Origin of the sequence: Rhizobium sp. AN80A (assembly GCF_030053015.1) — a bacterium.
GTDB classification, from domain to species: Bacteria; Pseudomonadota; Alphaproteobacteria; order Rhizobiales; family Rhizobiaceae; genus Rhizobium; species Rhizobium metallidurans.
The window spans coordinates 510,166-739,341 of sequence record NZ_JASJPX010000003.1; the positions used below are offsets into that span (position 1 = coordinate 510,166).

Annotated in this window: 197 protein-coding genes, 4 tRNA genes, 2 other RNA genes, 20 pseudogenes and 2 riboswitches (2 of these 225 cut by a window edge); of the genes and pseudogenes, 148 read left to right on the forward strand and 75 right to left on the reverse strand. The window is 62.8% G+C overall.

Annotation, left to right across the window (positions count from 1 at the left end; all coding sequences use genetic code 11):
- Positions 1 to 1,313, forward strand: partial view of a serine hydrolase gene (locus P3R82_RS14050; RefSeq protein ID WP_283194296.1) — the 3' portion only. It extends 79 nt beyond the left edge of the window; 1,313 of the gene's 1,392 nt are visible here — the last part of the coding sequence; its start codon lies off the left edge, out of view; its stop codon occupies positions 1,311 to 1,313.
- 11 nt (positions 1,314 to 1,324) lie between these two features.
- Here P3R82_RS14050 and P3R82_RS14055 read toward each other — a convergent pair whose 3' ends face one another.
- The 3 genes from P3R82_RS14055 to P3R82_RS14065 all read right to left on the reverse strand — a co-directional run bounded on the left by P3R82_RS14055 (position 1,325) and on the right by P3R82_RS14065 (position 4,292).
- Entirely contained in the window at positions 1,325 to 2,239 is a 915-nt protein-coding gene (locus P3R82_RS14055) for a lytic transglycosylase domain-containing protein (RefSeq protein WP_283194297.1), read from the reverse strand.
- A gap of 146 nt (positions 2,240 to 2,385) precedes the next feature.
- Positions 2,386 to 3,021: a LysE family translocator gene (locus tag P3R82_RS14060; RefSeq protein ID WP_283194298.1), complete on the reverse strand. Its 636-nt coding sequence runs from the start codon at positions 3,019 to 3,021 to the stop codon at positions 2,386 to 2,388.
- Between the two features lie 59 nt (positions 3,022 to 3,080).
- Positions 3,081 to 4,292 (reverse strand): pyrophosphate--fructose-6-phosphate 1-phosphotransferase, encoded by a 1,212-nt coding sequence (locus P3R82_RS14065; protein WP_283194299.1) that lies wholly within the window; start codon positions 4,290 to 4,292, stop codon positions 3,081 to 3,083.
- Positions 4,293 to 4,633: 341 nt separating this feature from the next.
- Between P3R82_RS14065 and P3R82_RS14070 the strand changes: the two are divergent.
- The 18 genes and pseudogenes from P3R82_RS14070 to murB all read left to right on the forward strand — a co-directional run bounded on the left by P3R82_RS14070 (position 4,634) and on the right by murB (position 24,616).
- Positions 4,634 to 5,340: pseudogene (locus P3R82_RS14070) on the forward strand (DnaJ family molecular chaperone).
- Entirely contained in the window at positions 5,337 to 6,101 is a 765-nt protein-coding gene (locus P3R82_RS14075) for an N-acetylmuramoyl-L-alanine amidase (protein ID WP_283194300.1), read from the forward strand. The pseudogene P3R82_RS14070 and the gene P3R82_RS14075 overlap by 4 nt, the downstream one beginning before the upstream one ends.
- 260 nt (positions 6,102 to 6,361) lie before the next feature.
- Positions 6,362 to 7,017 (forward strand): annotated as a pseudogene (locus P3R82_RS14080) (transglycosylase SLT domain-containing protein).
- Between the two features lie 118 nt (positions 7,018 to 7,135).
- A pseudogene (locus P3R82_RS14085) lies at positions 7,136 to 8,322 on the forward strand (FAD-dependent oxidoreductase).
- A gap of 12 nt (positions 8,323 to 8,334) precedes the next feature.
- Positions 8,335 to 9,525, forward strand: a complete 1,191-nt coding sequence (locus P3R82_RS14090) for an FAD-dependent oxidoreductase (protein ID WP_283194301.1) — start codon at positions 8,335 to 8,337, stop codon at positions 9,523 to 9,525.
- Positions 9,526 to 9,580: 55 nt separating this feature from the next.
- An RNA gene (gene rnpB, locus P3R82_RS14095) (RNase P RNA component class A) lies at positions 9,581 to 9,976 on the forward strand.
- Positions 9,977 to 10,799: 823 nt separating this feature from the next.
- A complete protein-coding gene (mraZ, locus tag P3R82_RS14100) occupies positions 10,800 to 11,240 on the forward strand; it encodes a division/cell wall cluster transcriptional repressor MraZ (RefSeq protein WP_246400120.1) in 441 nt (146 codons plus the stop codon).
- Positions 11,241 to 11,254: 14 nt separating this feature from the next.
- The gene (gene rsmH, locus P3R82_RS14105) at positions 11,255 to 12,280 is read left to right on the forward strand and encodes a 16S rRNA (cytosine(1402)-N(4))-methyltransferase RsmH (RefSeq protein WP_283194302.1); all 1,026 of its coding nucleotides are present in this window, start codon (positions 11,255 to 11,257) and stop codon (positions 12,278 to 12,280) included.
- 1 nt (position 12,281) lies between these two features.
- A pseudogene (locus tag P3R82_RS14110) lies at positions 12,282 to 12,685 on the forward strand (hypothetical protein).
- Positions 12,686 to 12,687: 2 nt separating this feature from the next.
- Positions 12,688 to 14,439 carry a penicillin-binding protein 2 gene (locus P3R82_RS14115; protein ID WP_283194303.1) on the forward strand — a complete coding sequence of 584 codons (1,752 nt, stop codon included), beginning with the start codon at positions 12,688 to 12,690 and terminating at the stop codon, positions 14,437 to 14,439.
- Positions 14,440 to 14,506: 67 nt separating this feature from the next.
- Positions 14,507 to 15,967, forward strand: a complete 1,461-nt coding sequence (locus P3R82_RS14120; RefSeq protein WP_283194304.1) for a UDP-N-acetylmuramoyl-L-alanyl-D-glutamate--2,6-diaminopimelate ligase — start codon at positions 14,507 to 14,509, stop codon at positions 15,965 to 15,967.
- Entirely contained in the window at positions 15,964 to 17,397 is a 1,434-nt protein-coding gene (locus tag P3R82_RS14125) for a UDP-N-acetylmuramoylalanyl-D-glutamyl-2,6-diaminopimelate--D-alanyl-D-alanine ligase (protein WP_283194305.1), read from the forward strand. Before P3R82_RS14120 ends, P3R82_RS14125 begins: the two co-directional genes overlap by 4 nt.
- Before the next feature lie 22 nt (positions 17,398 to 17,419).
- A complete protein-coding gene (gene mraY, locus P3R82_RS14130) occupies positions 17,420 to 18,520 on the forward strand; it encodes a phospho-N-acetylmuramoyl-pentapeptide-transferase (RefSeq protein ID WP_183899123.1) in 1,101 nt (366 codons plus the stop codon).
- Positions 18,521 to 18,527: 7 nt separating this feature from the next.
- Positions 18,528 to 19,940: a UDP-N-acetylmuramoyl-L-alanine--D-glutamate ligase gene (murD, locus tag P3R82_RS14135; protein ID WP_283194306.1), complete on the forward strand. Its 1,413-nt coding sequence runs from the start codon at positions 18,528 to 18,530 to the stop codon at positions 19,938 to 19,940.
- A gap of 1 nt (position 19,941) precedes the next feature.
- Positions 19,942 to 21,096 carry a putative lipid II flippase FtsW gene (ftsW, locus tag P3R82_RS14140; RefSeq protein ID WP_183899121.1) on the forward strand — a complete coding sequence of 385 codons (1,155 nt, stop codon included), beginning with the start codon at positions 19,942 to 19,944 and terminating at the stop codon, positions 21,094 to 21,096.
- 6 nt (positions 21,097 to 21,102) lie between these two features.
- Positions 21,103 to 22,233 carry an undecaprenyldiphospho-muramoylpentapeptide beta-N-acetylglucosaminyltransferase gene (gene murG / locus P3R82_RS14145; RefSeq protein WP_283194307.1) on the forward strand — a complete coding sequence of 377 codons (1,131 nt, stop codon included), beginning with the start codon at positions 21,103 to 21,105 and terminating at the stop codon, positions 22,231 to 22,233.
- Entirely contained in the window at positions 22,230 to 23,645 is a 1,416-nt protein-coding gene (gene murC / locus P3R82_RS14150; protein ID WP_183899119.1) for a UDP-N-acetylmuramate--L-alanine ligase, read from the forward strand. The genes murG and murC overlap by 4 nt, the downstream gene beginning before the upstream one ends.
- A complete protein-coding gene (murB, locus tag P3R82_RS14155; protein WP_283194308.1) occupies positions 23,642 to 24,616 on the forward strand; it encodes a UDP-N-acetylmuramate dehydrogenase in 975 nt (324 codons plus the stop codon). The genes murC and murB overlap by 4 nt, the downstream gene beginning before the upstream one ends.
- Before the next feature lie 42 nt (positions 24,617 to 24,658).
- Here murB and P3R82_RS14160 read toward each other — a convergent pair whose 3' ends face one another.
- Together P3R82_RS14160 and P3R82_RS14165 are read right to left on the reverse strand one after the other, a co-directional pair.
- The gene (locus P3R82_RS14160) at positions 24,659 to 25,756 is read right to left on the reverse strand and encodes a metallophosphoesterase (protein WP_283194309.1); all 1,098 of its coding nucleotides are present in this window, start codon (positions 25,754 to 25,756) and stop codon (positions 24,659 to 24,661) included.
- A gap of 118 nt (positions 25,757 to 25,874) precedes the next feature.
- Positions 25,875 to 27,179, reverse strand: coding sequence for an MFS transporter (locus P3R82_RS14165; RefSeq protein ID WP_183899116.1), 1,305 nt, complete (start codon positions 27,177 to 27,179; stop codon positions 25,875 to 25,877).
- A 496-nt stretch (positions 27,180 to 27,675) separates the two neighbouring features.
- Here P3R82_RS14165 and P3R82_RS14170 point away from each other — a divergent pair, with 496 nt between their 5' ends.
- The 13 genes and pseudogenes from P3R82_RS14170 to P3R82_RS14230 all read left to right on the forward strand — a co-directional run bounded on the left by P3R82_RS14170 (position 27,676) and on the right by P3R82_RS14230 (position 42,070).
- Positions 27,676 to 28,602, forward strand: a complete 927-nt coding sequence (locus P3R82_RS14170; protein ID WP_283196343.1) for a D-alanine--D-alanine ligase — start codon at positions 27,676 to 27,678, stop codon at positions 28,600 to 28,602.
- Positions 28,590 to 29,521, forward strand: a pseudogene (locus P3R82_RS14175) (cell division protein FtsQ/DivIB). The gene P3R82_RS14170 and the pseudogene P3R82_RS14175 overlap by 13 nt, the downstream one beginning before the upstream one ends.
- Positions 29,518 to 30,849 carry a cell division protein FtsA gene (gene ftsA, locus P3R82_RS14180; protein WP_183899114.1) on the forward strand — a complete coding sequence of 444 codons (1,332 nt, stop codon included), beginning with the start codon at positions 29,518 to 29,520 and terminating at the stop codon, positions 30,847 to 30,849. The pseudogene P3R82_RS14175 and the gene ftsA overlap by 4 nt, the downstream one beginning before the upstream one ends.
- Before the next feature lie 57 nt (positions 30,850 to 30,906).
- Positions 30,907 to 32,629 (forward strand): annotated as a pseudogene (gene ftsZ, locus P3R82_RS14185) (cell division protein FtsZ).
- A gap of 288 nt (positions 32,630 to 32,917) precedes the next feature.
- Positions 32,918 to 33,874, forward strand: a complete 957-nt coding sequence (gene lpxC, locus P3R82_RS14190) for a UDP-3-O-acyl-N-acetylglucosamine deacetylase (RefSeq protein WP_183899112.1) — start codon at positions 32,918 to 32,920, stop codon at positions 33,872 to 33,874.
- A gap of 271 nt (positions 33,875 to 34,145) precedes the next feature.
- On the forward strand, positions 34,146 to 35,012 hold the full coding sequence (locus P3R82_RS14195) for an outer membrane protein assembly factor BamD (protein WP_283194310.1): 867 nt from the start codon (positions 34,146 to 34,148) through the stop codon (positions 35,010 to 35,012).
- 5 nt (positions 35,013 to 35,017) lie between these two features.
- Positions 35,018 to 36,692: pseudogene (gene recN / locus P3R82_RS14200) on the forward strand (DNA repair protein RecN).
- A gap of 185 nt (positions 36,693 to 36,877) precedes the next feature.
- A complete protein-coding gene (gene ligA, locus P3R82_RS14205) occupies positions 36,878 to 39,040 on the forward strand; it encodes an NAD-dependent DNA ligase LigA (RefSeq protein WP_283194311.1) in 2,163 nt (720 codons plus the stop codon).
- Positions 39,041 to 39,086: 46 nt separating this feature from the next.
- Positions 39,087 to 39,386 (forward strand): type II toxin-antitoxin system HigB family toxin, encoded by a 300-nt coding sequence (locus P3R82_RS14210; protein ID WP_283196344.1) that lies wholly within the window; start codon positions 39,087 to 39,089, stop codon positions 39,384 to 39,386.
- Complete coding sequence (locus P3R82_RS14215; protein WP_283194312.1) at positions 39,383 to 39,763, forward strand: helix-turn-helix domain-containing protein; 381 nt, start codon at positions 39,383 to 39,385, stop codon at positions 39,761 to 39,763. Before P3R82_RS14210 ends, P3R82_RS14215 begins: the two co-directional genes overlap by 4 nt.
- Positions 39,764 to 39,853: 90 nt before the next feature.
- Positions 39,854 to 40,444 carry a 3'-5' exonuclease gene (locus tag P3R82_RS14220; RefSeq protein ID WP_183899107.1) on the forward strand — a complete coding sequence of 197 codons (591 nt, stop codon included), beginning with the start codon at positions 39,854 to 39,856 and terminating at the stop codon, positions 40,442 to 40,444.
- Between the two features lie 145 nt (positions 40,445 to 40,589).
- Positions 40,590 to 41,084 carry a CreA family protein gene (locus P3R82_RS14225; protein ID WP_183899106.1) on the forward strand — a complete coding sequence of 165 codons (495 nt, stop codon included), beginning with the start codon at positions 40,590 to 40,592 and terminating at the stop codon, positions 41,082 to 41,084.
- Positions 41,085 to 41,200: 116 nt separating this feature from the next.
- Positions 41,201 to 42,070 (forward strand): aldose 1-epimerase family protein, encoded by an 870-nt coding sequence (locus tag P3R82_RS14230; protein ID WP_283194313.1) that lies wholly within the window; start codon positions 41,201 to 41,203, stop codon positions 42,068 to 42,070.
- A 90-nt stretch (positions 42,071 to 42,160) separates the two neighbouring features.
- Here P3R82_RS14230 and P3R82_RS14235 read toward each other — a convergent pair whose 3' ends face one another.
- Positions 42,161 to 42,631: a chemotaxis protein CheW gene (locus P3R82_RS14235; protein WP_183899104.1), complete on the reverse strand. Its 471-nt coding sequence runs from the start codon at positions 42,629 to 42,631 to the stop codon at positions 42,161 to 42,163.
- Between the two features lie 2 nt (positions 42,632 to 42,633).
- Positions 42,634 to 42,930 (reverse strand): annotated as a pseudogene (locus P3R82_RS14240) (methyl-accepting chemotaxis protein); the annotation flags it as partial.
- Positions 42,931 to 43,097: 167 nt separating this feature from the next.
- On the opposite strand from P3R82_RS14240, the gene P3R82_RS14245 reads away from it, so the two are divergent.
- The 3 genes from P3R82_RS14245 to P3R82_RS14255 are packed head-to-tail and all read left to right on the forward strand — an operon-like array spanning position 43,098 to position 45,723.
- Positions 43,098 to 43,700 carry an SCO family protein gene (locus tag P3R82_RS14245; protein WP_183899103.1) on the forward strand — a complete coding sequence of 201 codons (603 nt, stop codon included), beginning with the start codon at positions 43,098 to 43,100 and terminating at the stop codon, positions 43,698 to 43,700.
- Positions 43,701 to 43,704: 4 nt separating this feature from the next.
- The gene (locus P3R82_RS14250; RefSeq protein ID WP_283194314.1) at positions 43,705 to 44,829 is read left to right on the forward strand and encodes an NAD(P)/FAD-dependent oxidoreductase; all 1,125 of its coding nucleotides are present in this window, start codon (positions 43,705 to 43,707) and stop codon (positions 44,827 to 44,829) included.
- A 15-nt stretch (positions 44,830 to 44,844) separates the two neighbouring features.
- Positions 44,845 to 45,723: a 50S ribosomal protein L11 methyltransferase gene (locus P3R82_RS14255; protein WP_283194315.1), complete on the forward strand. Its 879-nt coding sequence runs from the start codon at positions 44,845 to 44,847 to the stop codon at positions 45,721 to 45,723.
- A gap of 233 nt (positions 45,724 to 45,956) precedes the next feature.
- On the opposite strand, the gene P3R82_RS14260 is transcribed toward P3R82_RS14255, so the two are convergent.
- Complete coding sequence (locus tag P3R82_RS14260) at positions 45,957 to 46,106, reverse strand: hypothetical protein (RefSeq protein ID WP_283194316.1); 150 nt, start codon at positions 46,104 to 46,106, stop codon at positions 45,957 to 45,959.
- A gap of 285 nt (positions 46,107 to 46,391) precedes the next feature.
- Between P3R82_RS14260 and P3R82_RS14265 the strand changes: the two genes are divergently transcribed.
- Entirely contained in the window at positions 46,392 to 48,227 is a 1,836-nt protein-coding gene (locus P3R82_RS14265) for an aminopeptidase P family protein (protein WP_283194317.1), read from the forward strand.
- 46 nt (positions 48,228 to 48,273) lie between these two features.
- Here the strand turns inward: P3R82_RS14265 and P3R82_RS14270 are convergent, their stop codons facing one another.
- Both P3R82_RS14270 and P3R82_RS14275 read right to left on the reverse strand, forming a co-directional pair.
- Positions 48,274 to 48,582 (reverse strand): AzlD domain-containing protein, encoded by a 309-nt coding sequence (locus P3R82_RS14270; RefSeq protein WP_283194318.1) that lies wholly within the window; start codon positions 48,580 to 48,582, stop codon positions 48,274 to 48,276.
- A 1-nt stretch (position 48,583) separates the two neighbouring features.
- Complete coding sequence (locus P3R82_RS14275; protein ID WP_283194319.1) at positions 48,584 to 49,300, reverse strand: AzlC family ABC transporter permease; 717 nt, start codon at positions 49,298 to 49,300, stop codon at positions 48,584 to 48,586.
- 142 nt (positions 49,301 to 49,442) lie between these two features.
- On the opposite strand from P3R82_RS14275, the gene P3R82_RS14280 reads away from it, so the two are divergent.
- Positions 49,443 to 49,691, forward strand: coding sequence for a DUF2164 domain-containing protein (locus P3R82_RS14280; protein ID WP_183899096.1), 249 nt, complete (start codon positions 49,443 to 49,445; stop codon positions 49,689 to 49,691).
- A 98-nt stretch (positions 49,692 to 49,789) separates the two neighbouring features.
- Here the strand turns inward: P3R82_RS14280 and pncA are convergent, their stop codons facing one another.
- The 5 genes from pncA to P3R82_RS14305 form a co-directional block, all read right to left on the reverse strand.
- Positions 49,790 to 50,416 (reverse strand): bifunctional nicotinamidase/pyrazinamidase, encoded by a 627-nt coding sequence (gene pncA / locus P3R82_RS14285; protein ID WP_283194320.1) that lies wholly within the window; start codon positions 50,414 to 50,416, stop codon positions 49,790 to 49,792.
- A gap of 103 nt (positions 50,417 to 50,519) precedes the next feature.
- Entirely contained in the window at positions 50,520 to 51,818 is a 1,299-nt protein-coding gene (locus P3R82_RS14290) for a sugar MFS transporter (RefSeq protein ID WP_283194321.1), read from the reverse strand.
- Between the two features lie 960 nt (positions 51,819 to 52,778).
- Positions 52,779 to 53,528 carry an isoprenylcysteine carboxylmethyltransferase family protein gene (locus P3R82_RS14295; protein ID WP_283194322.1) on the reverse strand — a complete coding sequence of 250 codons (750 nt, stop codon included), beginning with the start codon at positions 53,526 to 53,528 and terminating at the stop codon, positions 52,779 to 52,781.
- Positions 53,529 to 53,539: 11 nt separating this feature from the next.
- Positions 53,540 to 54,295, reverse strand: a complete 756-nt coding sequence (cmoA, locus tag P3R82_RS14300) for a carboxy-S-adenosyl-L-methionine synthase CmoA (RefSeq protein ID WP_283194323.1) — start codon at positions 54,293 to 54,295, stop codon at positions 53,540 to 53,542.
- Between the two features lie 588 nt (positions 54,296 to 54,883).
- Complete coding sequence (locus P3R82_RS14305; RefSeq protein WP_349294070.1) at positions 54,884 to 55,402, reverse strand: hypothetical protein; 519 nt, start codon at positions 55,400 to 55,402, stop codon at positions 54,884 to 54,886.
- Positions 55,403 to 55,588: 186 nt separating this feature from the next.
- On the opposite strand from P3R82_RS14305, the gene P3R82_RS14310 reads away from it, so the two are divergent.
- Together P3R82_RS14310 and P3R82_RS14315 are read left to right on the forward strand one after the other, a co-directional pair.
- Positions 55,589 to 55,936, forward strand: a complete 348-nt coding sequence (locus P3R82_RS14310) for a hypothetical protein (RefSeq protein WP_283194324.1) — start codon at positions 55,589 to 55,591, stop codon at positions 55,934 to 55,936.
- 80 nt (positions 55,937 to 56,016) lie between these two features.
- On the forward strand, positions 56,017 to 57,093 hold the full coding sequence (locus P3R82_RS14315) for a type I restriction endonuclease (protein WP_283194325.1): 1,077 nt from the start codon (positions 56,017 to 56,019) through the stop codon (positions 57,091 to 57,093).
- A gap of 267 nt (positions 57,094 to 57,360) precedes the next feature.
- Here P3R82_RS14315 and P3R82_RS14320 read toward each other — a convergent pair whose 3' ends face one another.
- Positions 57,361 to 59,853, reverse strand: coding sequence for a UvrD-helicase domain-containing protein (locus P3R82_RS14320; protein WP_283194326.1), 2,493 nt, complete (start codon positions 59,851 to 59,853; stop codon positions 57,361 to 57,363).
- A 251-nt stretch (positions 59,854 to 60,104) separates the two neighbouring features.
- Positions 60,105 to 60,926: an alpha/beta hydrolase gene (locus tag P3R82_RS14325; protein WP_283194327.1), complete on the reverse strand. Its 822-nt coding sequence runs from the start codon at positions 60,924 to 60,926 to the stop codon at positions 60,105 to 60,107.
- 391 nt (positions 60,927 to 61,317) lie between these two features.
- Here P3R82_RS14325 and P3R82_RS14330 point away from each other — a divergent pair, with 391 nt between their 5' ends.
- The 4 genes and pseudogenes from P3R82_RS14330 to P3R82_RS14345 all read left to right on the forward strand — a co-directional run bounded on the left by P3R82_RS14330 (position 61,318) and on the right by P3R82_RS14345 (position 67,810).
- Positions 61,318 to 62,520 (forward strand): efflux RND transporter periplasmic adaptor subunit, encoded by a 1,203-nt coding sequence (locus P3R82_RS14330; RefSeq protein ID WP_283194328.1) that lies wholly within the window; start codon positions 61,318 to 61,320, stop codon positions 62,518 to 62,520.
- Positions 62,520 to 65,676 (forward strand): annotated as a pseudogene (locus P3R82_RS14335) (efflux RND transporter permease subunit). Before P3R82_RS14330 ends, P3R82_RS14335 begins: the two are co-directional and overlap by 1 nt.
- A 279-nt stretch (positions 65,677 to 65,955) precedes the next feature.
- Complete coding sequence (locus tag P3R82_RS14340) at positions 65,956 to 66,951, forward strand: flagellin (protein ID WP_283194329.1); 996 nt, start codon at positions 65,956 to 65,958, stop codon at positions 66,949 to 66,951.
- Between the two features lie 193 nt (positions 66,952 to 67,144).
- A complete protein-coding gene (locus P3R82_RS14345; RefSeq protein WP_183899084.1) occupies positions 67,145 to 67,810 on the forward strand; it encodes an OmpA family protein in 666 nt (221 codons plus the stop codon).
- 78 nt (positions 67,811 to 67,888) lie between these two features.
- Here the strand turns inward: P3R82_RS14345 and P3R82_RS14350 are convergent, their stop codons facing one another.
- A complete protein-coding gene (locus tag P3R82_RS14350; RefSeq protein WP_283194330.1) occupies positions 67,889 to 68,296 on the reverse strand; it encodes a DUF2000 family protein in 408 nt (135 codons plus the stop codon).
- A gap of 33 nt (positions 68,297 to 68,329) precedes the next feature.
- Here P3R82_RS14350 and P3R82_RS14355 point away from each other — a divergent pair, with 33 nt between their 5' ends.
- Positions 68,330 to 69,244 carry an AraC family transcriptional regulator gene (locus P3R82_RS14355; protein WP_283194331.1) on the forward strand — a complete coding sequence of 305 codons (915 nt, stop codon included), beginning with the start codon at positions 68,330 to 68,332 and terminating at the stop codon, positions 69,242 to 69,244.
- Here P3R82_RS14355 and P3R82_RS14360 read toward each other — a convergent pair.
- Complete coding sequence (locus tag P3R82_RS14360) at positions 69,241 to 70,356, reverse strand: AbrB family transcriptional regulator (RefSeq protein WP_283194332.1); 1,116 nt, start codon at positions 70,354 to 70,356, stop codon at positions 69,241 to 69,243. The genes P3R82_RS14355 and P3R82_RS14360 overlap by 4 nt on opposite strands.
- Before the next feature lie 274 nt (positions 70,357 to 70,630).
- Between P3R82_RS14360 and P3R82_RS14365 the strand changes: the two genes are divergently transcribed.
- Both P3R82_RS14365 and P3R82_RS14370 read left to right on the forward strand, forming a co-directional pair.
- Entirely contained in the window at positions 70,631 to 72,043 is a 1,413-nt protein-coding gene (locus P3R82_RS14365) for an FAD-linked oxidase C-terminal domain-containing protein (RefSeq protein WP_183899080.1), read from the forward strand.
- Positions 72,044 to 72,290: 247 nt separating this feature from the next.
- A pseudogene (locus P3R82_RS14370) lies at positions 72,291 to 76,047 on the forward strand (AsmA-like C-terminal region-containing protein).
- Between the two features lie 41 nt (positions 76,048 to 76,088).
- Here P3R82_RS14370 and P3R82_RS14375 read toward each other — a convergent pair.
- The 5 genes from P3R82_RS14375 to ssrA form a co-directional block, all read right to left on the reverse strand.
- Positions 76,089 to 76,595 carry a GrpB family protein gene (locus tag P3R82_RS14375; RefSeq protein ID WP_283194333.1) on the reverse strand — a complete coding sequence of 169 codons (507 nt, stop codon included), beginning with the start codon at positions 76,593 to 76,595 and terminating at the stop codon, positions 76,089 to 76,091.
- Positions 76,579 to 76,848 carry a ribbon-helix-helix domain-containing protein gene (locus P3R82_RS14380; protein WP_283194334.1) on the reverse strand — a complete coding sequence of 90 codons (270 nt, stop codon included), beginning with the start codon at positions 76,846 to 76,848 and terminating at the stop codon, positions 76,579 to 76,581. The genes P3R82_RS14375 and P3R82_RS14380 overlap by 17 nt, the downstream gene beginning before the upstream one ends.
- Before the next feature lie 79 nt (positions 76,849 to 76,927).
- The gene (locus P3R82_RS14385; protein ID WP_283194335.1) at positions 76,928 to 77,122 is read right to left on the reverse strand and encodes a DUF4169 family protein; all 195 of its coding nucleotides are present in this window, start codon (positions 77,120 to 77,122) and stop codon (positions 76,928 to 76,930) included.
- 43 nt (positions 77,123 to 77,165) lie between these two features.
- Positions 77,166 to 77,684: an SspB family protein gene (locus P3R82_RS14390; RefSeq protein WP_183899077.1), complete on the reverse strand. Its 519-nt coding sequence runs from the start codon at positions 77,682 to 77,684 to the stop codon at positions 77,166 to 77,168.
- Positions 77,685 to 77,811: 127 nt separating this feature from the next.
- Positions 77,812 to 78,181: a transfer-messenger RNA gene (ssrA, locus tag P3R82_RS14395) on the reverse strand.
- 115 nt (positions 78,182 to 78,296) lie between these two features.
- Here ssrA and P3R82_RS14400 point away from each other — a divergent pair.
- The 5 genes and pseudogenes from P3R82_RS14400 (at position 78,297) to P3R82_RS14420 (ending at position 83,601) form a co-directional block, all read left to right on the forward strand.
- A complete protein-coding gene (locus tag P3R82_RS14400) occupies positions 78,297 to 79,091 on the forward strand; it encodes a thymidylate synthase (RefSeq protein ID WP_283194336.1) in 795 nt (264 codons plus the stop codon).
- Between the two features lie 12 nt (positions 79,092 to 79,103).
- Positions 79,104 to 79,617 (forward strand): annotated as a pseudogene (locus P3R82_RS14405) (dihydrofolate reductase).
- Positions 79,618 to 79,771: 154 nt separating this feature from the next.
- Positions 79,772 to 80,872 (forward strand): FtsH protease activity modulator HflK, encoded by a 1,101-nt coding sequence (gene hflK / locus P3R82_RS14410; protein WP_283194337.1) that lies wholly within the window; start codon positions 79,772 to 79,774, stop codon positions 80,870 to 80,872.
- Positions 80,873 to 80,875: 3 nt separating this feature from the next.
- Positions 80,876 to 81,814: a protease modulator HflC gene (locus tag P3R82_RS14415; protein ID WP_283194338.1), complete on the forward strand. Its 939-nt coding sequence runs from the start codon at positions 80,876 to 80,878 to the stop codon at positions 81,812 to 81,814.
- 197 nt (positions 81,815 to 82,011) lie between these two features.
- Positions 82,012 to 83,601 (forward strand): DegQ family serine endoprotease, encoded by a 1,590-nt coding sequence (locus P3R82_RS14420; protein ID WP_283194339.1) that lies wholly within the window; start codon positions 82,012 to 82,014, stop codon positions 83,599 to 83,601.
- A 7-nt stretch (positions 83,602 to 83,608) separates the two neighbouring features.
- Here the strand turns inward: P3R82_RS14420 and P3R82_RS14425 are convergent, their stop codons facing one another.
- The 3 genes from P3R82_RS14425 to serB all read right to left on the reverse strand — a co-directional run bounded on the left by P3R82_RS14425 (position 83,609) and on the right by serB (position 85,245).
- Positions 83,609 to 83,911, reverse strand: a complete 303-nt coding sequence (locus P3R82_RS14425) for a BrnA antitoxin family protein (RefSeq protein WP_283194340.1) — start codon at positions 83,909 to 83,911, stop codon at positions 83,609 to 83,611.
- Entirely contained in the window at positions 83,874 to 84,167 is a 294-nt protein-coding gene (locus P3R82_RS14430; RefSeq protein WP_283194341.1) for a BrnT family toxin, read from the reverse strand. Before P3R82_RS14430 ends, P3R82_RS14425 begins: the two co-directional genes overlap by 38 nt.
- Before the next feature lie 187 nt (positions 84,168 to 84,354).
- Complete coding sequence (serB, locus tag P3R82_RS14435) at positions 84,355 to 85,245, reverse strand: phosphoserine phosphatase SerB (RefSeq protein WP_283194342.1); 891 nt, start codon at positions 85,243 to 85,245, stop codon at positions 84,355 to 84,357.
- On the opposite strand from serB, the gene miaA reads away from it, so the two are divergent.
- Complete coding sequence (miaA, locus tag P3R82_RS14440; protein WP_283196345.1) at positions 85,244 to 86,137, forward strand: tRNA (adenosine(37)-N6)-dimethylallyltransferase MiaA; 894 nt, start codon at positions 85,244 to 85,246, stop codon at positions 86,135 to 86,137. The genes serB and miaA overlap by 2 nt on opposite strands.
- 20 nt (positions 86,138 to 86,157) lie before the next feature.
- Here miaA and P3R82_RS14445 read toward each other — a convergent pair whose 3' ends face one another.
- Complete coding sequence (locus tag P3R82_RS14445; protein ID WP_283194343.1) at positions 86,158 to 88,257, reverse strand: DUF87 domain-containing protein; 2,100 nt, start codon at positions 88,255 to 88,257, stop codon at positions 86,158 to 86,160.
- A 340-nt stretch (positions 88,258 to 88,597) separates the two neighbouring features.
- On the opposite strand from P3R82_RS14445, the gene P3R82_RS14450 reads away from it, so the two are divergent.
- Genes P3R82_RS14450 through ilvN form a run of 4 tightly spaced genes read left to right on the forward strand, consistent with a single transcriptional unit; the run spans position 88,598 to position 91,746 of the window.
- Complete coding sequence (locus P3R82_RS14450; RefSeq protein WP_283194344.1) at positions 88,598 to 90,391, forward strand: acetolactate synthase 3 large subunit; 1,794 nt, start codon at positions 88,598 to 88,600, stop codon at positions 90,389 to 90,391.
- A gap of 56 nt (positions 90,392 to 90,447) precedes the next feature.
- Positions 90,448 to 90,765 carry an AbrB/MazE/SpoVT family DNA-binding domain-containing protein gene (locus tag P3R82_RS14455; RefSeq protein WP_283194345.1) on the forward strand — a complete coding sequence of 106 codons (318 nt, stop codon included), beginning with the start codon at positions 90,448 to 90,450 and terminating at the stop codon, positions 90,763 to 90,765.
- The gene (locus P3R82_RS14460; protein WP_283194346.1) at positions 90,746 to 91,147 is read left to right on the forward strand and encodes a type II toxin-antitoxin system VapC family toxin; all 402 of its coding nucleotides are present in this window, start codon (positions 90,746 to 90,748) and stop codon (positions 91,145 to 91,147) included. The genes P3R82_RS14455 and P3R82_RS14460 overlap by 20 nt, the downstream gene beginning before the upstream one ends.
- A gap of 26 nt (positions 91,148 to 91,173) precedes the next feature.
- Positions 91,174 to 91,746, forward strand: a complete 573-nt coding sequence (ilvN, locus tag P3R82_RS14465) for an acetolactate synthase small subunit (protein WP_018900306.1) — start codon at positions 91,174 to 91,176, stop codon at positions 91,744 to 91,746.
- Between the two features lie 40 nt (positions 91,747 to 91,786).
- Here the strand turns inward: ilvN and P3R82_RS14470 are convergent, their stop codons facing one another.
- Positions 91,787 to 92,635, reverse strand: a complete 849-nt coding sequence (locus tag P3R82_RS14470) for an aldo/keto reductase (protein ID WP_283194347.1) — start codon at positions 92,633 to 92,635, stop codon at positions 91,787 to 91,789.
- A gap of 196 nt (positions 92,636 to 92,831) precedes the next feature.
- Between P3R82_RS14470 and P3R82_RS14475 the strand changes: the two genes are divergently transcribed.
- From P3R82_RS14475 to P3R82_RS14495, 5 genes are all read left to right on the forward strand, one after another.
- Complete coding sequence (locus P3R82_RS14475) at positions 92,832 to 93,425, forward strand: LysE family translocator (protein ID WP_283194348.1); 594 nt, start codon at positions 92,832 to 92,834, stop codon at positions 93,423 to 93,425.
- Positions 93,426 to 93,503: 78 nt separating this feature from the next.
- Positions 93,504 to 94,175 carry a nitrile hydratase subunit alpha gene (gene nthA / locus P3R82_RS14480; RefSeq protein ID WP_283194349.1) on the forward strand — a complete coding sequence of 224 codons (672 nt, stop codon included), beginning with the start codon at positions 93,504 to 93,506 and terminating at the stop codon, positions 94,173 to 94,175.
- The gene (nthB, locus tag P3R82_RS14485) at positions 94,172 to 94,837 is read left to right on the forward strand and encodes a nitrile hydratase subunit beta (RefSeq protein WP_283194350.1); all 666 of its coding nucleotides are present in this window, start codon (positions 94,172 to 94,174) and stop codon (positions 94,835 to 94,837) included. Before nthA ends, nthB begins: the two co-directional genes overlap by 4 nt.
- A 360-nt stretch (positions 94,838 to 95,197) precedes the next feature.
- Positions 95,198 to 95,623, forward strand: a complete 426-nt coding sequence (locus tag P3R82_RS14490; protein WP_283194351.1) for a type II toxin-antitoxin system death-on-curing family toxin — start codon at positions 95,198 to 95,200, stop codon at positions 95,621 to 95,623.
- Between the two features lie 85 nt (positions 95,624 to 95,708).
- A complete protein-coding gene (locus P3R82_RS14495; RefSeq protein ID WP_283194352.1) occupies positions 95,709 to 96,080 on the forward strand; it encodes a nitrile hydratase accessory protein in 372 nt (123 codons plus the stop codon).
- Positions 96,081 to 96,104: 24 nt separating this feature from the next.
- On the opposite strand, the gene P3R82_RS14500 is transcribed toward P3R82_RS14495, so the two are convergent.
- The 3 genes from P3R82_RS14500 to P3R82_RS14510 are packed head-to-tail and all read right to left on the reverse strand — an operon-like array spanning position 96,105 to position 97,813.
- Entirely contained in the window at positions 96,105 to 96,899 is a 795-nt protein-coding gene (locus tag P3R82_RS14500; RefSeq protein ID WP_283194353.1) for an anti-sigma factor, read from the reverse strand.
- Positions 96,896 to 97,411 (reverse strand): RNA polymerase sigma factor, encoded by a 516-nt coding sequence (locus P3R82_RS14505; RefSeq protein ID WP_183899056.1) that lies wholly within the window; start codon positions 97,409 to 97,411, stop codon positions 96,896 to 96,898. The genes P3R82_RS14500 and P3R82_RS14505 overlap by 4 nt, the downstream gene beginning before the upstream one ends.
- Before the next feature lie 21 nt (positions 97,412 to 97,432).
- Complete coding sequence (locus P3R82_RS14510; protein ID WP_283194354.1) at positions 97,433 to 97,813, reverse strand: hypothetical protein; 381 nt, start codon at positions 97,811 to 97,813, stop codon at positions 97,433 to 97,435.
- 171 nt (positions 97,814 to 97,984) lie between these two features.
- On the opposite strand from P3R82_RS14510, the gene P3R82_RS14515 reads away from it, so the two are divergent.
- On the forward strand, positions 97,985 to 99,112 hold the full coding sequence (locus P3R82_RS14515) for an ATP-dependent RecD-like DNA helicase (protein WP_283194355.1): 1,128 nt from the start codon (positions 97,985 to 97,987) through the stop codon (positions 99,110 to 99,112).
- Positions 99,113 to 99,194: 82 nt separating this feature from the next.
- Here the strand turns inward: P3R82_RS14515 and P3R82_RS14520 are convergent, their stop codons facing one another.
- Entirely contained in the window at positions 99,195 to 99,884 is a 690-nt protein-coding gene (locus P3R82_RS14520; RefSeq protein ID WP_283194356.1) for a MerR family transcriptional regulator, read from the reverse strand.
- A gap of 429 nt (positions 99,885 to 100,313) precedes the next feature.
- Here P3R82_RS14520 and P3R82_RS14525 point away from each other — a divergent pair, with 429 nt between their 5' ends.
- The gene (locus P3R82_RS14525) at positions 100,314 to 101,066 is read left to right on the forward strand and encodes a pyridoxine 5'-phosphate synthase (RefSeq protein ID WP_283194357.1); all 753 of its coding nucleotides are present in this window, start codon (positions 100,314 to 100,316) and stop codon (positions 101,064 to 101,066) included.
- A gap of 69 nt (positions 101,067 to 101,135) precedes the next feature.
- Here the strand turns inward: P3R82_RS14525 and P3R82_RS14530 are convergent, their stop codons facing one another.
- Positions 101,136 to 102,023 carry an SDR family oxidoreductase gene (locus P3R82_RS14530; protein WP_283194358.1) on the reverse strand — a complete coding sequence of 296 codons (888 nt, stop codon included), beginning with the start codon at positions 102,021 to 102,023 and terminating at the stop codon, positions 101,136 to 101,138.
- Positions 102,024 to 102,146: 123 nt separating this feature from the next.
- Between P3R82_RS14530 and P3R82_RS14535 the strand changes: the two genes are divergently transcribed.
- On the forward strand, positions 102,147 to 102,566 hold the full coding sequence (locus P3R82_RS14535; protein WP_283194359.1) for a helix-turn-helix domain-containing protein: 420 nt from the start codon (positions 102,147 to 102,149) through the stop codon (positions 102,564 to 102,566).
- Positions 102,567 to 102,619: 53 nt separating this feature from the next.
- On the opposite strand, the gene P3R82_RS14540 is transcribed toward P3R82_RS14535, so the two are convergent.
- The 4 genes from P3R82_RS14540 to P3R82_RS14555 all read right to left on the reverse strand — a co-directional run bounded on the left by P3R82_RS14540 (position 102,620) and on the right by P3R82_RS14555 (position 106,285).
- Complete coding sequence (locus tag P3R82_RS14540; protein ID WP_283194360.1) at positions 102,620 to 103,831, reverse strand: MFS transporter; 1,212 nt, start codon at positions 103,829 to 103,831, stop codon at positions 102,620 to 102,622.
- A 76-nt stretch (positions 103,832 to 103,907) separates the two neighbouring features.
- Entirely contained in the window at positions 103,908 to 104,525 is a 618-nt protein-coding gene (locus P3R82_RS14545; protein ID WP_283194361.1) for a TetR/AcrR family transcriptional regulator, read from the reverse strand.
- 59 nt (positions 104,526 to 104,584) lie between these two features.
- Positions 104,585 to 105,538, reverse strand: coding sequence for a helix-turn-helix domain-containing GNAT family N-acetyltransferase (locus P3R82_RS14550; RefSeq protein WP_283196346.1), 954 nt, complete (start codon positions 105,536 to 105,538; stop codon positions 104,585 to 104,587).
- 30 nt (positions 105,539 to 105,568) lie between these two features.
- Entirely contained in the window at positions 105,569 to 106,285 is a 717-nt protein-coding gene (locus P3R82_RS14555) for an aspartate/glutamate racemase family protein (protein WP_283194362.1), read from the reverse strand.
- 288 nt (positions 106,286 to 106,573) lie between these two features.
- Between P3R82_RS14555 and P3R82_RS14560 the strand changes: the two genes are divergently transcribed.
- Complete coding sequence (locus P3R82_RS14560) at positions 106,574 to 107,836, forward strand: NAD(P)/FAD-dependent oxidoreductase (protein WP_283194363.1); 1,263 nt, start codon at positions 106,574 to 106,576, stop codon at positions 107,834 to 107,836.
- Between the two features lie 111 nt (positions 107,837 to 107,947).
- Here the strand turns inward: P3R82_RS14560 and P3R82_RS14565 are convergent, their stop codons facing one another.
- The gene (locus tag P3R82_RS14565) at positions 107,948 to 108,994 is read right to left on the reverse strand and encodes an NAD(P)-dependent alcohol dehydrogenase (protein ID WP_183899045.1); all 1,047 of its coding nucleotides are present in this window, start codon (positions 108,992 to 108,994) and stop codon (positions 107,948 to 107,950) included.
- Positions 108,995 to 109,213: 219 nt separating this feature from the next.
- On the opposite strand from P3R82_RS14565, the gene P3R82_RS14570 reads away from it, so the two are divergent.
- The 3 genes from P3R82_RS14570 (at position 109,214) to ilvC (ending at position 111,965) form a co-directional block, all read left to right on the forward strand.
- Positions 109,214 to 110,116: an AraC family transcriptional regulator gene (locus P3R82_RS14570; protein ID WP_183899044.1), complete on the forward strand. Its 903-nt coding sequence runs from the start codon at positions 109,214 to 109,216 to the stop codon at positions 110,114 to 110,116.
- Between the two features lie 118 nt (positions 110,117 to 110,234).
- Positions 110,235 to 110,888: a TetR/AcrR family transcriptional regulator C-terminal domain-containing protein gene (locus P3R82_RS14575; RefSeq protein ID WP_283194364.1), complete on the forward strand. Its 654-nt coding sequence runs from the start codon at positions 110,235 to 110,237 to the stop codon at positions 110,886 to 110,888.
- A gap of 57 nt (positions 110,889 to 110,945) precedes the next feature.
- Positions 110,946 to 111,965, forward strand: coding sequence for a ketol-acid reductoisomerase (ilvC, locus tag P3R82_RS14580; RefSeq protein WP_283194365.1), 1,020 nt, complete (start codon positions 110,946 to 110,948; stop codon positions 111,963 to 111,965).
- Between the two features lie 78 nt (positions 111,966 to 112,043).
- Here the strand turns inward: ilvC and P3R82_RS14585 are convergent, their stop codons facing one another.
- On the reverse strand, positions 112,044 to 112,631 hold the full coding sequence (locus P3R82_RS14585) for a class I SAM-dependent methyltransferase (protein ID WP_283194366.1): 588 nt from the start codon (positions 112,629 to 112,631) through the stop codon (positions 112,044 to 112,046).
- A gap of 92 nt (positions 112,632 to 112,723) precedes the next feature.
- Positions 112,724 to 112,981, reverse strand: coding sequence for a GlsB/YeaQ/YmgE family stress response membrane protein (locus P3R82_RS14590; RefSeq protein ID WP_283194367.1), 258 nt, complete (start codon positions 112,979 to 112,981; stop codon positions 112,724 to 112,726).
- Positions 112,982 to 113,124: 143 nt separating this feature from the next.
- Here P3R82_RS14590 and P3R82_RS14595 point away from each other — a divergent pair, with 143 nt between their 5' ends.
- On the forward strand, positions 113,125 to 113,616 hold the full coding sequence (locus tag P3R82_RS14595) for a YidB family protein (protein WP_183899041.1): 492 nt from the start codon (positions 113,125 to 113,127) through the stop codon (positions 113,614 to 113,616).
- Positions 113,617 to 113,690: 74 nt separating this feature from the next.
- Here the strand turns inward: P3R82_RS14595 and P3R82_RS14600 are convergent, their stop codons facing one another.
- Complete coding sequence (locus tag P3R82_RS14600; protein WP_283194368.1) at positions 113,691 to 114,791, reverse strand: branched-chain amino acid aminotransferase; 1,101 nt, start codon at positions 114,789 to 114,791, stop codon at positions 113,691 to 113,693.
- Positions 114,792 to 114,997: 206 nt separating this feature from the next.
- Between P3R82_RS14600 and P3R82_RS14605 the strand changes: the two genes are divergently transcribed.
- A complete protein-coding gene (locus P3R82_RS14605; protein WP_283194369.1) occupies positions 114,998 to 116,221 on the forward strand; it encodes a PLP-dependent aminotransferase family protein in 1,224 nt (407 codons plus the stop codon).
- 20 nt (positions 116,222 to 116,241) lie between these two features.
- On the opposite strand, the gene P3R82_RS14610 is transcribed toward P3R82_RS14605, so the two are convergent.
- Complete coding sequence (locus P3R82_RS14610; RefSeq protein WP_283194370.1) at positions 116,242 to 117,300, reverse strand: aldo/keto reductase; 1,059 nt, start codon at positions 117,298 to 117,300, stop codon at positions 116,242 to 116,244.
- Between the two features lie 168 nt (positions 117,301 to 117,468).
- Between P3R82_RS14610 and P3R82_RS14615 the strand changes: the two genes are divergently transcribed.
- The 7 genes and pseudogenes from P3R82_RS14615 (at position 117,469) to P3R82_RS14645 (ending at position 124,279) form a co-directional block, all read left to right on the forward strand.
- Entirely contained in the window at positions 117,469 to 118,446 is a 978-nt protein-coding gene (locus P3R82_RS14615; protein ID WP_283194371.1) for an ABC transporter substrate-binding protein, read from the forward strand.
- 15 nt (positions 118,447 to 118,461) lie between these two features.
- Positions 118,462 to 120,155: pseudogene (locus tag P3R82_RS14620) on the forward strand (iron ABC transporter permease).
- Positions 120,143 to 121,171: an ABC transporter ATP-binding protein gene (locus P3R82_RS14625; RefSeq protein WP_283194372.1), complete on the forward strand. Its 1,029-nt coding sequence runs from the start codon at positions 120,143 to 120,145 to the stop codon at positions 121,169 to 121,171. Before P3R82_RS14620 ends, P3R82_RS14625 begins: the two are co-directional and overlap by 13 nt.
- A gap of 70 nt (positions 121,172 to 121,241) precedes the next feature.
- Positions 121,242 to 122,351: an endonuclease/exonuclease/phosphatase family protein gene (locus P3R82_RS14630; protein WP_283194373.1), complete on the forward strand. Its 1,110-nt coding sequence runs from the start codon at positions 121,242 to 121,244 to the stop codon at positions 122,349 to 122,351.
- Positions 122,348 to 123,103 carry an NUDIX hydrolase gene (locus P3R82_RS14635; protein ID WP_283194374.1) on the forward strand — a complete coding sequence of 252 codons (756 nt, stop codon included), beginning with the start codon at positions 122,348 to 122,350 and terminating at the stop codon, positions 123,101 to 123,103. The genes P3R82_RS14630 and P3R82_RS14635 overlap by 4 nt, the downstream gene beginning before the upstream one ends.
- Positions 123,104 to 123,168: 65 nt before the next feature.
- Positions 123,169 to 124,080: a PhzF family phenazine biosynthesis protein gene (locus P3R82_RS14640; protein ID WP_283194375.1), complete on the forward strand. Its 912-nt coding sequence runs from the start codon at positions 123,169 to 123,171 to the stop codon at positions 124,078 to 124,080.
- 123 nt (positions 124,081 to 124,203) lie between these two features.
- Positions 124,204 to 124,279, forward strand: a tRNA-Lys gene (locus tag P3R82_RS14645).
- A gap of 280 nt (positions 124,280 to 124,559) precedes the next feature.
- Here the strand turns inward: P3R82_RS14645 and P3R82_RS14650 are convergent.
- The gene (locus P3R82_RS14650) at positions 124,560 to 125,744 is read right to left on the reverse strand and encodes an MFS transporter (RefSeq protein WP_283194376.1); all 1,185 of its coding nucleotides are present in this window, start codon (positions 125,742 to 125,744) and stop codon (positions 124,560 to 124,562) included.
- 253 nt (positions 125,745 to 125,997) lie between these two features.
- Here P3R82_RS14650 and P3R82_RS14655 point away from each other — a divergent pair, with 253 nt between their 5' ends.
- The 3 genes from P3R82_RS14655 (at position 125,998) to P3R82_RS14665 (ending at position 129,630) form a co-directional block, all read left to right on the forward strand.
- On the forward strand, positions 125,998 to 126,762 hold the full coding sequence (locus tag P3R82_RS14655; RefSeq protein WP_283194377.1) for a TIM barrel protein: 765 nt from the start codon (positions 125,998 to 126,000) through the stop codon (positions 126,760 to 126,762).
- A 145-nt stretch (positions 126,763 to 126,907) separates the two neighbouring features.
- Complete coding sequence (locus tag P3R82_RS14660) at positions 126,908 to 128,134, forward strand: adenylate/guanylate cyclase domain-containing protein (protein WP_283194378.1); 1,227 nt, start codon at positions 126,908 to 126,910, stop codon at positions 128,132 to 128,134.
- Positions 128,135 to 128,298: 164 nt separating this feature from the next.
- Entirely contained in the window at positions 128,299 to 129,630 is a 1,332-nt protein-coding gene (locus tag P3R82_RS14665; protein ID WP_283194379.1) for an FAD-binding oxidoreductase, read from the forward strand.
- A 98-nt stretch (positions 129,631 to 129,728) separates the two neighbouring features.
- On the opposite strand, the gene P3R82_RS14670 is transcribed toward P3R82_RS14665, so the two are convergent.
- The gene (locus P3R82_RS14670; RefSeq protein WP_283196347.1) at positions 129,729 to 130,487 is read right to left on the reverse strand and encodes an SDR family NAD(P)-dependent oxidoreductase; all 759 of its coding nucleotides are present in this window, start codon (positions 130,485 to 130,487) and stop codon (positions 129,729 to 129,731) included.
- Between the two features lie 64 nt (positions 130,488 to 130,551).
- On the opposite strand from P3R82_RS14670, the gene P3R82_RS14675 reads away from it, so the two are divergent.
- Positions 130,552 to 131,124 (forward strand): PadR family transcriptional regulator, encoded by a 573-nt coding sequence (locus P3R82_RS14675; RefSeq protein ID WP_283194380.1) that lies wholly within the window; start codon positions 130,552 to 130,554, stop codon positions 131,122 to 131,124.
- 160 nt (positions 131,125 to 131,284) lie between these two features.
- Here P3R82_RS14675 and P3R82_RS14680 read toward each other — a convergent pair.
- The 3 genes from P3R82_RS14680 to P3R82_RS14690 all read right to left on the reverse strand — a co-directional run bounded on the left by P3R82_RS14680 (position 131,285) and on the right by P3R82_RS14690 (position 133,251).
- Positions 131,285 to 131,359: transfer RNA gene (locus P3R82_RS14680), tRNA-Glu, on the reverse strand.
- A 197-nt stretch (positions 131,360 to 131,556) separates the two neighbouring features.
- A complete protein-coding gene (locus P3R82_RS14685; protein WP_283194381.1) occupies positions 131,557 to 132,654 on the reverse strand; it encodes a D-Ala-D-Ala carboxypeptidase family metallohydrolase in 1,098 nt (365 codons plus the stop codon).
- Between the two features lie 156 nt (positions 132,655 to 132,810).
- Positions 132,811 to 133,251 carry a VOC family protein gene (locus tag P3R82_RS14690; protein ID WP_283194382.1) on the reverse strand — a complete coding sequence of 147 codons (441 nt, stop codon included), beginning with the start codon at positions 133,249 to 133,251 and terminating at the stop codon, positions 132,811 to 132,813.
- Between the two features lie 193 nt (positions 133,252 to 133,444).
- Between P3R82_RS14690 and P3R82_RS14695 the strand changes: the two genes are divergently transcribed.
- Together P3R82_RS14695 and P3R82_RS14700 are read left to right on the forward strand one after the other, a co-directional pair.
- A complete protein-coding gene (locus P3R82_RS14695) occupies positions 133,445 to 134,023 on the forward strand; it encodes a cold-shock protein (protein ID WP_183899024.1) in 579 nt (192 codons plus the stop codon).
- Positions 134,023 to 134,502 (forward strand): DUF192 domain-containing protein, encoded by a 480-nt coding sequence (locus P3R82_RS14700; RefSeq protein ID WP_283194383.1) that lies wholly within the window; start codon positions 134,023 to 134,025, stop codon positions 134,500 to 134,502. Before P3R82_RS14695 ends, P3R82_RS14700 begins: the two co-directional genes overlap by 1 nt.
- Before the next feature lie 183 nt (positions 134,503 to 134,685).
- Here P3R82_RS14700 and P3R82_RS14705 read toward each other — a convergent pair whose 3' ends face one another.
- Positions 134,686 to 134,910, reverse strand: a complete 225-nt coding sequence (locus P3R82_RS14705) for an alkylphosphonate utilization protein (RefSeq protein WP_183899022.1) — start codon at positions 134,908 to 134,910, stop codon at positions 134,686 to 134,688.
- A 398-nt stretch (positions 134,911 to 135,308) separates the two neighbouring features.
- Here P3R82_RS14705 and msrA point away from each other — a divergent pair, with 398 nt between their 5' ends.
- Both msrA and fdhD read left to right on the forward strand, forming a co-directional pair.
- A complete protein-coding gene (gene msrA, locus P3R82_RS14710; RefSeq protein ID WP_283194384.1) occupies positions 135,309 to 135,821 on the forward strand; it encodes a peptide-methionine (S)-S-oxide reductase MsrA in 513 nt (170 codons plus the stop codon).
- Between the two features lie 199 nt (positions 135,822 to 136,020).
- Complete coding sequence (gene fdhD, locus P3R82_RS14715; RefSeq protein WP_283196348.1) at positions 136,021 to 136,800, forward strand: formate dehydrogenase accessory sulfurtransferase FdhD; 780 nt, start codon at positions 136,021 to 136,023, stop codon at positions 136,798 to 136,800.
- 123 nt (positions 136,801 to 136,923) lie between these two features.
- Here the strand turns inward: fdhD and P3R82_RS14720 are convergent, their stop codons facing one another.
- Positions 136,924 to 138,246 carry an MFS transporter gene (locus P3R82_RS14720; protein WP_283194385.1) on the reverse strand — a complete coding sequence of 441 codons (1,323 nt, stop codon included), beginning with the start codon at positions 138,244 to 138,246 and terminating at the stop codon, positions 136,924 to 136,926.
- A 17-nt stretch (positions 138,247 to 138,263) separates the two neighbouring features.
- Positions 138,264 to 138,539 carry a metal-sensing transcriptional repressor gene (locus tag P3R82_RS14725; protein WP_283194386.1) on the reverse strand — a complete coding sequence of 92 codons (276 nt, stop codon included), beginning with the start codon at positions 138,537 to 138,539 and terminating at the stop codon, positions 138,264 to 138,266.
- 176 nt (positions 138,540 to 138,715) lie between these two features.
- Between P3R82_RS14725 and P3R82_RS14730 the strand changes: the two genes are divergently transcribed.
- From P3R82_RS14730 to P3R82_RS14745, 4 genes are all read left to right on the forward strand, one after another.
- Positions 138,716 to 141,574, forward strand: coding sequence for a heavy metal translocating P-type ATPase (locus P3R82_RS14730; RefSeq protein WP_283194387.1), 2,859 nt, complete (start codon positions 138,716 to 138,718; stop codon positions 141,572 to 141,574).
- A gap of 101 nt (positions 141,575 to 141,675) precedes the next feature.
- A complete protein-coding gene (locus P3R82_RS14735) occupies positions 141,676 to 142,389 on the forward strand; it encodes a L,D-transpeptidase (protein ID WP_283194388.1) in 714 nt (237 codons plus the stop codon).
- A gap of 72 nt (positions 142,390 to 142,461) precedes the next feature.
- On the forward strand, positions 142,462 to 144,375 hold the full coding sequence (locus tag P3R82_RS14740; RefSeq protein WP_283194389.1) for a M23 family metallopeptidase: 1,914 nt from the start codon (positions 142,462 to 142,464) through the stop codon (positions 144,373 to 144,375).
- A gap of 80 nt (positions 144,376 to 144,455) precedes the next feature.
- Positions 144,456 to 145,307, forward strand: a complete 852-nt coding sequence (locus P3R82_RS14745; protein WP_283196349.1) for a cation diffusion facilitator family transporter — start codon at positions 144,456 to 144,458, stop codon at positions 145,305 to 145,307.
- Positions 145,308 to 145,544: 237 nt separating this feature from the next.
- Here P3R82_RS14745 and P3R82_RS14750 read toward each other — a convergent pair whose 3' ends face one another.
- The 4 genes from P3R82_RS14750 to P3R82_RS14765 form a co-directional block, all read right to left on the reverse strand.
- Positions 145,545 to 145,721 carry a hypothetical protein gene (locus tag P3R82_RS14750; RefSeq protein WP_283194390.1) on the reverse strand — a complete coding sequence of 59 codons (177 nt, stop codon included), beginning with the start codon at positions 145,719 to 145,721 and terminating at the stop codon, positions 145,545 to 145,547.
- Between the two features lie 10 nt (positions 145,722 to 145,731).
- Entirely contained in the window at positions 145,732 to 146,193 is a 462-nt protein-coding gene (gene lspA / locus P3R82_RS14755) for a signal peptidase II (protein ID WP_283194391.1), read from the reverse strand.
- 512 nt (positions 146,194 to 146,705) lie between these two features.
- Positions 146,706 to 147,965, reverse strand: coding sequence for a HAMP domain-containing sensor histidine kinase (locus P3R82_RS14760; RefSeq protein ID WP_283194392.1), 1,260 nt, complete (start codon positions 147,963 to 147,965; stop codon positions 146,706 to 146,708).
- Between the two features lie 34 nt (positions 147,966 to 147,999).
- The gene (locus P3R82_RS14765) at positions 148,000 to 148,692 is read right to left on the reverse strand and encodes a response regulator transcription factor (protein WP_283194393.1); all 693 of its coding nucleotides are present in this window, start codon (positions 148,690 to 148,692) and stop codon (positions 148,000 to 148,002) included.
- A gap of 75 nt (positions 148,693 to 148,767) precedes the next feature.
- On the opposite strand from P3R82_RS14765, the gene P3R82_RS14770 reads away from it, so the two are divergent.
- Complete coding sequence (locus P3R82_RS14770) at positions 148,768 to 149,079, forward strand: hypothetical protein (protein WP_283194394.1); 312 nt, start codon at positions 148,768 to 148,770, stop codon at positions 149,077 to 149,079.
- Between the two features lie 25 nt (positions 149,080 to 149,104).
- Positions 149,105 to 149,419, forward strand: coding sequence for a hypothetical protein (locus P3R82_RS14775; protein ID WP_283194395.1), 315 nt, complete (start codon positions 149,105 to 149,107; stop codon positions 149,417 to 149,419).
- Between the two features lie 115 nt (positions 149,420 to 149,534).
- On the opposite strand, the gene P3R82_RS14780 is transcribed toward P3R82_RS14775, so the two are convergent.
- A complete protein-coding gene (locus tag P3R82_RS14780; protein WP_283194396.1) occupies positions 149,535 to 149,822 on the reverse strand; it encodes a hypothetical protein in 288 nt (95 codons plus the stop codon).
- 228 nt (positions 149,823 to 150,050) lie between these two features.
- Between P3R82_RS14780 and motA the strand changes: the two genes are divergently transcribed.
- Both motA and P3R82_RS14790 read left to right on the forward strand, forming a co-directional pair.
- On the forward strand, positions 150,051 to 150,923 hold the full coding sequence (gene motA, locus P3R82_RS14785; RefSeq protein ID WP_283194397.1) for a flagellar motor stator protein MotA: 873 nt from the start codon (positions 150,051 to 150,053) through the stop codon (positions 150,921 to 150,923).
- A gap of 343 nt (positions 150,924 to 151,266) precedes the next feature.
- The gene (locus tag P3R82_RS14790; RefSeq protein ID WP_283194398.1) at positions 151,267 to 151,785 is read left to right on the forward strand and encodes a transglutaminase-like cysteine peptidase; all 519 of its coding nucleotides are present in this window, start codon (positions 151,267 to 151,269) and stop codon (positions 151,783 to 151,785) included.
- A 25-nt stretch (positions 151,786 to 151,810) separates the two neighbouring features.
- On the opposite strand, the gene P3R82_RS14795 is transcribed toward P3R82_RS14790, so the two are convergent.
- Positions 151,811 to 152,842 carry a murein L,D-transpeptidase family protein gene (locus P3R82_RS14795; RefSeq protein ID WP_283194399.1) on the reverse strand — a complete coding sequence of 344 codons (1,032 nt, stop codon included), beginning with the start codon at positions 152,840 to 152,842 and terminating at the stop codon, positions 151,811 to 151,813.
- A gap of 197 nt (positions 152,843 to 153,039) precedes the next feature.
- On the reverse strand, positions 153,040 to 153,309 hold the full coding sequence (locus P3R82_RS14800; RefSeq protein WP_283194400.1) for a peptidylprolyl isomerase: 270 nt from the start codon (positions 153,307 to 153,309) through the stop codon (positions 153,040 to 153,042).
- A gap of 267 nt (positions 153,310 to 153,576) precedes the next feature.
- On the opposite strand from P3R82_RS14800, the gene P3R82_RS14805 reads away from it, so the two are divergent.
- The 3 genes from P3R82_RS14805 to P3R82_RS14815 all read left to right on the forward strand — a co-directional run bounded on the left by P3R82_RS14805 (position 153,577) and on the right by P3R82_RS14815 (position 154,750).
- Positions 153,577 to 153,762: a hypothetical protein gene (locus P3R82_RS14805; RefSeq protein ID WP_183899004.1), complete on the forward strand. Its 186-nt coding sequence runs from the start codon at positions 153,577 to 153,579 to the stop codon at positions 153,760 to 153,762.
- Between the two features lie 73 nt (positions 153,763 to 153,835).
- Positions 153,836 to 154,258 carry a helix-turn-helix domain-containing protein gene (locus tag P3R82_RS14810; protein ID WP_183899003.1) on the forward strand — a complete coding sequence of 141 codons (423 nt, stop codon included), beginning with the start codon at positions 153,836 to 153,838 and terminating at the stop codon, positions 154,256 to 154,258.
- A gap of 252 nt (positions 154,259 to 154,510) precedes the next feature.
- Positions 154,511 to 154,750, forward strand: a complete 240-nt coding sequence (locus P3R82_RS14815) for a DUF2171 domain-containing protein (RefSeq protein ID WP_183899002.1) — start codon at positions 154,511 to 154,513, stop codon at positions 154,748 to 154,750.
- 106 nt (positions 154,751 to 154,856) lie between these two features.
- Here the strand turns inward: P3R82_RS14815 and P3R82_RS14820 are convergent, their stop codons facing one another.
- Positions 154,857 to 155,189, reverse strand: a complete 333-nt coding sequence (locus P3R82_RS14820; protein ID WP_283194401.1) for a zf-TFIIB domain-containing protein — start codon at positions 155,187 to 155,189, stop codon at positions 154,857 to 154,859.
- Positions 155,190 to 155,722: 533 nt separating this feature from the next.
- Positions 155,723 to 155,819: riboswitch (yybP-ykoY riboswitch) on the forward strand.
- Between the two features lie 77 nt (positions 155,820 to 155,896).
- Here P3R82_RS14820 and P3R82_RS14825 point away from each other — a divergent pair.
- Positions 155,897 to 156,463 (forward strand): manganese efflux pump, encoded by a 567-nt coding sequence (locus P3R82_RS14825; RefSeq protein ID WP_283194402.1) that lies wholly within the window; start codon positions 155,897 to 155,899, stop codon positions 156,461 to 156,463.
- Between the two features lie 174 nt (positions 156,464 to 156,637).
- Here the strand turns inward: P3R82_RS14825 and P3R82_RS14830 are convergent.
- Positions 156,638 to 156,714: transfer RNA gene (locus P3R82_RS14830), tRNA-Pro, on the reverse strand.
- 360 nt (positions 156,715 to 157,074) lie between these two features.
- On the opposite strand from P3R82_RS14830, the gene P3R82_RS14835 reads away from it, so the two are divergent.
- Together P3R82_RS14835 and P3R82_RS14840 are read left to right on the forward strand one after the other, a co-directional pair.
- A complete protein-coding gene (locus tag P3R82_RS14835) occupies positions 157,075 to 157,380 on the forward strand; it encodes an ETC complex I subunit (RefSeq protein WP_183898998.1) in 306 nt (101 codons plus the stop codon).
- Between the two features lie 61 nt (positions 157,381 to 157,441).
- Positions 157,442 to 157,519 (forward strand) — tRNA-Arg (locus P3R82_RS14840).
- Positions 157,520 to 157,919: 400 nt separating this feature from the next.
- Here the strand turns inward: P3R82_RS14840 and P3R82_RS14845 are convergent.
- On the reverse strand, positions 157,920 to 159,080 hold the full coding sequence (locus P3R82_RS14845) for an MFS transporter (RefSeq protein ID WP_210279549.1): 1,161 nt from the start codon (positions 159,078 to 159,080) through the stop codon (positions 157,920 to 157,922).
- Positions 159,081 to 159,239: 159 nt separating this feature from the next.
- Here P3R82_RS14845 and P3R82_RS14850 point away from each other — a divergent pair, with 159 nt between their 5' ends.
- Positions 159,240 to 160,061: a helix-turn-helix transcriptional regulator gene (locus P3R82_RS14850; RefSeq protein WP_283194403.1), complete on the forward strand. Its 822-nt coding sequence runs from the start codon at positions 159,240 to 159,242 to the stop codon at positions 160,059 to 160,061.
- A 169-nt stretch (positions 160,062 to 160,230) separates the two neighbouring features.
- Positions 160,231 to 161,757, forward strand: a complete 1,527-nt coding sequence (glpD, locus tag P3R82_RS14855; RefSeq protein ID WP_283194404.1) for a glycerol-3-phosphate dehydrogenase — start codon at positions 160,231 to 160,233, stop codon at positions 161,755 to 161,757.
- Positions 161,758 to 161,790: 33 nt separating this feature from the next.
- Here glpD and P3R82_RS14860 read toward each other — a convergent pair whose 3' ends face one another.
- Positions 161,791 to 162,576 (reverse strand): IclR family transcriptional regulator, encoded by a 786-nt coding sequence (locus P3R82_RS14860; protein ID WP_283194405.1) that lies wholly within the window; start codon positions 162,574 to 162,576, stop codon positions 161,791 to 161,793.
- Between the two features lie 167 nt (positions 162,577 to 162,743).
- On the opposite strand from P3R82_RS14860, the gene P3R82_RS14865 reads away from it, so the two are divergent.
- From P3R82_RS14865 to P3R82_RS14885, 5 genes and pseudogenes are all read left to right on the forward strand, one after another.
- Entirely contained in the window at positions 162,744 to 163,898 is a 1,155-nt protein-coding gene (locus P3R82_RS14865) for an amidohydrolase (protein WP_283194406.1), read from the forward strand.
- Positions 163,899 to 164,070: 172 nt separating this feature from the next.
- Positions 164,071 to 165,510: an MFS transporter gene (locus P3R82_RS14870; protein ID WP_283194407.1), complete on the forward strand. Its 1,440-nt coding sequence runs from the start codon at positions 164,071 to 164,073 to the stop codon at positions 165,508 to 165,510.
- A gap of 205 nt (positions 165,511 to 165,715) precedes the next feature.
- Positions 165,716 to 168,266, forward strand: a pseudogene (locus P3R82_RS14875) (mechanosensitive ion channel family protein).
- 196 nt (positions 168,267 to 168,462) lie between these two features.
- Entirely contained in the window at positions 168,463 to 169,293 is an 831-nt protein-coding gene (locus tag P3R82_RS14880) for a response regulator (protein WP_183898991.1), read from the forward strand.
- Between the two features lie 209 nt (positions 169,294 to 169,502).
- Positions 169,503 to 170,832, forward strand: a pseudogene (locus P3R82_RS14885) (diguanylate cyclase).
- 64 nt (positions 170,833 to 170,896) lie between these two features.
- Here the strand turns inward: P3R82_RS14885 and P3R82_RS30300 are convergent.
- Complete coding sequence (locus P3R82_RS30300) at positions 170,897 to 171,916, reverse strand: GlxA family transcriptional regulator (protein WP_183898989.1); 1,020 nt, start codon at positions 171,914 to 171,916, stop codon at positions 170,897 to 170,899.
- Between the two features lie 11 nt (positions 171,917 to 171,927).
- Between P3R82_RS30300 and P3R82_RS14905 the strand changes: the two genes are divergently transcribed.
- Positions 171,928 to 172,128, forward strand: a complete 201-nt coding sequence (locus P3R82_RS14905; RefSeq protein ID WP_183898988.1) for a hypothetical protein — start codon at positions 171,928 to 171,930, stop codon at positions 172,126 to 172,128.
- Positions 172,129 to 172,209: 81 nt separating this feature from the next.
- On the opposite strand, the gene P3R82_RS14910 is transcribed toward P3R82_RS14905, so the two are convergent.
- Positions 172,210 to 172,410 (reverse strand): hypothetical protein, encoded by a 201-nt coding sequence (locus P3R82_RS14910; protein WP_283194408.1) that lies wholly within the window; start codon positions 172,408 to 172,410, stop codon positions 172,210 to 172,212.
- Between the two features lie 78 nt (positions 172,411 to 172,488).
- Positions 172,489 to 172,743: a hypothetical protein gene (locus tag P3R82_RS14915; protein WP_283194409.1), complete on the reverse strand. Its 255-nt coding sequence runs from the start codon at positions 172,741 to 172,743 to the stop codon at positions 172,489 to 172,491.
- A gap of 70 nt (positions 172,744 to 172,813) precedes the next feature.
- Between P3R82_RS14915 and P3R82_RS14920 the strand changes: the two genes are divergently transcribed.
- Both P3R82_RS14920 and P3R82_RS14925 read left to right on the forward strand, forming a co-directional pair.
- Entirely contained in the window at positions 172,814 to 173,755 is a 942-nt protein-coding gene (locus P3R82_RS14920) for a LysR family transcriptional regulator (RefSeq protein WP_283194410.1), read from the forward strand.
- 150 nt (positions 173,756 to 173,905) lie between these two features.
- Positions 173,906 to 174,061 (forward strand): entericidin, encoded by a 156-nt coding sequence (locus P3R82_RS14925; protein ID WP_183898984.1) that lies wholly within the window; start codon positions 173,906 to 173,908, stop codon positions 174,059 to 174,061.
- A 6-nt stretch (positions 174,062 to 174,067) separates the two neighbouring features.
- Here the strand turns inward: P3R82_RS14925 and P3R82_RS14930 are convergent, their stop codons facing one another.
- Positions 174,068 to 174,415, reverse strand: a complete 348-nt coding sequence (locus P3R82_RS14930; RefSeq protein ID WP_183898983.1) for a hypothetical protein — start codon at positions 174,413 to 174,415, stop codon at positions 174,068 to 174,070.
- A 424-nt stretch (positions 174,416 to 174,839) separates the two neighbouring features.
- On the opposite strand from P3R82_RS14930, the gene P3R82_RS14935 reads away from it, so the two are divergent.
- Positions 174,840 to 176,303 (forward strand): cobyric acid synthase, encoded by a 1,464-nt coding sequence (locus tag P3R82_RS14935; protein WP_283194411.1) that lies wholly within the window; start codon positions 174,840 to 174,842, stop codon positions 176,301 to 176,303.
- Here the strand turns inward: P3R82_RS14935 and P3R82_RS14940 are convergent.
- Entirely contained in the window at positions 176,300 to 178,090 is a 1,791-nt protein-coding gene (locus P3R82_RS14940; protein ID WP_283194412.1) for a chloride channel protein, read from the reverse strand. The two genes, P3R82_RS14935 and P3R82_RS14940, sit on opposite strands and share 4 nt — an antisense overlap.
- A 245-nt stretch (positions 178,091 to 178,335) precedes the next feature.
- Positions 178,336 to 178,730, forward strand: a riboswitch (cobalamin riboswitch).
- Positions 178,731 to 179,040: 310 nt separating this feature from the next.
- Here P3R82_RS14940 and cobU point away from each other — a divergent pair.
- The 5 genes and pseudogenes from cobU to P3R82_RS14965 all read left to right on the forward strand — a co-directional run bounded on the left by cobU (position 179,041) and on the right by P3R82_RS14965 (position 186,086).
- Positions 179,041 to 179,559, forward strand: a complete 519-nt coding sequence (cobU, locus tag P3R82_RS14945; protein ID WP_283194413.1) for a bifunctional adenosylcobinamide kinase/adenosylcobinamide-phosphate guanylyltransferase — start codon at positions 179,041 to 179,043, stop codon at positions 179,557 to 179,559.
- A 5-nt stretch (positions 179,560 to 179,564) separates the two neighbouring features.
- On the forward strand, positions 179,565 to 180,614 hold the full coding sequence (gene cobW, locus P3R82_RS14950) for a cobalamin biosynthesis protein CobW (RefSeq protein WP_283194414.1): 1,050 nt from the start codon (positions 179,565 to 179,567) through the stop codon (positions 180,612 to 180,614).
- A 223-nt stretch (positions 180,615 to 180,837) separates the two neighbouring features.
- Positions 180,838 to 185,012 (forward strand): annotated as a pseudogene (cobN, locus tag P3R82_RS14955) (cobaltochelatase subunit CobN).
- A 4-nt stretch (positions 185,013 to 185,016) separates the two neighbouring features.
- Positions 185,017 to 185,661 carry a cob(I)yrinic acid a,c-diamide adenosyltransferase gene (gene cobO, locus P3R82_RS14960; protein WP_183898977.1) on the forward strand — a complete coding sequence of 215 codons (645 nt, stop codon included), beginning with the start codon at positions 185,017 to 185,019 and terminating at the stop codon, positions 185,659 to 185,661.
- Entirely contained in the window at positions 185,661 to 186,086 is a 426-nt protein-coding gene (locus P3R82_RS14965; RefSeq protein WP_183898976.1) for an EamA family transporter, read from the forward strand. Before cobO ends, P3R82_RS14965 begins: the two co-directional genes overlap by 1 nt.
- Positions 186,087 to 186,089: 3 nt before the next feature.
- On the opposite strand, the gene P3R82_RS14970 is transcribed toward P3R82_RS14965, so the two are convergent.
- On the reverse strand, positions 186,090 to 186,875 hold the full coding sequence (locus tag P3R82_RS14970) for a TSUP family transporter (RefSeq protein WP_283194415.1): 786 nt from the start codon (positions 186,873 to 186,875) through the stop codon (positions 186,090 to 186,092).
- Positions 186,876 to 186,982: 107 nt separating this feature from the next.
- Between P3R82_RS14970 and P3R82_RS14975 the strand changes: the two are divergent.
- The 13 genes and pseudogenes from P3R82_RS14975 to P3R82_RS15035 all read left to right on the forward strand — a co-directional run bounded on the left by P3R82_RS14975 (position 186,983) and on the right by P3R82_RS15035 (position 199,506).
- A pseudogene (locus P3R82_RS14975) lies at positions 186,983 to 187,403 on the forward strand (cobalamin biosynthesis protein).
- Between the two features lie 54 nt (positions 187,404 to 187,457).
- Positions 187,458 to 188,408 (forward strand): nucleoside hydrolase, encoded by a 951-nt coding sequence (locus P3R82_RS14980; protein ID WP_283194416.1) that lies wholly within the window; start codon positions 187,458 to 187,460, stop codon positions 188,406 to 188,408.
- 177 nt (positions 188,409 to 188,585) lie between these two features.
- Positions 188,586 to 189,427 (forward strand): annotated as a pseudogene (cobA, locus tag P3R82_RS14985) (uroporphyrinogen-III C-methyltransferase).
- The gene (locus P3R82_RS14990) at positions 189,424 to 190,764 is read left to right on the forward strand and encodes a cobyrinate a,c-diamide synthase (RefSeq protein ID WP_283194417.1); all 1,341 of its coding nucleotides are present in this window, start codon (positions 189,424 to 189,426) and stop codon (positions 190,762 to 190,764) included. Before cobA ends, P3R82_RS14990 begins: the two are co-directional and overlap by 4 nt.
- Positions 190,761 to 191,762, forward strand: coding sequence for a threonine-phosphate decarboxylase CobD (cobD, locus tag P3R82_RS14995; RefSeq protein ID WP_283194418.1), 1,002 nt, complete (start codon positions 190,761 to 190,763; stop codon positions 191,760 to 191,762). Before P3R82_RS14990 ends, cobD begins: the two co-directional genes overlap by 4 nt.
- Positions 191,759 to 192,738: pseudogene (cbiB, locus tag P3R82_RS15000) on the forward strand (adenosylcobinamide-phosphate synthase CbiB). Before cobD ends, cbiB begins: the two are co-directional and overlap by 4 nt.
- A gap of 273 nt (positions 192,739 to 193,011) precedes the next feature.
- Positions 193,012 to 193,290, forward strand: coding sequence for an acyl carrier protein (locus P3R82_RS15005; RefSeq protein ID WP_018900650.1), 279 nt, complete (start codon positions 193,012 to 193,014; stop codon positions 193,288 to 193,290).
- Positions 193,291 to 193,512: 222 nt separating this feature from the next.
- On the forward strand, positions 193,513 to 193,995 hold the full coding sequence (locus P3R82_RS15010; protein ID WP_026283376.1) for a 3-hydroxyacyl-ACP dehydratase FabZ family protein: 483 nt from the start codon (positions 193,513 to 193,515) through the stop codon (positions 193,993 to 193,995).
- Positions 193,992 to 195,187 (forward strand): annotated as a pseudogene (locus tag P3R82_RS15015) (beta-ketoacyl-ACP synthase). Before P3R82_RS15010 ends, P3R82_RS15015 begins: the two are co-directional and overlap by 4 nt.
- Positions 195,188 to 195,198: 11 nt before the next feature.
- Positions 195,199 to 196,485: a beta-ketoacyl-ACP synthase gene (locus P3R82_RS15020; RefSeq protein WP_047505454.1), complete on the forward strand. Its 1,287-nt coding sequence runs from the start codon at positions 195,199 to 195,201 to the stop codon at positions 196,483 to 196,485.
- 155 nt (positions 196,486 to 196,640) lie between these two features.
- Positions 196,641 to 197,669, forward strand: coding sequence for a zinc-binding dehydrogenase (locus P3R82_RS15025; RefSeq protein WP_018900646.1), 1,029 nt, complete (start codon positions 196,641 to 196,643; stop codon positions 197,667 to 197,669).
- 4 nt (positions 197,670 to 197,673) lie between these two features.
- Positions 197,674 to 198,606, forward strand: a complete 933-nt coding sequence (locus tag P3R82_RS15030) for a lipid A biosynthesis lauroyl acyltransferase (RefSeq protein WP_283194419.1) — start codon at positions 197,674 to 197,676, stop codon at positions 198,604 to 198,606.
- Between the two features lie 169 nt (positions 198,607 to 198,775).
- A pseudogene (locus P3R82_RS15035) lies at positions 198,776 to 199,506 on the forward strand (PAS domain-containing protein).
- On the opposite strand, the gene P3R82_RS15040 reads toward P3R82_RS15035, so the two are convergent.
- Together P3R82_RS15040 and P3R82_RS15045 are read right to left on the reverse strand one after the other, a co-directional pair.
- Complete coding sequence (locus P3R82_RS15040; protein ID WP_283194420.1) at positions 199,507 to 199,860, reverse strand: VOC family protein; 354 nt, start codon at positions 199,858 to 199,860, stop codon at positions 199,507 to 199,509. It lies immediately after the preceding pseudogene.
- A 12-nt stretch (positions 199,861 to 199,872) separates the two neighbouring features.
- Positions 199,873 to 200,271: an SRPBCC family protein gene (locus tag P3R82_RS15045; RefSeq protein ID WP_283194421.1), complete on the reverse strand. Its 399-nt coding sequence runs from the start codon at positions 200,269 to 200,271 to the stop codon at positions 199,873 to 199,875.
- A gap of 335 nt (positions 200,272 to 200,606) precedes the next feature.
- Between P3R82_RS15045 and gndA the strand changes: the two genes are divergently transcribed.
- A complete protein-coding gene (gene gndA / locus P3R82_RS15050; protein ID WP_283194422.1) occupies positions 200,607 to 202,037 on the forward strand; it encodes an NADP-dependent phosphogluconate dehydrogenase in 1,431 nt (476 codons plus the stop codon).
- 107 nt (positions 202,038 to 202,144) lie between these two features.
- On the opposite strand, the gene P3R82_RS15055 is transcribed toward gndA, so the two are convergent.
- On the reverse strand, positions 202,145 to 203,176 hold the full coding sequence (locus P3R82_RS15055) for a LacI family transcriptional regulator (RefSeq protein WP_183898960.1): 1,032 nt from the start codon (positions 203,174 to 203,176) through the stop codon (positions 202,145 to 202,147).
- A gap of 453 nt (positions 203,177 to 203,629) precedes the next feature.
- On the opposite strand from P3R82_RS15055, the gene P3R82_RS15060 reads away from it, so the two are divergent.
- From P3R82_RS15060 to P3R82_RS15110, 11 genes are all read left to right on the forward strand, one after another.
- Entirely contained in the window at positions 203,630 to 204,865 is a 1,236-nt protein-coding gene (locus P3R82_RS15060) for an ABC transporter substrate-binding protein (protein ID WP_283194423.1), read from the forward strand.
- 218 nt (positions 204,866 to 205,083) lie between these two features.
- A complete protein-coding gene (locus tag P3R82_RS15065) occupies positions 205,084 to 205,989 on the forward strand; it encodes a sugar ABC transporter permease (RefSeq protein ID WP_183898958.1) in 906 nt (301 codons plus the stop codon).
- Positions 205,990 to 205,993: 4 nt separating this feature from the next.
- Positions 205,994 to 206,920: a carbohydrate ABC transporter permease gene (locus P3R82_RS15070; protein ID WP_283196351.1), complete on the forward strand. Its 927-nt coding sequence runs from the start codon at positions 205,994 to 205,996 to the stop codon at positions 206,918 to 206,920.
- Between the two features lie 3 nt (positions 206,921 to 206,923).
- A complete protein-coding gene (locus P3R82_RS15075) occupies positions 206,924 to 208,009 on the forward strand; it encodes an ABC transporter ATP-binding protein (RefSeq protein WP_283194424.1) in 1,086 nt (361 codons plus the stop codon).
- Positions 208,010 to 208,123: 114 nt separating this feature from the next.
- Positions 208,124 to 210,589 (forward strand): glycoside hydrolase family 2 protein, encoded by a 2,466-nt coding sequence (locus P3R82_RS15080; RefSeq protein WP_283194425.1) that lies wholly within the window; start codon positions 208,124 to 208,126, stop codon positions 210,587 to 210,589.
- A gap of 42 nt (positions 210,590 to 210,631) precedes the next feature.
- Complete coding sequence (locus tag P3R82_RS15085; protein WP_283194426.1) at positions 210,632 to 211,393, forward strand: sugar phosphate isomerase/epimerase; 762 nt, start codon at positions 210,632 to 210,634, stop codon at positions 211,391 to 211,393.
- Positions 211,394 to 211,401: 8 nt separating this feature from the next.
- Positions 211,402 to 212,535, forward strand: a complete 1,134-nt coding sequence (locus tag P3R82_RS15090) for a Gfo/Idh/MocA family oxidoreductase (protein WP_283194427.1) — start codon at positions 211,402 to 211,404, stop codon at positions 212,533 to 212,535.
- A gap of 123 nt (positions 212,536 to 212,658) precedes the next feature.
- On the forward strand, positions 212,659 to 213,690 hold the full coding sequence (gene mgrA, locus P3R82_RS15095) for an L-glyceraldehyde 3-phosphate reductase (RefSeq protein ID WP_283194428.1): 1,032 nt from the start codon (positions 212,659 to 212,661) through the stop codon (positions 213,688 to 213,690).
- A gap of 92 nt (positions 213,691 to 213,782) precedes the next feature.
- Entirely contained in the window at positions 213,783 to 215,396 is a 1,614-nt protein-coding gene (locus P3R82_RS15100) for a glycoside hydrolase family 43 protein (protein ID WP_283194429.1), read from the forward strand.
- Between the two features lie 10 nt (positions 215,397 to 215,406).
- Positions 215,407 to 215,910: a GNAT family N-acetyltransferase gene (locus P3R82_RS15105; protein ID WP_283194430.1), complete on the forward strand. Its 504-nt coding sequence runs from the start codon at positions 215,407 to 215,409 to the stop codon at positions 215,908 to 215,910.
- 109 nt (positions 215,911 to 216,019) lie between these two features.
- Complete coding sequence (locus tag P3R82_RS15110; protein WP_283194431.1) at positions 216,020 to 216,388, forward strand: RcnB family protein; 369 nt, start codon at positions 216,020 to 216,022, stop codon at positions 216,386 to 216,388.
- A gap of 77 nt (positions 216,389 to 216,465) precedes the next feature.
- Here P3R82_RS15110 and P3R82_RS15115 read toward each other — a convergent pair whose 3' ends face one another.
- Positions 216,466 to 217,422, reverse strand: a complete 957-nt coding sequence (locus P3R82_RS15115; RefSeq protein WP_283194432.1) for a zinc ABC transporter substrate-binding protein — start codon at positions 217,420 to 217,422, stop codon at positions 216,466 to 216,468.
- A gap of 101 nt (positions 217,423 to 217,523) precedes the next feature.
- Between P3R82_RS15115 and P3R82_RS15120 the strand changes: the two genes are divergently transcribed.
- Genes P3R82_RS15120 through P3R82_RS15130 form a run of 3 tightly spaced genes read left to right on the forward strand, consistent with a single transcriptional unit; the run spans position 217,524 to position 219,686 of the window.
- Positions 217,524 to 218,480, forward strand: a complete 957-nt coding sequence (locus P3R82_RS15120) for a metal ABC transporter ATP-binding protein (RefSeq protein WP_283194433.1) — start codon at positions 217,524 to 217,526, stop codon at positions 218,478 to 218,480.
- Positions 218,473 to 219,291 carry an iron chelate uptake ABC transporter family permease subunit gene (locus P3R82_RS15125; RefSeq protein ID WP_283194434.1) on the forward strand — a complete coding sequence of 273 codons (819 nt, stop codon included), beginning with the start codon at positions 218,473 to 218,475 and terminating at the stop codon, positions 219,289 to 219,291. The genes P3R82_RS15120 and P3R82_RS15125 overlap by 8 nt, the downstream gene beginning before the upstream one ends.
- A complete protein-coding gene (locus P3R82_RS15130; protein WP_283194435.1) occupies positions 219,288 to 219,686 on the forward strand; it encodes a Fur family transcriptional regulator in 399 nt (132 codons plus the stop codon). Before P3R82_RS15125 ends, P3R82_RS15130 begins: the two co-directional genes overlap by 4 nt.
- Before the next feature lie 4 nt (positions 219,687 to 219,690).
- Here P3R82_RS15130 and P3R82_RS15135 read toward each other — a convergent pair whose 3' ends face one another.
- On the reverse strand, positions 219,691 to 220,221 hold the full coding sequence (locus P3R82_RS15135) for a gamma carbonic anhydrase family protein (protein WP_283194436.1): 531 nt from the start codon (positions 220,219 to 220,221) through the stop codon (positions 219,691 to 219,693).
- Between the two features lie 12 nt (positions 220,222 to 220,233).
- Positions 220,234 to 220,953, reverse strand: a complete 720-nt coding sequence (locus tag P3R82_RS15140) for a fumarylacetoacetate hydrolase family protein (RefSeq protein ID WP_283194437.1) — start codon at positions 220,951 to 220,953, stop codon at positions 220,234 to 220,236.
- 352 nt (positions 220,954 to 221,305) lie between these two features.
- Here P3R82_RS15140 and dusA point away from each other — a divergent pair, with 352 nt between their 5' ends.
- Complete coding sequence (gene dusA, locus P3R82_RS15145) at positions 221,306 to 222,337, forward strand: tRNA dihydrouridine(20/20a) synthase DusA (RefSeq protein WP_283194438.1); 1,032 nt, start codon at positions 221,306 to 221,308, stop codon at positions 222,335 to 222,337.
- Between the two features lie 677 nt (positions 222,338 to 223,014).
- On the opposite strand, the gene P3R82_RS15150 is transcribed toward dusA, so the two are convergent.
- Positions 223,015 to 224,274, reverse strand: a complete 1,260-nt coding sequence (locus tag P3R82_RS15150) for a hypothetical protein (RefSeq protein ID WP_283194439.1) — start codon at positions 224,272 to 224,274, stop codon at positions 223,015 to 223,017.
- A 700-nt stretch (positions 224,275 to 224,974) separates the two neighbouring features.
- Between P3R82_RS15150 and P3R82_RS15155 the strand changes: the two genes are divergently transcribed.
- The 4 genes from P3R82_RS15155 to P3R82_RS15170 all read left to right on the forward strand — a co-directional run.
- Positions 224,975 to 226,138, forward strand: a complete 1,164-nt coding sequence (locus P3R82_RS15155; RefSeq protein WP_283194440.1) for a GGDEF domain-containing protein — start codon at positions 224,975 to 224,977, stop codon at positions 226,136 to 226,138.
- A 259-nt stretch (positions 226,139 to 226,397) separates the two neighbouring features.
- Positions 226,398 to 226,751 carry a DMT family protein gene (locus tag P3R82_RS15160; RefSeq protein ID WP_283194441.1) on the forward strand — a complete coding sequence of 118 codons (354 nt, stop codon included), beginning with the start codon at positions 226,398 to 226,400 and terminating at the stop codon, positions 226,749 to 226,751.
- 127 nt (positions 226,752 to 226,878) lie between these two features.
- Complete coding sequence (locus P3R82_RS15165) at positions 226,879 to 228,444, forward strand: DUF1800 domain-containing protein (RefSeq protein WP_283194442.1); 1,566 nt, start codon at positions 226,879 to 226,881, stop codon at positions 228,442 to 228,444.
- A 10-nt stretch (positions 228,445 to 228,454) separates the two neighbouring features.
- Positions 228,455 to 229,176, forward strand: partial view of a DUF1501 domain-containing protein gene (locus P3R82_RS15170; protein WP_283194443.1) — the 5' portion only. The gene runs 451 nt beyond the window's last position; the window shows 722 of its 1,173 coding nt (coding positions 1–722); its start codon is at positions 228,455 to 228,457; its stop codon lies off the right edge, out of view.

Below are 229,176 nucleotides of genomic sequence, written 5' to 3' on the forward strand. Positions count from 1 at the left end.
ATGTCAGGCCGCCGGAGCTGCTGCGGATCGGCGATGGCTATGCGGCGAAAATCGTGTGCTCGAATGTCTTCCTGGCGGGGCGCGATGCCAACACCGTGCTGGCCGAAGACGTGCAGGCGCCGGGCAATCCGCTGCTCAGGCTGATCCGGGTTCGCGTCGATGAGGCCCAGAAGCAGGTGACGGCGCGCATGCTCGGGCTGTTTGCCGCCAACTACGCGATCTACCGCGATGGTCTCGGTTGCACGGCTGTACCGGATGGCGATTTCGCCGCCGCGCGGCAGTCGGTGCCCGAGCCCATCGCCTCCAAGCCGCCACGGGAGGGGGCGGTGCTGCCGATCGAAAACGACGCCGGTATCGCGGCGCTGCTTTCGGACCCGGGGTTGACCGGTGAGAACATGCGTGCCGTCGTGGTCGTGCACGACGGCAAGATCGTCGCCGAGCGCTATGGAAAAGGGTTCGGCCCGCAAACGCCCCTGATCGGCTGGTCGATGACGAAGACGGTCAATGCGGCGATCGCCGGACGGCTGATGCTTGAAGGCAAGATCGGCGCCGACGATGCCGGGCTCTTTCCGCAATGGCGCGACGACAGGCGTTCACAGATCACCCTTGGGCAGTTGCTCGGCATGGAGAGCGGCCTTCGGTTCAACGAGGACTATGGCACGGTGGCCGACGTCACGCGCATGCTCTATCTGGACGCCGACCAGACGGCGCTGCCGGCAAGCCTTGATCTGGACGACGATCCGGGAACGCAGTTCAACTATTCCAGCGGCACCTCGGTGCTGATCTCGCGCATCTGGATGGATCGCCTGGACGACGAGAAACAGGCGATCGACTATCCGAGAACCGCGCTGTTCGATCCGCTCGGCATGTCCAGCGCGGTTTTCGAGGTGGATGCGCGCGGCACCTTCGCCGGCAGTTCCTATCTCTACGCGACGGCGCGCGACTGGGTCCGCTTCGGGCAGTTCCTGTTGCAGGATGGGGTCTGGAACGGCGAGCGGCTGCTGCCGGAAAGCTTCATGAGCATGATGCGCACGCCGACGGCATCCTCGGGCGGCGCCTATTCACGCGGTCAGGCCTGGCTTCGCCCGCCGGGCAACGGCAGCAGCGAGGAGACCGGCATTCCGGCCGACGCCTTCTGGCTGGAAGGGCATGACGGCCAGAGCATGGCGATCGTGCCGTCGGCCAATCTCGTCATGGTCAGGCTCGGCCTGACGCCAAGCTGGCTGCGCTACCGGCCGGAAATGCTGTTGAAGGATATATTGGAGAGGCTGCCGCCGCCGACGAGATCGGCATCCGCCGAGCCCGCTCCATAGGGTCGCGAGGCTTAGTAGTTGCCCTGGGCGATGTCGTCCATGCCCTTGCGCTTGGCATCGTAATAGTAGCCCCGGGCATAGAGCTTGACGGCGTCGTCTTCGCTGCTGTCCGAGACCAGCCATGCGCCCTGCAGGTATTTCGCGGCGTACTTGACGTTGGTTTCGGCGTCGAAGAGGCCTTCGGGCGCACCGTCGTAACCCATCGATCTCGCCGTGTTGTACTTGATCTGCATCAGGCCGAAATAGCCGCGCTTGTTGTAGGCCTTGGGATCGTAGCGGCTTTCGCGGCGAACGACGCGGTGAAGCAGCGAGGCCGGAACCTTGTAGATCTGCGAGTATTTTTCGATGATCTTGGTGATTTCGCTTTTCTGGACGGTGGGGGCGCCGTCGTCATCGCTGTCGCTGTACATCGGCGGCGCGGTCGGCGGGTCCATCGGGCCCGACGTGTCGAAACCGTAATCCATCATCGACTGCGGCCGGGCGTCGATCGCCGAAAGCGCCGCGACGGCGTTGTTCTGCGGGCTGGCCGCGAAGGCAAGCTCCGTCGGTGCGGTTCCCGGCCGTGGCGTCGGCACCACGGACTGGATCGCGGTCATCTCGGGCGTCAGCGGGATCTGGCCGTAAGCTACAGGCTGCAACTGCGCGGCCTGCTGCGTCGTGTCGACTGTCGGCATGGCCGCGGTGGCAAGTGACGGAGCGGTCTGGTCGGCACCGGCGATCATCTGCGTCTGCGGCAGGCCTTCGCCCGCGGGAATGGCCGCGAACATCGCGTCCTCACCGGGCTTGGGGGTGGGAACGACGACCTGTTCGGCCATCAGATCCGCCTGGGACGTGTATTCGACGCTCGTGCACCCGGCGACAACGAAACACAGCATCGTGGACACGATGAGATTGCGCTTCAACCCGGAAAAAGCGACCGCTGCCATACTCTCACTTTCGTGAAACGCGCCGCCCCGGCAGCGTTAAAAGTTACCAAAAACCTTAAGCCCTGAATTGCCAATTAACCTATTCGTTGCTTTGCGGCAACCCATGGAAAATTTCTTCGGTTCAACGCCCGCGGTGATCGATGACTTCAGGCAGCGATACGGCGGTATCCGGCGGTCACGGCGCCGGCTGCGATCAGCAGGGTGCCGCCCGTGCGATTGACCGCGCGCTGCACGGCGGCCTTGCAGATCAGGCCGCGCGCGGCGTGCGCGGCAAGGGCGTAGGTGGAGGCGTTGATGGTCGCCAAAACGAGGAAGGTCGCCTCCATGATCAGCATCTGTTCGAGGAACGGGCGCGCCGGATCGAGGAACTGCGGCACGAAGGCCACGAAGAACACGATGCTCTTCGGGTTGAGCGCGGTCACCACATAGGCGTGGAGGAAGATCTTCAGCGATCTTTCCTCGGGCAGGTTGTCATTGTCGGCCATCGGTCCCGCAATGACCGGCGCCCGCCAGAGCTTGATGCCAAGCCAGATGAGATAGGCGCCGCCGATGAATTTCAGGATCGTGAACAGCGTCGCCGACGTCGCCAGCAGCGCGCCGAGGCCGAAGAGCGACGCCGTCATCGCGGTGAAGTCGCCGAGCGCCACGCCGCTGACGGTCGCAAAGGCCGTCTTGCGGCCGTGGCCGAGCGCATAAGATACGACGAGGAGAATCGTCGGCCCTGGGATAGCCAGCATGATTGCCGATGCTGCAGCAAATGCCAGCCAAGCTTCGAGCGACATGGAATCTCCTCCTCATTCATTAGAGAACAAGCAAAGACATCATATCTTGCCTGCGTCAATCATGCGTCTTCGTATTTCTGGCCAATCTCGTCCATGACTTCGCCGAACCACTTGACCGACGTGTCGAAAGCCTTGCCGCCCTTGATGCGGGGGAATTCGATGGTGCGCAGCTTGCCGTTCTGGCCTTCGTCATGGCCGGTGACACCCGACACCTTGTTGAGGGCGCTCTCGACGGCGAGATCCGTCATGCTCTGGATCAGGCGCAGGTCGTCGCCGTTGGCGGGGGCGGAGCGGGCGAAGTAGCCGGATTTCTGCACCAGCGAGCGCTCGGCGTTCAACAGGCTCGCGAACTGCTTCTGGAACCAGCCGCCGACATTGATCGTGTCGATCTTCACGTGGCCGAAGGCGTCGCGCTTGATCGTCTCGCCCGCTGCCTCACGCTCGGCGACGATGGCGTCCAGGCAGGCGCCTTCCGAGACGAAGACGGTCGCGTGGCCGGTGCGGTCCATGATCTCCTTCAACCGCGCCGATTCCGCGTCGAGGTCGAAGCGTGTTTCGGGGAGATAGACGGCGTCGATGCTCTTCATGCCGGCATTGGTCATCATGCCGTCGACATACTGGTTGTTCCTGGTGCGCGTCAGATAGGCGCGGGCGGTGGCCGCCGTCAGCCAGCCGCAGTGGCGGCCCATCACCTCGTGGATGATCAAGGTGCGCGGCGCGGCGGTCTGCTCGTTGCTGACATTGTCGAAGAAATGCGCGCCGACTTCGGCGGCCGTCCAGGCGCCGAGCGACTGGCGGATCGGAACGACGTCGTTGTCGACCGTCTTCGGCAGGCCCACCACCGTAAGATCGTAGCCGTTGGCGGCGAGATAGGCCGCGAGGTCGGCCGCGGTCGTGTTGGTGTCGTCGCCGCCGATGGTGTGGAGAATGCTGATGCCGTCATTGGCCAGGCGCTCGGCCGCGACCCTCAGCGGGTTGTCGCCTTCCTTGACGAGGCCGCGCTTGACGCAGTCGGCAGCGTTGGTGAGCTTGACGCGGCTGTTGCCGATCGGCGAGCCGCCGTAGCGATGCAAGAGATGCGCCTTCTCGCGCATCTCAGGCGTGATGCCGATGCTGTCGCCGAGAAGCACGCCCTGGTAGCCGGAGCGGTAGGCGATCAGTTCAAGCTCGGGAGCGATATCGGTGTAGCGTTCGATCAGTCCGCCGACGGCCGAAGAAAGGCAAGGCGCGAGGCCTCCCGCCGTGAGCATTGCGACTTTTTTCTTGGCCATTGGTGCCTCCGCTATCCGTGTCTAAGCCTGGTTCGGTCCTGCATGGATGCGGCAGAGAGCGGAGTGTGTAAAGTGTTGTTTCTGTGAAAAATGCGTGTTTCGGCTCGGCCAAACGGACAAGTCGTCGTGAAGCGTCGATCTAATCGTTTCAGGCCGCGACCGCCGTTCGCATGCGGTTGTGGAAATCGTCCGGCTGTCCGTTACGCCGCGCCGATCTTTCGCCGGCGCACGACCATTGTCGAATTGTGAAAGGTGTTTTCAACCCTGCGGCCAATCCCCGTCTTGCAAAGGCAACCTTTATTTGTTCAAGGTGTTTTTCCTTTTATTGCACGAGAAAACCGATGTCCTTCTGGGAAAAACTGCTGAATGCCATAGGCAACGCCGCGGAAGTGCGCTTTCCGCCGTGGTCGAGGCTGTTCGCACGGTTTTTGAAGGCGATCCAGAGACGCGGCGCAAGGTGGCCTTCTCGGTCGCGATCATCGCGCTGTCGGCGAAGATGGCGAAGGCAGACGGGATCGTCAGCGAGAAGGAGGTCCAGGCCTTCCGCGAGATTTTCGAATTTCCCGACGACCAGGCCGCCAACGTCGCGCGTCTCTATAATCTCGCGCGCCAGGACGTAGCGGGCTACGATGCCTATGCGGAGCGACTTTCCGTACTGTGCGTGACCTGTGCCGCCAATTGCCCGGTTCTGGAAGAGGTGCTCGACGGCCTGTTTCACATCGCCAAGGCCGACGGTCTCATCCATGAGAGGGAAATGGCGTTTCTGGCGCATGTGGCCGAGATCTTCCACATGAGCGAGGAGCGCTTCGAGCAGATCGCCGCACGGCATGTGTCGACCGGACGTGATCCCTACAAGGTGCTCGGCGTTTCGCCGTCCGACGATTTCACCACCATCCGCCGCCGTTACCACGGCCTCGTCAGCGAGCATCATCCTGACCGGCTGATCTCGCGGGGCGTGCCGGCCGAGTTCCATGCGATTGCCAATGAACGGATGGCGGCGCTCAATGCCGCCTACGAGGCGATCGAGAAGGAACGCCGCGCCGCATGACCGCCTTTACGGCAGATTACGCCAAAGCCGGCGTACGGCCGTCGCCGAACCATGGCGAGCGCGTCGACGGGCGCAAGCCCGACATGATCATTCTCCATTATACCGGCATGCCGACCGCGGACGGAGCGCTCGACTGGCTCTGTCGCGAAGAGAGCCAGGTCTCGTGCCATTACTTCGTGCGCGAGAACGGCGAGGTCGTGCAGCTCGTCGCCGAGGCGCGGCGCGCGTGGCACGCCGGCAAGAGCGTCTGGCAGGGCGAGACCGATATCAACTCGTCGTCGATCGGCATCGAGATCGCCAACGCGGGACATCCGGGCGGGCTGCCCGCATATCCGCAGGCGCAGATGGACGCGGTGATCGAATTGTGTCGCGACTGCGGCGAACGTTGGTCAATCGCGCCCGAAAGAGTGCTCGGACACTCTGATGTCGCCCCTCGGCGCAAGCTCGATCCGGGTGAAAACTTCCCCTGGGAAATGCTGCACGCCAAGGGGGTCGGCCACTGGGTCGCGCCGGCTTCGATCACCGGCGGACGGTTCTTCCAGCGCGGCGACCAGGGGCAGCCGGTGGAGGCCCTGCAGTCGATGCTGTCGCTCTACGGTTACGGCACTGAGATCACAGGCGAATTCTCCGACAAGATGGCCGGCGAGATCGAAGCCTTCCAGCGCCATTTCAGGCCGGAGAGGGTCGATGGGATCGCCGATTTCTCGACGATCGACACGCTGCATCGCCTGCTATCGGCCCTGCCGCGCTACGGCGCCTGAGACCGCGCCGATTTGCCGGCATATACCCCTAGATTTTACGGGTTTGCTGCGCTGCCACATGTTTTCCCTATTATCTCCTCAATGCGATGGTCTAACCCCAGTCGCTAAACGGCGCCGGTTGTTTTGTCGTGTGTTGTCGACCGTCGTCAATTGAAACAGAAAAGAAATGTCGCTGATACAGTCAGTATTTATGCGAATTTATGCTGCGTTAGGATTTCATTAATACGCAGCTTTTCTTTTGCTTGGAGTATCTGGACTACATGAGAAAGATTATTTCTGCTGTGGTGTGCGCCAGCACACTGCTGATGGGATTCAATTGCGCAAACGCAGGCGAATGGGGCAATAGAGCGCAAGCGACAGAGACGACGCAGACACTCAAGACGCAAAAGACGGAGAAAGCCCGGACGGCTCAAAACACCCCGGCCAAGGCTCCGAAAGTTCAAAAGACCAAGAGGGTTCAGAAGGTCGTCAAGGCCGAGAAGCCGCAGAAGACCGTGGCGCTGAAGACCGCCGACCGGACATCCGGCTTCGCGATGCCCGACATGCCCGGCAGCAAGTACGCGGCGATCATCGTCAAGTACGCCCGGGAATACAATGTTCCGGTCGAACTCGCGCAGGCGGTTGTTCGTATCGAAAGCAACTACAATCCGAATGCCCGCGGCAGCGCCGGCGAAATCGGCCTCATGCAGATCAAGCCGGCGACGGCTCGGATGATGGGCTATTCGGGTTCGAGCAAGGGGCTTTTCGATCCCGAGACCAACCTCAAATACGGCATGAAGTATCTGGCGCGGCGCAGACGCTCGGTGGCGGCGAGACCTGCGATACCATTCTCAAGTACAATGCCGGCCACGCGGCGACGCGCATGAACCCGGTGTCCAAGGCCTATTGCGGCAAGGTGCTGGCGATGATCAACTGATCGCCGGATGAGATGGCCACGGGCGGAAACGGCTTGTGGCGGAATCACCTGGGTGAATGACTTAAGAATATGATTCAACTTGGAGATCGTGCTATCTGACCTTGAAACGAGGTGAGACATGGCATGTGATTTCAAGGCAATCGTGATCGGGCGCGGAATGATGGGCGCGGCCGCGCCCGCCATCTGAGCGCGATGAGCGAAGGGGTGGCGCTGATCGGGCCGGGGGAACCGGTCGAGCGAAAGAGCCATCACGGCGTGTTCGCGAGCCATTACGACGAGGCGCGCATTACGCGCACCTTCGACGACGACATCGTCTGGGCGACGCTTGCCGCCCGCTCGCTCAATCGCTACGCCGAGATCGAGGCGAAGAGCGGCATCTCCTTCTTCACGGAGGCGGGATGCCTGTTCGCGGGGCCCGTGCCGCAACCGGGGCAGGGTTACCTCGGGCGCGCGATCGAGGTTTCCGACGGGCTCGGCGTCCAGTACGAGGTGCTGGATGCGGCGGCCTTGCGCCAGCGCTTTCCCGAGTTCACTCTCCGAGACAGCTTCAGCGGCTATTACGAGAAGAGCCGCGCCGGCCACGTCAATCCTCGGGCGCTGGTGCGCGCGCAGACGGCGCTTGCCGAAGCGGGCGGCGTCACCGTCATCGATGCGACCGCGACCGGTGTCAGGGATGCCGGTTCCCATGTCGAGGTGAGCGTCGGCGACCGGCTTTATACGGCCGAGCGCGTCCTCGTCGCGGCCGGCGGTTTCAGCAACTTCAATCGGCTTCTTCCCGCGCCCGTCGATATCCGCGTCGCGGCCCGAACGGTCGTCTTCTACGAGCTCGGCGAGCGCGAAAAGGCGATCTTCGGCGACATGCCGTCGAGCATCGTCTTCGGCGATCGCGACGAGGACCATGTCTATATTCTCCCGCCGGTCCGCTATCCCGACGGCAAGACCTATCTGAAGCTCGGCGGCGATACCGAGGCGCGCAGCTTCGACACGCTCGAGGATGCCGGTGCCTGGTTCCGCTCGGACGGAGATCCCGCCGAGCGCGATCTGCTGGTCGCCACGGCTCTGGAGCTGATGCCCGACCTTGCCGGATGCCCGGTGACATCGGCGCCCTGCGTCGCGACGTTCACGCCGACCGCCTATCCCTATGCCGGTTTCACCTCCTCGCCGCGCATCGCGGTGCTGACGGGCGGCAATTTCGTTGCCGCGAAGTCGTCGGACGAGCTCGGAAGGCTTGGTGCCGTTCTGCTGTCGGAAGGGCGGCTTGGCGATGCCGATTTCGGCCGGCAGCTGACGCCCTGCTTTCGATAGATCGGAACGGTGATGAGCACGGATTTCAGATACATCATCGTCGGCCGGGGCATGATGGGTGCCGCCGCCGCACGGCATCTCGCCAAGTCGACTGACGGCGTTGCCGTCATCGGACCCGACGAGCCGCACGATCGCAAGCGGCATGACGGCGTTTTCGCCAGCCATTACGACGAGGGGCGCATCACCCGCACCATCGATCCCGACCGCGATTGGGCCTTGCTCGCCAATCGCTCGATCGGGCGCTACGCCGAGATCGAGCGGGAGAGCGGCGTTTCCTTCCATACGCCTGCCGGCTGCCTGGTGGTCGGTCCCGAGCGCGGTGGTGCGGATACCTATGTCGAGCGCACATCGGCCGCCGCCCGGTCGCTGGGCGTCGAGACGGCGCTGCTCGACGGTGACGGCTTGAAGGAACGCTTTCCGTTCTTCGCCTTTGCCGCCGGTAGCGAGGGTGTCCACGAGCCGACGGGTGCCGGGCATATCAGCCCGCGCAATCTTGTCAGGGCGCAGTCGATCGCCGCCGAGAAGGCCGGGGCCTCGGTCATTCGCGAGGTCGCCGTGGCAATCCGCGAGGAGGGCGGTCTGGTTGCCGTCGAGACGTCCGACGGGAAAAGCTACCGGGCCGAAAAGGTGCTGCTCGCCGCCGGCGGCTTTTCCATTGCCGACAATCTCTTGCCGCGGCCTGTCGATCTCAAGGTCTACGCGCGCACCATCGCCTTCTACGAGATCGACGAGGCGGCCGCCGCGCGGTTCGCCGGCATGCCGTCGCTGATCTCGCACGGCGCCGATGGTCTCGACGACTTCTACATGCTGCCGCCGATCCGTTATCCCGACGGCAAGTTCTACATGAAGATCGGCGGCGATCCCGATGATGTCAGGCTGGAGCGCGAGCCGGAGCTGCGCTCGTGGTTCAAGACCGATGGGCGCGCGAGCGTCCAGTTGCATCTGACGCGGCTGATCCAGCGGGCGGTGCCGGAGCTTCGTCCGCTCTCGATATCGAGCGGCTCCTGCGTCGTGTCGTTCACGCCGAGCGGCCATCCGATGATCGGCTATACCGCGTCGCCGCGCATCGGCGTGCTGACGGGCGGTTGCGGCACGGCGGCCAAGAGCTCGGACGAGATCGGCCGGCTCGGCGCAACGCTCCTGCTCGAAGGTCGAATCAACGGACAGGGCTACGCGACGGATTTCAAACCGTATTTCCGATAAGGCTCGAGCGATATTTTGTTGGCATTCGTCGGCCGTCTCGGTTAAGGGAGCCGGACCAGTTGGCCGGGCAGCCGCGCTTTACCAATGTCGAAAGACGGTAGGGTGAGGAAAGTCCGGGCTCCACGGAAACACGGTGCCGGATAACGTCCGGCGAGGGCGACCTCAGGGAAAGTGCCACAGAAAGCAAACCGCCTGCCTCGGCAGGTAAGGGTGAAAGGGTGGGGTAAGAGCCCACCGCGTCTCCGGCAACGGCGATGGCAAGGTAAACCCCACCGGGAGCAAGACCGAATAGGGATGACGCGGACGGCGCAAGCCGTCCGGCTGGTTTCCAGGCCAGTCATCCGGGTGGGTTGCGAGAGGCAACGTGCAAACGTTGTCCCAGAGGAATGGCTGCCACGTTCCGGTTTCGGCCGGAGCCATACAGAACCCGGCTTACAGGCCAACTGGCGATTGCTTTTTTATCCGCGTCCATACGATTTCACTGATCCTTTCGGGGCTCAGTGAGACGTGGGCGGCTGCCGAAGACATTCCTCGCAGACCGTGGTGCTGAGCGAAAGCGCCGACCATCGCTTCAGTAGTTTTCCACAGTTTGCGCACTGAATTTCAGAAGTCATGCCGACTTTCTTCAGTGGAAGCTGAGTATTCGGCGTTTTCATTCCGCTTAACATTCCCTTGAAGCTAAAACTCGCCATGGAGTTTCTCCGTGTTTTCTTTGTTTGTTCTGCAAATGGATATGTTTTTGTCTTTGCGTATGCATGATAGCTAAAATACATTATTTTACGTTAATGCCATAGTAGGAAAGAAAGGCCGCAATAACGCAGGTGGCCGGACGGTGAGGTTGCCGTATCAGCCGGGAACAAAATGTGCATTTAAAGTTGCGTTTTCGAGTTTTCACCTGCGCGGCGTGCCCGAATTTTCTTTCCGCAACCGGGGATGTCTGGGACGTCGTTCGCGACGCTCTTCGGGGGCGTCTCGAAGGTCGGGAAATCGGCCGCTCATAACCCTTTGTTAAACTTAACAGCTTATAAATTTTCGATACTGCGCTCATCGTGAGACGGGCGTTTCCCATTGACGCCCATATGGTCCCATGCTATCCCATTCCTGCACTGCGCAAGGGCAATCAAGTGCCCATCAATCGCAAAGTAGAGGCGTACTCCTTACCGGAGGCGCTGGATGGAATGTCGTTCATCCGGCTGGCGAAGCTGTGTCTGAGAAATGGAGTTCGGGGCGCCTAATTGCTGTCCGGGCTCTTTCGGGAACGGATGTTTCGTGTCATGGGCCGCTTCCTTTCACATGCGACCAACAGGATCGATTCCAAGGGCAGGGTCTCCGTGCCCGCAGCGTTTCGATCGGTGATGGCGCAAGGCAACATCCAGGATTTGTACTGCTTCCAGGATTTTGTGTTTCCGGCGATCAGCGTCGGCGGTTCGGACCTTCTCGAAAGGTTCGAGCGGCAGATCGCTGCGGAAGATCCGTTTTCGCCGGAAGCGAACGAGATGTCGCTGCTCATTCACGGGGGCGGGGTCTTCATGAAGCTCGACGCCGAGGGGCGGTTGACGGTCACGGACTTCATTCGCGACTTCACCGGTATCTCGGACGAGGTGACCTTCGTCGGTCGGGCGGATCATTTTCAGCTGTGGCAGCCGAAGGAATTTCAGGCGGTGCAGCAACGAGCACGAGAGGAGCGCAGGCTGGCGGGCAAGCGTTCCTCGTAACACGAGGGAACGGAATGGCGGCGAATCCTGGCGAAGGTTCAACTGATGCCGGTGGCGGACCGGTTCGCCACATTCCGGTTCTTCTCAATGAGGTCCTGACGGCGCTCGAGCCCGCGGCCGGCAAGGTCATTCTCGACGGTACCTTTGGCGCTGGCGGTTACACGTCGGCCATTCTGTCCGGTGGCGCCGAGGTGATCGCGCTCGACCGCGATCCGACGGCGATCTCCGGCGGGCAGGCGATGGTGGCCGCGCATGGCGGTCGTCTGAAGCTCATTCACTCGCAGTTTTCGCGGCTGGCCGATCATGCGCCGGCCGCCGGCCTTGACGGCGTCGTGCTCGATATCGGCGTATCGTCGATGCAGATCGACGAGGCCGATCGCGGCTTCTCGTTCCAGAAGAACGGCCCGCTCGACATGCGCATGTCGGCATCGGGCGTTTCCGCCGCCGACGTGGTCAATCGCGCCAAGGTCGCCGAACTCATCCGCATCTTCCATTTCCTCGGTGAGGAGAGCCAGTCGCCGCGCATCGCGCATGCGATCGAGAAACGCCGCGCCGAGAAGCCGTTCGAGACGACGCGCGATCTGGCTGGCCTGATCGAGATCGTCACGCCGCGCAAGATGAAGGACAAGATCCATCCGGCGACGCGGGTGTTCCAGGCGCTGCGCATCTTCGTCAACGACGAACTCGGCGAACTGGCGCAGGCGCTGTTCGCGGCCGAGCAGGCGTTGAAGCCGGGCGGTCGCCTCGTGGTCGTCACCTTCCACTCGCTGGAAGACCGCATCGTCAAGACCTTCTTCTCCGATCGCGCCGGCAAGGCATCCGGCTCGCGCCATATGCCCATCGCCCACGAACGCGCCGCGACCTTCGACCGGATCGGCAAGCCAATGGTGTCGGCGAGCGACGCCGAGGCCGAGCTTAATCCGCGCGCCCGCTCCGCCAAGCTGCGCGCCGGTCTCAGGACCACGGCGCCGGCGGAAGCCGCCGACATGTCGATCTTCGGACTGCCCAACCTCGCAAGCCTCGGAAAGCTCGGAGCCTGATATGCTGAGAACCTTCGACCTCATCCTGATCGGCGTCATGACGGCGGCTGCCGCGTGACCTACACGATCAAGCATCGCGCCGAGCTGAAGCTGGAGGAGGTTCGCCGCCTCGAAACCGAGATCAAGCTCGAGAAGGATACGATCGACCTGTTGAAGGCCGACTGGGCCCTGCAGTCGCAGCCGAACCGGCTGGAACGGCTGGTGGCCAACTACAATGGCGAGCTGCAGCTGCAGCCCACCCTCTCGACTTCGCTGGTCCGCCCGCAGGAGCTGCCGATGCTGAAGTCGCAGGTTCCGGTGCCGCAGGTGGCCGATGCCAAGGCCGGCGCGAAGCCGAAGCCGAAGATCATGGCGGCGAAACCCGCCGAGGCCGAAGACGACCTGGTAACCGGATCGGTGGAGTAGAGATGTCCTTTCTTTCACGCATCATGGTCGCCAAGAGCCAGGCGCACTTCTCATCCGGCGTCTACAGCCGGTTTGGCGGATCGGCCGGCAACGCGCCGATCCCGGGCTGGCGCAAGAAGCGCAGCGGTCAGGCGAAGAGCCGGGTGGGCCTGCTGGCTTTCGCCTTCGTCTGTGGCTATCTCGTCATCGGCGGGCGTCTGGTCGAATATGCCGTGCGTGACCCCGATACCGTCTCCAGCATCCTGCCGCCCGACCGCCTGCTGGCGTCGCGCCCCGATATTCTCGACCGCAACGGCGAGGTGCTGGCCACAGACATCCGCACGGTCTCGCTGTTCGCCGAGCCGAACAAGATCGTCGATGCCGACGAGGCCGTCGAGAAGCTGACGACCGTGCTGCCCGATCTCGACATGAAGGGCACCTACAAGAAGCTCGCCAACCGCAATTCGCACTTCGCCTGGCTGCGCCGCCAGCTGTCGCCGAAGCAGCAGAGCCAGATCCTGGCGCTCGGCATTCCGGGCATCGGCTTCCGGCCGGAAAAGCGCCGCTTCTATCCCGGTGGTCCGACCGCCGCGCATATCCTCGGCTACGTCAATATCGACAATCGCGGCGTCGCCGGCATGGAAAAGTATATCGATGACCAGGGGCTCGCCGATCTCGCCTCCGTCGGCATGACCAGCGACCAGCCGCTCGAGCCGATCAAGCTGTCGATCGACGTGCGCGTCCAGAACATCGTGCGCGACGTGGTCGCCAATGCCGTGACCAACTACGAAGCCAAGGGTGCGGGCGCCGTCATCCTCGACATCAATACCGGGGAAGTGCTGGCCATGGCGTCCGCCCCGGATTTCGATCCGAACAACCCGCTCGAGGGCGCCAAGGAGGGCTGGCTGAACCGCATGTCGAACGGCACGTTCGAGATGGGGTCGACGTTCAAGACGTTCTCGCTCGCCATGGCGCTCGACACCGGCAAGGTCAAGCTGACGGACAGCTTCGACGCTAGGCAGTCGCTGCGCATCGGCGGCTTCACCATTCACGATTTCCATGGCCAGCAGCGCTGGCTGACGCTGCCCGAGGTGTTCCAGTATTCCTCCAACGTCGGTACCGCCCGCATCATCGACATCGTCGGTATCGATGCGCAGAAGGATTATCTGACGAAGCTCGGCCTTCTCACCAAGATGCAGACCGAGCTGCCGGAAGTGAAGATGCCGAGCCAGCCCAAGGTCTGGAAGAAGATCAATTCGGTGACGATCTCGTTCGGCCACGGCGTCTCGACGACGCCGCTACAGACGGCGGTGGCCGGCGCCGCGCTCGTCAACGGCGGCAGGCTGATCGAGCCGACGTTCCTGCCGCGCACGCGCCAGCAGGCCGACGATGTCGCCGAAGTCGTGGTCAAGAAGACCACCAGCGACGACGTGCGCTATCTCTTCAAGCTCAACGGCATCAAGGGCTCCGGCCGCAATGCCGACGTTCCCGGCTTCAATGTCGGCGGCAAGACCGGAACCGCCGACAAGGTGGTCAACGGCCGCTATGCCAGCAACCTCAACTTCAACGCCTTTCTCGCCGCCTTCCCGATCGACGATCCGAAATATGTGGTGCTGACCTTCTGCGACGAGCCGCATAATGGTGAGAAAGGCCAGAACATCGCGGCGTTCACCGCCGCTCCGATGGTCAAGAACATCATCTCCCGGGCGGCGCCAATCCTCGGTGTGGAACCGAAGTTCGGTGACGACGGATCGGCCATGTTGGTGTCTTATTGAGTCTGGATGAATGTCGCGGCCGATCCGCCATGGGGGCTAGACGGCTCGAAAGAGAAGTGTGCGTTCGATGAAACTGCGGGACATCGCCGGAAATGCGTTTCCGGAACTGAAGGAACAACTGAACGGGCCGGTGGGCGCGCTGGAGATTTCCGGCCTTTCCGCCGACAGCCGCAAGATCGCGCCCGGCATGGCTTTCGTCGCCGTCTCCGGCACCAAGGCCGACGGCGCGGGCTTCATCGCCGACGCTGCCGCGCGCGGTGCCGTCGTGGCGGTCGCCTCGCATGCGACCGAAGCCTCCATTCCCGTCCTCGTCGTCAACGAACCGCGCCGCTTCCTGTCGCTCGCCGCCGCGAATTTCTACGGCAAGCAGCCCGAAACCATGGTCGCCGTGACAGGAACCGCCGGCAAGACGTCGGTCGCCTCCTTCACGCGGCAGATCTGGGCCTATGCCGGCCATCCGGCCGCGATGATCGGCACGACGGGCGTCGTTTCGCCGACCCGCAATGATTACGGCTCGCTGACCACACCCGATCCGGTGTCGCTGCATGCGCTGCTGGCCGAACTGACCGACGAGGGCGTGACGCATGCCTCGATGGAGGCGTCGAGCCACGGCCTCGACCAGTCGCGTCTCGACGGCGTGACGCTCGCCGCGGCCGCCTTCACCAATCTCGGCCGCGATCACATGGATTACCATCCGACGATCGAGGACTACATGGCCGCCAAGATGCGGCTGTTCGATACGCTGCTGCCGAAGGGCGCGCCCGCCGTGATCTTTTCCGACGACGCATGGTCGGAGCAGGCGATCAAGGCGGCGATCGATGCCGGGCATATCGTGCGCACCGTCGGCCGCAAGGGCGAGTATCTGACGCTGAAGCGCGTCGAGCATTTCCGCCACAAGCAGGTGGCCGAAATCCACGCCGAGGGACAGATCTTCGAGGTCGACATTCCGCTTGCCGGCGATTTCCAGGTGGCCAACGCGCTTGTCGCCGCCGGTCTTGCCATGTCCACCGGCGTTCCGGCCAAGGTCGCCATGGCGGCGCTCGAAAAGCTGCAGGGCGCGTCCGGCCGCCTCGAACTGGTCGGCCACACCAAGGACGGCGCGCTCGCTTATGTCGATTACGCCCACAAGCCCGATGCGCTTTCGAATGTGCTCGAATCCGTGCGTCCGTTCACGACCGGCCGTGTCATCGTCGTCTTCGGCTGCGGTGGAGACCGCGACCGCGGCAAGCGGCCGATCATGGGCGAGATCGCCTGCCGGCTGGCCGATGTCGTTGTCGTTACCGACGACAATCCGCGCTCGGAAGAGCCGGCATCGATCCGCGCCGAGATCATGGTGGCGGCTCCCTGCGCCACCGAGATCCCCGATCGCGCCCAGGCCATCCGCGAGGCGGTCGCCATGCTGACGTCGGGCGACACGCTGATCGTCGCCGGCAAGGGGCATGAGGAGGGGCAGACGATCGGTGGCGTCACGCTGCCGTTTTCGGATCACGCCGAGTTGCGCAAGGCTTTGGAGGAGCTGAAATCGTGAGCTGGCTTTGGACGACGCAGGACATGATCACGGCCATGGCCGGGCGCCCGTTCGGCAGCTTGCCGGAGGGCATTACCGGGATTGCGATCGACAGCCGGACGATCCAGCCGGGTGAGGCCTTCTTCGCGATCAAGGGCGACCGTGTCGATGGTCATGACTATGCGTCGATGGCGATGGCCAATGGCGCGGCTTTGCTCGTGGTCAGCGAGGCGCGCCTGCCGGCGCTCGGCCGCCTGACGGTGCCGATGATCGTCGTCGAGGACGTGCTTGTGGCGCTGGGCAAGCTCGGGCTTGCGGCGCGGGCTCGTTCTCGTGCGCAGATCATCGCCGTCACCGGGTCGGTCGGCAAGACGACGACCAAGGAGATGCTGCGCCGGGTTCTGGCGCCGTCGGGCAAGGTGCATGCGTCGGTCGCATCCTTCAACAATCACTGGGGCGTGCCGCTGACCTTGGCGCGCATGCCGCTCGACACCTATTTCGGGGTCTTCGAAGTCGGCATGAACCACCCGGACGAAATCCGCCCGCTGGTCAAGATGATCGAGCCGCATGTGGCCGTCGTCACCACGATCGCGCCGGCGCATCTCGGCAACTTCAAGAGCATCAAGGAAATCGCGACCGCCAAGGCCGAGATCTTCGAGGGCGTCGTGCCAGGCGGCCATGCCGTGCTCAACCGCGACAACGACCAGTTCAATTTCCTCGACCGCACGGCGCAGGCCTGCGGCATCCAGCATATCCATTCGTTCGGGCAGCACGCCAAGGCCGATTTCCGCATGGCGGAGTTCAACGGCGGCGACCAGAGCTCGACACTGTGGATCACCATCGACGGCGAGACGCACGAGGTGGCGATCGGCGCGCCCGGGCGGCACATCGCCGAGAACGCGCTGGCAGCGCTCGGCGTCGCCAGGATCGTCGGCGCCGACATGCAGTCGGCGATCGCAGCTCTCGCGACGCTGCAGGCCGAAAAGGGCAGGGGGCGACGCCACAAGCTGTCGATCGGCCACGGCAGCCTGACCGTCATCGACGAAAGCTACAACGCCAATCCGACATCGATGCGCGCGGCGATCGCGCTGCTCGCCAGCTCCGTACCCACGGGATCGGGACGGCGGATCGCCGTTCTCGGCGACATGCTCGAGATGGGCGACTATTCGCAGAAGGTTCACACCGATCTCGCGGGACCGCTGCTGGCCGCCGGTATCGAACATGTCTGGCTCGCCGGGCCTGAGATGCTGGCGCTGAAAGAATCACTTCCCGAGAGCGTTTCGGTCGTGCATCGCGCCCAGACCGACGAACTCATCGACCACGTACTGAACTCGGTCGCGGTAGGCGACGTGCTGATGGTAAAATCGTCATTGGGCCTCGGTTTCGGCAAGATTATTGCCGCGCTCCTTGACAAGTTCCCGCCATTTGCCGACACGCAACGCGAATTTTGAGCGGGTAAACAAGGGGCCCTGAATGCTGATTTGGCTAGTCGAACTGTCGGAACACCTGAAATTCCTAAACCTGTTCAGGTATATTACGTTCCGCACGGGCGCCTCTCTCTTCACCTCCGCGCTGATCGTTTTCCTGTTCGGACCGATGATCATCAATTCGCTGCGCGTGCGCCAGGGCAAGGGTCAGCCGATCCGCGCCGACGGTCCGCAGACGCACTTCAAGAAGGCGGGTACGCCGACCATGGGCGGCCTGATGATCCTGGCCGGCATCGTCGGCTCGTCGCTTTTGTGGGCGGATCTGTCGAACATCTACGTCGTGGCGACGCTGCTCGTCACGCTCGGCTTCGGCGCGATCGGCTTTTATGACGACTATCTCAAGGTCAGCAAGCAGAGCCACAAGGGCTTTTCCGGCAAGGCGCGCCTCGGCATCGAATTCGTCATCGCCGGCATCGCCGTCTATTTCATGATGCGGGCGTCGCTCGCCTCGGGTCCTGCCGGTTCGACCTTCGGGTCTTCGGTCGCCTTTCCGTTCTTCAAGGACTTCCTGATCAACCTCGGCATCATGTTCGTGGTCTTCGGCGGCTTCGTCATCGTCGGCGCCGGCAATGCGGTGAACCTGACGGATGGTCTCGACGGTCTCGCCATCGTGCCGGTCATGATCGCGGCCGCCTCCTTCGGCGTCATCGCCTATCTCGCCGGTAACGCCGTGTTCGCGAACTACCTGCAGATCAACTTCGTGCCCGGCACCGGCGAGCTGTCCGTCGTTCTCGGCGCCGTCATCGGCGCCGGCCTCGGCTTCCTGTGGTTCAACGCGCCGCCCGCCGCCATCTTCATGGGCGACACCGGGTCGCTGGCCCTCGGCGGCACGATCGGCACGGTTGCCGTCGCCACCAAGCACGAGATCGTCATGGCGATCATCGGCGGCCTGTTCGTCATGGAAACGCTGTCCGTCATCATCCAGGTCGGCTTCTTCAAGATGACCGGGCGACGGGTGTTCCTGATGGCGCCCATCCACCACCATTTCGAGAAGAAGGGCTGGACCGAAAGCCAGGTCGTGATCCGCTTCTGGATCATCGCCGTCGGCCTTGCCATGCTCGGCCTGTCGACGCTGAAGCTGCGGTAGGACGATCATGATCCCGGTCACCACGCTCTCAGGAAAAAAGGTCGCGCTCTTCGGGCTCGGCGGTTCCGGCTTCGCCACGGCGCGCGCCCTGATCCTGGGGGGCGCCGAGGTGACCGCGTGGGACGACAATCCCGACAGCGTGACCAAGGCCGCGGCCGAAGGAATACATACCGCCGATCTCAGGACGATCGACTGGAACGCGCAGTCGCTGTTCGTGCTGTCGCCGGGCGTGCCGCTGACGCATCCGAAGCCGCACTGGACGGTCGATCTGGCGCGCGCCGCCGGCGTCGATATCGTCGGCGATGTCGAGCTCTTCGTGCGCGAGCGCCGGGCGCACGCCCCCGACGCGCCGTTCATCGCCATCACCGGCACCAACGGCAAGTCGACCACCACGGCGCTGATCGCCCATATCCTGAAGGCGAGCGGCCGCGACACGCAGCTCGGCGGCAATATCGGCACGGCGGTGCTGACGCTCGAGCCGCCGAAGGCTGGTCGATTCTACGTCGTCGAGTGCTCTTCCTACCAGATCGATCTCGCGCCGACGCTCAACCCGTCGGCCGGCATCCTGCTCAACCTCACGCCCGACCATCTCGACCGTCACGGCACGATGCAACACTATGCCGACGTCAAGGAACGGCTGGTCGCCGGCAGCGACGTCGCCATCGTCGGCGTCGACGACAGCCATTGCGAGAGGATCGCCGACCGGATCGAGCGGGCGGGCGGCAAGGTGACGCGCATCTCCCGCCGCCACGCGCTTGCCGACGGCATCTATGCCGAGGGCACGCGGCTCATCCAGGCACATTCCGGCGCCGCCCTGCCGATCGCCGATCTCGACGGTATTCCGACGCTGCGTGGCAGCCACAACGCCCAGAACGCGGCGGCGGCCGTCGCCGCGTGCCTCGCGGCCGGCGTCTCGGTCGAGGATATCCGCGCGGGTCTTGCGTCCTTCCCGGGCCTGAAGCACCGCATGCAGCCGGTCGGCCAGCGCGGCAATGTGGTGTTCGTCAACGATTCCAAGGCGACCAACGCCGATGCCGCGGCGCCCGCGCTGTCGAGCTACGACCGTATCTACTGGATCGCCGGCGGCCTGCCGAAGGCGGGCGGGATCACGACGCTCGCGCCGTTCTTTCCACGCATCGCCAAGGCCTACCTGATCGGCGAGGCGGCCGCGGAATTCGCGGCTACGCTCGGCGAGGCCGTGCCCTACGAGATTTCCGGAACGCTGGACCAGGCGGTCGCGCATGCGGCCGCGGATGCGGGCCAGGACGAAAGCGGGCCATCGGCGGTCATGTTAGCACCGGCTTGCGCAAGCTTCGACCAGTACAAGAACTTCGAAGTTAGGGGCGATGCATTCGTCAGCCATGTGGCAGCGCTCGACGGGATAACCATGCTGATCGGTTCGGCAACAGGAGAGAAGTGACATGGTAAGTCGTGCGGAACGCGGGGCATTGGCCGATTGGTTCTGGACCATCGACCGGTTCTTCCTGGCGATGTTCATCTTCCTCATGGGGATCGGCCTGATGCTCTCCTTCGCGGCGTCGCCGGCGGTGGCCGAGCGCATCGGGCTGGAGCCGTTCCACTTCGTCAAGCGCCAGGCTGCCTTCATGATCCCGTCGCTGGCGGTGATGATCGGGCTTTCGTTCCTGACGCCGCGTCAGGTCCGCAGGACGGCGATCATTCTTCTGATCGCCGCACTCATCCTGATGCTGATGGCGCTGTTCTTCGGCGTCGAGGTCAAGGGTTCGCGCCGCTGGGTCACGCTGGCCGGCATTTCGATCCAGCCGTCCGAATTCATGAAGCCGGCCTTCGTGGTCGTCTGCGCCTGGCTCTTCGCCGAGCATGCGCGGCAGCCCGAGATTCCCGGCAATCTCTTCGCCATCATCCTCTTCGGGATCGTCGCGGCACTTCTGGTGGCGCAGCCCGACCTCGGGCAGACGATCCTGACCACCGCCGTCTGGGGCGGCATGTTCTTCATGGCAGGCATGCCGTGGCTGTGGATCATCGTGCTCGGCGCGCTCGGCGTCGGCGGTCTCGTCAGCGCCTACTACGTCTTCCCGCACGTGGCGCTGCGTTTCGACAAGTTCATGACCGGCGAGGGCGATACGTTCCAGATCGATACCGCCCGCGAAGCGATCATCCGCGGCGACTGGTTCGGCCAGGGACCGGGCGAAGGCCTCGTCAAGCGCATCATCCCGGACGCGCATACCGACTTCATCTTTTCGGTCGCGGCCGAGGAGTTCGGCATCATCTTCTGTATCGCGCTGGTGCTGCTGTTTTCGGCGCTCGTCCTGCGCGGCCTGTCGCATGCCTACAAGGAGCGCAACGATTTCAGCCGCTTCGCCGTCGCTGGCCTCGTGCTGCAGATCGGCATACAATCCATCATCAACGTGGGCGTCAATCTCGAGCTGCTGCCGGCGAAGGGCATGACCCTGCCGCTGATTTCCTACGGCGGTTCGTCGATGGTCGCCATCTGCGTCACGGCCGGGTTCATTCTCGCGCTGACGCGCCACAGACCGGAAAAGCGTGCGCAGGAGCGGAGCCTGTTCCGCGTCGGGCACGGCATTCCGGCGGAGTAAGGGTTCATGAGCAAAGGCATCGTTCTGCTTGCCGCCGGGGGAACCGGCGGCCACGTGTTTCCGGCGGAGGCCCTGGCCTACAAGATGAAGGAACGCGGCTATTCCGTGCATCTGGTCACGGACAGCCGGGCGGAGCGCTACGCCGGCAAGTTTCCGGCCGACGAGATCCATGTCGTGCCGTCGGCCACGATCGCCTCGAAGAACCCGGTCGCGGTCGCGCGGTCGCTGTGGACGCTTTGGAGCGGCATGCGGGCGGCCAAGCGGCTGATCGGGCGGCTGAAGCCCGTCGTGGTCGTCGGCTTCGGCGGTTATCCGACGGTGCCGCCGCTGCTTGCCGCCTCGCGGCTTGGCGTGCCGACGATGGTCCACGAGCAGAACGCCGTGATGGGCCGCGCCAACAAGGCGCTGGCCAATCGCGTCAAGGCGATCGCCGGCGGCTTCCTGCCCGAGAATGGCGGTGCCTTTGCGGAGAAGACGGTGACGACCGGCAATCCGGTGCGGCCGGCTGTCATCGAGGCCGCCAGGACGCCCTATACGCCGTCGCGCGCGGGAGAGCCTTTCAATCTCGTCGTCTTCGGCGGCAGCCAGGGCGCCCAGTATTTCTCCAAGGCGATGCCGACGGCGATCAGCCTGCTCGACGACGATCTGCGCGCGCGTCTCAGGATCACCCAGCAGGTCCGCCCGGAGGACATGGGCATGGTCGGCGATTGCGTCGCCAAGCTCGACATGGGCGCCTCCTCCGAGATCGCTCCCTTCTTCACCGACATGGCCGAACGGCTGGCCAGGGCGCATCTGGTGATCTGCCGCTCCGGTGCTTCGACGGTGTCGGAGATCTCGGTGATCGGCCGTCCGGCGATCCTGGTGCCTTATCCGCATGCGCTCGACCACGACCAGGCGGCGAACGCCGCGTCGCTGGCGGCGACCGGCGGCGCCAAGGTGATCGCGCAGGCCGAACTCTCGTCCGAAAAGATCGCCTCGATCCTGACCCACACGATGAACGACCCGGAAAAACTCGCCCGAATGGCGGCCGCCGCCAAGCAGGCGGGTAAACCTGATGCCGCGAACTTGCTTGCCGACATGGTAGAGGCTATTGCGGCGGGACGTACAATTGCAGAGTTCAAGGGGAAAAGCGCATGAAAATGCCGAAGGCCATCGGCCTCGTCCATTTCATCGGCATCGGCGGTATCGGCATGAGCGGGATCGCCGAGGTGCTGCACAATCTCGGCCATCGCGTCCAGGGATCCGACCAGGCCGATAGCGCCAACGTCCAGCGCCTGCGCGACAAGGGCATCGAGGTCTTCGTCGGCCACAAGGCCGAGAATCTCGGCGATGCCGAGGTCGTCGTCGTCTCGACGGCGATCAAGAAGGACAACCCGGAACTCATCGCCGCCCGCGAGAAGCTGCTGCCCGTCGTGCGTCGCGCCGAAATGCTGGCCGAGCTGATGCGCTTCCGCAATGCGATCGCCATCGGCGGCACGCACGGCAAGACCACGACCACTTCGCTGGTCGCGACGCTGCTCGAAGCCGGCGGGCTCGACCCGACCGTCATCAACGGCGGTATCATCAACGCCTACGGCACCAATGCGCGCATGGGCGAGGGCGAGTGGATGGTGGTCGAGGCCGACGAATCCGACGGCACCTTCCTGAAGCTTCCGGCCGACGTCGCCGTCGTCACCAATATCGACCCCGAGCATCTCGACCATTACGGCAATTTCGACGCCGTGCGCGCCGCCTTCCGCCAGTTCGTCGAGAACGTGCCGTTCTACGGCTTCGGCGTCATGTGCCTCGATCACCCCGAAGTGCAGGCGCTGGTCGGCCGTATCGAGGACCGCAAGGTCGTGACCTATGGCGAAAACCCGCAGGCCGACGTGCGCTTCATGAATGTGCGCATCGACGGCGCGCGCTCGATCTTCGACGTCGAGATCCGTCGCCGCCGCACCGGCCAGGTGATCAAGCTCGACAATCTCGTCATGCCGATGCCCGGCCGCCACAACATCTCCAACGCGACCGCGGCGATCGCGGTCGCCAACCGTCTCGGCATGTCGAGCGAGGATATCGCCAAGGGGCTCGCCTCCTTCGGCGGCGTCAAGCGCCGCTTCACGCTGACGGGCGAATGGAACGGCGTGCAGATCTTCGACGATTACGGTCACCACCCCGTCGAGATCAAGGCGGTGCTGAGGGCGGCGCGCGAGGCCTGCAAGGGCCGCGTCATCGCCGTGCACCAGCCGCACCGCTATTCGCGCCTGGCGAGCCTGTTCGAGGAGTTCGCCGCCTGCTTCAACGACGCGGACAGCATTTTCCTGGCGCCGGTCTATGCTGCGGGCGAAGAGCCGATCGAAGGGGCCAACGCCGAAGCGCTGGTGTCGCTGATCAAATCGGGCGGGCATCGCGATGCGCGCTTCCTCGCTTCTCCCGAGCTTTTGCCTGAAATGGTCGCAGAGATTGCAAAGCCAGGCGATTTCGTGGTTCTGTTGGGGGCTGGGAGTATCACTTACTGGGCGGCAGCGCTGCCCAAGCAACTGGAAGGCCTTTCGGGTAGATCCGCATGAAACAGGTGAATGGGCAAAAGCTTCTTGCGTCGCTGGGCGACGGTGTAAAGGACATCCGCGGGAGGATTACACCGGATGCGCCGATGGATCGCGTCACCTGGTTCCATGCCGGCGGTCTCGCGGAACTGATGTTCCAGCCGCACGACGAAGAGGATCTGATCGCCTTCCTGTCGATTCTTCCCGAGGACGTGCCGATGACCGTGGTCGGCGTCGGCTCCAACATCCTGGTGCGCGACGGCGGCATCCCCGGCGTGGTTCTGCGCCTTTCGGCCAAGGGCTTCGGCTCGGTTGAACTGGCGGGCGAAAACCGCGTGCGCGCCGGCGCCATCTGCCCGGACAAGCATGTCGCGGCGATGGCGATGGACAACGGCATCGGCGGCTTCCACTTCTACTACGGCATTCCCGGCAGCATCGGCGGCGCCGCGCGCATGAACGCCGGCGCCAATGGCGGCGAGACGCGCGACCGCGTCGTCGAGGTGACCGCGATCGACCGCAAGGGCAACAAGCACGTGCTGTCGAATGCCGACATGGGCTACGCATACCGCCATTCGTCGGCTTCGAGCGACCTGATCTTCACCTCGGTGCTGTTCGAGGGCTATGCCGAGGATCGCGCCAAGATCCGCGCCGACATGGATGCGGTGCGCAGCCACCGCGAGACGGTGCAGCCGATCCGCGAGAAGACCGGCGGCTCGACCTTCAAGAACCCCGAGGGCCACTCCGCCTGGAAGCTGATCGACGAGGCGGGATGCCGCGGGCTCGTCATCGGCGGCGCGCAGATGTCGTCGCTGCATTGCAACTTCATGATCAACAACGGCCAGGCGACCGGCTACGATCTCGAATATCTGGGCGAGCAGGTTCGCCGCGAGGTATTCGAGAATTCCGGCATCAAGCTGGAATGGGAAATCAAGCGCCTGGGTCTGTTCATGCCGGGCCGCGAAGTGCGTCCGTTCCAGGGCGTGACGAGCGAGTAAGCGCTAGAACCTGTCGCATGTCGGGATCTCGTCCGACATGCCCTAGCCGAAACGTTTGGTGAAGGCGGTGGTGAAGGTCACCCCGCCGACACCGTCGGTGGCGTCGCCGATCGCCACATCCATCGTATTCCCCTTGATGCGCACGAGGCCGAAGCCGCCCATGAAGGCGGCGCGCGCCTTGAAGACGTCGATGCCGCCGGCCTTGTAGGTCGCGGGCGTATCGTGCTCATGGCCGTGGAAAATGCCGATTACGTTGTAACCCTCAAGGGTTGCGAGCAATTGCTGACGTTCTGATTCACCCCACCAGTGCGGTGCGCCGCTGCCCTCGATGGTGAAGGTGCTCTTTTCGGGGTCCCAGCGCTCGCGCGAGAAGCTGTCCCATCCATAGTGCTGGAAGATCACGACCGGGCGGCCGTCCTTGGCGTAGGCGGCGAGGTCGCGCTTCATCCAGTCGAGGCTGCTTGCCGTTCCCCGGGTGCTGTCGCCGCCATAGCGCTGCGCCTGGATGAGGTGCAGCCCGCCCCAGTTCCAGGAGTAGTTGTCGGAGGCCTCGTCGTAATTGTCGACGGGCACGACCGGCTTGAAGAAGACGCTCGGCTTGTGGTTCATCTGCACGTAGTCGCGCAGCTCGTCGCGGTACCAGTCCACCTGCGGGGGACGTCCGTCCTGGTCGAGATCGTGATTGCCGAGGCCGACATAGACGGGGAAGTGGATACGGTCCGGGCCCGGGCCCTGCTGGTAGCGATGCGAGAACTGCAGGAGCTGCGAGCCTTCCGCGACCTCCGCCATCTGGCCGCCGCCGTCATCGGTGACATCGCCGCAGACGATGACGCCCTGCGGCCTGGCGATGCGCTCGCCCGACAGCGCGAAGCCGGTGGCCTTGCCGTCGATCTCCCCGGGCCAGGTCTGGCGGTGGATGTTGTTGAGCGCCCTGATGTGGCGCAGGAGGTTGGCGTCGGTCTTGCCCTCGTCTTGGCAGTTCGGGCTGAGGCCGTCGCCGATGCGGCAGGCATGTACGTCGTTGATGACGAGGAAGGTGACGTCGATATCGGGGATGCCGGCGGCGCGGGCGAGCGGCGGCAGGCCCAGCGACAGGCCGGCGCCAAGGCCATGCGTCAGCAGCGATCGTCTTGTCAGCACGCGTCTCTCCCCGGCCCGTTGCCCGTGTCGAGAATAGAGGCGGGGCGTTAACAGACAAGAACGAAAAAGGCCGCGGCGGTTTCCCGTCGCGGCCCTCGATTGGCGATGAACGCTTCGATCAGACTTCGTCGCGGCCCGAGGCCAGGATGCAGATCAGCGTGATGACGGCCGAAAGGCCGAGATAGAAGCCGACATAGAGCATACCGTAGTTCGCCTGCAGCCAGGTGGCGATGTAGGGCGCGAGAGACGCGCCGAAGATGCCGGCGAGGTTGAAGGTGATCGACGAGCCGGTGTAGCGCACGGCGGTCGGGAAGGGGGCGGCGAGCGCCGTTCCGATCAGGCCGTAGGTCATGCCCATCAGCGCCATGGCGACGATCGCGAAGACCAGGATGCTGCCTTCGCCGCCGGACATCAGGCCGGGCAGGAGGAAGGAGAACAGGCCGATCAGCACGGTGGTCAGGATCAGCATCTCGCGGCGGCCGAAACGCTCGGCGAGCTTGCCGACGATCGGGATGAAGATGCCGAAGGAGATGGAGCCGACGATCTGGATCTCGAGCGCGTCGAGGAACGGGATCTTCAGGACCTTGACGTTGTAGGAGAGCAGATAGGCCGAGCCGATGTAGAACAGCACGAAGGTCGCGAGCGCCACGAAGGTGCCGAGGAACAGGCTGCGCTTGTGCTTGCGGAAGAGTTCGGCAACCGGAACGGCGACGCGTTCCTGCTTGTCGATGGCCTTCTGGAAAGCCGGCGTTTCGGTGATCGATAGGCGAACCCAAAGGCCGATGACGATCAGGACGATCGAGGCGATGAAGGGAACGCGCCAGCCCCAGGCCAGCAACTGTTCCTGCGGCATAAACTGCAGCAGCAGCCAGAAGATGCCCGAGGACAGGAAGAGACCGAGCGGTGCGCCGAGCTGCGGGAACATGCCGTACCAGCTGCGCTTGCCCTCGGGCGCGTTTTCGGTCGCCAGCAGCACCGCGCCGCCCCATTCGCCGCCAAGGCCGAAGCCCTGGCCGAAACGGCAGATCGCCAGCAGCAGGGGTGCCAGAACGCCGATCGTTTCATAGGAGGGCAGCAGGCCGATGATGACGGTGGAGATACCCATCGTCAGCAGTGCCGCGACCAGCGTCGTCTTGCGGCCGACCCTGTCGCCGAAGTGGCCGAAGACCACGGCGCCCAGCGGGCGGGCGAAGAAGGCGATCGAGAAGGTCGCGAAGGAGGCGAGCAGCGCGGTGGTCGGATCGCTGTTCGGGAAGAACAGCGTCGGGAAGACCAGCACGGCGGCCGTCGCGTATACGTAGAAGTCGAAGAATTCGATGGTGGTGCCGACGACGCTTGCGATCAGAACGCGCGCCGGCGAGTTGAGCTGCGCATTGTTCGATGAAGCGGAGGTCGGCGATACTTTTGATATCGCGTCTGACATTTTTATTCCAATCGGGATCAGGTATTCGCCTCTTCGAGGCCACGGGCTCATAACGCAATTTTAAGTCGGCGCAAATGCCAATCGCGCAACAAACCGACAAAAACTAGTGCGCTTCCTTTCCTGGGCGGAAAGCCTGGCGGCCGATCGCGCCGAAGCCCGCCTTTGTACCTTCGGCGGACGCGATGGAAGGACGAGCGCTCGCCGCTCCGGTCCGGCGGCGACCGGCGGCCGATCCCGGTTTGGCGCCGGGGCTTAAACTTTTTGTTTCGCTTTGACATTTCGGCGGTAACGCTTGGCGTTGCGGGGTTTTCGCCTTCCGCCAACGGTTTCCGACCGTCCCAATTCATGACCGGCCGGCCAGGAAGTTAACGAAAGTAAACGCTTCGTTAACCATAATGGCGCTCTAATACATGTGCGCCGGGCAAGCCAGATTCGGAAGAAAGCCAGCTTGGTGCAAGTCTTGGAATGCAGAGTACGGATTATTTTGGGGGTATCTATGAGTCGCAAGCATGTCGCTGTCCTTATGGGCGGATTTTCCTCGGAGAGGCCTGTCAGCCTTTCGTCCGGGGCGGCGTGCGCGGATGCTCTCGAGGCCGAAGGCTTTCAGGTTACCCGTATCGACGTCGATCGCGACGTGTCCGCCAAGCTCTCCGCGCTCAGGCCCGACGTGGCGTTCAACGCCCTGCATGGGCCGTTCGGCGAGGACGGGCTGATCCAGGGCATCCTCGAATATCTCGAAATTCCCTACACCCATTCCGGCGTTCTGGCCTCCGCGCTTGCCATGGACAAGAGCAAGGCGAAGGGCGTCGCGGCCGCGGCCGGCATTCCGGTCGCCGCGTCGCAGGTGATCAACCGCTTTTCTTTCCCCGCCGAGCATCCGATGAAGCCGCCCTATGTGGTGAAACCGGTGCGCGAGGGGTCGAGCTTCGGTGTCGTCATCGTTCAGGAGGATCAGTCGCGTCCGCCGCAGATCATCGGCTCGTCCGAATGGCGGTATGGCGAGGAGGTTCTCGTCGAGCGTTACATCCACGGACGCGAGCTGACCTGCGGCGTCATGGGTGACACTGTGCTGGGTGTTACCGAGATCGTTCCGCAGGGTCACAGCTTTTACGACTATGATTCCAGGTATGTGGCGGGTGGCTCGAAACACGTCATTCCGGCGAAAATTTCACCGAATATTTACCAAAAAATACAATCATTGTCATTAAGGGCGCATCAAGCAATTGGTTGCCGTGGAGTGAGTCGGTCGGATTTTCGGTATGACGATCGCTTCTCCGAAGACGGCGAAATCATCTGGCTGGAAATCAATACCCAGCCAGGCATGACTCCAACATCGCTTGTGCCCGAAATGGCCGGTCATGCCGGCTACTCGTTTGGTGAATTTCTTCGTTGGATGGTGGAGGACGCTTCTTGTTCTCGGTAACGGTCAAAAGGATGGGGCGCCCAAGCCATCAAGCCGAGACTTCCTATGCGGAAGGCGACGGGCGGATCGTGCTGCCGCGGCCGCTGCGCCGCGTCGTCCGCTTCCTGGTCAGCCTCGGCAGCGGCCGCATCTACATTCCTTCTCATACGGGTACGGTGTCGGCGCTGGTTTTCTTCGCTGCGACGGGCTTTTACGGCATGTCTCTCGGCGGTCACACCGAGGTGGTCGCGCAGGCGACGACGGCGCGGCAGGCTTCGCCGTCGAGGATGTGAAGGTGTCCGGCAATTCCGAGACCTCCGAAATCGACATCCTGCAGCTGATCGGTCTCGACGGCACGACGTCGCTCGTGGCGCTCGACGTGGATGCGGCGCGCCAGAAGATCGCGAAGCTTCCCTGGGTCGAGAGCGTCGAGGTCCGCAAGGTCTATCCGAAAACCATCGAAGTGAAGCTCAAGGAGCGCAAGGCCTTTGCCATCTGGCAGCATGGCACCGAGCTTTCGCTGATCGAGAAGGGCGGGGCGGTCATCGCGCCGCTTCGCGACAACAAGTTTTCGCAGCTTCCGCTGGTCGTCGGTCGCGGCGCCGAAGTGGCTGCCGCTTCGCTCGACGATGCGTTTTCCAAGTGGCCCGACATCAAGTCGCGCGTGAAGGCCTATGTCTGGGTCTCCGGCCGTCGCTGGGATCTGCACATGGACAATGGCGTCGTCGTCAAGTTGCCTGAAGACGATGTCGATCAGGCGCTGGCGCGCCTTTCGAAATTCAACAGCGATCAGGCTCTTCTCGATCGCGATATCGCGGCTGTCGATCTGCGTCTTGCCGATCGTACGGCCATTCAACTGACGCCTGAAGCCATGGAGCGCCGTCAGCTTGTTCTTGATCAGCGCACCAAGGATTTGAAGAAGGCGGGGCAGAATATATGAGCTTGTTCGGTTCGTCCCATTTTGGATTGCCGCGCCTGAAGCCGCTTTCTTCGAAGCGGTCGCATGTCGTCTCCGTCCTCGACATCGGTTCGACGAAAGTCGTCTGCATGATCGGCCGGCTGACGCCGCGCGAGGAGAGCCAGATTCTCCCCGGTCGCACGCACAACATCGAAATCATCGGCATCGGCCATCAGCGTTCGCGCGGTATCAAGACCGGCGCGATCTCGGATCTCGATGCGCTCGAGAGCGTCATCCGTCTGGCGGTCGACGCCGCCGAGCGCATGGCTGGCCTCACCGTCGAGAGCCTGATCGTCAACCTGACGGCCGGACGCCTCACCAGCGACATCTACACCGCCACCATCGATCTCGGCGGTCAGGAAGTCGAACTCAACGATCTGAAGAAGGTTCTGGCGGCGGCCTGCCAGCAGTCGCTGCGCCAGGATCGCGCCGTGCTGCATTCGCTGGCCACCGGTTTCTCGCTCGATGGCGAACGCGGCATCCGCGATCCGCTGTCGATGTACGGTGACGTTCTCGGCGTCGACATGCATGTCGTGACCGCCGAGCGCACGGCTCTCAAGAACCTCGAACTCAGCGTCAACCGCGCGCATCTGTCCGTCGAGGGCATCGTGGCGACGCCATACGCGTCCGGTCTTGCCGCCCTGGTCGACGACGAAGTCGAACTCGGTTGCGCCGCGATCGACATGGGCGGCGGCACGACGACGATCTCGGTCTTCGCCGAGGGCAAGCTGGTGCACACGGATGCCGTCGGTCTCGGCGGTCATCATGTCACCACCGATCTGGCGCGTGGCCTGTCGACCCGCATCGAGGACGCCGAGCGTCTGAAGGTGGTTCATGCCTCGGCCATGCCGAATTCCTCGGACGAACGCGAGCTGATCTCGATCCCGCCGATCGGCGAGGACGACCGCGATCTGCCGACGCAGGTGCCGCGCGCACTGGTGTCGCGGATCGTCAGCGCCCGCATCGAGGAGACGATGGAACTCATTCGCGACCGCATCCAGCGCTCGGGCTTCAGCCCGATCGTCGGCAAGCGCGTCGTGCTGACAGGCGGCGCAAGCCAGCTGACCGGCCTTGCCGACGTTGCCCGCAAGATCCTTGCCCGCAACGTCCGTATCGGCCGCCCGATGGGCGTCTCCGGGCTGCCGACGGCAGCCAAGGGGCCGGCGTTTTCGACGGCGGTCGGCCTGATGATCTATCCGCAGGTCGCGGATCAGGAAACACATGCGTCACAGAGCGGTCTGCTCATGTCGCTTGGCGGAAATAGCAGCCGCTTCGCCCGGATGGGCCAGTGGCTGAAGGAAAGCTTCTAGAAATTGAGTGAATTGGCCGGCGTGGCGATGCGGCCATAAAGAGAAGGAACGGGTACCATGACTATCAAGCTGCATACGCCAGATATCACTGAGCTGAAGCCGCGCATCACCGTGTTCGGCGTCGGCGGTGGCGGTGGCAACGCTGTCAACAACATGATCTCCGCCGGCCTCCAGGGCGTCGACTTCGTCGTCGCCAACACGGATGCCCAGGCACTGACGATGACCAAGGCGGAGCGCATCATCCAGCTCGGCGCCAGCGTCACCGAAGGTCTCGGCGCGGGTTCGCAGCCGGAAGTCGGCCGTGCAGCCGCTGAAGAATGCATCGACGAAATCGTCGATCACCTGAACGGCACCCACATGTGCTTCGTCACCGCCGGCATGGGCGGCGGCACCGGCACCGGTGCGGCTCCTGTTGTTGCCCAAGCTGCCCGCAACAAGGGCATCCTGACGGTCGGCGTCGTGACCAAGCCGTTCCACTTCGAAGGTGGCCGCCGCATGCGTCTGGCCGAAGCGGGTATCCAGGAACTGCAGAAGTCGGTCGACACGCTGATCGTCATCCCGAACCAGAACCTGTTCCGTATCGCGAACGACAAGACGACCTTCGCCGACGCATTCGCGATGGCCGACCAGGTTCTCTACTCGGGCGTTGCCTGCATCACCGACCTGATGGTGAAGGAAGGTCTCATCAACCTCGACTTCGCCGACGTCCGTTCGGTCATGCGCGAAATGGGCCGCGCGATGATGGGTACCGGCGAGGCTTCGGGCCAGGGCCGCGCGATGCAGGCGGCGGAAGCCGCGATCGCCAACCCGCTGCTCGACGAAACCTCGATGAAGGGCGCCCAGGGCCTGCTGATCTCCATCACCGGCGGTCGCGACCTGACGCTGTTCGAAGTCGACGAAGCCGCGACCCGTATCCGCGAGGAAGTCGATCCGGATGCGAACATCATCCTCGGCGCGACCTTTGACGAGATCGCTTGAAGGCATCATCCGCGTTTCCGTCGTCGCCACCGGCATCGACCGCGCGATGAACCAGGACGCCGGCAAGGGCTTCCAGCCGGTCCAGAAGCAGATTATCCGTCCTTCGGCGGCCGTTGCTCCGGCTCCGGCCGCAGTCCAGCCTGCCCCTGTCATGCAGCAGGCACCGAAGGCCGACCAGATCGCGCAGACCATCCGCATGGCCGAAGCCGAAATGGAACGCGAACTCGACATCCACGCTCCGCGCGCGGCTGCCCCGGTTCACCAGCAGCCTGCTCCGCAGGAAGCCTTCCGCCCGGCGAGCAAGATCTTCGCAGCTCCGGAAGCCGCACCGGTCATCCGCCAGGCTCCGATCCAGCAGCAGGCACCCGTGATGCACCAGCCGGCTCCGCAGCCCGTGATGCATCAGCCGGCGCCGGTCATGCAGCAGCCTGCTCCTGTCATGCAGCAGCAGCCGGTCCGCATGCCGAAGGTCGAGGATTTCCCACCGGTCGTTCAGGCCGAGATCGATCACCGCTCGCAGCCGGCACCCGTGTCGCATGCACATGAAGAGCGTGGTCCGATGGGTCTCCTGAAGCGGATCACCAACTCGCTCGGTCGCCGCGAAGAGGAAGTCGCGCCCGAGATGACGTCGGCTCCGGCAGCGTCCTCGCAGCAGCGCCGCCCGCTGTCTCCGGAAGCAAGCCTCTACGCTCCGCGTCGCGGAAACCTGGACGATCAGGGCCGTGCCGTACCGCAGGCCCGGATGATGCAGGAAGACGATCAGCTCGAAATTCCGGCCTTCCTTCGCCGCCAGTCGAACTGATAGGGACGCCTGGAATCGCCACGAATCAGCCCGGGAGTTCGCTCCCGGGCATTGTTGTATCAGGCACTCCGATTTGCGCCTGATTGCCTTGTGATTTCAAATGCATGCTTTCGTAACAATGCGAAAGAAACAGTGATTTGGATTGCGGCGCGGGCACACGTATGTATGGGCTGGAAAACCGTCCGACTGCGCGTTGACGCAGCATCGCGACGGAGGAAATAAGACTTGGCGAATGAGTTTCGACATAAGGGTCGCGGCGGATCGTCAGGGATAATAAAGGCAAGATTAATGGTTATTGGCATGTTGGGTTTTCAAACGACGGTATCGCGCCCGGTCACCCTTTCGGGGATCGGCGTTCATTCGGGTGCCGACGTTTCGATTACCTTCAACCCAGCAGAAGCCGACACTGGTGTCGTATTCAATCGCATGCATGACAACGGCGAAGTCACCGAGCTTCGCGCTGTTTCCTCCCAGGTTGGCAATACCGACCTGTGCACCGTTCTCGGCTTTTCCCCGGCGCGCTCCGTCGCGACGGTCGAACATGTGATGGCCGCGGTCTACGCGCTTGGCCTCGACAACGTCGTCATCGAAGTCGACGGCGCCGAAATGCCGATCATGGACGGCAGCTCGATGCCGTTCATCGAAGCGATCGAGCAGGTGGGTCTGGTATCCCTCGGCGTCAAGCGCCGCTACATTCGCATTACCAAGCCGGTTCGCATCGAGCACGGCGGTTCGTGGAGCGAGTTTCGCCCCTATGACGGCATGCGCTTCGAGGTCGAGATCGATTTCGACACGCCGCTGATCGGCCGCCAGAAGTGGGAAGGCGACATGACCGCCGCCACCTTCAAGTCGGAACTGTCGCGCGCCCGCACCTTCGGCTTCATGCGTGACGTGGAGCGTCTGTGGGCTTCGGGCCACGCGCTCGGTTCGTCGCTGGAAAACTCGGTCGTCATCTCCGACGACCACACGGTCATCAACGTCGAGGGCCTGCGCTACGCCAAGGACGAGTTCGTGCGTCACAAGACGCTCGACGCCGTCGGCGACCTGGCGCTTGCCGGTGCTCCCTTCATCGGCTGCTATCGCTCCTATCGCGGCGGCCACAAGATGAACGCCAACGCGCTGAAGGCGCTGCTCAGCGATTCCAGCGCCTATGAAGTCGTCGAGACCTCGGCACCGCGCCAGCGCGTCGCGCCGCGCGATTTCATCCGCGTCAACGCTCCTGAATTTGCTCCCTGGTCGGCTTGACCTCCGTCGCATTCCTTAGGCCAGGGCCGCCTCCTTCGGGAGGCGGTTTCTTTGTGCAGCAGGCAGCCGTGATTCCCGATAGAGCTTTCGCGGCAGGTATTTAGCCGTGCAAAGTCGGGGATTATCCGGAGAAAACAGACGATTATGGGCAGGGCCGCCACAAAAATGCGTTAATGCATCATCAATGCGTTGCTCTGGCCATGCATTTGTGGCTAGAAACGCCTGCGAGGCGTGGCTGCCGTTGAGGGATGGCGGCTTTTGGGATGTTCCGATGGGTTATGCAGGGTCTGAAAGTATGATGAAGACAGCGCGTGCTTTGTTCGCATCGCTCCTGGTGCTGAGCGCAAGTGCCTTGATTTCCGGATGCCAGTCGGACCCCGATATCGATATCAGCAAGCTCGGCCTGCAGAGCGATCCGCCTGATGTTCTCTACAGTCAGGGTCTGGCCAACATGAAGGCCGGAAACATGGCGGAAGCCGCGCGCAAGTTCGATTCGATCGACCGCGACAACCCGTTCTCGGAATGGGCCCGCAAGGGTCTGGTGATGAGCACCTTCGTGAAGTATCGGCAGGGCCGCCTCGACGAAGCGCTGGCCTCGGGCAACCGCTACATGGCGCAGTATCCGAAGTCGAAGGACGCCGCCTACGTGCAGTACCTGATCGGCCTCAGCTATTCCAAGCAGATCGTCGACGTGACCCAGGACCAGCGCGCCGCGTCGCGAACCATCGACGCCATGCAGGCCGTGATCGACAACTATCCCGATTCCGAATATGTCGACGACGCGCAGGCGAAGATCCGCTTCGCGCGTGACCAGCTGGCCGGCAAGGAAATGCAGATCGGCCGCTACTACATGGAGCGCAAGGAATACCTTGCCGCCATCTCGCGCTTCCGCATCGTCGTCGAGAAGTATCCGAACACGAACCAGATCGAGGAAGCGCTCGCCCGCCTGGTCGAAGCCTATTACGCGATGGGTATCGCGGAAGAGGCCCAGACGGCCGCCGCCGTTCTCGGCCGCAACTATCCCGACAGCCAGTGGTACGCGGATTCCTACAAGCTGCTGAAGAGCAACGGCGCGGAGCCGCGTGAGAATCAGGGCTCGTGGATTTCGCAAGCCGGCAAGAAACTCCTCGGTACCTAAAGCCGATGCTGATCCAGCTTTCGATCCGCGATATCGTCCTGATCGAGCGGCTGGATCTTGCCTTCGAGGCCGGTCTTTCCGTTCTGACGGGTGAGACCGGCGCCGGCAAATCCATCCTGCTCGACAGCCTGTCGCTCGCCCTTGGCGGGCGCGGCGATGGCGGTCTTGTCCGTCACGGCGAGGACAAGGGGCAGGTGACCGCCGTCTTCGACGTCGGCCCCGACCACCGGGCGCGAGCGCTGTTGCGCGACAACGGCATCGACGATGATGGCGACCTGATCTTCCGCCGCGTGCAGAGCGCCGACGGCCGCACCAAGGCCTATGTCAACGACCAGCCGCTCAGCGTGCAGCTGATGCGCCAGGCCGGACAGATGCTGGTCGAGATCCACGGACAGCACGACGACCGCGCGCTGGTCGACACCCACGCCCACCGTATCCTGCTCGACGCATTCGCCGGCATCGCCGACGAGGTGGCCGGCGTTTCGCAGCTCTATCGCGTCTGGCGCGACAGCGAGCGGACGCTGAAGAAGCACCGCGAGAAGGTCGAGGCGGCCGCGCGCGAGGCGGATTACATCCGCTCGTCGGTGGAAGAGCTCGACAAGCTCGCGCCGCAGGACGGCGAGGAGGACGAGCTCGCCGAACGCCGCCAGAAGATGATGAAGGCGGAGCGAGATCGCCGGCGATATCGCCGAGGCCTCCGAATTCCTCAACGGCAATGCCTCGCCCGTGCCCCATATCGCCTCGCTGGTGCGCCGTCTGGAGCGCAAGAGCCATGAGGCGCCGGGGCTGCTGGAGGATACCGTGGCGCTGCTCGACGCGGCACTGGACCAGCTGTCAAACGCGCAGATGGAAGTCGAAGCCGCACTGCGCAAGACGGAATACGATCCCAAGGAACTGGAGCGCGTCGAGGAGCGGCTTTTCGCGCTGCGCGGCGCCTCGCGCAAATATTCGGTGCCGGTGACCGAGCTGCCGGCGCTGGCGATCCGCATGAGCAACGACCTTGCCGATCTCGATGCCGGCGAGGAGAAGCTTGCCAGGCTCGAGGCCGAGGTCGGCGTCGCGAAAGTCGCTTACGATGCGGCGGCGCAGGTGGTTTCGGCCAAGCGTCACCAGGCGGGCGAAGCGCTCGCCGAAGCCGTGATGGCGGAGCTGCCGGCGCTGAAGCTCGAGCGCGCCCGCTTCATGGTGGAGATCGCCTCCAATCCCGAGGAAGCTGCGGCCGAGGGGATCGACGTCGTCGAATTCCACGTCCAGACCAATCCGGGCACGCGCCCGGGCTCGATCATGAAGGTGGCGTCGGGCGGCGAGCTCTCGCGCTTTCTTCTGGCGCTCAAGGTGGCGCTTGCCGATCGCGGCTCGGCGCCGACGCTGGTCTTCGACGAAATCGACACGGGCGTCGGGGGCGCTGTCGCCGATGCGATCGGCCAGCGGCTGAAGCGGCTGTCGGCCAAGGTTCAGGTTCTCTCCGTCACCCACGCGCCGCAGGTGGCGGCACGGGCGGCGACGCATCTCCTGATCTCCAAGGGACCGGCTTCCGAGGGATCCGAAAAGATCGCCACCCGCGTGGCGACGATGGAGCCGCACGACCGTACCGAAGAGATCGCCCGCATGCTGGCCGGCGCTTCGGTGACGGAAGAGGCGAGGGCGGCCGCCAAACGGCTGTTGACGGCGGGCGAGTAAGCACCGATTTGCCGCGACCCTGATGCAGGGATATAGGACGTCGTAGCGGCTGGAGTGGCGGCCGTGACGATCCGTCCAGTCGATCATCGGCACGATCTGTAAGCAGCTGCTGACAATTGCAATGCGGCGCTTTTTCCTCGGCGAGAATTGCTCTAGAAAACGACTCCTCAAAGGGAGTCCCTGCCATGTCCGCCGCCAACCAAACGCCCGTCGAAACCCTGAGCGAAGAACAGGCCGCCGCCGAGCTTGCCTTTCTGGCGGCCGAGATCGCCGGCAATGACGAGCTCTATCACGGCAAGGACCAGCCGGCGATTTCGGACGCCGAATACGACGCGTTGAAGCGGCGCAACGATGCGATCGAACAGCGCTTTCCCGAACTCGTCCGCGACGACAGCCCGTCGCGCCGTGTCGGCGCGGCACCGCTGCCGACCTTCGCGCCGATCACCCATTCGCGGCCGATGCTGTCGCTCGACAACACGTTTTCCGACGAGGACGTGCAGGATTTCATCGGCTCGGTCTATCGTTTCCTCGGGCAATTGCCCGACGGCTCCATCGCGTTCACCGCCGAGCCGAAGATCGACGGCCTGTCGATGTCGATCCGCTACGAGAACCGCAAGCTGGTGAGCGCCGCGACCCGCGGCGACGGCACGACGGGCGAGAACGTCACCGCCAATGTCAGGACGATCAAGCAGATCCCGAAGACGCTGCCCGCGGATGCGCCCGATATCGTCGAGGTGCGCGGCGAGGTCTACATGGCCAAGAGCGACTTCCTTGACCTCAACGCGCAGATGGAGGCCGAGGGCAAGCAGACCTATGTGAACCCGCGCAACACGGCGGCGGGGTCGCTGCGCCAGCTCGACGCCAAGGTGACGGAGAGCCGCAAGCTGCGCTTCTTCGCCTATGCCTGGGGGGAGATCTCCGAAATGCCCTCGGATACGCAGATGGGCATGGTCGAAACCTTCGGCAAATGGGGTTTTCCCGTCAATCCGCTGATGAAGCGGCTTTGCAATATCGAGGATATCCTCGGCCACTACCGCGAGATCGGCTTGCAGCGCCCCGATCTCGACTACGATATCGACGGCGTCGTCTACAAGGTCGATCGGCTCGACCTGCAGCAGCGCCTCGGCTTCCGCTCGCGCAGCCCGCGCTGGGCGACCGCGCACAAGTTCCCGGCCGAGCAGGCGTTCACGACGGTCGAGAACATCGACATCCAGGTCGGCCGCACCGGCGCGCTGACACCCGTGGCGCGGCTGACGCCCGTCACCGTCGGCGGCGTCGTCGTCACCAATGCGACGCTGCACAACGAGGATTACATCAAGGGCATCGGCAATTCCGGCGAGCGCATCCGCGAGGACGATCACGATATCCGCATCGGCGACACCGTCATCGTGCAGCGGGCGGGTGACGTCATTCCGCAGGTGCTCGACGTGGTGATGGAGAAGCGGCCGGCGGGGGCGGAGGCCTATGTGTTTCCGAAGACGTGTCCGGTTTGCGGGTCGCATGCTGTACGCGAGCGCAACGAGAAGACCGGCAAGCTCGATTCCGTCACCCGCTGCACGGGCGGCTTCGTCTGCCGCGCGCAGGCGACCGAGCACCTCAAGCATTTCGTCTCGCGCAATGCCTTCGACATCGAGGGTTTTGGCACCAAGCAGGTCGATTTCTTCTTCGAGAGCGAGGACGAGGCGCTGAAGATCCGCACGGCGCCCGATATCTTCACGCTGAAGAAGCGGCAGGAGGCGTCGACGCTGACCAAGCTCGAGAATATCGACGGATTCGGCAAGGTGAGCGTCAGGAAGCTGTTCGACGCCATCGACGAGCGTCGCTCGATCGCGCTCAACCGCTTCATCTACGCGCTTGGAATCCGACATGTCGGCGAGACCACCGCCAAGCTGCTCGCCCGCCACTATGGCACCTACGAGGCTTTCGAGACCGCGATGAAAGAGGCCTCGTCACTGGCTGGTGACGCGTGGCAGGACCTGAACAATGTCGAGGGCATCGGCGAGATCGTCGCCCGCGCCATCGTCGAGTTCTACAAGGAACCGCGCAATCTCGATGTCGTCGACCGTCTGCTGCGGGAGGTGACGCCACAGGCCGCCGAGCAGATCGCGGCCTCCGACAGCCCCGTCGCCGGCAAGACCGTCGTCTTTACCGGCAGCCTGGAGAAATTCACCCGCGACGAAGCCAAGGCGCGCGCCGAAAGCCTCGGCGCCAAGGTGGCCGGCTCGGTGTCCAAGAAGACCGACATCCTCGTCGCCGGCCCCGGCGCCGGATCGAAGCTCGACAAGGCGAAAGAACTCGGCGTCCAGACGATGGACGAGGACGAGTGGCTGGCGTTGATTAGCGGGTGAGAATGGGAATGTTGACGTGTTCCCGAATTGGGAATATCCTCTTCATGTGCAGGTGATCACCAAGTCCACGCTTCGTATCTTTTGGGAGCGCCACCCGCAGGCGAGAATTCCCCTGGGCGTGTGGCACGCGACCGTCAGCAAGGCCCAATGGTCGGGGCCGTCCGATATCAAGACGATGTTCGGAGCGAATGTCGACTTTGTTGGCGACAACAGGGTGATCTTCGACATCGGTGGCAACAAGTATCGGCTGGTCGTCCATGTCGCCTATGCCCACAAGCGGGTGCTGGTGAAATTCGTCGGCACGCATGCCGAGTACGACAGGATCAATCCGGAGACGATACGATGAGCGCTATCAGACCCATTAGAAACGAGGCGGATCTTGCCTGGGCGACGGCTGAGATCGGACCTTATTTCGACAGCCCGCCCGCGGCAGGAACGCCGGACGCGGATCGTTTCGATATCCTGGCCGATCTTATAGAAGCCTATGAGAACCGGAATTTCCCAGTGCTGGATCTTCCGCCGATCGATTTTCTGCAGGCTTTCATGGAGATGACGGGGCGCGATCAGGCTGATCTCGCCGAAGTTCTCGGCTCTCGTTCCCGGGCGTCGGAAATCCTCAATCGCAAGCGCGCGCTGACCGTCGAGATGATCTTCAAGCTCAATCAGGCTTGGGGTGTGCCATCGGAGAACCTAGCTCGTCCGTATGCTCTCGCCGTCGCCTAATCGGGGCGCTGTGGGCGAATAGCTGCCGTCATTTGCCTCGTCGACCGGCTGTCGATATGCCTGATACAGACCAAAGAATCGGACATCCCCTTGAAGACCATCGCCATCGATTTCGAAACCGCCAACGAGCAGCGCGGCAGCGCCTGTTCGGTCGGGCTTGCCTGGATCGAGGATGGCGTGGTGACGCGGGTGGAGGAGCGGTTGATCCGTCCTCGGGAGATGCGGTTTTCGGGCATGAACATCGCCATCCACGGCATCCGGCCCGAGCATGTCGAGGACGCGCCGGAATTCCCTGAAGTGATGGACGAGTTCGTCGACGACTTCCGTGGCGCGACGATGATTGCGCACAATGCTTCCTTCGACTTCAGCGTCTGGCGCGCCTGCCTGGATGGATACCGGCAGGCCTATCCGGAGCTCACCTATCTCTGCAGCCTGAAGATGTCGCAGCGGATCTGGCCGCATTTCCTCTCACACCGGCTGAATATCCTGGCCGAGCACCTCGGGCTGCGCTTCGCGCACCACAATGCCGCCGAGGATGCCGCCGTGTGCGCGCAGGCGGCGATCGCCATGGCGCGGCATGTGGGGGCGACAGCCGTGCATGCGATCCCTCAGTTTATCGGCATGAAACCGGGACGGCTGACATCGCGCGGCTACGAGCCCTGCACCTGCCGCAAGGGCTAGCAGCGCGGGCGTCCTGCTTGATGGTGCGCCGGCATGTGGCGCTCCGCTTCATAGGTCAATTCACGGGCAGGGGTTTCTTGCCTTGCGGCAAGCCCCGCCTATCTTAGCTCGCGCTACATCGAAACGCCGCAGGGGGATTACCGCCATGTCCAGATATCGCAATCTCGTGTTCTCCGCAGCCGTTCTCGCAGGCGTCTGCGCCGGCACTGCGTCGGCGGAGACCGTCGGCAAGGTGGGTGTCGACTGGATCGGCAACGATATCCTCGTCGATGCGGTGGCCGATCCCGAGGTGAAGGGCGTCACCTGCCATGTGAGCTATTTCGACCGCAGCGTGATTGATCGCGTCAAGAACGGCAACTGGTTCGAGGACCCCTCCAACAGCGCGATTTCCTGCCTGCAGACGGGGCCGATCGAGATCGGTGATATCGACCTCTCGAAGGGCGGTGACGAGGTGTTCAAGTCGGGCCTCTCGCTGGTCTGGAAGAAGCTCGTCGTCACCCGCATCTACGACAAGCAGAACGACACGCTGATCTATCTGGCGCATTCGCGCGAACTCACCAACGGATCGGCGAAGATGGCGATCTCCACCGTGTCGCTCTACGGGCAGACGGTGAGCTGGAAGAATGGCAAGCCGCAGTAAGGCGGGCTCCGCGCGCGACTTTCGGCGATGCCGCATTCGTCTTTAATCGCCATATGGCAATCGCCCGACGGCGCGGGTAAGGTCCGCGCCGGAGATCAAATGCAAGAGGACCGAGGATGGCGAGCAGCACGCGGATAGCAAACGAATTTCTGAGCGTCGACGTATCGTCGCTGGGTGCCGAGATGCAGGCGCTTCGTACAGGCGACGGCCGTTCGCTGTTGTGGAATGGCGACGCGGCCTTCTGGGGCGGGCGGTCGCCGATCCTGTTTCCGATCGTCGGCAAGGCGCCCGACGACAAGGTCGAGATCGAGGGCAATAGCTATCCGATGAACCAGCATGGCTTTGCCCGGCGCTCCGAGTTCGCGCTTGCCGCGTCCAGCGATACGATGTGCCGCTACGAACTTTCGGCGTCCGAGGCGACGAAGGCGGCCTATCCGTTCGATTTCGTGCTTGAAGTGGAGCACCGTATCGAGGGCCGGACTTTGACGGTGGCCGCCGAGGTGACCAATCGCGACCGGCGGCCGATGCCTTTCGGGCTCGGCTTCCACCCGGCTTTCGTGTGGCCGCTGCCGGGGGGCGAGGGGGGCGATCATGTGATCACGCTCGATAACGAAGCCGAGCCCGCGCTCATCCGCCTGTCCGGCGGGCTGCTGTCGTTTGAAAGGCATCCGTCGCCGTTCAAGGGCGGGCGGCTGGTGCTCGATCATGCGATGTTCGATGAGGACGCGATGATCTTTCCGGAGGGGGCGGGCGAGGGGCTGCGCTATCGTGCCGAGGGTGGACCGACCCTGCACTTCACCTTCGACAACCTGCCCAATCTGGCGCTCTGGCAGAAGCCCGGCGCTCCCTTCATCTGCATCGAGCCCTGGCATGGCATGGCGGCCGAGAATGGCGGCTCGAAGGAACTTGCAGAGCGTCCCTACAGCCGGACGCTCGCGGCGGGCAAGACGGCGCGCTTCGCGTTTTCCGTCGAGGTCACGGGTTAGGTTTTGCGAGCGGCATTGCTTGCTTCAAATGAAAACAGCCCGCGACGGATGCCGTCGCGGGCTGTTTTGCATTGAAGCGTTTGATCTGGCTCAGGCGGCTTCGCGGGCCAGTTCGTCGGCGATGACGGTGTCGAGGTTGAGGAAGCAGACCATGGTCTTTTCCAGGGCCACGATGCCGCGGCAGAAGGCGCGCTGCTCTTCCGGAATGATCTCCGGTGCCGGCTGCAGGTCTTCGCTCTTGATGGTCATCATGTCGGAAACCTGCTCGACCAGAAGGCCGACCAGCTTGCCGGCGATGTCGGTGACGATGATGGCGGAGCGCTCGGAAGGCTCGGTCATCTTCATGCCGAGGCGGCAGGCCATGTCGATGACGGGGATGACGGCGCCGCGCAGGTTGATCAGGCCGAGAACGTAGGGCGGTGTGTGTGGCATCGGCGTCACCGGCGCCCAGCCGCGGATTTCGCGGATCGCCATGATGTCGATGCAGAATTCCTGCTCGCCGAGATGGAAGGACACGATCTCCAGATGAGAACCGGCCTGATTGATGACAGTGCTATTCATGATCAAAATTCTTCCCAGTTGTCTCCGGCCGGAGCGGCCATGGCTCGTGCGACGCTGCCGCCGCTGAATGCGCCCGCGACGTGGCGGTGAAGCCGCATGCGGAAAATGATGTCGGATGCGAGGCTGCTGATGCTTCCCGCGGCGTGTGACGGGCATTCATGCCCTCGCCGATCTTGAACGTCTCGTCGTGTCGATCCCGCCGCGCCCTGCGCCCAAAAGTCCGGGCGAGTCGTCGCTGTATCGATCTCGTTCAGTTGTTTCGATTGTTCGCGTGGAGAGGTTACGATTGATTTAACATGGCGCGAGATCGCCGCAATATTGGCCGACGTTTCGCCGATTGACGTCTTTGCGCGGCAGGGGTGAGGCAATTCATCACGGCTCGAACAGCGGTTGTTGAATTGCGCGGTTGGATGCGACGCGATATCAGGCGAAAAAAGGGATCATTTTCGGGGCGAGGATTCTATCGATGAAAACAGTGCGTATCGCGGTCTGGGTTGCCGTGTTCCTGATGGCCGGCATTCTGGGATGGCTTACATTGAACGTGACGAAGACCAACGAGGCCGCCCCCGACGGACCGTTCGGCGTGCCGTTCACGCTTGTGGCGCAGGATGGAAAGCCGATCACCGAACAGGCGTTTCGCGGCAAGCCGTCCGCCATATTCTTCGGCTTCACCAGCTGCCCCGAGGTCTGCCCGACGACCCTTTACGAACTCGATGGCTGGATGAGCAAGGTCGATCCCAACGGCGACAAGCTGCAGGCCTATTTCGTCAGCGTCGATCCGGAGCGCGATACGCCCGAGGTGATGAACCAGTACGTGTCGAATGTCTCCAAGCGGATCGTCGGCATTTCGGGCGCGCCCGACAAGGTGGCCGAGATGGTCAAGGGGTACCGCGTCTACGCCAAGAAGGTGCCCGTCGACGAAAACAATCCGAACGGCGACTACACGATGGATCACACGGCGTCGGTGTTCCTGCTCGATTCCACCGGCCGCTTCGCCGGCACGATCGCCTATGGCGAAAATTCCGATACGGCGGTAAAAAAGCTGGAGAACCTCGCCAAAAAGGGATGACGTCATGGCGCCGGGGCATCGCAGCATTCTGATTGCAGGCGCCGGCACCACCGGTCTCACCGTAGCCCTCGAACTCGCCAGACGCGGCTTTCGGCCACGCGTCGTCGATAACGACGTCGGTCCCGTTCCGCTTGCCGAAAGCCGGGCGCTCGGCGTCAACGCGCGGACGCTGACGCTGCTCGGTCCGTCGCGGGTGACGGATGCCATCCTGCAGGAGGCACAGCAGATCGCGCAGTTTCGCGCGACGTCCGAGGGGCGCCGGCTGGCGACGGTCGACACGACCAAGGTGCCGGGTCGGTTCAGCGCCATTTATGCGCTGGCGCAGGGGCACACCGAACGACTGCTGCTCAGCAAGCTCGACGATTACGAGGTCGATCCCGAATGGCAGACCGCGATCGAGAAGGTATCCGGTGATCTCAAGCCCGTCGTCACGCTGCGCAAGCCTGACGGTACGGTCGAGACCGCCACGTTCGATATCCTCATCGGTGCGGACGGCGCGCATTCCATGGTCCGCGAGGCTGTCGGCATCGGCTTTCCGGGCGAGGCGCTGGAGAGCAGCTTCTATCTCGCCGACTTTCGCTACAAGAAGGAAATCGATCCGCATTTCATCGAGATGCAACTGGTCGATCCCGGCATGATCGGCCGGATTCCGGTCGAGCGCGATGTGCTGCGGTTCATTTCGACGCTGCCGGATTTCGAGACGAGGATCGTCCATCCCGGGCCGGTGGCGGAGCGTCTCTGGGCCTCGGAGTTTCGCATCCATTTCCGGCATGTCGAGGAGATGGTCAGGGGCAACGTATTTCTCGCCGGCGATGCGGCGCATATCCATTCGCCGGCCGGCGCGCGCGGCATGAATCTGGGGATCGAGGATGCCTGCTGGCTCGCCTATCTGATTTCCGAGGGGCGTGAGGCCGAGTACAGCCGGCTGCGGCTGCCGGCGGTCAAGACGGTGCTGAAGCAGACACGGCAGCTGACGATGCTGATCGCGATGCGCAATCGACTGGCTATTTCGATCCGGAACCTTGCGGTGCCGGTGCTTTTTAGACTACCTGCATTCCAACGAAGATTGCTGAACGGCGTTGCGGGATACGACACGCCGCCGCCGCCGTGGATCGACGGCGCGTTGTAACGGGAAAGACCGACCTTGAGTGAAATCCGCCTCTATGTGACGACGACAGAAGTGCTGGCCGGGGAAGTGCTCGACCTTTTGTCCGAGGTGTTCGGCGAAGAAGACTTCGCCATCGCCACCACCGAAATCGACGAGAAGAAGGACATATGGGAAGCCTCCGTCTACATGATGCTGGCCGACGAGGATGACGTCCGCGTCCGGGTCGAGGCGGCGCTTTCCGAAGCGTTTCCGGATATGGCTGTCGAGCGCGAGGTCATTCCCGATGTCGACTGGGTGGCGAAGTCGCTCGAGGGGCTGAAGCCCGTGCGGGCAGGGCGCTTCCTGGTGCATGGATCGCACGACCGCGACAAGGTGCGCTCCGGCGATATCGCCATCGAGATCGATGCCGGGCAGGCCTTCGGGACCGGTCACCATGGCACGACGGCGGGTTGCCTCGAGGTCATCGACCGCGTCGTTCGCTCGCGCCGGGTCCGCAACGCGCTCGATCTCGGCACGGGAAGCGGCGTGCTGGCGATCGCGGTGCGCAAGCTGAAGAACATTCCGGTTCTGGCCACCGACATCGATCCGATCGCCACCCGTGTCGCGGCCGAGAACGTGCGCCGCAACGGCATCGCGTCGGGTATCGTCACGGAGACGGCGCCGGGGTTTCATTCGACGGCGTTTTCGAACCATGGTCCGTTCGACCTCATCATCGCCAACATCCTGGCGCGGCCGCTGATCAAGATGGCGCCGCAGCTCGTCACGCATCTGGCGCCGGGCGGGTCGGTGATCCTTTCCGGCATCCTGGCGGCGCAGCGCTGGAAGGTTCTGGCGGCCTATAATGGCGCGCATCTGAGGCATGTGCGCACGATCTGGCGCAATGGCTGGGTGACGATCCATCTCGATCGGCCCTGAGGCCAGATCCCGTTCTCATGAAAAAAAGCCCCGAGCGCCTGATGGCTTCGGGGCTTTCGCATTTCAATCGCGTTGCATCGCGACAAAAAGAAAAGGCGGCGCCAATGGCACCGCCTTGCGACCGGTTTCCCGATCATGTCCGCGAGCTTGATGAGGAGGAGTGCTCGAGCAGACGTCTACTTATTCTGATCGCCGTTCCGGTGAGGGAGGAGGAGAGCGGAGCGGCGCGTTGCTCAGAATGCGTAGCTTCTTGCGGCGGCGCCCAGAATGGTGCGCGGGCCTTCGTTCAGCGGGCGACGAGCGCCGATGACATGACGGACGGTCTGGCGCTCGCCAGCCTGCAACGGGCTGCTGTAAGCGGAGCGCGACAGAGAGGCAGTCATTTCAAAAATCCTTTTGTTTGCGGTTCGCTTCGAACCATTCGATGGGCGCCTTATAACCGATTGAAAAAATTGAGGCAGACGGTTTGTTTCATGGGAGCCATGCAGCCAATGCATAAAGCGTGCCAATCCGGTGAATTGCGCCTCATTTCCGCCCAAATATTACGCGGCTTTCGATCATCGGCGAGACGCGGTTTTTCTCCCGTTCGCGTGAAATTCCGATAACATAACGGCATTCCGCTTGCCGGATTCGTATTGAATGGCGGACCAAACATCAGGTTTTTGAGCATGTACCAGTCTTTCGAAGTCACCTCCACGCCACAATTCGGCCGCGATCGCACCTCCGCGCTGCGTGCAAGTTTCGACGATCTCGATATTGACGCCTTTCTTGTCCCCAGGGCGGACGAGTTCAACGGCGAATATGTGCCGGCCTGTTCCGAGCGACTGGCGTGGCTGACGGGCTTTACCGGCTCGGCCGGCATGGCGCTGGTGACGCGCACGCAGGCGATCGTGTTCGTCGACGGCCGCTATGTGACGCAGCTCGCCGAGCAGGTGGACGGTTCGGTGTTTACGGGCGGCGATCTCGTCAACGAGCCGCCGCATCTGTGGCTCGGCAATCACGGCGCCAAGGGCGTGCGGCTCGGGATCGATCCGTGGCTGCATTCGGGCGCCGAGGTCAAGCGGCTCGAGAAGGCGCTGGACGCGATCGGCGGTTCGCTGGTCATCCTTCCCCACAATCCGCTCGACCGGCTCTGGGCCGACCGGCCGCAGGAGCCGCTGGGGGCCGTTGCGATCCAGAACGTGGCGCAGGCGGGTGTCCTCGCCGATGAGAAGATCGCCAAGATCGCGGCCGATCTCGCCGCCAAGGACATCAAGGCGGTTCTGATCGCCGATCCGTCGTCGGTCGCCTGGATCTTCAACATTCGCGGCGCCGACGTGCCGCACACGCCGCATCCGCTGGCGCGCGCCATCATCCATGCGGACGGCAAGGCCGACCTGTTTCTCGACAAGCGCAAGACCGGGATCGAGCAGGAGGCCTATCTGGCGCAGATGTGCGCGCAGCTGCCGCCATCGGCGCTAGAGGAAAAGCTTTCGGCGGTCTCCAGGGACGGCGGCCGGGTGCTCGTCGACCCCGATCTCACGTCTCACGGGCTCGCCAGCATCATCCGCGCGGCCGGTGGTGTCGTGGTCGAGGGCAACGATCCGGCGAAGCTGCCGCGTGCGGTGAAGAACAGCGTCGAGATCAACGGCTCGGCGGCGGCGCATCTGCAGGATGGCGCGGCGATGGTCGAGTTCCTGTGCTGGCTGGCGCGGACAAAGCCCGGCACGGTGACCGAGATCGAGGTCGCCGAGAAGCTCGAGGCGGCGCGCGCCAAGGTCGGGCAGAGCATGCAGAACCCGCTGAAGGACATTTCCTTCGACACGATCTCCGGTGCGGGACCGCACGCGGCGATCATGCATTACCGGGTGACGACCGAGAGCAATCGCAAGCTCGAGGCGGGTGAACTTTTCCTGATCGATTCCGGCGCGCAATACATCAACGGCACCACCGACATTACCCGCACGGTGGGCGTCGGGACGGTCTCGGAAGAGCAGAAGCGGTTCTTCACGCTGGTCTTGAAGGGGATGATCCAGATCAGCACGGCGCGGTTCCCGAAGGGAACGCGCGGCTGCGATCTCGATCCGTTGGCGCGCATCGCGCTGTGGCGGGCAGGGGCTGATTTCGGCCATGGCACGGGTCACGGCGTCGGCTCGTATCTCTCGGTTCACGAGGGACCGCAGCGGATCTCCAGGATGTCGACGCAGGAGCTTCTGCCGGGAATGATCCTTTCCAACGAGCCGGGCTACTACCGGCCGGGCGCGTTCGGGATCCGCATCGAGAACCTGATCTACGTGCGCGATGCCGAGCCCGTCGAGGGCGGCGACATGCCGGTGCTGAGCTTCGAGACGCTGACCTTCTGCCCGATCGACCGCAGCCTCGTCATTGCCGAGCTTCTGACCCATGACGAACTGCACTGGTTCAACGACTATCACGTGAAGACGCGTGAAGCGCTGATGCCGCTGATCCATGATCACGAGGTCAAGGCGTGGCTGGAGAATGCGACGCTGCCGTTGGAATATTGAGACTATCGAACTGCTAAGGCCGGCGGCCGTCTGATCGGCCGCCGCGTCAGCCGGCGATCGTGTGGCGCCAGGCCATGACAACCGCCCAGGCGGCGACCAGCATCCATGTATGCGAGACGCGCAGGCCGACCACAAGGGCGACGACCAGCGCCAGCTTGGTATCCCAGCCGCCGGTGAAGAAGGCGGGGGCGACGAGCGTGGTCAAGACCGCTGCCGGCACGGCGGCAAGGGCTGCTTCCATGCGCGGCGGGATGCGCTTCATCGTGGTGATCAGGATATAGCCGCCGATGCGCGTCGCATAGGTGGCGACGGCGGCCGCCAGGATGACCAGCAGCATGTGGGAATCGATGGTCACGTCACACCTCGTGCAGATCGGATTCGAGTTCCTGCGCGGTCGGCGGCGGCGGGAACAGGGCGGCAAGCAGGATACCGGCGGCGGCACCGAGGCTCACATGCCAGGGCGAGCCGACATAGCGATAGGCGACGACCGATGCGACGGCGCTGACCGCGGCAACGGGGAGGAAGTTGTTGCGGTGGCGGAAATCCAGCACGATGCCGAGGAAATAGGCCGGCAGCAGGATATCGAGGCCGATCGACTTCGGATCGCCGATATAGCGGCCGAGCGTGCCGCCGATCAGGCTGACGATCGTCCAGGGAATATAGATGATGAGGCCGAAGCCGAGATACCAGGCGAAGGTCACCGACTTGCCGGCCTCGCCGCGCTTGACCGTTTCGGCGAATTGCGGATCGACTAGCAGGAAGAAGGTGAAGAACTTCTGCAGCTTGGTGAAATGCTTGATGTAGGGCGCGATCGCCGCCGAATAGAGCACGTGGCGGAAGTTGACGGCGAGGATGGAGGCGACGATCAGCCAGGCCTGGACGTCGTTGCCAAAAAGCTCGAGGCCAACCATCTGGCTGGCGCCGGCATAGACCGTCGCGCTCATGAAGGTAAGCTCGAACAGCGACATGCCCTTGTCGGCGGCCAGGGCGCCGAACAGCGCGCCAAACGGGGCGGACGCCAGCGCGATGGGGAAGCCGCCGCGCAGGCCGTCGGTAAAACTCGCGCGTGACATCGGCGATCATCCTCCTGGAATTTGGAACCGCTCTAAGGGGAGGCGGCTGCGGCTGCAAGCGAATTTCCTTGATTGATCGATCGATTTCGCTGAACGGTGCGGGGTAGCCGCGACGTGTCGATGTGAAGCCAATGAGGGGACGATGAAGCCGATCGAATTTTCCAAGGACGAGAAGGCGGCGCTGATTGGCCGCATCCAGCACCATTTCGACCGCGAGCTCGACCAGCCGATCGGCCTTCTGAAGGCCGAGCTGGTGCTTGATTTCTTCGCCAAGGAGGTGGGGGCCGCCTATTACCGGCAAGGCATCGACGACGCGCAGGCGGCGCTGGCGCGGCGCATCGACGACTTTTCCGACGACGTCTATCAGCTGCAGCGCGATGCAGGCGATTAGAGCCTTTCCGCGTTTCCTCGAAACGCAAAAATGCTCTATCTATTTGTTATTACGCAATTCCGGACGCAAAACCGCGCTACACTTTTGCTGGAATTGCTCTAGTCGCCGATCAGCTGCTCGCTGGTGACGATGTCGATGCCGCTGTCGCGCATCTCCCTGATCGCGGCGGCCACGCCTTCCGGCGTGATGCCGCGGCTGGCGTCCTCGATGAAGCGCAGCTTGACGCCGGGGAGCATTTCGAGCGCATCGAGCGCCGAGAACTTGACGCAGTAGTCGGTCGCCAACCCGCATAGGTCGAGTTCGGTGACGCCCTGTTCCCTGAGGTAATCGGCAAGGCCGGTGATGGCGTGCTGATCGTTGTCGCGGAAGGCGGAGTAGCTGTCGACGTGATGTTTCTCGCCCTTCTGGAAGATCACGTCGATCTCGGGCACCCTGAGTTCGGGATGCAGCTCGGCGTCCCTCGTGCCCTGGACGCAATGGTCCGGCCACATCATCTGCGGCTTGCCTGACAGTTCGTGCAGTTCGAAGGGCTGTTTGCCGGGATGGGCGGAAGCGAAGCTGCCGTGGCCTTCCGGATGCCAGTCCTGCGAGGCGACGATCAGATCATACCGGCCGCTCGCGATCAGCCGGTTGGCGACCGGCACCACCTTGTCGCCATCGGGAACGGCAAGGTTGCCGCCGGGGCAGAACCCGTTCTGGATGTCGATCAGTAACAAGGCCTTCATCGGCAGTTTCTCCACCTATTGTTGCACGGCAACATGCCAAGCCGGATCGGCCGACGCAAGGGTGGAAGCACCCCGCCGTCAAGGCGGGGTGCGATTTTATCGGTCAGGCGTGACGGGCGATCTGATGCGCCATCGGGCGATGACCCTTCAGGCCGTAGAAGACGATATATGCGTAACATATGATCGGCATCAGGAAGGCGAGATGGATGCCGATCGTATCGGCGAGAACGCCCTGGATGACGGGAAGAATGGCGCCGCCGACGATGGCCAGGCACAGGATGCCGGAGCCCTGGCTGGTGAACTTGCCGAGGCCGTAGAGACCGAGCGAGAAGATCGTCGGGAACATGATCGAGTTGAACAGGCCGATGGCGAGGATCGACCACATGGCGACGTGACCGGTGGTAAACACGGTGACGAGCAACAGGACGATGACGGCCGCCGCGTTGAAGGCCAGCGCCTTGCCGTCGTCGACATAGCGCATGGCGACGGCGCCGATGAAGCGGCCGACCATGGCGCCGCCCCAGAAATAGGAGACGTAATGGGCGGCGTCGGCCTCGGAGAAGCCGGCGATCTCGGGCTGGCTCATGAAGTTGACGAGGAAGCTGCCGATGCTGACCTCGGCGCCGACATAGACGAAGATGCCGACCGCGCCGAGGACGAGGTGGCGGAACTGCCAGGCCGAGCCACCGCCGACGATCGGCTCGATCTCCTCATCGCCCTCGACCTGCGGCAGCTTGAGGGCCGCGAAGACGGCGGCGAGCACCAGAAAGGCGGCTGCAAGCAGCATGTAGGGGAACTTCACGGCACCGGCTTCGGCGATCTTGATCGCATCGAGCTGCTCCGGTGTGGCGCCGGCGACAGCCGCCGTCGTCGCCGACAGGATCAGAAGGGCGCCGAACATCGGGGCGAGCGTCGTGCCGAGCGCGTTGAAGGCCTGGGTCATGGTCAGGCGGCTGGCGGCGGTATCCGGCGGGCCTAGCACGGTGACATAGGGGTTGGCGGCGACCTGAAGCAGCGTGACGCCGCTCGCGAGCACGAAGAGCGCGCCCAGGAACAGGCCGTAGACGCGGTAGCTGGCGGCCGGAACGAAGAGCGCGCAGCCGATGGCGGCGACGACCAGGCCGAGCACGATGCCCCACTTGTAGCCGATGCGCCTGACGATCGCGCCTGAGGGCAGGGAGGCGATGAAATAGGCACCGAAGAAGCACAGCTGAATGAGCATCGATTGCGTGTAGTTCAGCTGGAAGACGTTCTTCAGATGCGGGACGAGGATGTCGTTCAGGCAGGTGATGAAACCCCACATGAAGAACAGCGATGTCAGGGCGATAAGCGCGAATTTATAATTGGCTGCCGGGGACGACGACGACGTCGTCGCGGCATTGCTAGTTGTGATACTGGCCACGGTATGAATCTCCTGTTGTGGACGCCGGGTATTTTCCTTTGAAAGCCGTTGTCAAAACGGGCCGGCGGCGGCTCGGCGGGGCGCTTGGGGGGAAGCGTGCAGCAAGCCGCAATGTCTCATATATGCTCAATTCGGAGATTTCGATAGGATTCAAAGTATTTTGTTGTGCTTTGCGGTAAAATGTTTCGCGCTTGCGAGATGATGGGTGGGGAGAGGGTGTTTTTTGGGGTGGGTGTGGGTGGAAGACCCTCTCTGCCTGCCGGCATCTCCCCCACAAGGGGGGAGAACGCTGGGGGCGGCCGCTCGCTCCACATTTGCTGTCTGGGCGAGCGCTAACCACGAGTTTTCTCCCCCCTTGTGGGGGAGATGGCCGGCAGGCCAGAGAGGGCGTTAAATGGCAGAACGCCAACCATCATCCCACCCACCAGGCACGCCAAAACCGCGCGCGAAGCAAAGCCTCGCGACGGTCGGCGTCATGAAACGGGAAGGGCAGGCGGGTTGTTGTCGGTGGTATGGATGTCAGGCTGTCCGCCTGCCCGATCACCTCGGTTTCCGGTTCGCCCGACCCGACAGGAGCGTCTCTCGGATCGGTCTTGCCGGTGGATCATCGGCCCTGACGGCGTTCGATCCCCTTGGCAACCATCACCACACGCCGGATTTCGAGCGGCTGAGCATCCGGTTCGCGACCCGGCTCCCAGTGCGGTGACGAGGGGAGTATGGCGTGGCGGCGAGGGGCGGGGATGAGAAATGTGTGGCGCTGGTGATAGGGTGTTGAGCGGGTTGGCGGATTTGTTTCGTGGGGTGGGTGATCGTGCCCGTGGGGTCGGGTGGTGGTATGGGGCCGAGCCACGTGTCTCGACCCGCGCCCACAAGGGGGAGATGTCCGGGAGCGCAGAGGGGCGCGGCGAAACCTTGCCAGAGGCAAGCTGCGGCGCGCCCGCTTGGCGTCGTCGCCGGCCCTCAGTGCGCCGTTGTCATGTCATCGAACACGCCGAGCTTCTTCAGCGAGCTGGTCAGTCCCGTGAAGGCAAGAACGGCAACGAGAATCGCCCCTAGCACAACCGCGTAGGAGATCTCCTGCTCGGTGATCGAGTCGGCGGCAAGCCTGTAGAACTCCGTTGCCACGACCGCGATCAGCGTCGACGACATCGTCGAATAGTCCTTGGCGATCACCCTTTTCCAGTTGAACGCCATTCCCTCCGTCGAGGAAGCGAACGCGCTGAGCTTGAGGCCCCACCTCGGGACATTCCGGCAATAGTCGCGGTAGCCCTGGCCGAACTTGTCGGCGAGGAATTCCTCTTCGGCGTAGATGATCGACTGGTAGATGAAGGCGAACACCAGGCACCCGACGACGACGACCAGCGGATTTCCGTGGAACAGGAAAAGTCCCGAGTAGACGAGCATGTTGCCGACGTAGAGGGGATTGCGGCAGACCCCGAACATGCCTTCCGTGACAAGGTCCTTGGCATAGACGCGTTTGTTCAGACCGCCGCGCTTGATGTAGGCATAGCCGATGACGGTCGCGCGAAGGACGAGGCCCGACACTATGACGACCAGCGCCACGACGTCCTTCCACCGCTCGAGTTCCGTACTCCCGAATATCGACACCGTCGGTGGCGCGGCGACGAACAGGGCGACGATGATCAGCGGGAAAGCCTGGTTTCGATACTTGAAAAAGAAGGTCCCCACCTTCAGCATCAGATTCTTCATGTCATTCAGTCTCACTTGATCGCGACAATGCCGCAGAAATTATACCAGCGGAAGAACACCTCCGTGCTCTTGAAACCCGCTTCGCGCAGCAGCTGGATGTTTTCCTCGAGGCGGTAGGGAATGAGGACATTTTCCAGCGCTTCGCGCTTTTTCGATATCTCGATGGACGAGTAGCCGTTGCGCCGCTTGAATTCATAATAGTGGTCGATGAAGAGGCGGTTGAACGTCGTGTCCTCGCTGGTCAGCTTCTCGATCAGCAGCAGGCAGCCGTCGTCGTTGAGCCCGTCGTAGATCGTCTTCATCACGCGTTCGCGAAAGAGCGGGCGGACGAACTGAAGCGTCAGCAGCATCGTCACGACACTGGCGTTGTCGATGGTGAAGCCGCGGTGAAGGTCGGCGGTGACGAGGTCGATCGAACGGTTCGTGCCGGATTCCTCGATTTTCTCCGCGGCCTTCTTGAGCATCTCCGGCGCATTGTCGATACCGACGAAATCGACATGATTGTCGACAATGTGATCAAGGGTCAGGAGTGTCGTGGCCGTCGAGCAACCGATGTCGTAGAGCTTCGACTGCGGCTGGGCGAAGTCCCGCGCCAGCTCGCAAACCATGCGCTGCATCTCTCCGTAAAACGGGACGGATCGGCTGACCATGTCGTCGAACACACTTGCCACGGTCGAGTTGAAGGAAAAGTCCGCGACCGCATCGTGTTCGTCGGCGAACACCTGGTCACGCAAATTGGTATGAAGGACAAGACGGTTATCTGTCATATCCGCTCCTATAAGTAATGATAATAAGTCTACCTTCCCCAATGCACCCGGCGGGCGACGTAGCCACAGAACCCTTACTCCAACCTGAAAGCTCCAAGGCCCGCGCCGATGGGAAACGAAGCCGTATCGAGGCAACAAGCCAGCCTCAAGGATGCCAGCGGGTTAGCGCGGAACCCTCCGGAATGGCCGGAAACTCCGCCTTCCCGGAGAATGAACGGCTGCCGATAGGCGGGGATTATCAAGGAGGCGGGAAACAGCCTTCGCGGGAAGCGCCGGTGACGCTCACGACAACGTGTTCGCCGAAACGACCGGCGATCTCTTCAAGGCCGAGGTCATTTACCGCCTCGCGTTGGCCTTACGGGATCGCGAAACGCGCTTCGGCTAGATGCGCCTCGCGCACCAGCTTTCTCATCAGTTCTTCGGAGAGCTTGCGGTTCTTCGCCAGGCGGAAGAACCCGGCACGTTCAACCTTGACGCCGGCGAGCCGGAGCTTGCGTTCGATCGAGGCCGTTTGGGCTTTGCCGGCGGCGCCAAATCGCCAGCCGGTCAGCCGTTTTGCACGCTGCCGCCAGCGGCAGGCGCGGAGCCCTAGGTGTTCTGATAGGCGAGAATGACAGTCTGCAGGTCGGCGAGGACCGGAGCGTCAGCAGGATAGCTGCCGGGCCGTTCAACGGCCGACGGATCGGCAAATAGCTCGCTCGCGGTCGGTCTGCGATCCGCGTTGCTATCCATCAGGGCGAGGATGCCCTTCGGGCTGTTGCCGCTCACGGCGCCATCGTTGCCGGAGGTGTCGCTCGCCTCGCTCGACTGCTGCAGTTGCAGCATCAGCGAGAGAATATCGGCGGCGATCTTCTGGGTGATGCTGGCGCTGTCGGCGGTGCTGTTTGCCGTCGATGCCTTGGTCGCCGTCGCGCCTGAATTGTTCGTGGTGTTGGCGGCGGACAGTTCCTCGGCCGAAACGATGCCATCGCCGTTCTTGTCGAGGCCGGAAATATACGGGCGCTGCCGCCCAAAGACGATACGCTGGTCACCTGAATCTCCCTTGCGAACCCGCCGTCCTTCTCGGGCGGCTGCAGACGGGCTAAGGTGATTTGCGGCCGCCGTCAAAAGGCGAATGTTGTGATGAATTTCACCCGATTGACCGCTGTCGGCGGCACGGATTAAGATTGTGTTTACGCTATGTATGACCGATCTGCCGACGTGGCGATGTCGGCTTGGCGATCTTGGCCGCTCTTGCCGTCTTCGGGGATTTCTGCGTTTCTTTCGGGAGAAGATCAGCCGAAAGCCATAGCCATGCCCGAGCCGGAGCCAGAGGAAAAGATCGACGCCACCTTCCGCAACGGCTCGCTGACCGCCGCGGGCATCATCCTGGGCTTCTGTCTCACCTTCATCAGCCGCTGGGTCTCCAACCCGAACGACTGGAGCCGGATCGACATCCTGCCGATGCTGCTCCTCGTCGTCGGCATCGGCCTGCAGGTGAAGGTCTTCGCCGACCTGCTTGCTAGGGACTCGCTGATCGCGGCGAAATACGACCGCTCGCGGCGGCTGTTTTTGATCGGATTGGTGATCGTGGCGGCCGGCATCGGGCTGGCGCTGCTCAACGATATATTGGGGCTGGGGTCGATGCCGATACTGGGGTGAGGGGCGTCAATTCTCCCGTGGATTGCACTTTTTTCTCGTGCATTTAATAATTGATTTCTGACGATTCTGGGGATCAATCAATGTCTTTCAAAGAACAGGTTACAGAACTTTCTAAGCGTGCCGTTTCCGCGCAGACTATTGCCTTAACAGAAGAGGCTACGAAGAACGCGCTAGTCATGCCATTTCTTCGAACTCTAGGTTTCGATGTTTTCGATCCCTCACAGATTGTCCCGGAGTTCACCGCGGATGTCGGTCTCAAAAAGGGTGAGAAAGTTGATTATGCGGTTAGGATCAATGATCGCATCGAATATATACTGGAGGCGAAGGCCGTAAGCGCCAATCTGTCACAAGCTCAGTACAGCCAACTCTATCGATATTTCTCAACGACTGACTGCTCGATCGCCATCCTGACCAACGGTATCCAAATCTGGTTCTTCACCGACCTCGATGCACCAAACAAGTTGGACACCAATCCGTTCTTCAAGTTCGATCTCTTCGACTATGACGACAACGATCTCAAGGAATTGGAGAAATTCCACAGGGATCGCTTCTCGATTACCGACATCAAGAGTTCGGCCAACACGCTGAAACGGATGAAGGCTGCGATCAGCAGTATAGAAGCGCAGTTCAACGATCCCGATGACGAATTTGTCCGAATGATCTCAAAGGGACTTTATGACGGCAAGCTGACCTCTGCCGTGGTGAGCGAATTTAAGCCGATCATCAAGCGCGCGTTTGAGGATCTGGTCAGGCAGAAGATACAGAAAAAGCTCACGGCGGCATTCAACGACAACGTCAATATTCCGACGATCAAAGACGTCGATTCTGTGACGCAACTGACGGAGGGCGGCGATGGGATCGAGACGACGCAGGAGGAAGTCGATGGCTTCAACATCGTTCGCGCGATCGCCGCGGAGGTAGCTGATATTTCCCGCGTGGTGATGCGAGATCAGAAATCGTATTGCGGCATCAACTTCGATGACAACAATCGAAAGCCGATTGTTAGGCTTCACTTCAACTCGAAGACAAAATTTCTGACGATTTTCGATTCCGACAAGGCAGGCGCGAGATTTGATATCGTGCAGGTGACCGACATCTTCAAAGCGAAGACACAAATTCAGTCTGTGATCCAATCATACATCGGAAACGGCGGTTAAGTGGCAATGGGTGAGCGGGCTTTCACCCGCTCACCCATTCCTTCAGCCGATCACGTCCCGACGATCTTGTTGCAAGCGAGCGCGATCGCCGGATTGCCGACGACGGCCAGTACAAGGGACATTGCGATCAGGGATAGCGAGTAGCGTTTCATGGCATCCTCCTATTTGGGCCCGCGGTTCATGGTGCGGGCGTGGGGAGTATGCGGGAAGCGGGCTCATATGCGAAGTCACGAATGGGTGACGGCGGATCGCCGCCGCCGCGTTTCGTCAGCCGACCGCCTCGACAAAGCCATCCAGCACCCGCTTTTCGCCGGCCTTGTCGAATTCGATCGTCAGCTTGTTGCCCTCGATCATCTTGATGTTGCCGTTGCCGAACTTCATGTGGAAGACGCGGTCGCCGACGGTGAATTTCGAGGGCTGGGTCGCTGTCGACTTGGCGACGAGTTCGCCGTCGATGGTGCGGGTCTTCGGGCCGCTTTCGCCATAGCCGATGCGCTCGACCGAATGGCCGGAGCGGGAGCCCCAGTTGTCGCGGGTGGCGTCGTTGCGGTTTTGCTGGGCGCGCTTCCAGCCGGGGGTGGAATAGCTGTTGGCGAAGGGCTCGGCCTTGTCGAAGCGCGACTGGCCGTAGCCGCCGCGGCCGTAACCGCCGTAGCTCTGCTCGACCTCGGCGACCTCGACATGGGTGTCGGGCAGTTCGTCGAGGAAGCGCGAGGGGATGGTCGATTGCCACAGGCCGTGGATGCGGCGGTTGGAGACGAACCAGATGTGGCAGCGGCGCTTGGCGCGGGTCAAGCCCACATAGGCGAGGCGGCGTTCTTCCTCGAGCCCGGCGCGGCCGGTCTCGTCGAGCGAGCGCTGGTGCGGGAAGAGGCCTTCCTCCCAGCCGGGCAGGAAGACGGTCTCGAATTCCAGCCCCTTGGCCGAGTGCAGCGTCATGATCGAGACGGCGTCGAGGTTCTCGTTCTGCTCGGCGTCCATGACCAGCGAGACGTGCTCGAGGAACCCTCGCATGGACTCGAAGCTCTCCATCGAGCGGATGAGTTCCTTCAGGTTGTCGAGGCGGGCGGGGGCGTCGGCGGTCTTGTCAGCCTTCCACATGTCGGTGTAGCCGGACTCCTCGAGGATCTGCTCGGCGAGCTCGGTATGTGACGTGTTTTCAAGCCTTTCCTGCCATCTGCGGAAAGATTGAATCACGTCGAACAGCGCCTTGCGGGCCTTCGGTTTCAGCTCGTCGGTCTCGATCATGTCGGCCGCTGCCGCCAGCATCGGGATGTCGCGGGCGCGGGCATAATCGTGCAGCGCGCGCACGGTGGTGTCGCCGAGGCCGCGCTTGGGCGTGTTGATGATGCGCTCGAAGGCGAGGTCGTCGGCCGGCTGGGCGACGAGGCGGAAATAGGCCATGGCATCGCGGATTTCGAGGCGCTCGTAGAAGCGCGGGCCGCCGATGACGCGGTAGTTGAGGCCGAGTGTCACGAAGCGGTCTTCGAACTCGCGCATCTGGAAGGAGGCGCGCACGAGGATGGCCATGTCGTTCAGCTTATGCTGATTGCGCTGCAGCTGCTCGATCTCGTCGCCGATGGCGCGGGCTTCCTCCTCCGAATCCCAGGAGGCGTGGACCTGCACCTTGATATCATCGGGATCGCGGCGGTCGGTGAAGAGCGTCTTGCCGAGGCGGCCTTCATTGTGGGTGATCAGGTGCGCGGCGGCACCGAGGATATGGGCGGTGGAGCGGTAGTTGCGCTCGAGCTTGATCACCTTGGCGCCGGGGAAATCCTTCTCGAAGCGCAGGATGTTGTCGACCTCTGCGCCGCGCCAGCCATAGATCGACTGGTCGTCGTCGCCGACGCAGCAGACGTTCTGCGGCTCGCCCTTGGGGCGCTGGGCGAGCAGGCGCAGCCACATATATTGCGCGGTGTTGGTGTCCTGATACTCGTCGACGAGGATATAGCGGAAGCGCTGGTGGTATTCCTTGAGCAGATCGGGCGTCTTCCTGAAGATCGCGATCGGATGCATCAGGAGGTCGCCGAAATCGCAGGCGTTCAGCGTCGAGAGGCGCTGTTGGTAGGCGAAGTAGAGTTCGCGACCCTTGCCGTTGGCGAAGGCGCGGGCGTCGCCCTCGGGGATGTCGGCGGGGCCGAGGCCCTTGTTCTTCCAGGTGTCGATCATGCCGGCGAACTGCTTGGCCGGCCAGCGCTTGTCGTCGAGGCCTTCGGCCTGGATCAGCTGCTTGACGAGGCGCACGACGTCGTCGGTGTCGAGAATGGTGAAATCGGAGCGCAGGTTGACGAGCTCGGCGTGGCGGCGCAGCAGCTTGACGCCGATCGAGTGGAAGGTGCCGAGCCACGGCATGCCCTCGACCGCGCCGCCGACCAGATGGGCGATACGCTCCTTCATCTCGCGGGCGGCCTTGTTGGTGAAGGTCACCGCCAGGATCTGCGAGGGGAAGGCGCGGTTGGTGTTCAATATATGGGCGATGCGGGTCGTCAGCACGCGCGTCTTGCCGGTGCCGGCGCCGGCGAGCACGAGGACCGGGCCCTCCAGCGTCTCGACGGCTTCGGTCTGCTCGGGATTGAGGCCATCGAGATAATCCGGCCGCTGGGCGCCGCCACGGGCGGCCATGGCGCGGGCGGCGAGACCTCCCGATGCCGGAGCCGAAACGGGGGCTCCTCGTGCGGGAGCCGCGGGGGCCTGCTGCTTGCGCGGCGCTTCGCCCGGCTCCTCGTCGAAGAAGGGCATATCGTCGAAACTGTTGCTCATGGCGCGTAATGTAGTGATTCGGATCGGAAAGACCAGAAAAGATGTTCTGCTTTCATTCCCGGTCCACGGGATGTTGCAGTGTTGTGGTGGGGAGCGGGTGGTGCTCGTTGGCGGCCAGTGTCCATCCGCGTCGAGCAAAACGCGGGCTTGGCAGATGCTCGGCCTTGTGCCGAGGATCCGAGCACGTCTCCGCGAATTCAACGGTGCGGATGAGCCTCAAGCGTCCAACAGCCGACCGCGCGGCGCGCCCATCACCCCTTGATGAACGCCAGCACATCGGCGTTGAAGCGTTCCGGTTCGAGCTGGGCGAGGCCGTGGGCGCTGCCTTCGTAGACCGTGAGCACCGAGCCCTGGACGATCTTCGCGGCCTTGAGCGCGGCGGCGGCGATGGGGACGATCTGGTCGTCGTCGCCGTGGATGAACAATGTCGGCTTGTCGATCTTGCGCAGGTCGTCGGTGTAGTCGACCTCGGAGAATTCATGGATGCAGTCGTATTCGCCCTTGATGCCGCCCGCCATGCCCATCAGCCAGAAGGTCTCGCGCAGGCCTTCGTTGAGCTTGGCGCCGTCGCGGTTGAAGCCGTAGAAGGGCATGGAGAGATCGCGGAAGAACTGCGAGCGGTCGAGTGCCGTGCCCTTGCGGATGCCGTCGAAGACGTCGCGGGGCAGGCCTTCGGGATTGTCCGATGTCTTCAGCATCAGCGGCGGAACGGCGCCGACCAGCACCACCTTGGCGACGCGCTTGGTGCCGTGGCGGCCGAGATAATGGGCGACTTCGCCGCCGCCGGTGGAGTGGCCGATCATGATCAGGTTCTTGAGGTCGAGATGCTCGATCAGTTCGGCGAGATCGTCGGCGTACTGGTCCATGTTGTTGCCGTCCCAGCTCTGGGAGGACTTGCCGTGGCCGCGGCGGTCATGGGCGATGACGCGGTAGCCGTTCTGGCCGAAGAACAGCATCTGCGCTTCCCAGGCGTCTCCCGAAAGAGGCCAGCCATGCGAGAAGAGGATCGGCTGGCCGGTGCCCCAATCCTTGTAGAAAATCTTCGTTCCGTCCCTGGTGGCGATCTTCGGCATGCTCGTCATCCTCTTTGCGGTTGAATGAATGGAGCGCGGGCGCATCCTCGGCCCATGGCACCGAAGAGAACATCGGAATGGCGCGAAACGAAAGCACTATTTCCCGGTTCGGCCGACATTGTCTCCGGCGGGGTCCTTGGCATGGTGTCTGGCGCGTGCGGCGGCCGGCGCGTTGTCCGCCGCGTCTGCTTGCCGGGCGGGCGAAATCAACGTGCGACGACAGGCCTTCTCCGGTCACCGACAGTTGACATTACAATGCTGTAATGGGGCGGCAATTCTCTTGCCGCTGACCGGCAAACAGACGATAATTCGCGCCGTTACGCGGCGTTAGCTTCGTACGCGCCTCTTTCGATCGACCCTGGACTAGCCTCGAGTCCCTCTGGAGACGTGAATGTCATTTTGGAAGCAGTTTACCATCTGTCTCATCGTTATCGCCGCCGGCGTTAGCGCATGGGCTTTCTTTGTGCCCGGCGCGCGCGACACGCTGCGCAATGCCGGCGTTCCCGAAGCGCTTGTCGGCAAGGCGATCGATACTGACAATGCCGACCGGGCGGCGCCCGCCGCATCCGGCGAGCAGGCCGGCAACCGTCGCTCCGGCGGCAATGGCGGCGGCGGCAGTGGGGGTGGACGCAACGCCGCTGTGCTTGTCGTCACGCAGGCCGTCGTGCCCGGGACCGTCAACGACCGGCTGAGCGCGATCGGCACCGGCGACGCGATCCGCTCGGTGGTGGTGACGCCGCAGGCGAGCGGCCTCATCCGCGAAATCCTCGTCAAGTCGGGCGACCGCGTCAAGCAGGGGCAGGTCATCGCCAAGCTCGACAGCGAAGAGCAGGTGATCGCCAAGGGACAGGCCGACGTGGCGCTGAAAGCGGCGGTCGAGAAGTCCAGCCTCTATAACAATATCAAGTCCAGCGTCTCGCGCATGGACGTGTTCGACCAGGAGATCGCCGAGCAGAACGCGCGGCTGCAATTGCAGGCCGCGCAGCTCAGTCTCGACCGTCGCAACATCCTGGCGCCGATCGACGGCATCGTCGGCATCATGCCGATCAATATCGGCGACAACGTCTCGACGACGACGCCGATCGTGACGCTCGACGACCGCACGGAAATCCTCGTCGATTATTGGGTGCCCGAGCGTTTCGCCAATACGGTCAAGGTCGGCCAGGCGGTCGAGGCGACGTCGGTCGCGCGGCCGGGGCAGGTGTTTTCGGGCGCCGTCGAGGCGATCGACAACCGCGTCGACCGTGCCAGCCGAACGCTCAGGATGCGGGCGCGGATCAACAATGCTTCCGACGAGCTGCGGGCCGGGATGTCGTTCAGCGTCGGCATGCGGTTCGAGGGCAATCAGTATCCGGCGGTCGATCCGCAGTCGGTGCAGTGGGATTCGCAAGGCTCCTTCGTGTGGCGGGTGGTCGAGCAGAAGTCGTCCAAGGTGCGCGTCAGCATCGTCCAGCGCAATCCTGATTACGTTCTGGTGAAAGGCAATCTCGCCGATGGCGACCTGATCGTCACCCAGGGCCTGCAGCGGGTGCGCGAGGGTGGGCCGGTGCGCTCCGAAGGTGGCGAGCTTGCCGCCAAGGAGCCCGTCAGCTGATGAGCGAGAGCGGCAACCACAATAACGCGCCTTCGGGCAAGCAGACCTTCACGGCGCTCTTCGTGCGCCGGCCTATCCTGGCGCTGGTGTTCAACACGTTGATGATCGTCGCGGGCCTGGCGGCCTATGTCGGCATCGAGGTGCGCGAGCTTCCCGACGTCGACCGGCCGGTGGTGACCGTGCGCACGACCTTCGACGGCGCGTCGCCGCAGACGATCGACCAGGAGGTGACCAAGGTCATCGAGGGTGCGGCCGCGCGGGTGAGCGGGCTGAAGTCGATCTCGTCGAGCTCGCAGTTCGGCCAGAGCCGCGTGACGCTGGAGTTTTCCGATACGGTCGATCTGGCGGTCGCCGCCAACGACGTGCGCGACGCGATCGGACGGATCACCGATCGGCTGCCTGATGACGCGGATGCGCCGCAGATCGTCAAGGCGGATTCGGATTCTGCAGCCGGTCATGCGTCTTGCGGTGACCTCGACCAAGCTCAACATGGACGACCTGACGCTGCTCGTGACCAACGAGGTGATCGACCGGCTGGCTTCGGTCGATGGCGTCGCCGACGTCGAAAGCTACGGCGATCAGGAAAAGGTGTTCCGCGTCGACGTGGATCAGGGCGAGCTTGCCAGCCGCGGGCTGACGATCGGCGATCTCACCACCGCACTGTCGAACGCGGCGCTCGACGTTCCGGCCGGCTCGCTGAAGAGCCCGACGCAGGACATCGTGGTGCGCGCGACCGCCACCCTGCAGACGCCGCAGGATTTCGCCAACGTCATTCTGCAGGACCGCGTGCGGCTGGGCGATGTGGCGACCGTGACACTCGGACCGCGCGACGGCCAGACGGCGCTGCGCTCGAACGGCGTTCCCGGCATCGGTCTCGGCGTCATCCGCCAGGCGCAATCCAATACGCTGAATATCTCCAATGGTATCAAGGCCGCGGTGGCGCAGCTGTCCAAGACGCTGCCCGAGGGCACCAAGATCGCCATCACCAGCGACGACGCGGTGTTCATCCAGGGCGCCATCCAGGAAGTGGTGCTGGCGCTGGTGCTGGCCGCCGTCATCGTCACCGCCGTCATCTATCTGTTCCTGCGCGACTGGCGGGCGACGATCATTCCGGCGGTGAGCATGCCGGTGGCGCTGATCGGCACGCTGGCGGCGATCTACATGGTCGGCTTCTCGATCAATATCCTGACGCTGCTGGCGATCGTGCTCGCGACCGGTCTGGTGGTCGATGATGCGATCGTGGTGCTCGAAAACATCGTGCGCCGGCGCGCCCAGGGCATGGGGCCGCGCGCGGCCGCCGTGCTCGGGACGCGCGAGGTGTTCTTCGCGGTCATTGCGACGACGGCGACGCTGGCGGCGGTGTTCATTCCGCTGTCGTTCCTGCCGGGCCAGGTCGGCGGCCTGTTCCGCGAATTCGGCTTCGTGCTGGCCTTCTCGGTCGGGCTGTCCTCGCTGGTGGCGCTGACGCTCTGCCCGATGATGGCGTCACGGATGCTGACCAGGGAGATGAAAGAGGATCACGGCATGCTCGGCCGCTTCGGCGACCGGTTCTCCAGCGCCTATGAGTGGTGCCTGCAGCGCTGCCTGAACGCTCCGCTCATGGTCATCGTGTTCTCGGTGATCTTCGCCGGCGCCGCCGTGGTCGCCTTCAACGGCGTGAAGAGCGAGCTGACGCCCAACGAGGATCGGGCGATGGTCATGATGCGGCTGACGGCGCCGCAGGGATCGAGCCTCGAATACACGCGCGACAAGATGCAGCTGGTCGAGGAGTATCTGCAGCCGCTGGTCGATAGCGGCGATATCCGCAACGTCTTTTCCATCTCCGGACAGAACGGACAGGCCAATAGCGGCTTCATGGTGCTGACACTGGCCCCCTGGGGCGAGCGCGAGCGCACGCAGAGCCAGATCGTCGCCGATGTCAATCGCGCGGCGCTGAAGGTGCCGGCGCTGCGCGGCAACGCCTTCCAGTCGAACAGCCTGCGTATTCGCGGCGCCGGCAACGGCCTGCAGATGGCGCTGATCGGCAGCGACTACGAGTCGCTGACGGCGTCGGCGCTGAAGCTGGTGCAGGCGCTCGACGCGACCGGCCGATACGACACGCCGCGCCTGGCCAACGAGCCGACGCAGGCGCAGGTATCGATCTCGATCGATCGCGAGCGGGCGTCGGATCTCGGCATCAACATCACCGGCCTGTCCACCGCCATCCAGTCGCTGCTGGAAGGCCGCTCGGTGGTCGACGTGTTCGTCAAGGGCGATGCCTATCCGGTGCTCCTGACCTCGAACACGCGGCCGCTCGACGATCCGACCGATCTGGAGAACGTGTTCCTGAAGACAGGCGACGGCAAGATCGTGCCGATGTCGGTCATCGCATCGCTGGAAGAGGGCGCCGTGGCGCCGCAGCTCAATCGCGAGCAGCAGCTGGCGTCGGTGGCGATCACCGCGGGCCTGAAGGACGGCGTCTCGCTCGGCGACGCGGTGAAGGAAGCCGTGACGCTGGCCGGCCCGCTGTTGCCATCGGGCGCGCGGCTGATGCCGCTCGCGGAAGCGGCGACGCTTGAGGAAAACGCCAACGGCATGGCGCTCACCTTCGGCTTCGCCATCATCATCATCTTCCTGGTGCTGGCGGCGCAGTTCGAGAGCATGCTCTCGTCGGTCATCATCATGTCGACGGTGCCGCTCGGGCTCGCCTGCGCTGTCTTCGCGCTTGTCATCACCGGATCGAGCCTGAACATCTACAGCCAGATCGGCCTCGTGCTGCTGGTCGGCGTCATGGCCAAGAACGGCATCCTGATCGTCGAGTTCGCCAACCAGCTGCGCGATCAGGGCGAAGGGGTGAGGGCGTCGATCGAGAAGGCCTGCGCGCTGCGCCTGCGTCCCGTCATGATGACGATGATCGCCACCATCCTCGGCGGCGTGCCGCTGGTGTTCGCGCAGGGAGCGGGTGCCGAGGCGCGCGTCGCACTCGGCTGGGTGATCGTCGGCGGTCTCGGCTTCGCGACGCTGGTGACGCTGTTCATCACGCCCGTCGCCTATCTGCTGATCGCCCGCTTCGCCAAGCCGCATGCGCATGAGGAAGCGCGGTTGCATCAGGAGATGGAACATGCGGAGCGGCCGAAAATCGTCGCCGCTCGGAACCAGCTGGAAGCCGCGGAATGACCGTCGCGGTTCGATGAACATGGCTTGACGATCGCGCTTCGGCGCGGTCGTCGTCGGCACTCCGGCATCCTTTCCGAATGGTTGCATAACACGCTAAATTAATTGCGACTTTTAGCTGTTTTTTAAGCATAAGCCGTAATCATTGCTATCGATACCGATGGTCTTCCAGCGTTCCGGAAGGCCGAGCAGTGCCCCTTTCGGGCGCTCCCGGACATGAGCGTTCGCGGCACCGGTTCATTTGTACCAGTTGCGTATTGTTGTGTTCGGAGTTCAGTATCCGTGAGTATTTATCGGCGCACCGCGGTGGATGCCGCGCTTTATGTATTGCGCGACACCGGGAATAACCTGGTGCAGACCCAAAGGCAGGTATCGACCGGCCTTCGGGTCGAGCGCGCTTCCGACAACGGCGCCTATTGGGCGATCAGCTCGACACTGAAAAGCGACCAGAGAGCGCAATCGGCGATCCGCGACGCGCTGGGGCTGGCGGCCGCGACGATGGACACGGCCTATACCGCCGTCGGCGAATCGATCGACCTCGTCAGCCAGATCAAGGCCAAGCTCGTCGCCGCCACCGAGACCGGCGTCGACAAGGACAAGATCAATCTCGATATCACCTATCTGAAGCAGCAGCTGAGGGCCGTTTCCGGCGCCGCGAGCTTCAACAACGACAATTGGGTCGCCATCGACGACGGTGACGATCCGGCAAGGCCGCGGGAGATCCCGGCGTCGTTCACGCGGCTCGCCGATGGAAGCGTGGAAATCGGGACGCTGAGCTACGAGGTCGACATCGCGCCCGTGGGATCCACGTCGTCCAAGGATGCGCGCTACCTGATCGACGACCGAAGCACCGGGTCCGGCGAATACGGGGCGCTGACATCACAGTATTTCGCCACCGAAGCGGGCGCCTCGAAGAACTATGTGATGCTGGCGGGCGCCGGCAATACGGCCGGGCAGGTCGAGATCGGCATATCCTCGGCGACGACGACGGCGGAGGTGCGCGAGATGGTGACCGTGGTCGACAAGATGCTCGGGCAGATGGCGACGATCGGCTCGTCGTTCGGCGCGCTGGAGAAGCGCATCAGCCTGCAGAGCGATTTCGCGCAGTCGATGGGCGATGCCTTCGCGCGCGGCATGAGCAAGCTGATCGATGCCAACATGGAAGAGCAATCGAGCCGGCTCGCCGCGCTGCAGACGCAGCAGCAACTCGGCCTGCAATCGCTGAACATCGCGAACGCCACCTACGACACGGTGCGGCAGCTGTTCCAGAATTTCTGACGCGTCGCCGCAGGCGCCCGAAGCGTGTTCCGAACGCCAGCGCCGGCCTCGCCGGCGTCGGCCACTTTCGGGAATTTCGTCTCTAAGGCTGTGCAATGCATCGATTTTTCAATATGCAGGGCGTGCGCTTCATCTTCTTGCCGCATTCCTTAATACTGCTCGCATCACCATCGAATTGGAGATACGCCTGTCCATGATCAAGAAATTCATTCTCCTGGCCGTTGCCGCCACCTACCTCAGCGGCTGCACGACGACAGATCCGTATACGGGCCAGCAAAAGATGTCGAACACATCGGGCGGCGCGCTGCTCGGCGCCGGCGTCGGCGCTCTGGCGGGTCTTGCCGTCGGCGGTTCGCCGGTCGGCCGGCGTAACGCGGCGCTGATCGGCGCCGGTGTCGGCGCTCTCGCCGGCGGCGCGATCGGCAACTACATGGACCAGCAGGAATCGGAACTGCGCGCGCAGCTCCAGGGCACCGGCATCTCGGTGACCCGCAACGGCGACAACATCATCCTGAACATGCCGTCGAACATCACCTTCGACGTCGACCAGTATGCCGTGAAGCCGGGCTTCTACCAGACGCTGAACTCGGTCGCGGTCGTGCTGCGCAAGTTCAACCGCACGCTCGTCGACGTCAACGGCCATACCGATTCGACCGGCGGCCTGCAGTACAACCAGGATCTGTCGCAGCGCCGCGCCGAATCCGTCGCCGGTTATCTCGGCGGCCAGGGCATCGACCAGCGCCGCATGTCGGCGGTCGGCTTCGGCCCGTCGCAGCCGGTGGCCTCCAACGCTTCGGAAGCCGGGCGTTCGCAGAACCGCCGTGTCGAAATCCAGATCGCGCCGATCACCCAGGGCTGATCGGCTCGATCACCCCGGGGCTGATCGCGCCATTCTCTCGCCATTGGACGGCCGGGCCAGACGCCCGGCCGTTTTGCGTTACGGGTGCATGACCGCGCCCTTGGTGATCTTGTCGACGATCTTCCTGTCGGCGCGAATGGCGATGCCGACCACCCTGGCGTCGTCGGGCGCATATTCGGCGAAGACGGCGCGGTTGGCGGCGTCGTGGCCGGTCGAAAACATCTCCTCGATGAACAGCGAGGCGGGGACGCCGCGCTCCAGCGTGCGGCGGTGGATGGCGGACATGGTCTCCGGCGGGGCGGCGAGGACGATGATCGGCTGGATCGACAGCGGGTTGTAGAGATTGCCGGATCGGTCCTTGTAGGCGTCGCCGATGATTTCGGGGTTCTGGCCGGTGATCCCGCTTATCAGGAAGGCCGTGACGTTCAGCGTCTGCCAGGAGGCAAGATTGTTTCGCAGCACGATCGCAATTTTGGTATCAAACATTCCAGTCTCTTTTCATGCGGGTTTCGACGTCGGTTGGACGAGGATCTAAGCCATCACGCCCTCGAGGGTCTTGAACGTTTGTGCACCGCGCCGGGTGACGCCGGGCGCGTGATCGCATCCGGCGCGATTGCAGCTGGTACGATTGCACCAGGGATCGTCACCGCGCCGGCCTTTCCCGGCATAGAGCGCATCGAGGCGCAGTTCGCCGGCAACGCCTTCGAGCCGCATCGTCACGATACCTATGCGCTTGGGGTGACGATCAAGGGCGTGCAGACCTTTTCCTATCGTGGCGAGCGGCGTTTCAGCCTGCCGGGGCAGGTGATCGTCCTGCATCCCGACGAAGAGCATGATGGCGGGGCGGGGACCGATCACGGGCTGCAATATCGCATGCTCTATCTGGAGCCGGCGCTGCTTTTCGATTGTCTCGAAGCGGCGCGGATCGGCCTGCCGTTCGTCGATCAGCCCGTGGTCAGCGATCCCAGTCTCGCCGGCACGCTTCTGGCGGCGCTCGGCGAACTGGATCGGGAGCTGGATGAACTCTTCGTCGACGATTTCGTGTCACGCGTGGCCGGCGGTCTGGCTCGGCATGCCGGCACCCCGCCTCGACCGCTTGGAAGCATTGCCTGGCGGCGCGCGCGACTGGCGCGGGATTATCTCGAGGCGCATGCTACGCGGGCGGTGACATCGGGCGAACTGGAGGCCGTGACGGGGCTCGACCGGTTTCAGCTGGCACGGCATTTCAGGGCTGCCTTCGCGACCAGTCCGCACCGCTATCTGTTGATGCGGCGGCTACAGCAGGCGCGCGCGATGATCGGTGCCGGGGAGGCGCTTGCGGAGGCGGCGCTTGCCACCGGCTTTGCCGACCAGAGCCATCTCAATCGGCATTTCAAGAAGGCCTATGGCATGACGCCGGGGCAATGGGCGGGGCTGGGGCGGGCTCACCGCTAGACAGGATTTTCGGCTAGGCCGGAGCGCCGGGCGATGAAGCGCGCGAGCATCGGGCCGGTCAGCAGGATGATGAGCAGGCGGCCGGTCTGCATGGCCATCACGAAGGGGACGTCGACATTGCTGGAGGCGGCGATGATGGCGACGGAATCGGCGCCGCCGGGGCTGGTGGCGAGATAGGCGGTCAGCGGATCGACGCCGGCGAAGACATGCAGCGCATAGGCCATCAAGCCACAGAGCGACATCAGTATCAGGATCGATCCGGCCACGCGCGGCAGGGCGCGGGCCGCGTGGGCGATGATCCCCCGGGTGAAGCGCAGGCCGATGCTCCAGCCGATCAAGGCATAGCTGATCGCCAGAAGCCACATGGGCAGCTCGATCTTCAACAGGCCGAGGCCCTGCAGCAGCGAGCCCGTGAACAGCGAGACGATGATGGTGCCGCCGGGAATGCGGAAGCGCGTCGCGCAATAAGCCGACAGGCAGGTGAGCGCAACGGTCGCGGCAAGGGCCGGCCAGTCGATCGGCGGAAAGAGGATCAGTGGCGGCGGCTCGCCGCCATCGGCGGCTACCCACAGGCGGGAGACGACCGAGGCGGCGACGGCGACGAAGACGACGCGCAGATATTGCATGAAGGCGACGAGGCGCGCGTCGGCGCCATAGGCCTCCGACATGATGACCATGGCCGATGCCGCGCCCGGCGACGAGCCCCAGACCGCCGTCGTGCCCGGCAGCACCTGCCAGCGTGTGAGCAGCCAGCCGAGCAGGCCGGCGGCGGCGATGACGGCGAAGATCATGGCAAGGAAGAGCGGCGCGTCGGTCGCCATCGTCTGAAGGATGTCGACGGTGATCGAGCGGGCCATCATGAAACCGACCAGCGCCTGGCCGAAAAGCAGCGGCCAGCGCGGGACGCGCAGCGATCCCTGGCCGATCGAGACGGCGAGTACGATCGCCGCGACCATCGGGCCGATCAGGAGCGAGGCGGGCAGGCCGAGCAATTCCAGGCCGACGACGAGAACGGTCGAGAGTGTCAGCAGCAACGCCCAGCGAGGAAGGCTGGCGTTTCGGAGTTTGCGGCTGGCGTTCTTCAACGGCTTGTCCGATGCATGTCTTGCCAATGCTGATGCCGGCTATGCGATGTCTGGGGAGGCGGCAGAGGCTGTACTGGAAAATCGGCGGGCGCCGATGGTGTGGGTGGATATAGGCGCGGGCGGGGCCGCGGGTCAATTGCGAATTGTTGGCGTCCTGTATCCTGGGTTGATCGCGAAATGCGTGCTTCCTCCGAAATCGGCCGCGAAAGACCGGCGTCGCGAAGGCCTGCATCTAGACAGGCGTCATCTCTTGTCTCATACCAACCTGCCTCCAGGCAGCGATGGTAAGGAGATCAAAGAGATGGCGCTCAAAGATGCGAAGGCCGGCAGACGCAACGAGGCGGGCATCGCCAGCGTCCTCGGCATCCTGAAGCAGAGCTTCGGCGAGCGCTTCCAGACCGGCCAGTCGTTTCGCGAGCAGCATGCGCACACGACGACCTATATTCCCTCGCAACTGCCTGATGGCGTCCTCTTCGCCGAGAGCGCCGACGACGTGAAGGCTGCGGTCAAGGTCTGCGCGGAGCACAAGGTTCCTGTCATCGGCTTCGGCACCGGCTCCTCTCTGGAAGGGCAGGTCAATGCGCCGAACGGCGGCATCTCGATCGATTTCAGCCGGATGAACCGGGTGATCGAGGTCAACATGGAAGACCTCGACTGCACGGTGGAGCCGGGCGTCACCCGCGAGGATCTCAACACCCATCTGCGCGATACCGGCCTGTTTTTCCCGATCGATCCCGGCGCCAACGCCTCGATCGGCGGGATGACGGCGACGCGTGCGTCGGGCACCAACGCGGTGCGCTACGGCACGATGAAGGACAACGTGCTCTCGGTGACCGCCGTCACCGCCAATGGCGAGGAAATCCGCACGGCGCGGCGCGCCCGCAAGTCCTCGGCGGGGTATGACCTGACGCGGCTGTTCGTCGGCTCCGAGGGCACGCTCGGCATCCTCACCTCGGTGACGCTGCGCCTGCAGGGTATTCCGCAGAAGATCGGCGGCGGCGTCTGTGCGTTTCCGACGGTGCGCGCGGCCTGCGACGCCGTGATCATGACGATCCAGATGGGCGTGCCCGTCGCGCGCATCGAGCTTTTGGACGCCCTGCAGATCCGCGCCTGCAACGCCTATTCGAAACTGAACTACGACGAGAAGCCGACGCTGTTCGTGGAGTTCCACGGCACCGACGAAACAGTTGCGCTGCAATCGGCGCAGTTCGGCGAGATCGCGGCCGAGTGCGGCGGCGGCGCGTTCGCCTGGACTGTCAACGCCGAGGAGCGCAACAAGCTCTGGAAAGCCCGCCACGACGCCTACTGGGCGTCGCGGGCGCTGGCGCCGGAGATGGCGGCGCTGTCCACCGACGTCTGCGTGCCGATCTCGCGCCTGGCAGACTGCATCGGCGAGACGCAGGCCGATATCGAGGCGCATGGCCTGCTGGCGATGATCGTCGGTCATGCCGGCGACGGGAACTTCCACGTGCTGCTCCTGTTCGACGACAAGACGGAGGAGGGGATCGCCGTTGCCGAGGGTTTCGTGGCGCGGCTCAACAAGCGGGCGCTTTCGATGGACGGTACCTGCACGGGCGAGCACGGCATCGGCCAGGGCAAGATGGCGTTTCTCGAGGAAGAGCTTGGCGGCGCGGTCGATCTCATGCGCCAGGTCAAGCATGCGCTCGACCCCGACAACATCTTCAATCCGGGCAAGATTTTCCATTCTGCCTGAAAATCAACAATCTGTTGATCTTGGCTTGCTTGCGGCATGAATGCCGATAGGGATTAGGAACAGCGTAGCGAATCGGAGCGCCGCCGGGAAAGCGCGGGCGTAACAAGGAATTGCGCGGTCTGTTGCCTGAAAGCGGCTTCACACGCTTCGGGTTGATGATCTAGGGTCGAAACGCAATCGGCATCTCTATCCCGATTGCGTTTTTATCCTGGTGTCCGCGGTGTAGCCCGAATGGAGAATGATTGACTTGGTAGGCCGGTTTCTCGTCGTACTGGGTGGTGTGGTTGTGGTGGCGCTGTTCGTGGCGCTGTTCGCGCCGATGTTCATCGATTGGACCGGCTTCCGCAAGAATTTCGAGGATCAGGCCAGCCGTATCATCGGCAAGAAGGTGGTCGTCTACGGCGCCGTCAATGCGCGCCTGTTGCCGTTCCCTTCGGTGACGATGCACGACGTGCGCGTCGGCCAGGAACAGGACGGCTCGCCGATCGTGCAGGTCGAGCAGTTTTCCATGGACGCGGAACTCGCGCCGTTCCTCTCCGGCGAGGCGCTGATCTTCGACATGCGCGTGGTCAATCCCAAGGTCAAGCTCCGCCTGCTCAAGGACGGCACGCTCGACTGGACGCGCGGCAGCCAGCCGGAAATTCCGGCGAAGACCGTCATCCTCGAGAATGTCAGGGTAACCGGCGGCGATATCCAGTTCATCGACGATCAATCGGGGCGCACGCGCCTTGTGACGGGACTGAATGCCGAGATGTCGGCGAAATCGCTCGCCGGGCCATGGCGGATCGAAGGCGACGCGGCGCTCGACGGCGAAACCGGCAAGTTCCTGATATCCAGCAACCAGCTGGACGACAACGGCATCATCCGCATGCGCACGCGCCTGCAGCCCGACAAACAGCCGGTGACGGTCGATCTCGACGGCGAGCTGAAGCTCGTCGACCGCAAGCCCAACTACCAGGGCACGATGTCGGCGCAGATCGAACGCGCCAGCACCAACAAGCCCAAGGGCAGCGACAAGAGCCAGCCGCCGCCGCGCCTGAAGGGCAAGTTCGAGCTGACGAACGAGAGCATCCGCATTCCCGATTACCGCCTGGAGATCGGCGCGCTCGACGATCCTTACGTGATCACCGGCGAGGCAACGCTCGATACCGGCGTGAAGCCGCAATTCCTGCTCAAGGCGGACGGGCAGCAGATCGACGTCAACCGTATCGGCAACCAGGGCTCCAACGGCAAGACGTCTCGCGATCCGAGCCTGTCGGCCAAGCAGCGGCTGAATGCGCTGATCCAGATCGTCTCGCAGATCCCGGTGCCGCAGGTGCCGGGCAAGGCGAGCGTGCGGCTGCCCGCGATCGTTGCCGGCGATACCACCATTCGCGACGTGCAGCTCGATCTCGAACCGGCCGGCAGCGGCTGGACGATCGACAACGCGTTCGGCACGCTGCCGGGGCGCACCCTCGTCGAGGGCAATGGTCAGCTGGCCCTGCAGGGGCAGCCCTCCTTCAAGGGCGCGATCACCGTCGCCTCCAAGCAGCCGACCGGGCTTGCCTCGTGGCTGTCGGGTGAGGTCGATCCGGCCATCCGGCAGCTGCAGCAGGCCGGTTTCTCGGCCAACGTCAACCTGACGCATGAACGGCAGACGTTCGACGATCTCGAGATCGCGGTTGGCCCGGCGACGCTGAAGGGCAGGCTCGACCGGCAGGTCGTCGCGAACCAGGCGCCGACGCTCGACGTCGCGCTTGCCGGCGATGCGCTCGATCTCGATGCGCTGCGCGCGTTGACGGGCCTGTTTACCGGGCAGGACGCGGGCAATAACGTTCTCGACCACAGGATCCGGGCGCAGCTCAAGGCCGACAAGTTCACGGCCTTCGGCGTCGATGCCGGCGATGTCGAGACGAGCTTCACGATCGCCGACGGCGCGCTCGGCGTGGAGAAGCTCGCCGTGAAGAACCTGGCGGGCGCGGAACTGACGGCGACGGGGCGCGCCGAGGGTTCGCTGCTCGACTACAAGGGCTCGGGCGAGATCACCTTCAAGGCCGCCGATCCCGGTCCGTTCTTCACGATGCTGAAGCAGAAGCTGCCACAGCATCCCGTCATGGACCGGCTGGTGCGCAACGCGGCCTGGTACACCAACACGGCGCTGCGCGGCGCCGTGACGCTCGGCGGCGAACAGGGCGACGGCCTCTCGGTGACGCTCGCAGGTGTCACCAACGGCAGCCGCGTGAACCTCGACTATCGCATGTCCGACCTGCTGGCGTTGACCGGCAAGGGCACGACGAGCCTCGAGGCGACGCTCGAAAACAATGTGACGTCGGTGCTGTTCGGCCAGGCGGGGCTCGATCCGCTGCCCGTCGACGCGGATGCGAATGGCCGCATGACGCTGAAGGTGCAGGCGGAGGGAACCGATCCCGCCGATGCGGTCCTGACGTTCGCGACCGACCGCACCTCGTTTACCGCGGGCGGCAAGGTCGATATCCGGCCGCAGAGCTTCATGAACGGCCAGCTGGCGCTGTCGCTGGAGAGCGCCGATCTCGACCCCTATCTGGTCATGAACGGCGTCGGCGTGCCGCAGACGGGGGCCGGTCTGCCGTTCAAGCTGACGACGACGGCGACGATCGATGGCGACAAGGTCGCCTTCGGCAATATCGCGGGCCGCGCGGCGGACAACGATTTCACCGGCGCCATGACGCTTGATCGCAAGGCGGAACGCACGACGGCGTCGGGCGAACTCTCATTGACGAAGGCCGACGCCACCTGGCTCGGGGACGCGGTCTACGGGCCGATGACGGATGCCGCGAGCGGCAACCTTTCGTCGGCGCCGCTCGGCATTCCCGTGTTCAAGGACATCGACGTCAACCTGAAACTCGCGGCCAAGCAGTTCTGGCTGGGTTGGCCGAACCCGATCACCGACTTCACCTCCAACGTCGCCTACAAGGGTGACGAGATCTCGCCTGAACGACATGAAGGGCGGGTGGGACGGCGGCACCGTCGATGGCAATGTGACCTTCACCAACGCGGATGGAACCGGCTTCCTGCAGACCAAGCTTGCGCTTGCCGATGCCGATCTCGGCGGTGTCGTGTGGCAGCGGGACGGCGGTTCGCCGGTTGCCTCGGGCAGGTTCGGGCTGGCGCTGTCGATGGAGGCATCCGGCAAGTCGATGAAGGATATCGCCAGCTCGCTCACCGGCTCCGGCGAGATGCGTCTGGGCGATACCAGCGTGCGCGGGCTCAATCTCGGCATGCTGGCGCCGCTTCTGTCGGCCACCGATCCGATGCGCGATCAATTGAATGCCGGCAAGGTGCACCCGATCGTCGAGACGCTGCTCAACAACGGCGAGGCGAAGCTGCCGCCGACGACGGTGCCGTTCAATGTGACGGACGGGGTGCTGAGGGTCCAGAACGTGACGGTCGCGACGGACCAGGCGAAGCTGACGGGCAACGCGCAGATCGATCTGCCGCAGGAGCGGATCAACGCATCGCTCGGTATCGGCCTCAATCCGCTGAGCGAGGCGCTCACCGGCGCGGATCCGTCGATACGGATCGACTTTTCCGGCGTTCTCGGATCGCCGGGCCGGGTGGTGGATGTCACCGACATTACCGGCTATCTCTCGCTGCGCGCCTTCGAGCGCGAGCGCCGGCGGGTCGAGAAGCTGCAGTCGAACGTTCTCGAGCAGCAGCGGCTGCGCCGCGAAGTGTCGCTTGCCAAGTTCAACGAGCAGCAGCGCGAAAAGGCCGCCGTCATCGAGGAACAGCGCAAGGCGGAAGAGGAGCGGCTGAGGCTGCTGGCGGCAGAACAGGCCGAGCGCGACAAGGCGGCCGCGGATGCGCGGGCGCAGGCGCAAGCCAAGGCGCAGGCCGAAGCCGCCGCGAAGGCCAAGGCGGAAGAGGATGCCAGGGCCGCGGCCGAGGCGGCGCGCAAGGCGCAGGAACAGCAGATCACGCCGCCGCAGAACTCGCTGAACTTCAACACGGTGCCAGGATTGCCCGGCGTGCAGCTTCCGCAATAGTGTTTTGCCTCGCGGTCTCGGCTTTCTGCTGTCGGTGAGCTTCAGCGCCGGCCGGCGCGGGCGACGATATCGTTGACGAAGGCGGCCTTGGCGGCGGTGTAGCCGTCGCCGTCATATTCGAAGGCTTCGACCAGCTCGAGCTTCAACGCCTGATAGTCGGCGGCGGCTTGCGGGTGGGTTCTCAGATAATCGCGGAATAGTATGCGCCGCTGGTGCGTGTCGTGGCCTTCGGGGCAGAGGTAGATCCGCTGCCTGGGCGCAGCAGTGTGCTTCATGAATGCGAAGATATCCGCATCGTAGCGATTGCCACGCGGCTCGTAACCGGTCGTTTCCATCAGTGGGCAGGCGTCGATGACGTCGGCTGCGGTGGGCAGTATCACATCGATATCGATCAGCGGCTTGGCGGCGACGCCGGGGATCGAGGTGCTGCCGATGTGGTGGATATCGAGCACGCGATCGCCCAGGAGGGTTTTCAGGGAGGCGGCGATTTCGCGGAAGTGCGTCGGCCACTCTGCGTCATAGGGTACGATCTCAACGCGCTCCGGCATCCGCCGCTTCCCTGTCGCCGTCTCGGCCTTCCGGTGGGGTGGCGGCCGTCGATTTCAGCCAGGCGAGAACGTAGAGGCGCAGCGCCGAGGACAGGTTGCTGTCGGCGTCCCTGATATCGTCGATTTCGGAAATCAGGCCGGCGAGCGGGATGGCGCGGGCGGTGGCGATGGCGTTGAGCTCGGCCCAGAACTCATCTTCCAGCGACAGGCTGGTGCGATGGCCGTGCAGCGTGATCGAGTGCTTGCGGATCATTGCGCGGATTGTTCGGAAAACGAATCCGCACACGGGTGCAAAGGCTTGATCGCGGACTCTTTTTCGTTCGCCCGCGCAATCATTCGGCGTCGTCGTTCTTGTCGATCCGGCCCTGGTCGTGCGCGCGTTCGGCCTTGTCGTTCAACGCCCTGGTGAGCTTCTTCTCGCTTTTGGTGCGGCCAAAGGAGATGCGGTTCTGCTCGGCCTGCCTGTCCTTGTCGGAGCGGGCCTGCTTCTTCTTGAACTGGCGGAGATTGACGATTTCGGCGCTCACGGGACACCCATATGAAAAAGGGAAGCAATTGCTTCCCTTGGTCTTACTGCTTCTTGCGGAAGGCATCGAGAGAGACGACCGATCCGGCTTTCTTCTCGTCGCCCTCGGCCGGCTTGCCGGCCGCGTCCTCGGTCTTTTCCATTTTCTCGGCGGTCACCGGGTAGGCGGTGATCTCGGCTTCCGGCAGCTCGTCGCTATCGGCGAGCGGCACGTCGAATTCGAGTTCGAAATTGACCGACGGATCGTAGAAGCCGCGGATGGCATTGAACGGGATGAAGAGCTTTTCCGGCACGTCTGAGAAGGAGAGGCCGATCTCGAAGCTCGATTCGGTGACCTTCATTTCCCAGAACTGGTGCTGGATGACGATGGTCATCTGCTCGGGATACTTTGACTTGAGGGCCTGCGAGATGCGAACGCCGGGGGCGCCGGTCAGAAAGGTGATGAAGAAATGATGCTCGCCCGGCAGGCGGCCGGTCGCCGCGACTTCCGACAATACCTTGCGGATGACGCCGCGAAGCGCGTCCTGTGCCAGAATGTCGTAGCGGATGTGATCCTGCCCCATGCTTTTCCTGTCTTTCTTTCGTCCGTACGTCTGTTCCAAGCCTATATGCCATGCTCAAGCAGCTTGGAAAAGCCCGCAGCCGAGTCATGCTTTAGCAAATCATACATGATTTGAGCTTGGGGGAGAAGGTGAAGGCTTCTGTTGCCAGGTGCCTTCGGACCCCGCCTAGAGGTGCGAACCACTAGGGCTTTAGTTGAAGTGTCACACCGCGATTAAGCAGCGAGACGAGCTTCCGCATAGTTGTCGTTTGCAACTACAATTTTAGCCCGATAACGGCGGTACAATGCCGAGCAAAAAGACGATCTTTACACCCTTGTCGATCCTGTTTCGCCCCCATCAAAAGCCGGCCATCTCTATGCAAGGCCGCCGGTTTTTGGTGGAGGCGCCGGGTACCGCCCCCGGGTCCAATAGGTTTATTACACCGCTCATTTATCGCCATAGCCAATCCGAGGACTGGCACGGCTGATATAGTGTTTTCCTGATCGCATGGGAAGAGCCATCGTCACAAAAGCATCGTGGTCCCGTAAGGAATCATCGGGAAAAACATGGGGCGTGATTGGTTTTGACGGCCGATCGGCTTAAATATGGGAAAAATGGAATCGGCGGCGGGCGATGAAGCAGTATCTCGATCTCTTGAACCACGTGATGGAAGCGGGAACCGACCGCGGCGACCGGACCGGAACCGGCACGCGTTCGGTGTTCGGCTACCAGATGCGCTTCGACCTGCAGGAGGGCTTTCCCGTCCTCACCACCAAGAAGCTGCACCTGCGCTCGATCATCCATGAACTGCTGTGGTTCCTGAAGGGCGACACCAATATCGCCTATCTCAAGGAGCATGGCGTCTCGATCTGGGACGAGTGGGCCGACGAGAACGGCGATCTCGGCCCCGTTTACGGCGCGCAGTGGCGCTCCTGGCCGGCGCCAGACGGCGGGCACATCGACCAGATCGAAAATCTCGTTTCCAGCCTGATCAAGAACCCGAATTCGCGCCGCCACATCGTTTCGGCCTGGAACCCAGCCGAAGTCGACAACATGGCGCTGCCGCCGTGCCACTGCCTGTTCCAGTTCTATGTCGCCGACGGCAAGCTCTCTTGCCAGCTCTATCAGCGCTCGGCTGACGTGTTTCTTGGCGTGCCCTTCAACATCGCCTCCTACGCGCTGCTGACGATGATGATCGCGCAGGTGACCGGGCTGAAGCTCGGCGACTTCGTGCATACGCTCGGCGACACGCACATCTATCATAACCATTTCGAGCAGGCGAAGCTGCAGCTGACGCGCAAGCCGAAGCCGCTGCCGTTCATGCGCATCAATCCCGAGGTGAAGGACATCTTCGGCTTCACCTTCGAGGATTTCGAACTGGTCGGCTACGAGGCCGACGCCAGCATCAAGGCGCCGATCGCGGTCTGATCGAGAGGTTACATGTCCGATATCCGCAAGACGATCGTGGTCGCGGCAGCGCGCAACGGCATCATCGGCCGCGACGGCGACATGCCGTGGCGGCTCTCGACCGATCTGAAGCGGTTCAAGGCGCTGACAACAGGAAAGCCCGTCATCATGGGGCGCAAGACCTATGATCTCGATCGGCAAGCCTCTTCCCGGGCGGCCGAACGTGGTGATCTCGCGGTCCGTCACGATCGACCATCCCGACGTCAGCACCGTCGGTTCGCTCGACGAGGCGGTGGCGCTGGCCGAGCGGCTGGCGGTCGAAAGGGGTGAAGACGAGATCTGCATCGTCGGTGGCGGGCAGATCTACGATCAGGCGATGGCGATCGCCGATCGTCTTTGCGTGACGCATGTGGAAACGGACGTGGACGGGGATACTGCCTTTCCCGCGATCGACCCGGCGATCTGGCGCGCCGGCGAAAGCATCGGCGTTCCCGAGGGCGAGAAAGACAGCTACGCCACGCGTTATGTCGTTTATGACAGGCGTTGAGCGGCGAAAAGAAACTATTTTCCAATAAACATCCCCAACTTCCTCATGCTGCGTTGAAAGCCGATGCAGCGATACCTATAACGGTCTCGAGCGCGAATATCCGTCGCCCCCGTGGGTTAAGCGATCGCAAAGTGTAACGAACAACGAGGTTTTGATGCCCTGGAGCAATCAGAATGGCGGCGGCGGCCCTTGGGGCGGCGGCGGCGGTGGTGGAAATAATCAGGGACCATGGGGGCAGGGGCCGAATCGTCCTCGCGGCGGTGGCGGTGGTGGCGGCGGAAAAGGCGGCCCACCCGATCTGGAAGAGATGATCCGTCGTGGTCAGGACCGGCTGCGCGGCGCTGTGCCCGGCGGGTTCAACACCGGCGTCCTTCTGATCGTCGCGGCTGTCATCCTGGTGTTCTGGCTTTTCCAGAGCATCTACATCGTCCAGCCGGACGAGCGCGGCGTGGAACTGCGTTTCGGTAGCCCGAAGCAGGAAGTCTCCGCGCCCGGCCTGCACTTCATCGTATGGCCGATGGAGACGGTGGAAATCGTCAAGGTCACGGTCCAGCAGCAGAATGTCGGCGCGACGTCCTCGTCTTCGTCGAACGGCCTGATGCTGTCGGGCGACCAGAACATCCTCAACGTCCAGTTCTCGGTGTTCTTCACCGTGACGGACCCGAAGGCCTATCTCTTCAACGTCGAAAATCCGGCCGAGACGCTGCAGCAGGTCGCCGAAAGCGCCATGCGCGAAGTCGTCGGCCGCCGTCCGGCTCAGGACGCGTTCCGCGACAACCGTCAGCCGATCGAAACCGAAGTGGCCGCCATCGTGCAGGGCACCATGGATCGCTACAAGAGCGGCATCTCGATCAATGCGATCACCATTCAGGACGTCGCGCCGCCGCGTGAAGTCGCCGACGCCTTCGAAGAAGTGCAGCGTGCCGACCAGGACAAGCAGCGCCTCGTCGAGGAAGCGAACCAGTATGCCAACCAGAAGCTCGGCCAGGCCCGCGGTGACGCGGCGCAGATCCGGGAAGCGGCCGCCGCATACAAGGATCGCGTCGTGAAGGAAGCGGAAGGTGAGGCGCAGCGCTTCAGTTCCGTCAGTGACCAATACAGCAAGGCTCCCGAAGTGACCCGCAAGCGACTGTTCCTCGAAACCATGGAGCAGGTGCTGAAGAACTCCAAGAAGGTCATCATCGACGAGAAGCAGGGGGTCGTGCCCTATCTGCCGCTCAACGAAATCGGTAAACCGGCGCAGCAGGGAGGTTGATCCATGACGTCGAATAAACTTCCCATTTTCCTCGTGGTGTTCGCCGTGGTGCTCATGGCGCTCTACTCTTCGATCTTCGTGGTCAATGCGCGCGAGCAGGCGATCGTCGTCCGCTTCGGTCAGATCCAGTCGGTGAAGACCGAGCCGGGCATCTACTTCAAGCTGCCCTTCACCTTCATGGACGCCGACCGTGTCCAGATCGTCGAAAAGCAGGCGCTTCGTCTCGACCTCGACAACATCCGCGTCCAGGTGCGCGGCGGCGCGACCTTCGATGTCGATGCCTTCGTGATCTACGACATCAAGGATGTCCGCCGCTTCCGCGAGACGGTTTCGGGCGACCGCGAATCGGCCGAGGCGCGTCTTCGCACGCAGCTCGATTCATCGCTGCGCCGCGTCTACGGTCTGCGTGATTTCGATGCCGCTCTTTCCGAAGAGCGCGTGGCGATGATGCTCGAAGTGCGCGACGACCTGCGTGGGGATGCCGAGGCACTCGGCCTCAACATCCAGGACGTTCGCATCCGTCGTACGGATCTGACGCGTGAAGTCGCGCCGAAGACCTATGACCGCATGCGCGCCGAGCGTCTTGCCGAAGCGGAACTCCTGCGCGCGCAGGGTACCGAAGAAGGCCAGCGCCGCCGGGCCATCGCCGACCGACAGGTTGTCGAGATCACCGCCGCCGCGCAGCGTGATTCTGAAATCCTGCGCGGTGAGGGCGAAGCGGAACGCAGCCGGCTGTTCGCCGATGCCTTCAGCAAGAACCCCGGCTTCTTCGAGTTCTACCGCTCGATGGCGGCCTATACCACGGCGATGTCCTCGCAGGACACGACGCTGGTTCTGTCGCCGAACTCGGATTTCTTCCGCTACTTCAACAGCCCGAGCGGTCAGCCGGGTTCGTCGGCGGAGCCGAGCCTGCCCGCGGTTCCGGCCGCACCGGCGAACTGATCGCCATCATCCGAAGACTTCTTGGGGCCGGCATCTTGCCGGCCCCTTTATTTTTAGGGTATTGCGCCCGCTCTCCTGGACTTCGCGGACACCCCGAGCAGATTGCACGGGATTTCGCGAAAAGGTGATTTCACCCTCCATCATTACGCCTTATGCTCATGATCAGAGTGCGCTTTTGACACACATGAGGATGCTTGATGGCCCCCACGACCCGCCCGACCTTCAGACGATCGCTCGCGCTTCTGGCCGGGGCGGCACTGCTGGCCAATGTCGGCTTTGCCGGGGTTTCTCAGGCACAGAGCACACCGCCGACCAATGGTCCGGCCTCGGTTGCCGATCTCGCCGAAGGACTGCTCGACGCGGTCGTGAACATCTCGACATCGCAGAACGTCAAGGACGACGAAGGGGCCGGTCCCGCGCCGCGCGCGCCCGACGGATCGCCTTTCCAGGAGTTCTTCAACGACTTCTTCAACAAGCAGAAGGGCAAGCCCGGCAGCAACCACAATGTCAGTTCGCTCGGCTCCGGCTTCGTGATCGACCCGCAGGGGCTGATCGTCACCAACAACCACGTTATCGACGGCGCCGACGACATCGAGATCAACTTCGCCGACGGCACCAAGCTCAAGGCCAAGCTGATCGGCACCGATACCAAGACCGACCTCGCCGTCTTGAAGGTGGAGCCGAAGAAGCCACTGAAGGCGGTGCAGTTCGGCGATTCCAGCGTCATGCGCATCGGCGACTGGGTCATGGCGATCGGCAACCCGTTCGGCTTCGGCGGTTCGGTCACCGTCGGCATCATCTCGGGACGCGGGCGCAATATCAATGCGGGCCCCTACGACAATTTCATCCAGACCGACGCGGCGATCAACAAGGGCAATTCCGGCGGCCCGCTCTTCAACATGAAGGGAGAGGTGATCGGCATCAACACGGCGATCATCTCGCCGAGCGGCGGCTCGATCGGCATCGGCTTCTCGGTGCCGGCGGAGCTGGCGGCGGGCGTGGTGCAGCAGTTGCGTGAATTCGGCGAGACGCGCCGCGGCTGGCTCGGCGTTCGCATCCAGCCGGTGACCGACGACATTGCCGACAGCCTCGGCCTTTCCAGCGCCAGGGGCGCGCTGGTCGCGGGCGTCATCAAGGGCGGGCCGGTCGACGACGGCTCGATCAAGGCCGGCGACGTCATCCTGAAATTCGACGGCAAGGCCGTCAACGAGATGCGCGACCTGCCGCGCGTCGTGGCGGAAAGCCCCGTCGGCAAGGCGGTCGATGTCGTGGTGCTGCGCGACGGCAAGGAGCAGACGGTCAAGGTCACGCTCGGCCGTCTCGAAGACAGCGATCAGGCGGCGGCGGACAGTTCGGAAAACGATGGCGGCGTGATCAATCCCGATCCCAACGAAAATCAGGATATGGACGACCAGAACGACGATCAGGCGCACCCGACGCCCGACAACAAGGATAAACCCGCGCAGCCGGCGCCCGAGGTGGGCGATGCGAAGAACATTCTCGGCCTGTCGCTATCGGCGCTCAATGCGGATAACCGCAAGAGCTTCGGTATCGCCGAGAGCGTCGATGGCGTGCTCGTCTCCGAGGTCAAGCCGGGCTCGCTTGCGGACGAAAAGGGCCTGAAGGCCGGCGACGTGATCGTCGAGGTGGCGCAGGAGTTCATGCGCTCGCCGGAGACGGTCGTTGCCAAGGTGCAGTCGCTGAAGCAGGAAGGCCGGCGCAACGCGCAGATGATGATCGCATCGGCGAATGGCGACCTGCGCTTCGTCGCGGTGCCGATGGAGTAGGGCGGCGTCAGCCGCTGCGTTTGAGTTGCTCGGCGATATAGCGGCGCAAGGCGTTGTTGATCTCGGTCTGATAGCCGCGCCCTTGGGCGTGGCTTTTAAACCATTCAAGAATATCCGCATCCAGGCGGATCGTTACGGATTGCTTGACCGGACGGTAGAGTTGACCCTTGCGCGCAAGCGTCCAACGCTCGTCGGTAATCTCCGGGATATCGCTCGTGTCGATTGCCTCATCGGCAAGAGCGTCGAGAGCGTCGAGTTCGGCCTGCTGCAACTCAGTGAGCGATCGACTTTTCGTATTGCTTTCTCTCATGTGCCGTCGCCTTTCTGGCGCTGATAATGCGAATGGTTTCCTCGCCGTCATCATCATACGACGTATGCACTGCGACCAAGACGGTTGTTATGCCAGTCCTGCCGATCGCCAGCCATCTCTCTTCGCCATCATAAACAGCATCCGGAACAAGCAGATAATTTGGATCGCTCCAGATGAGTGCAGCCGTTTCAAATGAAATGCCGTGCTTCAGCTTGTTGCTACGGCTCTTTTGCTCGTTCCATATAAATTGCGGCATGCGAATGCCTCACAATATTGTACGTACAAATTTGTAAAGTGCAATGTTCTATGCGTGCAGGATAGCGCAGGTTGCAATCGCCTGGAAGTATTCACTGCCAGCTCTGATTGCATCTGTCTGATGGTCGGTTGGCACGTTGGATATGCCAAGTAGGATTGGAGTGGCCTAAGTGGTGACCAATCCGACGTCACACCGTCACGAAATCCGTCTTGCGATAGCCCTGGATGTAGAGAAGGGCACTGAGGTCGGCGTGGTTGATCTGAATTTTCGCTTCGGCCGCGACGGCCGGCTTGGCGTGGAGGGCGACGCCCGATCCGGCGATGTGCAGCATGCCGAGATCGTTGGCGCCGTCGCCGACGGCCATCGCCTCCTCGGGGGAGATGCCGAGTTTCTTCGAGATATCCTCGAGCGCATCGACTTTCGCCTGCTTGCCGAGGATCGGCTCGGCGACGAAGCCGGTGAGATGGCCGTTTTCCTCGAGCAGGATGTTGGCGCGGTCTTCGTCGAAGCCGAGGGTGGCGGCGATGCGGCTGGTGAAGACGGTGAAGCCTCCGGAGACCAGCGCCGTGTAATAGCCCTTTGCCTTCATCGTCGCGATCAGCTCCATTCCACCCGGCGTCAGCGTGATGCGCTTGGCGATCACCTCGTCGACGACCGAGATCGGCAAGCCCTTCAAGAGCGCGACGCGTTCGCGCAATGCCGGCTCGAAGGCGATCTCGCCGTTCATGGCGCGGGCGGTGATCGCGGCCACCTTGTCCTTGAGGCCGACCTCGGCCGCCAGTTCGTCGATGCATTCCTGGCCGATCATGGTCGAATCCATGTCGGCGATCAAAAGCTTCTTGCGGCGCGTGTCCTGATCCTGAATGACGAGATCGATCGGGGCGCCGGCGATGACGGCTGCTATCGCGGCGTGGGCGGCTGTCGCATCGGTACCATCGCGCAGCGCGATATCGCAGGCTACTCCGTCGGCCAGCCAGTAGAGACCGGATGCCCTGGCGGCGTCGGCGGCCTTCTCGGCGATGGCGGCTGTCAGAACAGGATTTGACGGATTGGCAACAAGCGTGGCAACGAGAGCCATGATGGAAAACCTTCTGAACGCAATGGATGCGATCCTGATAACCGGGCCGACGGCCAGCGGCAAGTCCGCGCTGGCCGTCGAGTTCGCGAAACGTCACGATGGCGTCGTGATCAATGCCGACAGCATGCAGGTCTACGACACGCTGCGGGTGCTCACCGCGCGGCCATCGGACGAGGAGATGCAGGGCGTGCCGCATCATCTCTACGGCCATGTGCCCGCCGCGACCGCCTATTCGACCGGCGCGTGGCTGCGCGATGTCACCGCACTTCTGCCTCGACTGCGGGCGGACGGTCGTCTGCCTGTCTTCGTCGGCGGGACGGGGCTCTATTTCAAGGCGCTGACCGGTGGCCTTTCCGACATGCCGGTGATCCCGGAAGATATCCGCGCGCGGCTGCGGACCCGGCTGATCGAGGAAGGCGGCGCGGTGCTGCACGCGGAGCTTTCGCAGCGCGACGCAGGCGTGGCGGCGGCGCTCAATCCGCAGGATGGCCAGCGGATCGTCCGGGCGCTGGAGGTGCTGGAGGTGACGGGACGGTCGATCGCCGAGCTGCAGGGGCAGTCAGGGCCCGTCGTGATCGATCCCGATAGAGCGCGCAAGATCGTGGTTCTGCCGGAGCGCGGCGTGCTGCACGACCGCATCAACCGGCGTTTCGAACTGATGCTGGCTGAGGGTGCGGCCGACGAGGTGAGGGCGCTTCTGGCCTTGTCGCTTCCACCGGAGATGCCGGTCATGAAGGCGATCGGCGTGCCGCAGGTCGCCGCCATGCTCGACGGCACGATGTCGCGCGCCGATGTGCTGGAAAAGGGTGCCGCGGCGACGCGGCAATATGCGAAGCGGCAGATGACGTGGTTTCGCAACCAGATGGACGAGAGCTGGGAACGGCGGAGCTAGTCTAGCGGCCGGCCGCCCGCTCAATCCTTGTCGTAGAGGCTGCTCAACGGCTTTTTGAGGATGCTTTCGCGCAGCGATACGCCGGGTTCGCGGCGAATGCTCGCTGGCTGCTGCTGTGATGGCGGGTCGGCGGGTCGCGGGGCGGGATTTTGTTCGCCGCGCATCTCGCGCCTCAGCGCTTCCAGCCGGCTTTCGATCGAGGTGTCGGCGGCGACGCCGAAGGATCCGCGCGATGGCTTCGGCGGTGTGACCGGTTCGCGGGAGATCGGGGCCGTCGGCAGCATGTCGCGGCGGTATGGTTCGATCGGTGCGAGCGGCGGCGTGTTAGGGATCGGGGCCGGGATGATCGGCGGATAGACGTCGGCGTTGAAGACCTGATCGTATTCCGTATCGTCGTCTTCTCCCGACAGGCCGTGGCCGGCGTTCTTGACGCTTTGCTGGAAGGCCGAGATATCGGGGCCGCTGACGGCGCGCATGCGGGTGACGATCTTGCGCAGATCGACGTTATCGGGATCTTCCTCGGTGAATTTCGGCGTCGCGCCGTTGGCCTTGGGCAGCAGGTCTTCGCTGACGCGGGAGAAGCGCATGCGCATCGGCACGCTGATCGCCTCGCCGAATGCGATGGCTTCGCCATTGCCGATCGAGGAGATGAAGCTTGTCGTCGAGATCGAGGAATTCGGGATGGCGGAGCGGATGATCTCCTGGTCGCGATCGTTGGCGAGGCGCATGGCAAACAGCGTCGAGCACTGCGACAGGATGGTCTGGTCGAGTTCGCCCGGGCGCTGCGTGATGATGCCGAGCGAGACGCCGTACTTGCGGCCTTCCTTGGCGATGCGGGCAATCGCCTGGCGCGTCGGGAAGAAACCGAGCGTGGGGTCGGACGGAATGTAGCGGTGCGCTTCTTCGCAGACCACCAGCATGTGGATGGCGCCATCGCTCCACAGCGCGATTTCGAATGCCATGCGGCACAGCACCGACGCCACCGAATTGACGACCTCGGATGGGATGCCGGAGAGCTGGAAGGTGCAGATCGGCTTGTTGTCGCCGGGCACGCGGAAGATCTCGGCCACCGTCTCCATGATCGTATCCGAGATCGTGTTGTTGGAGAACATGAAGTGGTAGCGCGGGTCGTTGATCGCCGCGATGATGCGCATCTTCAGCGACCGCAGGAACGGCTTTTCTCCGCGACCTTCCAGACGGCCGATGCGCTCGTCGATCAGCGCCAGGAGATCGGCCATGCGATAGGGGACGGGCGTGTCGGCGGTGATCGAGCTCTTCTCGGTGGTGCGGCGGACCAGCGAATTGTCGCTGCCGCGGAAAGCGCGTTTGGCTTCCGGCAGGATGTCGCGCAGCATGTCGAGCTCTTCCGGCACCGGCGTGCGGCCACGGAAGACGACTTCGGCGAATTCCTCCAGGCGCATCAGCCAGAAGGGCAGGTCGAGCGTGTCCGTATCGACGACGACGGAATGCCTGGGAAAGGCGGCGGCGAATTCGTTGTGCGGGTCGAGGATCAGGACACGCAGCTTGGGGTCGGCCTCGATCGCCTTGTGCAAGAGCAGCGACACGGCGGTCGATTTGCCGACGCCGGTCGAGCCGACGATGGCGAAGTGTTTCGACAGCATGGAGGGGACGTGGATCGACGCATCGATGCTTTCGTCCTGCGTCAGCTTGCCGATGACGGCGGTGGTTCCCGTGCCGGCATCGTAGATCCGCATCAGGTCGGAGGAGCGGATGCGGTGCGCGACGGCGCCGAGATAGGGATAGCGCGAGATGCCGGTGGAGAATTGCTCCGTGCCGTCCTCGTCGACGCGGACCTCGCCGAGCAGCTCGGTCTCGATCTTGAAATAGTTGTCCTCGCCTTCGCCCCAGGCATGCGTGCCCGTGTTCATGGAATAGACGAGCGCCACGACGCGGTTGCGGCCGACGGTTATCGAGATCAGGCGTCCGACGGACCAGAGTTCGGTGAGATCGGTGCCGCCGGCTTCGGCGACGGCGGCGATGGTGGCGCGCGACCCGCTGCACGCGACGACACGGCCGAGGAAACGGTTTCCCGGCGCAAGGGCGTCGCGGCGGTCATGCTCGCCCGCGCTGCCTGACGTCTGCAAGTCGTTGTTCTGCAAAGGGCTACTCCCCGAGATTGCAGGGGAGGATATAAGCGAACGTTTAATAAACCCTTTGCCATGGCGCTGCGGCGACGCCGGATGCCCATAAATTTGAAGGGTCGGCTTTTTATTGCTTTAAGCGTTGACGCTGCGAAATTTTCTGTCTATCACTTCCCGCCATGAAGATAGCAGCAATTCTTATTGTGGTGGGACAGCGCATGGGCAGGATGGTGTAACCATCCGGCGACAGCCACCCATGCGCTAGACAAGAGGCTCCCCAAGGGGCCTTTTTTTATGCCTGAAATTCAGGCTCGCCGCCAAGACCTTCAAATCCCAGCAGTCAAAATGGAACAAAAACATGACGGGCACGGACACTCAGACGGACGATAACAGGATGACAGGCGCGGAAATCGTTATCCGCGCGCTCAAGGACAATGGTGTCGAACACCTGTTCGGCTATCCCGGCGGTGCCGTGCTTCCGATCTATGACGAGATCTTCCAGCAGGACGAGATCAAGCACATCCTCGTTCGTCACGAGCAGGGCGCCGGCCACGCGGCCGAAGGTTATGCCCGCTCCACCGGCAAGGTCGGCGTCATGCTCGTCACGTCAGGCCCCGGCGCCACCAATGCGGTCACGCCGCTGCAGGACGCGCTGATGGATCCGATCCCGCTCGTCTGCCTTTCCGGCCAGGTGCCGACCTCGCTGATCGGCTCCGACGCGTTCCAGGAAGCCGATACCGTCGGCATCACGCGCCCCTGCACCAAGCACAACTGGCTGGTCAAGGACGTCAACGATCTGGCGGCGATCATTCATGAAGCTTTCCGCATCGCCCAGTCGGGCCGTCCGGGTCCCGTTCTGGTCGATATTCCGAAGGACGTTCAGTTCGCCACCGGCACCTACACACCGCCGGCAGCGCACGCGATTCAGAAGAGCTACCAGCCGAAGGTTCAGGGCGATCTGAACCAGATCCATGCGGCGATCGAGCTGATGTCGAAGGCGCGTCGTCCGATCATCTATTCCGGCGGCGGCGTCATCAACTCCGGGCCGGAGGCTTCCAAGCTGCTGCGCGAGCTGGTCGAGCTCACCGATTTCCCGATCACCTCGACGCTGATGGGCCTCGGCGCCTATCCGGCATCCGGCAAGAACTGGCTGAAGATGCTCGGCATGCACGGCTCCTACGAGGCGAACATGGCGATGCACGATTGCGACGTCATGGTCTGCATCGGCGCGCGCTTCGACGACCGCATCACCGGCCGCCTGAACGCGTTCTCGCCGAACTCGAAGAAGATCCACATCGACATCGATCCGTCGTCGATCAACAAGAACGTCCGCGTCGACGTTCCCATCCGTGGCGACGTCGGCAATATCCTGGAAGACATGGTTCGCCTGTGGCGTGCCCTGCCGAAGAAGCCGGAGAAGAGCCAGATCGCCGATTGGTGGGCCGATATCGCCCGCTGGCGCGCGCGCAACTCGTTTGCCTACACGCAGAATAACGACGTGATCATGCCGCAATACGCGCTGGAGCGCCTCTATGCGCTGACCAAGGATCGCGACACCTTCATCACGACCGAAGTCGGCCAGCACCAGATGTGGGCGGCGCAGTTCTATGGCTTCGAGAAGCCGAACCGCTGGATGACCTCGGGTGGCCTGGGAACGATGGGCTACGGCCTGCCGGCGGCGCTGGGCGTGCAGATCGCGCATCCGGAAAGCCTCGTCATCGACATCGCCGGCGACGCGTCGATCCAGATGTGCATCCAGGAAATGTCGGCGGCGATCCAGTATGAAGCGCCGATCAAGATCTTCATCATGAACAACCAGTACATGGGCATGGTGCGCCAGTGGCAGCAGCTCTTGCACGGCAACCGCCTGTCGAACTCCTATACCGAGGCGATGCCCGATTTCGTCAAGCTGGCGGAAGCCTATGGCGCCGTCGGCCTGCGCTGCGAAAAGCCCGGCGATCTCGACGCAACCATCCAGGAGATGATCGACGTCAAGAAGCCCGTCATCTTCGATTGCCGCGTCGCCAATCTCGCCAACTGCTTCCCGATGATCCCGTCGGGCAAGGCACATAACGAGATGCTTTTGCCGGATGAGGCCACCGACGAGGCCGTCGCCAACGCCATCGACGCCAAGGGCCGCCAGCTGGTTTGATCGAAGCGAGGGGACGCGCTAGATTGATCGCGTCCCTTCCTTGAGGAGCAGGTGCCATGGCCAGAGTGAGGATATCGGAGAACGGGAGCGTACCACTGCCGCAGGCGGTTCGTGATGCGCACGGCTGGAAGCCGGGTGCCGAACTCGAGATCGTCGATGGCGGGCGCGGGGTCGTGTTGCGGCCGGTGGAGACGGAGCGACAGGATGCCTTCCCTAAGGTGATGACGGCCCAGGAATTCCTGGACAGTCTTCCGAAATACGACGGGCCGCCTGTCGACCTGTCTCCTGAGGCGATACGAAAGGCGATCGACGAACTGGCAATTGCGGATTGGGAGCGGTTGGAGCGCCAGTGGAATGAAGACAAGGACGATTGACACCAATATCCTTGTCCGCCTGCTGGCTCGGGACGACAGCGCTCAATGGGCACAGGCAGCTCGACTGACGACGACGTTTCGATTGGTCGTGCTGCCGACTGTCCTGCTTGAAACCGAATGGGTTCTCAGGAGCAGGTTGAAGCTGGATCGCAGTCAGATTGTTGGGCTGCTTCGGCAAGTTCTCGGTACCGACGCCATCATCGTTGTCGAACGAGAGCATATCCTGAAAGCCCTGGACGGTTTCGAAGCCGGCATGGACTTCGCCGACGCCCTGCACGTCAGCCTCACCGCTGCCGGCGAGACCTTCCTTACCTTCGACAAGGGTCTCGTCAAGCTTGCTCAAAAACACATGAATTCCGTCAGCGTCGAGCTGGCGTCCTGACATAATCTGAGGAAACGGACCAAGACATGAACGCACACCTACAGCCGACGGGCTCCGCCTACTTCATTTCGCCGGAAACGGCTGCCATCGAGAACCACACGCTTTCGGTTCTCGTCGACAACGAGCCGGGCGTTCTTGCCCGTGTCATCGGCCTGTTTTCCGGCCGCGGTTACAATATCGAAAGCCTGACGGTGTCGGAGACCGAGCACCAGGCGCATCTGTCGCGCATCACCATCGTGACACGCGGGACGCCGCAGGTGCTGGAGCAGATCAAGGCGCAGCTCGAGCGCATCATTCCCGTGCACCGCGTTGTCGATCTGACGGTGCGCGCGCGCGAGCTTGGGCAGGAGCGGCCGATCGAGCGCGAGGTGGCGCTGATCAAGGTGGCCGGCGATGGCGAAACGCGCGCCGAGACGCTGCGCCTGGCCGATGCCTTCCATGCCAAGGTCGTCGATGCGACCGTCGAGCATTTCATCCTCGAACTGACCGGCAAGTCCTCGAAGATCGACCAGTTCGTGGCGATCGTGAAGCCGCTCGGCCTGATCGAGGTCTGCCGCACCGGGATCGCGGCGATGAACCGTGGACCGCAGGGGATGTAAGGCCCGACACAGAGTCCGTTGGATAGGAAGCCGCTGGAGGTCAGAGCATCTCCAGCGGCTTTTTTCTGGATGGAGGCGGGAAGGCGGCGTCGAGGGCGGCCAGGTCCTCGTCGCTGAGGTCGAGCGAGACGGCGTCGCGGTTCTCAGTGACGCGGGCCGCATTCGACGTCTTGGGGATGGCGATCACGCCGTCACGCTCCAGAAGGAAGGCCAGCGCCAGCTGCGCCGGCGTCGCCTGGTTGGCCTTGGCGATGCGGATGATCTCGGGGTGGTGGATGATGCGGCCCTGCTCGATCGGCGAGTAGGCCATGACGGGAATGTTGCGCTCCTGGCACCACGGCAGGAGATCGAACTCGATGCCGCGCCTTCCGAGATTGTAGAGCACCTGGTTGGCGGCGACATTGTTGCCCGCGGGAACGCTGAGCAGTTCCTCCATGTCGTCGGTATCGAAATTGGAGACGCCCCACTGGCCGATCTTGCCCTGAGCCTTCAGCGTCTCGAAAGCCTCGACGGTTTCCGCCAGCGGATGGCTGCCGCGCCAGTGCAGGAGATAGAGATCGATGCGGTCGGTGCCCATGCGCGACAGGCTGTTTTCGCAGGCCTCGATCGTGCCCTTGCGGCTGGCATTCCAGGGATAGACCTTGCTCACCAGATAGACCTCGTCGCGGCGTCCACGGATCGCCTCGCCGACGATCGTCTCGGCGCCGCCTTCGGCATACATCTCGGCGGTGTCGATCAGCGCCATGCCAAGATCGAGACCGGCGCGCAGGCTCTCGATCTCGCGCTTGGCCTCGGAAGCCTTTTCGCCCATGTTCCAGGTGCCCTGGCCAAGCACCGGCACCTCTGTGCCGTCGCGCATGGTCAGCGTTGGGATCGGATCGTCTTGCATGGTGGGCCTCGTTATGTTGGCGGTGTGTGGTCTACATCATCGATGATGGATGACATATGACACGCATCCCGAATTCAACCGCTTCAATCCTGTCACCATGACAATAGATGGCTGGAAACTCTAATTTAGGTCAATTATGCTGACCTAAATTAACAAGGCCCGGGGCGATGATCTCGGGCCGCGGAGGTTGCCCCCCATGCCGCTCGATACGTTTCTGGCACTGCTTCTGTTCGCCTTCACCACGTCGATCACGCCGGGGCCGAACAACATGATGCTGTTCACCTCTGGCGTGAATTTCGGCTTTCGCCGGACGATCCCGCACATGATCGGTATCGGCGCCGGGTTCTTTTCGCTGTTGATCGGCGTCGGGCTCGGGCTTGGCGCGGTGCTGCATACGGTGCCGGCGGTCTACACCGCGTTGAAATTCGCGGGCGGCGCCTATCTTGTCTGGATCGCCTGGAAGATCGCGACCTCGCGGTCGCTCAGCGAAGGCAAGGATGTGGTGAAGCCGATGTCCTTCCTGTCGGCGGCGGCGTTCCAGTGGGTCAATCCGAAGGCCTGGGTCATGGCGGTGACGGCGATGGCGACCTATACGATCCAGGATATCTATTTTGTCAGCGTGCTGATCGTCGGTCTGGCCTTTGCGCTCGTCAACGTGCCCAGCGTGTCCACCTGGGCCGGCTTCGGTTCTGCTTTGCGTGACTGGCTCTCTGATCCGGTGCGGTTGAAGTGGTTCAACATCACCATGGCGGTGCTTCTGGTGCTGAGCCTTTGGCCGATGCTGAAATAGGCAGAACGCGCGCGCCGGGGCTTGGCGTGCGCCGTGCGAGTGCCTAAGGATATCGGGACACTGGCGGAGGGTAGTCTCTTGCACGACGACCACGAACATCACGACGACCAACATGATCATGATCACCATCATGGGCATGGGCATGACCACCACCACGACAACCACTATTCCGACATGCAGGCCCGCGTGAAGGCGCTGGAGACGGTGCTGACGGAGAAGGGGCTGATCGATCCCGCCGCGATCGACGCCATCGTCGACACCTACCAGACCAAGGTCGGGCCCAGGAATGGCGCCCGGGTCGTTGCCAGGGCCTGGAGCGATCCCGACTTCGCCGAATGGCTGAAGCACGACGCGACGGCCGCGATCGCCAGCCTCGGCTACACCGGCCGGCAGGGCGAGCACATGCGCGCGGTGTTCAACACCGAGGAGACTCACAATCTCGTCGTCTGCACGCTGTGCTCCTGCTATCCATGGTCGGTGCTGGGGCTGCCGCCCGTCTGGTACAAGGCGCCGGCCTATCGCTCCCGGGCGGTGATTGATCCGCGCGGGGTGCTTGCCGAATTCGGCGTCAGCCTGCCCGAGGGGCAGAAGATCCGTGTCTGGGATTCGACGGCGGAACTACGCTATCTCGTCATTCCGCGGCGGCCCGAGGGCACCGAGGACTTGGGCGAGGAGCAGCTGGCCGATCTCGTCAGCCGTGACGCGATGATCGGCGCCGGCCTTGCCGCGGCACCGGGATCAGCGGCATGAACGGGCCGCACGATCTCGGCGGACAGATGGGCTTCGGCGCCGTGTCGCCCGAGAAGGATGAGCCCTATTTCCACGCGGAGTGGGAGAGGCGGGCGCTGGGGCTGACGCTCTCCTGCGGCGCTTTCGGCGCCTGGAATATCGACGAGAGCCGGCATGCGCGAGAGAGCATTCCGCCGGCCAGCTATCTCTCCGCCAGCTATTACGAGATCTGGACGCGGGCGCTGGAGGTGCTGCTCGAGCGACACGGCTTTACCAGCGCCGAGGAGATCGAAAGCGGCCACCGGCAATTCGACGGCGCCGCGCCTAAGCGGGTGCTGAAAGCCGATATGGTCGCCGGTGTTCTTGCCAAGGGCGGTCCTTGCGATCGGCCGCTGGATCAGCCAGCGCGGTTCGCCATCGGCGACCGGGTCAGGACGCGGAACTTCAATCCGACGACGCATACGCGGCTGCCGCGTTACGCGCGCGCCAAGGTCGGCGTCATCGAGGCGGTGCAGGGCTCCTTCGTGTTTCCCGACGATAACGCGCATGGCAAGGGCGAGAATCCGCAATGGGTTTACACCGTCGTCTTCGACGGCGCCGAGATCTGGGGCGAGGGGGCGGATACGTCGCTGACGGTGTCGATCGATGCCTGGGAGAGCTATCTGGTTCCGGCCGGCGGCTGAGTTAGTCGAATTCGGCGCAATGAAAAATCGCTGGGACCGGAAGTGACTTTAGTGAATGGATGGCGCGTTCCGCATCTTTGACAAGTGACAGCCTGTCGCTATATTTGCAAGCATGAGCAAAAAGAGCACCATAGCTGGTTTGCAGACACGACCCGCGCGCGCTGGGGCCTCTGTCCTTGTGGGCGGAGATGCTCGCACCGGGCGGGTTGGCTCTGCCGCGAGCCGAGCCGATGTTTCGTCCGTAAGTGGGGGCGATGCCGCCAAATCCACGGTTGAGATTAAGCCCGTGCCGTTCGATCCTGACGCTTTCATGGATTATCTGCTTGAGGAAGATGCCGTCATTATGGAGCATCTTGCCAAGTGAGCGACGAACCCGTTTGGGTGGCGGCTGACCATGTCGTTCATTTCAACAAGCGGGCTGTAGGAGCGACCGGGGAGCCTCATCTTGTTCGTGACATGGGGGCGATAGAAGCCGGAATCGATCGCGCCAGAAACCAATTTTCATATGGAGAGACGGATTTTGCCGTTCTCGCCGCGCATGTGATCTATGGCGTGGGAAAGGCTCACGGTTTCGGACAAGGCAATAAGCGGACGGCTTGGGCTGCTGCACGCTACTTCCTGGCATTGAATGGCTATACGCTCTTGTACGATCGCGATCCTCAGCAAGCCGAAGCTGCAAAGCTACTTGTTGCAAAGGCTGTCGAGCAGTTGATGGACGATAAGATCGCGTTTGACGAAGTGGTCGGAATTGTAAGAGATCGCTTGGTACCAAATCCCCGATCGTAAGACAAAGGTCCTGGCCATTTTCGTCACGGTACAAGGAAATCCGGATGACCGACCATCTCTTCACCCGATGCTTGGGAGAGCTATCTTGAGCCAGTGTGATACGCGCTCGCCGCTTGCCCAGTCACCGCAGTTGCCGCGCTCCCAGGATGGCGAGCCGGTGTTTCCGGAGCCGTGGGCGGCGGAGGCGTTTGCGATGACGGTGCATCTGCACGAGCGCGGGCTGTTTTCATGGACCGAGTGGGCCGAGGCGTTGTCCGGTGAGCTGCACAAGCCCGGCCGGGCGGAGGATGGCAGCGATTATTTCGATTGCTGGGTGGCGGCGCTGTCCTCGATCCTCGTCGATCGCGGTGTTGCCGATGCTACGACGATCGCGGCTTTGCAGCGGAGTTGGCAGCGGGCGGCGGAGGCGACGCCGCATGGCAAGCCGATCACGCTCGACAATGATCCGCAACGCTGACGCCTTCGTCCCCTTGCGGTGACATCACGGCGGAAACTGGCGATAGCACTCCTCGGCGACCTTTCTCAGTTCCTCGCGCGAGATCTCGCCGGTGACGGCGTAGCCGAGTTCGCCGTCGATCCAGTAGAAGGTCTCGACATTGTCTGACGAGGCGAAGCGGAAGCTCGTCGTTCTGTTGGAGGCGTTGCGGCCGACCAGCACGGTGAGGCGTTCGCCGGCCTGATTCTCGTACATGAACATCGCGCCCGGCTTGCCATCGACAGGCAGCAGGCGGCCGCCGACCAGATTGTAGTTCAGGCTTTTCAGATCGGGCACCTTGAGGTTTTCGATCGCCAGCCGCCTGCCGAGCCAGGTCGCGAGGTGCGCTTCCTCGTTGGCGAAGACCTCGACGGGATGGCGGACTTCGCTGGCATAGACCAGGAAGGCGTTCCGCGCCTCCCTCGGAAAGGTCTCCTGGGCCGTCAGCTGCAATGGGGGGCGCTCGAACAAAGCGGGGCCGTAATGGCCGGCGAGCGTGCCGGCCGCAAAGACGACGATGGCTGCCGCGACCGCGCCGAGACGCTTCGACCAGGGCGAAAGCGCGGGTGACCCGCCGACCCTATGGCCGATCATGTCGGCATCGCCGGGGCTACCTTTATCGTAGCCCGAGAACATCGCCTTGATGCCGGCGTTCTGCGCCTGCCACTCGGCGATTTTCGCGGCATCGTCGGGGTTGTCGCGCAGCCATGCCTCGATGCGCGGGCGGTCGGGTTCCGGCAGGAGGCCGTCGGTGTAGGCGTGGAGGTCCGCTTCGGTCACGGGGTGGTCGGCGGCGCTCATTTCGGTCTCCTGAGCGTAATGACGTTGTCTGATTTCATGTGTTCGGCCAGTTGCTGTCGGGCGCGGGAGAGGCGCGACATGACGGTGCCCGAGGGTATGTCGAGCATTCCGGCCACTTCCTGGTAGGTATAGCCCTCGATGACGACGAGCATCAGCACGGCGCGGTGATCTTCCGACAGGCCGTTCAGCGCGTCTTCCAGGCGGGAGCGCTCGAGCGGGTCGGTCGATGTCTCGGGCGCGGCCACGTCCACGGCGCCGTCTATATCGACCAGGTCACGGCGCGCGACGGTGCGGCGCTGGTTTCGGTAAAGATTGGTCATGATCGTCAGCACCCAGCCGCGCAGGTTCAGCCCGCGCCACTGCGCGCGGCGGGCGAGCACCTTTTCGACGCAGTCCTGCAGCAGGTCCTCGCCATCGCTGTCGGAGCGGGTCAGGCTGCGGGAATAGCGCCTGAGCGACGGGAGGAGGGCCAGGATCTGGCCCTCGAAGGTTTCGGGTGCGGGTGGCTTCATGCGATCCAGCCCGTCCTTTCCTTACGGCTTGGCGACATTCCATACATCCTTGACGCCGTCACCGGTGATGTCGCCCATCTTCTTGTCCTTGACCCAGAAATAGAGGGGCATGCCATCCTTGGCCCATTGCTTCATCCCGTCCTTGCGGTCCACGATCGAGTATGCCCCTTCCGGCTTGGCATTGCTATCGGCCATCAGAGGAGGCCAGTTCTTGGCGCAATCGTCGTAGCAATTGGAAACGCCCTTCGTGTCCTTCTTGAAGGTGTAGAGCGACATACCGTTTTCGCCGGCAAGGACGTTGCCCTTGGCGGATTCGACCGTCTTGACGGGCGGAGCGGCGAAGGCGGCGGTGGCGGCCGCGGATGCGAGGGTGAGAGCGATCAGGAATTTCGCGGATTTCATCGGGTGTCTCCTCGGTTGGGCGGACGCGGTTTGCGTTGCCTGACATGAGACAAAGCGGGGGGCGATTTTATTCCCTGACGTCGTCGTTTTTTCGATCGGGCGCGAAAGGCCGGCCGACGCTCACCATTTTCGGTTGCCTATCCGGCGCGAATCCTGCCAAGTCGATGGATCATGCAATTTGCTCCGCAACAAGACGAAGCCCTGAAAGCCGTTGCCAAATGGCTGAAGGAGGGCAAGGCCCCGATTTTCCGCCTGTTCGGCTACGCCGGTACGGGCAAGACGACGCTTGCGCGGCATTTCGCCGAGCATGTGGATGGCGAGGTGCTGTTTGCGGCATTTACCGGCAAGGCGGCGCAGGTGCTGCGCACGCGCGGCGCCAGCAATGCGCGCACGCTGCATTCGCTCATCTACCGGCCGCGCGGCGAGGAAGCCGTCGAGGACGAGGAGACCGGCAAGACCTCGATCGCGCCGATGTTCACCATCAACCGCCAGAGCCCCGTCGCCAAGGCGGCGCTGATCATCGTCGACGAATGCTCGATGGTGGACGAGGCGCTGGGCAAGGACCTGATGAGCTTCGGCACGCCGATCCTGGTGCTTGGTGATCCCGGACAGTTGCCACCGGTCTCCGGCGGCGGCTTTTTCACCAATCAGGAACCCGACTATCTCTTGACCGATATCCACAGGCAGGCGCGCGACAACCCGATCATCGGGCTCGCCATGCAGGTGCGCGAGGGCAAGGAGATCATGTATGGCGATTACGGGTCGGCGCGGGTGATCTCGAAGAACGAGGTCAACCAGTCGCTGGTGCTCGACGCCGATCAGGTGCTCGTCGGGACGAACCGCACGCGGCGGCGCTATAATCAGCGGCTGCGCGAGCTGAAGGGTTTCACGGCCGATTATCCGCAGACGGGCGACAAGCTGGTCTGCCTGCGCAACGATCCGGCCAAGGGGCTGCTCAACGGCTCGCTCTGGCAGGTGATGACGTCGTCGAAGGAGACGGCCAAGCCGGGGATCAATCTACTGATCCGGCCCGAGGATGACGACATCGATCGCGGGGCGGCGAAGATCAAGCTCCTGAAGCAGGTGTTCGAAAATGTCGAGGAAGAGATTCCCTGGAATACCCGCAAGCGCTACGACGAGTTCGATTTCGGCTATGCGCTGACCGTGCACAAGGCGCAGGGTTCGCAGTGGAACAATGTCGTGCTGTTCGACGAAAGCTGGGCGTTTCGCGATACAAGGGAGCGCTGGCTCTACACCGCGATCACGCGCGCGGCGGAAACGCTGACGATCGTTCGCTGAGACCTTCCAAAGCGCGTCGCGCGTTTGTTTCGTCGCATGTGGTTGGCGCAAAACCGCTGAATAGTTTTTTGCGCGACATGCCTCAAATATGAACGATGCCGAGGAGGACTGCCTTGGCGATGGCCTGGAAGCGGTTGTTGGCGTCGAGTTTCTGAATGATCGCGGCTTCGATCGATTTCGCTTCGTCCTCGGCGATGTCGATCGTGCGGGCGATGCGTTGCGTCGACAGCCCCTCGGTCATCAGCACGAGGCAACGATACTCCTGTTCGGTGAGCGCGCGTTCGTGCTGGTTGTCGTTGAGCGGCGGCTCGTCGCCGGGGGCGGTGTTCTCGAGCAGTTCGTTGACCTGCTGAAGCTGGCGATGCAGCGTCGACATGTCCGCCGTCAGCTCGCGTTTTCGAGATGTCAGGGCGGCGGCGAAGACCGCGTCGGCTTCCTGCTGGGAGGTGGAGCGGCAGAGATCGGCCATCAGATCCTGAATGACGGCCACCGGCATGCCCGCTTCACGGCAGACGTTGATGACGGCCATGCGCCTGATGTCGGCATGCTCGTAGACGCGCATGAGCCCGATCCGGCCCGAAGCGATCAGCCCCTTCTCCTCATAGAAATGCAGGGTCCGGTGGGTGACGCCGAAGGCATTGGCCATATCGGCAATCGCGACCTTGCCGCCGGGCAGGCTCAGCGGGCGCGCTATGCGTGGCAGAAACCTGTATTCGGGAGGCGCCCGGGGCGGAGCGTTCGGTGATGCAGCCTGCTTATGTCGTTCGGACATGAGCCCTCCTGTTCTACGCATGATCAGTTGCGCGCATGACACGGATACGGGCGCGGTCGAACGGTTTTGACGATGCCTTCCCGGTCGGAATGCAAAGCAACGGATCGTCGATCTGGTGATCCATTGCAATCAGACTATGCGTTAAATGACTGATTTGTTAGTCTTAAAAATAGTCACTTGTAAATAATAGTCGAATGTACGCGCGATTGAAGCGCGACTTGTGAATGATGTTGCGGCGTGGCTTTTCATTCGTCGTGCTTAATCGTTTCTGCCGGGCGCTTTGACGTCTTCGCGGCCTTGTCGGTAGCGAGGCGGCGACTTTGAGCCATCGATCAGAAATTCGCATGCGATCATGCACGATCTCGTTGGCCGTGACGGCGTCCTTGGCTTAAAAGCGGGGCAGCCTCTTTCATTGAATGGAAACTCGCCATGCCGACCACGCTTTCCGTCAATCTCAACGCCATCGCCATGCTGCGCAATCGCCGCGATCTGCCCTGGCCAAGCGTCGAGGCGCTGGGTCGCATCGCGCTCAAATCGGGCGCGAGCGGGCTGACGGTTCATCCGCGGCCCGACGAGCGCCACATCCGCTTTTCCGACCTGCCTGTTATCCGCAACTTGATCGACGACGAGTTTCCTGATGCGGAGTTCAACATCGAGGGTTATCCGACCGACGAGTTCCTGGAGCTCTGCGCCAAGGCCGCGCCCGAGCAGGTGACGCTGGTGCCGGATCATCCCTCGCAGGCGACGTCCGATCACGGCTGGGACTTCCGCAAGGACCGGGCATTGCTGACGGATGTGATCGCGCGGCTGAAGAAGATGGGCACCCGCGTATCGCTGTTTGCCGATGGCGACGGGGACGAGGAGGCGGTGGCGATCGCCAAGGCGGTCGGAGCCGATCGGATCGAACTCTACACCGGCCCCTACGGCGGCTGCTACGACGCGCCGGAGCGGGTGGGGCCGATCCTCGAAGCGCTCGGCAAGACGGCGGATGCGGCGCTGGCGATCGGGCTCGGCGTCAATGCAGGGCACGATCTGACCGTCGCCAACCTGCCGGCGCTGGTCAAGCGCATCCCGAAGCTCGCGGAAGTCTCGATCGGCCACGGGCTGACGGCGGATGCGCTGGAGTTCGGCATGGCCGAGACCGTGCGCCGCTTCTGCCGCGCTTGCGGCCAGAAGATCTAATTCCAGTTTGGCCAAACAAAAACCCGCTCCGGTGGCGCGGAGCGGGTTGTGGCTTCAGGCAGAGCGCTGTCAGGCGACGAGCGCTGCCTTGTTGGCCACGAAGTAATCCTTCAGCGATTGCGGCGTCCTGCCGGTCAGTCTGGTGAAGTCCTCGGTCACATGATCGAAATTGCCGGCGCGGACATTGGCGTCGGCCGAGACCAGCATGTCAGCGACAAAATCGGGCAGACCGGCGCCGAGCAGGCCCTGGCGCAGCTGGTCGTCGCTCACCTTCACGGCGGCGAGCGGCTTGCCGGCGGCTTGCGAAATGGCGGCGGCGATTTCATCGGCGGAGAGCGACTGGGCGCCTGTCAGCGTGTAGGTGACGCTGTCCTTGGTGCCGGAGGCCAGGGCCGCTGCGGCCGCAAGGGCGCAGTCGTCACGCGAGATGTTCGGAACCTTGCCGTCGCCCGATGCCGTATACCAGCTGCCGCCCTGGAGGTTGTGTGGCATGGAATGCATGTAATTGTCGAGATACCAGGCGTTGCGGATGATGGTGTAGGGCAGGCCGCTCGCCTTGACGGCGTTTTCGGTGCCGAGGTGATCCGGCGCGAAGGTGACGAGCGACTTGTCGGGCGAAGGCATCGAGGTGTAGGCGATGTGCTTGACGCCGGCCTTGACGGCGGCGGCGACGGCGGTCGTGTGCTGCTTCAGGCGCTGACCGGGAACGGCGAGCGCGTCGGTGCTGATGATCAGCACGCGGTCGGCGCCCTTGAAGGCTGCTTCCAGCGAGGCGGCGTCGTCGAAATCGGCCTTACGGGTCTGCACGCCCCTGGCGGCGAGGTCAGCCAGCTTGGAGATGTCGCGGCTGGCGGCGATCAGATTGGCCGCGGGAACCTTGTAGGTTTCGAGCAGGTGATGGATGACGCGCTGGCCGAGCTGCCCGGCGGCACCGGTGATGAGGATCGTTTCGCTCATGTCTGTAAACCTCTAGGTTCGATTGCTGGTCTCGAAAAGAGACCAGGGCTAGAATAGGGATTGACCGACAGCTGTAAAGAAGGCAGTTTTTGCGCCGTAAGTTACCAAAAGGGAACCAGCGACATGGCCGGCACCGTCGTCAATCTGAAGAGCAAGGCCGAGCCGCGCGTGCGTCACGCGGTCGATCTTTCCAAGCTCGACTTCAACAATTGCCCGGTGCGGGACATGATGCAGCAGATCGGCGGCAAGTGGTCGACGCTGATGCTGGAGGCGCTGTCGCAGCGGCCTTACCGCTTCGGGGAGCTGCGCCGGATGATTCCGGACATTTCACAGCGCATGCTGACGCAGACGCTGCGCGACCTGCAGCGTGATGGCTATATCGAGCGCGAGGTGTTCCCGACCAAGCCGCCGAGCGTCGAATACCGGATGACGGATCTCGGAAACTCGCTCTACCAGACGCTGGCGCTGCTTTTGAACTGGGCGGAGAACAACCACGAGGCCGTTCGCTCCGCCCGGGTCAAGTTCGACGCATCGGGCGCGTGACGCTTCCGTGCCTTGCGGCGCTGGGTGACGCGTCACGCCTTCACTGATGCCAGTCAGCGCTTGCGCCGTCCTTCGGTGAGGAAGAGCAGGAAGGCGAGGCTGGGGAAGCAGAGGCCGATCCAGGCGGCCAGCGTCCAGCCGCCGGTCGCGAACGCCCAGCCGCCGACGGCCGAGCCGAGCGCGCCGCCGGCGAAGAAAGTCGCCATGAACAGGCCGTTGAGGCGGCTGCGGTGCTCCGGGCTGATCGCGTAGATCGCCCTCTGGCCGACCACGAGATTGGTCGTCACCCCGAAATCGAGAATGATGGCGGCCGCCGTCAGCAGCGCCAGCGCCAGCGCCGAGCCGTCGGTCGCGAAGTGGCTGATCAGGAAGGCGGTGATGCCGCAGAGCATGGCGATGGTCGAGGCGATCTTGCCGAGGTCGCGGTCGGCGAGGCGGCCGGCGATCGGCGAGGCGATGGCGCCCGCGGCTCCGGCGAGAGCGAACAGCGCGATGCCGTTCTGCGTCAGGCCGAAGGCGGGGCTTGCGAGCAACAGCGGCGTCGTCGTCCAGAACAGGCTGAAGGCGCCGAACATGCCGGCCTGATAGAGCGCGCGGCGCTGCAGGACGCGCGAGCGCAAGGCGAGATGCGCCATCGAGGCCAGGAGCGCGCCATAGCTCAGCCGGGTGTGCGGCGTGCGGACCGGCAGCTGGACACGCAGGATCGCGGCAAGCACGATCATGACGACGGCCGACGCGTAATAGACGACGTGCCAGGAGGTGGCCTCGGCCAGGAAGCTCGCGGCGGGACGGGCGAGCATGATGCCGCAGAGCAGCCCGCTCATGACATTGCCGACGACGCGGCCGCGCGAGGCATCCGGCGCCATGTTGGCGGCGAAGGGCACGAGAACCTGAACGGCGACCGAGCCCAGGCCGATAGAGAGCGAGGCGGTGAGGAACAGTGTCGGCGTGGTGGACAGCGCGGCGCCAACGAGGGCCAAAGCCGACATGAGCACCAGGGTCAGCACCAGCTTGCGGTTTTCCACGAGGTCGCCGAGCGGCACCAGGAGCAGCAGGCCGAGACCATAGCCGATCTGGGTCAAAGTGACGATCAGGCCGGTGGCGGCGGGGCTGAAGCCGAGCGAGGCGCTGATCGGCCCGGCGAGCGGCTGGCCGTAATAGAGATTGGCGGCCACGAGCCCGCAGGCGGCGGCGAAGAGGAATGTCATCAAGGGCGAGATCGCCGGCTGGGCGACGGTCTCGGGAGTGGTGGCGGAAATGCTCATGCGAGGCTCCGATGGGGGCTTTTCGGATTATGGTCTGGTATTTACGCGGGGCGAATGCCCCTTCTGCTCAATGCTCTCAGGTGACGAGCTGCATCGCGCTGTCGACGACGGCTGCCATTTCCTCCTGGCCTCGGCCGGTCTTGCCGGCGATCCGCATGCCCTGCGTGAGGCAGAACAGCGTGCGGGCGCAGCTTTCGGGATCCACCGATGGCGAGATCGAACCGTCGGCCTGGCCGAGGCGCAGGAGGTCGAGGATGCGTGCCTCATTGATCGCGGCCGCGGTCTTGATCTGGTTGGCGGCCTCCTCATCGAAGAGGGCGAGATCGTTGGCGCTGCTGACCACCAGACAGCCGCGCTTGCCGGACAGCCCATGCGAAGCGTCGGCGTAGAACGCCAGCAGCTCCCTGATCTTGTCGCGGCCGTTGCCGGCGTTCTTGAGCCGCGCGTCCAGCAAGACGCGGCGAACGGTGCGATAGCGCTCGAAGGATGCGAGAAAGACGCCGCGCTTGTCCTTGAAGGCCTTGTAGACGCTGCCCGACGTCAGGCCCATGGCCTCGGTCAGATCGCTGATCGAGGCCGCCTGGTAACCGCGCTCGGCAAAGACCTCGAGCGCCCTGTCGAGCGCGGCATCGAGGTCGAATGCGCGTGGGCGGCCGCGTGTCGGGGGCTTTGGGTCGAGCGTTGTCGTCGTCATGATGCCTAATTAGGAAATGATCGTTTCCAAATCAAGCGAAACTTTTGCGATGCTGCAGATCAGAGATCGAGTACCCAGGTCTGGCCGTTCAGCTCCGGGCCGAACATGCGGTGCCTTTCCTCGGCGACGAGGCGGAAGCCGGCCTTGAGATAGATGGCGCGCGCGGCATGCAGGATGTCGTTGGTCCAAAGCGAGATCTGCCGGTATCCCTTGGCTTTGGCGAAGCGGATGCACTCGTCGACCAACGTCTTTCCGAGGCCAAGCCCGCGCGCCGACCTGTCGATATAGAGAAGCCGCAGCTTGGCGACGCCGTCGCCGCCGTTGGTGATCAGGATGGAGCCGATGTTGATGCCGCCGCGCTCGGCGATCCAGCAATAGTCCATCGCCGGATCGAAATCGCGGAGGAAGCGCCCCGCGACTTCGGCGACGAGGCCTTCGAAGCGCATGTCCCAGCCATACTCCTCGGCGTAGAACTTTGCCTGGCTCTCCACGATCCAGCCCATGTCGCCGGCGCGGTGAGGGCGGATGACCAGCGGCGGCAGCGTCGCGTCCGGATCGAGCAGCGATCGGATCGTCTTCATGGCGGCGACGATGCTCCGCGGTTCGCCAGCTGCCAGCTTGTTGAAACGCTCGGTGATCTGGTCATTGGAGCGTTTGCCAAGCTCCTGAAATTGCTGGTGTCCCTGGTCGGTGACGGAGATGAGCTGGCTGCGCCGGTCGTCGGGGTCGGGCGTCGTCTCGATCAGGCCCTCGGCCTTGAAGCGCTTCAGGATGCGGCTGAGATAGGCCGGATCAAGCTGAAGATCGCGGGCGAGCGCCACGGCGCTGACCTGTTCCCGCGAGCCGATCTCGAAGAGCACGCGGGCATCGGTCAGCGTGAAGGGCGTGTCGAGATAGGCCTTGTTCAGGACGCCGAGAAAGTTGGTGTAGAAGCGGTTGAAGTCGCGCGCTGCGTCGATGAGGGCGGATCGGACATGGACATGGTCTCCTGTTGAGAGACCATGTCCGTCAATTGATTGACTTAGTCAACTAAATTGTGGGAGCTAGGCGACCGACTTCCGTGGCGTTCGATTGCCAAGGGCGAAGTCGACGGCGGCGTTTGCGTGGATCTTCGTGGTGTCGAAGCCGGGCAGGGGCAGATGGTCGGGATCGAGGATCAGGCAGATCTCGGTGCAGCCGAGGATGATGCTGTCGGCGCCCCTGGCGCGTTCGCGCTCGATGATCTCGAACAGCTTGTCGCGCGAGCGATCGAGGATTTGCCCGGCGCAGAGCTCGTTGAAGATGATGTCGTGAACCGTCGTGCGGTCCTCCTGATCGGGCACCATGATGTCGAGCCCGAGGCTTCTTGCGCGATCGGTGTAGAAGCCGTGCTCCATCGTGTAGCGCGTGGCGAGCAGGAGCGGGCGGCGGCATCCCGCTTGCTTCAGCGCGTCCGCGGTCTCGTCGATGATGTGGATCAGCGGCACGGTGATGCGTTCCGCGACGGGTCCTGCGACCAGATGCATGGTATTGGTGCAGATCAGGACACAGTCGGCGCCGGCCGATTGCAGGCGCGCGGCGACATCGCCGAGCCGCTTGCCGGCCGCCTCCCAGTCGCCGGCCTTCTGCATCGCGACGATCTCGTCGAAATTCACGGAGTGCATCAGCAGTTCGGCGGAGGCGAAGCCGCCGAGGCGGTCGCGCACCATTTCGTTGATCAGGCGGTAGTAGACGGCGGAGCTTTCAAAGCTCATGCCGCCGATCAGGCCGATTGTCCGCATTCGATGCTCCCTGGTCGCGGCGTCCCTGCGACGCGCTTTCTTCGAGTTTTGACCCCTGGGGACATCATGCAAATAACAGGTGAAATAGCCAGCCGATCCAGCTCTTTTGCATCGGCGACGAGGGCGGTTTAGAATGGCGGCGGGCTGCGCATGCCCGTCTTCTCCGTCCACGCGGTCATTGGTTGCAACCTCATCAGCGCAGGTTAGCTATGCCGAAACGGTGATTGAAACGGGGATGCGGAAGATGACATTGATCAATTCTTATGCAAATCACCAAAAGGGTAGCTTATGGCTGATCATCACGTCGTCGTTGTTGGAGGGGGCTTTGGGGGGCTGCAACTCGTAAACGACCTGAAAGGTGCCGGTGTCCGCATCACGCTCGTCGATCGGCGTAACCATCATCTCTTCCAGCCGCTGCTCTATCAGGTCGCCACAACGATTCTGTCGACATCCGAGATCGCGTGGCCGATCCGGCATCTCTACAGCGACCGCCCCGAAGTAACGACGCTGCTCGGCGATGTCTCGGGCGTCGATACCGGTGCGAAGTCGGTGTTGCTGCGCGATGGAAACGTGTTGCGCTACGACACGCTGGTACTGGCCACGGGCGCGACCCATGCATATTTCGGTCGCGACGACTGGGAGCCGGTGGCCCAGGGGCTGAAGACGCTCGAGGATGCGACGACCATCCGCCGCCGGGTGCTTCTGGCGTTCGAAAGGGCCGAGACGGCAAGCGATCCGGCCGAGCGCGATGCTTTGCTGACCTTCATCGTCATCGGCGCCGGCCCGACCGGCGTGGAGCTTGCGGGCATCATCGCCGAACTGGCGCACAAGACGTTGCCGAAGGAGTTCCGCAATATCGACACCCGCAAGGCCAAGGTCATCCTTGTGGAGGCCGGGCCGCGCGTCCTGCCGACCTTCGTGCCCGAGTTGTCCGACTATGCGTTGAAGGCGCTCAACGATCTCGGCGTCGAGGTGCGGCTTGGAAAGCCGGTCACCGAATGCACGGCCGAAGGCGTTCAGATCGGCGAGGAGTTCATCGGGAGCCGGACGATCAACTGGGCCGCCGGCGTTCAGGCGTCGCCCGCGGCGAAATGGCTGGGCATCGCGGCCGACCGCGCGGGCCGCGCGGTCGTCGAGAAGGATCTGACGGCGCCGGGCCTGCCCGATGTGTTCGTCATCGGCGACACCGCCTCGGTGATGCAGGAGAGCGGCGCGCCGGTGCCGGGCGTGGCGCCCGCCGCCAAGCAGCAGGGAGCTTTCGTCGCCAAGGTCATTCACGCCCGAATGAAGGGCAGCCCGCCGCCCGTCTTCAAGTACAGGCACCAGGGAAGCCTGGCGACGATCGGCCGGAGTGCGGCCATCGCCGATTTCGGCAGGATCAAGCTCAAGGGTGGCCTTGCGTGGTGGATCTGGGGGATTGCCCACATCTACTTTCTTATCGGCACGCGGTCGCGCTTCGCTGTTGCCTGGAGCTGGTTGTGGATCTACCTCAGCGGCCAGCACAGCGCCCGTCTGATAACGCAGCGCGAGACCATCGCCGACGAAAAATAAGGTCTCGTCAGGCTTTCGTTGCGCCTCATGTTGCCGGCAACGAAAAAGCCCCCGCCAGATGAACGGCGGGGGCTTCGGTTTTCGACCGATGGAGCGGCGTCGTCGGTTCGATCAGGCCGCCAGCGAGGCGATGTCGATGACGAAGCGGTAGCGAACGTCGCTCTTCAGGACGCGCTCGTAGGCTTCGTTGACTTGCTGGATGTTGATCTTCTCGATTTCCGAGACGATGTTGTGCTTGCCGCAGAAATCCAGCATTTCCTGGGTTTCCTTGATCGAGCCGATCATCGAGCCGGACAGGCTCTTGCGGCCCGGGATCAGCGAGAAGGCGTGAACCGGGATGGCGTGCTCCGGCGCGCCGACGATGACCATCGAGCCGTCGACCTTCAGCAGGTTGAGATAGGCGTTCCAGTCGATGGCGACGCCCGCGGTGCAGATGATCAGGTCGAAGGTGCCGGCGAGCTTTTCGAAGGTCGATGCGTCCGAGGTCGCGTAGTATTCCTTGGCGCCGAGCTTCAGGCCGTCTTCCTTCTTCGAGAGCGTCTGGCTGAGAACGGTGATATCGGCACCCATGGCCGCACCGATCTTCACACCCATATGGCCGAGGCCGCCCATGCCGACGATCGCGACCTTCTTGCCGGGACCGGCCTTCCAGTGCGCGAGCGGCGAATAGAGGGTGATGCCGGCGCAGAGCAGCGGTGCGGATGCGTCGAGCGGCAGGTTGTCGGGGATCGACAGGACATAGCCTTCCTTGACCACGATCGAGTCGGAATAGCCGCCCTGGGTCGCCGTCTTGCCGTCGGCTTCGACGCTGTTGTAGGTCTGGACGAGGCCCGGCATGTAATGCTCGTTATCGACGTCGCGGGTGGCGCAGCCGACGCAGCTGTCGACGAAGCAGCCAACGCCGACGCGGTCGCCGACCTTGAACTTGGTGACATTGGCGCCGACGGCCGAAACGATGCCGGCGATTTCGTGGCCCGGTACGATCGGGTAGACGGCATTCTTCCATTCGTTGCGAACGGTGTGAATGTCGGAATGGCAGATGCCGGCGAACTTGATGTCGATGACGACGTCGTCGGCGTTCGGTTCCCGACGCTCGAAGGTGAACGGCGTCAGCGGCTTGGATGCATCGGTAGCGGCGTAGCCTCTTGCGATTGGCATGGGAAGTATCCTTCTTTGGCGGGGTGGAAAGGGATGGTGCTCTTATGCGCCAAAGCCGGCACGCAGCGTTAGAGCGATCCTCTCGCGTTCTTGCACGATCCTGCAAAAGTGGGCGGAGCCTGCAAAAGTGAGGGAGGACGGTATTTGCGGTCACGCAAATCCATCCTAGATAAGCAGTCCAAACGGCAGGCAAGCCGTTCTCACCGGAAAGTGCGCCTGATGACAATGCTGTTCAACCGCTACCAGGAGATCGCGTCGATCGCGGGACGCTTCGCGCTCGACGAGGGGGAGGTGCAGACGGGGATCGAGGGGCTCGGGATCAGCCGCCGCACGACGCCGAGCGCGCCCTGTCACGGCAGTTACCGGCCTTGTTTCGCCATGGTTATCCAGGGCGCGAAAAGCGTGCAGCTCGGTAGCGATACGATCAACTACGGGGCGGGCGACTATCTCCTGACGTCCGTCGATCTGCCCGTCGCGTGGCGGGTGGTCGAGGCAAGTCGCGAGGTTCCGCATCTCTGTATCACGCTTGCGATCAACAGCGAGAAGCTGCTGCATCTGCTCAGCCGCTCGACGATACAGCGTAGCGCAGCACCGCCATCCGGCCAGCGCGGCATCGTCGTCAACGTGGCGACGCCGGAGCTTCTCGATGCGGCGGTCAGGCTCCTGCGCTTGCTTGATAGTCCAGCGGATATCGCCGCGATGGCGCCGCTGATCGAGCAGGAAATCCTCTATCGCATCCTCACCGGGCCGGCGGGCGACCAGCTGATCGATATCGCGATGGCCGACAGCCAGGGCAACCGGATCGCCCGGGCGATCGCCTGGCTGCGCGAGAATTTCGCCAGGACGCTGCGCATCGAGGAACTGGCCGAGCAAGTCAACATGAGCGTCTCGTCCTTCCATCATCACTTCAAGTCGATCACGGCGATGACGCCGGTGCAGTATCAGAAGCAGATCCGACTGCACGAAGCGCGTCGGCTGATGCTGATCGAGCGGCTGGATGCCGGCACCGCCGGCCACCGCGTCGGATACCAGAGCCCGTCACAGTTCAGCCGCGAATATAGCCGTCTATACGGCATGTCGCCGTCGCGCGATGTCGATGCAGTGCTCAACGCTGCCGAATAAACCGGCACCGCGCTGAAAAATTATTCTGGCGACCGTTGCGACCTCTTGACGGGACGGGCCTTCTGCGCAATAAACGCTCACGAACCGTACCGTACGGTACTTATCGGGAGCGAATGCCGTGTCTGTCGAAAACTTGGAGCCCAGCGAATTCTCGCCGCGCCAGAACGCGGTTCTGGAGCAGGCGCTGCGGTTGCTCGTGGACGGCGGCGAAAAGGCGCTGACCACGTCGGGCGTCGCGCGCGCGGCCAATTGCTCCAAGGAAAGCCTGTATAAATGGTTTGGCGACCGCGACGGCCTGCTGTCGGCGATGATCGCCTATCAGGCCAGCAAGGTGCGCACCTTCGAGCGCAACGGCGAGCGGCTGACCTCGGCCAGCCTGCACGACCATCTCGTGATTTTCTCGCGCGATCTGCTCGAGGTTCTGGCGGGCGACGTGTCGCTGGCTTTGAACCGTCTGGCGATCGGCCAGTCGCCGCGCGACGGCTCGAAGCTCGGCAAGCTTTTGCTCGAGCGCGGCCGCCGACAGATCGACCGCCGTGCCATGGCGCTGATCGATTCCGGCAAGCGGGCAGGGCTGCTGCGTTTCCACGATGCCGACGAAGCCTATCACACGCTCTACGGCCTGATCGTTTCCGATCTGCATGTGCGCATGCTGCTGGGCGATACCACGGGCGTTACGGATACCGCGCGCCAGGCGGAAAAGGCGGTGACCGCCTTCCTCCGGCTCTACGGGACGGAGAAGGCGCTGGCCGACATGCCGGCCGTCGTCTGACGACAGATTTACCGAATACTGACAGTCTACAAGACAAGCAAAGGGAAGGACAATCAAATGCGCGTCTATTACGATCATGATGCAGACCTCAACCTCATCAAGTCCAAGAACGTCGTCATCGTCGGCTACGGCTCGCAGGGTCGCGCCCACGCGCTGAACCTGAAGGACAGCGGTGCTGCCAACGTCGCCATCGCGCTGAAGGCCGGTTCGCCGACCATCAAGAAGGCCGAAGCCGACGGCTTCAAGGTCATGACCGTCGCTGACGCCGCCAAGTGGGGCGACCTGCTGATGATGGCGACGCCTGACGAACTGCAGGCCGACATCTACAAGGCCGACATCGCCGGCAACATCCGCGACGGCGCGGCAATCGCATTCGCGCACGGCCTCAACGTTCACTTCGGCCTGATCGAGCCGAAGGCTTCGCTCGACGTCGTCATGATCGCACCGAAGGGCCCTGGCCACACGGTTCGCGGCGAATACCAGAAGGGCGGCGGCGTTCCCTGCCTCGTTGCCGTTCACCAGAACGCTTCGGGCAACGCTCTTGAACTTGCTCTCTCCTACGCCTGCGGCGTCGGCGGCGGCCGTTCGGGCATCATCGAAACCAACTTCCGCGAAGAGTGCGAAACCGACCTCTTCGGCGAACAGGTCGTTCTGTGCGGCGGTCTCGTCGAACTGATCCGCGCCGGCTTCGAAACGCTGACGGAAGCTGGCTACGCGCCTGAAATGGCCTATTTCGAATGCCTGCACGAAGTGAAGCTCATCGTCGACCTGATCTATGAAGGCGGTATCGCCAACATGAACTACTCGATCTCGAACACCGCTGAGTGGGGCGAATACGTCACCGGCCCGCGCATCATCACCGAAGAGACCAAGGCCGAGATGAAGCGTGTCCTCAAGGACATCCAGACCGGCAAGTTCACCTCGGACTGGATGCAGGAATACCGTGCCGGCGCTGCCCGCTTCAAGGGTATCCGCCGCGTCAACGACGAGCATCCGATCGAAGAAGTCGGCGCCAAGCTGCGCGGCATGATGCCTTGGATCGGCAAGAACAAGCTCGTCGACAAGGCCGTCAACTAAGTGATGGTGACAGGCTGGCCGACATCTTGGCCAGCCGCGTCTGCTGAAAATGAGAGGCCGGTGCGAAAGCGCCGGCCTTTATCGTTTTGCCGTCGCCGCAAGCCAGCGCGTGGGCTTGTCGTCGTAGCCGCTGCCGTCGTGCTCGCTGATAGTGATGTCGTTCCAGCCTGAACGCACGAGGAGGTCGGACAGCGTGTTGGCCGAGAGGTAGTTGTAGTAGCGACCGAAGCCGTCGTGTCCCTCGTCTTCGCCAGCCTTGAAGGTGGCGTGAAACAGGCCGCCGGGCTTCAGCGCGCGGCGGATACGCGCGAACACATCTGGCAGGAGGTCTCGTTCGACGTGCAGCAGGCTCGCTTCGGCCCAGACGCCGCCATAGCACGCATCCTTGTCCAACTGCTCGAAGCGGATGATCTCGACGCGCCGACCCAGAAGGGCTTCGGCCTGGCTCGCCAGTTCCGGTGATCCGTCGGTCGGCGTGACGTCGAAGCCGCGTGACAGCATGTAGGCGCTGTCCTGACCGCCGCCACAGCCAAGTTCAAGGATTGCCGCGCCAACGGGTAGGGCGGCGAGAAATGCATCCAGCCTCGCCGTCGGAAGTTCGCGGTCGCGTGTGGCGTAAACCGCCGCGTTTTCTGCGTAGAAGGACGTCGTGGCGTCGTTCGGCATGATGTCTGCTCCTGACTATTGCAAGCATAGTCGAGCGAGTAACACGCCAGTGTCAATCACCGCGTGTGGTTGGGCACAGTTAGCTTTGATTGTCACACCGAACGCCGACCATTCACCGCATGATACAGCCACAGCACCACGACCGCGCCGATGACGGCGACGACGAGGCTGTAGATGTTGAAGCCGGTGACGCCGGAGGCGCCGAAGAAGCTGAAGATCACGCCGCCGACGATGGCGCCGACGATCCCCAGAACGATGTCCATCAGCATGCCAGAGCCGGTCTTGTTGACGATCTTGCTGCCGATGAAGCCGGCGATCAGTCCGAGAATAATCCACCCGATGACAGACATCTTGTTTTCCCCTCCTTGAATGGGCGGACAATCCGACCATCTTTCAGCATCAGCTAAAGTTGTCATGGCGGAATTCAAGGCTCGGCCGGGCCTCATGTTGTGTTTTTGCTGTTCGTTTCAAAACAACACCGAAGGAGAATGACATGGGATTGTTTGATGATGCCGTTCCCGGTGGGAACATCTCGAAGCCGATCATGATCGCGCTCGGCGCGCTTCTCGTCGGCAAGTTGCTTGGCGCCGGTGGCAAAAGCGAGCCGGAGCAGCCACAGCAGCCGAACCAGCAAGCGAATGCCGGCGCCGACGATGGCGGGCTGCTCGGCAATCTCGGTGGCCTTGCCGGCGGGCTTGGCGGGCTCGGCGGATTGGGCGGATTGCTCGGCAAGCTCGCGGAAGCCGGGCAGGGGTCGGTGGCCGATTCCTGGGTGAAGCCCGGCCAGAACCAGCCGATCGCGCCCGGCAATCTGGAAAGCGCGCTCGGCTCGCAGACGATCAGCGATCTGGCGCGCCAGGCGGGGATCAGCGAGCAGGAACTGCTCAACCAGCTTTCCAAGGTTCTCCCCGGTGTCGTCGACAAGCTGACGCCGCAGGGGCAGATCCCGAGTCAGGCGCAGATCGCAGCACTTCTGCGGTCCTGACGACCTGCAATGAAAAGGCCGGCCAAGGTGCAAACCTTGCCGGCCTTTCGTGGTGATCGGATCTATCCGGTGGCTTACGCCATGATACGGCGGGTCCAGCCGCGCTGGTCGTTGGTGACGCCCTTCTGCAGGCCGACCAGTTCGTTGCGCAGCTCCGTCGTCAGCCTGCCTGTCTCACCGTTGCCGACCTTGAACTCGCCGCCGGCGTGGCGGACGAGGCCGATGCCGGCGAGCACGGCGGCGGTGCCGCAGGCGAAGGCTTCGACCAGCTTGCCGCTGGCAGCGTCAGCCTGCCACTCGGCGAAGGAGTAGGGGCGCTGCTCGACCTTGAGGCCCTTTTCTTCCGCGAGAACGATGACCGAGGCACGGGTGATGCCCGGCAGGATCGTGCCGCCGAGCGGCGGGGTGACGACGGTGCCGTCGTTCATCACGAAGAAGACGTTCATGCCGCCGAGCTCTTCGACCCAACGGTGTTCGGCCGCATCGAGGAACACGACCTGATCGCATTCCTTCTTGGCGGCCTGAGCCTGCGCGACGAGGCTCGCGGCATAGTTGCCGCCGCATTTGGCGGCTCCCGTGCCGCCGGCGGCAGCGCGCGTGTATTCGGTCTCGACCCAGAGCGATACGGCCTTGGCGCCGCCCTTGAAATAGGCGCCGACGGGCGAGGCGATGACGCAGAAGATATATTCCTGCGCCGGACGAACGCCGAGGAAGGCCTCGTTGGCGAACATGAAGGGACGCAGATAGAGGCTGCCGTCACCCGACGGTATCCAGTTCCGGTCGATACGGACGAGCTCCTCGACCGCCTTTAGGAAGAGTTCCTCGGGAACCGGCGGCATGGCCATGCGCTCGGCCGACTGGTTGAAGCGGCTGGCGTTCTGTTCCGGGCGGAAGAGCAGGATGCGGCCGTCATCGGCCTTGTAGGCCTTCATGCCCTCGAAGATTTCCTGGGCGTAGTGCAGGACGGCGCTTGCCGGATCGAGTTCCAGCGGGCGGCGCGGCGTGACCTTGGCATCGTGCCAGCCCTTGTCCGTTGTCCATTTTGCCAGCACCATGTGATCGGTGAAGACCTTGCCGAAGCCCGGCGTTTCCAGTGCCTTGGTGCGGTCGGCGTCGGAGACCGGCGAGGTATGGAATTCAATCTTGATTTCGGGAGTGTTCGACGACGCGGTCATTGTCCGGGCACCTTCATAAGCCTGTTGGATTTCGGTCGCGACACTACTGCCGCAACCTATGCTTTGCAAAGGCCGATTTCACCGGCTTTCGCATTAAAAGACCTGAAAATTGTCACGGTAGCAAACAAATAGGTCAGTAATGTTGACTTATCATTTATTGCGTGGTCTTGTCCAGTAAAGACAAAAAATTACGAGGAAGCTCCCCGATGCTGAACTGGGACAACATCTTTGCAACCCGCTCGTCGCGCATGCGCGCCTCGGAGATCCGCGAACTCCTGAAGCTTCTCGATCAGCCCGATATCATTTCCTTCGCGGGCGGAATTCCCGATCCGGCGCTGTTTCCCGACAGGGAGTTCAAGCAGGCCTATTCGGATATTTTCGACAGCACGGCGGTCAACTCGGCCCTGCAGTATTCGGTGAGCGAAGGCTACAAGCCGTTGCGCGAATGGCTGGTGGGCGAGATGGGCAAGCTCGGCATTGCCTGCGGCCTCGACAACGTCTTCATCGTCTCCGGCTCGCAGCAGGGGCTGGATTATCTCGGCAAGCTGTTCCTGTCGCCCAACGACACGGCGCTGGTGACGTGGCCGACCTATCTCGGCGCGCTGCAGGCGTTCAACGCCTATGAGCCGGCCTACGACCAGCTGACGCCCAACGGTAACCGCACGCCCGCCTCCTACCAGGCGCAGGCCAGGGAGGCCGGTGGCAAGGTGAAGTTCGCCTATCTCTCCGCCGACTTCTCGAACCCGACCGGCGAGAGCGTCGACCTCGAGGCGCGCGAAAAGCTGATCAAGCTCGCCGACGAGATGGACATCGCCATCATCGAGGACGCGGCATATCAGTCGCTGCGCTATGACGGCGAGGCGATCGCGCCGATCCTGTCGCTCGAGATCGCCGAGAAGGGCGATATCGACAAGACAAGGACGATCTATTGCGGCTCGTTCTCGAAGACGCTGGCGCCCGGCCTGCGTGTCGGCTTCATCGTCGCCAACGCCCCTGTCATTCGCAAGCTGGTGCTGATGAAGCAGGCGGCCGATCTGCATTCCTCGACGATCAACCAGATCGCCATCGCCGAGGTCGCGCGCAAGGGCTTCGACGCCCAGGTCGCCAAGATCAAGGCCGCCTACAGCAAGCGTCGCGACGTGATGCTTTCGGCGCTCGAAAAGCATATGCCCGAGGGTGTCAGCTGGACGAAGCCCGAGGGCGGGATGTTCGTCTGGGTGACGCTGCCAAAGGGTATGGACGGGGCGAAGCTGCTGGCGAAATCGATCGAGACCGTCAAGGTCGCCTTCGTGCCGGGCCGCGCCTTCTTCGCCGATGGCTCGGGCGAGAACACCTTGCGCATGAGCTTCTCGTCGAGCAACGAGGAGAAGATCGAGGAAGGCATCGCGCGGCTTGGAAAGCTGATCGCGGGCGAGATCGGCGGCGCGTAGAGCCGCCGACCGTTTCCGTTCTATTGATTGAGGTGCGGGCCGAGCAGGGATAGATCGGCCTCGCCAAGCCTGTCGCTGGCGGTGTTGCGCTGGTGCCAGTAGGGATAGAGCAGCTGCGGCAGGCTGACATCGTCGAGCCGCTTGCGCTCTTCCGCCGACAGTTTCAGGTCGGCCGCCGCCAGATTGTCCTTGAACTGCGCTTCCGTGCGTCCACCGATGATGACCGACGTCACCGCCTGGCGACCGAGCAGCCAGGCGAGCGCCACCTGGGCCGCCGAGACGTTGCGGCTTTCGGCGACCGACACCAGCGTTTCCACGATATTCCACAGGCGGTCCTCGTCGCGGATCGGCGGCTCGGTCCAGCCGGCGAACTGGCGGGTGCCTTCGGGGGCGGCCTGGTTGCGGCGGTGCTTGCCCGACAAAAGACCGCCGGCGAGCGGGCTCCAGACCAGCACGCCGAGCCCCTGGTCGAGGCTGATCGGCAGCAGCTCGAACTCGGCGTCGCGGGCTTCCAGCGTGTAGTGGATCTGCTGGCTGACGAAGCGCTCGCGGTGCTCGCGCTCGCTGATGCCCAGCGCCTTCATGATGTGCCAGCCGGAGAAGTTGGAGCATCCGACGTAGCGGACCTTGCCCTGCTTGATGAGCGTGTCGAGCGCTTCCAGGGTTTCCTCGAGCGGCGTCTGGCCGTCCCATTCGTGCACCTGGTAGAGATCGATGACATCGGTCTTCATGCGCCTGAGGCTGGCTTCGCAGGCGCTGATGAGGTGGTAGCGCGAATTGCCGGCGTCGTTGGGGCCTTCGCCCATCGGAAAGCGGGCCTTGGTGGCGATCAGCGTGCCGTTCTTCCTGACGCCGCCGAGGATCTCGCCGATGATCTCTTCCGAGGCGCCCGCCGAATAGACGTCGGCCGTGTCGATCAGATTGACGCCGGCGTCGATGCACATGTCGACGAGGCGGCGGGCTTCCGAGACGCCGAGGTCGCCCACGGTCTTTGCCCAGCCCTTGCCGCCGAAGGTCATGGTGCCCATGGTGAGTCTGGAAACCCTGAGGCCCGAACGGCCCAATTGACGATATTCCATAAGACTTCCTCCTGTCCCGAAATCGAAAATGAAAACGCGGGCTAGAAGATAGGGGTGAGGTGATCGGGTCAAGGGCGACGCATTGATGATCGGCGCACGTCAACTGTCACAATCGTGTTAATCCAGATGTCTAATGAACGGGCCTTCCATCACCGAGGGCATTATCCAATGAAGACCATCGTTTCCGCCGCGGCGCTTCTCGCCGCAAGCCTGTTTGCCGTTCCCGCATCCGCCGCCAACCTGGTGCTCTACACCAGCCAGCCGAACGAGGATGCGCAGGCGACCGTCGATGGCTTCATGGCCGCCAACCCCGACATCAAGGTCGATTGGGTGCGCGACGGCACGCCGAAGATCATGGCCAAGCTGCAGGCCGAGATCGAGGCCGGCAATCCCGTCGCCGACGTTCTCCTGATCGCCGACACCGTGACGCTCGAGCGCCTCAAGGAAGCCGGCAAGCTGATGGCCTACAAGTCGCCCGAGGCCGCCAACTACGACGCCTCGCTTTATGACGCCGACGGCTACTACTATTCGACCAAGCTGATCACCACCGGTATCATCTACAACACGTCCGCATCGCTGAAGCCGACGAGCTGGAAGGACCTGACGAAGCCGGAAGCCAAGGGCCTCGTCACCATGCCGAGCCCGCTGACCTCGGGTGCTGCCCTCATCCACGCGCAGACGCTTGCCGGCGTCGATGGCCTCGGCTGGGATTTCTACAAGGGCCTGGCCGCAAACGGCGCAACCGCTGCCGGCGGTAACGGCGGCATCCTCAAGGCCGTCGCCTCGGGCGAGAAGGCCTATGGCATGATCGTCGACTACATGCCGATCCGCGAAAAGGCCAAGGGCGCGCCGGTCGAGTTCGTCTTCCCGACGGAAGGCGTTTCGGCCGTGACCGAGCCGGTCGGTATCCTCGCCAGCGCCAAGAATGCAGACGCCGCCAAGAAGTTCGTCGATTACGTGCTCTCCGAAAAGGGCCAGGAAGGCTTCGTCAAGCTCGGCTACATCCCTGCTCGTAACGGCATGAAGCTTCCGGAAGGCTTCCCGGCACGCGACACGATCAAGGTCCTGCCGATCAACGCCGCCTCCGCGCTCAAGAACACCGATGCCGACCTGAAGACCTTCTCGGGCATCTACGGCTCGAACTGATAGCCGACAGCGTCCATGTACGGATATGTGCGTCCCGGAAACAGCCAGCCCGCCTGGCTGTTTCCTTTATCGTCCTGATCGTTCTCATCCTCAGCGTGCTGCCGCTTGCGCGGCTGGCGATGACGGGTGTCGCGGCCTTCGCCAATGGCGGCGCGATCGCGGTTCTCTCCGATCCGGCGCTCTGGTCGGCGACCTATTACACGCTGGTCACCGCCGTCCTCGGCACGATCATCTCGCTTGCGATCGGCTGCGCCTTCGCCTTTCTGCTGACGCTCACCGATATCAGGGCGAAGGGGTTGATCAGCTTCCTCTTCGTGCTGCCGATGATGATCCCGCCGCAGGTGACGGCACTTGCCTGGGTGCAGATGTCGGGGCCGTCGAGCCCGCTTCTGAAGGCGCTGCATATCGCGCCGCCTTTGGGCTCGCCGCAGCCGCTCTACTCGGTCGGCGGCATCGCGCTGCTTTATGGCGTGCAGCATGCGCCGCTGGTCTATCTGGCGCTGCGCGCCAGCCTGATGTCGCTGCCGCGCGACGGGGTCGAGGCGGCGCGCCTCTCGGGCGCTTCCAGCTTCCGGGTGTTTCGCGACATCATCCTGCCGCTGTCGCTACCTGGGATCATCGCGGGCGCGGCGATCTCCTTCGTCTCCAGCACCGGCAATTTCGGCATTCCCGCCATTCTCGGCATTCCGGCCTCGATCTACACGCTGCCGACGCTGATCTTCACCAAGTTCTCGGCCTTCACCAGCCGCACCTTCGGCGACGTCGCGCTGCTGTCGGCGATCATCGCGATCATCTCGGTGGCCGGGCTCGCCATCCAGGACCGGGCGCTGCGCGGGCGCGATTACCGCGTGCTCGGTCTCTCGGGCGCGACGGCCACGTTCGAGCTCGGATATTGGAAGCTCCTGTTCGCGCCGGTGCTCTGGATACTGATCTTCTTCATGCTGGCGGCACCCTTCTTCGCGCTGCTCGCCGGTGCCCTGGTGCCGGCCTATGGCGTGCCCTTGACCTTCAAGACGATGACGTTCCAGGCCTTCTCCGAGATCCTCTTCACGCAGGCGGTGACGCGGACGGCCTTCGTCAATTCGCTGTCGCTGGCGGCGGGCACCGCCTTGTGTCTCCTTATGGTGACCGTGCTTGCCGCCTATGCGCTGACGCGGCGCAGGGACCTGCTGGGGCGTATCGTCGCCAGCGTCATCGAGATCCCGTATTCGCTGCCGGGGATCGTCGTCGCGGTGTCGTTCATCCTCGTCTTCGCGGCACCCATTCCGCTGATCAACGTGACGATTTACGGGACCGTGTGGATCATCCTGATCGCCTATCTCTCGAGCTTCTTCGCCGTCAGCCTCAAGCCTGTCGTCAGCGCCTTCCACCAGCTCGATCCGGCGCTGGAAGAGGCGGCGCGGCTGTCGGGGGCGGGGTTCTTCCGGCGGCTGAAGGATATCATCGTGCCGCTGATCGCGCCGGCGGCCGGCGCCTCGGTCATCCTCGTCTTCCTGATCGCCTGCAACGAGCTGACCATCTCGGCGCTGCTCTGGTCGGCGGGGACGCAGACGCTTGGCGTCGCCATCTACAATCTCGATGACAGCGGCAGTTCCGATCTCGCCTCGGCGCTGTCGGTGCTCGTCGTTCTCATGGTCGTTTTCATGATGCTGCTTCTGGAACTGATGGCAAAGCGGCTGCCGAAGGGAGTGGTGCCGTGGCGAAACTGATCCTCAATCGTGTCGCCAAGGATTTCGGCACCGGACGCGCCGCCGTCTCGAACCTTTCGATCGACGTGCGCGAAGGCGGCTTCCTGGCGCTGCTCGGGCCATCCGGCTGTGGGAAGACGACGGTGCTGCGCATGATCGCCGGCTTCGAGACGCCGACGGACGGCTCGCTGCATCTCGGCGAACGGCTGCTCGCCGACGCCTCGCAATCGCTGCCGCCGGAAAGGCGCAACATGGCGATGGTGTTCCAGTCCTACGCGCTGTGGCCGCATATGAGCGTCGCCGACAATGTCGGCTATCCGCTGAAGGTGCGCGGCATCTCTGGCGAGGCCTATCGCAGAAAGGTGGGCGAGGCGCTCGCGACCGTCAGGCTCGAGGCCTATGCGGAGCGGCGGCCCGCCGATCTCTCGGGCGGACAGCGGCAGCGCGTGGCTTTGGCGCGCTGCCTCGTCACATCGCCCGACGTGGTGCTGCTCGACGAACCGCTCGCCAATCTCGACCGTCACCTGAAGCAGGAGATGGAGGAGACATTTCGCGAGTTCCACCAGCGTTCGGGCGCGACGATGGTCTATGTCACGCATGACCAGAGCGAGGCGATGGCGCTGGCGACCGACGTCGCGGTGATGTCGGAAGGGCAGCTGCTGCAGGTGGCGCCGCCGGATGAGATCTATGCGCGGCCGGAGGGGCGCGTCGTCGGCGGGTTGATCGGTCGGGGGGCGATCGTTTCGCTGAGGTCTCCTGATGGTGACGTCAGGCAACTCGATTGGGCGGCGGTCGAGCCGTTGTTTGTGGGTGGTGGCGGTTCGGCGTCGCGATCGGATGTTCTGGTGCGGCAGGAGGATGTCGTTCTCGGCGGGGAAGGGATCGCGGGGACGGTCGAATCCGTGCTCTACGAAGGCGAGCGTTATGCGGCCCGGCTCAGGCTGGCGGATGGGCAGATCCTCAGGGCCTTCAGCCGGTCGAAGCTTGCCGTCGGCGATGACGTCCGGGCGATGATCCGGGGTGCATGGCGGCTATGATCGGTGAAGCGGGCTTTTCGAAGCGGCATTTGCTCTCTAGTGTTGGTGCAAAGCCAACCGGAAGTGCCTGATGTCTTTACGCATTGCCACCTTCAACGTCGAAAACCTCATGACGCGGTTCGACTTCACAGGATTTCGAAACCAGCTGCGCCAGGACCGGGTGATCAAGCTCTTCGACGTCAGAAGCGAGGGCGTCTACCAGCAGCTGGAGCAGGCGCGGGTGATCGCGTCCACCGACGACACCAGGCAGATGACGGCGCTGGCGATCGCCGACGCGGATGCCGATATCCTCTGCCTGCAGGAGATCGACAACATGGAGGCGCTGCAGGCCTTCGAATACGGCTATCTCTTCCGCATGGTCGGCAACGGCTACCGGCAGAAATATCTGGTCGAGGGCAATGACAGTCGCGGCATCGACGTCGCCGTCCTGATGCGCGAGGAAACGCGCGACGGACAGAAGATCGAGCTTGTCGAGATCAAGAGCCATGCGATGACCACCTATCGCGATCTTAATCTCTTCAACGACGATCTCGCCCAGAACGCCCGTATCGACGACAAGATCTTCAAGCGCGATTGTCTGGAGCTCGATCTCAGGATCGGCGGCGTGCCGGTGACGCTCTACGTCGTGCATTTCAAGTCGATGGGCGGGCCGCGCGAGGGCCTGGACGGGCGGCGCTACACGATGCCGATCCGCCGCGCCGAGGCGAGTGCCGTGCGCCGGATCATCGAAGGCCGGTTCGGCGCGGGAAACACAGACGACAAGCGCTTCGTCATCTGCGGCGACATGAACGACTATCAGGAGCGCGTCGATGTGATCGGGCGGCGGCGGACGGGGTATTCGTTCAAACACGAGGACGAAAGCGAAAGCGCGCTCGACGAATTCAGCCGCGACGGATTCGCGGAGAACGTGGTGCGCCGCCGCGATCCGCTCGACCGCTGGACGCTCTATCACGCGCGTGGGCCGGAGGAGCAGTGGCTGTGCCAGCTCGATTACATCTGGCTGTCGCCGGCGCTGGCTAAGACCAATGCGGGGCGGCTGCCGGAGATCATTCGCAGCGGCCAGCCCTTTCGCACGGTGTTTCCGCCGGGCCAGGAGGTCGAGCGTTATCCCCGCACCGGCTGGGATCGGCCGAAGGCGTCGGACCATTGCCCCGTCGTCATGGAACTCGATTTGACATGAGGGGATTTGAGATGGACTTTTCAGAGGATTTCGCCGGCTGGCCGGAGCCGCGCACGGTGTTTCCGATCGCGGGGGTCGATCTCAGGGTTCTGCCTGATGACCATCCGTTTTACAGCGCGAATGGCGATGCGATCACCGAGAACTGGGTCAGCGAAACGGAGGCCAATCCGCATCTGTTCGATGGCCGGATGGTTTTCCAGCAGCGGCTGGCGCTGACGGCGGAAGGGCTTGCGGGCGAGGGGCATGTCATTCCCTTTTCCACCTTCATGTATTGGCGGCGGCAACCGGAGCGGCAGGGTGGTATCCATCTCTTCGCCTATCCCGTCATCGAAAGCAGCGACGGCGCGCTGGTGGCGATCCGCATGGGCGCGCATACGGCCAATCCCGGGCAGGTCTATTTCGCGGCCGGGTCGCTGGAGCCGGATGATATTTTCGACGGGCGCTGCGACCTGGAATACAACATGCGCCGCGAGGTGCTGGAGGAAACCGGTTTCGACCTTCGCGACGCAAAGGCGGGCGACGGATATTTCGCGACCTATCACCGACGCACCGTCACCGTGCTCAAGATGTACCGATTCGACCTGACGGCCGACGAGATCGTCGAGAGGATCCACGCGCACATGCAGGTTGCCGAGGACAAGGAAATCGCGGGCGCCGTCGCCATCCGTTCGGCTGATCCGGAAGCCTATTCCTATAACTTCGCGATGCTGCCCGTCATCGACTGGTACTTCCATAAGTCTTCGCTCACCTAACGCCTTGCGCTCGCTCAAGCGGTCGGGCAGGTTGGCGCAACGAGGATCGATACAAGGAGGCCGATGTGGCGCGCAGCTACAGCGTCTATGACGTGTTCACCAATCGCAAGCTGACGGGCAACCCGCTGGCGGTCATCTTCGATGGCGACGATCTGAGCGACGAGGCGATGCAATCGATCGCCAAGGAATTGAACCTTTCCGAGACGGTCTTCGTGCAGGCATCCGGCAATCCCGCCCATGTCGCCAAGATCCGCATCTTCACGCCGGGCCGGGAGCTGCCCTTCGCCGGGCATCCGACGGTTGGAACCGCGATCGCGCTCGCGGAGCGCATCCATGGCGGTTCGACCATCGATCTGGTCTCGGTGCTGGAGGAAAACATCGGGCCGGTGCGCTGCGCGGTGCGGCTGAATGAGGGTGAGGCGAGCTTCGCGGAATTCGACCTGCCGCGCAAATCGCAGCAGATCGCCATGCCGCTCGACCGGATCGGCATCGGCAAGGCGCTGTCGCTGAAGACGAGCGAGATCGGTTTCGAGAATCACGTTCCCTCGCTGTGGTCGGCGGGCGTGCCGTTCCTTCTGGTGCCGGTGCGCGACATCGGCGTGGCCGAGCGGCTGGACTTCGACCCCCAGCTTTGGGAAGCGACCGTGCCTTTCGTCGACGGGGCGCTGGCCTCCGCCTATATCTACTGCCGTGGTGGCGTGAACCACGTCGCGAAATTCCATACGCGGATGTTCGCGAGCGGCATGGGGATCGTCGAGGACCCGGCGACGGGATCGGCGGCGGCGGCACTGTCAGGTGCCATCCACCATTTTGACCGGCTGCCGGATGGTCATCACGACGTCATGATCGAGCAGGGCGTGGAGATGGGGCGCCCGTCCTTTATCCACCTGCATATGGATGTCGAAGGCGGGGCGATCTCGAACGCCCGGATCGGCGGCCAGGCGGTGAGGCTCGCGACCGGTACACTGGACCTTTGATTTCATTGGATTTCGGCAACGCACAAAAAAATCGCGTTTGTCGAAAGAATTTTCGGAAGGGCGCTAGACAAGCTGAACGATCCTGTTTATACGCCCTCTCACACCACGCAACACAGCGCGGACGGGTGATTAGCTCAGTTGGTAGAGCAGCTGACTCTTAATCAGCGGGTCGTAGGTTCGAGCCCTACATCACCCACCATTCTCTCAAAGAAATCAAAGTATTGCAGATGCAACACTCGCTCAGGCGAGTGCCGCCGGTGAGGCGGGGCCTGCACTTTATCCGACGTTTTTTGATCTTGGTTCAGCCGCGCGAATCACAACGGTCGCGCGTGCCGGGTCATGCTGAAAAGCATGTTCCAGACCGATTCAGATCGGGATTTTTTGCGCAGTGCATGATTTGCCGGCTCAACGATTCGCGGTGCCCTCGCGAACGCCATCGGCGGTCGCGAAAATTCTTTTTTCGAGTTTGCCGTCGTTATTTAGGCCGCGCTTCCCGCGCTCGCATCGGTCGGCTGGTCGGCGCGTCTGCGGCTGGGCAGCGATTTGATCGACAGCAGCGCGTAGATGATCAGCGGCAGGCAGATGAGATAGGCGATGCGCATGCCCGCATGGTCGGCGATGAAGCCGAGCAGAGGTGGCGCCAGGAAGAAGACCACGAAGGACATCTGCGCGACGGCCGCGACGTTGACGTGGGAGGGGCGGTCGGTGCGCTGCGCGGCCGCCGAGACGCTGAGCGGATAGACGGCGCTGCAGCCGGCGCCCATCAGGCCGAAGCCGAGCAGCGCCACGAAGGGATGCGGGGCGGCCCAGACGGCAATGACGCCGGCCGCCGCGAGCACCAGCAGCACCGTCGCCACCGCGCGCGCGCCAAAACGATCGACCTGCAGGTCGACGAGCAGGCGGGTGGCCGCCATGAAGAAGGTGAACGAGGTGAGGCCCAGTCCGCCGATAAAGGGTTCTGAATTGAAGACGTCGCGCATGTAGATCGCCGACCAGTCGATGCCGGCGCCCTCGATCAGGAAGGCGGCGACACCGATGCCGCACAGCGGCAGCAGGCTCATCGTCGGCAGCGCGATCAACGGCGCCTTCGCTTCCTCGTGGTGCGTGACGCGCGCCGGCGCGTTGCGCATGCCCGAGATCACCCATGTTCCGACGATGAGAACGAAGGTGAAGGTCAGGCCGAGATGGATATACATCGGCACGCCCGCCTGGCGAATGCCCGATGCAACGAGCGCGGTGAGGAAGAAGCCGAGGCTCCAGAAGCCGTGCGCCCGGTTCATCACACCGCGGCCGAGCTGCGCCTCGATACGGTCGATCTCGACATTGAGGTTGATTTCCAGCGAGCCGGCCAGCAATCCCTCGAGAATGAGGATGCAGAAGACCAGCGGCGCGCTTGCCATCCACGGCACCGTCGCGATCAGCGCCGATGTGCCGAGCACGGTGATGAAGGCCGTCGTGCGGGCGCCGAGACGCTCGATGATGGGGGAGGCGAAGGTCAGCGCCGTCAGCGCCCCCACGGCCGCGCCGATCAGCGTCAGCCCCAGTTGCGAGCGATCGACGCCGAGCGCCTGCTGCAGGTCCGGCAGGCGCGCAAGCAGGGCGCCCATCGATACGGCGAACAGGAAGAAGCAGACATAGATTCGGTGCTGCGGCGCGAGCTGCATTGGTGTCTCCAGGTGGTATGCGCAGATCGGCGCTGGCAATATCCTAGTTTGGGATTTTGCCGATACAATCCAAAATAAACACGATGCGTGTATTTTGCGTGAAAACTATCGCTGTGGTTTGTAATTTCACGCTAGGAAGTCTAGTGCTGGCGCCGATGGGCCGGCGCGCTTACAGTCAGGCACTTACCTGCCGTTCGATCGCGATCATCGAGCGGCACGTGTCGTTTGCCTTGCCGAAACGAAGTGGGATGTCATGAAGCTGTCTGCCTGTATCGAATGGCTTTTCGCCGATGAAGCCGAGACTTTTGCCGATCGTATCAGGCTCGCCCATCGTCACGGTGTCGAGGCCGTCGAATTCTGGCGGTGGACCAACAAGGACATCGGCAGCCTCGAATGGGCGCTGAACGAGACCGGGATCGAGCTCGCGAGCTTTGTCGCGGAGCCGATGATCGCGCTGACGGACCGCGCCAACCAGGCGGCGTTTCTCGAGGGGCTGAAACGGTCGATCGAGGTGGCGCGGCGGCTTGGCGCGAAGACGTTGATCGCGCAGGCGGGCGACGACCTCGCCGGCAAGACCCGCGAGGAGCAGCGGGCGGCGCTCACCGAAACGCTGATGCGCGCCGGCGAAACGCTCGCCGACAGCGGCGTTCGCCTCGGCGTCGAGCCCTTGAACACGCTGATCGATCATGTCGGCTATTTCCTCGGTTCGACCCGGGAAGGGCTCGATATCGCCAGGGAGACGGGGAGGAAGGAGATCGGGATCATCTACGATATCTACCACTCCGCCGTCATGGGCGAGGAGACGGCCACGGTGATCGGTGGCGATATCGACAAGGTCTTCCACGTTCATGTCGCCGATCATCCCGGCCGCAACGAGCCGGGCAGCGGCTCGATCGATCTGAAAGCGCGCGCCGACTGGCTCGTGGCGCAGGGCTATCGCGGCGCTCTTGGACTGGAGTATCGGCCGACACGGCCGAGTGCGCAAACGATCGAGCAGACGCGGCGGCTGCTGGGCTGATCAATCGGGCCGAATAAAACTTTTTCCGCCAGATGTTGCCAAGCAGGCATTCCATTCCACGATCGGCCACCCCATTTAGCTGGCGTAGGAATGATTTTTTGTTTTCATGTTGAGAAGGCCGCGATCTCTCGCGGAGTGTAGGGCGATGCAATCCTTATCAAACCCGGCTCCAGAGCCTTCCGAGCTGAGCGTCGGCCAGTGGCCGAGGCACCGGACGACCAGCCTCGACTGGCTGGTCAACGAGACGCGCAACGAGCGCTATATCGACAATCTGCTGGTCCAGCTCTGCGACCGGCTGCGCGACGAGGGCATTCCCGTCAGCCGCGCCACGATGCATTTCCGGACGCATCATCCGCAATGGCTGGGCGCGCGGCTTCTCTGGAGGACGGGGATGACCGAGGCGAAGATCACCACCTTCGACTACGGCACCGAAAACACGCCGCAGTTCCTGCGAAGCCCCGTCAACGAAATCTTCAGCGGCGCGACCGAGGTGCGCAAGGATATCGAGGCGCTGCGTCCCGGCGACGGGCACGTCGAATTCTATGACGACCTCAAGCGCGAGGGCGTGACCGAATATATCGCCTGGCCGATGGAGCATACGCTGGGCAAGCGCCATATCGTGACCTTCGCAAGCGATCGTCCCGGCGGGTTTCTGGAAGAGCATGTCAATTATCTCAAGGACCTGCTGCCGGCGCTGACGCTGGTGACCGAAATCCGGCTGAAGAACATCATGGCGCGCACGCTGTTGCAGACCTATGTGGGACCGCATGCCAGCGAGCAGATCCTGGCCGGGGCGACGACGCGCGGCAGCGGCGCGACCGTGGAGGCCGCCATCCTGATCTGCGACCTTCGCGATTTCACGACGATTTCCGACCACTGGCCGCGTGACGACGTGATCGAGCTCCTCAACGGCTATTTCGACGCGATGTCGGAGCCGATCGAGAAGCATGGCGGCGAGATCCTGAAATTCATGGGCGACGGCATGCTGGCGATCTTCCCGCTCAGCAACCCCGAGGCCTGCGAAAACCTGCTGCAGGCGATCAAGACCGCGGAAGCGCTGATGGTCGAGCTGAACGCCGAGAACAAGCGCAAGGGCCGCGAGGTTCTTCGTTATGGGATCGGCGTGCACGTCGGAGAGGTGATGTACGGCAATATCGGATCGCGCCGGCGGCTCGATTTTACCGTGATCGGTCCGGCGGTGAATGTCGCTTCGCGGCTGGAGAGCCTGACGAAGGAGATCAAGCGGCCGGTGCTTCTCTCCAGGGCTTTCGTGGAGATGGCGGGCCAGGAAGACGAGATGGACAGCCTGGGCGCGTTTCCGCTGCGCGGGCTTGGCGAACCGGTGGACGTGTTTGCGTTTCCATTGAAATAACTGGGGGGCGTTTGGCGGTCGCGGCGGGCGTTGCTCTGCCCCTCGCTCGTCGTAAGTTGTTCTTATCCGCGGCAAATTCGCGCTTGTGGCGGATTTGCTGTTTCTAGCGCGTGTTGCGGGCGCTAGACCATCTCGCAAGACAACTACCATCCGCGAGATCCCTTATGCCCGGTCCCCATGTCGTTCCCGTTCACGGTGATGAAACGCTTCCCGATGCCTGCGATGTCGTGGTGATCGGCGGCGGGATCGTCGGCTGCTCGACGGCGCTGGAGCTCGCCGAGCGTGGGCTGAAGGTCGTCTTGTGCGAGAAGGGCGGGATCGGGCAGGAGCAGTCCAGCCGCAACTGGGGCTGGGTGCGCATCTCGATGCGCGATCCGCGCGAGGTGCCGCTCATGGCCGAAGCGCTGCGTCTGTGGGATACGCTCGACGCCCGCACTGGCCGCGATACTGGCTTCAAGCGCGCCGGCATCATCTTTACCTGCGCCAACGAGAAGGAGCTGTCGGATCACGACCGCTGGCGCGCCAACCTCCGCGACTACCAGATCGACACCAGGATGCTGAGGGCGCGCGAGTTCCGCGATCTCTTTCCCGGATCGAGGTTACCCATGGCCGGCGCGCTCTACACACCGGCCGACGGCCGCGCCGAGCCGCAGAAGGCAGCACCTGCGATCGCCGAAGCCGCGCGCGACAAGGGCGCCACGATCCTCACCGCATGCGCGGTGCGCGGGATCGAACTGGCCGCCGGCGCCGTACGCGGCGTGGTGACGGAACGCGGGCCGATCGCCTGCCAGGCCGTGGTGCTGGCCGGCGGGGCCTGGTCCAGCCTGTTTTCGGGGCGCTTCGGGATCGATCTTCCGCAGTTGAAGGTGATGAACAGTGTGCTCAGGACGAAGCCGCTCGAGGGTGGGCCGGAGCAGACGATCTGGGCCAACGACTTCGCCATCCGCAAGCGCCAGGACGGCGGATATACGGTTGCGTCGGGCTACGACAATATCGTCGACATCGTGCCGGCGTCGTTTCGTCATGCCAGGGATTTTCTGCCGGCGCTCAGGTCCGAGTGGAAGGCGCTCGCCTTCCGGCTTGGCCTGCGTTTCCTCGACGAAGCCCGCATCCCGCGCCAGTGGTCGCTCGATGAGGCGAGCCCCTTCGAATATAACAGGGTGCTCGACCCCATTCCCTCCAAGCGCAAGCAGGACAAGGCGCTGGCGGACCTGAAGGCCGCGTTTCCCGTCTTCGAAAAGGCCGAGATCGCGCAGCGCTGGGCAGGCTATATCGACGTGACGCCCGATGCCGTGCCTGTCATCTCCGATGTCGAGGCCATTCCCGGCTTTCACATCGCGACCGGCTTTTCCGGCCACGGCTTCGGCATCGGCCCGGCCGCCGGGCGGCTGATGGCCGATATCGTGACGGGCAGGGCGCCGATCGTCGACCCCAAGGCGTTCCGGCTGTCACGGTTCAGCGATGGGTCGAAGATCGAGTTGATCAGCGGGGTTTGATGGGCGCGCGGTTGGTCGACGGCTTTGACCCAATTGCGGACAGTGCCCATACTGTTTCGGGTAGCGGTGTTCGAAGCCGGATCGCAATATCCATCCTTTCAAACACCCGGCGTATATTGGACCATCATATCCAGTACGTCGTCGAACCGGCCCTCGCGTTCAGCGTTGCGAAACATGCGGACACGTTCCACGCATACTTCGGCTGGCGACGGAGATGTGCCGTGGAGCAGAGCCATGACCTCGTCGGCGAATTCTGCGAGCGGCATCGAGTTCGGGTCCTCCGACTGTCCAGGTGTAAGCTCGGTCTGCACCTGCGGCGGCACGATCTCGATCACTTCGACGCGACCCTTCAGCAAGGGACGGATCGCGGCGGTGTAGGAATGGATTGCCGCTTTCGTCGCGCTGTAGGTGGGCGACGCCGGATAGGGCACAAACGCGGTGCCAGAGGAAATGTTGAGGATCGCCGCATCCTTGCGCGCCGCGAGGTGATCAATGAGCGCATTCGTGAGCCTGATCGGGCCGAGCACATTCGTGACGATCATGCTCTCGGCATCTTTCAGATCGCGCTTCCGCCTCGGGTTTTCGGCGCTATAGATGCCTGCGTTGTTGACGAGCACGTTGAGGTCCGGGAACGAAGCCGTGATCTCTCCGCAGGCTATCTCAATTGCGTCGGGCTCGTCAATATCAAGCTCCCGCAACACCATGTCGTGCCGGCCGCGTATCGTTTCCTCCAGCATATCGCGACGCCGACCGGTGACGATGACCTGATTGCCTGCATCATGCCAGCGCTGAGCGAGTGCCCTTCCGATGCCAGAGCCGCCTCCTGTAACGAGGATCGTGTTACCGCTTTCTTTCACAGCGTTTATCCTTTCATAAGCCATGGTGAGTTATAGTTCCACGAGATTACTCTCGCAGGAGTATATGGAGAGCAGCATGTCGTCAATTCGTTTGTTTATCCTGTCGTCCTTTGATCTGGTTGGCCCGATGCATGGCCATCGGCTGCGCCTCGAGGCTGAGCAGAGGCATGTTTCTCTTTGGACCGACATTTCGGTCGGCGCTGTCTATGGGGCGATGACGCGTCTCGCCGGGGAAGGGCTTCTCAAACAGGTCGGCGAGGAAAAAGACGGTAACCGTCCGGTCAGGCAGATCTACGATATTACGGACGAGGGTCGCAGAATATTGGCTGATCTGCGCCATGCCGGTTTGTCCGACATCTGGTACAAGCACGATCCATTCGATTTGGCGCTGGTGCGGCTTGATCCAGGCAGCGCCCGGAAACTTCCGGGCCTGCTCGAACAGCGGCTTGCGGCGCTGGAGGCGCAGCTTGCCGAGGCAACTCGCATAGAAGAGTGGGCCTTTCCCTATATCGGCATAACGAAGCGCGCTGCGCTCAAGCATGGCGGGCATCGGCTACGCGCCGAGATTGCCTATCTGCGCGACGTGCTCTCCGATATCGACGCCATCGTTGAGGAAGTGGCTGCCGGGAAAGTCTGACGGGTCGCGCCGTTGGGCTTTGGCCTGGAAATGCGCTTTGGGCCTGATAGCCGAAATAGACGGATGGCCGGTTTGTGCCAAATGGCATCGCGACCGAGCGATCCAGTTGTTCAGGATCACTCCGGTCGAAAATCAAAAAATCTAATGAAATCAACCACGATGGCACGCCCTAGGGGAGTCGAACCCCTCTTCCCAGAATGAAAATCTGGTGTCCTAACCGATAGACGAAGGGCGCTTCCTTCGTGGTGGCGCCCTTATAATCAGGCACTCGGATTCCCGCAAGCGGCAAGAAGGGATTTTTGCAAAAAAATGACAAGAAATGTCAGCGTGTGGAAAAACCTCGCTATTGCCTTGAAATCAAACGTCTAAACGCGCGCGCCACCCGTTGCCGTGGCGGCACCGGGCGGCGATGAGCGAAATGCGAGGATGATATCAGAGGGCGCGGGCGAGCGTGGCGGTTGCCGGCTTGCGGCCGCAACCCCAGTTCCAGTCGCGGTTGCGGCCCGTGTCGAGATGGATGGAGTCGGTGTGGCAATAGGTGCCGACGCCGCCGCGGTCGGGAAGCGAGCGGATATAGTTGGCGATATCCCACTTCGACACGCCATCGATCTGAAAATCGGCCGCCTCGCAGCTCATGTGCATCGATTCCTCGGCGCCGCCGACCATGCGGTTGCGCTCGGGGTCGCGATAGCCCGACGTGATGGTCGCCGGCCTGCCGAAACGGCCTTCGACCGCCTTGATCACCTTCAAGAGATCCGGCTTGAAACAGCCGACCTCGACCTTGTCGTTCTGCAGCCGCAATCCGTTCGGCGCGACGCGGGTCGCGCCGGGGAGGGACGCCTTCTGCAGCAGGCCGGAGAGGCTGGTGAGCAGATTCTGCCTGGGCGCGCTGTAGAGCGCATTCATGCTCTGGCCGGGAAGGGCGCTCGTCGCCAAAAAGGCTGTTTGCACCGGGTCGATCGTGGTGCTGGTGTTTTGCGAGGACTGCTGCGGTGCGAGTGTCGGCTGCTGTGGCGCCGGGTCGACCGGCATCTGGCTGGAATAGACGCTCGAGCGCGTGGCGCCGATGCCGCCCGACGGCTGCAGCGTGGTCGATGTCGGGTTGTTCTGGATCCTCTGCTTGACCGAGAAGATGCTCATCGCCTGGGCGTTGATGCCGGTCGATTGCATCGCGAGGCCGCCGATATTGGCGGGGGCCGTCTGCTCCGGCATCGCCGATGTCGGCTGGCCCGGTGCCTGCGCCATTCCGGCGGCTTGCGCGCCAGGGGCATTCTCCATTCCGGAGACGTTCGTCATCCCGGAGACATTGGTCATCCTGGGGTCGCGGTAGCCGGCCTGCTGTTGCGCGGAAGCGGCCATCGGCGCGGCGCTTGCCGCCGCCTGCTGCTCTTGCGCGGGTACGGATTCGGCGGCGGCGGAGGCGAGCGCATCGACGGCGGGCTTGTTGGACACGCAGCCCGACAGCGCCCATGCGGAGGCGGCGATCAGAAGTGCCGCCCTGACGGGCGTGCGCATTTCAACAGCGAGCAAGCGAGCATTCTCCAAATATCAAGGCGAGGGGAGCGCAGAACGCACGATCCGCCTCGAGTCATCTGGAGATTGCCCGCAGCAAAGTTGCGCGGCAAGGACGATCCGGACGCAGTGGCCGGAAATCGAAAAAGCCGCAAGCCTCGCAAAAGCCTCGGCTTACCAGGCGCCGGTGTTGCCCATCGATGCCCATGGCTCGGCCGCCTGTAGGCTGCCGCCCTTCTGCAGAATCTCGATCGAGATGCCGTCGGGAGAGCGTACGAAGGCCATGTGTCCGTCGCGCGGCGGGCGGTTGATGGTGATGCCGTTGTCCATCAGCTTCTGGCAGGTCGCGTAGATGTCGTCGACCTCGTAGGCGAGGTGGCCGAAGTTGCGTCCGCCGGTGTAGTCCTCGGGGTCCCAGTTGTAGGTCAGTTCCAGGCATGGCGCGCCCTTGGCGGTGGCGTCGGCCTTGTCGCCGGGGGCGGCGAGGAAAACGAGGGTAAACCGACCCTTTTCGTTGTCGATGCGGCGGGTTTCCTCGAGCCCGAAAAGCGTCGCGTAGAAATGGAGCGATGCATCCAGATCCTTCACGCGGACCATGGTGTGGAGATAACGCATTCTGTTTCCTCTCTAAATACTGGCGTGCCTCTTCTGTGGCGGAACGTCAGGTTCAGGCAAGACTAGGGGGTAAGATTGGCAGTTGCGAATAAACGAAAAGTAGGGCTTGCGCTAATCCGTTACCAACATGTTAATCTTGATCTCAAGAATCAGTTAACCGTAACAGTGTGACGCGTATTGAGGGGCTGGCGAAATGGCTGACAGGATTTCATCGACGGAATTCACTGACCTCGATCAACTCGCGGGTGATGCGGTCGACCTCATCGAAATCACCGGCGTCGTGAAGTGGTTCGACGTCGCGAAAGGCTTCGGTTTCATCGTCCCGGACAACGGCATGCAGGACGTCCTGCTGCACGTGACCTGCCTGCGCCGCGACGGCTACCAGACCATCCTCGAAGGCACCCGCATCGTCGCTCTCATCCAGCGCCGGGATCGCGGATACCAGGCGTTCAAGATCCTCTCCATGGACCAGTCGACGGCGGTTCATCCGTCGCAGCTGCCGCCGGTGCGCACGCATGTGCAGGTCACGGCGACGAGCGGTCTGGAGCGCGCGCTGGTCAAGTGGTTCAACCGCACCAAGGGCTTCGGCTTCCTGACGCGCGGCGAGGGGACCGAGGATATCTTCGTGCACATGGAAACGCTGCGTCGCTTCGGCCTTACCGAGCTTCGTCCCGGCCAGGTTGTGCTCGTGCGCTTCGGCGATGGCGACAAGGGGCTGATGGCGGCCGAAATCCATCCGGACGCGCCGACCCCCGTGAGCAGGGCGCACTGATGACCATGGTTTCATACCGGATCAGAAGCGCCTTTTTGGCGCTTTTTTTCATGCTGGCGCTGCCGGCGCTCGCCCAGTCCGTCGTCAAGTTCGATAAGGAGCAACTGGTCATCCAGACGGCATCCGGGCAGAAATACAACTTTACCGTCGAGATCGCCGATACCAACGAGCAGCGACAGCGCGGCCTGATGTACCGCAAGGAGATGGCCGCGGATGCCGGCATGATCTTCGACTTCGGGACGTCGCGACGTGTGCAGATGTGGATGGAAAACACGGTGCTGCCGCTCGACATGCTGTTCGTCGATCGGGCGGGTATCGTGCGTGGCATCAAGCAGAATGCGGTGCCCTATTCCCGCGACATCATCGATTCCGTGACCGAGGTGAAGTACGTGCTGGAGCTCAACGCCGGCGCCACGGCCAAGCTCGGCATCAAGCCGGGCGACAGGGTGGTCAGCCCGAGCATCACGAAATACATGTAGCCACCGGCAGGGCGGCCGTTTCCCGTTTCCTCATGAAAAAGGCCCGTCCGGCATTGTCGCCAGGACGAGCCAGAGTGCGCAGTGATGAGCGCCGGGCAAGGCGCTCATAGCGGGTGGCGCCGGCGTTCGTCGCCACGTTGATCCGGGTCCGGTGTTTCGATCCGGCACGGATGTCGCGGCGACCTACGCCTTTTTGACGAACTCCGTCTTCAGCACCAGGCCCTTGACCTGCTTGGTGTTGCATTCCACTTCGCCTGGGTTTCCGTTGAGCCGGATGTTCTTCACCAACGTTCCGCGCTTGATGGTCTCCGATGTGCCCTTGACCTTCAGGTCCTTGATGAGCGTGACGGAATCACCGTCGCTGAGCTGCGCGCCGTTGCTGTCTCTTACGATTGGTTCGTCGGTCATTGTGATCTCGTTTTTCAAATTGCCTGGTGGATATGGAAAAGTGGATATGAAGAATAAGACGTCCCTGCGGTTCACGTAACGTGATGCAGCTCACGCTTGGTCATCGCGTCCGCACGACGCAACCACTGATGCTTCCCTAGAGGCTGAGGCCGTCAAAGTAAAATCAATTGGTTGGACATTGCCGCTCATCAGGTATCGCTGATTGTCTGGGTACTGATATGACATTGCCAGGCATTTCGGCCCCGATAATGTCGCACTGGCAAACACGGCCGGGAATCCCTATCTGTAGGGCACACGGCGGAGCTGCCTTCCGGGCGGCTCGGGCAGGTTGGGCGCAAGCTTCCAGGCTGTCAGCCGATGAAGATTTCGTAACGAACGTCAGGGAATGGAGATATTCGATGACTATCGAACGCGCAGTGCTCGCAGGCGGTTGTTTCTGGGGAATGCAGGATCTGATCAGACGCCTGCCGGGTGTCGAGACGACGCGAGTGGGCTACACCGGCGGTGAGGTTGCCAACGCGACCTACCGCAATCACGGGAACCACGCCGAGGCGATCGAGATCCTCTTCGATCCCGCCAAGACCAGCTATCGCGACATCCTGGAATTCTTCTTCCAGATCCACGATCCGTCGACGCCCAATCGCCAGGGCAACGATCTCGGCCCCAGCTACCGCTCGGCCATCTTCTACGCGAGTGATGAGCAGAAGCGCGTGGCCGAGGATACGATCGCCGATGTGGACGCATCTGGTCTCTGGCCGGGAAAGGTCGTCACGGAGCTTGCCCCGGTCGGCGATTTCTGGGAGGCGGAGCCCGAGCATCAGGACTATCTGGAACGGATTCCGAACGGCTATACCTGCCACTTCGTCCGTCCCGGCTGGAAGTTGCCGAAGCGGCAATCCTCCGCGGCTTGAAAACACAGCCACGTCTTCGCGGCGCCAGGTCGAAAGACCTGGCGTTTTGCGTGAGAAGCACCGTTCTTTCACGGGGACAGACGTGTCGGTCCGGGCCTATAGTGGAGATTGGCAGGCGCATTCGCGGGCTGGGCCGCGTCGTTCAGGGAAGAGCAGGGTGAATATCAGTTTCGTCGATAACCGAGCGAGCCACGAGGCCGTGCACACCATCGCCTTTCATGGTGGGGTTGCCGCACCGGCGACGCGCAGCGTTCCCGAGGAGGTGGCGATCGCTTTCTCCTATGGCGGCAGCTCGCATGCGGTGATGATGGCGACGCCCGCCGATCTGGTCGATTTCGCGGTCGGCTTCAGCCTTACCGAGGGTTTGATCGACGCCGTCTCGCAGATCGAGGCGATCGAGATCGTTCAGGACGAGATGGGCATCGACGTGCAGATCGCGCTGGTTGAAGACGTCGAGGAGAAGCTGCGCGCGCGCCGGCGACACATGATGGGTCCGGTCGGCTGCGGCCTGTGCGGTATCGAATCGCTGGAGCAGGCCGTCCGCAGTGTGCGTCCCGTCCTGTCCCGCGATCTCACGGTCACGCCTCACGACATCGCGCGCGCGGTGGCGAGCCTCGCGGATCAGCAGCAACTCAACCACAAGACCCGCGCGGTGCATGGCGCCGGGTTCTTCGTGCCGGGCAGCGGGCTGGTGGCGTTGCGCGAGGACGTCGGCCGGCACAACGCGCTCGACAAGCTCTGCGGCGCCGTCGTCGCATCGGGTGTCTCCGGCGGCAGCGGCGCGGTGACGGTGACCAGCCGGCTTTCGATCGAGATGATCCAGAAGGCCGGGTTTCTCGGCAGCCCGATCCTGATCGCGATCTCGGCGCCGACCGCCTATGCCATTCGCACGGCCGAGGAGGCGGGGATCACCATGATCGCCGTCGCGCGCGGAGAGGATTTCGAGATCTTCACGCATCCACATCGGGTGGTCTTCTAGAGCACGGTTCGCGGGGCCGGGCTGGACGGGGCGCCGCTGCTTCGATGCCGGCCTGTTTATGCCCGTATATAAAGTGTGGAAGCGGGGTCTATCGAGGCCGGCCTGGCATGGGCGCCAAGATACTCATCCCGCGCGCGGCCATTGCGTGTGGTCGTTGTCGATCACATAGGCATGAGAATGACGGTGGCCGCCGACGAAGCGTTCGGCACCAGCGATGTGCGGATGGTTGGCGTCCAGATCGCCGTGGGTGTGTTCCAGTTCCTGCGGATCGTCCGCCGGCCACACCCGGACGGCGATCAGCACGGCGACCGCGCCGAGCAGTGAGAGCGATGCGAAGGTGAAGGGAAGACCGGCGCGCGCGCCGAGCCAGCCCGCGATCGGATAGGTGATCAGCCAGCAGGCGTGGGAGAGCGCGAACTGCGCGGCGAAAAGCGCCGGCCGGTCCTCGGGCCGGGACGACCGGCGCAGCAGTCGGCCGGACGGGGTCTGGGCCAGCGAGTAGCCGATGCCGAGGGCGAACCACAAGGGGAGCAGCATCGCGTAGCTCCCCACGAACATTCCAAGGCCGACCCCAAGGACGAGGATCGCCGCGCCGCAAAGCATTGCCTGTCGGTCGGGCAGGCGATCGAGCAATCGCGGAAGAGCCAGCGCCGCGAGCATGGAGCCGCCGCCGAAGGCCGCCAGCGCCAATGCCGTCGCCCTCTGCGTCAGGGAGAACTCCGCCTGTACCAGAACCACGGTGTTGACGATCACCATCGCGCTTGCCGCCGCGACGGCAAGGTTGATGGCGAGCAGACCCCTGAGGCGAGGCGTCGCCAGATAGATGCGCAGGCCCCGGGTCGTCCTGTCGTAGATGCCGCGCCGCTCGCTGGCCTTGGGGGAGGGAAGGACAACGGAGACGACGAGCGCGGCCGAGGCGAGGAAGCCGATGACGGTTCCGGCGAAGAGGCTGTGGAAACTGATGACCGTCAGCAAGGCCGCCGCCAGCATCGGACTGACGACACTCTCCAGATCGTAGGCGAGACGCGAGAGCGAGAGCGCCCGCGTATACTCCTTTTCTTCGGGAAGCACGTCGGGGATGGTGGCCTGAAAGGTCGGCGTGAAGGCCGCCGATGCCGACTGAAGCACGAAAATGAGGACATAGACCTGCCAGACCTCGGTGACAAAGGGCAGCAGTAGCGCCACCGCCGCCCGGATGAGGTCGAGAGACACCAGCATCGTGCGCCTGGGCAGCCGCTCGGCGAAGGCGGCCGCGACCGGCGCAACGCCGACATAGGCGATCATCTTGATCGCCAGGGCCGTCCCGAGAACCGCGCCCGCATCGGCGCCGGCGAGACTGTAGGCCAGGAGGCCGAGCGCCACCGTGGCGAGCCCGGTCCCGACCAGCGCGATGACCTGGGCGAGAAACAGATGACGGTAGGTGCGGTTTGCGAGGACGTTCAGCATGTTCGATCCCGTTATGCTCAAAGGTACTTGGTGATGGCCTTGAACTCGTCGATCGACTGGCGCTGATCGCGGGGGAGAACCCCGATCGTGTCCTCGAGGCAATGATCGAGGTGATCCTGGATCAATGTTCGCTTGGCGTTGATGATCGCCTTCTCCACGGCGTGGAGTTGCTGAGCGATGTCGAGGCATGGCCGTCCGCCCTCGATCATGGCGATCACGCTTTTCAGATGTCCTTCGGCCCGCTTGAGCCGATTGACGATGTCGGGATGAGTTTCGTGCCGATGTTCTTCCATGTCCACAACCTATCCCCCTGGATAGGATATTTCAAGCGCCGACCTTGTCGAAGCGGATTGGAATGCTCGCGAAAACCATCGATTACGAGTTTCTTTCCAAGCCGTTTTTTTCCACTTGAACCTATAGTGACATGAGGTTGTAGGTACATATCTCGAAGCTATCGAGGTTTACCGCAATGAATGAAATCATCAAGACCAAGTACCGGGTGAGCGGTATGGATTGCGCCTCTTGCGCATCCAAAATCGACACCGCCGTAAGGCGCTCAACAGGCATCGAGGATGTATCGGTTTCCGTGACCGCGGGGACGATGACCATTAGTCATCTTCTCTCTGCCGATCTCGCGAAAATCGAAAAGAAGGTCAGTGGCCTCGGCTATCCGGTTTCCCGTATTTCGACGCCAGCCAAGCCGGCGGCCGCCGCCAAGGCCGAGCACAAGCACGAGAAACACGATCACGCAGGCCATGACCACGCCGGCCATGATCACGCCGGCCATGATCACAAGGACCATGACCACTCTGGCCACGACCACAAGGGCCACGATCATTCCGGCCACGACCACAAGGGTCACGATCACTCGGGTCATGACCATAAGGACCACGATCACGCGGGTCACGACCACGCGTCCTGCGGCCATGACCACGATCATGCTGGTCACAAGCATGGTGACCACGATCACGCTGGCCATGATCATGCCGGCCACGACCACGCGTCTTGCGGCCACGATCACGACCACTCCGATCACAAGCATGACCACGATCACGCCGGACACGACCATTCCGGCCATGATCACTCTGGCCACGACCATTCCGGCCACGACCATTCCGGTCACGACCATGATCATGAAAAGGCGGACGGCAACGTTGGCCCGGATCAGGGCATGACACGCTTTCGCATCGGCGGCATGGACTGCGCGTCCTGCGCGGCGAAGATCGATACCGCCGTCCGCCGTCTCAGCGGCGTCGACACGGTGTCCGTCTCCGTCACCGCGGGTACGATGACCGTTCGCCACAAGGATGCCATCGACGTTCCCGCGATCGAAAAGCAGGTGCGTGGTCTCGGCTATTCGATCGAAGCGGCGCAACCGGCCAAGGCCGGCGGGAGCCGTGACGGGCATTCCCATGGCAGTGAAACCTCAGGGCTGCATGGCCATGACCATGGACCGACGAATGGACCATGGTGGAAAAGCCGCAAGGGTCGCCTGACGATCATGGCGGGCGCGGCGCTGGTCGCGGCCTATGGCATTGGCCACCTGTTCCCGCAGACCGGTTCCTACGCCTTCGTCGTGGCGATGCTCGTCGGCCTGATGCCGATCGCTCGCCGCGCGTTCATGGCTGCCCGCGCGGGTACGCCGTTCTCCATCGAAATGCTGATGACGATCGCCGCTGCTGGAGCGGTCATCATCGACGCGAGCGAGGAAGCCGCCGCGGTTGTCTTCCTGTTCCTCGTAGGCGAACTTCTCGAGGGTGTCGCGGCGGGCAAGGCCCGTGCGAGCATCCAGTCGCTGGCCAACCTCGTGCCAAAGATGGCGCTGGTCGAAGAGAACGGACGCACGCGCGAAGTTCCGGCCGAGGATGTCGAGGTGGACGCGATCATCCTGGTCCGCCCCGGTGACCGCGTGTCCGCCGACGGCGTGATCATTGCCGGCGAGAGTTCGATCGACGAAGCGCCCGTGACCGGTGAGAGCGTGCCGGTGAGAAAGGGCGTGGACGACAAGGTATTCGCGGGCACCGTCAACGGTGATGCCGCCCTGCGCGTTCGGGTTACGGCCGCTGCCGCCGACAACACGATCGCTCGCGTCGTCAAGCTGGTGGAAGAGGCTCAGGAATCCAAGGCTCCGACCGAACGGTTCATCGACCGCTTCTCTTTCTATTACACCCCTGGTGTCGTCGTCGTGGCTGCTCTGGTCGCGACCCTGCCGCCTCTCCTTGCTGGCGGTGACTGGAACGAGTGGATCTACAAGGGACTGGCGCTGCTTCTGATCGGGTGCCCGTGCGCCCTGGTCATTTCGACGCCTGCCGCGATCGCTGCATCGCTGTCGTCGGGTGCACGTCGCGGACTGCTGATGAAGGGCGGAGCCGTGCTCGAGACCCTTGGCAAGATCACCGCGGTCGCCCTCGACAAGACGGGTACGCTTACCGAAGGCAAGCCGAAGGTTACCGACATCCTCGATTTCGGCATGGCTCCTTCCGAGGTGCTCAGAATGTCGGCCGCGCTCGAGACCGGCTCAAGCCATCCGCTCGCCATCGCCATTCTGAAGAAGGCCGAGGAGGATCAAGTCAACATTCCTGCTGCGATCGATGCGAAGGCGATCGGCGGCAAGGGGGTTACGGCAACGGTCGAAAGCCACGACGTATTCTTCGGCTCGCCGGCGGCTGCCGCGGACCGTGTCGGCCTCTCGGATGAGCAGCAGGCGACGATCACCAAGCTCAACGACGAAGGCAAGACCGTGTCGGTCCTCATCGTGGGCGGAAAGCTCGCCGGCGCGATCGCCATGCGTGACGAACCGCGGGCCGATGCTCGTGATGGTTTGAAGCAGTTGGAACAGATCGGCGTGAAGACCGTCATGCTGACCGGCGACAACAACCGGACCGCTTCGGCGATCGGCAAGCAACTGGGCATTTCGGTGAAGGCCCAGCTCCTGCCGGAAGACAAGCAGAAGATCGTCGGCGAGATGCAGAAGCTCGGCCTCGTGGTCGCCAAGGTTGGCGATGGTATCAACGACGCTCCGGCTCTGGCCGCGGCAAACGTTGGTATCGCCATGGGCGGGGGCACCGACGTGGCGCTTGAAACGGCCGATGCCGCCATTCTTCATGGTCGCGTGTCGGACATTTTCAGGATGATCGATCTGTCCAAGCGGACGATGCGAAACATCTACCAGAACATCTTCATGTCGCTCGCGCTGAAGGCTGTTTTCCTGGTCACGACCGTCATCGGCCTCACGGGCTTGTGGCCGGCAATTCTCGCCGATACCGGTGCCACGGTGCTCGTCACGATGAACGCCTTGCGCCTGCTTAAGGTGCCGAAGGACGGCTGACATCGACTTGTCGGATAACGGCTCCGGCGCCCATCTGGGCGCCGGAGCCTTCTACGTCTTTCGGTTCCGCGCACATTGAATTCCACGGAGAATGACCCCGCATGGCCAAATCGGTCGTTTTGACACGCCGCCGCTTGATGGCTTTCTCCGCCATGATCGGGGCGACGCAGCTTGCAGGTTGTGCGACCGGCGGGCTGCCGAAGACGGTGCCGATCCCTTTCGAACAACCGCGAGCCAGCCGTCCCGTCGGACCACCGAGCCCGGCCGATCTCGCGTCGATGTACGCGGAGGCCGTCGATGAAAATCAGACGATGGCCGCCGTTCCCTATGACAAGATCGACCCCAGGTTCTACCGGCAACGCGTCATGGACCCGACGGGAGAGGCGCCTGGAACGGTAATCGTTGATACCCCGGCCAGATTCCTATACGTCGTTGAGCCGGGTGGCACCGCGATGCGTTACGGTGTCGGTATCGGCCGCGAAGGTTTCGCATGGGCAGGTGAGGGAGTGATACAGTGGCGTCAAAAGTGGCCGCGCTGGAAGCCGCCGAATGAGATGGTCGCTCGCCAGCCCGAACTCGCGAAATATTCGATCGAGAACGGGGGAATGGAAGGCGGCATCGACAATCCGCTCGGCGCTCGCGCTCTCTACATTTTCTCCGACGGCAAGGACACGCTCTATCGCCTCCACGGTACCAATGATTGGCGGTCGATCGGCAAGGCCGTATCGTCAGGATGTGTTCGACTTTTGAACCAGGACGTGATCGATTTGTATACGCGCGTTCCGATCAAGGCGCGCGTCATTGTCCGCCAGTAGGCGGGCAGTTCGAGATTAACCTTTGCGCGGACCGTGCCCGAAGCCGGTACAATCCCGTAATTGAGACGGCATGTGGTGAACAAAGAAGCGATCCAAAGATCTCTCGGAAACGCTGCCGCGATCCCCGCGGACGGGCGACGCCAGCCCGACCGCAGACAGGTGTCGAGCCGGTGGCTGACGGGCATCGCGCTCACGGGAGCGACGTCGACCCTGTTGATGGGGGTCGCGCTATTCGCGGCAATGGACGGCAGACAGCAGCTAGCGACACCCGCGGAAGCCGTCAGCCTGCCCACGGAAGCGAGCCATGCCGACGAAAGCGTGCTGCGCGGGGCCAGAATCGTCGGGACGCTGAAGGCCGCGCGCGCTTCCGATCGCAGGGTCATGGAGCTCTCTTCGATCGTCAAGGAAGGCGATCGCGAGGTCGTCAGAAGTCAGCCTTATACCCACGTCCAGATGCAGTTGGCCGCCGGTGGCGCCTCGGGAACGAATTATCCCAAGTTCGACCCGACGGCGGTTCTCTCGGGGGTCTCGGGAGGCGAGGCTGAACCGTCCGAGGAGGGAGCGCTTTACGGCGCGAAGGTCGAGACCGAGATAGCCTTGAAGACAGGCAGCTACTCGGCTTCCGGCAAGTGGCCGGTGGCGCCGGGAATGAGCTTCGAGGAGATCGAGGCCTCCGTCCGCTCCGATGGCATGGCGCTTCTGGAAGGGGCGACCGTCTCGGCGGTCTATGTCGATCCCGAGCGCTTCTCCGATAACGACGATCTGCCGCCCATGGGCAGCACCGCGAAGGTGCTCGAGCAGAATGTCTCCTATTCGACGGTTGCGGCGATCACGGCCAACACGGAACAGTTCGCCGAGGACGTGATCAATGTCGGCGGAAAAACCACCGTAACCGAGGCCCTGAAATCCGCCGGCTATCCGGCCGGGCAGGCGGGAATGGTCGGAAACCTGCTTGCTGCCGGCGCGGGCCAGAACGTCGATGTCGGTGATACGGTCCGCATGGGCGTCATCCAGCGTGGACAGGATCTGAAGGTCGTGCGGGCGAGCCTGTACCGGTCGCAGCGGCACCAGGCCAGCATCGCCGTCGACGATGCCGGCAGGTTCGTCACCGGGGCCGAGCCTGAGCGGTTCGGTGCCGTCGGCGAAGGGGGCGTGACGATCGGACGGGCGGCTCCTCTGGACCGGCCAAAGGTCTATGACGGCATTTACAGGAGCGCGCTCAACTACGGCATGACGCTCGGCATGGCCAAGACGATCGTCGGTATCATGGCGTCGTCCTTCGACCTGCAGGCGCCACTGAAATCGTCGGACAGCTTGGAAGCGTTTTATTCATCGGGGAAGGATGGGAATGCCGAGGAGAACTCGGAGCTTCTCTATTTCAGCGTGCGTTTCGGTGATCGCGAGGCTCGGTTCTACAAGTTTCGCGATCCTGTAGACGGCAGCATCGGCTACTTCGACGAGAATGGAAAAAGCCTGCGTCAATTCCTGCTTCGCAGTCCGGTCCCGAGTGTTCCGCCGAATTCGAGCTTTGGCATGCGTCGACATCCGGTTCTCGGATTCGTGCGCATGCATACCGGGGTCGACTACCCCGCGCCGACGGGAACGCCGATCATTGCCGCGGGAGACGGCGACGTCATCAAGGCGGGATGGGATACGGGCGGATATGGCAACCAGACCCTGATCCGCCACGCGAACGGATATGTCTCCTCCTACAGCCACCAGAGCGCGATCGCCAAGAATGTCGTCGCCGGGGGCAAGGTGAAGCAGGGCCAGGTCATCGGCTACATAGGTGCTACCGGGATGGTGACCGGTTCGCACCTGCATTATGAATTGCTGGTGAACGGACGGCGAGTCGACCCACTCAAAATCCGCCTGCCAACCGACGCATCCCTCAAGGATGATCGGCTTCTCACCTTTCAAAAAGAGCGCAAGCGCATCGACACACTTCTCGATACCCCGCCGCCGCCGAGCGCGCCGGATACTTAACGGAGGACTACTGAATGTCGCATTCTCACGATGCGGGAGAAGGCCACGCCCACGACCACACGGCTGGCGCCAATTCAAAGATGCTGACCCTGGCTCTTGTACTGACGGCGACCTTCCTCGTGGCGGAAGTCGTTGGCGGGATTGTCTACAACAGCCTTGCACTCTTGTCCGACGCCGCGCACATGATGACCGACGTCGCGGCGCTCGCGATCGCTCTTCTGGCCATCAAGGTCGGAAACCGTCCGGCCGACGAGCGGCGGACTTTCGGATACAGGCGACTTGAGATCCTCGCCGCGACGTTCAACGCGATGCTGCTCTTCGTGGTGGCGATCTATGTCTTCGTCGAAGCCATAGGACGGTTCCGCGAGCCGCAGCAGGTCAGATCCACGGGGATGATGATCATCGCGGTGCTGGGTCTGATCGTCAATCTCATTTCGATGAGACTGCTTGCCTCCGGGCGCGATGCCAGCTTCAACGTCAAGGGCGCCTATCTCGAAGTCTGGGCGGACATGCTCGGCTCCGTCGGCGTCGTCGCCGGTGCTCTCGCAATCAAGTTCACGGGCTGGACATGGGTCGATCCGCTGGTCGCGGTGGCGATCGGCGTCTGGGTGCTGCCACGGACATGGATTCTCCTGCGGGATACGACGAACGTTCTCCTGGAGGGTGTTCCGTCCGGAATGAGCCTGAACGAGATCCGCAAAGCGATCAAGGACGTTCCCGGCATCGTCGACGTACACGACGTGCACCTGTGGTCGACTTCGAACGACCAGATCAGCTTCACCTCGCACATCTCCGTCAAGGACGGCGAAAACCATGCCATCGCGCGCAAGGCTGTCGAGACCATGCTCAGCGAAAAGTTCGGCATCGTTCATTCGACGATCCAGGTCGAGGCCGAAGGCGAGCAACATGCCGGTCACGAGTTCCATGCGTGACAAGCACAGGCCCTTGACGGGCATGGCGTGCAAGATCGCCGCGTGATCGGACACGATCGGCGGTCAAGCTTGCGCGGGGCCTCTTCTTAGGAGGGGCCCCGCATCAACGTCGTCAGGCATGATGATGACTTATGCGGGGATTTGCTAGGCGAGATGGTACAGTCACCGACGGTGAGAACCCGCGCAGGAGTTCAACCCGACGACGCCGGTCCTGCCGCTCATGCGGATTGGAGCGGATCACTGGCCCTGGATTTCGCCCAAGGCACGTGACGCGGAGCGACCTTCCTGGGGAATATGGAAGAACGTGACCGTAAACACCGCCAGGGCGAAGCCCGACAGTATGACCAGCACGATCACATTTCTTCGCTTGACGGTCTTTTGACGTGCCCGCTCTGCTTCTTCGTCGAGTTTCATTCCAGTCTCCCTAAATGTCCGCTTTCGGCCGCTGCTTGACCATGGAGCAAGCCACCAGCGCGATGGCACCCGTCACCACGAAGACGTCGGCCAGATTGAACGATGGCCACGCCCATGCACCAGCATGCAGCGAGAGATAGTCGGTGACCGCGCCATCGCGGAACCTGTCGACGATGTTTCCGGCGGCACCCCCGGCCATCACGGCCAGTGCAAGTCTTTCACGCCTTGAGTTCGTCATGCAGCCCCATACGATCAGGGCGGTGGCGATTGCCGTCTTTGCAAAGGCGAACACGACCGGATAGAGCCCGATCTGTCCGCTGAACATGCCGAAACTGATGCCACTGTTGAAGACGAGAACAAGGTCAAAGAACGACGTGACCTCGATAATGCGTGGAGGTTGCATCACGAATTCGACCATGACGAACTTGACGATCTGGTCGATGGCCAGAGCCGAGGCAACGATGGATGCCATGATGAGAAGGCGAATGCCAACGCGGTTCTTAGGGTGGTCAATAGTCTGTTGGTCAGGCATTCGTGAACGGGTTCCATACTGCGAGGACGCCGATTACGCTGAATACGACCGATGTCATCATTGTTGTTATCAGAATTGCGAAAGCAATTGTGCGCTTCATTACGCTTCTCAGTTGTTAGTCTTGCCTGTCGGCCAGGACTTTGGGGCCGCGATTTGAACATTGGCGTTCCCCGGCTTCTCGCATCCGAGAGTGGCGGGGATCGTCACGTCTGCCGATGCCGGGACCGGTTGGCTTGAACAGCATCAGGATCGCGGCCAACGGCAAAACGGATGCAAGACGACATGTTTCATCAGGGGCTCCGTGACCCGTGATTTAGGGCCTCTAGCAGGTTGAGCTACAAGTGGTTTTTGGACCATCGGGCGCTGACGCGATTCTTCGTTGCGGCGGTCCGCGGCATCCGGCCAACCGGCTGGGACCGGGATCGGCAACAGGGCATCGAGCGTGGTCACCATCATCTGCCGGTGCTCGCCTTGATCGAGGGCAAGGTCATCACGACGGTGAACCTGTCCAGGGTCGCTATGGCAACGTCGCCCCCCGAATTTCGAGCGATCTGTCGAACGATCGCCAATCCAAGTCCAGAGCCGGGCCCCGTCTGCCGTCGCTTGTGAAACCGGTCGAACAGCTCTTCCACCTCGTTCAAGGCAGGCGCCGAACCTTCGTCGGATACTTCAAGCAGCAAACTGGTCGAGACTTCACTCAACGTAATCGTCGTGTGACCGGTGCCATGCACCAGGGCGTTCTCCAGAAGGTTTTGAACAGCCTGTCTCATTTGCCCGCTGTTGCCGCGCGTGTAGAGCCCGTCGGCGACCTCGACGTGAACTTCTCTTTCGGCATTCTCGAACAGAAGCATCATGTCCGCCACGGCTTCGCGGACGACCCGAGACATGGAAAGCACTTCGCGATCAGGCGGAAGCGCCGCGTGGCTCTCCGCGCGGGCCAAGGCGGTGAGCTGGCCAACGAGATGAGTCATTTGCCCCATTTCGCGATCGATGGATTCCCAGTCCACGCTGTTGTCGGCGCGAGCTTTCTGAAGGCGCAAACTCAATACGGCCAGCGGCGTGCGCAGTTCGTGGGCCGCCTCGGCGGTGAAGCGGCGTTCCGATGCATAGGCGCGGGCGAGCCTTTCGAGCGCGCCATTGGCTGCAACGGCGAGCGGTCGTATTTCCATCGGGAGGTCGTCGACCGGTATTCGCTTGCCGGGATCGTCCGCGTCAATATGCCTGGCGAGAGCCGCGGCCTTGTTCACGGACCGAAGCACCCAGGCCGCGAGCGTCAGCACAACGAGAAACGAGAGCGCGCCCAAGGCGGCGATAACAAAGGTGCTTCCCGCGAGTTCCATCCGCAGCAGCGTTTGCAGTTCCTGCCGTTCCTGCCAATCGTCCTTGCGTACGACAAGCGTATTGGGACCCAGGGGGCGGGAGATGACAGAGGAGCGTGCTTCCTTCAGCTCTTTGCCACCACTCAGGAGTGGAGGTGGGCGGCCGTCGTCCGGGCGAGACAGGAGGAGGGCGCCGGTTGGATCATATACCGCGAAGCGCCAGTCCGCCTCTCCGAAGCGGGTTGAAAGGCGGCCGATAGCTTCAATGCCGGCATCCGTTCCGACAGTCGCCAGAATCGCGTCGATCTGCTTGTCCATTATATGGGTGCGCAAGTCCTGGTCGACGTCCCAGATGTATATAACGACGTCCGCCGCGCCAATGGTGAACACCACCGCCATCGCCGCGGCAAGTCTGCCACGAAGGCTTTTAGTCCACCTCAACGTCTTCTCCGGGCAGCAGGCGATATCCGATGCCTCGCACGGTGGCGATCCGAGCAGTGGCGTGGGCGGCGATCAATTTGCGGCGAAGGCGCGACACGACCGCCTCGGTGGCATTTGGCGTTACGATTTCGTCGAATGAGTAAAGTCGATCCTCGAGCCGGTCCTTGGCCATCACGCCGGGATAGACGCGTGCCAGTTCTTCCAGCAGGACGAATTCACGTCGGGCGAGCTCGACGGAGTTGCCATCGATCCGGACGTCCCACCGCGCGACGTCGACCGAGACATTGCCGACCGTCAGCACCTCGTCGATCCGCGCTCCGGGCCGGCGGAGAACGGCGCGCAGCCGCGCTTCGAGCTCAAGGATATCGAAGGGTTTGACGAGATAATCGTCGGCGCCGGAATTCAGGCCGGTCAGTCTGTCGCTGATCTGGTCGCGGGCTGTGAGAATGATGACGGGCAGCGACCGACCCTTCTGCATTCTCTGGCGTTTCAGTACATCGAGGCCATCGAGCGTCGGCAGGCCGAGGTCGAGGATCATCCCATCGTATTCGACGGTCCGCAAAGCCTCCAAGGCTTCCGGGCCATCCTGCACTCGATCGATTATGAACCCGGACTGGTTCAGATGTTCTTGAACGAGGCTTCCCAGAGCGTCATGATCTTCTACGAGCAATATCTTCATTCGCACCCCGTTTTCTCGCCGCATTGAGCACGGCGACCCTGACGACTTGCTGACAGTTCCGACAGAAGGGCGATTATGTCGGGCTATCAGCTTCCGGTCAGGAATGTTGCGCTATTAGCCTTAACACAACGTGGTGGTGAGATAATGCCGATGACGAGAGAAGATGGCCGTTCCGCTGTTGCCGCCGTACTGATAATCGCCGCGTCATTTTGTCTGTTCTGGGCAATGCCGACGATCGTCCTCTGGCTTGGCGGCATTTCGCCCTGGCTTGGCTTCCTCGGAGGGGCGTTGATCATCGGTGCGTTCTTTCTTCCCTTCGTGTTGCGTGCCAGGTTTCAGCGAAGGGCCGACAGGGCCAGACAAGCAGACGCGCATGTCGATCCATGATCTGCCGGGCATCTAGGAGACGGGTATGAACGACAAGTCTGCTTTTGTATCCGAGTTGCTTCGCGCGGCCAACGATGTCGAAAGGCTTGGCCCGCCGGAGGTCAGGAGGCTGCTCCATCGCGCGATCGTGTGCATCCGCGACCAGCGCGAATTCGTCGGCATACCCGGAAGCGGAACGCCTTCGGATGAAATCATCGTTCTGATGAACGTGGCGACGAGAGCGGAACGCTTCACCCGAAGCGATTGGGCGAGGGCGCTTCTCGATGCGGCCGAGATGATCCGTGCGCTTCGTATCGTCGCCGACACGCAGGCCAAGACCATGATCCGCGACGCCTCCTAGTCTAGCGCTCGGGCGCGACGAACTACCTCCGTTCCCAAGAATATATTTGGTGTGCGCGTTCCGCGCCGCATGGCGCTGTGTGCCGGACGACGCGTTCCAGCGAACAATCCCATTCCTAGCTTAGAATGATGCCCGTGCCAGCCTCGGCACAAGCCCCGGACAAGTTCACGGTGCAATCAATCGGACGATCGAAAAGTCTGGAAACAATATGCGTAGAACGTCGAACAGAAGAGTTGCCGCGGTGGTGCTTTTTCTCGCGACGATTCTTGTCTGCAATTTGGTCGGTCATTCGCAGGCCGACACCATCGAGACTTTCGCCAGTACCGTCGAGTTCACCGTTCCCACCGCGGGCGTCGACCTTTCTCGTGCCGACACCAGTATGCGTTCCGGCCACGGCGATCACTGTTCGCTTCACAACTGTGTCGTGACCTATAGCTTGCAGGCAAACCGGCCTGTCGTTGTCGGGTTCAGGGTCGAGGCCTTGCACCCGAGGCTGCGGCCGACCAACCAGACGTCACTGTTCCGCCCCCCGATTCGAGTCGCCTCATCTCGAATCACATTGATCGATATTCGCGGCACCAGGCCAGACATTCAGTCAGCTGTCGGTGCGGCCAACGGACGAGCTTAGAATATGAACATCATTATCGGACTGGTGATCACCACAGGGTGCATTATCGGCAGCTTCATGGCCATGGGCGGCAAAGTCGGAGCCCTGTTCCAGCCATTCGAACTTGTCATCATCGGGGGCGCCGGCATCGGCGGCTTCGTGATGGCGAACTCCATGAAAGTCATCAAGGATTCGCTCAAGTCGATCGGCGAGGCTTTCAAATACGCGGTCCCGAAGGAGCGGGAATACCTGGACGTCCTGAGTGTCCTCTACTCCCTCATGCGCGACCTGAGGACCAAGAGCCGTAACGAAATCGAAGCGCATATCGACAACCCTGCGGAGTCGCCGATCTTCCAAGCCGCTCCGACGCTGCTCAAGAACAAGTCGCTGGTCAATTTCATCTGCGACTATGTTCGCCTTATCATCATCGGAAATGCTCGATCGCACGAGATCGAGGCGCTGATGGACGAGGAACTCAATACGATCCTCAACGACCGGCTCAAGCCCTATCACGCCCTGACGACCATGGGCGACTCCTTTCCGGCCATCGGCATCGTCGCCGCCGTTCTCGGGGTTATCAAGGCCATGGCCGCGATCAACGAACCGCCGGAGGTTCTCGGGCATCTGATCGGCGCCGCGCTCGTCGGTACGTTCCTGGGGATTCTGCTGTCCTACTCCCTGTGTGCTCCGATCACCGCGCAGATCAAGACCGTGAGAACGAAGCAGCACCGGCTTTATGTCATCGTCAAGCAGACGCTGCTTGCCTACATGAACGGATCGGTACCTCAGGTCGCCCTGGAGTATGGCCGCAAGACCATCTCCGAAAGCGACCGTCCGACGATCGACGCCGTCGAGCAGGAGATGATCAGCGGCGGCTCGGTCGACAAGGCTGCCTAATAAGACAACCGCCGCGCGTCCGCGGTCCTGAGCTCCATATCGATCCCGGCCTGTCAGCGTCCTCCGCAAGGAGGGCGCTGAACAGTCGTTTCAGAGGGGTAGCCGACTCGAGGCACCTGGAGGAACTCGGAGGCGAGAATACGGGCCATCCGGCCGGTTGCGTTAACCATCAATTAACTATTCGAATGGCGATCCTTGACCTTCGGTGGGGTTTACCGTTTGTTAACCCTGGTGGCGGGGTCGATGAGGGTTGCTCGTGTTGCGTTTGGGTTTTGCTGTTGTTTTTTCGTTGGTTGGCTGTGCCGGAACTGCTTTCGCGGGCTCGGGTGATCTCGATACGGTGATGAAGACGGGGACGTTCACGTCGCAACCAATCGGTCACTTCGAGTTCTGCAAGGCCAATGCCGAAGAATGCAGCCGCCGTTCAACCGATCTTGCACCGCTGACGCTGACCGAGGCGCAGTGGGGTGACCTGATCAGGGTCAACGCCGAGGTGAATGCGCGCGTGGCGCCGAAGACCGACGAGGACCACTACGGCAAGGTCGAGGTCTGGGCCTTTCCCGATGGCGAAGGCGATTGCGAGGATTACGCTATCGAGAAGCAGCGGATACTTTTGGGAATGGGCGTTCCGGCATCCAATCTGTTGATTACCGTGCTGAAAAAGCCTGATGGCGAAGGCCACGCCGTGCTGACGGTCAGAACCGACAAGGGCGACTATCTGTTGGACAATCTCGCAACCGACGTGAAGCTCTGGTCCGAGACGAACTACACCTTCCTCAAGAGGCAGTCGGAACAGGATTCCGGACGGTGGGTCGCCATCTCAGCTCACGACGAAAACAGCATCGCGGCCGCCGTCAAGTAGCCTGGGCTACTTGCAACTAAACTGATTACTTGGCGCCGTCATAGGGATCGGCCAGCGCCGCTTCCGGGCGGCTGACGGGGTACTTGATCGTCGAGATCCGGGCTGCGAGCTTCTCCGCCCCGTTCTGCTTCAGAAGCACCCGGAAACTTGGATGCATGCCGCCATCCACGTAGGCATTGGCATGCAACGGGCCGTCCTTTTCGACGAGCGCTGAAAGCTGCGTGTCTTCGACCTTGAATTTGGCGGCGATAGCGGGGTTCAGCGTGTCGATCCGCGCCGGGCAGGCCGCCAGCGGGTTCTTTGGCTCGCCGCCTTCGAATTCCGCGTTTACGACGTACTTCCCGCCGCAGGTGGAAATCTTAGGCTGCGTGCGCGTCGCCTCGAACGAGTCGTAGCCCGCTTTCATGGTTCGCCAGAACTCGAAATTCGGATCTTCCCGATGGGAAGCCATGTTCTGGGCCGTCATCCTGAACGGAAAGGCCTGAACCTGGAACGCGCTCTGTCCGGCCTCCAGGGATGCCTTGACCAGAGCGTAGATCTCGCCGACGCCCTGGTCCGTCATGGCGTAGCAGCCTGACGACGAGCAGGCGCCATGAACCATCAACGCGGTTCCGGTGTAGCCAAGCGCCGCTTCCAGGCGGTTCGGATAGCCGAGATTGAACGAGAGATAATATTGCGACTGCGGGTTCAGCATTCCTTTCGTGACGGAATAGAAGCCTTCGGGCGCCTGGCGGTCGCCATCGTTCTTCTTCGGCCCCAGCTTTCCGGACCACCGGCATATCGGGTAGGTCTTCAGCAGGGCGTAACGGCCGGATGCGTCCTGTTTCCAGACTTCCAGCTCGCTTTCCTCCTTGAAAAGACGCACGAGGACCGGCGCCTGCACGGTCATGCCCTTCTTCTTTATGTCGACGAGCGTCTTTTGCGAAATTTCCGGGGAGGCGGCGCCAAGGTCGTCGAGGGCAAGCTGAACGCAACCGCTCAATGCCAGCCCCAGCCCGACAATCGTTGCGCTCAAGGCGCCGAAACGTTTCCACGACCGCGGTTTGCGCTCAGTCATTCAATGTCTTTCCGTTTCTCGGCCGACGTCAGAGAAGACCGCGCGGCGTTCGCGATCGTGATTGTTCCGAGGTAATTGGTACCCGATTCCGCCTCAGGCTGAGAAGCCCCATTGTCAAGAACTTCGATCTCGGCCTTGGCTTTTAGGATACTTGCGACTTCCCTTGCTACCGAACCTTCGTGCGAATGTCGAATCTCTCACGGAACCTTGTCGTACACGGGTACGGGGTTGCCGCGTCGCTCCTCGAATTCAGCAAGTGGATCCCACCACAGCCTCCGCGGGGAGGCAACGACTTCTCCTGGCGCCGCGCTGGCGGCGGCCTTGATAAACTCTGGTGGGATCGGATCCTCGGCGAGGAAGCCAAGATCACCACCATTGGCCCTTGAAGACGCGTCCTGGGAGGAGGTTTTTGCCTCGTCTTCAAAGGACTTTGTCCCTTCTTGATCTCGTGTCTTGCCGACCGGCATCCGGTTTTGTCCGAGCGTCACCGGTGGCGGTGGCGAAGGTTGCCGGCGCAACGATCAGCGGGATTGAAGCGGTTGCAACAGCAACACGTCCCGCCGCTTCATTTTGATTCCTCCCGATGGGCAAATCGCACGGACCGTACGACCTCAAGGAGCTTGAGCTTCAAGTCCTTTTGGAACTGGCCCGAGCGGCCCGTGCATCAAACAATGTTGATTTTTGCCTGATCGGAAAGATCGCTAGTTTGCTATTCATGAATGCAGAGGCGAAAAATGTTGCTTAAGGCCGCTTTGGTTGCCGTCATCGTCGGAGCGGCGATCGCCGTGATGTATCTCGCGTTCTCCGTGACGTGCAACTACATCGGACATAACACCGAGGAAGCGCTCTGGAGCGGTTGGGCGATGGCAATTCTCACCATCGCGGTTGCCACGGAAGCATTCCTTCGCGTCTGGAAATAAAGAATGTGGTCAGGTGCCCGTCAGGAAGCCTGAGGCATACGCTCTCCATCGACTAGAGATATGGAGATGCAGGATGCTGACGATCGGCGACCTATCACGGAGAACAGGCGTTAAGATTCCGACCATTCGGTACTACGAGCAGATGGGGCTTCTGTCTCACGCGGAGCGGTCCGAGGGAAACCAGCGGCGTTACACGAAGCAGGAGCGCGAACGGCTGTCGTTCATCAGGCATGCGCGCGAACTTGGCATGACGATCGAAGCGATCCGCGACCTGATCGAGATGAGCCAGCATCCCGATATGCCCTGTTCGGAGATCGACCGGATCGCCGCAAGTCAGCTCGCCACGGTGAGGCACAAGATCGAACGCTTGAGAAAGCTCGAGGCCGAACTCGATCGCATCGCCACCCACCGACATGAGGGCTCCATCCGCGATTGCTACGTCATCCAGGCGCTCGCCAACCTGAACCTTCCGGAAGAGGGTGTCAGCGAGCAGTAAGGAGCGGCATCAGGAATAGCCGCGCTTCATAAAAAATCGGCCGCCCCTTGTCCCAACAAGGGGCGGCCGACGGCAGTGTATCACTGGATTGCCGCGATGCCGCATGCCGGAACGGGGTGCCGCGGAGCGGGCTGGATATGCATGAGAGCGCCGGATGCAGTGGCAAAAGCGTCAGCGGCTTTAATTCCAGAGGGAACTAACGCTGGTTCTGCAGGTTTGAGGATGGTCGTCCCGCAAACATGGAGAACGGAAATGATCGCTGCAAATGAAATCAAAGATCATATGGAAGTCAGGTCGGCGGATGGTCAGCATGTCGGAACCGTCGATCACCTCGATGGCAGTGACCGTATCAAGCTGACGAAATCCGACTCGTCCGATGGACAGCATCACCACCTCATCCCGCTGGAATGGGTCGATCACGTCGATGCGCATGTTCACCTGTCGATGAACGCGGCAGATGTGCGGTCCAAATGGACGCATCTTCCGAACTAAGTCGTGAGGCCCGCGGTCGTGCTGAACCGCGGACCTCCTTCTGCGTTGGCTCCGTCACTTGGGGAGTAGCCTGAGGGAGACGGAGCTTCACGCTAGAAAATGTCGGTCAGTCGAAGATTCTCGACAGGAACGATCTGCCACCGTGGCCGCCGCGCTGTCCGTGACTGTTGTGGCCGCCATGGCTTGAATAGCCTCCATGGCCGCCGTGACCACCCTGGTAGTTGCCCTGGTGGTTTCCTTGATAGTTATCCTGATAGTCGCTTCCGGCTGCAGCCTGCGGCGCGGCGCTCCGCTCGATGATCTTGTCGAGCTCGCCACGGTCCAGCCAAACTCCCCGGCAGGTCGGGCAGTAATCGATCTCGATTCCTTGCCGATCCGTCATCAGAAGGCCGACGCCGCACCGAGGGCAGGACATTCCGTTTGTCTGTTGATCACCCATTGAAGACTCCAATCGTCATTGATGACAGCAATGTAGGATCTCAACTAGCTTGAGCTTCAATGGTGAGGCGTTGAAATATCCGTGATCGGGCGAAGGTCGACCAAATCGGACTCATCCGCTATTGCAAGTCATTCTCAATAATGCGATGTTGCCTTCATGGTAGCTGGCCTGATGCTAGCTGAAAGGTGTTGGCGAGAATGATTTCGGTTGGTCAACTGTCGACGAGGATGAAGGTTCGTAGCCTTCGGCACGAGACGTCGCGCGGTAAGGGCGACGGCGGCAAGCTTGTTGTCTTCGCATGGCCTAGCGCCGCGACGGTAAGCGTTCTCTGTCGTTTGGCGATCCTGGCCATTCTGGTTCTGGGTTTTATCACCGGCCGCGTGGTCATCTCCTGACCTTTGAGCATGCTCCATTGAGAACGCTTCGCAGACGCATTCGAGCTGGCGGTGTTGCAGTTGCAACTCATTGTTATTACGGAAAATTCCCGGAATAAATTTGCCGCGAAGGTTGACTCGATCAACCTGCTCGATTATCTCCAGCGCATCGGGGAGTAGTCACCGCCACCCAGCGGAAGCGCGTCAACATACTCGTGCAGCAGCACGTGGCGCGTTTGGCCGGATTTAACCGGCTCGACAAGACCGTGGCGACGCCAGCTCGGATCGGACAGAGCTTGGGACGCCCGGCCTGTACGTCCGCGAGGAATTTTCATGTCATACTGGGCAATCATCCTGCTCGCCTTCAGCATGTCGATGGACGCGTTTGCCGTGTCCGTCGGACGGGGCGCCGCTCTTGGCCGCCCGCGCGTTAGTGAGGCGCTGCGAACTGGCATCGTGTTCGGCGTCGTCGAGGCGATCACGCCGCTGATCGGTTGGGCGGCGGGCTTTGCCGCGGCATCCTACATTTCGGCCGTCGATCATTGGATCGCCTTCGCACTGCTCGGCTTCGTCGGCCTGAACATGCTGTACGCCGCCGCAAGGGGAGGCGAGGATGATGCGGCCGGGGTCAAGAGCTCTTCCTTCCTGATCCTCGTGGCAACCGCCATCGGCACGAGCCTCGACGCGATGGCGGTCGGTGTATCGCTCGCATTCATGCAGGTGAACATCCTCGTCGTTGCGATCGCAATCGGTGCGGCGACGTTCCTGCTCTCTTCGAGTGGAATGCTGGTCGGGCGCCTGATCGGCGCGCGTTTCGGGCGCATCGCTGAGGGCGTGGCCGGCCTGGTCTTGATCGGGTTTGGCGTCTCGATCCTTTTCGAGCATCTGACGGCGGTCTGATCGACGCTCCGGTGGCCGTCGGCCTGGTGATCCAGCGCTGTCCTTGACGATATCCAGATTGGAGCGTGCACAAGGTTGCGCTGAACCGCATCGGAATAACCGAAGCGACGATGGCGTTCAGAGGCGCCGATCTGCATATTTTATGGGATGAAGCGCGAGATCCGCGAAGAAAAGTGGTCGGAGTGGAGAGATTCGAACTCCCGACCCTCTGGTCCCAAACCAGATGCGCTACCAGACTGCGCTACACTCCGTGCCGACGAGGAGCGCAATACACGGTTCGATCATGCGCCGCAATAACTAAAATGGCCTTTTCACAAGGATGGGCGCCTGCCGGTTCATTCAGCAAGGTCTCGGTTGCCGCGTCACGCAGGCGCCTTGGTCGCACGACGCAAGGCCCGGCCTGTTTGCTGGCTGCCTGATGGCACCGGGCAAGGTGTTCGGGCCGTGTCGAAGCTGTGGACCGTTGGCATGCAGCGGGCGTGGCTTTTCGCTTGAAAAGGGAGGGATTCGTCGCTAAGCAAAATTCATCTATCCGTGCGATCGTGCATGAAGATGCCCCGCAAGGGGCCAGTCCATTGATTGCGAAAGCCATAATTCGGAGGCGTGCAGCTATGTCTGCCAAGATCTATCGTCCAGCAAAGACCGCCATGCAGTCCGGCAAGGCCAAGACTCACCTGTGGGTGCTGGAGTTCGATCAGGAAACGCCGCGCACGATCGACCCGATCATGGGCTACACCTCGTCGTCGGACATGCGCCAGCAGGTGAAGCTCAATTTCGAAACGCAGGAACTGGCCGAAGCCTATGCCAAGCGCAACGGCATCGAGTACCGGGTGATCGCGCCGAAAGATCCGCAGCGTCAGACGGTGGCGTATCCGGATAATTTCCGCTATACGCGCACGCAGCCCTGGACGCACTGATCGGTATAGATCGTTTCCAGAGCCCCATGCCTTCGATGCGCCGGCGGCGCATCGGCAGTGTGGCCCCTTAGCTCAGCTGGATAGAGCACCTGCCTTCTAAGCAGGTGGTCGCAGGTTCGAGATCCTGCAGGGGTCGCCAATCATTTCAATGGCTTAGGGCGGATTTTGAGGTGGTTTCGTTTGCTGCTTACAAGCGGCCGTCTCATCCGTTTACCGGGGTCCCCATTTGTCAGCTATTTCACTCCCGGACTTGAATTCGCCATATTGACCTCCCATATGGGGTTCATCGGCATTGCTGGTCAGTGTTCCACACAGCGGACGCTCGCAGTTGCCGGTATCGCTTTTATGCTTTTGACCACGGATGTACTGGCACTGGTGTGAGATGCGAATAGGAAGGTCGGTGCGGTTTCGCCCCGGCCTTTTTTATTGTCCGCAACCAGGGCGCGCCGGGGCATCGTGTGAAGTTTGAAGACAAAAGGCCGAAGCGCGGGTGCTTCGGCCTTTTGTGGTTTTGATGCCGCCTCGTGGGCTTGGCGCGGCTATTTCGTTGCCGTTGCGTGACGCCGGCCCTTGCCGAGATCGGGAAGGAAGACGGTGAGAAGCCCGAGCAGCGGCAGATATGAGCAAAGCTGATAGACGAAGACGATGCCCATGCGGTCCGCCACCATGCCGAGGCCCGCGGCGCCGATGCCGCCGACGCCGAAGGCGAAGCCGAAGAACAGGCCGGCGATCATGCCCACGCGTCCGGGGACCAGTTCTTGCGCAAAGACGACGATGGCCGAGAAGGCGGACGCCAGGATGATGCCGATCACGAAGGTTAGCACGATCGTCCAGGTGTAGCCGGCATAGGGCAGCGCCAGGGTGAAGGGCAGGGCGCCGAGGATCGAGAACCAGATCGTGAACTTGGTGCCGAACCAGTCGACGATCGGGCCGCCGGCGACCGTGCCGATGGCGACCGCGCCGAGGAAGACGAACAGAAGGATCTGCGCCTCCTGGACCGACACCTGGAAGCGCTCGATCATGTAGAAGGTGTAGTAGCTCGAAAGACTGGTCATGTAGACGTATTTCGAGAAGACCAGCATGGCGAGGACGGCGATCGAAAGGATCACCTTGGCGCGCGGCAGCACCACTGCCTGGTGCTTGACCTTGCGGCCGGCGGTGGTGCGGCGGTGGTTGGAGTACCAGACGCCGACGCGCCACAGGATGATCATGCCCGTCAGCGCGGCAACCGAGAACCACGCGACACTGGTCTGTCCGCGCGGCAGCACGATGAAGGCGGCCGCCAGCGGGCCGATGGCCGAGCCGAAGTTGCCGCCGACCTGGAACAGCGACTGCGCCAGCCCGTGGCGTCCGCCCGAGGCGAGGCGGGCGACGCGCGAGGATTCCGGATGGAAGACCGCCGAGCCGAGGCCGACGACGCCGGCGCCGAGCAGCAGCACCCAATAGGCGTGCGCATAGGCGAGAAGCAGCAGGCCGATCAGCGTGAAGCCCATGCCCGCCGCCAGCGAATAGGGCAGCGGACGCTTGTCGGTGTAAATGCCGATCAGCGGCTGCAGCAGCGATGCCGTGACCTGGAAGACGAGGCCGAGCAGGCCGATCTGGGTGAAGTCGAGACCGTAGCCGGTCTTGATCATCGGATAAAGGGCCGGGATCAGCGACTGCATCGTATCGTTCAGCAGATGGCTGAAGCTGACCGCCATGATGATGCTGAATACCGTCTGTTCCGCGGCGTGTTTGTCCGCCGTTTCTATACCTGTCGTCACGATGTTCCTCCGTCGAACCTACTATCCGCATAGTCTCCTTGCGGCAGTCCCGCTTTCGTGTTTTGGTCTCATTCTTTCGCGATCGGGCCAAGGCTTATGAAAGCGCTGCAAAATATAACGTCGGCGGAACTGGCGAGGCTGCATGTCGAGCGGCTGGCGGCCATAGAGGCGGCGGCCGAGCCGGTTCACACGATCCCGTCGCAGTACCCGTCGGGCTATCACGTGGCGGCGCATCGCCATAGCCGCGCGCAGTTCGTCTATGCCCGGACCGGTGTGCTGATGGTGTCGTCGCGGCAGGGGCGCTGGATGGTGCCGCCGGAACATGCGCTGTGGATACCGGCGGGGCTGGATCACTCGGTGGACATGCTGGGCGAGGTGACCATGCTCTCGGCCTATATAAGTTCGGATGCGCTGGTCGCTCTTCCCGAGGCCATTCGCGTCGTCGGGCTGACCGATCTCGCGCGTGCGCTGATCATCGAGGCAGTGTCCCCGGATGGAGACATTAAGAGTTCGCGGCGCCAGAGGCTGGTCGTCGCGCTGCTGCTCGAGGAGATCTCGCGGCTTCCGGACCGGTCGCTCGGCCTGCCCATTCCTGGTGATGCGAGGCTTGCCGGGCTGTGCCGGGCGTTTCTGGCGAACCCGACCGCGCGACTCCTGATCGACGATTGGGCCGAGCGGCTCAACATGAGCCGGCGGGCGTTCACCCGGGCCTTCCGCCGCGAGACCGGCATCAGCCTTTCGACCTGGCGGCAGCAGGCGGCCCTGTTCACGGCGCTGCCGCGACTGGCCGCGGGCGAAGCGGTAACATCGGTGGCGTTCGATCTCGGATATGAAAGCGTCGCGGCGTTTACCACCATGTTCAAGCGCATGCTCGGCGCGCCGCCGCGCGCCTATTTCCGGGTCGCCGAGCCCAATTGAAATTCCTTGCCAATCTGGAACGTAGCCCTGCCGCGCTGTCACACGTCCGACATCGGCGCCGGGCATAAGTGTGCAAGGCATTCGTTTGACATTCGAATGTCTTTCGCTTTAACTGTATTGACTTTCGCAATTGCGCTATCTTGTTTGCGTTGCGGCAATTTCTGGGGGCATGGGACGCGTGAGCGGTCAGGTACACGATCTTTTCGTTATCGGTGGCGGTATCAATGGATGCGGGATCGCGCGTGACGCGGTCGGGCGCGGCTATTCCGTGGCGCTGGCCGAGATGAACGATTTCGCCTCCGGCACCTCCTCGGGCGCCACCAAGCTCATCCATGGCGGCTTGCGCTATCTCGAGCATTACGAGTTTCGCCTAGTGCGGGAATCGCTGATGGAGCGCGAGATCCTGTGGGCGATGGCGCCGCATATCATCTGGCCGATGCGCTTCGTTTTGCCCTATCACAAGGGCGGGATCCGACCGGCGTGGCTGATCCGGCTCGGGCTGTTCCTCTACGATCACCTCGGCGGTCGCAAGCTTCTGCCGCCGACCAAGGTGCTCGACATGCGCCGCGATCCGGCGGGCAAGCCGCTGAAATCGCTGTTCTCCAAGGCGTTCGAATATTCCGACGGCTGGGTCGATGACGCGCGCATGGTGGTCATGAACGCCCGCGACGCCGCCGACAAGGGGGCGCTGATCATGCCGCGCACCAAGGTCGTCTCCGCGCGCCGCGAGAACGGCGTCTGGGCGATCGAGAGCGTGGATACGGTGACCGGCGAGACGCGTCATTTCCAGGCGCGGATGCTGGTCAACGCGGCGGGGCCGTGGGTCGATCACGTCATTCGCGCCGCCTTCGGTCAGAACGAGGCGCGGCATGTGCGCCTGGTACAGGGCAGCCACATCGTCGTGAAGAAGAAGTTCAGCGATCCCCGGGCCTATTTCTTCCAGAACCCCGACAATCGCATCATCTTCGCGATCCCCTACGAGCAGGATTTCACGCTGATCGGCACCACCGATCGCGATTACAAGGCCGATCCCCGGGATGTCAGGATCTCCGACGAGGAGACGACCTATCTCTGCAAGGCCGCCAGCGAGTATTTCAACGAGCCGGTGCGGCCCGAGGATATCGTCTGGACCTATTCGGCCGTGCGTCCGTTGTTCGACGACGGCGCCTCCAAGGCGCAGGAGGCGACGCGCGATTACGTGCTGAAGCTCGAAGGCGAGGGCGCACAGGCGCCGTTGCTCAACGTGTTCGGCGGCAAGCTCACCACCTATCGCCGGCTGTCCGAGCATGCGCTTGAAAAGATCGGCGCGGCGATCGGGATCAAGGGAAGCCCCTGGACGGCCAAAAGCCATCTGCCCGGCGGCGATTTTCCGGCGACGGGCTATGAGGCGGAAGTTCGCAAGCTGAAGAGCGGCTATCCGTTTCTTGCCGAAACACATGCTCGCCGCCTCGTTCGCCGCTACGGCACGAAGGCCGCGGTGCTTCTCGGGCAGGCGCGCGGCATCGAGGATCTCGGACGCCTGTTCGGGAGCGACCTTTATGAAGCGGAGGTTCGCTACCTGATCGAGCACGAATGGGCGACACATGCCGATGACGTGCTCTGGAGACGAACCAAGGAGGGCCTGCGCCTGACGCGCGAGCAAGCCGCCATGCTGGAAGAGTACATGGCCGAGGTGCCGGCTCGGATCGCCGTATAGACGGCAACAGGCGCGACGATACTGTTCGTCGCGTCACCCCGAGATTTTCACATCCGATCCCGCAAGCAGCGAGAGGTCGCGCGCGGCCTGCTGCAGCATGACGATCGTCTGCTCGATATCGGGCGCGTCGGATGCGTTGACGAGTCCTATATAGGGGCAGGTGAGGGCTGCGATGACGCGGCCATCGGGGCCGAGGATCGGGGCGGAGAGGTTGTGGACGCCGGCCGTCTGGGCGCTCGGCATCATCTCGTAACCGCGTTTTCGGATTTCGGTCAGGCGCTCATAAAGCTCTGGTCCCGGCCGCTTGGTCTTCGGGTCGCGGGCATGTTCCGCGATCATCATCTCGCGTTCCTCGTCGGTGCGGAAGGCGAGAAGGACGTGGCCCGAGCCTGTTTCGAGCAGGCTCATATGCGAGCCGACGCGGATCGAGATGCCCCAGTAGTTCGGCGCCTCGTGCTGGGCGATGACGACGGCGGAACCGCGATCGAAGACCACGAGGTGGTTCGCCTGGCGGGTGCGCTGCGCGAGGTCGCGCATCAGCGGCATGGCGAAGGAGGCGAGGCGACGGGCAGGGGCGTGAAGCTGCGAGAGGCCGAAGAGCTTGAGCGTCAGCGTGAACCGGTCGCCCTCGAGCTTGGTGACATATCCGCGACGCACGAGACGGTCGAGCATGCGGTAGAATTCGTTGGGGCTGCGGTCGAGGCGCTTGGCGATTTCCGCCTGTGTGAGACCCTCTTCGACGCTTGCCAGAAGCTCGAGGATATCAAGCCCCTTGTCCAAGGCAGGCGCCCGGTACCGGTCGGCTTCATCCGCTTCCATGCTTTTCTCCTGTGAATATGCCATTACATATACAAATACAGCCGAGCCGAAAAGAGAAAGTTCGGCGGCGCTTCGAGCTGTGCCGAATGATTTGCCCGTTCCATCAAGCAGCTTGCTACCCATATCAGGCGCACATAGCATGCAACTTGATTTGCAGGATGACGCCGATGTTTCTGACACAGGAAGAGCTTTCCCATATCACCGCGTTTCGCCGGGAGCTTCACCGCTATCCCGAGGTGTCGGGCGAAGAGGTCGAGACCGCGCGCCGGGTGCAGGAAGCGCTGCTGCTGGCAAAGCCCGATCGAATCGTGTCGAACCTTGGAGGGCATGGCGTCGCCGCAGTCTATGACGGGGCTATTCCGGGCCCGACGGTGCTCATCCGCTGCGAGCTGGATGGGCTGCCGATCGAGGAGATATCGAACGAGGAATACCGGTCGACCATTCCCGGCAAGGGACATCTTTGCGGTCACGACGGCCACATGGCGATCCTGATGGCGGTCGCGACCGCGCTCGGGCAGAAGCGGCCGAACAAGGGCAGGGTGATTCTCCTGTTCCAGCCGGCCGAGGAAAATGGCGCGGGTGCGGCCGCGGTGCTCGCCGATCCCGAGTTCCCGACGCTGAAGCCCGACATGGCGCTTTCGCTGCATAATCTTCCCGGCGTGCCGCTGGGGCATGTCCTTTTGCGCGAAGGTCCGGTCAACTGCGCCTCGCGCGGGATGAAGATCGTTCTCAGCGGCAAGACCTCCCATGCCTCCTGCCCGGAGGATGGCGTTGCGCCGACGTTCGCGCTCGCCAGCCTGCTTGGCGGATTGACCGCGCTCGGGAGTGTCGCGCCCGTCGGTCCGGATTTCGCGCTGGTGACTGTCACCCATGCCCGGCTCGGCGAGCCCGCCTTCGGTATCAGCCCCGGACGGGCCGAGATATGGGCGACGCTCAGGACGCTCACCGACGAGCGGATGGCCGGGCTGGTTCAGGCCGCCGAGATGCTGGCGAGGAGCGAGGCGGATGCCGCCGGGCTCGGGATCGAGATCACCTACGAGGATGTGTTCCGCCAGTGCTTCAATTCGCCGGAGGCCGTCGATGTGCTGCGGCGGGCGCTGGATGACGAGGGCGTCAGTCACCGGAGCGACAGCCGCCTGCTGCCGATGAAGGGCTCGGAGGATTTCGGGCTGTTTCGAACCGTCGCGCCGTCGGCCATGTTCTTTCTCGGGTCAGGCGAAACGCATCCGCAATTGCACAATCCCGACTATGATTTTCCGGAGGCGTTGATCCCGGTCGGCGCCGGAGTGTTCCTGCGGGCGATCAGCAATATCCTCGGCTGATCCCCCGTCGCCACGGTAACAGCAGGCGCTGGCGCATGGAAATTGCCCGCCCTGGTCGTTTTTCTCTTTCCCGCTTCGTGGGATGGGCCTATCTACGATCGGGTTCGACCGACGCCCCACGTCGCATGTGCTGTTGCCGGCCGTTTGATCCAGATTTCACATTGGCAGAGTGATGACAGCAGTTGAGACGGTCGAGGCGGATGGTGACGCGGGCAGCGCGCGCCGTTCGAAAATTGTGGCGCTTGTCGTCGCCGTATCCTTCTTCATGCAGATCCTCGACGGCACGATCGTCACCACCTCGCTGCCGCAGATGGCGGCGAGCTTCGGTGTTCCCACGGTGTCGATGAGCATCGGCATCACCGTCTACATGCTGACCATGGCGACGTTCATTCCGCTGTCGGGCTGGCTCGGCGACCGCTACGGCGCGCGCCGCGTCTTCATGGCGTCGATCGGCGTGTTCACCTTCGCCTCGCTGCTCTGCGGCCTTTCCGGCAGCCTCACCGAATTCGTGCTTGCCCGCGCGCTCCAGGGCGCCGGCAGCGCGCTGATGACGCCGGTGGGCCGGATCATCGTCTTGAAGAATGCACGCAAATCCGAACTGGTGCAGGCCATCGCGCTGATTACATGGCCGGCTCTGACGGCGCCGGTCATCGGACCGCTGCTCGGCAGCGTCATCACCACCTATGCAAGCTGGCACTGGAACTTCCTGATCAATCTGCCGATCGGCGCGCTCGGCATGGCGCTTGTCTGGCGTTTCGTGCCGGAACAGCGCGAGGAGAATGCCGGACGGCTCGACCTGCGCGGCTTCATCCTCAGCGGTGCCGGGCTGACGCTTCTTCTGGCGGCGCTCGAACTGTCGGTGAAATGGCATGGCGGAATCGTTCCCGTCGGCGCCATGCTGGTTGCCGGTATCGTGCTATCCGTCATGGCGTATCGGCATTTCATGCGCGTCGACAATCCGCTGCTCGATCTGTCGTCGTTCAAGGTGCAGACCTTCGCCATCGCCACGCTGTCGGCCGGGACCGCGAGCCGCGTCGCCGTCAACGCCACGCCATTTCTGCTGCCGCTTTTGTTCCAGCTCGGCTTCGGGCTCAGCTCGATCGAAGCGGGTGCCTATCTGCTGATCTACTTCCTCGGCAATCTGAGCATGAAGACCGTGACGACGCCGTTGCTTGCGCGGCTGGGCTTCCGGACGGTGCTGTGCTTCAACGGGCTGATCGCGTCGCTGTCGATCGTCGGCTGCGGCTTTCTCGCGCCGGAGACGCCGCGCGTGGTGATCTATGCCCTGCTGTTCATCGCCGGTCTGTCGCGCTCCATGGAGTTCACGGCGCTGAACACGCTCGCTTTCGCCGATATCAGCGGCGCGCAGCGAAGCTCGGCTTCGACGTTGTCGAGCATGTTGCAGCAGGTGTCGATGTTGCTCGGTGTCGCGATCGCGGCTGCCGTTCTCAACGTTTCGGCGGCGCTGCGCGGGCTTGGCGATCCAGGGCTTGTCGATTTTCGCTGGGCCTTTATCGTCATCGGTGCGATCGGTGTGGTCTCGTCGCTGCGCTTTCTGCAACTGCCCGCCGATGCCGGCGCCGAGGTGTCCGGGCACAAGCGTCGGCGATAGGCCGTGAACCGTGATTTGGGGTGTGGCCGATTTCCACGTCGCCGCGCGGGCCGCGATGTGCTAGCGAGGGCTGCGCGTCGATCATGCATGATTGGCGAACGCGGTTGGCACACACGATTGCTTCGCGCCGCGTCGCCTTTCTGTCGCCTTTCTTTCTTATGAAAAGCGGGCGCTCTTTCTCACTATCGAACCTGGCGGGGATACCTTGCGGCTGACACGTTTTCTGCTCCAGAGCCTTTTGTTCGTCTCGCTGGCCGTGGCCGGCGCTGGGTCACTCCAAGCGCAGACACCGGCGCCCGCCGCGCCTGCGCAGAGCGCACCGCCCGCCGCCGCCGAGCAGAGCGCCGCCGCACAGAGCGGGCCGGGCGATCAGGCCGCCAAGAACATGGCCACGGCAAAGTCCGATTTCGCGGCACTTCAGGCGAGCGTCAAGCAGAGCGTCGACGACGATGACGGGCTGGTCGCGCTTGCCGGCAAGGCCGATGAGCTCAATCGCGGCGTTGCCGGTATCGCCGGCGGTATCACGCCGCGCCTCGACCAGATCAAGGCCCGTCTGACCGAGCTTGGCGACCCGCCAAAGGCGGGGCAACCGCCCGAGGCGGAGATCGTCACCAACGAGCGAAACGCATTGACGGCGGAGCGCGCGCAACTCAACGTCCTGCAGGGCGACGCCGAGAGCCTGACCGCCTCGATCGGCAGGATGAGCAACCAGATCGCGGAAATGCGCCGCAAGCTTTTCGCCGCGACGCTTCTGCGACGCAGCGAAATTTCCGCGTCCGTGCTCGGCGATGCCGGGACCGCCTTCGTTCAGGAGGTGGGGGCGTTCCAGCAGGCGCTGACGAGCTGGCTGGGCTTCGTGCTGAAATTCAAGGCATTCGCCTTCGCCGCGGCGATCTTCATGTCGCTCGCGACGGCCCTGATCCTTCTTTCCGGCAGCTACCGGCTGTTCGGGCATTATCTGCAGCGCAAGGAGAGCGATGAGCAGCCCTCCTATATCAGCCGGTTGTCGATCGCCTTCTGGTCGACGCTGATCAGGACGCTGTCGCTGGCGACGCTTCTGGTCACGTCCTATCTCTTTCTCGACAGTTTCAACGTTCTCAGGCCCGACATCGCCCCCGTCGTCGCCGCGCTGTTTTCAACGATCGGCGTCATCTATTTCGTTCGACGCTTCACCAACGCCGTGTTCGCGCCGCGCGATCCTCAATGGCGTCTCGTCAGGCTGTCCAATCGCGGCGCACGCTCGATCAGCGCCTGCCTGATGGCGATGGCGGTCGTGCACGCGCTCGATTTCTTCTTCGGCAGCATCAGCGAGATCGATGGGTTCGCCGCTGGTGCTGACCGTCGTCCGGAGCTGGATCGCTGCGCTGATCATCGGCCTGATCCTCATCGCGGCATCGTTCGGGCGACCGATGATGGCCAAGAGCCGCGACCCGGATGCGCCCGGGCGGCATTGGCCGAAGGGGCTTGCCATCGTGCTGCGCGTGCTTGGCGCGGTCCTGATCTTCGCCGCCGTTACCGGCTATGTCGGTCTGGCGCGGTTCATCGCCTCGCAGCTGATCTTCACCGGCGCGATCGGTGTGACAACCTATATCGGGCTGCTTTCGGGCAAGGCGATTTCGCGCACCGAGACCTTTGGCGACACGCGGCCGGGCCGCTATCTGGCGTCGCGCTTCAAGCTCGGTCCCGTCGCCGTCGATCAGGTCGGCCTGCTGGCCGGTTTCTGCATCTACGGCGTGGCTTTGGCGACCGGCATTCCGTTGATCCTGCTCTTGTGGGGCTTCCGCATCCAGGACCTGCAGCTGATCGCCTATCGGCTCTTCACGGAAGTCCGGCTCGGCGGCATCAGCATATCGCTGGTCGGGATACTCACCGGCATCCTGCTCTTCGCCGGCTGCTACCTGCTGACGCGCTGGGTGCAGCGCTGGCTCGACAACAATGTCATGGCCCGCAGCCATGTGGATCTTGGCGTGCGCAACTCGGTCAAGACCGGCATCGGCTATCTCGGCGTCGGCGTCGCGGTGCTGATCGGCGTGTCGGCGGCCGGCATCAATCTGTCGAGCTTCGCCCTGGTTGCCTCGGCTCTGTCGGTCGGTATCGGTTTCGGCCTGCAGAACATCGTGTCGAACTTCGTGTCCGGGCTGATCCTGCTCGTCGAGCGGCCATTCAAGGTCGGCGACCACGTCGTGACGGGCACGGTGGAAGGGATCGTCAAGCGCATCTCCGTGCGCGCGACGGAGATCGAGACCTTCCGCAAGCAGACGATCATCGTTCCGAATTCGGACCTGATCAACGCCAATGTCGGCAACTGGACGCACCGCAACAAGATCGGGCGGTCTGAGATCCCGGTTTCGGTCAGCTACGGTTCCGATCCGCAGAAGGTCATGGATATTCTGCTCGACCTGGTGAATACGCTGCCAATCGTGCTGCGCAACCCCGAACCACATGTCGAGTTCCTGCGCTTCGGACCCTATTCACTGGATTTCGAGCTGCGCTTCATGCTCGGCGACCTGGGCGACGGATTGAGGGTGCGCAACGATTTGCGCATCGCCATCCTGAAGCGGTTCCGCGAGGAGGGGATCGAGATACCGCTGCCGCAGAGCGATGTCGTGTTCCACCGCCAGCCCGAGCCGGTTGCGCCTGACGACGAGGAGGTTCTGGACCCGGAGGCCTTGGGTGACGACCCTGCCGGCGACGAGAAGATCGACCAGGAGACGGGTCGTGTTAGCCAGTTGCGCGGCAAGACCGTGGACCGCTGACGCCGTGCTTCGGCTGGTCACTAGGCGATAGAATAGCGGGCTGCCAACCGTCCTTTAATCATGTTGCGAAGAAAAGCGCCAGCGCGTGTGCTTGCTGCCGTTTGTGCCGCAAGTAAGCTTTTCGTTTAATACTTATTCAAACCGCCCGATGTACCGCTTTGACGCAGGGAGACATATTTCAGTTCGGGGTTTTGACATGGCGTTTTTAGGGATTTCCGGGATGCAGTATTCCGGTGACGCGTTTAATGATGTTCGTATTGTTCTGGCGGAGGATTCAAACGTCTTTACGTCGATGATCGGCAAGCGTTTGAAGGAGCTCTTCAATATCGACGTCGAGATCTGCCGGAACTTCGAGGATCTTCAGCTCTGCTACGACAAGTCGTCCCAGGAAATCACCCTCGCAATTTCAAACATCAACCTGCCGGGCGCCGAGAACGGCGAGGCGCTCGAGTATCTCGTCGACCTCAGCATTCCGACGATCGTCTTCACCGGCACCTTCCATGAAGGCATGCGCGACAAGCTGCTGTCGAAGGATATCGTCGACTACATCCTCAAGGACAACGTCTTCGCCGTCGATCTGCTGGCCGAATCCATTTGCCGCTTCCTGACCAATCATCGTCACCATGTGCTGATCGTCGATGACAGCCCTACGGCGCGCGCGCTTCTGTCGAGCCGCCTGAAGCGTTACAATTTCCGTGTGAGCACGGCCGACAGCGGCGCCAAGGCGCTCGAAATCCTCAAGGCCAACCGGGACATCGGTTTGATGATCACCGATTATAACATGCCCGATATCGATGGCTTCGAACTGACGCGCCGCATTCGCGGCAGCATCGGCTCACACCAGTTGCGGATCATCGGCGTGTCGTCATCCTCCAACCGCCTGCTGTCGGCACGCTTCCTGAAAGCCGGCGGCAACGACTTCATGCTGCGGCCGTTCATCGACGAAGAGTTCTATTGCCGGGTCAACCAGAACCTCGACACGCTTCTTCAGATTCAATCGATGCAGCCGATGCGCAAGAGCGCCTGAATTCGGCTGGGTTCGCCAATCCATGCACCGGGGTGCAATCCATGCACCGGGGTGCAATCCATGCACCGGGGTGCAACCCATGCACCGAGGTGACGGGGATCGCTCCATACCCACCGTTCAATCTCCAGCCTCGCACCGCCGACGTTCGCGCGGCCGCGCGGGGTGGAGTTCGTTCGCAAGGCAACGCCGCATAGAGGCAAGTGACTGTCATGAAATCAGATATTCTGCGTGAGAAGCAGGCATCGCAGCGCGAAGGCCGCACATTGCTTTTGGTCGAGGATCCGCGAATGTTCTCGTCCGTGCTGTCACACCGTTTCGAGACGGAACTCGGGCTGACGGTGACGCATTGCGCGTCTCAGGAGGCGCTCGACGCGGCGCTCAAGGATGCGTCGGACGGTTTCACCATGGCGGTCGTTGGCCTTAATCTGCCTGGCTCCAGGGATGGCGAGGCGCTTGACCAGATCCTTGCGCAGGATATCCCCGCCGTCGTCTTCACGGCGTCGTTCAATGTCGACGTGCGCAACCGGATCACATCGCGTAACGTCGTCGACTACGTCGTCAAGGATAACGAGTTCGCGCTCGACAACCTGATCGCCGCCGTGCGCCGCGCGATCTCGAACCGCAGAACCCGGGTTCTGGTCGTCGATGACGTGGTTTCCGCCCGAAGCGCGCTCGTCGAACTTCTGGAAGCCCAGCAGTTCAAGGTGTGCCAGGCGGGGACGGGGATCGAGGCGCTGGAGGTGCTGGAACGGCACCCCGACATCGAACTCGTTCTGACCGACCATCATATGCCCGACATGGACGGATACGAACTGACACGACGGATCCGCAACCGCTACAGCACCGAGCGCATCCGGGTGATCGGCATATCCTCGTCGGGTGACAGGTTGCTGTCGGCCAGCTTCCTGAAGGCCGGCGCCAGCGATTTCGTCTACCGCCCCTTCGTGCCGGAAGAACTGCAATGCCGCATCTCGAACAATATCGAGACGCTGACGCAGATCAGGCAACTGCGGGCGGCGGCGGCGAGCGACTATCTCACCGGGCTCTACAACAGGCGCTACTTCTACGATCAAGGACCGCAGAATCGTCACGGAATGCCTGCGCGGCGCCCGGCCCGCCTCGGTCGCCGTTCTCGATATCGATCATTTCAAGCAGCTGAACGATACCCGCGGCCACGAAATCGGCGACAGGGTGCTGAAGGCGGTCGCCGCGCGGCTGCAGAGCGAGTTCATCGGCAGCGACAATCTCTTGTCGCGCGTCGGCGGCGAGGAGTTCGCCATGCTGTTCGCCGGACTGGACTCGGCTGCCACCACAGCCCTTTGCGATCGTGTGCGCGAGGATATCCAATCGCTGAAGATCGTTGCCGAGGACGAGGAGGACATCTCGGTCACCGTCTCGATCGGCGTGGCCGAAATCTGCGGTTACGAGACGTTCGAAAACTATCTCAACGCCGCGGACCAGTATCTCTACATGGCCAAGCGTTCCGGGCGCAATCAGGTTTACTCCGATGCGCGCGTGGTGACGACGGCGGCGCAGTAACGACGCGTTCACGACAGCGTTTCGCGGCCGCCGTCGTGAAACGATTGTCGGCGAAGCGTAAGGCTCAGGCGGCGATCGCGTGGCGTGCGGTCGCCATCGTCATCTTACGCTCGGCGCGTTCCTGCTGCGGTGAGCGGTGATAAAGTTCGCGATAACACTTGGAGAAGTGCGAGGCGGAGACGAAGCCGCAGGCGACGGCCACTTCGACGACCGGCATCGACGATTGCACCAGCAAGTGACGGGCGCGGTCGAGCCTGATCTCGAGATAGTAGCGGGCAGGGGAGCGACCCATTTCCTGGCGGAACAGACGCTCGATCTGGCGGCGCGACAGGCCGGCGCCATCGGCGATCTCCAGCAGCGACAGCGGCTCGGCGAGATTGCCTTCCATCAATTCGATGATCGACAGCACCTTGCCGTTCTGGACGCCGAGGCGCGCTCGCAGCGGCAGGCGCTGGCGGTCGTGCGGGCTGCGCACGCGGTCGGTCAGATGCTGCTCGCAGACGCGGTTGACCAGCGTCTCGCCGAAATCCTCGCCGATCAGGTTTAGCATCATGTCGAGCGAAGCGGTGCCGCCGGCGCAGGTGTAGAGATTGCTGTCCACCTCGTAGAGATCGGCATAGACCTCTGCCTGCGGGAAGGCCTCGGAGAAGCCCGGCAGGTTTTCCCAGTGGATCGCGCAGCGCTTGCCATTCAGGAGACCGGCCTGAGCAAGCACATGCGCGCCCGTACAGAGACTGCCGACGGCGACGCCGCGATTGTAGGATTCGCGCAACCACGCATTGACGGACTTGTTGTTGAATTCCTCGACGTCGATGCCGGAACAGACCAGCACCATGCTCGGGCGGTTCTCGCCGCCGAGATTGCGGCGCTCGTCGGCCAGCGACGTGTTGGCCTCGACGCCGATGCCGCAGGAGGAGTAGACCTTTTCGCCATCCACCGAGGTCAGGCGCCAGGTATAGGCCTGGTAGCCCAGCATGCGGTTGGCGATACGCAGCGTATCGATCGCGGCCGAAAAGGGCAGCATCGTAAACTGCGGAACCATGAAGAAGACGATGGAGCGTTTCTTATGCGACATCTTGCTCATGTGAGAAATCCATGATGGAGGGCCAATGCGCTATTGGTGCTTGGATTGCGCCGCTTCGATATTCAGAAAGCGACATTCTCATGGAAAAATGCGGCCGCAAAGAGCAAAATTGCGACATGGCTATAATTGACGGCGATCAATTGGCTTTTGACAAGAACAAATGTTCGCCAAACGCCGCCTGCGAAATACATGTTCCTGAAATTCAAGATTAAATCCGGAAGGTCCTGAAACGACGAAAGCGGCGCTGCTTGGAGGCAGGCGCCGCTTTCGCGCGGGGAGGTATGTCGCATCCATTACATCGCCTTGTGGTCGTCCACATTATCGGCCGACGGCCAGCCGAAATCCTTGCGCATGTCGATCGGCATGGCTTCGATTTCGCGCGCAGCCTGCCACTGATGCCATGCGCGGGCAAGCTTGTGGGCGTAGGCGGACAGGGAGTGATCATGATGCGCCGCACCGGGCAGCTTGTTGTCTCTGAAGGTGATCGTGGTCATGTCGAATGTCCTTTCGCGTATCGACCGACGTCTCTCGGTTGTGAATTCGTTGTCACTGATATGATCCCACATGGTCCATCAATCAAACGAATAGAGTTTATGGCTATCATCAAGGATTTTGAATGATTGGCCGACAATCCGGATCGGGCAGCCGATGGCGGTGATGATGACGACGGTGATGCCTGCTGGCGCGTATCGGCGCGGCATGTCCACGTCGGCTGCTAGGTGGACGGGCTGGCGCGCGATCTGTTCGATGGCGGCGCGCCGCGTTTTGAGAACCCGGCGACGGCCGATGAAATTGCGCAGTGTGTCTATCAGGATCGCGATGGTCATCGGTTTGTCTCCTTCCGAAGTGCTCCGATGACAACCAGATTGAACCGCGATTGACTTTCAATCAAACAAAATGATATTGTGTTATGTATCAGGAAAATTGAAAGATGAGATGATGACAGCTCCGCTTCGCCGTCCCATTCCGCTCCTCGACAACGATGTGTTGCGCACTTTCGTGGCGATCGCGGAGACCGGCAATTTTTCGACCGCGGCCGAGGCTGTTTTCCGAACGCCATCGGCCGTCTCGATGCAGATCAAGAAACTAGAGGAGCAACTCGGCGCCACGCTGTTTCTGCGCGACGCGCGCTCCGTTTCGCTGACCCAGCATGGCGAGGTTCTTCTGTCCTACGCGCGCAACATGTTGGCTCTGTCGAATGAGGCGGTATCGCGCTTCATCATGCCCGAGCTCAGCGGCGTCGTGCGGCTGGGAGCGCCGGAGGATATCGGCGAGCGCATCCTGCCGGGTATCCTGAAGAACTTCAGCGAGAGTTTTCCAGGCATCATGGTCGATGTGACCATAGACATGAGCCTCGGGCTTAGAAAGCGCATGGAGGAGCAGAGGCTCGATCTGGCGCTGATCAACTGCGCCACGCGCCCGCTGCCGACCGATGGCGAGATCGTCTATCGCGAGCGGCTGGTGTGGGCCGGCGCCAAGTGCGGCACAGCGCATCGGCGCGAGCCGCTGCCGATCTCCATCTGGGAAGAGGGGTGCATCTGGCGGCTCGAGGCGCTTGCGCAGCTCGAACGGATGAAGCGGGATTTTCGCGTGGCGTTTCTCAGCGGTCACACGATGGCGCAGCGCGCCGCCGTGGTCTCCGATCTGGCGATCGCGCCGCTGCCGCGCTCCTATGTCGGTGAGGACATGGTCATCCTCGGCGCGCAGGACGGGCTGCCCGAGCTCGGCTCCTTCGATATCCGCCTGTTGACCATCTCGCAGCTGACCGCGCCGATGAAAACGGTGGCCGAAAGTATCCGGCTCGCATTCAGCGAAAAGGCCAAGGCGATCGCCGCCTGAAGCCTTCCGGGCCCCGTGACCTGTGGCCGGCTAATGGCGGTCAAAAAAACGGAAGCCGGCCTGAAACCTTTTTGGGTTCAGTGCGTTATCACCGCGCAGCAGTCGCGCGACTGTCTGCGGAGAGCGGTTTTTAACAAGGGATTTCCGACAATGACCACCACGGTAAAGATTGGTGCTGCCATCATGCTTCTGTTCACCCTGGCCTCGTGCGCCAATACCATCCGTGGCGTCGGTCGCGACACGGCGAACGCCGTCAACGCCACGCAGGATGCCGGTCGCAGCGTCGATCACGCGGCCAAGCGGTAAGCCGGCTCAGATTTTCGCCTGCGGATAGGCTTTGTCCAGCCCGCCGGATGCCGTCAGGCCCTTGCGGAAGGCGCTATAAGCAGGATGCTGGCTGGACTTGGAAGCCTCCATCAACCGAATCTGGAGACGCGGCGGCGCTGCGTCTCCAATCCATTTTCCGAATGCCTCGAGCTTCAGCGAATTCAGGAACGGCGCGCGCGAGGCATGGTCGAGGTAACGGTGAATGCCGTCGAGCAGGCTGTCGTCCTGCGCGGGATTTTCCATGACAAGCGCAACATAGGACTTGTCCTGCTCGCCCAGCGCGGAAAGCCTGGCCGCGATCGTCTCGGGATCGGGAAACGGGGCTGAGGTCATCGTCATTCTCCATGTCGTCAGTCTGTCGTGCATCGCCGGTGGTGGCGATCCGTGTTCGGCGCGTTTATGCAATCGCTTGCTTGCGGCAACCTGTCCCGCCGGCTCATATCGTTGCCGAAACAAAATCGTCAAAACCGCCACAATTCATATTTGGTTAAGTGCTCACTAACCATCCGGTAACGATGTGGCGCTAAGAATAGCGGCGTGGCGGGGGACAACCGCTGCTTTCCCGGATCAGGTATTGCGTCCCGGGGAGCGTGAGCTTCGCCGCGTATGGGCAAAGCGCCAGCGTATTTCGGCAAGCCGCGCGACCTCAGGTCTGCGCGGCTTTCGCATTTAGGGCGCTTGCGATCGGCGGGTTGCGATTGACCGGTACCGAAGCGCCGTTGTACGCCGTCTCCCAGTTTTTCGGAGCGCCGCGCCAATGACCAAAGCCATCATGCTGCAAGGAACCGGCTCGGATGTCGGAAAGACGGTGCTCGTCGCCGGCCTGTGCCGGCTGGCGGCCAATCGCGGTCTTCAAGTGCGCCCGTTCAAGCCGCAGAACATGTCGAACAACGCCGCCGTCGCCGATGATGGCGGCGAGATCGGGCGGGCGCAGTGGCTGCAGTCGATGGCCGCGCGGGTACCGTCATCCGTACATATGAACCCGGTGCTCTTGAAGCCGCAATCGGATGTCGGCAGCCAGATCATCGTGCAGGGCAAGGTCTGGGGGCAGGCCAAGGGGCGCGACTACCAGAGGCTCAAGCCGCAGCTGCTCGACTACGTCACCGAAAGCTTTCACAGGATCGCTCGCGGCGCCGATCTCGTCATCGTGGAGGGAGCGGGGTCACCGGCCGAGATCAACCTGCGGCCCGGCGATATCGCCAATATGGGGTTCGCGACGCGGGCCGGCGTGCCTGTCGTTCTCGTCGGAGATATCGATCGCGGCGGCGTGATCGCCTCTCTCGTCGGCGCGCACACGATCCTGTCCGACGAGGATCGCGCCATGATCTCGGGCTATATCATCAACAAGTTTCGCGGCGACGTGTCGCTGTTCGACGACGGGATCGCCGCGATCGGTCGGTTCACCGGCTGGCCCTGCTTCGGGGTGGTGCCGTGGCTGAAGGCGACGGCGCGGTTGCCGGCCGAGGATTCGGTGGCGCTGGAGCGGCTGGCGCGGGGCAAGGCGGGGGCGCTCAAGATCGCCGTTCCGGTGTTGCCGCGGATTGCGAACTTCGACGATCTCGATCCACTGCTGGCGGAGACGGATGTGGAACTGGTTTTCGTGCGCGCCGGCGAACGGTTGCCTGTCGATGCGCAGCTGATCGTCCTTCCGGGTTCCAAATCCACCATTTCCGATCTCGCCGATTTCAGGGCGCAGGGCTGGGACAATGATCTCGCCGCGCATGTCAGGCGCGGCGGACGGGTCATCGGCATTTGCGGCGGCTATCAGATGCTGGGCCGGATGGTCCGTGATCCGCTTGGGGTCGAAGGGAGCGTGCACGAGATCGAGGGGCTCGGGCTGCTCGAGGTCGAGACCGTCATGGACGCCGAGAAGACGGTCCGCAATAGCGTGGCGGTTTCGGCCGAGACCGGCGAGCCTCTTTCGGGCTATCAGATACATCTCGGAACGACCGAAGGCGCCGATCGGGTGCGGCCCTTCGCGATCGTCGACGGCGAGCCCGACGGAGCGATCTCGGGCGATGGGCGGATCGCCGGCACTTATCTGCATGGGTTGTTCGCGAGTGACGGCTACCGGGCCAGGCTGCTCGCAAGCTTCGGCCTGACCGGCCAGAGCCATAATTATCGTGCCGGCGTCGAGCAGGCGCTCGACGAGGTTGCCGCCGAGCTCGAAACCCATCTGGACAAGCGCTGGCTGGATAGCCTGCTCAGCCCGCAAGACTAGATTTCGCCCGAGACCTCGCGGCGGCGGCGGTCCAGTTCTTCGCTGTAGCGACGTAGCGTGTGGGCTTCGCTGAGCTGGCCGACCACGGTGCGTTCGACGAGATTGTTGACGACGGCGAGCGCTTCGCTCTCGGTCTTGTCGAAGATCGCGGCGGCCTGCTTGGCGTTCATCTGCGGCGTCAGGAAGTCGTTGCGGTAGCGCACGAATTCGTCCAGGCCCTTGCTCTCGTCGGCGGTGTCGGTGAGGTTGGCGTAGATATCGGGAACGAGCACGAGGCCAGCATATTTGCCGCTGTCTTCGACCAGGATGACGCGCTGCGCCGAGCCGATCGGGAAGCTTTCCTTGAAGGCTTCGATGCTGGTGCCAACCTTGGCCGTCTTGACGTCGGCGCGCATCAGCTTGTTCACCGTCAGATTGCGAATCCAGCCGACATCGTGGGCGCTGCGGATACTTTCGCCACGCAGGTGGAAGCGCCATGTGGCGAAGGAGTAGCCGAAGGTGCTGCGTACGACCAGCGAGGAGGTGATGACGGCGGCGAGAACCAGCACGGTGATCGGAAAGTCGCCGGTGATCTCGAGCGCCAGGAAGGTCATGGTCAGCGGCCCGCCGATGACGGCAACGGCAAGCGAGCTCATGCCGACGACGGCATAGATGATCGGCGTCAGCGACGCCTGGGCGAAATAGGGGGCCGAGTAGGCGAAGAACTTGCCGAGCAGCGCGCCCATGAACAGCGAGGCGAAGAAAAGACCGCCTCTGAACCCGGAACCGATCGAGATCGCCGACGCAAACGCCTTCAGCAGAAACAGACCCACCAGCGCCGGAATGGCAACATCGCGGGCGAGATTGAGTTGCAGGGCACCGTGTCCGGCCGACAGTACCTGGGGGGTCACCAGTGCGAGCAGGCCGACGACGATGCCGCCGAGCGCGGGGCGAAACGGGAGCGCGATCGAGCTGCGGCGGGCAAGCTCCTCGACGAAGGCGACGCCCTGCATGATCAGGATGCCGATGCCGGCGCAGAAAGCGCCGAGCAGGATGGCGGGTATGTAATCGGCGGGCATGACGGTGCCGAAATCGCCGATATCGATGATGAAATCGCTGCCGCCCAGCCAGCGGGCGATCAGCGTGGAGACGAGCGCCGAGACGACGACCGGTGTCAGCGAGACGATCGTGTAGGTGCCGATGATCAGCTCGAACGCATAGAAGGCGCCCGTGAGCGGCGCATTGAACGCGGCCGCGATGGCGCCCGCCGCGCCGCAACCGACGAGCACGCGAAGGTCGGCGCGGCGCAGTTGGAGCTTGTAACCGAGCTTTGAGGCGATGCCCGAGGCCAGCTGGGTATAGCCGGCCTCCAGGCCCACCGAGGCGCCGAAGCCGTTGGAGATCAGATTCTGGATCGCGACGATGATACTGTCGGTCAGCGACAGGCGGCCGCCATGCAGCGCGTTGGCCTCGATCGGGTCGACCATCGGCTTCTTGCGGGTCTTGGCCAGCACGTACATCAGGAGGCCGAGCAGGACGCCGCCGGCGACCGGGGCCGCCATCAGCAGGAATTTGTCGTTGATCTCGGACGAACTCAGGCGTTCGACGTCGCTGATGCCGAAGATCAGGCTGTGCATTTCACGCGAAATCAGGCTCATCGCGGTCACCGCGAGGCCCGAGGTGACGCCGACCAACGCGCCGGCAAGCACCATGCCCATTTCGCTGCGCCGCAAGAGCGCGCGCATGCGCCCGACATCGAGAAGCGTGTGAATCGGGCCGAGCTGTCGGAGATTGATTTTCAGGCGCATGGTGGGAAAATTGGGCGGGCGGCGGCCCGTTCAAGGTTGTGCGGGAATGGGGATAAAGCGGTGCTGGCCGCTTGCGCTGCAAATGCGGCGAAAACCCGGCCGGCACAACAAGTTTTTTTTGACATTAAGTCCATGATTATAGACGATAAATCTGGTAGAGATGATCGTCTTTGGAATGCGTCTCGCCAATTTGGCTGGTGGCGGCGTTTGGCGGTCGATTGACTTCGCGGCCGCGCTTGCCTAACGATGGATCGATAACGGATGGTTCCGGATCGCCAAAAGCGATGCGGATGAAAAGGGAATGTGACGGGGTGGACCCAACCAGGGCGCCTTCATCACAGCCGACCCCGCGACTGTAGAGCGGTCAGGGTCTTCCGTCCGGCGTCGGATGCGCTCTTGCCTGATGCCTGCGTGGTGCAGGCGGACAAGGGGCTGAAGGCGGCGGAAAAGCCACTGGCGATGCAAGCCATGATCAACCGGGGTTGGACGCCTCCCTATCTACGAATCGTCCGCCTTTTCATGATTGCAGCCGGGAAGGCGAGGAAGATCCGATGGCACGATCGGGAGAGCCACTTGCTGCTCTCCCGATCGTCGCCTGGACCCGCGAGCCAGGAGACCTGCCACTCGTGCCGGGCGCAAAGCCCAACCCGGGGCGCTTTGCCCGATGCCAGCACGGAGGTTGTCATGGCAGACAATGAGATTTTGGCGTCGGCGTCAGGCCGGACGCTCGCGATGTTCGATATAAGCTCCCTCATTCCTGTGCTCGTCACAGGAATCCAGCCACCGTGCGTCCGCGCGGTGAATGACTCTTTTCTGCTGGGTCGGTGGTCTCTCGCGCCCAAGGACTTGGGCGCACTGGATTCCTGTGACATCGCCCGAGCCAAGCTTGGGCACAGGAATGAGGGCGATCTTGGCGGGTCGCGGCGCTCGACAATGGAAGCCGTTCCGGCATGACCACGGCTTCCTCCACCCTCATCCTCGGCGGCGCGCGCTCCGGCAAGTCTCGCTTCGCCGAACAACGCGTCATCGACAGCGGCCTCGAGCGCCACTACGTCGCCACCGGGCGTGCCTGGGACGAGGAGATGCGCGCGCGGATCGACCAGCACAAGGCCGATCGCGGCGACCTGTGGACCACGCATGAGGAGCCGCTCGATCTTGTCGGCCAGCTGGCCGCGATCGACGGCGGGGGGCGGGCGGTGCTTGTCGACTGCCTGACGCTGTGGGTCACCAATCTGATGATGGAGGAGCGCGACATGGCGGCGGAATTCGCGGCGCTTGCCGCCCACGTGCCGCGCGCCAAGGCGCGCCTCGTCATCGTTTCCAATGAAGTCGGCCTCGGCATCGTGCCGGACAATCGCATGGCGCGTGAGTTTCGCGACCATGCCGGCCGGCTGCACCAGATGATCGCGGCGGTCGCCGCGGACGTGTATTTTATCGCGGCGGGACTGCCGCTGAAAATGAAGGGTTGAATTTTATGAGCCAGCAGAAGATCCCCGCCACCGTCATCACCGGCTTTCTCGGCGCCGGCAAGACGACGATGATCCGCAACCTGCTTTCCAACACCAATGGCAAGAAGATCGCGCTCATCATCAACGAGTTCGGCGACCTCGGCGTCGACGGCGAGGTGCTGAAGGGCTGCGGGGCGGAAAACTGCACAGAGGACGATATCATCGAGCTCACCAATGGCTGCATCTGCTGCACGGTCGCCGACGACTTCATTCCGACGATGAGTAAGCTCCTGGAGCGCGAAAACCGGCCTGATCATATCGTCATCGAAACCTCCGGTCTTGCCCTGCCGCAGCCGCTGGTCGCCGCCTTCAACTGGCCTGACATCCGCACGCAGGTGACCGTCGATGGCGTGATCACCGTGGTCGACAGCGCCGCCGTCGCCGCCGGCCGTTTCGCCGACGATCACGATGCCGTCGAAGCCCGCCGTGTCGAGGACGACACGCTCGATCACGAAAGCCCGATCGAGGAGCTGTTCGAGGACCAGCTCACTTGCGCCGACATGATCGTCCTCAACAAGACCGACCTGATCGACGGCGCCGGCCTTGCTCGTGTGCGTGAAGAGGTTGCCTCGCGCACCGCGCGCAAACCGGTGATCATCGAGGCCAAAAACGGCGTGGTGCCGACGAGCGTGTTGCTCGGGCTCGGCATCGGCACCGAGGAGGATATCGGCAACCGCAAGTCCCACCACGAACTCGAGCACGAGGACGGTACGCCGCACGACCACGACGAATTCGACAGCTTCGTCGTCGATCTCGGCCCGGTCGCCGATCCCGTCGCCTTCGTCGAGAGCCTGAAGGGCATCATCGCCGAACACGACGTTCTGCGCCTCAAGGGCTTCGTCGATGTCCCCGGCAAGCCGATGCGCCTGCAGCTGCAGGCGGTCGGCAGCCGCATCGACCACTATTTCGACCGCGCCTGGGCATCCGGCGAGACGCGCCGCACGCGGCTGGTGGTCATCGGCCTGCACGAGATGGACGAGGGCGCGGTGCGTGAGGCGATCGAGGGTCTGGTTTAAGGTTGATGGTTGGCATGGGCGGTTGTCGATTTGAGGATGGTTTGACTGGTGCGGTGTGGCCCCCTCATCCGCCTGCCGGCACCTTCTCCCCGTGGGGGAGAAGGGATATGCCGCAACGTCTCGTTTCCTCTTCTCCCCAGCGGGGAGAAGGTGCCCGTAGGGCGGATGAGGGGGCCGCGCACTCTACGCCTGCGACCAATATTTCCCGTAAAGACCTAACGCCATGCACCTTCTTCTAGCCCAGCAGGGAACGATCAGCGACGGCGAGGAGGCGATCGATCTTGGTCAGTCTCCCGCCGACATCCTGTTCCTCTCCGCCGCCGACACGGAACTGGCGGCGGTGGCGGTCGCGCAGGGCCGGCGTTCCGGCGCGCGGTCGCTGCGCATCGCCAGCCTGATGAACTTCAAGCATCCGATGTCCGTCGATGCCTATGTCGAGCGCACGGCGCGGCATGCCAAGCTGATCATCGTCAGGGCGCTGGGCGGCGCCAGCTATTTCCATTACGCGCTGGAGGCGCTGCATGCGGCGGCGGCCCGACACGGCGCGCTGATCGCGGTGCTGCCGGGAGATCCGAAACCGGACGCGGGCTTGACGCCGTTTTCGAATGTACCGCTCGAGGATCTGAATGCGCTCTGGGCCTATCTGATCGAGGGCGGTGACGCGAATACGCATGCGTTTCTTGATTATGCCGAGGCGATGCTGTCCGGGGCGGAGAAGCCGGAGGCGGCGGCCCCCCTGATGAAGGCCGGGGTCTGGTGGCCGGGGCGGGGTGTTGTCGGGGTCGAGGAGTGGCGGCTGCTGTCGGCGGGTGGCTTACCCCCCTCTGTCCTGCCGGACATCTCCCCCACAGGTGGGGAGATTGGCTGGGAGCGCCCGCTCGCTCCAGTCTCAACTGTTTGGCTGGGAGATAACAACGAGTCGATCTCCCCCCTTGTGGGGGAGATGCCCGGCAGGGCAGAGGGGGGCGCTACGGGCGAGACGCCAGCGGCTACAGACCGTCCCACCATCGCCATCTCCTTCTACCGCGCCCTGGTGCAGAGCGGTGAAACCCGGCCCGTCGAGGCGCTGATCGAGGCTCTGATCGCTCAAGGAATCCGGCCGCTGCCGGTCTTCGCCTACAGCCTCAAGGATCCCGTCTCGAAGGGCATCCTCGAAAGCGTCTTCGCGATCACCAGGCCCGACGTCGTCATCAACACCACCGGCTTCGCCGTGTCCGCGCCGGGTGCGGAACGGCAGCCGACTGTGCTGGAAGCCAGCGATGCCGTGGTGCTGCAGGCGATCTTTTCGGCGTCCTCGAAGGAGGTGTGGGAGAGTTCCTCGCAAGGGCTGTCGGCGCGTGATCTCGGCATGAACGTGGCGCTGCCCGAGGTCGATGGCCGAGTTCTCTCGCGAGCGGTCTCGTTCAAGTCGGCGGCGCGCTATGATGCGCTGGTCGAGGCCAATATCGTTGCCAGCGAGCCGGATCTGGGACGCATGGCTTACACCGCGCGTCTGGCCGCCAACTGGGCGCGGCTTCGCCATGCCAGACCGGTGGAGCGGCGGGTAGCGCTTGTGATGGCGAACTATCCGAACCGCGACGGCAGGCTCGGAAACGGCGTCGGTCTGGATACGCCGGCCGGCACGATCGAGGTGCTGTCGGCGATGCGCAAGGCCGGCTATCCCGTTGGTGACATCCCCGAGAGTGGCGATGCGCTGATGCGCCACATCATGGACGGGCCCACCAATTCCGGTCGCGACGGCAAGGTCGTCCGCGAGACGCTTTCAATGAGTCGTTACAGGGATTTCCTCGCAACTCTTCCGAAAAAGATTCAAGACGAGATCGGCGCGCGCTGGGGCGGGCCGGAGGCCGATCCCTATGTCGTGGATGGCGTCTTCGCGCTGCCGTTCACGCGCTTCGGCGATGTGCTCGTCGGCATCCAGCCGGCGCGCGGTTACAATATCGATCCGAAGGAAAGCTACCATTCGCCGGATCTTGTGCCGCCGCACGGCTACCTAGCCTTCTACGCCTTCCTGCGCCACGAATTCGGCGCGCATGCGGTGATCCACATGGGCAAGCACGGCAATCTCGAATGGCTGCCCGGCAAGGCGCTGGCGCTTTCGGAAAGCTGCTATCCGGAGGCGATCCTCGGGCCGCTGCCGCATCTCTACCCCTTCATCGTCAATGATCCCGGCGAGGGAACGCAGGCCAAGCGCCGCACGGCCGCCGTCATCATCGACCATCTGACGCCACCACTGACGCGCGCCGAGAGCTACGGGCCGCTGAAGGATCTGGAGGCGCTTGTCGACGAATATTACGAGGCGTCGGGCGGCGATCCACGGCGTATCCGGCTGCTCAGCAAGCAGATCCTCGATCTGGTCGCCGATATCGGGCTCGATCAGGATGCGGGGATATCGAAGGGAGAAAGCGAGACCGAGGCGCTGAAGAAGCTCGACGCCTATCTCTGTGATCTCAAGGAGATGCAGATACGCGACGGGCTGCATGTCTTCGGGGTGTCGCCTGAGGGGCGGTTGCTGACGGATCTGACGGTGGCGCTGGCGCGGGTGCCGCGCGGGCTGGGTGAGGGTGGTGACCGGAGTTTGCAGCGGGCGATAGCTGGGGATGTGTTTGGGAGTGTTGGTGATGTGGTGGGGAGCCTTGCGGGCGTGATACCCCCCCTCTGTCCTGCCGGACATCTCCCCCACAAGGGGGGGAGATCGACTCGTGGTCTGCTCCCCAACCAAACGGTGAGGTTCGAGCGAGCGGGCAAGCCCAGCCAATCTCCCCACCTGTGGGGGAGATGCCCGGCAGGGCAGAGGGGGGTATCCCACCCGCCGGCGCTTCCTTCGACCCCCTGAACTGCGACATGGCCGCCGCATGGACCGGGCCACGCCCCGAGATCCTCGCGGACGTCTCGTCCGATCCTTGGCGCACCCAGGGCGACGCTGTTGAGCGTATTGAACTGCTCGCCGCCAAATTCGTGTCCGGCGAACTGCCATGCCCACCCCTCTGGTCCCAGACCAGAGCCGTCCTCGACGAGATCGAAACCCGCCTGAAACCCGCCATCCTCGCCTGCGGCGACGCCGAGATCGAAGGCTTGCTCCGCGGCCTCGACGGTCGCTTCGTACCTCCCGGTCCCTCCGGCGCGCCGACGCGGGGGCGGCCGGATGTTTTGCCGACGGGGCGGAACTTCTACTCCGTGGACAGCCGCGCGGTGCCGACGCCGGCGGCCTACGAATTGGGGAAGAAATCGGCGGAGCTTCTGGTGCGTCGCTATGTGCAGGATCACGGCGAATGGCCGGTGTCGTTCGGGCTGACGGCCTGGGGGACATCGAACATGCGCACCGGCGGCGACGATATCGCCCAGGCGCTGGCGCTGATCGGCGTCAAGCCGGTGTGGGACATGACATCGCGGCGAGTGACAGGCTATGAGATCATTCCACAGGCCATGCTGAGAAGGCCGCGCGTGGATGTGACGCTGCGCATTTCAGGCTTTTTCCGCGATGCCTTTCCCGAGCAGATCGCTTTGTTCGACAAGGCGATCCGGGCTGTCGGCGCGCTGGATGAGGACGAGCAGGATAACCCGATCGCGGCACGCATGCGGGGCGAGGCGACACGGCTGGAAGAGGCCGGGCTCGACGCGGCGCAGGCAAGGCGGCGGGCGGGGTATCGGATTTTCGGGTCGAAGCCGGGTGCTTATGGCGCGGGGCTGCAGGCGCTGATCGATGAGAAGGGCTGGGAGCGGCGCGCCGATCTGGCGGAGGCCTATCTGGTCTGGGGCAGTTACGCCTATGGCGCCGGCGAAGAGGGCCGGGCCGAGCGCGGCGTCTTCGAGGAGCGGCTGCGCTCCATTCAGGCTGTCGTGCAGAACCAGGACAATCGCGAGCACGACCTGCTCGACAGCGACGATTACTACCAGTTCGAAGGCGGCATGGCGGCGGCGGCGGAGACGCTCGGCGGCATCAGGCCGTCGATCTATCACAATGATCACTCCATGCCGGAGAAGCCGGTCATACGGTCGCTGGAAGAGGAGATCGCCCGCGTGGTGCGCGGCCGCGTCGTCAATCCGAAGTGGATCGATGGCGTCATGCGCCATGGCTACAAGGGCGCGTTCGAGATCGCCGCCACGGTCGATTATCTCTTCGCCTTCGCGGCGACCACGGGCGCGGTCGGCAACCATCATTTCGAGGCGGTCTATCAGGCATTCGTCGTGGATCAGAAGGTGCGCGATTTCATGCTCGGGAAGAACCCGGCCGCCTACGAGGAAATGAAGGAACGGCTGCTGGAGGCGATCGAGCGGCGGCTCTGGACGCCGCGCAGCAATTCCGCGCGGTTCGATCTTACCGCGACAGACAACACACACGACAGATCAGGCGGCGGCGATGCCGCCGATCGATTGAAGCTTGCATCCGGGGAATAGCGACATGACCGAGGAAACGACCGAGACCACGACGGAGGCCACTGGCCACGACGATGCCCGCCACAGCGAGAAGATGGCCAAGAAAAAGGCCGCGCGCGACAAGATCATGGCGACGAAGACGGGCGAGAAGGGCCTGATCATCGTCCACACCGGCAAGGGCAAGGGCAAGTCGTCCTCCGCCTTCGGCATGATTTTCCGCCATATCGCGCATGGCAAGCCATCGGCCGTGGTGCAGTTCATCAAGGGTGCGATGTGGACAGGCGAGCGCGACCTGATCGAGAAGCATTTCTCCGATGTCTGCCAGTTCCACACGATGGGCGAGGGCTTCACCTGGGAAACGCAGGACCGCGCCCGTGACGTCGCGGCCGCCGGCGCTGCCTGGGAGAAGGCGAAGGAACTGATCCGCGACGAGCGCAATTCGATGGTGCTGCTCGACGAGATCAATATCGCGCTGCGCTACGACTATATCGATATCAACGATGTCGTGGCGTTCCTGAAAACGGAAAAGCCCTATATGACTCACGTCGTTCTCACCGGGCGCAATGCCAAGGATGAGCTGATCGAGATCGCCGATCTGGTAACCGAGATGGAGCTGATCAAGCATCCGTTCCGCTCGGGCATCAAGGGACAGGCGGGCGTGGAGTTCTGATGACGCAAAGCTGGGTCTTCTGGGCCGTCCTGTCGGCTGCCTTCGCGGCGCTGACGGCGATCTTCGCGAAGATCGGCGTGGCGGGCGTCAATTCCGATTTCGCGACGCTGATCCGCACCGTGGTGATCCTCGCGATCATCAGCGCGATCGTGCTGGCAAGCGGGCAGTGGCAGCCCTTCTCCAGCATATCGGCAAAGACCTGGCTGTTTCTCTGCCTGTCGGGCGCGGCGACCGGCGCGTCGTGGCTTGCCTATTTCCGCGCCTTGAAGATCGGCGACGCGGCGCGGGTCGCCCCGATCGACAAGCTGTCGATCGTGCTCGTCGCCATCTTCGGCGTGGTTTTTCTCGGCGAGAAGCTCAACATGATGAACTGGCTCGGCGTCAGCCTGATCGCCTCAGGAGCGCTGCTTCTCGCGCTTTTCTGAACCTCAGACCCCCAGCCAGACGCGTAGCGGATTGGCTGGGTCGGACAGGAGCTTGATCGTGAACGCGATGCAGACGATGACGAGCAGCGGCTTGATCAGCCTGGCGCCGATGCGCATGGCAAGCCGTGAACCGAGCTGCGCGCCGAGAAACTGGCAGACACCCATCATCAGGCCGAGTTTCCAGAGCGTGGCGCCGAAGGAGGCGAAGACGATCAGGGCGCCGAGGTTCGAGCCGAAGTTCAGGAGCTTGGTGTGGGCGGTGGCCTTGAGCATGCCGAAACCGGCCAGCGAGACGAATCCCAGCATGAAGAACGAGCCGGTGCCCGGACCGAACACGCCGTCGTAGAAGCCGATCGCCGGCACGAGTGTCAGTCCGAAGACGAAGGGCGTGATGCGGCGGTGCTTGTCGACATCGTCGAGATTGGGCTTCAGCGCGAAATAGAGCGCGATCACCACGAGCAGGACCGGCATGATCGCACGCAGCACGTCGCCGGGGACGATGGTTGCGAGCGCCGCGCCAAGCGAGCCGCCCATGACGGCCATCAGCGCCATCGGCAGCTGTTGACGCAGATTGACATGCCCCTTGCGGGCATAGGCGATCGTCGCCGATCCGGCGCCGAACAGGGATTGCACCTTGTTGGTGCCCAGCGTCTGAAGCGGCGGGATGCCGGCGATCAGCATCGCGGGGACGGTGATCAGGCCGCCGCCGCCGGCAATCGCATCGACGAAACCGGCAAAGAAGGCAGCCGCGGCAAGGAGAAGAACGAGGTGAGGGGCAAGGTCGTACAATGGAGGAACCTGTGGGAATGCTAATGCACTGTGTCGGCGCGCATGTTGCATTTACCGGCCGGTGCTGCAATGGCTTGGGCGACACAGGCAACCGGCATTTCCATCCCATGACCGCACTCGAGTTCGATATCACCCGCCGCTACGTGCTCGGCCTCGGCTGCGAGCGGGGCACCTCGCCCGACGAGGTCATGGCGCTGGTCTTCTCGGCCTTGGAGATGGCCGGCATCGTGCCTGAGCAGGTCGCCGGGCTGGTGTCCATCGATCTCGCGCCGCGATGAACCGGCGATGGCGGTGGTCGCCGCGCGGCTGGCCATCCCGATGCTGTTCTTCGACGCCGCGACGCTCGAGAAGGAGACGCCGAGGATCGCAAACCCGTCCGACGTCGTCTTCGCGCGGGTGGGTTGCCATGGTGTCGCGGAATCCGCCGCACTCGCGGCGATCGGGCCCGAAGCCGAGCTTGTGCTTGAGAAAATCAAATCTGCACATGCGACCGCCGCGATCGCACGCGCCCTGTTGCGGAAAGAGTAGCGCTCGCTATGGTGGCCGCCAATACATGCCAGAGACCATGCAAGAGGGACGATTATGCATAAGGTGATTTACGATACGGATCCGGGTGTTGACGATGCGATGGCGCTGCTTTTCCTGCACCGTCATGCCGACATCGATCTGATCGGCATCACGACCGTGTTCGGCAACGCCTCGATCGAGACGACGACGCGCAATGCACTGTTCCTCAAGCGCGAATGGAACATTCCGGCACCCGTCGCCAAGGGTGCGAGCGTGACCATCGATCCGTCGCGCAAGGAAGGCGCCTGGCCGACCTTCGTGCATGGCGATGACGGGCTCGGCAACATCGACGTGCCCGAAGTCGTCGACGTGCCGCTCGATCCGCGTCCGGCCTACAAGTTCATCATCGACACCGTGCGCGCCAATCCTGGCGAGGTGACGCTGGTGGCTGTCGGGCGGATGACAAATCTTGCACTTGCGCTGAAGGAAGATCCTGAGATTGCCGGCCTTGTGAAGCAGGTCGTCATCATGGGCGGCAACTTCTATGTGCCTGGCAATGTGACGCCTGTCGCCGAAGCCAATATCCATGGCGATCCCGAGGCCGCCGATATCGTGCTCACCGCCCCGTGGCAGGTGGTCGTCATCGGTCTCGATGTCACCGCGATCACCACGATGAGCCGTGGCTATCTCGGCGAGATGGCGGCCAGGGGCGACAAGGCGGTGCAGCTGCTCGACAAGCTCTCGCAGTTCTACATCGACTTCTACAAGCATGCCGTCGAGGACGGGATGATGGTGCATGACAGTTGCGCCTGCGTCTACGTGGTGGCGCCGGAGCTCTTCACCACCATATCGGGCGCCATGCGCGTGGTGTGTGGCGGCATCGCCGATGGCCAGACGATCGTCAAGCAGGACGGCCGTCGCTTCCCGCCGGGCGACTGGGACGGCCTGCCGAGCCAGATCGCCTGCACCGGCATCCAGTCGCAAGAGGTCATTGACCTGATCCGCGACACGTTGCTCGACGCTTAGTCGGCAATCGTCATTGTTGTTTCGGCGCAAGCACATTGGCGAATCCATTCAGCCGCTTGCGCCGATATCCTCATATTTTGAGTCCGCTTGGTGGGCTTCATTTGGCGTGATCGTGACCTGCATTTTCGCCGCGTTTGCGGCGTTGACGTCGTCCGCCGCCGGGCATAGATCATCGTCATGATCGAAACGGTACTTTCTCACCTCCCGGCGATGGATCGCGGCAGTGTCTGGCTCGTCGGCGCGGGGCCCGGCGACCCGGGCCTTTTGACGATGCTCGCAGTCAAGGGGCTGATGGAAGCCGATGTCGTCGTGCACGACGCGCTGGTCGATGCCGAGTGCCTGAAGCTTGCGCGGCCGGGCGCCGTTCTCGAATATGCGGGAAAGCGCGGCGGCAAGCCGTCCGCCAAGCAGCGCGACATCTCGCTTCGTCTCGTCGAGCTCGCGCAGGCGGGCAATCGCGTCCTCAGGCTGAAGGGCGGCGATCCCTTCGTCTTCGGGCGTGGGGGCGAGGAGGCGCTGACGCTGGTCGAGTATAACGTGCCGTTTCGCATCGTGCCGGGGATATCGGCGGGGATCGGTGGGCTCGCCTATGCGGGCATCCCGGTTACCCACCGCGACATCAATCATGCTGTGACGTTTTTGACCGGCCACAATTCATCGGGGCTGGTGCCGGACGCGATAAACTGGGATGCTATAGGCAAGGGCTCGCCCGTCATCGTCATGTATATGGCGATGAAGCATATTGCCGAGATCAGTGCCAACCTGATTGCCGCGGGCGCTCCCGCAACGAACCGGTCGCCTTCGTCTGCAATGCTTCGACGAGCGCGCAAGAGGTTCTGGAAACGACGCTCGGCGAGGCGCCGGCCGCGGCGCTGTCGTCAGGCATCGAGCCGCCGGCGATCGTGGTGGTCGGCGAGGTGGTGCGGTTGCGTGGTTCTCTCGATTGGCTGGGTGCGCTGGCCGGACGACGGTTGCATCCCGATCCGTTCCGGAGGTCCGGCAGTAAGGAGACGGCATGAGTGGTCTGTTGATTGCAGCCCCGTCCTCCGGGTCGGGAAAGACGACGGTGACGCTTGGGCTCCTCAGGGCGCTTCGCAAGCGTGGGGTGGAGGTCGCGCCCGGGAAGGCGGGGCCTGACTATATCGATCCTGCCTTTCACGCCGCTGCCAGCGGTGTCGCCTGTCTCAATTTCGATCCCTGGGCGATGCGTCCCGAACTGATCGCCGCCAATGCGACGCTGCATCGCTCGGGTGACCGGCTCTTGGTCATCGAGGCGATGATGGGCCTCTTCGACGGGGCGGCTGATGGCAAGGGTACGGCGGCGGATCTGGCGGCGATGCTTGGTCTTTCGGTCGTTCTCGTCGTTGACGCCTCGCACATGTCGCAATCCGTCGCCGCACTCGTGGCCGGCTTCGCGGGCTTTCGCGCCGATGTGCGGATCGCCGGCGTCATCTTGAACAAGGTTGGCGGCGACCGGCATGAGATGATGCTGCGCCAGGCGCTCGAGGCGAGCCGCATGCCTGTGATCGCGGTCGTCCGCCGCGACGCCGAGATCGCGCTGCCGGAGCGGCATCTCGGTCTGGTGCAGGCGGGCGAACATGAGGCGCTGGAGAAATTCGTCGAGCATGCGGCGCAGGCGGTCTCGCAGAACTGCAATTTCGACTTCCTGATGCGGGTCGCGAGACAGGGATTCGCACGGCCATCGACCGCCAATATCGACCGTTTGCCGCCACTCGGCAGCCGGATCGCGGTGGCGCGCGATATAGCCTTTGCCTTTTGCTACGAGCACATGCTGCTAGGCTGGCGGCGTCGCGGCGCTGATATCTCGTTTTTCTCGCCGCTTGCCGACGAGCCGCCGGAGCGGACCGCCGACGCCATCTATCTCCCCGGCGGTTATCCTGAACTGCATGCCGGACGGATCGCCGCCGCCTCGACCTTTCGGGCGGCCATGCGCCAGGCGGCCGAAAGCGGGGTGCGGATCTATGGGGAGTGCGGCGGTTACATGGTGATGGGCGACGGGCTGGTGGACGCCAGCGGCGAGCGCCACGAGATGCTCGGGCTGCTGCCGCTGGTCACCAGCTACGAGGAGCGCAAGCGTCACCTGGGTTATCGGCGGGTCTATCCCATCAACGGCTCGTTCTTCGCGCAGCCGATGACGGCGCACGAGTTTCACTATTCGTCGGTGGTGTCAGAGGGCGAGGCGGACCGGCTTTTCAAGGTGACCGACGCGTTGAACAACGATCTCGGCACGGCTGGCCTGCAGCGCTGGCAGGTGGCCGGGTCCTACATGCATCTCATCGATGTGGCGGCTCAGCTGTCTGGGCCGGCAGGTGGCGCGGGTGGACCGGCACGATGAATGCGCCGATCATCCATGGCGGTGGCATAACGGCCGCCGCGGCTCTTTATGGCGGCAAGCCCGAGGACTGGCTCGATCTTTCCACCGGTATCAGTCCGTTTCCGGCGGTCCTGCCTGATATCCCCATACGCGCCTGGCACCGCTTGCCGGATCAGCATCTCGTGCACGCGACGCGCGAGGCGGCGCGGCATTATTATGGAAGTGGCGACAGCCTGCCGTTGCCGGTGCCCGGCACCCAGTCGGTCATCCAGCTTCTACCGCGCTTGATCGCGGCGGGCAGACGCGTCGCCATTCTCGGGCCGACCTACGGTGAATATGAGCGGGCCTTCGTGATGGCGGGAGCGGCTGTCGATCGGCTTGATGGGATCGACGGGGTCGGCGACCATCACGCGCTTGTGGTCATCGTCAATCCCAACAATCCCGATGGCCGGATCTACCAGCCCTCCATGCTGCTTGATCTTGCGCGCCGGCTGGCGGCGCGGCGAGGGCTTCTCGTGGTCGACGAGGCGTTCGGCGATACGGTTGCCGACGCGAGTGTCGGCGGCCATGTCGCGGATCATCCCAACCTCATCGTCTTTCGCTCCTTCGGCAAGTTCTTCGGTCTTGCCGGTCTGCGGCTCGGCTTCGTCATCGCGGCGAGGGAAATTCTCGATCGGATCGAGAGCCTGCTCGGCCCCTGGGCCGTTTCCGGGCCGGCGCTGTCGATCGCCGCGTCCCTGTTGCGCACGGATACAGAGCCGCTGCGGCGCGCGATCGCTAAGCGCAGCGAGGCGATGCGTGACGTTCTGACCAAGGGCGGGCTTCGCATTCGCGGCGGCACCGCGCTCTTCTTGCTGGTCGAAGACGAGGCGGCGGATGCGTTGCAGGCACATCTGTGCGTGCATCATATTCTGGTCCGCAAGTTCGATTATGCCCCTTCCTGGCTGCGCTTCGGCGTGACCGCGGATACCAATGGCGATCTCAGGCTCGCCGATGCCCTGTTGAGCTTCGATCGATGATTTTTGAACTGAACCTTCTCGTGCTGGTGCTTGCCCTGATGCTCGACAGGATCGTCGGTGATCCCGATGTGCTCTGGGCGCGGCTGCCGCATCCGATCGTCCTGTTCGGCAAGGCGATTTCGCGGATGGAGACGCTGTTCAACCGTACGGAACTGGCGGGCGAAAGCCGCAGGCGCAACGGCATGCTCGTCATCGCCGCCCTGCTTCTGGTCGCCATCGTCGCCGGCGTTGCGCTGCATCTCTTCTTCACGCTTTTCGGGCTCGCCGGCATTCTGCTCGAGGTTCTCATCGTCACGGTATTCCTGGCGCAGAAGAGCCTTGCTGATCACGTCGAGGCGGTCGCGACCGGTCTTCGGCAGGGGGGCTCGATGGCGGGCGGAAGGCCGTGTCGATGATCGTCGGGCGTGACCCGGAAACGCTGGACGAGCCGGCCGTCTGCCGGGCGGCGATCGAGAGCCTTGCCGAGAACTTTTCCGACGGCGTCGTCGCGCCTGCGCTGTGGTATCTGGTGTTCGGCCTGCCGGGGCTGCTTGCCTACAAGATGCTCAATACCGCGGATTCGATGATCGGCCACAAGTCGGAACGCTATGTCGACTTCGGCTGGGCGTCGGCGAAGCTCGACGATCTCGCAAACTGGCCGGCGGCGCGGTTGTCGATCGCGCTGATCGCGGCGGGTGCGTGGCTTAGACGCGGCGGCGATGCCTGCCGCGAGGCGTTCAAGATCGCGATGCGCGACGGCGGCATGCATCGCTCGCCGAACTCGGGACGCCCGGAAGCGGCGATGGCGGGCGCGCTCAACGTGCAGCTCGCGGGGCCGCGCGTCTATTCCGGTGTGGTGGTCATGGAGCCGATGATCAATGGCGGCGGCAGGGAGACCGCCGTGATCGAGGATATCGACAGTGCCGTGTCCGTCTTTTACGCCAGCTGCTCGGTCCTTGCCTTCGTCGTTCTGGTGGTCTTCCTGTTTCTTCTGTAGATCAGCGTCGATACCAATATTCGCATTGATTACCATTCTCCTCCCGGCAATGCCGCGCGGTTCTTCGACATGATGGGGCAAGTCGACACGAGGGTCGTCGTCACCAGCCGAGCGGGACGAAAGGTCGCGGAAACGGTTGCCGGCTGCCTTTCCTTCCATGCTGTTTAAGCAACAGTGCCGTCGCAAATTGCGCGTCGGGCTGGACGAAAGCATTGGCTTTTGAAATGGATTTGCCTATGAGGGGGAAAACTATCATTTCCAAGAGGTACAGGCGTGACCGCTACATTCGATAAAGTTGCCGACATCATTGCAGAAACCAGCGAGATCGATCGTGACACGATCACGCCGGAAAGCCATACGATCGACGACCTCGGTATCGACAGCCTCGACTTCCTCGATATCGTGTTCGCCATCGACAAGGAATTCGGCATCAAGATCCCGCTCGAAAAGTGGACGCAGGAAGTCAACGAGGGCAAGGTCTCCACGTCGGAATACTTCGTGCTGAAGAACCTCTGCGCCAAGATCGACGAACTGCGCGCCGCCAAGGCCTGATCGATACGCACAATTTTTTTCTCCGCCCTGTCGCCATTCACCATGGCGGCCGGGCGGTTTTGTTACTAAGTAGGCCCACAGGGTCGCGCTTTGCGAAATCGGCTCCGATTTTCGCAAGGCTCGGTCCTGTCGATTAGAAAATGATAGAGCGTCCTTTGTGCGTCCATCCGTACGCACGGCGCTCTAGCCGACGGCATGTTGCCTGTGCGGCCGGAGGATCCGATGCTCCTGGAATACTTCCAGATGATCGATCGCGTCGAGGCGGTCGACCTTCAGACCAAGACACTCAAGGCACGTTCCGTCGTGCCGGCCAAGAGCCCGGTGTTCGAAGGTCATTTTCCCGGCATGCCCCTTGTCCCGGGCGTGCTTCTCATTGAAACCATGGCGCAGGCATCCGGCATGCTGGTGTTGGCGGCGACCGATTTCGCGGCGATGCCGTTCCTGATGTCGGTCGACGGCGCGAAGATGCGCACTTTCGTCGAACCGGAGGCGGTCCTCGATATCGAGGCGTTTCTGGAGCACGACGGCTCGGGCTTCGCGGTCACCAAGGCGAAGATCACCAGTGGCGGCAAGAAGGTATGCGACGCGCAGCTGAAGCTGCGCACCATGCCTTTCAGCGAAATACCGCTTGGTGACATCGTCAAGAAACGCGCCAGCGAAATCGGCCTGATGGATGCAATCGCCGCGCAGGGAGTGAATGGATGAGCAAGGCTCAGAATGATGTCGTCATCACGGGCGTCGGTATCGTAACCTGTCAGGGCGTCGGCAAAGAGCCGCATATCGCGCTGCTCAACGCAGCCGACGCGCCGAAGACGGTTGTCGAGACCGAGAAGTTCAAGCCCTATCCGATCCATCCGCTGCCCGAGGTGGACTGGTCGCTGCAGATCGCCAAGCGCGGCGATCAGCGGCAGATGGAAAACTGGCAGCGCATCGGCGTGTTCGCGGCGGGCCTTGCGCTCGACGACGCCGGCCTCAAGGACAATGTCGAAGCCTGCGGCACGATGGACATGATCGTGGCGGCCGGCGGCGGCGAGCGCGACATCAATGTCGATACGCTGATCGTCGATGAAGGACTGAAGCGCAACGACCGCGAAGTTCTCTTGAACGAGAAGCTCACGACCGAGCTTCGTCCGACGCTCTTCCTGGCGCAGCTCTCCAACCTGCTCGCCGGCAATATCTCGATCGTCCACAAGGTCACCGGCTCCTCGCGCACCTTCATGGGTGAGGAATCGGCCGGCATCTCCGCCGTCGAGACCGCGTTCTACCGCATCAAGTCGGGCGATCCTCGCATGCGCTGGTTGGCGGCGCGTTTTCGGCCGAGCGTCTCGACATGGTTCTGCTCTTCGAGGCGATCGGCTCGCATTCGCGCGGCGACTGGCAGCCCTTGTGGTCGCGCAAGGATGGCGGCATCACCAGCGGCTCGCTCGGTGCGTTCCTGGTGCTCGAATCGCGGGCGCATGCCGAAGCGCGCGGTGCCCATATCTATTCGACGATCTCCTCCATCGAGGGCGATCGCGGCAATCGCGGCGCCGGCAATCTCGAAAAGCGCCTCGAGCGGCTGCTCGAGCCGGCCCGGGGCCTGGCGGCTGAAAGCACGGCGATCTTTTCCGGCTCCTCGGGCATGCCCGAGCTCGCCTCGCGCGAGAAGGCGGTTCTGGAGCATCAGCTGCCGGGCGCTGCCATTCGTGGTTTCGGCGGCGTGACCGGCCATGGGCTGGAGGCGCATTTCACCCTCGGGCTGGCGCTGGCCGCCCTTGCCATCGACGGCGAGGCCAAGGTTCCGGCATTCGACGGCGCCCATGAAAAAGCAATGACATCAGGCACGAAGGCCGCTGTCGTCACGACGGTCGGGCATCAGCGTGGCGAAGGCGTCGCCGTTCTGTCGGCGGACGCGTGAGGAGCAGGCACATGACGGATCAAGCTTACAAGGATCATCTCGGCCGCCCGATCGTGGCTGTGACCGGCGTCGGCATCATGACCTCGCTGGGGCAGGGCCTCAAGGACAACTGGTCGGCGCTGATATCGGGCAAGTCCGGTATCCACGACATCAATCGCTTCCCGACCGACGGTCTTTCGACGCGCATCGCCGGCACCGTCGATTTCATCGACGTTCCGGCACCGAACGCCGTCGAGCGCTCTTACGCATTCGCGCGCGAGACGACGATCGAGGCACTGGCCGACGCCGACATATCCGGCGATTTCAACGGTCCGCTGTTTCTCGCAGCACCGCCGATCGAGCCGGAGTGGATTGCCCGCTTCGAACTCGGCGATCGTTCGCCGCCGCCCTCGCAGCCGGGCGACGCCTACGACCGCTTCCTGACGGCGATGCGCCAGCGTCCCGATCCGGCGTTCCACGAGGCGGCGCTGTTCGGCGCGATCTCGGAGCGTCTGGCCGATCGTTTCGGTACGCGCGGTCTTCCGGTGACGCTGTCGACGGCCTGTGCCTCGGGCGCGACCGCGATCCAGCTCGGCATCGAGGCGATCCGCCAGGGTCGCACGAACCGTGCGCTTGCTGTTGCGACCGATGGCTCGGTGAGCGCCGAGGCGCTGATCCGCTTCTCGCTGCTCTCGGCGCTGTCGACGCAGAACGACAACCCGACCAAGGCCTCCAAGCCGTTCAGCAAGGATCGCGACGGCTTCGTCATCGCCGAAGGTGCGGCGACGCTGGTGCTGGAATCGCTGGAATCGGCGATTGCGCGCGGCGCCAAGGTGCTTGGCATCATGAAGGGCGCCGGCGAAAAGGCCGACAGCTTCCACCGTACCCGGTCTTCGCCGGATGGCGGCCCGGCGATCGCGACGATCCGCGCAGCTCTTGCCGATGCCGGCATGGACGAAGGTGATATCGGCTACATCAATGCCCACGGCACGTCGACGCCCGAAAACGACAAGATGGAATATGGCTCGATGCTTGCTGTCTTCGGCGACCGCATGGCCTCCATCCCGCTGTCGTCGAACAAGTCGATGATCGGCCATACGCTGACGGCGGCTGGTGCCGTGGAAGCGGTGTTCTCGCTGCAGACGATGCGCACCGGCACGCTGCCGCCGACCATCAACTACACCAACCCGGATCCGGCCATCGTTCTCGACGTGGTGCCGAATGTGAAGCGGGATGCGCAGGTGAATGCCGTGCTTTCCAACTCCTTCGGCTTCGGCGGCCAGAACGCCAGCCTTGTCATGGCGCTGGAACCGGCTTAGAGAACCGCCTTGCTCCTCATCCCTGTGCTTGTCACAGGGATCCAGCAGCGCTGCGTCCGCAGCGCGGACGAGTCTTTTCACGCGAAAGACTTCGCGTGGCTGGATCTCCTGTGACGAGCACAGGAATGAGGTATCTGACCAAAGGAAAATCCATTATGCGCGCTCTGCAACTGATCGACGACCGCAAGCTCGAGATCACCGATCTGCCTGAACCCGATGCGCCCGGCGCCGGCGAAGTGACGCTGCGCGTCAAGGCGGTCGCGCTCAACCATATCGATGTCTGGGGCTGGCGCGGCATGGCGTTCGCCAAGCGCAAGATGCCGCTCGTCATCGGTGCGGAAGCATCCGGTGTCGTCGAGGCGATCGGTCCTGGCGTGTCCAACGTGCTTCCGGGCCAGCTGGTCGCCGTCTACGGCGCGCGCACCTGTGGTCTCTGCCGTCCGTGCCGCGAGGGTCGCGACAATCTCTGCGAACACGTCTCGGGCGTTCACGGCTTCCATCTCGACGGCTTCGCGCAGGAGAAGGTCAACCTTCCGGCTCGCCTGCTGGTTCCCGCACCTCCCGGCGTCGATGCCGTCGGTGCGGCCGTTGCACCGGTTACCTTCGGTACTGTCGAGCATATGCTGTTCGACAACGCCAAGCTTGAGCCGGGCGAAACGATCCTCGTGCATGCCGGCGGCTCCGGTATCGGCACGGCTGCGATCCAGCTTGCCAAGAAGATCGGCTGTACCGTCATCACGACAGTCGGCTCCGACGACAAGATCGAGAAGGCCAAGGCGCTCGGCGCCGATCACGTCATCAACTACCGCACCGACCGTTTCGAGGGCGTGGTGCGCAAGCTCACCAAGAAGAAGGGCGTCGACGTCGTCTTCGAACATGTGGGCAAGGATACCTGGGCGGGCTCGATGCTCTGCCTGAAGCGCGGCGGGCGCCTCGTCACCTGCGGCTCGACATCGGGCGTGTCCACCGACATGAACCTGATGATGTTGTTCCAACAGCAACTGAAGCTGCTCGGCTCCTTCGGCTGCCGCATGGAAAACATGGCCGACGCCATGCAGAAGATGGGGCGCGGTCTCGTGCATCCCGTCATCGACACCGAGGTCGGCTTCGACGATATCGACCGGGCGCTCGAGCGCATGGAATCGCGCCAGATCTTCGGCAAGATCATCCTGAAGATGGATTGATCCCTTGGAGCTGTTCATTACCCGGATCGTCCTGAAACTGGACCATTTTCGCCAGTGGCTGATCGCGCAGGTGATGTTCGGCTTCCTGAACTTCCTGAAGATCTTTCCGGCCGACGGAGCGATCAACTTCATCGACTGGCTGATGCGCAAGATCGGCCCGAAGATGAAGCGCCACAAGCTGATTCTGGCCAATCTTCGCAACGCCTTTCCTGAAAAGAGTGACGAGGAGATCAACCAGATCGCGCTTGGCAGCTGGGCCAATATGGGCCGGCTTGCGGCGGAATACGTGTTTCTCGACCGTCTGTTCGATTTCGATCCCGAGAAGAGCGAGCCGGGCAGGGTGGAGGTGTCGGGCATCCCGATCTTCCTCGATCTTCTGGAAAACCCGCGTCCCTTCATCGTCTTTACCGGGCACACCGGCAATTTCGAGCTGCTGCCCGTGGCGGGCGCCGCCTTCGGGCTCTATGTCAGCGTTCTCTTCCGGCCGCCAAACAATCCCTACGTGGCGCAGAAGGTGTTCGATTTCCGCAGCGCGCGCATGGGCAAGCTGGTGCCGTCGCATGCCGGATCGTCCTTCGCGCTCGCCCGCCAGCTGGAAGCGGAGCAGGGGGTCGGCGTGCTTGTCGACCAGAAATTCGGGCGCGGATTGAAGACCGAATTCTTCGGCCGGCCGGTGAAGACCAATCCGTTGCTCGGAAAGCTGGTGCGCCAGTTCAACTGCGAGGTCTACCCGGCCCGCTGCATCCGTCTCCCCGGCAACCGCTACCGGCTGGAAATCGAGCCGAAGGTGGAATTGCCGCGCGATGCGAACGGCAATCTCGACCTGACAGCCACGGCGCAGCTGCTCAACGACAAGGTGGAAAGCTGGGTCCGTGAATATCCGGAACAGTGGCTCTGGTATCATGACCGGTGGGAGATCAAGCGCCAGCTGATCTAGAATGCCGGCCATTACATCTTGTCATTGAAAAACAGGATGTCTTCATCATTGAACATGAAGTGACGTCATGTTACCGATTTCTGACAGTCGGGATGAGGGGGCGATGGTCGCCTGCTCATGATCCGGTATAACATAGCAATTCCCTCACTGAATGGGCATGGGAGGCGTGGTGCTCGGGCTTTTTCAGGCATTCTCGTTGCGGTGTTCGCAAATTGATGAGGCTATAAGGCTTGGTGACGATGCGCGGGTGAGCAGCCTCGACGGGTCGATCGACGCGCTTATCGAAACGATTCTCGGATACCGCGCCACCAATCTGTTCTATGCGCACATGCAGATGCAGTTCGTCGGCTGCCTGATCGATCAGTATGCCGAAGACAGCGAGATCGGTGCGCGAGCATGTGAAGCTACTCTCCTACATGATGGAGCAGTATCTGGGTTCGACGGTGCCGCGCTGGCAGATGCCGCCGCTGGAGCGCATGGATCGCGAACGCGTGTCCGCGCCCGCGGCCTACGTGCCCAACACCGACAACGGCAATTTCCTGAACTCGGCTATCCTCGAATCGCTGCCGGATCGGGTGGCGGTGCTGACCAAGGACTATCGCTACCTCTACGCCAATGCCGCCAGTTCCGCCTACGCCAAGCGCAAGCCGTTCGAGATGGTCGGGCGGCATGTGAAGGAGGTTCTCGGCGAGAAGCGGTTCGTGGATTGCATGAAGGGGATGCTCGACGCTTGTTTCGCGGGCGAAACATGCGATCACACCTATGAACGGCGCGAGGACAACGTCGTGCAGAGAACGCGATATCGCATGTCGCCGCTGCGTGATTCTGTCCGGCTATATCATCGGTGCGCTGGTCGTCTCGCAGGATGCCGGATCGTCGGCGGCCAATCTCGCCGCCTGATCAGGCCTTCGTCCAGACCGCCAGTTCGTATCCATCGGGATCGGCGAAATGAAAACGGCTGCCGCCCGGAAAGCCGAAGATCGGGCGAACGATCTTGCCGCCGGCGCCTTCAACCGCCTGCAAGGCCGCCGACAGGTCGTCGGCATAGAGGATGACGAGAGGGCCGCCGGGGCGAGGTGCCTCGACGTTGGTGAAGCCGCCCTTCAGACGTCCGTCGTCGAATTCGCAGTAACTGGGCCCATAGTCGGTGAAGCGCCAGCCGAAAGCCTTGCCGTAGAACGCCTTGGAGCGCTCGATATCGGCGACGTTGAATTCGACATAGTCGATGCGGAGCTCGGTTTTCGTTGATGTCATCGGTCCCCCCCTCTAGATTTCCATCAGCTTCTTCAGCGCCTCGAGATCGCGCGCCACATGCGCCGCGTCGGCCTCGAACTGCTCGTCGGTCATATCCGGCAGCCGCAGCAAAGTGAACATCACCTCGCAGCCGTCGCCATTCGTGATGATCCTGAGTGCGTTGTAGACGCGCAAGCCGTTGGCGATCGTGACGGTGTGGTCGAGAACGCCGAACTCGTTATGCGGGGCGAAGCTGACACGCACGGTTCCAAGCACACCCTTGGCAATCCAGTCGTCGCCGCTTTTTTCAAGGCCGGAGGCGAGGCCAGACGCCCAGAGCGGCATATTCTCGGGCGCGCCGGCGAAGGCCCAGACGTCCCGCCAGTTTCGCTCGATCGACCGATGAATGATTCTTGCCGGCATTGTCGCCATGGGCTTGCTCCTCCTTCGCTGTTCGTGGGCGGCTTAACGTCGTTTTCCGACCTGTCTCACTGTCGCAACGATGCCAGCGGCATCAAAGCCACCGAGCGAGCGGCCTCGTCGGCAATATGGGTTCGGCTCGCGACAGAAACAATACGCGACCGATCCGGGGCGGATCGAACTTGCCGGATGAGCCAGAGAGTGCCACAACACCGGTCCAATTTGACTAAAGCGCCTCGCGATCTTCCAGATTCACCCGTTGCGCTCTAGATCTTTGTTTTACCGCATGTCGTTGTCGCAAAGCCGCTTCACACTTTTGCGCGACATGCTCTAACCGGAGAGTTAACGTGGAAAAGGCAGAAATCGGGCTGATCGGCCTTGCGGTCATGGGTTCCAACCTCGCTCTGAACATCGCGGAAAAGGGCAACAAGATTGCGGTGTTCAACCGTACGCCCGACAAGACCGACGAGTTCTACGAGAGCGCCGGCGATCTGAAGAAGCAGATCATTCCATGCAAGACGATCGAGGAGTTCGTCGAAGCGATCCGCCCGCCACGCCCGATCATCATCATGATCAAGGCCGGTGAGCCGGTCGATCAGCAGATGGAGCTGCTGCGTCCGCATCTCTCCAAGGGCGACATCATGATCGATGCCGGCAACGCCAACTTCCGCGACACGATCGCCCGCTTCGACCGCCTCAAGGACACCGACCTGACCTTCATCGGCATGGGTGTTTCCGGTGGCGAGGAAGGTGCGCGCCACGGCCCGTCGATCATGGTCGGCGGCACGGAGGATAGCTGGAAGCGCGTCGAGCCGGTGTTGACCTCGATCGCCGCCAAGTACAAGGGTGACCCCTGTGTTGCCTGGCTCGGCAATGACGGCGCCGGCCACTTCGTCAAGACGATCCACAATGGCATCGAATATGCCGACATGCAGATGATCGCCGAAATCTACGGCATCCTGCGCGACGGCCTCGGCAAGAACGCCAAGGAAATCTCCGGCATCTTCGGCGACTGGAACAAGGGCCGCCTGAACTCCTATCTCATCGAGATCTCCGAGAAGGTGCTGGCCGCCACCGATCCGATCTCCGGCGGCGCGATGGTGGACATGATCCTCGACAAGGCCGGCCAGAAGGGCACCGGCAAGTGGTCGGCGATCGAAGCGCAAAACATGGGCATTCCGGCAACGGCGATCGAAGCGGCTGTTGCCGCCCGCAGCCTGTCGTCGATGAAGACCGAGCGCGAAGCCGCCGAGACGATCTTCGGCAAGCCGGAGTACAAATTCCCGGTCGCCTACGGCCCCGAACTCGTCAAGGATCTGGAACTGGCGCTCTTCGCCGCCAAGATCGGCGCCTACGCACAGGGCTTCGCGGTGATGGCGGAAGCCTCGCGCGAGTTCAAGTGGTCGCTGCCGATGCCAACCATTGCCAGGATCTGGCGTGACGGCTGCATCATCCGCTCGCAGTTCCTCGACGAGATCACCTCCGCCTTCACCAAGGCGCCGGATGCGGCCAACCTGATCGTGACGCCCGCCTTCTCGGATATGGTCAAGGAATCGCTGCCGGCGCTTCGCCGCGTCGTTGGTGCGGCTCTTCAGGCCGGTCTGCCGGTTCCGGCGCTCACCTCGGCGCTCACCTACTTCGACGCTTACCGCCAGGGCCGCGGCACCGCCAACCTGATCCAGGCACAGCGCGACTTCTTCGGCGCCCACGGCTTCGATCGTCTCGACGGCAAGGACTTCCACCACGGTCCGTGGGGCAGTGGCGCCGCGACGTTCTAAACGGCGGACAAGACGTGACTTGACGCAAAACAGCCGGGTCCATGCCCGGCTGTTTTGCTTGATGTGGTGCGTCGATACGGGCGGGCCGCCACCCAGTAATGCCTGGCTTACGCCTTCCACACGGGCTGGCTGATGCTCTGCAGCAACTCGGGCTCGACGCCGTCGATGCGGGCGATGACGGCCTTGGCCATCTCGCGCCCGGCATGGCGGACGTCTTCATAGGCGGTGATGATCTCCGGACGGATCCAGTTGAGGATCGGAGCCGATTCCTTCGAGGCCATGTCGACGTCCCGGCCGAGGCGCTTGCCGGCGGCTTCGATGCCGGCGTTGACGGCGATGGCGGCGCTGCCGGCGAGACAGACGATGCCATCGGGCGCGTTGCCTGAGCGCATCATGGTTTCGACGGCGTTGCGGATCTCGTCCAGTGGCGTGTCGATGGTGACGCGCAGCGGCACTTCCTCGGCGCCATAGTCGTGGAGGCCTGTCTGGAAGCCGATGCGGGTGTGCGTGTAATAGGTGAGCTTGCTCGGAGGCTGTAGGAGGGCGATGCGCCTGCGGCCGCGCGCGACCAGTTTGGCGACCGCCTGGTGGGCAAAAGCCTCGTTGTCGAAATCGTGGAAGGGATGCATCAGCCCGGCATCGGTGCGTCCGTGCGTCGCGAAGGGCATGTTGCGCTCGCTAAGCAGCCGCACACGGGGATCGTCGGGCTCGATGCGGGAGATGATGACGCCGTCGGCCGAACCTGTCTCCAGGATGTAGCGGACGGGCAGCATCGGGTCCTTGCTGTGCGAGTGGGGGGTGACGACGATGTGGTAGGGCGTGCCGGTCAGCACCTCGGAGATGCCGAAGACCAGCTGGCTCGAGAAGCCCATGATCTCCTCGTCGATGCTGAGAACCAGAGCGATGACGTTGGTCTTGCCGGTCCTGAGACGCACGCCGGCGCGGTTCGGCTGGTAGCCGAGCTGGCTGGCCACCATGCGCACGCGTTCCTTGGTCTCCGCGCCGATATCGGGCGCATCCTTCAATGCTCGGGAAACCGTGGTGATGCCGAGGCCGGTCATGAAGGCAATCGTCTTCAGTGTCGGTCTCTCCCGAGATGGCTCGGTCACCGTCGCCCCGAAATTCGCTTTGTTTTTCATCCCTCTAGGCCGTCCTACGCGATTTGGTTCGCTTATAGATGCTTTTCGCAGCGCTGTAAGCACGAATACACAAATGTCGTTCCCTCCCACGGGCCTTAAAATCTGTAACGTTGCAGTAGAAATGTCGAGCGATTTTTCCGATCGTTCCGGCTCTCGTGCTCTCAATGGTTGAATCGATGGTTTTTGCACGAATTTTTTGCACTTGCGAACGAAAATCGGAAGTCATGTGACGATACCAGTAGAATATATCGTTATTAAACATTGTGATAGCGCGTGTGTGCGATTGCACATCGCCGGATGTTGGTCTTGCGGCGCCTTGCGGGAAAGGGTCTTTAAAGACAGGCAATGGTAGCAAAGCAGGGTCGAAAAGAAAATTTTAAGGGGTGGCTGTTGCGCGGCAATATCGATTGAACTAAGTTTTTCCGGCAACGTTTCAGTGAGGGAGGAGAACTCATGAATATTCGTTTGATGGCGGCAGCGCTGTGCGCATCCGTCGCCCTGCCGCTCGGTGCGGCACAGGCCACCGATCTCGAAGTCACGCACTGGTGGACCTCGGGTGGCGAAGCCGCCGCCGTGGCGGAACTCGCCAAGGCATTCGACGCGACCGGCAACAAGTGGGTCGACGGCGCTATCGCCGGTTCCGGCGGTACGGCGCGTCCGATCATGGTCAGCCGTATCACAGGCGGCGATCCGATGGGCGCCACCCAGTTCAACCACGGCCGCCAAGCCGAGGAACTGGTGCAGTCCGGCCTGATGCGCGACCTGACCGATGTCGCGACCGCCGAGCGCTGGAAGGACATCGTCCGTCCCGCGAGCCTGCTCGACAGCTGCACGATCGACGGCAAGATCTATTGCGCACCTGTGAACATCCATTCCTGGCAGTGGCTGTGGCTTTCCAATGCCGCCTTCAAGAAGGCCGGCATCGAAGTGCCGAAGAACTGGAATGAATTCGTCGCGGCGGCTCCTGCGCTTGAAAAGGCCGGCATCGTGCCGCTCGCCGTCGGCGGCCAGCCGTGGCAGGCTGCAGGCGCCTTCGATACGCTGATGGTGGCGATCGCCGGCAAGGACACGTTCCTGAAGGTGTTCAAGGACAAGGATGCGGATACCGCGGCCGGTCCGGAGATCGCCAAGGTCTTCAAGGCGGCCGACGACGCCCGCAAGATGTCCAAGGGCAGCAATGTCCAGGATTGGAACCAGGCAACCAACCTCGTCATCACCGGCAAGGCCGGCGGTCAGATCATGGGTGACTGGGCGCAGGGCGAATTCGCTCTGGCTGGCCAGAAGGCCGGTACCGATTACACCTGCCTTCCGGGGCTGGGCGTGAACGAAATCATCTCCACCGGTGGTGATGCGTTCTACTTCCCGGTGCTCAAGGATGCTGAAAAGACGAAGGCCCAGGACGTTCTCGCCAAGACGCTTCTCGATCCCAAGACCCAGGTTGCCTTCAACCTGAAGAAGGGCTCGCTGCCGGTTCGCGGTGACGTCGATCTCGCGGCCGCCAACGACTGCATGAAGAAGGGTCTCGACATCCTTGCCAAGGGCAATGTGGTCGAAGGCACCGACCAGCTGCTTTCGGCCGACAGCCAGAAGCAGAAGGAAGACCTCTTCTCGGAGTTCTTCTCCAATGCCTCGATGACGCCTGAAGACGCGCAGAAGCGTTTCGCTGAAATCATCGGCTCCGCCGACTGATCGTCTGCTCGTGCTGCCGCGATCCGGCTTTCCGCCCAGGAACGGAGAGCCGGATGTGCCCTAGCCGCTGATGGCGGCGGGCTCGCGGCAGTGCTTTCCCGATGCGTTCCCGCCGCGAGAATGCGGCTGGAACCATCCGGGGCAAGAGACGGGAGCGGTGTCCGGCAACGGCCGCTGCTCTCGGTCACAGAAGCAAGTGCGTGTCAGGAGGAAACACAATGACGGGTCCAGCGAAAGCCGGCCGGCCAAATCAGTTGCTGCGCAATCTGAATTCCAAAATCGCATCCATCCCGATGATCCTTACCGCCGTGGTCATCTTTCTCGGCGGAACGCTCTGGACGGTGTTCTATTCCTTCACCAACTCGAAGCTCCTGCCAAGGATGAGCTTCGTTGGTTTCGACCAGTACAAGCGGCTCTGGGCCGCGCCGCGATGGATCGTGTCCATCGAGAACCTCGCCCTTTACGGCATCTTTTCCCTGATCTTCAGCCTGGTGATCGGCTTTACGCTGGCCGCGCTGATGGATCAGAAGATCCGGTTCGAGAATGCGTTCCGGACGATCTTTCTCTATCCCTTCGCGCTGTCCTTCATCGTCACCGGCCTTGTCTGGCAATGGGTGCTCAATCCGGAATTCGGCGTGCAGTCGGTGGTGCGTTCGCTCGGCTGGACGAGCTTCACCTTCGATCCGCTCTATACGCCGAGCATCGTGATCTACGGCGTGCTGATCGCAGCGCTCTGGCAGGGAACGGGCCTCGTCATGTGCCTGATGCTCGCCGGCCTGCGCGGGATCGACGAGGACATCTGGAAGGCCTCGCGTGTGGACGGCATTCCGATGTGGAAGACCTATCTCTTCATCGTCATCCCGATGATGCGTCCCGTCTTCATCACCACGCTCGTCATCATCGCCTCCGGCATCGTCAAGGTCTACGACCTCGTGGTGGCGCAGACGTCCGGCGGACCCGGTATCTCGTCGGAAGTGCCGGCCAAGTATGTCTACGACTACATGTTCCAGGCGCAGAACCTGGGGCAGGGCTTCGCCGCCTCGACCATGATGCTGATCACGGTCGCGATCATCATCATTCCATGGGCTTATCTGGAATTCGGGGGAGGGCGTAAACGTGCCTGATACCATCGCTCTCAAGACCGCCGAGGTCGCCCTTTCGCCGGTCAAGTCCTTCGACGGACCGAATGGTTCGAAGCCGAAGCGGGTGCTCTCGCCACGCAACATCATGCTCTACGGCACGCTGTTCGTCGCCGCCGCCTACTACCTGCTGCCGCTCTACGTGATGATCGTCACGTCGCTGAAGGGGATGCCCGAAATCCGCATGGGCAACATCTTCTCGCCGCCGATGGAAATCACCTTCGAGCCTTGGGTGAAGGCCTGGGCGACAGCCTGCACGGGCCTCAACTGCGACGGTCTCTCGCGCGGGTTCTGGAACTCGGTCCGGATCACAGTACCATCCGTCATCGTCTCGATCGCGATTGCGTCGGTCAACGGCTATGCGCTCGCCAACTGGCGCTTCAAGGGATCGGAACTGTTCTTCTCGATCCTCGTCATCGGCGCCTTCATTCCCTACCAGGTGATGATCTATCCCATCGTCATCGTGCTCAGGGAAATGGGGATCTACGGCACGCTGACGGGGCTGATCATCGTGCACTCGATCTTCGGCATGCCGATCCTGACGCTGCTCTTCCGCAACTATTTCGCATCGCTGCCGCAGGAGCTGTTCAAGGCCGCCCGCGTCGATGGCGCCGGCTTCTGGCAGATCTTTCTGAAGATCATGGTGCCGATGTCGCTGCCGATCTTCGTCGTCGCCATGATCCTGCAGGTCACCGGCATCTGGAACGACTTCCTGTTCGGCGTCGTCTTCACCCGGCCGGAATACTATCCGATGACCGTGCAGCTCAACAACATCGTCAATTCCGTCCAGGGCGTGAAGGAATACAACGTCAACATGGCCGCAACGATCCTGACGGGTCTGGTGCCGCTCATCGTGTATTTCGTGTCGGGACGTCTGTTCGTCCGCGGTATCGCCGCAGGCGCAGTGAAAGGCTGATCCATGAATTCAAGCGTTTCCATCAAAGACCTTTCGCTGAACTTCGGCGCCGTCAGCGTGCTCAAGGATCTCAACCTCGAGATCAATGACGGCGAGTTCCTGGTGCTGCTCGGCTCTTCCGGCTGCGGCAAGTCGACCCTGCTCAACTGCATTGCCGGCCTGCTCGACATCAGCGAGGGACAGATCCACATCAAGGGCCGGAACGTCACCTGGGAAGAACCCAAGGACCGCGGCATCGGCATGGTGTTCCAGTCCTACGCGCTCTATCCGCAGATGACCGTGGAGAAAAACCTCTCTTTCGGCCTGCAGGTGGCCAAGATTCCGCAGGCCGATATCGAGAAGCGCGTGGCCCGCGCCTCGGAGATCCTGCAGATCCAGCCGCTCCTGAAGCGCAAGCCGGCGGAACTATCCGGCGGCCAGCGGCAGCGCGTGGCGATCGGCCGTGCCTTGGTGCGCGATGTCGATGTGTTCCTGTTCGACGAGCCGCTCTCCAACCTCGACGCCAAGCTGCGTTCGGAGCTGCGCGTCGAGATCAAGCGGCTGCACCAGTCGCTGAAGAACACGATGATCTACGTCACACACGACCAGATCGAGGCGCTGACGCTCGCCGACCGCATCGCGATCATGAAGAACGGCGAGATCCAGCAGCTTGCCGATCCGACGACGATCTACAACAAGCCGGGCAGCCTGTTCGTCGCCGGCTTCATCGGCTCGCCGTCGATGAACTTCCTGCGCGGCGAGATCGCCAAGCGGGGCGATGCCACCGTGTTCACCGCCAACGGTGTCGATTTCAACGTCGATGCCTATGAGGCGAGCGGGCCGCTGCAGGCGGGCCGCAAAGTGACGCTCGGCGTGCGGCCGGAGCACATCAAGGTCAACGAGAACCTCGGCGCCGAGGTGCACGACGCGACCGTCGATATCGAGGAGCCGATGGGCGCCGACAACCTGCTGTGGCTGAAGCATGCCGGACATACGATGTCGGTGCGCATCAACGGCGCCCGCCGCTTCAATCCTGGCACCGCCGTCAAGCTCGGCTTCGACATGTCGCTGGCGTCGATCTTCGACGCCGAGACGGAACTGCGCCTCTAGACGACTACGCTGCGGGCGGCGCCGTCCCAAGCGGTTCCGCCCGTTCTTCCAATACCACATTCGGCCGCAGCCCGGTGACGGGTTCTCCCAAGAGCGGCCTGATCGGACAGTGCTATGACATCCTTGCCCACCAACGGGTTCAACCTCGACCTCTCAGGCTCGTGGAAGCTCACCTCCACGGATGGTGAAATCACCGCGCCGATCACGCTTCCCGGCGACGTGCATTCGGCGCTGCATGCCGCCAGGCTCATCCCCGATCCCTATTTCGGCCGCAACGAAGAGGTCGTGCAGTGGGTGGCGCATCGCGACTGGTCGATCGAGCGCAGCTTCACGGTCTCCGAGCCCGATGGCGACTGGTATCTCGATATCGATTATCTCGACACCGTGGCTGCGGTCTTCATCAACGGCTCGCCGGCGCTTGTCGCCGACAACAGCTTCCGCCGCTATCGCCCGGATGTCAGCAGTCATCTGAAATCCGGCGAGAACGTCATCCGCATCGTGCTGCATTCGAGCATCGCGGCGGGCGCCGACCGGCAGGGCAAGCAGCCTTTCTACATTCCCTATTCGACCGGCAATTCGCCGATCCCCAACGGCAACATGCTGCGCAAGCCGCAGTGCCATTTCGGCTGGGACTGGAACATCGCGATCGCGCCGCTCGGGCTTTACGGCACGATCGCGCTGCGTCGGCTCGACACCGCCCGCATCGAGCATGTCACCACCCAACAGGTGCATAATCTCGACGGTTCCGTCGATCTCAAGGTCTCGGCGACGCTGTTTGCCAAGAACCCCGGCATCGTTCCCGTGCATTTCTCGCTCGATGGCGAGCGGGTGCGTCTCGATGTCGGCGTCAGCGCTGGCGAGACCGTCGTCAACCATGTGTTCGAGATCGCCAAGCCGCGCCTCTGGTGGCCGGCGGGAAGCGGCGAGCAGGCGCTTTATGCGCTGACCGTCGATCTGCCTTCCGATGCCGTCACCAAGCAGATCGGTCTGCGCACGGTCGAGCTCATCACCACGCCTGATGCCGCCGGCGCCCGCTTCGCGATGAAGGTCAACGGTCGCGAGATCTTCTGCCGCGGCGCCAACTGGATTCCCGCCGACGCGCTGTTTTCGTTGTCTTCGCCCGAGAAGACCGAGGACCTGCTGCAATCGGCCAAGTCCGCCAACATGAACATGATCCGCGTCTGGGGCGGCGGGTTCTACGAGCACGATCATTTCTACGACCTCTGCGACCGTCTCGGCCTCATGGTCTGGCAGGACTTCATGTTCGCCTGCAACCTCTATCCCTCGACCGAGGACTTCCTCGACAATGTCGCGCTCGAAGTCGACTACCAGGTTCGCCGGCTGAACTCGCATCCGTCGATCGCGCTCTGGTGCGGCGATAACGAGCTGGTGGGCGCGCTCACCTGGTTCGAGGAATCGCGCAAGGACCGCGACCGCTATCTCGTCTCCTACGACCGCCTCAACCGGGTGATCGAGCAGGCGATGAAGAAGGCGGCGCCGGATGCGATCTGGTGGCCGTCGAGCCCGGCGTCGGGCTATCTCGATTTCGGCGATGCCTGGCATGCCGACGGTTCCGGCGACATGCACTACTGGTCCGTCTGGCACGAGAACAAGTCGTTCGACAATTATCGCTCGGTGCGCCCGCGCTTCTGCTCGGAGTTCGGCTTCCAGTCCTATACCTCGCTGCCCGTCATCAGGACCTATGCCGAGGCCAAGGACATGAACGTCGCGTCGCCGGTCATGGAGCTTCACCAGAAGAACGCCGGCGGCAACGAGCGCATCGCCGGCACGATGTTCCGCTATTTCCGCTTCCCGAAGGATTTCCCGAACTTCGTCTATCTCAGCCAGATCCAGCAGGGTCTCGCGATCAAGACGGCGGTGGAATACTGGCGGTCGCTGAAGCCGCACTGCATGGGCACGATCTACTGGCAGCTCAACGACACATGGCCGGTGGCCTCGTGGTCGAGCCTCGATTACGGCGGTCGCTGGAAGGCGATGCACTATCTGGTCAAGCGCTTCTTCCAACCGGTCGCGGTCGCCGCCATTCCGTCCGACGACGGCAAGCAGATCCGCTTCTCGCTGGTCAACGACACGCTTGCCGACGTCAGTATCGACCTGTCGATCTCGATCATCGACATGAAGGGCGAGCGCAAGCACCTCAAGGATGTGCAGGCGGTCTGCAGCCCTGACGCGGCGGTGACGGCTGCCAGCATCGAGGTCTCCGAGATCCCCTCGGGTACGCTGCTCGCCTGGCGCTTCACGGCGTCGAACGGCATGGGCGGCGAGGGGCATTACGTTGATGGCACCTACAAGGCGCTGGAGCTCGAGCCCGCGGGCCTGATGGTCACGCACGAATATGTCGAGGAGGACGGCTCTGTCTGCCTCAACGTCACCGCCAAGGGACTTGCGCTCTTCGTGATGATCGAGACCGAGGCCGACGGCAAGTATTCCGACAATGCCTTCGATCTGGCGGCGGGCGAGACGCGCCGCATCACCTTCACCCCGGCCGCGCCGCTTGCTGATGGCGCTTTGCCGGACTTCCGTTTCTACGACCTGCAGTCCTGCCAGTCCGTGGATTGATCCTGATTGAAATGAATGGGCACGAGGCCCAAGGAGGATACTATGACGAAACTGAGCTTCCAGCTTTATAGCGCCCGCAACTTCCAGCCCTATTCGGCGATCTTCGAAAAGCTCGGCAAGGCCGGCTATCAGGAAGTCGAAGGCTTCGGCGGTATCTATGCCGATCTCGACGATGCCGGCCTCAAGGGCCTGCGTGCCGAACTCGACAAGAACGGTCTCACGATGGCGAGCGGTCACTTCAGCCCCGATTTCCTCGATGGCGAAGTGCAGAAGTCTTTGAACATCGCCAAGATCCTCGGCATGGATTCCATCTACGCACCGCATCTTGCCGCCGATGAACGTCCGACCGATGGCGCCGGCTGGCTGGCCTTCGGCAAGCGCCTGCAGGAAATGAGCAAGCCCTACAAGGATGCGGGCTACGAGTTCGGCTGGCACAATCACGACTTCGAATTCGTCAAGCTTTCAGACGGTTCGCTGCCGATCGAGCGCATCTTCGAAGGCGCGCCAGACATTTCGTGGGAAGCGGATATCGCCTGGGTCGTTCGCGGCGGCGCAGATCCTTTCGCATGGATCGAGAAGCTCGGTTCGCGCATCACCTCGGCGCACGTCAAGGACATCGCGCCAGCTGGCGAAAACAAGAACGAGGACGGCTGGGCGGATGTCGGCCATGGCACGCTCGATTGGGCGAAGCTCGTCGCGGCGCTGAAGGGCACCAAGACCAGGCACTACGTCGTCGAGCATGACAATCCTGCCGATATCGATCGCCTGATCACCCGCTCGATCGCATCCTTCAAGACCTACTGAGGACTATCATGACCAAGGAACTTGGCGTCGGCATCATCGGATGCGGCAACATCTCCACCACCTACTTTTCGCTGGCGCCGCTCTTCAAGGGGCTCAAGATCGTCGCCTGCGCCGATCTCAACAGGTCGGCGGCCGAGGCGCGTGCCGCCGAATATGGCGTCAAGGCGCAGACGATCGAGGAACTGCTCGCCAATGAGGAGGTCGACGTCGTCGTCAACCTGACCATCCCGGATGCGCATTTCCCGGTGTCGAAGGCGATCCTTCTGTCCGGCAAGCACGTCTATTCGGAAAAACCGCTGGTTCTCACCCTCGAGCAGGGTGAGGAACTGCGCCGTATCGCCAAGGAGAAGAACCTCTCCGTCGGTTGCGCGCCAGACACCTTCCTCGGCGGCGCGCATCAGCTCGCCCGCAAGTATATCGACGAGGGCGGCATCGGTCGCGTCACCTCGGGCGCATGCTACGTCATGAGCCCGGGCATGGAGATGTGGCATCCGAACCCGGATTTCTTCTTCCTGCCCGGCGGCGGCCCTATCCTCGATCTCGGCCCCTACTACATCGCCAACCTGATCAACCTGATCGGACCGGTGAAGCGCGTCGGCGCGATGACCTCCATGGCTTCGCCGACCCGCACGATCACCAGCGAACCGCGCAACGGCGAGGTTATCCCGGTCAGAACGCCGACGACGATCCAGGCGATCCTGGAATTCGTCAACGGCGCGACAGTCACGCTGACCGCCAGCTGGGACGTCTGGTCGCATCGCCACGCCAATATGGAACTCTACGGTACCGATGGTTCGCTCTACGTGCCGGATCCGAACTTTTTCGGCGGCGTCGTCGAGGCCAGCGGCCGCGACAAGGACATCAAGCCGCTCGACGACTGGGAGCATCCCTTCGGCATCTTCAACCAGGAGAGCCCGCAGGGACCGCGCGCCAACTACCGCACGGCGGGTCTGGCCGACATGGCGATGGCGATCATCGAGGGGCGCGATGCGCGCTGCTCGCTCGATCGCACGCTGCATGGCGTCGATGTCATGACATCGATCCTGAAGTCGGGTGACGAAGGTCGCTTCATCGAGCTGACGACGACCTGCACGCAGCCGGCCGCACTCGGCATCGAAGAGGCCCAAGCGCTTCTGAAGTGATTGGCTCTCTTGAAGTGATTGGCGCTTATGACGTGACGGGCACTCTTGAAGTACGTGCCTAAAGGTCTATGGTCCGGCGCGGGCGACCAACCCGCGCCATTTCTACATGAGGGACGAGGACATATGAGCTGGCAACCGGCTTCCGACCGCTATTCGAAGATGAAGTACAACCGCACGGACCGTTCCGGCCTGAAGCTTCCGGCCGTTTCGCTCGGCCTCTGGCACAATTTCGGCGGCGACACGCCGCATGACCGCAAGATCGACATGTGCCGCACGGCGTTTGATCTCGGCATCACCCATTTCGATCTCGCCAACAATTACGGCCCGCCTCCCGGCAGCGCCGAGACCGCTTTCGGCGAGATCATGCGCACCGAATTTTCCGGACTGCGCGACGAGCTGATCATTTCGTCCAAGGCCGGCTACGACATGTGGCCGGGTCCTTACGGCGAGTGGGGCAGTCGCAAGTATCTGATCGCCTCCTGCGACCAGAGCCTGAAGCGCATGGGTCTCGACTATGTCGATATCTTCTATTCGCACCGCTTTGACCCGGATACCCCGCTGGAAGAGACCTGTGGCGCGCTCGACCATATCGTGCGCTCCGGCCGCGCGCTCTATGTCGGCATCTCGTCCTACAATTCGCAGCGCACCCGCGAAGCCGCCGCCATCCTCAAGGATCTCGGCACGCCGTGCCTGATCCACCAGCCGAGCTATTCCATGCTCAACCGCTGGGTCGAGGACGACAAGCTGCTCGATACGCTCGATGAGGTCGGCATGGGCTCGATCGTGTTCTCGCCGCTGGCGCAGGGCATGCTGACGACGAAATATCTCGGCGGGATCCCCGAGGACAGCCGCGCGGCGCAGAACCACTTCCTCAAGAAGGATTTCATCCGCCCGCAGATCATCGACAACATCCGCAAGCTCAACGAGATCGCCGAACGCCGCGGCCAGACGCTGGCGCAGATGGCGATCGCCTGGGTGCTGCGCGGTGACCGCGTGACCTCGGCGCTGATCGGCGCCAGCCGCTCGTCGCAGATCGTCGATTGCGTCAAGGCGCTCGACAATCTCGAGTTCACCGCCGAGGAGCTGAAGGAGATCGATGGTTACGCCCGCGAGGCCGACATCAATCTCTGGGCGAAGTCCGCCGAACGCGAATAAGCAGACGCGCCCGGAACGATCTTCCGGGCGTTTTTCATATCCGATGTGATGTACGTGCCGCAAAATGCACGCCTGTGGGAGGAGACGTCACCATGATCCGCAATCCAATCCTGCCGGGCTTCAATCCGGACCCGTCGATCTGCCGTGTCGGCGACGATTACTACATCGCGACCTCGACCTTCGAATGGTATCCCGGCGTGCAGATCCACCACTCGCGCGATCTGGTGAACTGGACGCTGGTACGGCGGCCGCTCGAGCGCAGATCGCAGCTCGACATGCGGGGCAATCCCGACAGCTGCGGCATCTGGGCGCCCTGTCTCTCCCGTGCCGACGGGCTGTTCTGGCTTGTCTATACCGACGTGAAGCGCTTCGACGGCAACTTCAAGGATGCGCATAATTACATCGTGACCTCGCCAACGATCGAAGGCGAATGGTCGGAGCCTATCTATGTGAACTCCTCGGGCTTCGATCCGTCGCTGTTTCATGATGAGGACGGCCGCAAGTGGTTTCTCAACATGCAGTGGAACCACCGCACCGAGAGCTTCGGCGGCGCGCCGAAGTCTCCGGCCTTCGACGGCATCCTGCTGCAGGAGTGGGATGCGGAGACGAAATCGCTGAAGGGGCCGATCAGGAACATCTTCGCCGGCAGTGCGCTCGGGCTCGTCGAGGGGCCGCATCTCTTCAAGCGCAACGGCTATTATTATCTGACGACCGCCGAGGGCGGCACCGGCTACAATCACGCGGTGACGATGGCGCGGTCGCGGGCAATCGGCGGTCCCTACGAGATGCACCCGAACACGCACCTCATCACCTCGAAGGATCATCCGGAAGCCATTCTGCAGCGGGCAGGGCATGGGCAATATGTCGAAACGCCCGACGGTCAGGTCTATCACACCCATCTCTGCGGCCGACCGATGCCGCCGAAGCGACGCTGCACGCTGGGACGCGAAACCAGCCTGCAGAAATGCGTGTGGAAGGACGACGGCTGGCTCTATCTCGAAAACGGCACGGTGGTTCCGGATGTCACCGTTCCGGGACTTGATGGCGCGGTGCCGGTCGAGAAGCCGACGCGTAGCGAATACAGCTTCGACGGTTACGCGCTTCCCTCCGCCTTTCAGTGGCTGCGCACGCCGAGGCCGGAGCGGATATTCAACCTCACGGAACGGCCCGGCCATCTGAGGCTGATCGCCCGCGAGAGCATCGGCTCCTGGTTCGAGCAGGCGCTGGTGGCGCGGCGGCAGGAGCATCACAGCTTCCGGGCCGAGACGGTCGTCGAATTCGATCCCGAGACCTACCAGCAGGTGGCGGGGCTGACGCATTATTACAACAGGCACAAGTTCCATGCAGTGGCGGTGACGCTGCACGAAACGCTCGGACGTTGCGTGACGATCCTGTCCTGCGAAGGCGACTATCCGAACGGCCGGCTGAGCTTTCCCGCCGGCAGCGGCGAGGCGCTTCCCGCCAGCGGCCGTGTCCAGCTCTCCATGGAAATCCGCGACAACGACCTGCAATTCTTCTGGCAGACGGAGGGCATGGGCGCTTGGCGGGCAATCGGGCCGGTGCTCGACGCCGGCGTGGTTTCCGACGAAGGCGGGCGCGGCGAACATGGCTCGTTTACCGGCGCATTCGCCGGCGTCTTCGCCTTCGACACGTCGGGTCGAGCAAAGACGGCCGATTTCGACTGGTTCAACTACGAGGAGCTTTAAGCGGAGTGGCATGAGCGAGATCATCATCGAGCCGATCGCGGATCGGCACATCGAGAGCTTTCACCACGCGCTCGACACGGTTGCCCGCGAGCGCCGCTACCTGACCTTTCTGGAGGCACCGCCGCTCGAGAGCACGCGTGACTTCGTTCGGGACATGATCGCCCATGGACACTCGCAGTTCGTGGCGAGCTCGGAAGGCGCGGTCGTCGGCTGGTGCGACATTCGCCGGCACTCTCAGCCGGTTCATGCGCATGGCGGCGCGCTCGGAATGGGCATTCTTCCGGGCTTTCGCGGGCAGGGGCTCGGGGAGCGGCTGATCAGGGTCACGATCGACGATGCATTGGCAAAGGGACTGGTTCGTATCGAGCTCAACGTTCACGCCGATAACGTCCGCGCCATTCGTCTCTATGAGCGTGTCGGTTTCGCTCGCGAAGGAATTGGCAGGCAGGCAGTCCGTATCGACGGGCGTTTCCTTGATGTGATTGCGATGGCGTTCGTTCTATACGAACATTAGGATATTTTAATAAGACATTGTGAGGATTACGGAAATTTAATCAAATTTTCAGTTTCGGTTCATTATTTCGGGGCTAGGTATGGGGTGTGTTCAAAACGAGGAACCCCCAATGAAAAAGATGTTCGCCGTTCTTCTTTCCGCTTCTTTCCTGGCCGCGCCGCTGATGGCCGCGACCCAGGCGAGTGCGCAGGATCACCGCCGACCAGCCGCCACGCAGGATCACCGCCGACCGGCCGTCGGGCAGGATTACCGTCGTCCCGTCATCGTGGAGCGCGAGGTCAGGGTCACCAAGTATAAATGGAACCGTGGCCAGCGCATGAGCGCTGCAGAGCGCCGCCGGATGCAGGACGTTCGTGATTATCGCCGCTACCGCCTTTCGGCGCCGCCGCGCGGCTATCGCTGGGTCCGGGTCGACAACGACTATCTGATGATTAGCATTGCCGGCAATGTGATCTCTAACATCATCAGCGGCCGTTGATCGGCCGATGGGCTTGATCGGATATTGATCGGGAAAGGGCGGCTTCGGCCGCCCTTTTCCTATGCAGTGGGCCGGTCTCAGCTTTCGCGTGACAGGCAATCCTTCAGATTATTGGCGATCGCGCGCATCAGCGTGAAATAGAGATCCGGACCGGCGTCGAGCGTACCGGCTTCGGGATCGAGCACGCCCGCCCTTGCCCTTGTACCCTCGAGCACGACGTCGACGAGGCGCGGCTGAAACTGCGGTTCGGCGAAAACGCAGGTGGCGCCGAGGTCGACTACCTTCTTGTGGATCTCGGCGATCCGCTCCGCACCGGGAATGGTTTCCGGGCTCACGGTGATCGAGCCCGCGACGCGCACATGATAGCGGTGCTCGAAATACTGATAGGCGTCGTGGAAGACGATGAAGGGTTTGTCCTTCACCGGTGACACGATGCCTGAAATTTCCTTGTCGAGCGCATCGAGCCTGGCGTTCAGCGCCTCGGCATTGCCCTGGTAGGCAAGGGCATTGGCGGGATCGGCGGCGACGAGCGTTGTGGTGATCTCGGCGGCCATCGCCTTGGCATTGACGGGGTCTAGCCAGAGATGGGTGTCGAAGGCGCCATGGCCGTGATCATGGTCGGTTCCGCTCTTATCGCCGTCATCGTCGTCGCCATCGTCATGAGCCTCGAAGGCGCCGCCTTCGCGGAACTTGAGCCTGGTCAGGCCCGGCGCGCTGTCGAGTTCGACAATGCTGGCATCGGTCCCGAGCGTTTCCAGCGGCTTTGCCAGGAAGACCTCGAGGCCGGGGCCGATCCAGAAGACGACCTTGGCGTTCTGCAGCGCGCGCGCATTGGACGGCTTCATCGAATAGGTGTGCGGGGAGGCGGCGCCATCGACGATCAGCTCCGGCGTGCCGACGCCCTGCATGATGGCGGAGACGAGCGAGTGCACCGGTTTGATCGAGGTGACGACGACGGGTGCGTCCGCGCCGTGCGCCGTGCCGGCAAGGAGGAGGGCCGGGAGTGCCAGGCCAAGGGCGCTTGAAAGCTTCATGTATCTGCTCCGCTTGATTTGCGTGTGTAATGTTATTACATCAATTGCGTTATGCTATAACATGTGCGATAGCAACCCCCAACAGCACTTTCGGAAAAACGATGCCATTACCCGCAACTTCCGAGGCGAGGCCACTTGTCTCGCTTTCCAATGTCGGTGTCCGCAGAAGCGGCCGCTGGCTGGTTCGCGGCGTCGACTTTTCGGTCTCGCGCGGCGAGATCGTGACGCTGATCGGCCCCAACGGGTCCGGCAAGTCGACGACGGTGAAGACCGCGATCGGCGTGATCAGGCCCGACGAGGGCAAGGTCACGCGCGCATCCGGCCTGAAGGTCGGCTACGTCCCGCAGAAGCTCGCTATCGACTGGACGCTGCCGCTCACCGTTCGCCGGCTGATGACGCTGACGGGACCGCTGTCGGACAGCGACATGAACGAGGCGCTCGGTGCCGTCGGTCTCGCCCATATGCGCGACGCCGAGGTGCAGCATCTCTCCGGCGGAGAGTTCCAGCGGGCGCTGATGGCGCGCGCCATGGCCCGCAAGCCCGATCTGCTCGTTCTCGACGAACCGGTGCAGGGCGTGGATTTTTCCGGCGAGATCGCGATCTACGACCTGATCAAGACGATCCGCAACACGACGGGATGCGGCATCCTGCTGATTTCGCACGACCTGCATGTGGTGATGGCGGCGACCGATACCGTCATCTGCCTCAACGGCCATGTCTGCTGCCGGGGCACGCCGCAGGCGGTGACGCAGAGTGCCGAGTATGTAAGCCTCTTCGGCAGCCGCGCGGCGCAGTCGCTTGCCGTCTATAGTCACGATCACGATCATACGCATCTCCCCGACGGCCGCGTTCTGCATGCGGATGGCTCGGTGACGGATCATTGCCATCCCGAGGATGGTCATCACCGTGGCCATGATCACGCTGGTCATGATCGTTCGGGCCACTCGCATGATCATGCCCATCATGAGCACGGGCATGCTTGCCGTGGCCACGCTCACGATCATACGGCCGATGACGGGCAGGGGCATAAGCATCCGGCGGGAGAGCGCCATGTTTGACGATTTCTTCGTCCGCGCCATCATTGCCGGTATCGGCCTGGCGCTGACCACGGGGCCGCTCGGCTGCTTCATCATCTGGCGGCGCATGGCCTATTTCGGCGATACGATCTCGCATTCGGCGCTGCTCGGCGTGGCGCTGTCGCTGCTGATGCAATTCAACCTGACGCTCTCGGTCTTCGTCGTCGCGGCCGCCGTCTCGATCCTGCTGCTCCTGCTGCAGAAGCGCCAGGCGCTGTCGGCCGATGCGCTGCTCGGCATCCTCTCGCATGCGACGCTGGCGATCGGACTGGTGATGGTCGCCTTCATGACGTGGGTGCGCATCGACCTCATCGCCTTCCTGTTCGGCGATATCCTCGCGGTCTCCAAGGCCGATATCGCCTTCATCTGGGGCGGCGGCATTCTGGTGCTTGGTGCGATCGCGTGGCTGTGGCGGCCGCTGCTTGCCTCGACCGTCAATCCCGAGCTTGCCGAGGCCGAAGGGCTGAAGCCGGAGCGGGCGCGGCTGTTCTTCATGCTGCTGATGGCCGTCGTCATCGCCATCGCCATGAAGATCGTCGGCATCATGCTGATCACATCGCTTTTGATCATTCCGGCCGCCGCCGCCCGTCGTTTTGCCTCGACACCGGAGGTCATGGCGGTTTTCGCCTCGCTGATCGGGGCGATTGCCGTCGTCGGCGGGTTGTTCGGCTCACTGACTTACGATACGCCTTCTGGCCCGTCGATCGTGGTCGCGGCTCTCATTCTCTTCATTTTCAGCCTGCTGCCCAAGCTCGGGCGGGGCCAAGCGGTCACGGAAGGACAAGGCTCATGAGCGCACCCGCATTGACCAAGAATCAGGCGCTTGTCTTCGACGTCCTCGAAAAGGCCGACGGCCCGCTCAGCGCCTATACCATTCTCGACAAGCTGCGCGACCACGGCTTTCGTGCGCCGCTGCAGGTCTACCGGGCTTTGGAAAAGCTGCTCGAATACGGCGTCGTGCACCGGCTGGAGAGCATCAATTCCTTCGTCGCCTGCGCCCATCCCGGCGAGAACTGCCACAAGCACGGCATCGTCGCCTTCGCCATCTGCGAGAGCTGCGGCCAGGTGATGGAGTTCCACGACCACGAGGTCGACAATCGCCTGACGGACTGGACCAAGGCCAGGAAGTTCAAGGCCGAGAAGACGACGATCGAGATCCGCGGGCTTTGCGAGGCCTGCGCGGCTTGATCCATTAATCCAGCCGCTTCAGATCGCGGGCGAAACGCTGCCAGTTGGCGACGTATTTTTCCGCCGAGCGCCTCAGCCCTTCGATCGCCTTCTCGTCGAGGGTGCGGATGGCGCGGGCGGGCGAGCCGACGATCAGGGAATTGTCGGGAAATTCCTTTCCCTCGGTCACCAGCGCATTGGCGCCGACGAGGCAGTTGTTGCCGATCCTGGCGCCGTTCAGCACCGTGGCGCCCATTCCGATCAGCGAATTGTTTCCGATTGAGCAGCCATGGACGATGGCATGATGACCGATGGTGCAGCCTTCGCCGATCGTGACGGGATGACCGGGATCGGTGTGCAGCATGGCGCCTTCCTGGATATTCGTGGCCGCTCCGACCGTGATCGGCTCGTTGTCGCCGCGCAGCACCGCGCCGAACCAGACGCCGACATCGGGCCCAAGCGTGACCTTGCCGATCACATGCGCATCGGGCGCGATCCAGTATGTGCCTGATGGCGGCAGATCCGGTTCGTGGCCCGAGAGCGCATAGATCGGCATGGTCATTCCTCCTTAGGCGACGTCGATCGACAGCTTGGCGATGCCGTCGATGGCGCAATCGATATGGTCGCCGCGCTTGACGGCACCGACGCCCGCCGGCGTGCCGGTCATGATCACATCGCCGGGCGCGAGTTCGAACAGCTTCGACAGTTCGGCGATGATTTCAGGCACCTTCCAGATCATCTGGTTGAGATCGCCATCCTGCACGCGCTTGTTATTGAGATCGAGCCACACGCGGCCGGCGTCGGGATGGCCGAGCTTTGCCGCCGGGACGATCGCCGAGACCGGGGCGGAATGTTCGAAGGCCTTCGCCAGCTCCCACGGGCGGCCGAGCTTCTTGGCGTCCGCCTGCAGGTCGCGGCGGGTGAAATCGATGCCGACGGCATAGCCGTAGACGCAATCGAGCGCGTTCTCGAGCGCGATATCCTTGCCGCCGGCCTTCAGCGCCAGCACGCATTCGACCTCGAAATGGACGTCGTTCGACAGCGGCGGGTAGGGGAAATCCTTGCCGTCGGACAAGAGATTGTTGGCGTTCTTCTGGAAAAAGAAGGGTGGCTCGCGGCTCGGATCATGACCCATCTCGATGGCATGGTCGGCATAGTTGCGGCCGACGCAATAAACGCGGCGGACCGGAAATCGATCGGACGTGCCTTCGACGGGGATGAGGACGGGCGCGGGAAGCGGAATGACGGTGCCGGCGGCCGGGGCGGAAGAGGAGAGGGACGTTGACATGGATGGAGGATGCTCTTGCTGTTTCCGTGAGTCCGGTCATCTTAGCCGCAAAAGCGAAGCGGGGGGAAGCGTGGAAGACCTCAATCGCTTGTGAGCCAACACCCTCTCTGGCCTGCCGGCCTGCCGGGGCCGAGCCAACGGTCTCGGCCCGCGCTTCGCGCCCCCAAGGGGGGAGGACCCGTGGCAGCTGCCTGCCTCAATTTGAGGTTCGACAGAGCGGCCGAGTCAAGCCCTTCCCTTGTGGGGAGGGTGGGGAGGGATCTTTGTCATACGCGGTTGTGATCACGTTCCGACATTGCTGCCCTGCGCGGGGAAACTGGCGTTTTCATGTGCTTTGCGCTATGAGCGCGGCATGACCACATCGCATTTCTACAAACAGGCGCTCGAAACGAAGCGGCCGGTCTTCGCCGTCGCGCCGATGATCGACTGGACCGACAGGCATTGCCGCTACTTCCACCGGCAGATCAGCCGCAACGCGCTGCTCTACACGGAAATGGTCGTCGCCGACGCGATCATCCATGGGCCGCGCGAGCGGTTGCTGTCTTTCGATGCCGCCGAGCATCCGGTGGCGCTGCAGCTGGGCGGCTCCGATCCGGAGAAGCTGGTGAAGGCGGTGGAGATCGCGGCGCCTTATGGTTACGACGAGATCAACCTCAATGTCGGCTGTCCCTCGGATCGGGTGCAATCGGGCACCTTCGGGGCCTGCCTGATGCTGACGCCCGATGTCGTGGCGGATTGCATTCGGGCGATGAAAAAGGTGTCCTCGGCGCCGGTTACCGTGAAGTGCCGGATCGGGGTGGACGAGCAGGAGCCGGAGAAGGCGCTGCCCGATCTTCTCGACCGGGTGCTCGATGCCGGCGCCGACGCGATCTGGATCCATGCGCGCAAGGCCTGGCTCAAGGGCTTGTCGCCGAAGGAAAACCGCGAAATCCCGCCGCTCGATTACGACATCGTCTACCGCACAAAGCAGGCGCGGCCGGATGTGTTCATCGGCATCAATGGCGGCATCCAGACGCTGGATCAGGCCGAAGAGCATCTGCGGCATGTCGATGGCGTGATGCTCGGGCGGGCGGCTTATCAGAATGCCGGCGTGCTTGCCGATGTCGATCACCGCTTCTTCGGGGCGGAGGCTCAGGCCTTCGACTGCGAGCTGCTGCGCGACCGGATGATGGACTACGCGGCGCGGCATATCGCCGATGGCGGCCGGCTGCAGCAGGTGGCGCGGCATATGGTGGGGCTGTTCACCGGCCTGCCGGGCGCGCGGCGCTACCGGCAGATCTTGTCGACCGATGCGGTGAAGGCCGGGGCCGGGCCGGAGGTGATCGCGGCGGCTTTCGCGGCGGTGGATTTCTCGGGTGTGGCGGAGGATGCGGTCAGCGCTTGAGGGGGTAGGCACAAGGTCTCCACGGCACACCAAAAACCCCACGCCGCCCGAAAGCCCGTGGTTTCAACCATGCACTTCACTCGGACGGGGCGCTGGAAATCACCTCGATGGAGTAAGTAAGATATGGCGCTTCCCAGCGCCCCGTTCGGCGGTTTTTATCCGCGACTCCGATCTCTCTGCCTTTCCGCCCAACTTCGCGGCGGAACCATGTGTGCCTCACAGGCACGTCCGGGTTCAACTCAGGCCCGTCTTGCGACAGAACCCGCCGTCACCGGAGGGAGATCATTTTCCGCGGACCCGGACCGTGAAGTTTTGCGTCCTACCCTCACGCTCCGCGCCGATCCCGCCTCGCCGGCACGCCTGCCGGGGTATCCGATGACGGGACGCCGACATTGTAGGGCGGGGTTTCGGCGCGGGGAAAATTGTTGTGATGATTTTTCGTGAATTGCTGATGTGAAACCTACATCATGCCGACAGAGCGGCGGTCACGCCGCCGCCCTTGACCGACACCCCCTACAAACTCCGACAAAACGCCAACGACGGCATGAAGAAATACTCGCCGCCTTTCATCGTCACCGCCTGCGGTGTCGCGGTCGTGGTCGCGGTGGTCGAGCCGCCCCATTCGACCGGGCAGTGGATGTCCGGGCGCGGGTTGGGGCTTTGGCCGATCACGAGGTCTAGGCCCGGTGCGCCGGCGCCTGGGGGAACACGCGGGAAGCCGGGGTTGTTGGCCCAGGTCGATTGTGCGAACTCGAACTGTTCGGCGATATCGGCGTTGAAGGCCATGAACAGCAGGCCGACATCCTTGCTCGGCTTGTTTTCGATGCGGCCGTCGTTGGGCTGGTCGGTGCGCACGCCATAGGTCTGGCGCGGCGCGCCATGATATGCAGGCGTTCGACGTCCACTTGTTCGAAGCCGCCGGAGCCGCGCGGGTTGACCTTGCGGATATGAGCGAAGAACGGACACTTGGCGCCATTCGGATCGCTGTCATAATCGAAGTCGTTGGGAACCGGGTGGTGGTTGCCGTCGGCGAATTGGGTGGTCAGCGGCGTGCCGTCCTCGAAGCGGCCGACCAGCATGGCGCCGGCCCGCTCGGCATCCTCGCCCTTCAGATGCAGCCGCTTGGCCAACGCCTTTTCCTGCTTCTTGAACTGCTTGACGTTCTGCTCAAGCTTGCGGAACACGAAGTAGCTGCCAAAGTGCCTGGAGGGATCGGGGGCGGCTGTATCCGGCACGATCACGCGGTTCAGCGCGAAGCCGGGATCCCAGTTGGTGGCGCCGTCGGACGTCAGGCGCTCGTCGTCGATATCCTCGGTCAGGAACAGTGGCTGGCTGCGGCCGTCGACATAGCCGAAGTGCTCGATACCGTCGCCATTGCTGTTGTGCAGTCCGTGGCCCTTTTCCTCGCCGAGAATCTGAACACCATGGGCGGCCTGGATCAGGTGGCGGACCGCCGTCAGCGCCTTGTTGCGTGGGCCGGACATCTGGTCGCCGACGAGGATGACGGCGTGGATGGCGTTACGGTAGTGCGGCTCCCAGGTCGCCGGCGCCGGATCGTTCAGGCCGGCATTCTTCATGCCGGATCGGAACGAGGCGTCCGGCGGGATCTTGGGGGCAGGGATATTCAGCGCCGCGTAGCCGTCGCCGGTGAGACCGACGCTGACATAAGGCGTGCCCTTGGTGCCCGTCGCCTTGAAGGCCTTGACCTCCTGCAGGTGGGTTCTCGCCGACTTCAGGAGCGGCGTGCCTGTCGGCGGCTGCGACAGCGCCTTTAGCAGCGCGCGACCGCCGGCGGGGTCGGAAAACTTCAGGAACAGGATGGTCAGGAATTCGCGGGTATGGGCCTTGACGATGTTCGGCTGAAGCTCGTCGAGCATCACGGCGGCGTCTCCCGCAGCGCTTTCCCATGAAAGCGGTTGGGTCAGATCGAAAGGCATGGCTCCTCCTCCTCGGGGCTGGTCGGCCTGGGATGTCTTCATGCGCATAGCTGGAACGGCTCAGACCGACGGTTGATCTGTTGATGTCTTGCTGATGTCTAAAATCATCGGTTTTTCGCAAGCGGTATCATCGCCGCCAGAGACTGGCGGGCGCATTGCCGGCATGGGTGCAATCTATCTGTGCTTGCTTTTTATGGTTGCATATGCAACCTATCATTTATATCTCATATTTTGCTAATAATCGCAATAGCTATTTAAAAGCAGTGGCTTGGAGGGAGTTTTCGCGCCAGAATGAAACGCTCGCTCTCTGGTGGTCGGTCCTGATCGGGTTGCGTGTGGCGTCCGTCAGCATGGTCGCGGACACGATGCGATCACGACGAATGTGATGGAACAAGGGCGATTTGCCGGCGTTTCGAGATGCTACCTGTCACAGCTCTATCCCGCTGTTCGGTGACGAGAAAAGGAATGTGCGCTTCGGCTCGGAGGATGCCGGAGGGCCGCACCGCGCCGCTGGCGCGTGAGCGGCATGGGGCGGCCGTGTTCGAACGCTGTTTCGATGCAGGTGCCGCCCCTTGCACCCGTTTCGATCGATGTGTATTCTACCTCCGGTAGGTTTTTGTTAACGTTGAGTGGCTAGCGCTTTTGATCGACGCGCTGTTTGCATGCCGTTTTTCGTCATGCTCGTTCGATGGGTGCCGCAGTGAATTTTGCCTTTATGCTCCCGGTCATGATGTTGACCTTCGGCTGCACCTTCCTCGTCGTTTCAAGGTTCGGATCGCGCGAAGCCGGGTTGTGGGCGGCGGGCTTTCTATCCGCTGCCGTCGCCTTCTCGGTGCCGATGTTTTTCGCATGGCTGCCGATTCCCGTTCAGGCGCTCAGCGCCGACGCGCTTTTTCTCTCCGCCTTCTTTTTCTATAGCGGTGCCCTCCTGAAGCGCTTTCGCCAGCCGTCGCGCATGGTTTTGCGCTTGGGCGTCTGCGCCGTAATCTACGCGGCGCTGGCCTATTCGGTTCTGGTGCTCGAAAGCCTGCCGGCCGAGCTTCTCATCAGCGACATCGCGTGCTCGGCCTTGCTTATATTCGCGATCGGCTCGTCGCTCGGCAGCGCCCGGCGGACGATCGACCGCATCCTGCTCGGCGTCGCTTCGCTGATCGTGGTCGAGGCGATCGTCCGCAATGTCATCCTCTTGGTGATATTCTCGCCTGGGGGCGACTTGGAGAGCTTCGGTACTTCCACTTACGCGTTTGTCATGCAGGCGGGGGCTTCCGTCATCGCGCTGCTGTTTGCGCTTTCGGCGCTGGCCGCGACGACGCTCGACACGGTCGAGCGCTACCGAGATGCCGCCGAGAGCGATTCCCTCACGGGTCTGCTCAACCGGCGCGGCTTCGAGGAAACGACCAGCAGGCTGAGAGCCCGCGGTGCGCTGAAGGGCGCCATTCTTCTCTGTGACATCGACCACTTCAAGCGGATCAACGACACGTTCGGCCACGCCGCTGGCGACAGTGTGATCGCCGGCCTTGCCGAACTCTTGAAGGCGCGCCTGCCTGAGGGCGCGTTCGCCGCGCGTTTCGGCGGCGAGGAGTTCGTGGCGTTTCTGCCGGGCGCGGCACTTGCCGACGGCGGCAAGGTCGCGAATGCGATCCGGCTCGCCTTCTCCGCCGCCGGACAGCCCGATATCGCCGGCGTGGGAAAGATCACCGCGAGCTTCGGCGTCGCCTGCGTGGCATCAAGCGACGTGTCGCTGACCGAAACGATCGGCCGCGCCGACGCTGCCCTCTACGCGGCCAAGGATGCCGGGCGCAACCGGGTGATGCTGGAAGGCACGCCGGCGCAAGAGGCGCCCGCCATTCATGTGGCGTCCTAGGCGGGCCTTTTGTCACTCCAAGCCAAAGCGTTTGAAGCTCACGAGCACCGGTTATCTCAGGGACCGGATGAACAGTTCCGGCCGGGACATTCCCTGGGTCGCCGTGCTTGAATGTTTGATCTAGGGAGCGTGATTGGTTCCCGGCGATGTCTCAACTGTCGCGCAGCCTGAAATGTCGCGGCGCGGGCAGCCCAGCCTCTTGAAGCCCTTTCGTTCGGCGGTACATGCTGGCGCCAGCTTCAACACTCGGGAATCTCACATGCCATTTGCCCTCAGCCCCGCGGCCATCTGGCCGATCGTCATGCTGCTTGCCTCCAACGTGTTCATGACATTCGCCTGGTACGGGCATCTCAAGCACAAGGGGACGGCGATTTTCGTCGCCATCGTCGTCAGCTGGGCGATCGCCTTCTTCGAATACTGCCTGGCGGTGCCGGCCAACCGGATCGGTTCGGCGGTCTATACGACGGCGCAACTGAAGACGATGCAGGAGGTGATCACGCTTCTGGTGTTCTCCGGCTTCTCGGTGTTCTGGCTGGGCGAAAGCCTGACCTGGAACCACGTCATCGGCTTTGCGCTGATCGCGGTCGGGGCGTCCTTCATCTTTCGCGGATGATTGCGATCCCGCCTGATGGGATCGGTAAGTCCTTGAATTACAAATTGTCCATGTCGCGGCTCCGCCTCAATTTCCGACGGTTTTGACGACAGCCTGTCACCATCCGGGGATATGGAGGTGACAGGTCATGAGTCTTTCCTTTCCGACGATGGCGGCCATCCGCTTCGGTTATGGATTTCGGCCAGGCGAGGCGCCGCCGCGAAACAAGGACGACCTGCTTCGTCAGTTGAGCGGGGGGCAGGCGACCGCGGATGCGCGAGCGCCAGTCGCCTTTCCCGTCGGCGGTATCGAGCAACGGCATCAAGTGATCGCCGAGCTGCAATCCAACCTGCGTGATCTCGGACAAAGCGGCGACGACGACCAGACGCGCCGGGCGCGGCGCAAGGTGTTGCAGAAGCAGGCGCAGCGCAGCTTCCAGCTGGATGCCAATGCGCGGCTGCTGCAGGCTGTCATGTCGCCCAACGGTTTTGAGGAGCGTCTTTCCACCTTCTGGACCAATCACTTTTCCACCAGCGCCAACAAGAGCCTGCCGATGCGGCTGCTGGTGCCGCTTTACGAGGCCGAAGCGATCCGGCCGCGTATCGGCGGGCGCTTCGCCGATCTTTTGCGCGGTGCCACCGAGCATCCGGCGATGCTGATCTATCTCGATCAGGCGCAGTCGCTCGGGCCGGATTCCAAGGGCGGGATGCGGCAGAAGAAGGGGCTCAACGAAAACCTCGGGCGCGAATTGCTGGAACTGCATACGCTCGGGGCCGGCAGCGGCTACACGCAGGCCGACGTGCGGGCCGCCGCCATGGTTTTGACGGGGCTGACGGTCGACCGGCAGGAGATGGACATGGCGTTTCGTCCCAACATCGCCGAGCCCGGCCGTCACGAAGTTCTCGGTGTCAGCTATGGCGGCGACAAGCGGCGAGCGGGCGATTATCTCGCCATGCTCGACGATCTCGCCGCCAATCCGAAGACGGCGGCGCATATCTGTCGCAAGCTGGCGGTGCATTTCATTGCCGATCAGCCGGATCAGGGACTGCTCGCCGAGATGGCCGGCGCCTGGAAGAAGACCGACGGTGATCTCAGGGCAGTCTACGGCGCCATGCTCGACCATCCGGCGGCCTGGGCGAACGACGGCGCGAAGGCGCGTCAGCCGTTCGATTTCGTCGTTGCCGGTCTCCGGGCGCTGAATGCCGGTGTCGGGGACGGAACGGTCGCGGCCTTCTTCAGGGATAACCAGCAGGACGATGCCGTCGCTCCGGGCGCTGCTGACATGGGTGGCGATATGAGCGGCGGCTCCAAGGGCGCTATGAAGGACGGAGAGACCGTCGTCGGCGGCGGGCCGCCGACGACCGATCCTGGCGACGACAACAGGGGCAAGCGCCGCAAGGCGATACGGACGGCAAGGGCGCTCGGGCAGGGGGCGCTGAGGCGCATGGGGCAGCCGATTTGGTTGCCGCCAAGCCCGGCCGGCTTCGAGGAGAGCTTCTCGGCCTGGATCACGGCCAGCCAGCTTGCCGAGCGGCTCGGCTGGGCGCGGCGGGCGACGGCGCAGTTCGGGCAGGGGCTCGATCCCCGCGAATTCCTGAAGGCAACGCTTGGCGATGCCGCGCGCGACGACACGATCCGCGTCGTCAGTCAGGCGCCCAACAAGGCAACCGGCCTGATGCTTGCGCTTGCGTCGCCCGAGTTCAACCGTCGATAGGAGCTTCGAAATGACCGATTTCACGCTATCGCGCCGCGGCTTCCTTGCTTCCGCCTGCTGCCTCGCGGCGGCCCCTGTCCTGACGCCCGTCACCTTCGCGTCGATGCCCGGAGACAAGCGCTTCGTCACCATTGTGCTGCGCGGGGCGATGGACGGGCTGGCGCTGGTGCAGCCCTATGGCGATGCCGGTTTCGCCGCGTCCCGGCCGACGTTGGCACTGACGCCGGAGACCGGGCTTATCGATCTCGACGGGAATTTCGGCCTGCATCCTTCGGCGGCGGGTCTGATGCCATTGTGGCGCGGTCGTGAGCTCGCCTTCGTGCATGCGGTATCGACGCCCTATCGCGACCAACGCAGCCATTTCGACGGGCAGGATATGCTTGAATCGGGCGGCGAGCATGTCTCGGAGGAAAAGACGGGGTGGCTGAACCGCGCGCTTGCCGTCATTCCGCGATCGGACGCGCGCAAGGCGATCGATGTCAACACCTCGACGGAGCTGATCCTGACCGGGCCCAACAATGTCGATGTGTGGGCGTCGGATTCCAATCTCGGGCCGGCCCGCGACGAGACGCAGTTCCTTAAACGGCTTTATGCCGGCGACCCGGCTTTCGCCAAGGCAATCGAGGAGGCGACGCGGGCCAACAGCGCCTCGATGGTGGCCGAGCCCGGCGGGCCACGCGGCCAGAAGGTGGCGGATGTGGCGGCACTTGCGGGCAACATGCTGAAGGGCGA

Coding starts and splice junctions, on each gene's coding strand:
- P3R82_RS14055 (WP_283194297.1), bottom strand. CDS start 2,239: ATGGCAGCGGTCGCTTTTTCCGGGTTGAAGCGCAATCTCATCGTGTCC.
- P3R82_RS14060 (WP_283194298.1), bottom strand. CDS start 3,021: ATGTCGCTCGAAGCTTGGCTGGCATTTGCTGCAGCATCGGCAATCATG.
- P3R82_RS14065 (WP_283194299.1), bottom strand. CDS start 4,292: ATGGCCAAGAAAAAAGTCGCAATGCTCACGGCGGGAGGCCTCGCGCCT.
- P3R82_RS14075 (WP_283194300.1), top strand. CDS start 5,337: ATGACCGCCTTTACGGCAGATTACGCCAAAGCCGGCGTACGGCCGTCG.
- P3R82_RS14090 (WP_283194301.1), top strand. CDS start 8,335: ATGAGCACGGATTTCAGATACATCATCGTCGGCCGGGGCATGATGGGT.
- mraZ (WP_246400120.1), top strand. CDS start 10,800: ATGGGCCGCTTCCTTTCACATGCGACCAACAGGATCGATTCCAAGGGC.
- rsmH (WP_283194302.1), top strand. CDS start 11,255: ATGGCGGCGAATCCTGGCGAAGGTTCAACTGATGCCGGTGGCGGACCG.
- P3R82_RS14115 (WP_283194303.1), top strand. CDS start 12,688: ATGTCCTTTCTTTCACGCATCATGGTCGCCAAGAGCCAGGCGCACTTC.
- P3R82_RS14120 (WP_283194304.1), top strand. CDS start 14,507: ATGAAACTGCGGGACATCGCCGGAAATGCGTTTCCGGAACTGAAGGAA.
- mraY (WP_183899123.1), top strand. CDS start 17,420: ATGCTGATTTGGCTAGTCGAACTGTCGGAACACCTGAAATTCCTAAAC.
- murD (WP_283194306.1), top strand. CDS start 18,528: ATGATCCCGGTCACCACGCTCTCAGGAAAAAAGGTCGCGCTCTTCGGG.
- ftsW (WP_183899121.1), top strand. CDS start 19,942: ATGGTAAGTCGTGCGGAACGCGGGGCATTGGCCGATTGGTTCTGGACC.
- murG (WP_283194307.1), top strand. CDS start 21,103: ATGAGCAAAGGCATCGTTCTGCTTGCCGCCGGGGGAACCGGCGGCCAC.
- murC (WP_183899119.1), top strand. CDS start 22,230: ATGAAAATGCCGAAGGCCATCGGCCTCGTCCATTTCATCGGCATCGGC.
- murB (WP_283194308.1), top strand. CDS start 23,642: ATGAAACAGGTGAATGGGCAAAAGCTTCTTGCGTCGCTGGGCGACGGT.
- P3R82_RS14165 (WP_183899116.1), bottom strand. CDS start 27,179: ATGTCAGACGCGATATCAAAAGTATCGCCGACCTCCGCTTCATCGAAC.
- P3R82_RS14170 (WP_283196343.1), top strand. CDS start 27,676: ATGAGTCGCAAGCATGTCGCTGTCCTTATGGGCGGATTTTCCTCGGAG.
- ftsA (WP_183899114.1), top strand. CDS start 29,518: ATGAGCTTGTTCGGTTCGTCCCATTTTGGATTGCCGCGCCTGAAGCCG.
- lpxC (WP_183899112.1), top strand. CDS start 32,918: ATGGTTATTGGCATGTTGGGTTTTCAAACGACGGTATCGCGCCCGGTC.
- P3R82_RS14195 (WP_283194310.1), top strand. CDS start 34,146: ATGGGTTATGCAGGGTCTGAAAGTATGATGAAGACAGCGCGTGCTTTG.
- ligA (WP_283194311.1), top strand. CDS start 36,878: ATGTCCGCCGCCAACCAAACGCCCGTCGAAACCCTGAGCGAAGAACAG.
- P3R82_RS14215 (WP_283194312.1), top strand. CDS start 39,383: ATGAGCGCTATCAGACCCATTAGAAACGAGGCGGATCTTGCCTGGGCG.
- P3R82_RS14225 (WP_183899106.1), top strand. CDS start 40,590: ATGTCCAGATATCGCAATCTCGTGTTCTCCGCAGCCGTTCTCGCAGGC.
- P3R82_RS14230 (WP_283194313.1), top strand. CDS start 41,201: ATGGCGAGCAGCACGCGGATAGCAAACGAATTTCTGAGCGTCGACGTA.
- P3R82_RS14235 (WP_183899104.1), bottom strand. CDS start 42,631: ATGAATAGCACTGTCATCAATCAGGCCGGTTCTCATCTGGAGATCGTG.
- P3R82_RS14245 (WP_183899103.1), top strand. CDS start 43,098: ATGAAAACAGTGCGTATCGCGGTCTGGGTTGCCGTGTTCCTGATGGCC.
- P3R82_RS14250 (WP_283194314.1), top strand. CDS start 43,705: ATGGCGCCGGGGCATCGCAGCATTCTGATTGCAGGCGCCGGCACCACC.
- P3R82_RS14260 (WP_283194316.1), bottom strand. CDS start 46,106: ATGACTGCCTCTCTGTCGCGCTCCGCTTACAGCAGCCCGTTGCAGGCT.
- P3R82_RS14265 (WP_283194317.1), top strand. CDS start 46,392: ATGTACCAGTCTTTCGAAGTCACCTCCACGCCACAATTCGGCCGCGAT.
- P3R82_RS14275 (WP_283194319.1), bottom strand. CDS start 49,300: ATGTCACGCGCGAGTTTTACCGACGGCCTGCGCGGCGGCTTCCCCATC.
- P3R82_RS14280 (WP_183899096.1), top strand. CDS start 49,443: ATGAAGCCGATCGAATTTTCCAAGGACGAGAAGGCGGCGCTGATTGGC.
- pncA (WP_283194320.1), bottom strand. CDS start 50,416: ATGAAGGCCTTGTTACTGATCGACATCCAGAACGGGTTCTGCCCCGGC.
- P3R82_RS14295 (WP_283194322.1), bottom strand. CDS start 53,528: ATGAAGAATCTGATGCTGAAGGTGGGGACCTTCTTTTTCAAGTATCGA.
- cmoA (WP_283194323.1), bottom strand. CDS start 54,295: ATGACAGATAACCGTCTTGTCCTTCATACCAATTTGCGTGACCAGGTG.
- P3R82_RS14310 (WP_283194324.1), top strand. CDS start 55,589: ATGCCCGAGCCGGAGCCAGAGGAAAAGATCGACGCCACCTTCCGCAAC.
- P3R82_RS14315 (WP_283194325.1), top strand. CDS start 56,017: ATGTCTTTCAAAGAACAGGTTACAGAACTTTCTAAGCGTGCCGTTTCC.
- P3R82_RS14320 (WP_283194326.1), bottom strand. CDS start 59,853: ATGAGCAACAGTTTCGACGATATGCCCTTCTTCGACGAGGAGCCGGGC.
- P3R82_RS14325 (WP_283194327.1), bottom strand. CDS start 60,926: ATGCCGAAGATCGCCACCAGGGACGGAACGAAGATTTTCTACAAGGAT.
- P3R82_RS14330 (WP_283194328.1), top strand. CDS start 61,318: ATGTCATTTTGGAAGCAGTTTACCATCTGTCTCATCGTTATCGCCGCC.
- P3R82_RS14345 (WP_183899084.1), top strand. CDS start 67,145: ATGATCAAGAAATTCATTCTCCTGGCCGTTGCCGCCACCTACCTCAGC.
- P3R82_RS14350 (WP_283194330.1), bottom strand. CDS start 68,296: ATGTTTGATACCAAAATTGCGATCGTGCTGCGAAACAATCTTGCCTCC.
- P3R82_RS14365 (WP_183899080.1), top strand. CDS start 70,631: ATGGCGCTCAAAGATGCGAAGGCCGGCAGACGCAACGAGGCGGGCATC.
- P3R82_RS14375 (WP_283194333.1), bottom strand. CDS start 76,595: ATGCCGGAGCGCGTTGAGATCGTACCCTATGACGCAGAGTGGCCGACG.
- P3R82_RS14380 (WP_283194334.1), bottom strand. CDS start 76,848: ATGATCCGCAAGCACTCGATCACGCTGCACGGCCATCGCACCAGCCTG.
- P3R82_RS14390 (WP_183899077.1), bottom strand. CDS start 77,684: ATGGGGCAGGATCACATCCGCTACGACATTCTGGCACAGGACGCGCTT.
- P3R82_RS14400 (WP_283194336.1), top strand. CDS start 78,297: ATGAAGCAGTATCTCGATCTCTTGAACCACGTGATGGAAGCGGGAACC.
- hflK (WP_283194337.1), top strand. CDS start 79,772: ATGCCCTGGAGCAATCAGAATGGCGGCGGCGGCCCTTGGGGCGGCGGC.
- P3R82_RS14415 (WP_283194338.1), top strand. CDS start 80,876: ATGACGTCGAATAAACTTCCCATTTTCCTCGTGGTGTTCGCCGTGGTG.
- P3R82_RS14420 (WP_283194339.1), top strand. CDS start 82,012: ATGGCCCCCACGACCCGCCCGACCTTCAGACGATCGCTCGCGCTTCTG.
- P3R82_RS14425 (WP_283194340.1), bottom strand. CDS start 83,911: ATGAGAGAAAGCAATACGAAAAGTCGATCGCTCACTGAGTTGCAGCAG.
- P3R82_RS14430 (WP_283194341.1), bottom strand. CDS start 84,167: ATGCCGCAATTTATATGGAACGAGCAAAAGAGCCGTAGCAACAAGCTG.
- miaA (WP_283196345.1), top strand. CDS start 85,244: ATGATGGAAAACCTTCTGAACGCAATGGATGCGATCCTGATAACCGGG.
- serB (WP_283194342.1), bottom strand. CDS start 85,245: ATGGCTCTCGTTGCCACGCTTGTTGCCAATCCGTCAAATCCTGTTCTG.
- P3R82_RS14450 (WP_283194344.1), top strand. CDS start 88,598: ATGACGGGCACGGACACTCAGACGGACGATAACAGGATGACAGGCGCG.
- P3R82_RS14455 (WP_283194345.1), top strand. CDS start 90,448: ATGGCCAGAGTGAGGATATCGGAGAACGGGAGCGTACCACTGCCGCAG.
- P3R82_RS14460 (WP_283194346.1), top strand. CDS start 90,746: ATGAAGACAAGGACGATTGACACCAATATCCTTGTCCGCCTGCTGGCT.
- ilvN (WP_018900306.1), top strand. CDS start 91,174: ATGAACGCACACCTACAGCCGACGGGCTCCGCCTACTTCATTTCGCCG.
- P3R82_RS14470 (WP_283194347.1), bottom strand. CDS start 92,635: ATGCAAGACGATCCGATCCCAACGCTGACCATGCGCGACGGCACAGAG.
- P3R82_RS14475 (WP_283194348.1), top strand. CDS start 92,832: ATGCCGCTCGATACGTTTCTGGCACTGCTTCTGTTCGCCTTCACCACG.
- nthB (WP_283194350.1), top strand. CDS start 94,172: ATGAACGGGCCGCACGATCTCGGCGGACAGATGGGCTTCGGCGCCGTG.
- P3R82_RS14500 (WP_283194353.1), bottom strand. CDS start 96,899: ATGAGCGCCGCCGACCACCCCGTGACCGAAGCGGACCTCCACGCCTAC.
- P3R82_RS14505 (WP_183899056.1), bottom strand. CDS start 97,411: ATGAAGCCACCCGCACCCGAAACCTTCGAGGGCCAGATCCTGGCCCTC.
- P3R82_RS14510 (WP_283194354.1), bottom strand. CDS start 97,813: ATGAAATCCGCGAAATTCCTGATCGCTCTCACCCTCGCATCCGCGGCC.
- P3R82_RS14515 (WP_283194355.1), top strand. CDS start 97,985: ATGCAATTTGCTCCGCAACAAGACGAAGCCCTGAAAGCCGTTGCCAAA.
- P3R82_RS14520 (WP_283194356.1), bottom strand. CDS start 99,884: ATGTCCGAACGACATAAGCAGGCTGCATCACCGAACGCTCCGCCCCGG.
- P3R82_RS14525 (WP_283194357.1), top strand. CDS start 100,314: ATGCCGACCACGCTTTCCGTCAATCTCAACGCCATCGCCATGCTGCGC.
- P3R82_RS14530 (WP_283194358.1), bottom strand. CDS start 102,023: ATGAGCGAAACGATCCTCATCACCGGTGCCGCCGGGCAGCTCGGCCAG.
- P3R82_RS14535 (WP_283194359.1), top strand. CDS start 102,147: ATGGCCGGCACCGTCGTCAATCTGAAGAGCAAGGCCGAGCCGCGCGTG.
- P3R82_RS14540 (WP_283194360.1), bottom strand. CDS start 103,831: ATGAGCATTTCCGCCACCACTCCCGAGACCGTCGCCCAGCCGGCGATC.
- P3R82_RS14545 (WP_283194361.1), bottom strand. CDS start 104,525: ATGACGACGACAACGCTCGACCCAAAGCCCCCGACACGCGGCCGCCCA.
- P3R82_RS14555 (WP_283194362.1), bottom strand. CDS start 106,285: ATGCGGACAATCGGCCTGATCGGCGGCATGAGCTTTGAAAGCTCCGCC.
- P3R82_RS14560 (WP_283194363.1), top strand. CDS start 106,574: ATGGCTGATCATCACGTCGTCGTTGTTGGAGGGGGCTTTGGGGGGCTG.
- P3R82_RS14565 (WP_183899045.1), bottom strand. CDS start 108,994: ATGCCAATCGCAAGAGGCTACGCCGCTACCGATGCATCCAAGCCGCTG.
- P3R82_RS14570 (WP_183899044.1), top strand. CDS start 109,214: ATGACAATGCTGTTCAACCGCTACCAGGAGATCGCGTCGATCGCGGGA.
- ilvC (WP_283194365.1), top strand. CDS start 110,946: ATGCGCGTCTATTACGATCATGATGCAGACCTCAACCTCATCAAGTCC.
- P3R82_RS14585 (WP_283194366.1), bottom strand. CDS start 112,631: ATGCCGAACGACGCCACGACGTCCTTCTACGCAGAAAACGCGGCGGTT.
- P3R82_RS14590 (WP_283194367.1), bottom strand. CDS start 112,981: ATGTCTGTCATCGGGTGGATTATTCTCGGACTGATCGCCGGCTTCATC.
- P3R82_RS14595 (WP_183899041.1), top strand. CDS start 113,125: ATGGGATTGTTTGATGATGCCGTTCCCGGTGGGAACATCTCGAAGCCG.
- P3R82_RS14600 (WP_283194368.1), bottom strand. CDS start 114,791: ATGACCGCGTCGTCGAACACTCCCGAAATCAAGATTGAATTCCATACC.
- P3R82_RS14605 (WP_283194369.1), top strand. CDS start 114,998: ATGCTGAACTGGGACAACATCTTTGCAACCCGCTCGTCGCGCATGCGC.
- P3R82_RS14610 (WP_283194370.1), bottom strand. CDS start 117,300: ATGGAATATCGTCAATTGGGCCGTTCGGGCCTCAGGGTTTCCAGACTC.
- P3R82_RS14615 (WP_283194371.1), top strand. CDS start 117,469: ATGAAGACCATCGTTTCCGCCGCGGCGCTTCTCGCCGCAAGCCTGTTT.
- P3R82_RS14630 (WP_283194373.1), top strand. CDS start 121,242: ATGTCTTTACGCATTGCCACCTTCAACGTCGAAAACCTCATGACGCGG.
- P3R82_RS14635 (WP_283194374.1), top strand. CDS start 122,348: ATGAGGGGATTTGAGATGGACTTTTCAGAGGATTTCGCCGGCTGGCCG.
- P3R82_RS14650 (WP_283194376.1), bottom strand. CDS start 125,744: ATGCAGCTCGCGCCGCAGCACCGAATCTATGTCTGCTTCTTCCTGTTC.
- P3R82_RS14655 (WP_283194377.1), top strand. CDS start 125,998: ATGAAGCTGTCTGCCTGTATCGAATGGCTTTTCGCCGATGAAGCCGAG.
- P3R82_RS14660 (WP_283194378.1), top strand. CDS start 126,908: ATGCAATCCTTATCAAACCCGGCTCCAGAGCCTTCCGAGCTGAGCGTC.
- P3R82_RS14665 (WP_283194379.1), top strand. CDS start 128,299: ATGCCCGGTCCCCATGTCGTTCCCGTTCACGGTGATGAAACGCTTCCC.
- P3R82_RS14675 (WP_283194380.1), top strand. CDS start 130,552: ATGGAGAGCAGCATGTCGTCAATTCGTTTGTTTATCCTGTCGTCCTTT.
- P3R82_RS14690 (WP_283194382.1), bottom strand. CDS start 133,251: ATGCGTTATCTCCACACCATGGTCCGCGTGAAGGATCTGGATGCATCG.
- P3R82_RS14695 (WP_183899024.1), top strand. CDS start 133,445: ATGGCTGACAGGATTTCATCGACGGAATTCACTGACCTCGATCAACTC.
- P3R82_RS14700 (WP_283194383.1), top strand. CDS start 134,023: ATGACCATGGTTTCATACCGGATCAGAAGCGCCTTTTTGGCGCTTTTT.
- P3R82_RS14705 (WP_183899022.1), bottom strand. CDS start 134,910: ATGACCGACGAACCAATCGTAAGAGACAGCAACGGCGCGCAGCTCAGC.
- msrA (WP_283194384.1), top strand. CDS start 135,309: ATGACTATCGAACGCGCAGTGCTCGCAGGCGGTTGTTTCTGGGGAATG.
- P3R82_RS14720 (WP_283194385.1), bottom strand. CDS start 138,246: ATGCTGAACGTCCTCGCAAACCGCACCTACCGTCATCTGTTTCTCGCC.
- P3R82_RS14725 (WP_283194386.1), bottom strand. CDS start 138,539: ATGGAAGAACATCGGCACGAAACTCATCCCGACATCGTCAATCGGCTC.
- P3R82_RS14730 (WP_283194387.1), top strand. CDS start 138,716: ATGAATGAAATCATCAAGACCAAGTACCGGGTGAGCGGTATGGATTGC.
- P3R82_RS14735 (WP_283194388.1), top strand. CDS start 141,676: ATGGCCAAATCGGTCGTTTTGACACGCCGCCGCTTGATGGCTTTCTCC.
- P3R82_RS14745 (WP_283196349.1), top strand. CDS start 144,456: ATGCTGACCCTGGCTCTTGTACTGACGGCGACCTTCCTCGTGGCGGAA.
- P3R82_RS14750 (WP_283194390.1), bottom strand. CDS start 145,721: ATGAAACTCGACGAAGAAGCAGAGCGGGCACGTCAAAAGACCGTCAAG.
- lspA (WP_283194391.1), bottom strand. CDS start 146,193: ATGGCATCCATCGTTGCCTCGGCTCTGGCCATCGACCAGATCGTCAAG.
- P3R82_RS14765 (WP_283194393.1), bottom strand. CDS start 148,692: ATGAAGATATTGCTCGTAGAAGATCATGACGCTCTGGGAAGCCTCGTT.
- P3R82_RS14770 (WP_283194394.1), top strand. CDS start 148,768: ATGTCGGGCTATCAGCTTCCGGTCAGGAATGTTGCGCTATTAGCCTTA.
- P3R82_RS14775 (WP_283194395.1), top strand. CDS start 149,105: ATGAACGACAAGTCTGCTTTTGTATCCGAGTTGCTTCGCGCGGCCAAC.
- motA (WP_283194397.1), top strand. CDS start 150,051: ATGAACATCATTATCGGACTGGTGATCACCACAGGGTGCATTATCGGC.
- P3R82_RS14790 (WP_283194398.1), top strand. CDS start 151,267: ATGAAGACGGGGACGTTCACGTCGCAACCAATCGGTCACTTCGAGTTC.
- P3R82_RS14795 (WP_283194399.1), bottom strand. CDS start 152,842: ATGACTGAGCGCAAACCGCGGTCGTGGAAACGTTTCGGCGCCTTGAGC.
- P3R82_RS14800 (WP_283194400.1), bottom strand. CDS start 153,309: ATGCCGGTCGGCAAGACACGAGATCAAGAAGGGACAAAGTCCTTTGAA.
- P3R82_RS14805 (WP_183899004.1), top strand. CDS start 153,577: ATGTTGCTTAAGGCCGCTTTGGTTGCCGTCATCGTCGGAGCGGCGATC.
- P3R82_RS14810 (WP_183899003.1), top strand. CDS start 153,836: ATGCTGACGATCGGCGACCTATCACGGAGAACAGGCGTTAAGATTCCG.
- P3R82_RS14815 (WP_183899002.1), top strand. CDS start 154,511: ATGATCGCTGCAAATGAAATCAAAGATCATATGGAAGTCAGGTCGGCG.
- P3R82_RS14820 (WP_283194401.1), bottom strand. CDS start 155,189: ATGGGTGATCAACAGACAAACGGAATGTCCTGCCCTCGGTGCGGCGTC.
- P3R82_RS14825 (WP_283194402.1), top strand. CDS start 155,897: ATGTCATACTGGGCAATCATCCTGCTCGCCTTCAGCATGTCGATGGAC.
- P3R82_RS14835 (WP_183898998.1), top strand. CDS start 157,075: ATGTCTGCCAAGATCTATCGTCCAGCAAAGACCGCCATGCAGTCCGGC.
- P3R82_RS14845 (WP_210279549.1), bottom strand. CDS start 159,080: ATGGCGGTCAGCTTCAGCCATCTGCTGAACGATACGATGCAGTCGCTG.
- P3R82_RS14850 (WP_283194403.1), top strand. CDS start 159,240: ATGAAAGCGCTGCAAAATATAACGTCGGCGGAACTGGCGAGGCTGCAT.
- glpD (WP_283194404.1), top strand. CDS start 160,231: ATGGGACGCGTGAGCGGTCAGGTACACGATCTTTTCGTTATCGGTGGC.
- P3R82_RS14860 (WP_283194405.1), bottom strand. CDS start 162,576: ATGGAAGCGGATGAAGCCGACCGGTACCGGGCGCCTGCCTTGGACAAG.
- P3R82_RS14865 (WP_283194406.1), top strand. CDS start 162,744: ATGTTTCTGACACAGGAAGAGCTTTCCCATATCACCGCGTTTCGCCGG.
- P3R82_RS14870 (WP_283194407.1), top strand. CDS start 164,071: ATGACAGCAGTTGAGACGGTCGAGGCGGATGGTGACGCGGGCAGCGCG.
- P3R82_RS14880 (WP_183898991.1), top strand. CDS start 168,463: ATGGCGTTTTTAGGGATTTCCGGGATGCAGTATTCCGGTGACGCGTTT.
- P3R82_RS30300 (WP_183898989.1), bottom strand. CDS start 171,916: ATGAGCAAGATGTCGCATAAGAAACGCTCCATCGTCTTCTTCATGGTT.
- P3R82_RS14905 (WP_183898988.1), top strand. CDS start 171,928: ATGATGGAGGGCCAATGCGCTATTGGTGCTTGGATTGCGCCGCTTCGA.
- P3R82_RS14910 (WP_283194408.1), bottom strand. CDS start 172,410: ATGACCACGATCACCTTCAGAGACAACAAGCTGCCCGGTGCGGCGCAT.
- P3R82_RS14915 (WP_283194409.1), bottom strand. CDS start 172,743: ATGACCATCGCGATCCTGATAGACACACTGCGCAATTTCATCGGCCGT.
- P3R82_RS14920 (WP_283194410.1), top strand. CDS start 172,814: ATGATATTGTGTTATGTATCAGGAAAATTGAAAGATGAGATGATGACA.
- P3R82_RS14925 (WP_183898984.1), top strand. CDS start 173,906: ATGACCACCACGGTAAAGATTGGTGCTGCCATCATGCTTCTGTTCACC.
- P3R82_RS14930 (WP_183898983.1), bottom strand. CDS start 174,415: ATGACCTCAGCCCCGTTTCCCGATCCCGAGACGATCGCGGCCAGGCTT.
- P3R82_RS14935 (WP_283194411.1), top strand. CDS start 174,840: ATGACCAAAGCCATCATGCTGCAAGGAACCGGCTCGGATGTCGGAAAG.
- P3R82_RS14940 (WP_283194412.1), bottom strand. CDS start 178,090: ATGCGCCTGAAAATCAATCTCCGACAGCTCGGCCCGATTCACACGCTT.
- cobU (WP_283194413.1), top strand. CDS start 179,041: ATGACCACGGCTTCCTCCACCCTCATCCTCGGCGGCGCGCGCTCCGGC.
- cobW (WP_283194414.1), top strand. CDS start 179,565: ATGAGCCAGCAGAAGATCCCCGCCACCGTCATCACCGGCTTTCTCGGC.
- cobO (WP_183898977.1), top strand. CDS start 185,017: ATGACCGAGGAAACGACCGAGACCACGACGGAGGCCACTGGCCACGAC.
- P3R82_RS14965 (WP_183898976.1), top strand. CDS start 185,661: ATGACGCAAAGCTGGGTCTTCTGGGCCGTCCTGTCGGCTGCCTTCGCG.
- P3R82_RS14980 (WP_283194416.1), top strand. CDS start 187,458: ATGCATAAGGTGATTTACGATACGGATCCGGGTGTTGACGATGCGATG.
- P3R82_RS14990 (WP_283194417.1), top strand. CDS start 189,424: ATGAGTGGTCTGTTGATTGCAGCCCCGTCCTCCGGGTCGGGAAAGACG.
- cobD (WP_283194418.1), top strand. CDS start 190,761: ATGAATGCGCCGATCATCCATGGCGGTGGCATAACGGCCGCCGCGGCT.
- P3R82_RS15010 (WP_026283376.1), top strand. CDS start 193,513: ATGCTCCTGGAATACTTCCAGATGATCGATCGCGTCGAGGCGGTCGAC.
- P3R82_RS15020 (WP_047505454.1), top strand. CDS start 195,199: ATGACGGATCAAGCTTACAAGGATCATCTCGGCCGCCCGATCGTGGCT.
- P3R82_RS15025 (WP_018900646.1), top strand. CDS start 196,641: ATGCGCGCTCTGCAACTGATCGACGACCGCAAGCTCGAGATCACCGAT.
- P3R82_RS15040 (WP_283194420.1), bottom strand. CDS start 199,860: ATGACATCAACGAAAACCGAGCTCCGCATCGACTATGTCGAATTCAAC.
- P3R82_RS15045 (WP_283194421.1), bottom strand. CDS start 200,271: ATGGCGACAATGCCGGCAAGAATCATTCATCGGTCGATCGAGCGAAAC.
- P3R82_RS15055 (WP_183898960.1), bottom strand. CDS start 203,176: ATGAAAAACAAAGCGAATTTCGGGGCGACGGTGACCGAGCCATCTCGG.
- P3R82_RS15060 (WP_283194423.1), top strand. CDS start 203,630: ATGAATATTCGTTTGATGGCGGCAGCGCTGTGCGCATCCGTCGCCCTG.
- P3R82_RS15065 (WP_183898958.1), top strand. CDS start 205,084: ATGACGGGTCCAGCGAAAGCCGGCCGGCCAAATCAGTTGCTGCGCAAT.
- P3R82_RS15075 (WP_283194424.1), top strand. CDS start 206,924: ATGAATTCAAGCGTTTCCATCAAAGACCTTTCGCTGAACTTCGGCGCC.
- P3R82_RS15080 (WP_283194425.1), top strand. CDS start 208,124: ATGACATCCTTGCCCACCAACGGGTTCAACCTCGACCTCTCAGGCTCG.
- P3R82_RS15085 (WP_283194426.1), top strand. CDS start 210,632: ATGACGAAACTGAGCTTCCAGCTTTATAGCGCCCGCAACTTCCAGCCC.
- P3R82_RS15090 (WP_283194427.1), top strand. CDS start 211,402: ATGACCAAGGAACTTGGCGTCGGCATCATCGGATGCGGCAACATCTCC.
- mgrA (WP_283194428.1), top strand. CDS start 212,659: ATGAGCTGGCAACCGGCTTCCGACCGCTATTCGAAGATGAAGTACAAC.
- P3R82_RS15100 (WP_283194429.1), top strand. CDS start 213,783: ATGATCCGCAATCCAATCCTGCCGGGCTTCAATCCGGACCCGTCGATC.
- P3R82_RS15105 (WP_283194430.1), top strand. CDS start 215,407: ATGAGCGAGATCATCATCGAGCCGATCGCGGATCGGCACATCGAGAGC.
- P3R82_RS15110 (WP_283194431.1), top strand. CDS start 216,020: ATGAAAAAGATGTTCGCCGTTCTTCTTTCCGCTTCTTTCCTGGCCGCG.
- P3R82_RS15115 (WP_283194432.1), bottom strand. CDS start 217,422: ATGAAGCTTTCAAGCGCCCTTGGCCTGGCACTCCCGGCCCTCCTCCTT.
- P3R82_RS15120 (WP_283194433.1), top strand. CDS start 217,524: ATGCCATTACCCGCAACTTCCGAGGCGAGGCCACTTGTCTCGCTTTCC.
- P3R82_RS15125 (WP_283194434.1), top strand. CDS start 218,473: ATGTTTGACGATTTCTTCGTCCGCGCCATCATTGCCGGTATCGGCCTG.
- P3R82_RS15130 (WP_283194435.1), top strand. CDS start 219,288: ATGAGCGCACCCGCATTGACCAAGAATCAGGCGCTTGTCTTCGACGTC.
- P3R82_RS15135 (WP_283194436.1), bottom strand. CDS start 220,221: ATGCCGATCTATGCGCTCTCGGGCCACGAACCGGATCTGCCGCCATCA.
- P3R82_RS15140 (WP_283194437.1), bottom strand. CDS start 220,953: ATGTCAACGTCCCTCTCCTCTTCCGCCCCGGCCGCCGGCACCGTCATT.
- dusA (WP_283194438.1), top strand. CDS start 221,306: ATGACCACATCGCATTTCTACAAACAGGCGCTCGAAACGAAGCGGCCG.
- P3R82_RS15150 (WP_283194439.1), bottom strand. CDS start 224,274: ATGCCTTTCGATCTGACCCAACCGCTTTCATGGGAAAGCGCTGCGGGA.
- P3R82_RS15160 (WP_283194441.1), top strand. CDS start 226,398: ATGCCATTTGCCCTCAGCCCCGCGGCCATCTGGCCGATCGTCATGCTG.
- P3R82_RS15165 (WP_283194442.1), top strand. CDS start 226,879: ATGAGTCTTTCCTTTCCGACGATGGCGGCCATCCGCTTCGGTTATGGA.